The following is a 228,998-nucleotide window of genomic DNA, read 5'->3' as shown; positions in this document are numbered from 1 at the left end:
TCTTCGCGCAGCGCCATCAGACCCGGCATTTCGGTTTCGGCGATCATGATTTCATCGCGGCCGAATTCAGCGAGGCTGATGTCCTTGATGATGTATTCGTGGGTCGGGGCAGCAGTGGTTGCGGCAGTGGCCATGGGGTATCTCCGGGCGTAGCTTGGGATGTTGCCCTCGCCCCTAGCGACAGGCCGCTTGCGAAGCAAATATAAACTTATCTTTATATGTCTATTTGTTGCCAGTGAACGGCAAGCCGCTATAGAGAGCGCCGTACTTCACCCCTTGCAAAGGATGCATTTCGCATGACCATTTCCGTTGGCGACAAACTGCCCGATGTCACGCTCGTCAAGGCTGGCCCCGAAGGCCCGCAGCAAGTTTCCGCAGCCGAATTCTTCGCGGGCAAGCGCGTCGCGCTGTTCTCGGTGCCCGGTGCCTTCACCCCGACCTGCTCGGCCAAGCACCTGCCGGGCTTTGTCGAGAAAGCTGCCGAGCTCAAAGCCAAGGGCGTTGATGAAATCGTCGGTACCGCGGTCAACGATGCTTTCGTGATGAGCGCGTGGAACAAGGCGGCTGGCAGCGATGCGATCACCATGCTGGCCGATGGCAATGGCGATTTCGTCGAAGCGCTCGGCCTGACCATGGATGCGAGCGGCTTTGGCATGGGCAAGCGCGGGCAGCGCTTCTCGATGGTCATCAATGATGGCGTGGTCGAGCAGCTCAATGTCGAAGCGCCGGGCGACTTCAAGGTTTCGAGCGCGGAGCACATGCTCGGCCAGCTCTGAGCTGTTCGCTCCAAGGCACTGGAAAATAGGCGTTTCGCGGCAACGACGCGCCTCTTTTGCATTCAGGTCAGCGGCGGCGCGCCATAGGCCACCCACAGGGCAAAGCCCGCCGCCAGTACAAGCGCGAGCAGCCCCCGCAGCCACGGTAGCGGGCCGATCCCGGTGACGCCTGCGACAGGCGGCCTGTCACCGCTCACCATCGGGCTGAGCAGATCATCTCCTTTGACCGCGTACCATGTGATCGCGGCAAGGTGCAGCCCGATCAGCCCGGCCACCACCCAGAAGAAGGTCTCGTGCCATTCGGTGATGGTATCGGCGGTCAAAACGCCGACCAGTGGATTGAGCGGCCCTGTCATCCCGTCATAGGGATCGCCGGCAAACAGGCCCATGCCGACCTGCGCCAGCATCGCAGCGATCAGTGCCACGGTGCTCCACCCGCCGAGCGGTGAATGCCCGATACGGGTCGCCGCATCAGCCCATTCGCCGCGCAGATAGGCCATCACGGTGCGCGGACCATCAACAAAGCTGGCAAAGCGTGCCGTCTGCGGCCCGAGGAAACCCCACAGCACCCGAAACACCAGAATGCCGAGCAGCACCAGGCCCAGCCGCTTGTGCAGGGCCCACTTGGAGTTCTCCGCCGTCCACCACATCGCGGGGATCAGCAGCGCAAAACTCCAATGGGTGGCCCGCAGCAGCGGATCCCATACCCGGATGTCGGGCTCGGTGGCCGGGCTGGTGCCGCGCGGCGCGTTCATGCAGGCTTACTTCTTGTCGTCGAGCCGGAAGTTGTCATGGCAGCCCTTGCACGCGCCGCCCATGGTCATGGCCTGCGCGCCAACCGCCGCCTTGTCGCCCTTACCCGCAAGGCTTGCCAGCTTGGCGCTTTCACCGACGAGCTTTTGGGCAGCAGCCTTGAAATCATCGGGCTTCTGCCAGATCGCGGCTAGTGCTTCGGTGTCGAAGCCATCATCGACACTGGTGCCAGCGGGGAAATGGCCTTCAATCTTGGCCGCGCGGGTGTTGATATCGCTCGCCTTGGCGGCGATCAGGGTGAAATCGGGCGCATCCTTTTCCAGCTCGCCGCGCACCGCCTTGAAGGCATCGCCGATCGCCTCGAAATTGTCCTGCCGCTCTTCAATCACCGCAGGTTCGGCCGCCGCTGCCGGCGCATCGACCGGGGCTTCGCTGGAACAGGCGGCGAGCAATCCGGCCAAGGTGGCGGAAACAACAAGACGCGGGGCAAGCGTTCGGATCATGGGCGTTCTCCTTGACGATATGCGATGGGAGCTCATCAGCATGGGCGCAGCCTATGCCGGATCGCGCCCCATCGCAAATTCCGGATCACCGAGCGCCGGTCAGTAGCCCATCAGGCTCATGACTTCTTTGCGGCTGCGATGATCATCCATGAAGCAGCCGAGCACCCGGCTGGTGACCATTTCGACGCCGTGGGTCTTGACCCCGCGCCCTGTCATGCAGCCATGCTGGGCTTCGATCACCACGGCAACGCCGTGCGGTTCGAGATTGTCCCAGATGCACTGCGCCACTTCGGCGGTGAGCCGTTCCTGGATTTGCAGGCGATGGGCAAAGCCATGCAGCACGCGGGCGAGCTTCGAGATGCCCACCACCTTGTTGTTCGGCAGGTAGGCAATCGATGCCTTGCCGGTGATCGGCGCAAGGTGATGCTCGCAATGCGACTGGAAGGGAATGTGCTTGAGCAGCACGATCTCGTCATAGCCGCCCACTTCCTCGAACTGGCGGCTGAGGTGGATGGCGGGGTCTTCCTTGTAGCCCTCGCAATATTCGAGCCATGCCCGTCCTACGCGCTTCGGCGTATCGAGCAGGCCTTCGCGGGTGGGATCATCGCCGGCCCATTTGAGCAGCGTGCGGATCGCATCCTGCACATCTTCGGGCACATCGGGCTTGCCCAAGGGGTTATCAGGATCGAATTCGTCGTGATCGTGAGCGCAGATATAATTCATCGTGATCAGTCTTTCTCAGCATCCAACGGGCGAGCGCTGTGCCAGCACTGTCAATGCCCGCTCCCGCTGAACCAAACCCGCAGAGCTGTGGCGCGTTCCCGGCAATTACAATCTGGTTAACTTTGCTTGCCTTCCCAACATAAGGTGAAAACTGGCAAATCCATCCCCTCGCGGCAAAGAAAATGGCCGTCTGGCAGGGCCAATCTGAATAAGTATGCGCCCCCTTGGGGTTTGCCTCCGGCTGCTGCTAGGGTGCGACGCAAGCCACAAACGGGAGGGGCACAGCGCGATGACACAATTGGTCGTGGTCGATATCGGCGGCACCCATGCCCGCTTTGCGATAGCCACGATCAGCAGCGCGGGCGCGATCACGCTGGGCGAACCGGCAACGCTCCACACCGCCGATCATGCCAGCTTCCAGACCGCATGGGAGGCCTTCCGCGCCCGCAATGGCGGCACGCTGCCGCGCGCGGTGAGCATGGCGATTGCCGGGCCGGTGGGCGGCGAGGTGATCCGCTTCACCAACAATCCCTGGATCATCCGTCCGGCGCTGATCACCGCCAAGCTGGACGTCGATCGCTTTACGCTCGTCAATGATTTCGCCGCAGTCGCCCACGCCGTGGCGCGGGCGGATGACAGCCAGTTCCTGCACTTGGCCGGGCCGGATGAGCCCTTGCGACCCAGCGGTACGATCAGCGTGATCGGCCCCGGCACCGGGTTGGGCGTGGCGCATGTCTGGCGCGACGGCGCGGCCTACCGGGTGCAAGCCACCGAAGGCGGGCACATTGATTTCGCTCCGCTCGACAGCATCGAGGATGCGATCCTTGCGCGGCTCAGAAAGCGCCACAACCGCGTGTCGGTTGAACGGGTGGTGGCAGGCCCGGGGATTGTCGATATCTACCAGACGCTCGCCGCGATTGAAGGCCGCGCCGTGCCCGAACGCGATGCGATCGAGATCTGGACAGCCGGTCAGGACGGATCAGACAGCCTGGCCGCCGCCGCGGTCGATCGTTTCTGTCTCTCGCTCGGCTCGGTCGCGGGGGACATCACCCTCGCGCAGGGCGGCTTTGCCGGTGTGGTGATTGCCGGCGGCCTTGGTTACCGCATCCGCGAGACCTTGCGCACCTCGGGCTTTGCCCAGCGGTTCCGCGCCAAGGGGCGGTTTGAAAGCCTGATGGCGAGCATTCCGGTCAAGCTGATCGTCCACCCGCAACCCGGCCTGTTCGGCGCGGCGGCCGCCTTTGCCGAAGAGCATGGGGTATCGCCATGAAAACCCCTGCCGATCTCGCCAGCCGGCTTGGCGAATTGCACCGCCGCACTGCGGAGACCCCGCTGTTCAACCCGGTGTTCCAGCTTTCGCTCGATCTGTCGCGCGAGTTGGAAAGCGGATCGCTTGATCTTGCAGCAGTTGATGCGCTGGTCAGCGCGCTCGAACGCGATGGTCTCACCAGCCGGGCAGAGCATCTGCGACGATTGGTCGGGCCGATGGATGGCGACACCGCTATCCTGACGGGCGGCGAGGATGCAGATTTCGACAGCTTCCGCGCCCGCTGGGAACGCCCGCAGATCCACGCGGTTTTCACCGCCCATCCCACCTTCCTGCTGACCGAGGCACAGGCTGACGCGGTCGCGCAGGCAGCGTCGGTCAAGAGCACGATCGACGAGACGGTTTGCACAGCGCCGGGCGCGCCGAGGACTGTCAGCCTTGCGGACGAACACCGCGCCGCCATGGCCGCCATCACCCGCGCCGGGGCCGCGCGCGATACGCTTGTCGCGCGCCTCTTCGCACAGGCGCGGCGCCGCTGGCCCGATCAGTGGCGCGCCTTTCGCCCGATGCCGTTCCGCTTCGCAAGCTGGGTCGGCTACGACATGGACGGGCGCACCGATATCGGCTGGCACACCTCGATTGCCTTCAGGCTTGAAGAAAAAGCCGCGCGGCTCGCAAGCTATGCCGCAAGCCTTGCCGCGATCGCTGCGAATCACGCGCTTGTCAGCGTGCTGGCGGATGCGAGCGCCTTTGCCGCAGCGCGCGCCGGTGATTTCCAGCGCGATGTTGCCGATGGCACAGCGCTCGCCGCCGCAGCCAATGCGCTGACCCAATCCGCGCCCGAAAACCTCCTCAGCCTTGCCCCGATCATCGCCCGGCTCGAAAGCGAAGCGGCTGACGCGGCTGATGATCGCGCAGCCGCGCTCCTCACGCTGGCCGCCGCGATGCGCGCGGACGGGCTCGGCATCGGCTGGATTCATTTCCGAGTGAATGCCAAGCAATTGCACAACGCCATTCGCCGCCGCTTGCCCGCGGGTGAGGAAAGCGTTGACCTCGCCAGCAAGAGCGCGCTCACCGTGCTGCGCCGCATGGTCGAGGATGCGCGCACGCTGCGCAGCAATTTCGCCGCGCTTGCCACCGAAAGCTCGACCGCGATCCGCCAGTTCATCGCGATGGCGCAGATCCTCAAGCATATTGATGCCGATGCGCCGATCCGCATGCTGGTCGCCGAATGCGAGCAGCCCTCCACTATGCTGGCCGCGCTCTATTTCGCCAAGCTGTTCGGGGTCGCCCACATGGTCGACATCTCGCCCTTGTTCGAGACCGAGACCGCGCTCGAACATGGCGGGCGGTTTCTCGACGCGCTGCTCGCCGAACCGGCCTATCGCGATTACGCGAGGGCGCGCGGCCGCGTCGCCATCCAGACCGGCTTTTCCGATGCCGGGCGCTTTGTCGGGCAGATCCCGGCCAGCCTAGCCATCGAACGCCTGCAAGGTCGCCTCGCCGAAGCCATGGCCGCCAATGGCCTCAGCGATGTGGCCGCGCTGATCTTCAACACCCATGGCGAAAGCATGGGCCGCGGCGCGCATCCGGCAAGCATGGCTGACCGGCTCGAATGGCCGCTATCGCCCTGGGCACGGCGGCGTTTTGCCCGGGCAGGTATCCGGCTTGAGCCCGAGGCAAGCTTTCAGGGCGGCGATGGCTATCTGTTCTTTGCCACGCCCGCGCTCGCGCTCGCCACCCTCACCCGGCTTGCTGCCTTGCGGCCTGCCGAAACCGATACGGGCGCGCCGCCCGATCCCTTCTATCAACGCACCGATATCAGCCTCGATTTCTACCGCGCGATCAAGGATCACCAGCGGCATCACCTCGAAAGCCGCACCTATGCGCGCGCCATCACCGCCTTTGGCCTCGGGCTGCTCAATCCCACCGGCAGCCGGGTGTCGCGCCGCCAGAGCGACATCAACGCCGACCGCGAGATGAGCCTGCGGCAGATCCGCGCGATCCCGCACAATGCGATCCTCCAGCAATTGGGGTATCCGGTGAATGTGCTGTCAGGCGTTGGCAGCGCGGCGGACAGCAACCGCGAGGATATCGCCGCGCTGCTGGCCGAAAGTCCACGCGGGCGGCAGATCGCCCGGCTGGTGCGCGCGGCCAATGCGCTGGCCAGCATCAAGACGGTGGCAGCCTTTGGCGAGCTGTTCAATTCCGCCTATTGGGCCAGCCGCACCTATCGCGGCACCGAACCGCACCTCGCCGCGCCGTGTGCAGCGCTGGCCGAATATCTGGTCGGCGATGATCGCACCGGGGTGTTCCGGCGGCTGACCTCGCGGCTCAGAATCGATGCGATCAAGCTGCACCGGCTGCTCGAACTGCTGCCGCAGGAAACACCCAAGCCCGATCGCGAGGCGGTGCGCCGCCGCATCGGCGTGTTGCAGGCGCTCCGGCTCGCGTTGCTCCAACACATGTTCCTGAAAGCGGTCGCGATCCCAGCCTTCAGCCGCGCCAATGATATCAGCCGCAGCGACGTGATCGAAATGGTCATGACCTTGCGGATCGAGGAAGCGCTCGCGCAGCTGCGCCGTGCCTTCCCGGTGCGGGTGCCGGGGCCGAGCGACTTTACCCTCGCCGAGCCGTCGGATTATCCCGATGGCGGCGAGGAAGGCTATGGCGCGATCGAGCGCGATTTCATCGCCCCGATCGAGGCTGCCTATCGCCTGTCGCTCCGGATTTCGACCGCCATCGCCAATGAATTCGGCGCGCACGGGTAACGACGGCGACAGCACCTTCTTATCCCATCCCTTGAGGGAGGGGAGTTGAAGCGCCACATGCCTCGTTATCGCGCCGTGCTTGCCCGCGCGATCAGGGACACCGGGACGCGGCGGCGCTTCTCGCCGTCCCCGCCCAGCGCTGCTTCGACCAGCGCCGCGCCCGCTTCGGCCGGATCAGGGCCAAGCGACGTCAGCGGCGGGCGGCTGAAACGCCCCGCCAGCAGATCATCAAAGCCCATCACCCCGATATCGCGCGGCACCATCAGATCAGCCGCGGCAAAGGCTTCGAGCGCGCCGAGCGCCATCGCATCACAAGCTGCGAACACCGCATCGATCCCGTCCGGCCGTGCCACCAGCCGCCGCGCCGCCCGGCGGCCTTCTTCCTCGCGCGTCGGCGATTTGGGCGGGACAATCAGGATCGGCTCGCGCCCGGCCTCACGCATGGCCGCGGCATAGCCTTCATAGCGCTCGGCAAACTGGCGTTGCGAACCATCAAGCGCGCCCATGAAACAGGGGCGCTGATAGCCCGCCTGCAACAAATGCTGCGCCGCCAGCCGCCCCGCGGCGTGATTATCCGAACGGATCCATTCGAGCTCTTCGAAGGGCGAGCCCCAATAGACCACGCGGCGGCCTTCGGCCTCCAGCGAACGGAAATAATCCCACGCCGCCTGATTGGTGGTGGTGCCGATCACCACCAGCCCATCCGCGCGCCCGTGTTCCTGATAATGGCCGAAAAAGGTGTTGTGCTGAGCCTGGAACGACACGAGCGTTTCAAACCCGCGCTCTGACGCGGCCAGGCACACGCTGCCTAGCAGGGCATAGGCGAAGGGGTTGATCTCGCCCGCCGTATCGCCAGGGCGGCAGATCACCACCACGGCGAGCGTGCCGGTTGATCCGCGGCGCAGGCGCGCGGCGCGTTCATCGACGAAATAGCCAAGCTCTTCGGCGGCCTTCATCACGCGGCTGCGAGTCGGCTCGGCAATCACGGGCGAACCGGACAAGGCGCGGCTGACGGTCGACTGGCTCACGCCCGCCCGTTCGGCCACGTCAAAGGATGTCGGACGCCTGTTCCTGTCGATGGTCATCTGTCCCGCCGTTCTCGTGTCGATTAAAACGCGCGGGCTATGACTGGCAAGAGGGGCGCGGCCGTCAGGCCGCTTTGGCGGGGCAATAGCGTTCGAGATAGGCCGTATGCGTCGGCATGTGCTGGACGAGATAACGGATCGAGGCTTCCATCTCGTCGAGCTCTTTCTTGAGGTCCGGCCCGCCGAAGGTATCGGCCATCGCATTGTGGCCGCCCATCGCGATCCGTTGCCCCATCATCACCGCCGCCCAGCTGGTTTCGGTGAAAAGCTCATCCTCCTCGCGGAAGATCTGGCCATTGGCGCGGAAAAGCTCGATCTTTTCGGTGAGCGTTTCGGGCACAGCCATCGTGCGGCAATGGTTCCAGAACGGCGTGTCACTGCGTTGCGTGGCGTGGTAATGCAGGATCAGGAAATCGCGGATGCGGGCATATTCCTTGCCGGTCAGGCGGTTGAAGGTATCGACCTGCACCGGGTTGATCCCGTCGAGCGACAGCAGCGAAACCAGCTTGTTGATTCCGGTGTTGATGAGGTGGATCGAGGTGGATTCGAGCGGCTCCATGAAGCCTGCCGCCAGCCCGAGCGCGACGACATTCTTGTTCCAGAACTTCTTGCGGCGCCCGGTGACGAAGCGCAGCCAGTTGGGATCGGCCTGCGGCTTGCCCGCGATATTGGCGAGCAGGATATCAAGCGCTTCGTCATCCTTCATGAATTCGCTGCAATAGACATGGCCATTGCCGTTGCGGTGTTGCAGCGGGACCGTCCACTGCCAGCCTGCGCCGTGCGCCATGGCGCGTGTGAAGGGCGGCGGGCCGCTGCCATCCTCGCGCGCACAGGGCAGCGCTACAGCGCGATCACACGGCAGATAATGGCGCCAATCTTCATAGCCGGTTTCGAGCGCCTGTTCGATCAGCAGTCCGCGAAAGCCCGAGCAATCGACGAACAGATCTCCCGCAATCACGCTGCCATCGGCCAGCTCGACCGAGGCGACATTGCCGCTTTCGCCGTCAAGCTGCACATCCTGCACGCGCACTTCGCGCCGGGTAACCCCGCGCTTTTCGGCAAGCTGGCGCAGGAAGCGCGCATAGCGCCCCGCATCGAGGTGATAGGCATAGTTGATCGGCGGCAGATCATCGCGCGCATAATCCTGCGTACGGGCAAACTTGCCGAAATAGGCGGCCATGGTTTCGAGATTGAAAGCCTGGATCGGGCGCTTGTCGCCCAGCTCCTGCGTGCGGTGCCAGATCTGGTGAAAGGCAATCCCGCCCATCTCATAGCCATAGGCGCCGAAGGGGTGGATATAGCTGTCACCGACCTGACCCCAGTTCACGAACTGGATGCCCAATTTGAAGGTCGCCTGACAGGCCGACATCATTTCGGCTTCATCAATGCCGATGAGGTTCTGGAATTCGACGAAGGGCGGAATGGTCGCCTCGCCAACGCCGACCGTGCCGATTTCCTCGGATTCGATCAGCGTGATCTGCAAGCCCCGCGCGCCGATCATCTTTGACAGCGCAGCTGCTGCCATCCAGCCGGCAGTGCCACCGCCCACAATCACGATATGCCTGATTGCCATCGTCATCCATCCCCTGTCGGCCCGGCTTTCCGGGCATGCCGCGTTGTTATCGCCGCCATTCTAACGGCTCCTTTGTAACACTCCACAGGGAGAATTGTGAACGTTAAATTTCTTCTTGGTAACGCTCACAAGGTGCGTTATTGAGTCATCAAACAGTCATGGGGGCGATCCGTGGCACAAGGGAATTAGAGGGGAGAGACTGTGGCATATCACAACATCAATGCGCGCATCCTGTCGTGGCGCGGCCTGGCACTCGGGACGGTTTCGGGTCTGGCACTGACAGCCATGGCCGCACCGGTCATGGCGCAGGAAGCCCCGCCGGTTGAGCCTGAGCCCACCGAAGAAACCGAAGCCGAGATTCTGGTGTCGGGCTTTCGCGCCTCGCTCCAGTCCGCCCAGAACATCAAGCGCAATGCCGATACGGTTGTGGATGTCATCACTGCGGAAGACATCGGCGCGCTGCCCGATCGCTCGGTGGCAGAAACGCTTCAGCGTATCCCTGGCGTCAACATCGGTCGCTTCGAGAAGAGCTCGGATCCGACCCGCTTTTCGGTTGAAGGCACCGGCGTCATTATTCGCGGCCTGCCCTTTGTCAGCTCGCAGCTCAATGGCCGTGACATTTTCTCAGCGAACGGCGGCCGTGCGCTCAGCTTCGAAGATGTCTCGCCCGAACTCGTCGGGCGCGTCGAAGTGTTCAAGAACATCACCGCTGATCAGATCGAGGGCCATATCGCGGGTCTCGTCAATCTCGTGACGCGCAAGCCGCTCGACAAGCGCGGCCTGCATGTCGCCGGCTCGATCGAAGGCAATTATGGCGACCTGCGTGAAGAATGGTCACCGACCTTCAACGTTCTGGCCTCGAACACCTTCGAGACGGCTCAGGGCACCTTTGGCCTCCAGCTGAGCTATTCCAACTCGCAGCTGAAGAGCCGCACCGACGCGTCACAGCTGGTCGATTACTGCTATCGTCCGGCAGACCTCAGCGGTGGCTGCGCGCGTATCTTCAACCTCAACTCGGGCGGCTTCGGCGATGTGCCCAACTTCACGCCTGACCAGTTCCCGCCGCCCAATTCGGTAATCGTGCCGCAGTTCGCCAACGTGCGCACCACCACGCTCGACCGCGATCGTGAAGCAATCTCGGCAGTGGGTCAGTTCGAGTCGCTCGACGGCAATCTGGTAATGACGCTGGAATACCTGCGTTCGGAAACCAGCTTCTTCACCGAAGAATACGCGCTGCTCGGCCGTATTGACGATGGCGTGTCGACCAACCAGCCGCGGCCGGGAACGAGCTATCAGTTCGACGCGAACGGCAATTTCGTGAGCGGTATCCTCACTCAGAATGTTGGTGATGCCTATGCCAACCCGTTCGGTCGCGGCGGCATCCCGATGGACTCGCTGCGCTTCCTGCGCGGGACAACGTCGGTCACCCAGGACATCTCGTTCGATGCGAAGATGAACTTTACCGACCGCTTCCGCGGCAAGGTCGAGATGCAGAGCCTGAGCTCGAACCTGCGCCGTGATTCGGTGTTCGGTGCCATGAGCACCTGGGCTGACATTGCGATCGATCTGCGGGGCAGCACCCCGAATATCGAGTTCCTCGCCCCGGTCGGCGCCCCGGCGGATTACTTCTCCAGCGGGTTCAACACCTACCACTGGTTCGGCCTCGACAGCCGCGAGCAGAACGACGGCACGATGTTCAGCCTTGCCGGCGATCTCGAATACGATCTCAGCGACGACGGCTTTTTCCGCAAGGTCTCGGTCGGTGGACGCTGGGCCGCGCGCGACCGTGCCAACCGCAACACCAACTTCAGCACCTGGGGCAACCTTTCGGCACCGTGGGCTGGCCGTGCCGGCTGTGCGCCGTGGGGTGAAGGTTCGGGTTGCTTTGCCAATGGCCCCGGGCCGTTCGGCAATGGTTTCATCCCCGGCCGCTTCTACACCGGCCTGCCCGGTCAGGAATTCGCCATCGCAGGCGGCGCCTATGCCGACGAATTCCCGGGCGCATCGGCGTATCGCACGCCTTTCGCCAACAACTTCCAGCGCGGTCAGGCCGGCATCCCGATCGCGGGCGGCGGGACCTTCTTCTCCGGCGGCGACGACTTCCTGAAAGAATATCTGGATGGCGTAACCGACCAGCAATGGGACGCCATCAGCGCCTTCGGTGTGTCGCCGGAACGCTTCAATCTGGGCGTGAACGGGCGCAGCCGCACCACTCTGGATGGTCAGACGGTCCAGTGCGATCCGTTCTGCCCGGAAGAAATCTCCGACGTGACCGAAATCACCTCGGCAGCCTATGCCCGTCTCGACTTCGGCGCTGATCTTGACGGCGGCGCATCGCTCGCCGGTAACATCGGCCTGCGTTATGTCCGCACCAATGTCAGCAACAATTCGCTGGTGGCCTTCCCTGACCCGGCGCGCTTCGACGCAACCGCGAACGGTGGCAATGGCGACGGCATCGTGCAGGTCGCTGAAATCACTGCCGCCTGCCAAGGCGCCGGTCCCGGCGTTCCGCAGCAGGCCTTCTGCCAGCTTTCCGGCGCACGTCTTGCCGAATTTGCCGCGCTGCATACTGGTGAGGTGATCCGCGACAACCGCGACATCAATTTCGATCACTTCCTGCCGTCGTTCAACATCCGTTACGACAATGGTAGCGGGATCGTCGTGCGCGGCGCTGTCTCGAAGGGGATCAGCCGTCCGGACCTCAACCTGTTCAACGCCGGCGGTGTGATGGGCTTCAGTGGCCGTGTCACGGATGGACCGCTGCTTGCGATTGCAACCGGTAACCGGAACCTTCGGCCGACCGAATCGTGGAACTACGACATCAGTGCGGAATGGTATTTCGACAAAGTCGGCCAGCTGAGCGCAGCCTTCTTCGTCAAGGATATCAAGGGGATCGTAACTTCGGGTGCGGGTCTCGTCAGCTACCCCATGCTGAACGGCGACTCCGAGGAGGTGATCATCAATGGTCCGGCCAATGATCTCTCGGGCACGCTCAAGGGTGTCGAACTGGCCTATCAGCAGACCTTTGATTTCCTGCCGGGCATTCTGAGCGGGCTCGGTGTCGCAGCGACCTACACCTATGTCGACGGCAGCGATTTCCCGAACCCGAACATCTCGGGCATCGGTTCGCCGTCCGTCAATTCGAGCGGTCAGCCGCTCAACAACGGCCCGTTTGCGGCGCAGCTCCCGCTGGCGGGGATTTCCGAGCACACCGTCAACGCCACGCTGTTCTTTGACAAGGGGCCGCTGTCGATGCGCGCCGCTTACAACTGGCGCAGCGATTTCCTGGTGACCCAGCGCGATGACCTGTTCCCGTTCTCGCCGATCTTCCAGGAGGCCGGTGGCCAACTTGATGGCACGATCCTCTACAGCGTGACCAAGAACATCAAGCTGGGGGTGCAAGGGGTCAACTTGCTGGATGAAACCACCCGCCTTTCGACCGTGATCGACTATGACGGGACGCGCCCGATCAGCGCCGTCTTCCGCAACGACAGGCGCTTCACCTTCATCGCACGCTTCGATTTCTGATCGCGCGGGCTTGGCTGAAATATCGGCGGGCCGGGGCTTCGTGCAACGGCCCGCCGTTTTCTTTACACGTTCAGACAGAGGGGAACGCCTGCCATGATCCGCTGGACGCACACCGCCATACTGACTGCCACCGCTTTGCTCGGCGCCTGTCAGACCGTGCCCGAACGCCCGGCCAAGGTGATCAGCGTGGTGGAACCGCCCGCAGCCGGTTCAACCCGCACGCCTGCCAGCGAAAGCGGCTGGCACTTGGTGTGGGCGGACGAATTCGCCGACGGCACGATTGATCGCAGCAAGTGGGATTTTGATGTCGATTGCTGGGGCGGCGGCAATAATGAACGCCAATGCTATACCGACCGACCCGATAATGCGCGGATCGTCAATGGCCGCCTGGTCATCACCGCGCTGAAAGAGGACTTCACCGGCCCTGCCCTGCCCGCACATATGCGCGCAGGCAAGGAAGCAACCACGGCCACCAAGCCGTTCACCTCCGCGCGGTTGGTCACCCGCGGCAAGGCCGCGTGGCAATATGGCCGCATCGAAGTGCGCGCCAAACTGCCGCAAGGGCAAGGCACCTGGCCTGCCATCTGGATGCTGCCCGAAGATGCCGCCTATGGCCCGTGGGCCTCATCCGGCGAGATTGACATTCTTGAGGCCGTCAATCTCGGCACCCCGTGCAAGGATTGCCACGGCGGGCGCGAGAACACGATCCTCGGCACGCTCCATTTCGGCGGTCAATGGCCCGACAATGCGCTCAACAGCACCGAAATGCGCGTGCCCGATGTGCTCGATGGCTTCCATACCTTCGGGATCATCTGGGCACCGGGGGAGATCGCATGGACCTATGATGGCGTGGTCTTTGCCCGCAAGGAGACAGGCAGTTGGTGGAGCGTCAATTCCGCCAATCCGCTTGCACCGTTCAACAAGCCCTTCCACCTCATTCTCAATCTCGCAATCGGCGGCGGATTGCCTGAAGAGCGCGGGCTTGGCGGGGTTGACGAAAGCGGCTTTCCCAAGACACTAGAGGTCGACTGGGTGCGGGTGTGGCAATGCACGCCCGAAACCTCTAGGCAGGCCTTACAAGAGCCGAATTGCAAAGGATAAAGTGCGACAATGCCGAGGCGAAGGCAGGCTGTCACGATCAAGCATGTTGCCGCTGATGCCGGGGTCTCGCTCCAGACAGTGAGCCGCGTCATCAATGACGCGCCCAATGTGCGTCCGGAGATGACCGAGCGGGTCAAGGCGTCGATCGAAAAGCTGGGATACACCCCTTCGATCGCTGCCCAGCGGATGAGCGGATCGCGTTCCTATCTGATCCTTGCCCTGAATGACCGCGCGCGCACCATCGCCGATTGGCAGGCGCGGCGCGGCTCTGACTGGGTGGATCAGATGCTGCTGGGCGGCATGCTCAAATGCGCCGAGCATGGCTATCGCATGATCTTCGAGCTGGTCGACACGCATAATGATCACGTCACGCGCGAGATCAATGCCGCGCTGGTCGCGCTTCAGCCCGATGGCGTGATCCTCACGCCGCCCCATTCGGATAATCCGCTGATCACCGGGCTGCTCGCCGAACGCAAGATCCCCTTCGCGCGGATCGGATCGCTCGGCGAAGGCGGCGGAATCCCCCTGATCATGGGCGATGAGGATGCCGCACGGCAGGCGACCCGCCACCTGATCGCGCTGGGCCATCGCCGCATCGGCTTCATCACCGGGTCGGGCGAATATGCACTCAGCCAGTGGCGCGAGGATGGCTGGCGCGCGGAAATGGCGGCAGCAGGCCTCGCTACCGAGGAGCTGTGCCAGCCCGGCAACTTCAGCCACGCTTCGGGCTATCGCGCGGCGAGCGCATTGCTCGCCCTGCCCGACCGCGCCACCGCGATCATTGCCAGCAATGACGAGATGGCGATGGCCAGCCTCGCGGCCGCCGCGGACAAGGGCCTCGCTGTCCCGCGCGATCTTTCGGTGATCAGCTTTGACAACACGCCGATGGTGGCGCTCGGCCCGACCCCGATGACAGCGATTGATCAGCCGATCGCCGAGACTGTCGCGCGCGCCGCCGAATTGTTGATCGCGGCCAAACGCGGCGATGCGATCCCGGCTGGCCCCAGCGTGGTGCTGGCACGGCTTATCGAGCGCGGCTCGACGGCGCCCGCACCCGCCCTCGCCGCGCGTGTCTGACCCGCGCCCTGCCGGGCAAAGCACGCGCTTTTTCATCGGTTACGCGCTGGCGCTGGCGGGCGGGACGATTGCCTATGTGCCGTTCCTTGCGATCCTCTTGCCGATGCAGGTCGCAAGCCTTGCGGGCGAGGCGGCCAAGGTTGGCTGGCTCGCCTATCTCACCTTTGCGGGAGCGCTTGCCGCCAGCTTTGCCGGGATCGGGTTCGGCTGGTTGAGCGACCGGATGGCATCCCGCCTGCCGCTGGTGATCGCCGGGCTGGCGCTGTCGACGCTGGCGCTGGTGGCCTTCAGCCACACCACCAGTTGCGGGGCGCTGCTCGCGCTGCTGATTGTCTGGCAGTTGGCGCTCAACCTGATGCTGGCCCCGCTGGCGGCTTGGGCGGGGGACTGTGTGCCCGATCACCAGAAGGGCACGCTTGGCGGATGGCTGGCGATGGCACCTGCGGCGGGCGCGCTCGCGACCACCTTGGTGACATGGCCCGGGCTGGCGAGCGCGGAGCAACGCCTGTGGCTGGTGGCGGCGCTCGCAGCGGTGCTGGTGCTGCCCGGCATAGGGATCGCCCGGCCCCGCGCTTTCCCGGCGCTGCGCGCGGCTCCTGCATCGCACCAGAAGAGCGGCGCTGCCGCGCTGGTGGCGAGTCTCACCAGCCCGGCGGTGGCGCGGATGTGGCTGGCGCGCCTGCTGGTACAGATCGCGCAGGTAGCCTTGTTCGCCTTCCTCTATTTCTGGCTGCGCGCGCTCGACCCGGCCTTCGATGATGCCGCGATAGCCCGCATCTATGGCGGGGTCTTGCTGGTCTCGATCCCCGTCACCCTGCTGGCCGGACGCTGGTCGGATCGGCAGGCGCGCCCGCTTGCCCCGCTGCCGGTGGCGGCGGTGATCGCGGCCGGCGGGCTGATCATGATGGCTTTAGCACGCACGTCGCTGCTGGCGGTGAGCGGCTATGCCATCTTCGCGCTGGCCGCGGCGGTGTTCCTCGCACTGCATGCGGCCCAGACACTACGCGTGCTGACCGATCCGGCGCGCCGCGCCGAGCATCTCGGCTGGTTCAATCTCACCAACACCGCGCCTGCCATGATCATGCCGTGGCTGACGCTGGCGGTGGAGCCGTCCTTCGGCTTTGCCGGGCTGTTCGTCCTCCTCGCCGGATGCACCCTGCTGGCAGCCGCCTTGCTTGCCCGCATTCCCCGCCCCGCTGCGCAAAATCCCGCTTGAGGCTTGCAATCAGCCGGGCTTCATGCGAGAGCCGTTGAGAACGTTCCCAGAGACAAGCATAACAGCGACAAGGGACGGGAGGAGTGGGTATTTTCATGCGATATGGGTTGATCTCGGCAGCGGGAATTGCGCTGGCGACAGCGACATTGGCACAGGCGGGCGCACAGGAACAACCGCAGCCACAGGCAGCAGCCCCCGCGGGCACGGCCGATCATGCCGCAGCGGTCGATGCTTTGCTGGCTCGCATGGGTCTGGAGCGTAAGGTCGCCCAGCTCATCATGCCCGATATCGCCTCGATCACGCCCGAAGATGTCCGGCGCTACCGGTTTGGCACGATCCTCAATGGCGGCAATTCCGGCCCCGATGGCAATGATCTCGCCCCGGCCCCCGCCTGGCTGAAACTTGCCGATGCGATGTGGGAAGCCTCAACTGCGCCCTTGCCCAATGGCGAGCCCGCGATCCCCGCGCTTTGGGCGACCGACGCGGTGCATGGCCACAACAATCTCGGCGCCGCCACGATCTTCCCGCACAATATCGGCCTTGGCGCAACCCGCGATGCCGAATTGATGCAGCGCATCGGCCAAGTCACGGCGGCTGAAATCGCGGTGACGGGGATCGACTGGACCTTTGCCCCCACGCTTGCGGTGGTGACCGATGATCGCTGGGGCCGCACGTACGAAAGCTTCTCGCAAGACCCGGCGCTGGTCGCCGAACTGGGCCGCGCCATGGTACTCGGCCTGCAAGGCACGCCAGATACGCCCGCATTCCTTGATCAGACCCGCGTGATCGCCACAGCCAAGCATTTCTTCGGCGATGGCGGGACCGGCGGGCTCGATCGCGGCGACACCCGCGGTGATCCGGATGAGGTCTACCGCGTTCACGCCTCGCCTTACCCGCCCTCGATCGCGGCGGGTGTGCAGAGCGTGATGGCGAGCTTTTCTTCGGTCAATGGCGCCAAGATGCATGGCAGCAAGGCGCATCTGACCGATATCCTGCGCGGCCAGATGGGCTTTGATGGCCTCGTGGTGGGTGACTGGAATGGCCATGGCGAGTTGGCCGGATGCAGCAACACCAATTGCCCGCAATCGCTGATGGCCGGGCTTGATGTCTATATGGTGCCCGAAGACTGGAAGGGGCTTTACGAAAGCCTGCTGGCCCAGGTGAAGGATGGCACGATCCCGATGGCGCGGCTTGATGAAGCAGTGCGGCGGGTGCTTCTGGTCAAGCAGCGCTATGGGCTGATGGCCAAGCCCAAGCCTTCGGCGCGGGCGCTTGGGGGCAAGTGGGACATGCTCGGTGCGCCCGAACACCGCGCGGTCGCGCGCGAAGCGGTGCGCAAGTCGCTGGTGCTGCTCAAGAATGAAGGCGTTCTGCCGCTCAAGCCCTCGGCCAACCTGCTGGTCGCCGGCAGCGCTGCGGATAGCGTGCCCCTGCAATCGGGCGGCTGGTCGATCACCTGGCAGGGCGGCGGCACCCTGACCAATGCGGATTTCCCCGGCGCGACGTCGATCTACGCCGGGATTGCGGAAGCCTTGCAAGCCGGCGGCGGCGCGGCAACCCTTTCGCCCGATGGCCGCTACACCGCCAAGCCCGATGCTGCCATCGTCGTCTTTGGCGAACAGCCCTATGCCGAATTCGTCGGTGACCGCGAAGATCTCGCCTTCCGCGATGAGGAAGGGCTCAAACTGCTGCGGCGCTATCGCGCAGCGGGGATCCCGACCGTGGCGGTGTTCCTGTCAGGCCGGGCGATGTGGGTGAACCGCGAATTGGCCGAAGCCGATGCCTTTGTCGCCGCCTGGCTGCCGGGCAGCGAAGGGGCGGGCGTCGCCGATGTCCTGATTGCTGACCGCGCTGGCCAGCCGCGCCATGATTTCACCGGCAAGCTTGCCTTTGATTGGCCTGCGGGCTGCGCGCCGGGCTCCCCTGCCCTTGCCCCCTTCGGCTTTGGCAGCAGCTATGCTGCGCCCGCCAGCCTGCCGCGCTTCGATACCACTTGCGCGCTGCTCGATCCCGATCCTGCAAAGGGACTGGCGATTTTCACCCGCGGCCTGTCGCAAGCGGTGACCGCGAACAGCGAGGGCGCGGCGCTGGCCAATCTGGTCGGCAAGGGGCGTTCGGGGGTACTGACGGTCATCGCCTTTGACATTGCCGCACAGGAAGATGGCCGCCGCCTCCGCTGGAGCGCGCCCGCTGCGCTGTCCTTGGCGTGGAACCCGATCACCCTGCCCGCAACCGCCGGGCTGACCATCCGGTACCGGCTCGACGCAATCCCGACTGCGGCGATCACGCTCACCGGCAAGGACAAGGCGACGCCGCTTGATCTCACCTCCAGCTTCACGCTCGGCGCGGGCAAGGGCTGGCGCACCATGCAGGTGCCGCTTGCCTGCCTTGGCACGGGCGAACTCGGCGGGATCACCCTGTCATCGGCGGCTGCATTCGAATTCGAATTGGAATCGCTGGCGCTTGTGCCACAAACCACCGGACAGGATTGCCGCGGGCCGTTCTAGAGCGCGCGCACCAAGGGGGAGAATAGCAGACCATGGCATTGGCACCCGATCTGTCGGCAAGCGCCGCGCTGGACGAAACCACCGCAGACACCGCGCAGGTCGATGCGCCTGGCCTCAATACCTTCGTCTTCGCGCTGTTCTTCATCTTCGGCGGGATCACCTCGCTCAATGATGTGATCATCCCCAAGCTGAAAGAACTCTTCACGCTCAGCTTCCTCGAGGCGAGCCTTGTGCAGTTCTGTTTCTTCATTGCCTATGCCGTGGTGGGGATACCGGGTGCGCGGCTGGTGAAGCGATTGGGCTATATGCGCGGCGCGGTGGCGGGCCTGCTGACGATGATGGCGGGCTGCCTGCTGTTCATCCCGGCGAGCCAGACCGCGCTGTTCCCGATGTTCCTGTTTGCCTATTTCATCCTCGCCACTGGCGTGGTGCTGGTGCAGATCGTTGCCAATCCGCTGATCAGCCTGCTCGGCCCGGCGCGCACGACGCACAGCCGCCTGACCTTCGCACAGGCGTTCAATTCGCTCGGCACCACGATCTTTCCCTATTTCGGGGCGATCCTGATCCTCGGCAGCCTTGCCACCGTTTCGGCTGATCAGCTTACGGGCGCAGAACTTGCCGCCTATCGCACCGCCGAAAGTCAGGCGATCGTGAACGGCTATCTCGGCCTTGCAACCGCGCTCGCCATTGTGGCGGGGGTGGTGTGGCTGTTCCGCAACCGGCTGAAGGGCGAAAAGCATGAACGCACCAGCCTTGCCGATGGCCTTGCGCTGCTCAAGCGGCCGCGCTTCGGCTACGGCGCGGCGTGCATTTTCCTTTATGTCGGCGCGGAAGTCGCGATCGGCACCTTCATCGTCAATTACCTGATGCAGGCCGATGTCCTTGCCATCCCCGAACAGCAGGCGGGCAAGCTGATCTCGCTTTATTGGGGCGGCGCGCTGATCGGGCGTTTCATCGGCTCGGCGGTGCTGCGCATGGTCAGCCCCGGCCTGTTGCTGGCGGGCGTGGCGGCGGGCGCGATCACGCTGCTCGCGCTGTCGGCCAACAGCGCCGGCACGCTGGCGGGCTATTCGCTGCTGGCGGTGGGCCTGATGAACGCGATCATGTTCCCGACAATCTTCAGCCTTGCCTGCGAGAAGCTCGGGCCACGCGCGGCGGACGGATCGGGGATCATCAATGTCGCGATCTGCGGCGGGGCGGTGGTCCCGGTGCTCTATGGCGCGCTCGCCGATGCGACGAGCCTGGCCTTTGCTCTTGTGCTCCCGGCGGTGTGCTATGCGATCATTGCCGGCTTCGGAATCTTCGCCCGGAAACCGGCCTGATCTGAATAAGTATGCGGCCTACTGGCGGTGCGATACCCTTGCGCCTAGGTAGGAGGCACGAGGGAAAGGGCCGTTCGCCATGAGCTTTACCGCTGATCGACTGCTGCTGTTCGGCGCGACCGGGGATCTGGCCCAGCGCATGCTGCTGCCAAGCCTTGCCGCGCTTGATGCCGATGGCCTGCTGGCCGTTGATCTGAAGATCATCGGCACCGCGCGCAGCGAGATGGACGATGCAGCCTTCCGCGCATTCGCCCGCAATTCGCTTGAAAAATTCCTGCCCGCCGAACGGCGCAGCGGTATCGATAGCTTCCTAGCCCGCCTGTTCTACCAGCCGCTTGATGCCACCACGATCGCGGGCTTTGATCACCTCGCCGCCAAGGTCGGAACCCCGGCGCGCGGCCTTGCGATCTTCCTCTCCACCGCGCCCAGCCTGTTCGAGCCGACCATTCGCGGGCTCCAGTCGGCAGGACTGACGGGCGAGAATGTGCGGATGTGCCTCGAAAAGCCGCTCGGCACGGATCTGGCCTCAAGCTGCGCGATCAATGACGCGGTGGCGGCCGCCTTCCCGGAAAACCGGATTTTCCGGATCGATCACTATCTCGGCAAGGAGACGGTGCAGAACCTGCTCGCGCTGCGCTTTGCCAATCTGCTGTTCGAACCCTTGTGGAACGCGGCGCATATTGATCACGTGCAGATCACGGTGGCGGAGACGGTCGGCCTTGAAGGGCGCGTCGCCTTCTATGATGATGCCGGTGCGATCCGCGACATGGTGCAGAACCACATGCTGCAATTGCTGGCGCTGGTGGCGATGGAGCCGCCTGCCCATTTCGATGCGACCGCGGTGCGCGATGAAAAGGTCAAAGTGCTGCGCGCGCTACGGCCCGTGGCCGCAGGAGAAACCGTCACCGGGCAATACCGCGCCGGCGCGATCGGCGGGCAGGCAGTGCCGGGCTATGACGAGGAACTGGGCAAAAACAGCGCCACCGAAACCTTTGTCGCGATCAAGGCGCATGTCGATAACTGGCGCTGGAAGGGCGTGCCCTTTTACCTGCGCACCGGCAAGCGCATGCCGCGCCGGGTGACCGAGATCGTCATCCAGTTCCGTGCGGTGCCGCACAGCATTTTCGCCGGAAAAGGCGCGACGATGCAGCCCAACAGCCTTGTGATCGGCATTCAGCCGGAAGAGAACATCACGCTCTCGCTGATGGCCAAGGTTCCGGGATTGGACCGCGAAGGCATCCGCTTGCGGCAAGTGCCGCTCAACATCGCGATGCCCGACGCCTTTACCGGCGCGGTGCGGCGCATTGCCTATGAACGCCTGTTGCTTGATCTCGTCGAAGGGGATCAGACCCTGTTCGTGCGCCGCGACGAGGTGGAAGCGCAGTGGGAATGGATCGACGCGATCCGCGCGGGCTGGGAAGCGGAAGGCCTCACCCCCAAGACCTACACTGCGGGCAGTTGGGGCCCCTCCGCGGCCATCGCGCTCGCCGAACGCGACGGAGTGACCTGGCATGAGTAAGCCCTTGCATGACACCCTGCACAAGGTGACGCAGCGGGTGATCGAAAACTCGACGGCGTCCCGCCGCGCCTATCTCGATCTGATCGCCCGCGAGGCCGACAATATGGGAGATCGCAGCGCGGTATCCTGTTCAAACCTCGCCCATGCCTTTGCCGGTGCGCTCGAGGATCAATCCGCGCTGGTTGCGGCCAAGGGCCCCAATATCGGCATCGTCACCGCCTATAATGACATGCTCTCGGCGCATCAGCCCTATGGGCGTTATCCTGATCGGCTGAAGATCTATGCCCGCGAAGTGGGCGCCACCGCGCAGGTCGCGGGCGGCACCCCGGCCATGTGCGACGGGGTGACGCAGGGCGAAACCGGCATGGAGCTTTCGCTGTTCAGCCGTGATGTGATCGCGCTGTCCACTGCTGTGGCGCTCAGCCATGCGATGTATGATGGCGCGCTGATGCTTGGCATCTGCGACAAGATCGTGCCGGGGCTGCTGATGGGCAGCCTGCGCTTTGGCCATCTGCCGACCATTTTCGTGCCCTCCGGCCCGATGCCAAGCGGCATTCCGAACAAGGAAAAGCAGCGCGTCCGCCAGCTTTATGCCGAAGGCAAGGCAAGCCGCGCGGAACTGCTTGCGAGCGAGATGGGCTCGTACCATTCGCCCGGCACCTGCACCTTTTTCGGCACCGCCAATTCGAACCAGATGATGATGGAGATGATGGGGCTGCACATTCCCGGCAGCGCCTTCATCCAGCCGGGCACCAAGCTGCGTCAAGCACTGGATCGTGAAGCCGTGCACCGGGTCGCCGCGATCGGCCCCAAGAGCGCGGATTACCGCCCGCTCGGGCGCTGTGTCGATGAAAAGGCGATCATCAATGCCGCTGTCGGCCTGCTGGCCACCGGCGGATCGACCAATCACGCGATCCACTTGCCCGCCATGGCGCGCGCGGCGGGCGTGATCTTCGACTGGGATGACCTGTCGGAGCTTTCCGGCGCCGTGCCACTGATCGCGCAGATCTATCCCAACGGCTCGGGCGATGTGAACCATTTCCACAATGCGGGCGGCATGGGCTTTGTGATCGGCGAATTGCTGGAGGCAGGGCTTGCCCACCGCGACATCCTGACAGTGGGGCGCGGCGATCTGTCGGATTATGCGCGCGAACCCGGCCTTGATGAGGATGCGCTGGTGTGGCGCGACGTGGGCGCAAGCATGGACGATACGATGCTGCGCCCGGTTGCCCATCCGTTCAAGCCGGATGGCGGGATGCGGCTGGTTGCGGGCAATCTCGGGCGCGCCTGCTTCAAGACTTCGGCAGTTGATGAAGCGCGCTGGACAGTGGAAGCGCCCTGCCGGATCTTCGAGGATCAGGCCAGCGTTGCCGCCGCTTTCAAGGCGGGCGAGCTGGATCGCGATGTCGTGGTGGTGGTGCGGTTTCAGGGGCCGCGCGCCAACGGGATGCCCGAACTTCACAAGCTGACCCCGGCGCTCGGCGTGTTGCAGGATCGCGGGTTCAAGGTCGCGCTGGTCACCGATGGGCGCATGTCAGGGGCAAGCGGCAAGGTGCCGGCTGCGATCCATTGCACCCCCGAAGCCTTGGGCGGCGGGCCGCTCGCCCTGCTCAGGGATGGCGATATGGTGCGCCTCTGCGCCAAGACCGGCGCGCTTTCGACCGATGCCGATCTGGCGGCCCGCATCCCCGCTCCCGACCCAGCGCCCGAAAGCGGTACGGGACGCGAGATTTTCACGATGATGCGCCGCTTTGCCGATGGCGCGGAACAGGGCGCCAGCGCCATGATGACCGTTGCAGGACTCTGACACATGACCACGATTGACGATCTGATGCGCTTGGCCCCGGTGATCCCGGTGATCGTAATCGACGATGTCGCCCACGCTGTCCCGCTGGCCGAGGCGCTGGTGGCAGGCGGCCTTCCGGTGCTCGAAGTGACGCTGCGCACGCCTGCCGCCCTGCCCGCCATCACCGCGATGAAGCAGGTTCCGGGCGCCATCGTCGGCGCGGGCACCGTTACCAATGCCCGCGAGCTAGATGCGGCCCTCGACGCAGGCAGCGCTTTCATCGTCTCGCCGGGTCTGACCGAGCCTTTGGGCAAGGCCGCCATCGCCAGCGGTGTTCCTTTCCTGCCGGGCATTGCCAATGCGGGCGACATCATGCGCGGGCTCGACATGGGACTTGATCGGTTCAAGTTCTTCCCGGCGATGGCCGCAGGCGGGCTCCCCGCCTTGAAGGCGCTGGCAGCGCCCTTCGGACAGTGCCGCTTCTGCCCGACCGGCGGCATCGGGCTGGATAATGCCTCCGAATGGCTCGCGTTCGATCCGGTCCTGTGCGTCGGCGGAAGCTGGGTCGCCCCGAGGGGCGTGCCGGACAAGGCTGCCATCACCGCCATGGCCAAGGCGGCCTGCGGGCTGCGCCCGGCCTGATCGCGGTGCGGCGCCCCAAATCTTCTTTGCGCGCCTGATAGGCACGGGCTAAACCCGGCACATCCATGACCCTCACCGAAGTCTATCTCATTGCGCTGCTCATCATTTTCGCGCTGCCGTGGCTGGCGTGGCGGCTGCTGCGCCTCGATTACTGGGCGCCGCTGGTGGTGGTGCAGATTGTCGGCGGCATCCTGCTTGGCCCCGGCGTGCTGGGCGCGGCCTTCCCGGAATACTATGCCTTCGTCTTCCGCCCCGAGGTGATCCAATCGCTGAACGGCGTGGCGTGGTGGGCGGTGATGCTGTTTGTCTGGGTCGCCGGGATCGAGCTCGATCTCGCCACCGCCTGGAAGCACCGCGCCGAAACCGGGATCACCGCCAGCCTTGCGCTTGGCGTGCCACTGCTGGCGGGCGCGGGCGCGGCGATGATCCTGCTGCAATGGCCCGGTTGGCGCGGCCCCGAGGGTGAAACCTGGCAAGTTGTGCTCGGCCTTGGCATGGCCTGCGCGGTGACCGCCCTGCCCATCCTTATCCTGCTGATGGACAAGATGGGCATTCTGCGCCGCCAGATGGGCCAGCGGGTGCTGCGTTATGCCAGCCTTGATGATATCGCGATCTGGGCGGTGCTGGCGCTGATCCTGCTCGATTTCGCCCGCATCGGGCGGCAAGCGGTGTTCGTGATCGGCTTTGCGCTGACAGCATGGGCGGTGCGGCGGCTGATGGAGCGGATCAATATCGAGGAACGCTGGCCCATCGCGTTGATCTGGCTGATCGCGGTCGCGCTCGCGGCAGACTGGTCGGGCCTGCACTACATGGTCGGCGCTTTCCTCGCTGGCGTGGTGCTGGAAGCGCGCTGGTTCGGGGAAGAAGCGATGGACCGGTTCCGCGCTGTCGTCCTTCTGACCGTGATGCCGGTGTTCTTCCTGTCCACCGGCCTGCGCACCGCGTGGGAAGGTGGCGGGTTGATCGTGTTCGGCGCGGCGCTGCTGCTGCTGGCCGCAGCGGTCGGCGGGAAGCTGCTTGGTGTGCAGATTGCCGGGCGGATCCTCGGTTGGACCCGCAACGAGGCAAGCCTGATCGGCTGGCTGCTGCAAACCAAGGCGCTGATCATGATCATCTTCGCGAACATCCTGCTCGACAAGGCGATCATCACCAGCACCACATTCACCGCACTGCTGCTGATGGCGGTGATGAGCACCATGCTGACGACCCCGCTGGCGACCCCGCTAGCCAAACGCGCCCACGCGCGCATGGATGACGAGGCCTGACCACGATGCCCGATATTGCGCTTGTCGCAGGCGCCCCTGACGCCGCGATTGCAGACTGGATTGCCGAACAGCTTGCCAGCGCACTGGCTGGCACCGAAGGGCCCGTGGCGATTGCGCTGCCCGGCGGATCGACTCCGTTCCCGATCCTCGCCGAGTTGGTCAAACACCCGCTCGGGTGGGATCGCGTGGTGGCCTATCCCGGCGATGATCGGCTCGTCCCCGAAGATCACCCCGCCAGCAACACCGGCAAGCTGCGCGCACTGCTAGAACCGGTGGGGGCACAGGTCATAGCGCTCGATTGCGATACCGCGCCGCCGCACTTCGCGCTGGTTTGGCTCGGCATGGGCGCAGACGGGCATATTGCCTCATTGTTCCCCAATACCGATCCGCAAGCCGATGATCCGGCGCTGGTCCGGCGGCTTACCCCCGATCCGCTGCCGCCCGAGGCGCCGTTTGACCGCATCACGCTGACGATCCCGGCGCTGCTCGCCTGCGATGCAATGATGTTTGTGATCCGCGGAGCCGACAAGCGCGCCGTGTTCGACGGGGCGCTTGCGGGCGCGCATGATCTGCCCGTCGCGCGCCTGCTGGCCGCGCGCGGCGATGTGCCCGTGACCTGTTTTGTTTAGGCTGTCGCGCGGATTTTGAGCTGCGGGGGCAGCACGAGACTTTCCGTTTCCTCACCCGCCAGCCGCCGCAACAACAGGTCAACCAACCCGCGCGCGCCGGCGTGGATATCCTGCCTGATCGTTGTAAGCGGCGGCACAGTCTGGTTCGCGATCGGCAGATCGTCAAAGCCAACGATCCTGACAGAGCCGGGCACGGCCACACCGCGCTTGTGTAGCTCGGCAAGGCACGCGGCCGCAATGGTATCGGTGGCGGCGAAGATCCCGTCGATGGCACCGGCATGGGTGGACAGATGCGCCGCGATCTCATCGCCCAACTGATCGGGCGCGAGATGCGTCGGCAAGACGCGCAGCAGCACCCCCATACGTTCGGCAACGTCGAGCGCGCCCGCGTAACGCGCGGCAAATTCGATCGGTGCGGTATCGCCGAGAAAAGCAAGATTGCGCGCGCCGCTGGCAATCAGCCGCTCGGCCGCCATCCGCCCGCCGAGCCGGTTGTCGGTGCCGACCACGCAATGCCGCTGGCCTTCAGAATGATTGCCCCACACCACCATCGGGAGATAGCCATCGGCAACGTCCTCGATCCGATCGAACTGATCGGACTGCCCGATCACGATCACGCCATCGATCATCCCTGAACCGATGAACCGATCGAGCCAGTCCTCGTCGGACAGCGGCACGACGCGTCGCAGCATCAGGTCATAGCCCCTGTCGGTCAGCTCATCGGCAAGCAGCCCGAGCAGGGTCATGAAAAAGGTGTCGGAAATCTGCTGGCGGACATCGTGCCCCAGGGGGATGGCGACACCGATCACACCGGTCTTCTGGCGGCGCAATCCGCTGGCCATCTGGTTGGGACGAAAGCCGTGCTCGCGCGCGAGTTTTTCAATCTTCTCGCGGGTCTTGGCGTTGACGAGGCTCTTGCCTGCCAGAGCGCGCGAGACCGTGCCTGGCGAGACACCCGCCAGCCGCGCCAGATCAGTGATGGTGCGCACACCCCCACCCCTGCCCTTCAAATCGCTTTCGCCCATCTTCCCTTATCGGATCGTCACTTTAGCTTGCCGTCACGGCCTGCCCGCTCCTGACACGATGCCCCGCATCTACCAGCAGCGTAGCAAGCGCGCCCGCCAGCATCAATCCACCGCCGAGCAGCAACACATTGCGAGGATCGCCCCCCAGCAATGGACGATAGATAAGCGGCATCGTCAGCGTCTGGATAAGCATGGGCACGACAATGAACATGTTGAAAATGCCCATGTAAATGCCGGTCCGTTCCGGAGGGATGCAATCGGCCAGCATCACATAGGTGTTGCCCATCATCCCGGCCCAGCCGATCCCGATGCCGATCATCAGAACAAACAATCCGGCGCTGTCCTGCACGCCGGGGATAAGCAGCATGGCAATCCCCGAGGCGGTGAGACAGGCAGCATGGACGAGCCGTGCGCCGAGCCGCGCCACGATCGGGATCAGCGCAAGCGCACCGGCAAAGGCGATGAAATTGTAGAGCGCGCCTGCCTGCTGCGTGGCGAGGGTGGCCTCGCGAAAGGCTGCGCTCGATGGGTCGGAGGTATCATAAAGCGAACGGGCGACGGCAAAGGTGATATACTGCCAATAAGCGAACATCGCATACCACTGGCACAGCATCGCAGCCGCCAATTGCCGCATCGGGCGCGGCATGGAGCCGATCGCATCGGCAATTTCAGCGAGAGTGGCGCGCACCGTTAGCGGCTTGTCCGCCATCGCGGCGCGCTCATCATCCGACAGCGGCAGTTCCGGCACCCGCCATACCGACCATAAGATGGTGGAGATCGAGAGGATCGCGCCAATCACAAAGGCAATCCGCACGATCACGGGAATGCCATTGGCATCAAGCACATCGCGCGCCACGAAGGCTGTGAGCAGACTGGGCGCGAGATAGGACAGCGTCTGCGCCAATCCGGTAAACGCCGATTGGGTCAGAAACCCGACGCTGCGCTGATCTGCCACCAAGCGGTCGGCAACATAGGCGCGGTACGGCTCCATCGTGATGTTGTTGCCCGCATCGAGAATCCAAAGCAGGCTTGCCGCCATCCACAGCGCGCTCGACATCGGCATCAGGAACAGGCTGATCGAACAGATCACCGCGCCGATCAGGAAATAGGGTGTGCGCCGCCCATGGCGCGACGTTGTCCTGTCGCTCATGGCGCCGATGATCGGCTGGATGATCAGACCGGTCATGGGGCCTGCCAACCACAGCAGCGGCATCGTCGCCTCGTCCGCTCCGAGGAAGCCATAGATCGGCCCCATATTGGCCTGCTGCAGGCCAAAACTGAACTGCAAACCGAAAAAGCCGATGTTCATTTCGACGATCCGCAGCAATGATAACCGCGGCTTACCCTGTGCCATGCCCATCCGCTCCATTTCCGCCACGATCATTTCACGCCGTGCGATACTGATTGGAGTGACACAAGTCGGTGTAAATTGCAAACGTTTGCAGATTCTTCTTGCAATCGTTTGCAGCAAAGCTAATCAGGCTCTTCCACAGGCAAAAAATTGCTATTGGGGGAGTTTGAGGATGTTGAAAGTGCAGTACGCGCGCAGCGCGAGTTTCGTGGCTCTTGCGGTGGCCAGCCTCGGGGCAAGCCCCGGTCTGGCACAGGAAGCCGAAGCCGACAGCGCCGATAATGGCGAGATCATTGTGACCGCGACAGCCCGCGGGCAGAACCGGCTTGAAACCTCGATTTCGGTCAGCACGCTGAGCGAAGAAACCATCGTGCGACTCGCCCCGCCGTCAGCCGCCGATCTTATCCGCCAGATTCCGGGTATCCGTTCGGAAGCCTCTGGCGGCGAAGGCAATGCCAATATCGCGGTGCGCGGCCTGCCTGTCTCCACCGGCGGCGCGCGCTATATCCAGTTGCAGGAAGATGGTCTCCCGATCCTCGAATTTGGCGACATCATCTTTGGCAATGCCGACAATTTCCTGCGTGCGGATCGCAACGTCGCCCGTGTCGAAGCGGTGCGCGGCGGCTCAGCCTCGACCTTCGCCTCGAACGCGCCAGGCGCGGTGATCAACTTCATCTCCAAGACGGGCAAGCAGGAAGGCGGCGCCATTCAGGCGAGCGTTGGGTTGGACTTTGAAACCTACCGGATGGATTTCGACTACGGCAGCCGCTTGGCCGATGATCTCTACTTCCATGTCGGCGGGTTCTATCGCACTGGCGAAGGTCCGCGCGATATCGGCTTCAACGGGTTTGACGGCGGCCAGATCAAGGCCAATCTCACCAAGGAATTCGATAGCGGCTATATCCGCTTCTACGGCAAGTATCTCAATGATCGCACGCCGACAATCCTGCCGATGCCGGTGCAGGTCACAGGTTCCAATGCCCGGCCCGATTACCGGGGACTTGCGGGCTTTGATCCGCGCAGCGATGCACTTTACAGCCCGTTCATCACTCAGGCCGTGACGCTCGATGGCAGCAACAACCCGGCGAGCTTTAACATCAATGATGGTCTCAGCGTACAGAGCGCGGCCTTCGGGATTGAGACGCAGTTCGATATCGGGTCGGGCTGGACCGTTACCAACCGTTTCCGCTTTGCCGACAATTCGGGCAGCTTTACCTCGCCCCTCCCTGCCGAAGCAGACGCCGCGCAGGCCATTGCCAACGGGATCGGCGGGGCAGGATCAACCATCCGCTTTGCCTCGGGCCCCAACACCGGCGCGCTCGCCAATCCGGCCAATATCGGCGGCAATGGCTTGCTCACCAATGTGGTGATGTTCAATGTGCGGCTCAACAGCCTCAACAACATCACGAATGATTTCCGTATCAGTAATGATTTCGATCTGGGCGGCGCGCGCCTTGCCTTTACCGGCGGCTTCTACGCCTCGCGCCAGACGATCAACACCGATTGGCTGTGGACCTCACAAGTGCAGACAGTCGAAGGTGGCGGGCGTGCCGTGCTCGTCGATATTCTTGATGCAGGCGGTAACCCGGTCACGCAGAACGGCACTGCCGGCTTCGGCGCCAGCTTCTTCGGCAATTGCTGCCGGCGCAATTATGATGTCGACTATTCGACCTTCGCGCCTTTCGCATCTGCATCGCTGGAGTTGGACCGGCTCACGCTTGATCTCAGCGCGCGTTATGATTTCGGCGATGCCAATGGCTCGATCACGGGGGCTGACAGCGGCTTCGGCAATGGCGTGATCGGGTTTGATTTTGACAATAACGGATCAATCAGTCCCGCCGAAGCGCTTACCAGCCAATTGCCGCTCGGGCAGGCCCGCCCGGTCAATTACAGCTTCGGCTACCTGTCCTACTCGATCGGTGCGAATTACCTTGTAACCGATGATCTCGGGGTGTTTGCGCGCTACAGCCGCGGTGGACGTCACACCGCTGACCGCAGCCTGTTTTCCCCCGCAGTCAGCCCGGTCGATGGGAGCCTGCCCGGCGGCGACACCGGCGTGATCGCGCGGGTCAATCAGGCGGAACTCGGCGTCAAATACCAGTCGCGCGGCCTTTCGCTCTATGCGACCGGCTTCTATGCCACGACATCGGAAACCAATGTCGACATTGCCCCGCTCGTGCTGTTCGACACCGAATTCGAAGCCTATGGCCTCGAACTTGAAGGCGCTTACACCACCGGGCCATTCTCGCTTTCGGCGGGTGCGACCTGGACCAAGGCGGAAATTGTCGATGCGCTCGATCTCACCACGATCGGCAATACGCCGCGCCGTCAGGCCGATCTGGTCTATCAGGCGACGGCGCAATATGCCGACAAGCGGTTTACGCTGGGCGCGAATATCGTGGGCACCACGGCAAGCTTTGCGCAGGACAATAACGGGCTGAAGCTTCCCGCCTTTGCGCAGGTCAACGCCTTCCTCGCAGTGCGACCGATGGAGCGGGTGGAAGTGGGCCTCAACGCCACCAACCTGTTCAACAGCTTCGGCTTCACCGAGGCGGAGGAAGGCCTGATCCCTGCCAATGGGCTGGTGCGAGCGCGCTCGATCCAGGGTCGTACCGTGCTTGCTTCGGTGCGGTTCGACTTCTGATTGCGACCGCACCCCATCAGGCTGGTCGCCGCCTCTCTCCCCTTGGCGACCAGCCCATTTTTCCTATCCGGCTTGAAACAGGCACGCGCGCGATGACAACCTTCTGGACTGCGGAACACCTTGCTTCGTGTGCGCCCGCCCCTGCCGGTGTCATTCCAACGATCACCACGCGTGATCGCTCCGGTCTTGATCCGGCACGGGTCTATTGGGACATGTGGCCGCTGCAAGCGCCGGACGGGATGCCCGCTCGCCTTGCCGGGCGCGAGCTGTGGATGGCGCTCACTGCGCCTGACCGCGGCGATCCGGCACTGCGGCACTTTACGGCCAAGATCCATTGGCTTGAGCGCATGGCTGACACATGGCTTGATCGCGGGCCGGTGCTGCCCGATTTCACCGTGTCCTATGAACGCGAATGGGCCGGCTCGGCGTTGCTGCGCGATGGCGTCGTCACGCTGTTCTTCACTGCTGCCGGAACGGCTGAAAAGCCCGGCGGTTACCAGCAGAGCCTGTGGGCAAGCGCGGCGAGGCTCGGGCCTGATGGCTGGCCGCACGACTGGAGCACCCCAGCGCCGCTGATCGCCCGGCCCTCGCCGCTCTATCAGGCTGCTGACGCACATGAAGGCGCACCCGGAACCATCAAGGCGCTGCGCGACCCTGCCTATTTCCGCGACCCGGCCGACGGCGCGGAGTATCTCGCTTTCACCGCTTCCCTGGGCGGATCGGACAGCGCGTTCAACGGGGCTTTCGGTCTTGCCCGCTGGCAGGCGGGCGAATGGCAATTGCTGCCCCCATTGATCGCCGCAGACGGCGTCAACAACGAGCTCGAACGCGCGCATCTGGTGTATCATCGTGGGCGCTATTACGCCTTCTGGTCAACCCAGAGCCACACTTTCGCCCCGCACTTGCGGCATGCGCCCACCGGACTTTACGGGATGGTCGCCGACACCCTGCTTGGCCCCTATTGCCCACTCAACGGTTCAGGCCTTGTTCTGGCAAACCCCGTTCAGGAACCGCACCAGACCTATAGCTGGTATGTTGATGCCGACCTCCGGGTATCGAGCTTTGTCGATTTCTTCGGACTTGGTGGCCAAGACATTCCGGACGATCCCGCCACAGCAAATGCATATTTCGGTGGTGTGCCCGCACCGCTCTTGCGGCTGGCCATCGAGGACGACACCTGCCAGCTTGTCTCGCGGCAGGAGGACATAGCGAATGCTCGGTGCGATTGAGGCAGGCGGCACGAAATTCGTGCTGGCAGTGGGGCCTTCGCCTGACCGGATTATCGCCCGGCATAGCATTCCCACCACATCGCCCGATGAAACACTGGGCGAAGCTGCCGCATGGCTCGATCAGCACGGCGCTCTCAAAGCAATCGGGATCGGCACCTTCGGACCAGCCCAGCTTGATCGGAGCGCGGCTGATTGGGGCCACATCACCAACACGCCCAAGGCGGGTTGGCAGAATTGCGATATTGCCGGGTTCTTTGCACGCGAGCTCGGCACGAGGGTTGCTCTCGACACCGATGTCAACGCCGCCGCCATCGCCGAGGCCGCAGCGCGGCCCGATTGCAGCGGGCTTGCGTACATCACAATCGGCACGGGCATCGGCGGCGGATTGGTTGTCGGCGGACACCCCGTGCACGGCGCGGCCCATCCTGAAATGGGGCATATCCTGCCGCGCCGCCATCCGGCTGACAGCGACTTTCCCGGCATTTGCCCGCACCATGGCGATTGCCTCGAAGGCCTTGCGAGTGGCCCGGCGATCAAGGCGCGGTGGGGCGTATCCCTGTCGGCGCTTCCCGCCGATCACATCGCCCACACGGTGATTGCGGATTACATCGCGCAGCTGTGTCACAGCCTATCGGCAATCACAGCAGTGGAGGTGATCGTGCTGGGCGGCGGGGTGGCCAAGACACCCAAACTCGTTGAACGCATCGCTACCCGCACGCAGACCATCGATGCAGGCTACCTGCCCGGCGGGTCGCGCCACCGGATCGAAGCGCCTCGCCATGGCGATAATGCCGGCATTATCGGTGCCCTGATGCTTGCTGACCAAATCGTCTGATGTCAGCAATCAGGATGGTGGCTACTCGCGCGCGGCCGCCTTGCTCCGCCGCACCAGCGGTTCGGGCACCGGATGACGATGGAGCCTGTCAGTCCCCGCCAGCTCCCCGCCATGGACTTGCAGCGCAAGGCGCTCCTCATCGCGCTGGCGGATATCGGCGGTGATATCCTCGATCTCCAGCTCGGTCACACCGAGCGCCGCCAGCCCCATCCCGCCAAACCGGATCGCGGATTCGAACGTCTCGCGCATTTCGCCGTCAATCCCGATCTGGCGCAGCGCAATCGCGTGGCCGCGATCATAGGAGCGCACCAGCACGCGGGCGGTCGGAAATTGTTCGGTGGCAAGCGTCGCAATCCGCAGCGCGGCCTCCTTGTCATCAATGCAGACCATGATCACCTCGGCCTCGGCAGCGCCTGATGCCTTGAGGATATCAAGCCGCGCGCCGTCGCCGAAATAGACCTTGAAACCGAAGCGTTCGGCATCGCGGATGCGGTTGGGATCATTATCGACCAGCGCAACCTTGGCCCCGCGCGCGAGCAGCAATTGCGAGGCAATCTGCCCGAAGCGGCCAAACCCGATCAGCAGCACATCGCCCCGCAAGCCATTGGCCTCCTCGATGCCGTCCATCGACACCACGCGCTGTCCCAGCCAGCGATCCGCCACCAGCATCACCAGCGGGGTGAGCGCCATCGACAGAATGATGACCGTGGCGAAGATCGCGCTCTGTTCGGCGCTGATGACCCCGCCAGCCAGCCCGGCAGCATAGAGGACAAAGGCAAATTCGCCGCCCTGCGCGAACATCACGACGCGCGCCATCGCCTGCCTGCCGGTTGCCCCGAACAGCCGTGCCACGGCGAAAACCCCAATGGATTTGACCACCACGTAAGCTGCCAGCAAGGCGGCGATCAATTGCCATTCACGCGCCACCACCGCAATATCGAGGCTCATCCCCACCGCGAGGAAGAACAGACCCATCAGCAGGCCTTTGAACGGCTCGACATCGGCTTCGATCTGATGGCGGTAGCTTGAACCCGACAGCAACACGCCCGCGAGGAAAGCGCCCAGCGCCATCGACAGCCCGCTCCGCTCCATCAGCAGCGCCGATCCCAGCACCACCAGCAGTGCGCCTGCGGTGAGGACTTCGGTAGCCCGGGCGCGGGCCAGCAAGGCGAAAAAGGGATCGAGCAGCCAGCGCCCGGTCACGATCAGCAGGGCAATCGCCCCCAGCCCGATCAGCACCCCGGACATGCTGAATTCGCCCGCCGCACCCGCGCCGAGATACGCGACCAGCGCCAGCAGCGGGACAATCGCCAGATCTTCGAGCAACAGGATCGCCACGCCCTGCTGGCCTTGCGGGCTGGCAATCTCGCCGCGTTCGGCCAGCACCGACATGATCACCGCAGTCGAAGACAACACGAAGCCGGTGCCCGCCACAAAGGCCACCACGGGCGCAAGCCCCAGCGCGATCCCCACTGCGGTCAGCAGCACCATGCAGACCAGCACCTGCACCAGCCCGACGCCGAAAATCTGGCTGCGCATCGCCCATAACTTGCGCGGGCGCAGCTCGATGCCGATCAGGAACAGGAACATCACCACGCCCAGTTCCGAGACGTGCAAGATCGCTTCCGGATCGCTGAAAATGCCCAGCACCGAAGGGCCCACCAGCAATCCGGCCGCAAAGTATCCCAGCACCGAACCGAGGCCGAGCCGCCGGAACAGCGGGACGGCGGCCACGCCCGAGGCGAGCAACACCACTGTCAGACCGAGATTGTCGCTTAAGCTCGCTGCGTCAGCCATGCCGCCTTGTTCCCCGTTGCGCAGGCACGGCGACGGTTTGCGCCAGGCCTGCTAGAGTGTGAAATCGCGTGCCGCAGTATTCACGGTGAAGACAAAGGTTTCCACCTTGGTGCCGCCCCCGATATTCACCCGGTTTTGCTGCCGCGCCCACAGATCGGTCAGGATCTGCGAATTGACCGTGAACTGTGCCGCTTCAGCGGGCGCGGGCATATCCTGATAGACCATCAGATTGCCCCCCACGATCTCGCTGCCGACATATTCTGGCGTCACCAACTCGCCATCGACCCACAGCCGGAAGCGGCGGGTGACATAGGTGGCAAAGGCCTCGCGGCTCGCGGCGCTGCCGATAATGTCGGGGTCTTTCGCCCCCTGAAAACGCAGCGCATGTTCGGCATCGTGCACCGGCACCTGATGCGCCAGCTCGATACGCTCGGTGCGGGAATTGAGCGCAATGGTGCTGATCGCGACCTTCTGCTGGTGCGCCGCCACGGGGACAGCGACCAGCAGCGCGATCAGCAAGGCGATGCGGCGCAGCATCACTTGCGATCCTTGACCTTCTCGGCCCCGGCGGCTTCGCCCATCAGATCACGGCTGACGCGCGACTTGCTGGCTTCGTCCTTGAAGGCTTCGATCCGGCTCGGGATGATGCGGCGCGGATAGTGATTGTCTTCAAGGTTGGCGTCGCCGGTTTCCCAATCGGGATCGACCATGACTTCGACCAGCTCCTTGTTCTTCGGGAAGACCAGCAGCTTGGCCACTTCCCTGGAATTGCGGCGCCAGATTTCGGCCGGGATGTTGAGCTTCTGCTTCGATCCGTCCTTGAAGGTCAGACCAAGGATGATCGGCATGACAAGGCCGCCCTTGTTGGTGAAGTTGAGCACGTAGTAATTGGCATCTTCCTTCACCGCGCGGTCAAACGCGGCGCGTTCCCAGCGATCAAGCCCATCGACGAAATCCTGGTAACCCTTGCGATCCTTGGGGGTGACAGTGAATTCGTCGTTCTTGTCGTAGAAGTCGGTCACGCCCGGGTTTTCGAGCACCCAGATCGGCAGGCCTTGTTGCTTGTTCAGACCAATGCCAACCGGCGTCGGCTCCTCCGCGCGTTCCTGACGGCGGCGCGGCAGATCAATATCGGGATTCTTCGAATCCATCTTGAGCCGGTAGATCGAATCAAGGCTGATATCGACGTGATCGGTGGTGTAGAACCAGCCGCGCCAGAACCAGTCGAGATCGGTGCCCGAGGCTTCCTCGATGGTGCGGAAGAAATCCGCCGGGGTCGGACGCTTGAACTTCCAGCGGCGGGCATATTCCTTCAGCGCAAAGTCGAACCGCTCGCGCCCGATGATGGTATCACGCAGCAAGTGATAGGCCGCCGACGGCTTGCCATAGGCGTTCGAGCCGAGATCGGTGATCGAATCCGATTGGGTCATGATCGGCTGCTGGTTGTTCGAAACCATGTAGGGCACCAGATCGCGCGGCAGGCTGCGGGTCCACGGCATGTTCGGGTCCCATTCGTAACCCGCCACGGAATCAAGGAAGGAGTTGAGCCCCTCGTCCATCCAGGTCCACTGGCGTTCATCCGAGTTCACCGTCATCGGGAAATAGATGTGCCCGATTTCGTGAATCACCACGCCGACGAGGAACATTTTCTCGGCCAGCGAATAGGTGCGGCTGCCATCCTTGTTGAGCGTGGTGCGCGGCCCGTTGAAGGTGATCATCGGATATTCCATCCCGCCGACCGGCCCGTTGACCGACTGCGCGGTGGGATAGGGATAGTCAAAGCTGAAGCGGGAATAGACCTTCAGCGTATGCACCACGGCGGCGGTGGAATACTTCTTCCACAGATCGCCACCTTCCTTGGGCCAGAAGCTCATGGCGAGCACGGTTTCGTTCTCCGCACCGGGCTGCTTCACGCCTTGCGCATCCCACATGAATTTGCGGCTCGACGCCCAGGCGAAATCGCGGACGTTGGTGGCCGAGAAGCGCCAGGTCTTGCGCCCGCGAGGATTGCCCGCTTCGGCGGCGGCGGCTTCCTGCGGGGTCACGATGAAGACCGGCGCATCAGCGTTCTTCGCGGTTTCGAGACGCTGGCGCTGCGCGGCCGTCAACACGGCATCGGGGTTCTGCAACACGCCGGTGGACGCAACGATGTGATCGTCGGGCACCGTCATCTCGACCTCGTAATCGCCGAATTCGAGCGTGAACTCACCGCGGCCGAGGAACTCCTTGTTGTGCCAGCCTTCGTAGTCCGAATAGACCACCATGCGCGGGAACCACTGCGCCATCAGGAAGATGTCGTTCCCGCCCTTGCGCGGATCATCAGGGAAATGCTCGTAGCCTGAGCGCGCGACCACGGCGTCTTCCTCGACGATGTTGAAGGCCCACGCGATCGCGAATTCGACAGTTTCGCCCGGTGCCAGCGGCTGGGGCAGATCAATGCGCATCAGCGTACCGACAATCGTGTGGGGCAGCTGTTCGCCCGTCAGCGTGGTAACCGCGGTGATATCGTAGCCATAATCATTATCGGCCATGGATTGCTGGCGGCGCAGTTCATCCATCGAAAGCTTGGTCGGCTCGGCGCCTGCACCCAACGTGACCTTCGGCCCGCGCCGACCGGGGCCACCAAAGGCATCGGTCAACTCGGCCATCGAATCGCGGCGGAAGATGTTCTGATCAAGCTGCATCCACAGCCACGGCAGGCTGTCGGGTGAATTGTTGGTATAGCGGACCGTGCCGCGCGCGGTCAGGCGGCGCTTGGCCTCGTCGAGCTCGGCGGTGATCTTGTAATCGACCTTCTGCTGCCAGTATTCATGCCCCGGCGCGCCGCTCGCATTGCGATAGGTGTTGGGATCGGGCAGCACTTCATCAAGCTGGCGGAACTTGTCCTCGAAACTGCCCTTGGTCTGCTGGATGCCCTGCGCCAGAGTGGGGCTTGCCATCAAAAGGGCGACAAGAAACAGCACAAGTCTCAAGGCAGGTCTCCGCAAGTCAGCACACCGTGGGGCGCAGCGCACCCGTCAAGCCCCTTGGGGCCGATCAATTCCATAGTCAATTCATCACAGTGCGGACAGGCCCGGTGCGGGTCCGGACGACAGGCTTGACCCGATTGCCTACCTCGCAGATAGACAATCTGCGATGCTGTCCCAGAAGACCCGCTACGCGATCCGCGCGATGCAGCACCTTGCCGATCATTACGGCGATGGGCCAGTGCAGCTTGCCGCGATAGCGGAGCAGCAGAACATTCCCGCCAAGTTCCTGACCGTGATCCTTTCGGAGCTGACACGCTTTGGCCTTGTCGCCTCGCAGCGGGGCCGCGACGGGGGCTATTGGCTGGCCATCCCGCCGGTGGATATCACCTATGGCGATCTGATCCGCCATATGCGCGGCAGCCTCGCGCTGGTGCCCTGCGCAAGCCGCTATGCGCACGAAAAATGCAAGAATTGCCTTGAAGAAGGCGAATGCCGCACCCGCGCGCTGCTGCTCGATGTGCGTGATCGCACGGCGCAGATTCTGGATGCAATCCGCCTTTCCGATCCGATCACCCCGGTGCCGCCCTTCACCGACGACGAAGCCTGACGGCGCGCACGCTTCACATCGGCGCACAAATCCCACCTTTCACCGGGGTACAGAATTTCTGTTCGGCGCAGCCCATTGTCAATCATTTCGCTTGAGTTTAATTCCTGCGTTGCGGACTGATTCCGCGCAATGAAAGGCCCATCCATGGACCGTGACACGACAGGCTCTGCCAAAGGCGGGGTTTTGCCCGAAACACTCGCGCTGGTAAGCGAGGAGCTCTCCCGCCTGCGCTACGGCGCGATCCAACTGATCGTGCATGACGGGAAGGTCATGCAGATCGATGTGACCGAGAGGAAACGGCTGACCGATTGATCGGCCCGTGACCCTTTCAACCTCCAACTCAACAGGGACCAGCAGACCGGACCACCGGATGCATGCCCGCTTGCAAAGGCGAGACCATGTATCCGAAGACATTCCGCAGCACCCTGCTGCTTGGCGCAGGACTGACCGCGCTATTGACCGCCCCCGCCTCAGCGCAGGACGAAACCACATCCGAAACCCTCACCCCTGCCACCACGCCCCGACTGGAGCAGGCCAGCAATGACATCATCGTCACCGCCCGTCGCCGCTCCGAAAGCGCACAGGACATTCCGCTCGCCGTGTCGGTGATCGATGCCAAGCAGCTCGACGAGACCGGGGCGTTCAATGTGGGCCGGCTCCAGCAGCTTGCGCCGACGCTGCAATTCTATTCCTCCAACCCGCGCAACACGGCGGTGAATATCCGCGGGCTCGGCGTGCCCTTCGGCCTTACCAGTGACGGGTTCGAACAGGGCGTCGGCATCTATGTCGATGATGTCTATTATTCGCGCGTCGCCTCGGCGACCTTCGACTTCCTCGATGTCGCCCAGATCGAAGTGCTGCGCGGGCCGCAAGGCACGCTCTACGGCAAGAACACCACCGCCGGCGCGATCAACATCACCACCAACCAGCCGAGTTTTGATTTTGAGGGCAAGGCCGAAATCAGCCTCGGCAATTTCGCATTCCGGCAAGCGCGGCTCGCAATCTCCGGCCCGCTGACCGAACGCGTTGCGGCGCGCGTCGCCTTCTCCGGGACAAGCCGGGCGGGCACGATCCGCAATGTCACCACGGGTGAGGATATCCAGAGCCTCGACAATCTCGGGCTGCGTGCGCAGGTCTTGTGGGAGGCGGCGGACAATCTCAAGATCACGCTGGTGGGTGACTATAACAAGCAAGACGCCAATTGCTGCGGTTCGGTGTTCGTGCACACCGGTACGACCCAGCGGCCTCTCAACAGACAGTTCGCCGCCCTTGCCGCTGCGCAGAATTATGCGCCGCCCAGCACCAATCCGTTTGACCGCCTGAGTGATCTGGATTCGCAACTCAACGCCGGCAACGTGATCGCCGGCGCCTCGCTCCGAGCCGTGTGGGATATCGGCCCCGGAACCTTCACCTCGGTCACGGCGTGGCGGTATTGGGACTGGAAGCCCGAGAATGATCGCGATTTCACCGGGCTTTCGATCGTGGCGCTGTCGCAGAACCCGTCGCAGCAGGATCAGTACACGCAGGAATTCCGCTATGCCTACAGCGGCACAGCGATCGACTTCGTGATCGGTGCCTTTGCCTTCGATCAGCGGATCGACACGCAAGGCACCGAAGCGCAGGGCCGTGCTGCCAGCCGCTGGAACATCGCGCCGAACAATCCGCTCTCGCTTGATCCGAGCGTGCTCGACGGGCTCACCGCGCGCAACACGCAGTTCCTCGAAAGCACCAGCTTGGCGCTGTTCGGGCAGCTCAGCTGGAAGGTCACCGACGCCTTCACCATCCAACCGGGCGCGCGCGTGAATTACGACAAGAAGAAAGGCTTCTATCAGCGCCGCGTCTTTACTGGCGCAGGCGTTGAGCTGCTTGGCACGGAAACCGATGCGCGCAGCCGTGCACAACTTGCGGTGTTCCAGCCGCAGGTGAGCGCGCCCGAGGATACCGACTGGAACGTCACCTATGATCTTACGCTGAGTTATGCGCTCGCGCCCGATGTGCTCGCCTATGGCGCCTACGCGCGCAGCTTCAAGACCATCGGGATCAACCAGAACGGGCTGCCAACCGATGCCAATGGCCAGCCGATCGCTGCCGCAGGCACGATCCGGCCCGAGACTGTCGACCACTTCGAAATCGGGCTCAAATCGCAGTTCTGGGATCGCCGGGCGACGCTCAACGTGGCAGCCTTCCGCACCGATATCCGCGATTATCAAGCGACGGTGATCAATGGCGAATTCGGCGTGCTGCGGGGCTTCCTCGCCAATGCCGAAAAGGTGCGCTCGCAGGGGGTCGAGGTTGATTTCTCGGTGCGCCCGAGCGAGCGGTTCACCGCCTATGTCAGCGGCGCCTATACCGATGCCCAATATGTCCGCTTTGTCGATGCGCCCTGCCCGCCGGAATTGTCGGGCGGCACCACCGCCGCACCCGGTCAGACGCCATCCGCCCCCGGCACGCCCGGCGGGATCAGCCCGGCCAATTGCGACATTTCCGGCCAGCGTCTGCCGGGCGTGTCCGAATGGGCATTTTCGTTCGGAGCGGAGGGCAATCTGCCTGCCACCTTCCTTGGCAAGCCGGGGCGGGTCTATCTGGGCTATGATGGGTCTTACCGTTCGGACTTTTCGTCCAACCCTTCGCCATCAGCGTTCACCAATGTAAACGGCTACCACCTGTCCAATTTCCGCCTCGGTTTCCGTGCAGATGACGGGCTCAACCTGTTTGCCTGGGTGCGGAATGCCTTTGACGCGAATTATTTCGAACAGCTCTTCGTCGGCCCCGGCAGCACCGGGCTGATTGCCGGGCTTCCCGGCGATCCGCGCACCTGGGGTGCGACGGCGAGCATCACATTCTAACCCTGCCAGCACGCAGAGAGGACATGCCTCATGCCAGAAATCGTCCCGCTGCTTGTCGAACTCGCGCCGTTCATCGCCATTGGCATGGCGGCGCAGATGATCGACGGGGCGCTTGGCATGGCCTTCGGGGTCATCACCCAGACCTTGCTGGTCAGCGCGCTCGGGGTTCCCCCCGCCACTGCCTCGGCCAGCGTGCATCTGGTTGAACTGTTCACGACCGGTGCTTCGGGCGCGAGCCATATCTGGCATCGCAATGTCGATTGGGGGCTGTTCAAGCGGCTGGTCCCCTTCGGCGTGATCGGCGGGGTGAGCGGGGCCTATCTGCTCTCGAACATCGATGCCTCGGCAGCGCGCCCGTGGGTGATGGCCTATCTGACCGGGATCGGCTTTTACCTGCTGTGGCGCGCGATCCGCATGGCAAAGCCGCGCTTCGCGGATCCGCGCTACACCCGTCCGCTGGCGGCGGCGGGCGGCTTTCTCGATGCGGCGGGCGGCGGCGGCTGGGGGCCGGTGGTGACGAGCAACCTGCTGATCCAGGGCGGCGATCCGCGCAAGGTCATCGGCACGGTCAATTCCGCCGAGTTCCTGCTCACCCTGTCCATCTCGATCGCTTTCATCGCAACGCTGGGGCTTGCTGCCTTCACGCTGATAACGGTCGGACTGATCATCGGCGGGGTGATTGCCGCACCCTTTGGCGCACTGCTGGCCAGCCGCGTGCGGCCGCGGCTGCTGCTGCTGGTGGTTGCCATCGTGCTGATCGTCACCAGCAGCTACAGCATCTACACCGCAGTGTTCGCCGCCTAGCGCAGGCGCAGCGCGGCGCTATGGCAGCAGGGTCAGCGCCAAGCCCCCCGCCGCGCAGACGACAAGAATGCGCACGACTGACCATTGCAGCGCGAAGGCCAGCATTCCGGCAAGCGCGGCAAGCAGGCCCGCGCGCCAATCGAAGCTGGCAAGATCCGGCCAGTGCAGGCGCAGCACGCCAACGCTCACCTGCTCGACCCGGGCGAACAGCACATGCAGCGCGAACCACGCGGTGAGATTGGCGATCACGCCCACCACCGCCGCCGTCACAGCCGCCAGCCCGCCCTTGAGCCGGACGGCCTGACCAAGCCGGTCAATCCACGGAGCAAAGGCGAAGATCCACATGAAGCACGGCGCGAAGGTCACCCATGTTGTCAGCCCGGCGCCCAGCAGCCCTGCCATGAGCGGCGTGAAAGGTTCAGGCATGCGGAAGGCCGCGAGAAAGCCGACAAATTGCGTCACAAGGATCAGCGGCCCCGGTGTGGTTTCGGCCAGACCGAGCCCGTCCGCCATCTCTCCGGGCTGGAGCCAGCCAAACCCTTGCACTGCCTCCTGCGCCATGTAGGCCAGCACCGCATAGGCGCCACCGAAGGTGACAATGGCAAGCTGCGAGAAGAAGGCGCCGATGTCCCAGAGTACGTGATCGCGCCCGAGCGTCAGCGCAACGGCCGCCATGGGCGCAGCCCAGATCGCGCCCCACAGGGCAATCGCCAGCAGCGTGCCGCGCCACGGCCGCGGTGCAGCGATGCCATCTTGCGCTCCACCCGGCTTGAGCGCGAGCAAGGACGGCTGCCATGCCGCGATCGCCATACCGATGACCCCTGCCCCGAGCACGATCAGGGGAAAGGGCAAATCGAACAGGAACAATCCGGCAAAGGCCGCCAGCGCCAGAGCGCGCTTGACCGCCGTATCAAGCGCCCGCCCGGCAATCCGCAGCAGCGCCTGCACCACAATCGCCAGCACCGCTGCCTTGACGCCAAGAAACAGCGCTGCAACCCAGCCCAGATTGCTGGCGATGGCATAGAGCATCGACAGCGCCAGAATGATCACCGCGCCCGGAATGACGAACAGCAGTCCTGCTGCCAGCCCCCCGCGCCAGCCGTGGAGCCGCCAGCCGATCCATGTCGCCAGCTGCTGGGCCTCGGGCCCTGGCAGCAGATGGCACACGTTGAGCGCGTGAAGAAAATCATCCTCGGCGATCCAGCGCCGATCTTCCACCAGCTCGCGGTGCATCAGCGCAATCTGCCCTGCCGGGCCGCCAAAACTGAGAAAGCCGATGCGGGTGAACACCCGCAGCACATCGGCCAAGGAAACCTTCGGGAACAAGTCGGCCTGAACCACCACACAAACCTCGCAAACAAGGCCCTGCCGTATCCGGCAGGATCACGAGGCAACGCTTGGGCTTGTTGCGGCCTGGGCGGGAGGTTGCTTTGCCCCGCATTCCCTTGATCTAGCCGCCTTGCGCACGCCATTCAAGCCGGTGCTGGCCTGTACGCGGACGCAAAAAGAGCGGCTGTCAGCCAACGCCGGACAGCCGCTCTTGATGTCAGTCAGACGAGTGCGATCAGAAACCGAGCTTGTCGGTGTTGATGCGGATACCCGCGTAGAAATAGCGGCCGAGCCAGCCCACGCCGGGCTGATTGGCCAGACCGCGCGCCGGCATTTCGTTGGTGAAGTTGTTCACACCAAGGAAGAAGTTCGCCTGCTGATTGTTGGTGGTGAATTCCGCCCGCAGATCGTGGACGAAACGCTCATCCAGCACGAGGAATTCCGGCGCCACGATATCGGGATCGCCCTCGATCCGATCACGCTCGAAGCGGAGCTGGTCACCAGTGTACTGGAGACCGTAGTTGAGCGTGAAATTCTTGAACGACCAGGTGAGGTCAGCCGTGCCGACCCATTCCGGTGCACCGGTTTCGCCGCGATCATTGTCGACGATCCCGCCATTGGCAGGCAGGAACGACAGCTTGTCGAGGTAACCCACGCTGCCGCGCAGGTTGAACCGGCCAAACTTGCCGCTGCCCGGCGTGAACGCGTAGTTCACCGTCACGTCGAGACCAGCCGTCTCGAAGAAGGCGACGTTCTGCGGCGCCAGCACATAGCTCGTCACGAAACCGGTCGTCTGCGAACGGGTGATCGCATCGCAGAACGGGTTGGCGAGCGATGCCGAGTCCACGCAGAACTGCGCGGTTTCGGTGAGACCCGGGGTGCGCACGGCGTTCGACAGGCGAATATCATACCAGTCCGCCGTCACGGTCAGACCGCGCACGAAGCTCGGCTGAAGGATGACACCGGCGGTCCAGGTCTTGGCATCTTCCTGCGACAGGTTGCGGTTGCCCGACACGATCCCTTCGAGGCTGGCGCTCGACGAGATATCGCTATCCGGATCGAAGGTGTCGAAATCGACGCCAAGGCCGGTGATCAGCGCGCGGCAGTTGGTCGACCGGAATTCGGTACCCTGATTGATGTTCACCGGGCTGCACGGATCGTCAAGGAAGGCAAAGGTGCCGGTCCGCGGCGCGAACAGTTCGGTGATGTTCGGCGCACGCACCGATTCCGAATAACCACCGCGGAAACGGATGTCGCGGATCGGAGCCCACTGCCCGTTGATCGACCAGGCTTCGGTGGTACCGACGGTCGAATAGTCCGAAAGGCGGCCGGCGACCGTGAATTCGAGCAATTCGAAGAACGGCCGGTCAGCCAGCAGCGGCACGTTGATTTCGCCGAACACTTCCCAGACATCAAAGCTGCCGGTTTCGCGCGCCAGCAAGGCGAGGTCGGCCAGCACACCCGAATTGGGATCGAAGCTCGCAACTTGGGTCGAGATCGCATCCGGACGGAAATCGCTGCTTTCCTTGCGATATTCGCCGCCGAAAGCAAAGTTCACCGCCCCGCCCGGCAGTTCGAAGAACTTGCCAAAATTGCCGCTGATGAAGGCGTTGGCGACATGCTGCTGGATCCGGTATTCATTGGCCGTATCGGTCAGGATGAAATCCAGAGCTTCGCGGCTGGCAGCGCCTTCGCCGAAGATGTTGAGCGGCACACACTGGCCGGGTGTGAAGGTTTGCGGCGCTTCACCATAGTTGAAGTTGCCCGCATCCGCGATCGCCCCGCCATCAAGGTTGACGCGGCAATCGAACACGCCGTTGGGAACCCCGGTGCGGAACGCGCCCACATCCACCACGTCGAGCGCGGCAAAGTAGCGGTCCTCAATGCGCTGGTTGGTCGAAATGTAGGTGGTGTCGTTGCGGCCATAGACATAGCTCGCCTCGAACTTCACATTGTCGCTGATGTTGCCGTCAAAGCCGACAACGGTGCGATAGAGATCACGCGAGAAATTCTCGTTGCGCGTCCCGAAATCGAAATTGTCGCGGTTGAACAGCAGGCCGCCGAATTCGCCCAGACCAGCCGCCCGGACATTGGCCGGGATCAAAGGGTTCTCTTCCGAGATGAAGGTGAAGAAGTCGAAGGAAGGCTGCGCGACCGTGAAGTTATCGGTCTTCACATACTTGCCTTCAACGAAGAAGCGGACGTCAGGCGTCAGCTGATAGTTGAAGAAGGCGTTGAACGAGTGGTGCTCGGTCCCGGCCTGGAGGTCACCCTGATAATTGTTGACCGGGGTGTTGTCGCCGCCCTGCGCGAGAAAGCCCGACTGCGGCAGGAACAGACCCGGATTGTAGGGACGGCCATCACCGTTGAACAGCGGGCTGAAGCTGCCATCAATCACCAGCGCACCGCCCGGCGAGCTGTCGGCATAACCGATGCGGTTCAGGAATACGAAGTCCGGAACATTGGGATCATCAGGGATATCATTGGGGTTACGCACCAGCGTGTCGGCTTCGAAGCGGCCATTCGGACGATCACCAAAACCGACGCGGCCATCGCTGCGATATTCGTAGTTCAGCGCGAAATTGCCGCGCCCGTCGGCGAAGTTCTTACCGATCGTCGCCGAGACAAAGCGGTTCTCGGCATCGCCAAAGTCGGAAATCCCGCCTTGTGCGCGCAGATCAATGCCTTCGAAATCGCGCTTCATGATGAAGTTCACCACGCCCGACACGCCATCGGCCCCATAGACCGACGACACACCGCCGGTGAGGATGTCGATACGCTCGATCAGGCTGACCGGGATGGTGTTGGTGTCAACAGCAGCCTCACCCGCCACACCGGCGACATGACGGCGGCCATTGACCAGCGTCAGGGTGCGGTTCGCGCCGAGGTTGCGCAGGTTGAGCAGGTTGACGCCCGCAGCACCGGTGCGCGCCTGCGAGCCGGCGGCATCAAAATTGGTTTCCGAATTGAACAGCGCCGGGCTCTGCGCCAGCAGTTCGGTGATGTTGTTGATCCCCGACTGGATCAGGTTTTCGGCCGTGATCGAGACAACCGGGGTCGCAGTGGCGGCCTCGGGGCGCTGGATGCGGGTACCCGTCACGATCAACGGCTGACCGGTTTCTTCGGTGGTTTCCTCGGTGGTAACGTCGGCATCTTGCGCGCTGGCAACCGCAGGCATCGTGACGCTCAACCCGATAGCGGCAACAGTCAGCATAAGTTGGGCGCGACGACGCCGGACTTCATGGTCGATCATTTTCTGGTATTTCCCTGTTTAAATTCAACGAATTACGTGAAGCAAAGACTTCATGTAACCACACCAAGATTATCCGATACCTTCAAATCCTTGATGATTTATGCCGCCCATTGCCGCAGGAGCCCGATTCTAGGCAACGGGGACATGCCTCTTGATCGACGAGTTGATGATTTGGCGTGATGAATGGCACGGCGCTGCTTGCCACAGGATGCAAGGGCCCATGCTGGTCTCCGCAGAGTAGGCCTATCGCCTCATGCGCTGCCACTCAGATCGCGCGCCGCTCGCACGGGCAGCGCAGGCAAGCCGCGGGGCGAAGTCCAGCGCCAGAACGCAAGGGCGCCAAAGATGGCAGCAAGCACCGCAAGATTGAAAAGCGCAGCGGCATAATCAGCTAGGCTGCCGCCCATCTGGTTGAGCCCCACCATCAGTTCGAGCCCCGGCGTCGTCGGGAACAGGCGGGCGAGCCACAGCACCGGTGCGGGCGTGGCCGCGGCCGGCCAGGTCAGACCCGACAGGAAGAACAGCGGCAGGGAAATGCCAAGTCCGAGCTGCAAGGGCCGCTCACGGGTGCGGAACAGGCTCGCCAGCAACAGCACCAGCGCCGCGGTCGCCGCAACAAACAGCATTCCGCCTGCAAGCACCTGCCACAGCGGCGCGGCGCCGCGCGGATAATCCTGCCACCAGAACACAAAGCCCGCGAACCAGCAGACCTGCACCATCGCAATCATCGCGGCGGCCAGTCCCAGCCCCGCGAACTGCGCCGGTGTGACGCTGAGCGGCGCGCCCAACCGCTCGCGCGCAGTGCCCGCCAGCAGCGCCAGCCCCAGCAGCAAGGACTGGTGCACGATCACGAAGGCGACCCCGGGAAACACCGCCGCGCCATAGCCTTCGCGGGTGTTGAACAGCGGCCGTGTCACCAATTGCATCGCGGGCGGTGCCCCGGGGCCAGCCGCGCGCGCTTGTTCAAACGCCGCTTCGCGCGCCGTGCTGCCCAGCGCAGCGCCGATCCCGCCCAAGGCGCTTGATGATCGCAACAGGTGCGCGCCGCTTCCGGTCAGCACGATCTGGCCGCTGCGCCCTTGCGCAATGGCGCGGGCATAGCCTTCGGGGATGAGGATCGCCGCGCTCGCCCGGTCGCTCGCTAGCCAACGTTCCGCCTCGGCGGGCGAGGCAAGGCTGGCGACGATCCGGCTCTGCTGGGTCGCGCCGGCGTGAATGATCAGATCGCGGCTTGCCGCCGTGCGATCCATGTCGACCACTACAACCGGCACATCCTCGACGATCTCCCCCGCATAGGCGCTCGGATAGAGCACCGCGTAAAGCAGCGGCGCACCCAGCAGCAGCAAAGCGGCGGCGCGATCCGCAAAGATGGCGGCGAAAACCGCGCGAAAGGCCGCCCACATCAGCGTCGCCCCCAATCTTGCGGGCTCCGGGATGCGCGCAGAAAGAGCCATGCCCCGGGCACACCGGTCACCAGCGTGATGATCGCGAGTGGCAAGAGCGGGGCTGCCGCGACAGAGGCTTCGGCTCCGGAGACCCAATCCAGCGCGATCAGCCGGGCAAAATGGGTAAAGGGCAGGATCTCGGCCCAGACCTTGGCAAAGCTGCTCGCCTGATCGACCGGAAAGATCGCTCCGGCGAAGGCAAAGGATGCCCCGGCGTAAAGCCCGGTGAGCGAAAGGCTCTGACTCATGCAGCGCGTCGCGCCAACGAGCAGCAGGGCAACCCCGGTATAGGCCACGAACATCGCAAGGTAGCCTGTCATCAGCAACGCCGGGCCGCCCGCCAGCGTCCAGCCGCGCAGCCCCGCCAGATAGGCTGTTGCGAGCGCGCCCCAGACCATGAAGGCGAGGACATAGGGCGCCGCCTTCCCCGCCATCGCGGCGAGATCGGGGCGCCATTCGGCCACGCTCGCATCGCGCAGCTCGCGCCCGAAGGCCGAGACCACTGCGAGCATGAACAGCAGGTGGAGCAAGGCGGGGTGGAGCAAGCTGACAAGTTGCTGCTCCTGACTCGCCGGCGCGTTGAAAGCGATGGCGGAGCTGGCCGCGAGCGGTGCGGCGCGCACCGTGCCCGGCGGCAGGACAGCCGCCATCTGTTCGATGGCAACGCGCCCATTGGCGGCGCCGATGATCCCCGCCAGCTCGCGCTGGATGGTCGATGACGCAGCCGAATGCGCCGCGTTGACAAAAAGCGTGATCTGGCCGCGCCCTTCAAGGGCACGCGCGGTTACCTCGCGCGGGATCAGCACGATCGCTTCGACCGCGCCTGCCCGCGCCATGCGTTCTGCCTCGGCCATGTCCTGCGCGTGATAGGCCAGCCGCAGGCCCGGCGCGCCTTCGATCCGGATAGCGAGATCGCGCGCCAGCGCACCGCGCTCCTGATCGACCAGCGCGACCGGAAGATCACGGATCACCCCTGCCGATAATTGCCACGCGATGATCGCGCACAACGCCAGCGGCAGCCATGTCAGCAGCGCCAGATCCCACGGATTGCGCGCCAAAAAGCGCAGTTCGCGTGCAAAACCGTGCGAAATCCGCGCAAAAACGCTCATTGCGGCCAGTCGAACAGCACCGACATGCCGGGGCGCAGGCCCTTGACCGGTTTGACCGGCGCCAGCCGCACTTCGAAGCCCTTGATGTCAAAGCCGCTCGATTGGCGGGTGGCGCGCCAGGTGGCGTAATCGCCCGCCGGAACCATGAAGGTCACACGGAACCGCGCCTGCGCGCCCTTCAGCGCCGGGATCGTGCCGCTGTATTCGCGCCCCATCGCCATGCCGCCCAGTTGATCCTCGCGTACGATCAGCGTGACCCACGGCGTCGCCGCCTCGGTGACATACATGATCGGGAAGCCCGCGCCGACCAGCTCTCCGGGCTGGGCGAGCCGCCGCCCGACTTCACCGCTGGCGGGCGCAAACACCTTGGTTTCCGCCGCCGCAATCGCCACCTCGGCCGCGACCCCGCGCGCCTGATTGGCCTGCGCCTCGGCCGCGCGCTTGTCCTCGCGCCGCGCGCCTTCGAGCGCGGTATCATACTGGGCACGCGCCGCGCGCGCTGCTTCGCTCGCCGCAATCATATTGGTGCGCGCCTCATCGCGCTTCTGCCCGGGCACCACGCCTTCTTCAGCGAGCCGATTGACGCGTTCAAAGGTCACCCGCGCCAGATCGGCTGCTGCCGCCGCGCGCTTCCACTGCGCTTCGGCAGCCGCGATTTCGGTTGCCCGCGCGCCGGCCTCAGCCTTGCTGGCCTGCGCCTCGGCGGCATCGACCACGGCATTGACCTGCGCTTCTTTCGCCGCGACTTCCGGACTATCGAGCGTGGCGAGCAATTGCCCGGCCGTGACTTGTTGTCCTTCCTCGACATGGATCTGGGCCAGCCGCGCGGTCACCTTGCTCGCGACCCGCAATTCGCGGGCATCAACGATCCCCTGCAATTGATCGGGCGCGGGCCGCCATGCGAGCCACAGGCCGAGCGCGATCAGCGCCAGCACCGCCACGCCTGCGGCTAGGATCAGCGGAGCCTTGCGCCCTGCTGGCGCCGCGTCAGCCTCGCTCATGACTGGCCTCCTGCCAAGGCGAGGTATTCGGGCAATCGCTCCATCTGGCCGCTCACTTCCATCAGATTGATCAGGGCATCGACATATTCATAGGCCGCCAGCGCCTGTTCGACACGCGCACTGGCGGCGAGCAGTTCCGCATCGGTGACATCGCGGCTGGTGCCCTGCAATTCGCGGAAAGCAAGACGCGCCACCCGCAAAGCCTCATCAGCCGCTGCAATGCTGCGCGCATAGAGCGCGTGGCGACGCCGCGCGTTCTCGGCGCGGTTGTGGGCAATCATCACCCCGGTTTCGATCTGGCTGCGGGCCTCGCGCGCCCCGGCGCTCGCCTGCGCTTCGGTATCGCGGGCAGCCGCCAACTGGCTACGGCGCCCGAGCCCGCTTGCCAGCTTGTATTTGATCCCCACCCCGAAAATGAAATCGGGATCGGTCAGCAGGGTGTTCTCACGATCGAGATTATACTGCGCCAAGGCATAGACGGTGGGCCGCAGGCTGGCGGCCTCGGCGGCGACTCCTGCCCCCGCCAGCGTGACGCTGGCATCCAGCTTGCGGATGGTGGGATGATCGTCCAGCGCAGTCGCGATAAATTCGCCGACCGGCGGCAGCGGCGCAGTCGGCACGGCGAGCGGGGTGGCAAGATCAGCCGGAGCATCGAGCCGCAGCAGGCCCATCACCCCGATTTCCGCCGCGGCAACATCACCTTCGGCCTTTTCCTGTTCGCGCATCGCCTGTTCCAGCGCGGCTTCGGCCTGCAAGCGCTGGACGCGGGCGATCTGCTGTTCGCGTTCGAGCGCGCGGGCATCAAGCACGTGCTGGCCGATGCCGTTGACGAGCGCGCGCCGCACGCTGAGCGCTTGGGCGGCAAGTTGCCGCCCGAAATAGGCCCGCGCCATCTGCGCCAACCCCTTGGCGGTGGTATCGTCGCGCGCGGCTTCCTCGATGGTGAGGCGGCTCGCCGCGCCGGTGCGCGCTGCATCCATCTGCCCGCCTGTGTAAAGCGGCATGGTCGCGGTGATGATCGGGCGCGAGACCAGCTCGCGGATGCGGAATTGCAGCGGATCATCAAGCCCGAAGGCGGCCCCGACATTGGCCAGCGGGCCAAGTGGCAGGAACAGCGTTTTCTGGAAGTCGAGCACCTGCGCTTCGATTTCGACCTCGGGGCGCCCGATGGTGCGCGTCGCCTGATAGCGCGCCGCGGCAGCGCGCACACCGGCATCGGCGGCATCAAGCGCGTCGGACTGCTCGACATAGCGCTGCTGCGCGGCTGCGTAGCTCAGGCTGGAAGGGTCTTGCGCCAGCGCTCCGCCCGCAAGGGCAAAGCTGCCAGCGCATAGGCCAAATGCGAGAAGTCTTGCCATTCCAGCATTACGCAGCCGGCTCGCCATCTATTCTGCCTTATCAGATGATCTGCATTGCAGGGATCGCGAAGTCTTGTTGCCGCACCCCGCCTTGTCTTTACAGTTTCGTGGCGGCGCTGCAACCGGCAAGGCACTTACCCGACCTTGAAGCCGATCTGGAGGAACCAACGCTGAGCAGTTGGAGCAGCCTCAAGCCCTTGCCCGAAGGGATGCTACGCCACAGATCATAGGCCGGGTTGCCCACGCTTGGCCATCAGCCGTGGTGCACAAAATCAGGCCAGCAGTGCTTGGCAATTGACGATCCGCACCGATTAGAGGACAATGGTTTATCGCGCTCCGTCCTGCTTAAGGCGTGCCGTAGCGTTCATAGATTGGCGGATGGGGATCGTCTGCCGGACCGCTTGGCAGTGCTTATGCGCTGCCCTGATTGCCGCGTATCCTCAAGGCTCACAAGGATGCGGCAATGCAAACAGCAACACATGACAGCACCACAGCGGCGAATGGCTGGATCGCCTGCCTCACCTACAAAAGCGTTGCCACAGCATCGCCCGGCGCGGGCGATCTGCAATCGCTCGTCACCAAGGCGCGCGCACGCAATCGCCGCCTTGGCATCACCGGGATGCTGGCCTTCGAGAATGGCTGTTTCTTCCAGACGCTTGAAGGCCCGCCCGCGCAGCTTGATCTGTTGTGGTCGTCGATCAAGCAGGACACCCGCCACAGCCATATCGACATCCTGAGCGAGCATGTCGTCACCTCGCGGCTGTTTTCCGAATGGGATCTGCTGATTGATGAACGCTTTCTCGATGTGCCTGCGGCGCGATCACCCACTCCGCCTGCGGTGGCAGAGCATATCGCGCGGATCGTGGCGCTGGCGCTCGATGGCGATGATATCCGACTCAACGCCCTGATCGCCGGCTTTGCGGATGAAGGCTGGACGGGCGATGCGGTGGTCTCGCTGCTGATCGAGCCGGCCGCGCGCGCGCTGGGCGATGTGTGGATGGAAGACGCTTGTAGCGCAATCGAGCTCACCATCGCGCTTTCGATGCTGCAATTGGCAGGCCACGCGGTGCGTTATGCACCGGCGAGCGAGATGATCCGGAAAAGCCGTTACACCATCATGCTCGCCACCGCGCCGGGTGAAAGCCACATGCTCGGCACCTCGCTGCTCGCCGATCAATTCACCGATGCGGGCTGGAAAGTCGAAATGGCCTTTCCGGAAAGCGAGCAGGCCTTGCTCAACCAGTTGGGCGCGCAGCAACCCGATGCGATGGATATCGGGCTCTCTGATGCCCTGCCGCGCCAGCACGCGCTGATTGATCTGCGCAGCGCCATCGCGCACAGTCGCTTGGCCGCGCTTGGCAGGCCGACAATCCTCTCGGTCGGTGGTCGCCTGTTCGCCGATGCCGCGGCCAGCGCCGCTTCAGTCGGGGCGGATTATGCCCGCAAAGGCATTGCCGGTTCGGCGATCCCGATTGCGGAACTGGTCCGGCAAAACCGCCAGCGCCAGCCTTAAATCGCTCGCCACGGTCGGGCGCGGTTGCATTCGCGCGATCAATCCCCATCTGCAAAGCTGCTACCGGCCGTAATCGACGGTTTCAGGCTTTCCCTAAGAAGAGCCGCTTCCTTTGCATTCCGACTTTTAGCCGCGCATGGCTGCGCGCCCTTCTGGCGCGCCGCGCGCGCATGGAGGAACGCGCCATGATGCACCTTGGTACGATTGCCAGCTATGGTATCACGGCCCGCACGGGCGTTATCTGTGCGCAAAGCAGCGGCGAGATGCTGCCCTTCCGGCAATCCGATCTCTCGCATTATTTAACCGCACCTATTGTCGGCGCTCGTTATGATTTCGAACGGCGCTGGATAAGCTGGGGCAGTCACCGCGCTGTCAGACTGCGACCTACCTCGCGCGACTTTGCCATCATGCCAAAGGAAGCCGCGCGGCGACAGCGCGGCTGACACCGGAACGCTTCTCACAAACCCCCACCTTCCGGCGCGCTGCTTTTGGGGCCCGTTGCTGGCTCAAGCAGGACACTTACTATGGATCTTAATCGTGAATACGCCGCCCACCAAAGGGCGCTGATGCATGCGGGCCTCGCTTCCAATGATGGCGACCGCAGCACAATCCTCGCCCATGCCGCACGGATTGCCGGCGGGATCAGCCAGTTTCAGCACGGGCTTGGCGCGGCTGCGGCCTGCGCCTGGAGCAAGGCCGAGATGACGAAGATGCTGGCGGCCACCTCCGCCTAGGCCAGAGGGCGCCGTAAATGCAACAAGCCGGGGCGGCAAACTGGCTGGCCACAACCGCTCGGCAAAGCCAAACTCAATCATGATGGGGAGCGCAGAGCACCTAGGCTCTAGACGCGGTTCCATAGTTTGCGAGAGGGGAGTCTGCGCCGCTGACTAGCTCGGCGCGGCTTTCGCAAGAGCCGCTCTTTCCGCAAAAAAGGGGAATGTTGGCGCACCCGAAAGGATTCGAACCTCTGACCCCCAGATTCGTAGTCTGGTGCTCTATCCAGCTGAGCTACGGGTGCGCGTTGAGGGGGCCGTCTAGGGGCAGGCGCTGCGCTTGGCAATCCCCTTTTTTGCCTGAACGGCCTTTGCTGTTTTGCGGCTTGGAGGCCCCGCCCCTTGCTGCGTCTAGCCGCGCGGGCCAGACACCCGCCGACCTACCAGAAAAGCCGCTCGGCAAGATCCCGATCCATCGGGGGCATCGGCAATCGCTGCACCTCCGCCGGGCTGAACCAGCCGATTTCCCCGCCCTCAAGCGCTTGCGGCGTGCCATGCCACGCGTCGACAATGTAAAGCATCAGGACAATGTCGGGCCTGCCTTCACCAGCGGCCTGCTCGGCAAAAAGGGCCGGTCTGCAAGCCTCGGCAAGCGGCGTGATACCGATCTCTTCCCCTAGCTCCCTGATCAGGCTTTCGACAGGCTTTTCAGTGTGTTCAACCTTGCCTCCGGGAAACTCCCAGAGGCCCGCGTAAGCCTTTCCTGGAGGTCTGCGGTGCATAAGGCAGTACCCTTCCGGATTCATCACAGCACCCGCAACAACCGGGAGCCACGTGCGCGAAGCGTCGGTATTTTTTTCAACTTCGCGATCGGGCTCAACCATTTGTTAATTCTCTCAGGTGATTTTGCGATGGTCTGGAACGGATAAACGGGGGTGACAATGGACTGGAAGGAAATGATCGCAAAGATCTGGCACGACCAGACCGGCGCCACAGCCGTTGAATACGGGCTGATACTAGCTGTCATCTTTCTTGCGATGGTTACCGCTCTCGAAGGGTTCGGGCAAAGCTTTGACCAGCTTTGGACGCAAACCACTCAAGTGCTCGCGACTGCGATCAGTGCATAAGCGAAACCAACTGGAGCGTTAGCAAAATTTCAAGAAATGAAATCTAGGACGTTAATTGCTTGACCATGACAGGGGCGGGCAAGGGTACCAAAGACGACATACCAGGAGACTAGACATGACCTTCATCAACAAGCTGATCCGCGACGAAGCCGGCGCCACCGCCATCGAATACGGCCTGATCGCCGCTCTTATCGCTGTCGCCGCGATCGCCGGCATGGGCGCCCTCGGCACGCAGCTGGGCACGACCTTCAACGGCGTTAGCAACACGCTGACCACCGCGAACGCCAACGCGTAACCAATCGCAATAGGTTCGAAAACCAAGCGGCGGGGAGCAATCCCCGCCGCTTTTCTTTTGTGCTCTCATAATTACGCCAAAAGAGAGCGCTCCTATCGTCCGCGCACCACCAGCTTGACCCGCTGTCCGGGCACCACTTCCTCACTCGCGCCGAGCGCATTCAACACGCGGAATCGTTCAACCTGCGCGCTGGGGTAGTCCATCCGCCGTGCAAGGCTTGCCACCGTATCGCCCCGCGCGGCAGTCACCACCTGGATACGCCGCGGCACCACGCCTGACGCTTCAGCCTGCGTGATCCGGCGCATTGATCCGAACATCGGGTTGAACACCGCGCCGCGCCCGGCTGGCGTGATCGCGGCAAAGTGATAGGCCCGATCCCGTGCGAATTCATAGGCCACCACCGTCACATCGACCGGGCCATTATTGTTGTTGACCCGCGCGGTGCCAATCGCTGCGGGCAAGCCGTTGATCGTGGTGCGTTGCAGATTGGCCGGAGCGAGATTGCTGTTCTGACCGCCGATCGCGGCAAAGGCCTGCCGCACATAGGCATCGAGATCGCCGCCATAGGGCGCCATCGTCATCTGTGCCTGTCCGCCCTGCCCGTTGATGCTGACCGCCCGCGTGCTGTTCACCATGATGAAGCCCTGCGGCGCGGTGAAGGACAGCATCAATTCGGGATGCACGAAGCGGCTGCCTTCGATCACACCCTGCGCAGGATCATCGCCATAGAGCAGCCCGTCGATCCGGGTGAGAAACGTGTCGCGGTTGGTGGCGCTGCCCGAGAAGCCTTGCGCCTTTGTCGCCGCGGTGCGCACCCGGCTTGCCGGATCAGGGTGAGTCGAAGCCCATTCGGGCACGCTCGCATTGCGGCCCTGCAGCCGCGCATCCAGCGCGTTCTGCGCCGCAAGGCTCGCCAGCACCGTGCTCATCGCGCGCGGATCATAACCCGCGCGGCTGAGGTACGCGATGCCAAGATCATCAGCCTCCAGCTCCTGCTTGCGCGAGAACTTGAGCGTAAGCATCTGCGAGCCTTGCAGGAAGGTGCGCGAGAGCAATTCTCCGCCTGCCGAATTGCCGAACAGCAACGACGATCCGATTGCCCCCAGCAAGCCGAAGATCGAATTGCGGGTCGCGGCTTCCTGGCGGCGCTGCGAATGGCGTGCGGCGACATGGCCGACTTCATGGCCCATCACACCCGCCAATTCCGCTTCATTGTTCATCAACGTGACCAGTTGCCGCGTCGTGTAGACATAGCCCCCCGGCACCGCGAAAGCATTGTGCACGGGGGAATTGAGCAAGGTGACGGTGAACGCACTTTCGGCATTCGCAAGGCCAGATTGGAGCGCGATCTTCTTACCCACCTGCTCGACATATTGCGCGTGGCGCCCGGTCATCGCACCGCCGAATTCGGCAACGAATTGCGGGTGATATTGCGCACCCAATTTGGCTTCTTGCGGGGTAATCGGCGTCGAGGCCGAAGCCACTTGCGCCCCGCCCATGCAACCCGTGTGCACCAACGCAAGCGGCGCGGCTGCCCATGCAAGTATCATGCGATTTTTGCGCGTCATCGGCGTTCCTCCGGCCCCATGTTCAGACGGGTAGCGCTATGGAACATCCCGCCTTGCCTGCAGATGACTAACGTCATCCGTCAATCAAGGGCAAGTATCAGCGGAGAAAAGCCGCCGAGTGGTGGCTATTCAGCCGCCAATCGCAAGGAAACGGGCCTCGCGCGCCGCGACCAGCGCTTCGGCCGGCTTGCCCGACAAGGCATCAAGTTCCTCGACGATCGCATCGCCGAGCATGCGCGCGGTTGCTGCCGGATTGCGATGCGCCCCGCCAACGGGTTCCTTCACGATCCGATCGATCACGCCAAGGCGCTTGAGATCCTGCGCCGTCACCTTCATCGCCTGCGCGGCATCGGGGGCCTTTTCCGAGGTGCGCCACAGGATCGAGGCGCAGCCTTCAGGCGAAATCACCGAATAGACCGCATGCTCAAGCATGAGCACGCGTTCGGCACTCGCCAGCGCGACGGCCCCGCCCGATCCGCCCTCGCCCACGATCACCGCCACCATCGGCACCGGCAAGGCAAGACAGGCCTCGGTCGAACGGGCGATTGCTTCGGCCTGCCCGCGCTCTTCCGCCTCGATACCGGGGAAGGCACCCGAGGTATCCACCAGCGTCACCACCGGCAGGCCAAAGCGGCCCGCCAGTTCCATCAGGCGGATCGCCTTGCGATAGCCCTCAGGCTTCCCCATCCCGAAATTGTGGCGAATGCGGGTCTGCGTATCATGGCCTTTTTCGTGCCCGATCAGCATGATGCGGCGGCCATTGATCTTGGCAAAGCCGCCCATGATCGCCTCGTCATCGCCGAACAGCCGATCCCCGCCCAAGGGAACGAATTCCTCGAACGCATGGGCGACATAATCGCGGAAATGGGGGCGGAGCGGATGGCGGGCCACCTGCGTCTTCTGCCACGGCGTCAGCGAGGCATAGGTGCTGGCGAGCAGATCATTGCTCTTGGCCTCAAGCCGGGCAATCTCGTGCGCGACATCGACGTCATGCAGCGCGTTGACACCGCGCAGCTGGCTGATGCGCTCTTCAAGCTGCGCGACCGGCTTCTCGAATTCGAGGTAGGAAATCATGCGCCACCGCTAGTCCGATGTTGCCTTTGTGGCAAGCGGGTGGCGCTGATTGACCAGTGTAACCAGCCTTGCCGCATCAACGTGGGTGTAAATCTGCGTCGTCGCGATATCCGCATGGCCAAGCAGGGTCTGCAAGACTCGCAAATCCGCCCCACCTTCGAGCAGATGGGTGGCAAAGGCATGGCGCAGCACATGGGGGCTCACTTTTGCCGGATCGAGCCCCGCTCGCAGCGCCAAGGCCTTCACTTGCTGGAACAGGCTGACGCGGGAGAGATGGCCAAGCCGCCCGCGGGAGGGAAACAGGAACCGCGATGCCGGATCGGCAGGCCGCAGTGCCAGCCAGGCCTGCACCGCGGCCAGTGCGCGGTCCCCCACCGGCACCATCCGCGCCTGCCCGCCCTTGCCCATCACAGTCAGGAATGGCGCATCGCGCGGCACCGCATTGCGCGGCAGGGCGACCAACTCGCTCGCGCGCAGACCCGAACCATAGAGCAGTTCAATCAGGGCAAGCAGCCGGACGGCATCGGGCTTGCCGCTCCCCGCTTCCATCTCTGCCCGATCGAACAGCACTGCGATATCGCCATGGCTGAGTACTTTGGGGAGCGGGCGGCGCGTGCGCGGTGATGGCAAGGCGCCCGAAGGATCATCGCCGCGCCAACCTTCGTCCACCGCAAAGCCAAAGAACTGCCGCAGCGCCGAGGTCTTGCGCGCGACGCTGGCTGGTGCGAGCCCGGCCCACGCCCCCGCCAGCCGCGCAACATCCGCACGCGTGGCCGCCACAAGATCGCCGATTTCCTCCTCCGCGCCCGCAAGATCGCGGGCATAGGCCGCCAGCGTGTTCGCCGCAGCCCCGCGTTCCGCGGCCAGCATCGCAAGAAACGCTTGCGTGGCCGCGCTCATCCGCTGCGCGCGACAGCCTCGGCCGCAATCATCCGCGCTTCGGGCTCAAGACCGACCCGGCGCAGCGCCGAAGTGATGTGGTAGAGATGCAGCGGGGTCATCTGCTGCCAGCTATCACCCTGCATGCCGAGCCCTGCCAGCAACACCACCAGCGCCGCATTGTCGACCGCGGCCGCGCGGGTGATGGCCCGGGTCCAGCGGGTCTGCCGGGTCAAGCCTGCCTCGAAGGTGTCGCCAAGCGCGGTGGCATCGTCAGCGCTGATCCGTTCGAGCCCGGCGAGCCCAGCCACCAGCAAGGCGGCCCGGCGCGGTGAATAATCGCTGCCAAAATCCTCAACCGCGCTCTGGCTGACAGTAACCCGCTGCGCCTGGGCAAGCGCGATCAGGGCCCAGCCCAGGCTGCCCGGCTCGACAAAATTGCGCCATGCGGCGGCATCGCGATCGAGCCCTGCTGTCAGCATCGATCCGATCAGCTCGCCCGCATCATCCGCGTGATCCGCCGAGGCGGTAATCCGCGCCGCCGCATAGGCTGTCAGCACCCGCGCGCCATAGCCATCGGCACTGGTCACCGAACCGGCATCCTCCCAGATCTGTTTCATGGCCGCGATGCGCGCCGCCGGAGCGCGCGCCGTATAGGCATCGCGCAAGAGCCCGGCGCGGGTCGCCGCATCGCTTTCGCCCGCAGGCTCGGCGTATAGCTGGCTGTAGAGATCAACCATCGCCGCTGCTGACAGGATGCCTTCGCTCGCCGCGCGCGGGGCAAACCGCACACGCTCTGCAAAAGGCAGCGTCGGCAGCACCGCTCCGGCGCGGGCGTAATAGGCCCCGCCCGGCTTGGTCAGCGCTTCGTCCACAAGATTGGCGGGCACGGGTTCGCCAAGCGCATGCGCGAGGCCAAAGCGCCACGGATTGAGATCAGACACCCCCTGCCATTCGATCTCGACAGCACGGCGGCCACGGCCCGCCGCCCCTGCATAGCGACGCGCCAACAGGACATCGATTCGCGGCGCAATGCCTTGGCCGAGCGCACGATCGAGCTGCGTTGCCGCCAGCGCGCTTTCCCCGGCATAGGCATTGCAAATCGCCTGCCACATTTTCCACTGCGCATCCTCGCGCACCGAGCCTTGCAAGCGCACGGCCGGACAGGCCCCCGTCATGTCGCCGGTTGCCATATATGCCACCAGCGCCTGTTCGGTCAGCGCGCCGTTCCAGTCATTGGTGTCGATATCCTGCGCCAGCGCGCGGGTGATGGTGTATTCGCCAATCGCGTTGAGCGCCCCTGCACGCAGCGCCGCGAAATCAGCCGGGTCCATGCCGAGCGGCGCCGCCAGACGGCTCGCCAAAGCGCGCCGCAACAGAATGTGGCCCCAGCGCGAGACCAGCGGGCCTCTGGTGCCGCCCAGCGCTGCCCGCACCAGACTTTCCGGCTGATTGGCGAGCGAGAGCGGCGGCAGGCCACCTTCGCTTACCGACAACAGCCCGACCCGCGTCAGCGTGCGGCGCGCGCCGGGCGGGATATCGAATTTGGGCTTGAGACCGAGCAATTCGTCGATCTCGTCAGTCGACATGTTCTCGATCTCGTCAAGGCTCGGCAGCCGGGCAAGCTCCTCACGCGGAAGCGTGGGCAGCGGCGGAAGATCGGCCGGCAGCGGCGCAGGCAAAGGCTGCACCGTCGCGCCGGGCGGTGCGTTCGCCGGGCCTGCGGGCGCGCCCTGCTGCGGCGTCGGCGCTGGTGTCGGCGTGGCGACAGGATCATCAAAGCCCGGCGGCAGGATCGATTGCGGCGCGCTTTGCGCAACGGCAAGGCTGGCCAGCGCGGAGGCACAGGCCGCGCCGCTTAGACCCGCAAGGGCGATCTGGATCGTCCGGCGCGCGCTCATGCGGCAGCATTCCCGCTGGTCGCGGGCAAGGTCACGCTTTCGCTGATCGGCCGCAAGGCGCGCTCACCGCCATCAATCCAGGCAAGGCCGAGCGCGGCGAGCACAAGCCCGGCCACCAGCAGCCCCAGCCGCCGCTTGGCAGCGGTGCGTGGAGCGGAGCGGACAACAGACGAGCGCAAAACAGACATGTTGCGCGGGCTCTAGCCCATCTATAGGCCTTGCGGCAATGACCGCGACACGACCTTTGAACGATCTCGATCTGGCCCGCATTGCCCGGCGTATTGATCGGCCGGTTGTGCTGGTGGGCTTGATGGGCGTGGGCAAATCCACCGTCGGGCGCAGGCTTGCCACGTTGCTGCAACGGGATTTCGTCGATGCCGATGATGCCATCGCCGCCGCTGCCCAGCTCACCATTCCCGAGATTTTCGAACAATTCGGCGAACCTTACTTCCGCGATGGCGAACGCCGCGTGATCGCCCGCCTGATCGAGGAAGGCCACGGTGTGATCGCCACGGGCGGCGGGGCCTTTGTCGATCCGGCAACGCGCGCGCTGATCCTCGAACGCGCCATAGCGGTGTGGATTGATTGCGATGTGGCGACGCTGGTCCAGCGCACGGCACGGCGCAATTCCCGCCCGCTGCTCAAGAATGGCAATCCACGCGAAATCCTGACCCGGCTGGCCGAAGAGCGCGGCCCGCTCTATGCGCAGGCGCCCATCAAGGTGTTAAGCGAGAACGGCCCGCATGATCTGACCGCGCGGCGCATAATCGAGGCGATTGATCAATGGCTGTAATTCCTGTCGCGCTGGCCGGGCGCGCGTACGAAGTGGTGATCGAGCAAGGGGTGCTCGCGCGGCTTCCCGCTGTCGCGACGCACTTTCTGGCCTCCTACACAGGGGCACGCAAGGTGCCCTGCGTGGCCGATACCACCACCCACCGGCTGTATGGCGCAGGGCTGGAGACGAGCCTTGCCGCCCATGGCTTTGCCGCCGATTGGTTCATCGTTGAACCCGGCGAAGCGGCCAAAAGCTGGCCCGTGCTCGAAAGATTGACGGATTGGCTGCTTGGCCTCGGTGTCACGCGGTCGGACCATGTCTTGGCGCTCGGGGGCGGAGTGGTCGGTGATCTTGTCGGCTTTGCCGCAGCCATCACCAAGCGCGGGGTGGGATTTGTGCAGATCCCGACAACGCTGCTCGCGCAGGTCGATTCGTCGGTCGGCGGCAAGACAGCCATCAACACCGCAGCGGGCAAGAACCTGATCGGGGCGTTCCACCAGCCCGGCCTTGTGCTGATCGATCCGCTGGCGCTCGATACCCTGCCCGATCGCGAGATGCGCGCCGGTTTTGCCGAGGTGCTGAAATATGGTCTGCTGGGTGATGCGGCGTTTTTCGGCTGGCTCGAAGCGAACGCCGCCAAGGTGCTCGCGCGTGAACCCGCCGCGCTCGAACATGCCATCGCCACCAGCATCGCAATGAAGGCACAGATCGTCGCCGAGGATGAACGCGAAACGCGCGATCGCCGCGCACTGCTTAATCTCGGGCACACCTTCGGCCACGCGCTGGAGGCGGAAACAGGCTTTTCCGATCGCCTGCTCCATGGCGAGGCGGTGGCGCTCGGCATGGCCTTGGCGGCGCGCTATTCCGCCCGGCGCGGCACGATTTCAGGTGCGGACGCTGCCCGGGCGGTCGAGGCTATCGCGGCAGCGGGCCTGCCTGCGCGGATGGCAGAACTCGGGCTCGCCTGCGACGGGGCGGCGCTTGTCGAGCACATGCGCCACGACAAGAAGGCGGAAGGCACCACCCTGCCCTTCCTGCTGCTGCGCGCGCTGGGTGAAGCCTATGTCGCGCGCGATGTCGATCTGGCGGATCTTGCCGTGTTTCTCGATCAAGAGCTCGTGGCCTAAAAGAGGCGCGAACCATCCGGCACTTTGACATCGGGCGCGAACAGCACCACCTCGCCCGCGGCATCGGCAAATCCCAGCGTCAGCACTTCGGACATCGCCGGGCCGATCTGGCGCGGCGGGAAATTGACCACCGCCGCCACCTGCCGCCCGATCAGTTCGTCGGCGTGGTAATTGGCGGCGATCTGCGCGCAGCTTTTCTTCTCGCCGATCACCGGGCCGAAATCGATCCGCAGCCGGTAGCTGGGCTTGCGCGCCTCGGGGAATTCCTCTGCCGCCACGATCGTCCCGATGCGAATATCGACCTTGAGGAAATCATCAAAACCGATTTCGTCAGCGGCAGGCGCAGCGGGATCGTGGCGAACGTGCATTATTCGGGCGTGGCGAGGCGCAGGTTTGCCAATTGCCGCACCGAACGCGCGCCGCGTTCATCGCCTTTGACGGCGAGACGATAGGGGCCATCTTCGGGATTGAGCGCCGCACCATTGCAAGTCGTCGCGACGATTACCTGTGCTTTGCCAAGAAGCGGGTCAAGCTCACCCAGACTGAACACCACACGGTAGCCATCACGGGCTTCAGCAATCACGACCATGCTGAGTGCCGCCCCCCGCATCGCGGAACGCGACGGGGCGCCCATCCGCGCCGCCACATCGGCCAGAAGCGGCCCGGTGCACACCTGCTCTTTACCGTGAAAGGTGAGAGCGATCTCGCTGGTGGGCAGGCCTTCCAGCAAGGCTGGCTCCACCGCCACGGCTGCTCCCAGGGCCAGAACCGACAGCATAAGGCCTACTCCATCTCGAGGATCACCGCATCGACCGCGAGGCTTTCGCCCTCCGCCGCATTGATCTTGGCGATCACGCCTTCCTTTTCTGCGCGCAGGATGTTCTCCATCTTCATCGCCTCGACCGTGGCCAGCGGCTGGCCGGGCTGCACCGTCTCCCCTTCGGCGACATGCAGCTTCACCAGCATCCCGGGCATCGGGCAGATCAGCAGCTTGGAAAGATCGGGCGGCACCTTTTCGAGCATCAGGCTTTCGTGCCGGGCGAGCCGCTGCGGGATCACCAACGCGGTGTGCGCGGCGCCGCGGGTGGTGACCTTCCACTGGTTGCCCTGCCGCTCGACGATAAGGCCGAGCTTGTGCTCTGGCCCGTCGCCGACGCGGCCGGTCGCCTCGGCCTGCACCATGCCGGGGCGCCAGGTGCAGGTGCCCTCGACTCGCACGCCATCAACCATCGCATGGCCTTCGCCAAGCGTGACTTGGAACCGCTCGTCGCCCAGCTTCACCAGCCATTCGCTCGTCACCGGCTGCGGGCCGTCAAGCTGCCCGGTGATGTGCCGCGCGCGCGATTGCAGCGAGAATTCATTGCCTGCGCACACGGCCGCGAGGATGCGCTTCAGATCATCCGAAGTCGCCGCGCCGTGGAAGCCTTCGGGATATTCCTCGGCGATGAAGCCGGTGGTGAGCTCGCCCGAGCGGAAGCGCGGGTGCTGCATGATTGCGCTGAGGAAATCGACATTGTGGCCGAGCCCCTTGATGCGGAAATTGTCGAGCGCCTCGATCTGGAGATCGGCCGCCTCGTCGCGGGTCGGCGCCCAGGTGATCAACTTGGCGATCATCGGATCGTAGAAGCGCGAGACTTCGCCGCCTTCGTAAACGCCGTCATCGACACGGACCGAGCCCTTGCCCCGCGCCACGCCCCGGCGCGCCTTGCCCGCGACAGTCTCGTCCTCGCTCCAACCGCGGAGCGGCGGCTGATAATGCACCAAGCGCCCCGTGGAAGGCAGAAATCCGCGATAGGGGTCTTCGGCATAGACGCGGTTTTCGATCGCCCAGCCGTCGATGCCGATATCGTCCTGCGTCATCGCCAGCTTCTCGCCCGCCGCGACGCGGATCATCTGCTCGACGAGGTCGATGCCGGTGATCGCCTCGGTGACGGGGTGTTCGACTTGCAAGCGGGTGTTCATTTCGAGGAAATAAAAGCTCTCCCCCGTCGGGTCCGCGCCCGAGACGATCAGCTCGACCGTGCCCGCTGAGTAGTATCCGACTGCCCGCGCTAGAGCGACGCATTGCTCGCCCATTGCCTTGCGCATCTTGGGCGTGACGAAGGGCGACGGCGCTTCCTCGACCACCTTCTGGTGGCGGCGCTGGATCGAGCATTCGCGCTCATTGAGGTAGAGGATATTGCCGTGCTGGTCACCGAGGATCTGGATCTCGATGTGGCGCGGGTTGAGGATGAACTTCTCGATGAAGACGCGGTCATCGCCGAAGGAGTTGAGGCCCTCGCGCTTCACGCTCTCGAAGCCTTCGCGCACGTCGGCCTCGCTATAGGCGAGGCGCATCCCCTTGCCCCCGCCGCCAGCGCTGGCCTTCATCATCACCGGATAGCCGATCTCGTTCGCAATGCGCACCGCGTGTTCGGTATCCTCGATCTCGCCAACGAAGCCTGGGACGACGTTGACGCCCGCTTCCTTGGCAAGCTTCTTGGATTCGATCTTGTCCCCCATCGCCGCAATCGCGCCCACCGGCGGGCCGATGAAGGCGATGCCCTCCTTCGCCAGCGCCTCGGCAAAGGAGGTGCGTTCCGAGAGGAAGCCATAGCCGGGGTGGACGGCCTCGGCCCCGGTCTGCTTGCAGGCGGCGATGATCTTGTCGGCGATCAGATAGGATTCCGCCGCGGGCGAAGGCCCGATATGCACCGCCTCGTCCGCCATCGTCACGAAGGGCGCGCGCGCATCAGCATCGGAATAGACCGCGACGGTCTTGATCCCCATTTTCCGCGCGGTGGTGATGACCCGGCAGGCGATCTCGCCGCGGTTGGCGATGAGGATTTTCGAGAACAAGCGCAGTCTCCCGGCAGGCTTTGAATATCGGGCCACAGCCTATGGCGTGGCTCATGAAAATGCGCAACCTAGCTGATTTGTGTCAGCCACCAGACTGCGCGATGAGGTCCTTGAGCTGCTGGGTGCGGGCCTGTGTGAGACGTGCCTTGCAGGTCGCAACCAGCAGTGGCTCAAGGCTGCCGCCGCGCGCGGCATATCCATCCACGCGGCACTGCGCGTCACGATAGCGCAGCCATGCGCGCTGCCCTTCGAGCAAGCTCTTGAAGAAGCCGGGGCGCGTATCCGCCGAGCCGAGCGCGGCCCATTCAACATCGCGCTGCTTCATCACGGCGGCCGTGATGGCCCACTGGGCGTTGAGCGCGGCATCGGCGCGCGCATAGTCCTGTCCGGCGCACCAGTTCATCTCGGCCTGCACCTGCGGATCATCGCAGTTCCAGCCGGGCACGGGCGGCTGCGCGGACTGGGCAAGCAGCGGGAGGATCAGCGTGGCGATCATGCGGCGTTCCTTTCGGCGTAAGCGATAAGGCTTGCAGCATAGGCGGGCGCGCCGCGCCGGTCACCCTCGCCGCTGACAAGGGTCTGCACCGCCTTGCCGAGCATGGCGATATTGGCGGAAGAGAGTTTGCCGAGCGGCTCGACATAGATGCCGATAGTGAAAAGGATCGCGCCTGTCTGCGGCAGACGGCGCAGGGTCTGGCGTTCGGAGCGCACGAACAGCGTCTCGCCTGCGTTGTGCGGCGTCACATGGGCGAAGGCTTCTTGCGGCGGGCGGTCAGGGAGCCAGCGGCGCTCACCCGTCGCCGCGATGAACCAGTTGCAGCGGGCGTAGATTTGCCCTGCGCGCAGGGTTTCCATGAAGCGGTCGACCCCGGTGGCGAGTTGTTCCTCATAGCCCGCAATCGGCGCGTGGAGTGCGCGCAGGGGCAGACCGATCTTCTCCGCCGGGTGCCAGTCCGAAGGCCATGCCACGGCTGCACCGATCAGGCGGTAGACCGCCTCGCCCTCGCGCTGCGTCAGCAGGCACAGGTCTTCGTGGACGGTGAGCGCGGCTTCGGGGAGCGCGCCATCCACGCCGAGCATGGCGGCGAGCTCGCGGCCCGGTGCGTCCACCTCTGGGGTGAGCTGCGCCCCTTGCGGCCAATCGGCGAACCCCGCCGCGCGCGCCGCCAGATCGGGCCGAGGCTGGAGCCAGTCGCACTCCTCCAGCTTCACCAGCCCCATGCGCAACTGCCCGCCCCCGCGCGCCTTGGGGAGCAGGGTATCGACGGAGAAGCCGAGGCTCATCCTCCGTCCCCGCCTTGCCGATCACACCGCAACACCATGCCATACTCGTCCAGCCAGTCGGCCTTGGTCGGCAGGAGATATTGCAGTGCCTCGGGTAGCAGTCCGTGGAGCGCGGTGGCGTGGCGCAGGTCCTTGCGGCGGTCGGAGAAGCAGAAGGGCTGGTTTTGCGGGAGCGCCGCGAGCAGGCGCTCCATCCCGCTCTCGGTCGTCCCGCCCTCGTCGGCGAGGCTGAGGTAGAGCGGGGGCCGTTGCTGATCGCCGAGCGGGCGGCGGCTCAAGGCCTCGAAGTCCCATTGCAGGCTGGGGGAGATGGCGGCGTAGCCGGTGAAGAGGTCAGGGTCTTGCAGCCAGGTTTCGACCACGAAATGCCCCGCCGCGCTCTCGCCCACCAGAAAGGCCGTGCCGTCATGGCGATAGCGCGCCTCGATCATCGGCTTGGCGGTGTTTGCGATCCACGCACGGAAGGCCGCGCTCTCACCTGCGGTCGGGTAGCGCTGGCGCTCGGCGGGGTCTTGCGTTGCGGGCAGAAGTTCGCGCTGGCGGTCCTTGGTCTCGATCCCCACGATGATCGCATCAGCGCTGCGGCCCCACAGCGCGTTCCACCGCAGCAGGCCTACGCCCATCATCAGGTCCTGCGCCATCGCCCCGTCGAGCTGGTAGACCACCGGCCAGCGCTTCTCGGGGTCTTTGGCGTAGTCGGGCGGGAGGATGATGTTGACGCTGCGTTCAGCGCCAAGCACCTCAAGCGTGACGGTTTCGCCAATGGTGAGGGGTTGCGGTGAGGGCTCAGGTTCAGCGCTGGCCGCTGCCGCAGCGGCGAAAAACGGTAAAAGGAACAGAGAGAGCGACATCCTCAGTTCGTCATTGCGAAGAGCCACAGGCGACGCGGCAATCCAGAGCGTGTTGCGTGCCGCTCTGGATTGCTTCGCTTCGCTCGCAATGACGAGAAACACATCTTATTCACTCCGCCGGAACCGTTGCCTTGCGGGCCCGCGCGGGCTCCTCGCCCTTGAGCGCCGTCAGGCCAAGCTTGGCAAACAGCGCGCCGTCCTTGTCGTCACCCGCATTGGGCGCGGTCAGGAGCTTGTCGCCGGTGAAGATCGAATTGGCGCCCGCGAGGAAGCACAGGGCTTGCGTCGCCTCGGACATCGACTCGCGCCCCGCCGATAGCCGCACCATCGCGCGCGGCATGGTGATGCGGGCGACCGCGACCGTGCGAACGAACTCGATATCGTCGATCTTCGCGAGCGGCGTGTTGGCGAGCATGTTGCCGAGCACCGTGCCCTTGACCGGCACCAGCGCATTGACCGGCACGCTCTCCGGATGCTGCGGCAGGGTCGCGAGGGTGTGGACGAACCCCACCCGGTCCTCGCGCGTCTCGCCCATGCCGACGATCCCGCCGGAGCAGACATTGATCCCCGCCTTGCGGACGTGATCGAGCGTGTCGAGCCGGCACTGGAAATCGCGGGTGGAGATGACGCGCTCGTAATACTCGGGCGAGCTGTCGATATTGTGGTTGTAGTAATCGAGCCCCGCCTCCGCCAGCATTGCGGCCTGATGCGGTTCGAGCATCCCCAGCGTCATGCAGGTTTCAAGGCCCATCGCCGAGACGCCCTTCACGATCTCGACGATCGCGGGCATGTCGCGGTCCTTCGGATTGCGCCACGCCGCCCCCATGCAGAAGCGCTGCGAGCCGGCGTCCTTCGCCTGCGCCGCGCGCTGGAGCACCGCCTGCACGTCCATCAGTTTTGTGGCTTCCACGCCGCTGTCGGCATGGACCGATTGCGAGCAATAGCCGCAGTCCTCGGGGCAACCGCCGGTCTTGATGCTGAGCAGGGTGCACAGCTGGACTTCGGTCGCGGGGTGAAACTCGCGGTGGACGCTGGCGGCCTGGAACAGCAGCTCGGTGAACGGCAGGTCGAAGAGGGCCGCGATTTCGGCGCGGGTCCAGTCAGTGCGGGGGTGGGTCATAATTAGTCTCATTCTTGTCGGGATCTATCGCAATGGTCGCCAATCGCTCAACTGGCTGCTTCCCGCCAAACCAAGGGACAGCCATCAAATTGCGTCGCGTCTATCACTTTGAAAATCGTAGTTTTACCCGTGAAATACACGCAGCCATATCGGTCGAGTATCGGGAAGTTTCGGGAGTCCGTAACATACGGACCCTTCGGTAGAAATTGCTCTTCTATCAGAAGTTTATTGTGGCTGATCAGCAGATAGGCTTCTCCAAGAAGTATCAGTGCAAAGCATGTCAAAGCCATGGATTTTAGTAGTCGACGCCTTTTGATCGAGGGCACTCTGTTTTGCGCAGCTTCCGGCTTGCCAAGAGGCACGTCGACGCTCACTCCGCCGCCTCGTCCAGCCCCTCGCCGAGTGGCGGCATGTTGTGGCCGAGCAGCACGAGGATATCCGCCGCGCATTCCACCACGTTCGAGCCCGGGCCGTAGATCCCCTGCACCCCCGCCTCGCGCAGGAAGTCGTAGTCCTGCGGGGGGATAACGCCGCCCGCTGTGACCTTGATATCGCCGCGACCGGCCTCGCGCAGGAGCCGGATCAGTTCGGGGATCAGGGTCTTGTGGCCCGCGGCGAGGCTCGATGCGCCGACCACGTCGACATTGTGTTCGAGCGCCATCGCGGCCGATTCCTGCGGAGTCTGGAACAAGGGCCCGGAGATCACCTCGAAGCCCATGTCGCCGAACGCAGACGCGATCACGTTCGCGCCGCGGTCGTGGCCGTCCTGACCCATCTTGGCGATCATGATGCGCGGCTTGCGGCCCAAGCGGCGGCCCACGGCTTCCACGCCATCGGTCACCTGCGCCCAGCGGCGGTCGAATTCGTACGCGCTCTTGTAGACGCCCGTGACCGGGGCGGGAGTGGCATCGTGGCGGCCGAAGACCTCTTCCATCGCCGAGGAGATTTCGCCCAGCGTCGCGTCGGCGCGGGCGCATTCGATGGCAAGGGCAAGGAGGTTATGCTCGAACCCCGTTCGCCCTGAGCCTGTCGAAGGGCCGTTCTTTTCTTCGGAAGAGTAGGACGGTGCTTCGACAAGCTCAGCACGAACGGAAGTGGTGCGGCACCCCTCGGTCAGCGCCGCCAGCGCCGCGCGGCAGGCGGCTTCGTTCCGGCCTTCGCGCACCTTGGCGAGGCGGGCGATCTGGCCCGCGCGCACCTTCTGGTTGTCGACTTCGAGTGTCTCGAGCGCGTCTTCGCTTTCCTTGCGGTACTTGTTGACGCCGACGATCACCGTCTCGCCCTTGTCCACCTTGGTCTGCTTCTCCGCTGCCGCCCGCTCGATCGCGGCCTTGGGCGCGCCGGTGGCGACGAAGGCGGTCATGCCGCCCGCCGCATCGACCTCTTCGATCAGCTTCCACGCCTCGTCGACGAGGGTGGAGGTCAGAGCCTCGATATAGTGCGAGCCGCCGAGCGGATCGACGACGCTCGTGATCCCGCTTTCCTCCTGCAAAACGAGCTGGGTGTTGCGGGCGATGCGGGCGCTGAAATCGGTGGGGAGCGCAATCGCTTCATCGAGCGCATTGGTGTGGAGCGACTGCGTGCCGCCCAGCACCGCCGCCATCGCTTCCACCGTGGTGCGGATGACGTTGTTGTAGGGGTCCTGCTCCTGCAAGCTGACGCCGGAGGTCTGGCAATGGGTGCGCAGCATCTTGGAGCGCTCGTCCTTCGCCCCCAGCCCGTCCATCACCCGCCACCACAAGGTCCGCGCGGCGCGCAGCTTGGCGATCTCCATGAAGAAGTTCATGCCGATGCCGAAGAAGAAGCTGAGGCGCCCGGCGAAGGCGTCGATGTCCAGCCCCGCCGCCATCGCGCGCTGGGCATATTCTTTGCCGTCGGCGATGGTGAAGGCGAGCTCCTGCACCGCCGTCGCCCCGGCCTCGTGCATGTGGTAGCCGCTGATCGAAATGCTGTTGAATTTCGGCATATTGGCCGAGGTATAGGCAATGATGTCGGAAATGATCCGCATCGAAGGCTCGGGCGGGTAGATATAGGTGTTCCGGACCATGAACTCCTTGAGGATGTCGTTCTGGATGGTCCCGTCGAGCTTCTCCTGCGACACGCCCTGACGTTCAGCGGCGACGATGAAGAAGGCCAGCACCGGGATCACCGCGCCGTTCATCGTCATCGAAACGCTCATGGAATCGAGCGGGATCTGGTCGAACAGGATCTCCATGTCCGCGACCGTGTCGATCGCCACGCCCGCCTTGCCGACATCGCCGACGACGCGCGGGTGATCGGAATCGTAGCCGCGGTGGGTCGCAAGGTCGAAGGCGACCGACAGGCCCTTCTGCCCCATCGCCAGATTGCGGCGGTAGAAGGCGTTCGATTCCTCGGCGGTCGAGAAGCCCGCATATTGCCGGATCGTCCACGGGCGGCCTGCATACATCGACGCCTTCACGCCCCGGGTGAAGGGCGCAAAGCCGGGAAGACCGGGGTCGAAGCCCGCGTGATCTTCCGCCGTATAGAGCGGCTTGATCGCGAAGCCCTCGGGCGTGTGCCAGGTGAGGTCGCGGCCCTTCACTTCTTTGGCGGCAAGGGCGTTCCAGTCGGAGAGGGTGGGTTTCTGGGTCATCGGATTACCATTTCCGTTCGTGTCGAGCGAAGTCGAGACACCGTTGTGTGGTATCTCGACTGCGCACTGCGTGCTCCGCTCGATAGGAACGGAGATGGGCGCGATTAGTGCCCCTTGAACTCGGCCTTGCGCTTCTGGAGGAAGGCCATGCCGCCCTCCATCGCGTCCTTGGTCGCACCCGCGATCCGCTGGCCCTCGGCCTCGGCGAGCAGCACCATCTGGAGGTTCTGGTCGAGCGCGGTGGCGATGTTGCGCTTCATCTGGGCGTAGGCGATGGTCGGGCCGTTGGCGAGCTTCTCGGCGAGCGCGCGGGCCTCGGTCATCAGGTCGGCATCCTCGACGCACTTGTAGACAAGGCCCCACTCCTCGGCCTGCTGCCCCGAAATCTTTTCGCCCAGCATCATCATGCGCGTCGCGCGCGCGCGGCCGATGGCGCGGGTGAGCAGCCAGGTCGAGCCGCCATCGGGCACGAGGCCGATGTTTACGAAGGCCTGGAGGAAGTAGGCGCTCTTCGCCGCGATGGTGAAATCCGCCGCCAGCGCGAGCGAGCAACCCACCCCCGCCGCCGGACCATTGACCGCGCAGATCACCGGCACGCTCGCGCGCACCACCTGGCTGATCGCCGGGTTGTAGTGGTTGATCAGCGCCTCGTGGCTCCCGCCCTTGCCGCCCAGCGCCGAGCCCGAGCCGCGCGCCGAAAGGTCCGCGCCCGAACAAAAGCCCTTGCCCTCGCCGGTGATCAGCACCGCGCGCGCATCGCCGAGATCGTAGAACGCCTGTCCCAGTTCGTCCGCCATCTGCGGCGGCATGGCGTTGAGCCGCTCGGGCCGGTTCAGGGTGATGGTGAGCAGCGGGCCGTCACGTTCGACGCGGATGGTTTCGTAGGACATTTTTCTAACCTCTCTCTCACGTCATCCCGGCCCCCGAGCCGGGATCCCGCTATCTTTGGCCGAGGTGACAAAAGGAAGCGGGACCCCGGATCAAACCCGGGGAGACGAATTCATTCAATTCGACCAGTGCGTGCCCTCTTTGGGCGTCTCCATGATCTCGGTAAGCATGCCGCCCATGTCCTTGGGATGGACGAAAAAGATAGGGGTGCCGTGCGCGCCGATGCGCGTGGGGCCAAGGATGCGCTTGCCGAGCGCCTCGAATTCCGAGCGCGCCTCGGCGATGTCGGGCACCTCGAAGCACAGGTGATGCTGGCCGCCGAGCGGGTTCTTGGCGAGGAAGCCCGCGAGCGTGGAGTTCTCCCCCAACGGCTCGATCAGCTCGATCTGGGTGCCGTTCAATGCACCGTCCGCACCGGGCGTGTCGACGAAGCAGACCTTCACGCCCTGCTCCTCAAGATCGAAGGGCGTGTGGATCTTGGTCGCGCCCATGACGTCGCGGTAGAAGGCGATCGAGTCCGCGATGGAGGGCGTGGCGACCCCGATGTGGTTCAAGCGGCCGAGTTTCATTCTAAGATTTCTCCAATTCCATCTTCGGCACGTTGTCAGCAAGATGCTTGCGTAAGTCCGAAACGAATTTTGATCCCCGCTGCTGGTGCTTGATCGCCATCACCATCGGCAAACTTTTGAGCACGCTAAGCCCTGCTTCGCCATCCTTCAGCGCAGCTTCAGTTGTAGTGCCAACCCACTTTATGAACTCGAGGTTTTCTGTCTCAAACGTATCGATCAGCTGTAGAGCGGTCGGAAAGTAGATCGCTGCAATTGCCCGCACGCGTCCGAGTTCAGGAACCGGCTTGCCTTCAACCGTATCGTCTTGCATCTTGGCAACGGCAGCCAAGCTTGCTGCTTGAGACTTGGCAACAAACTGATCTAGCTCATCAAAGAGCTCCTCCGCCTTAGATCGCAAGATAGCTCGGTCGTCGCGGTCAGCCCGCCATTTTTCGTGCTTACGCTGAAAGAATGGACCGACGAACGTCCCCGCGAGTGCAAGCAACCCTCCGGCTAGAACTTGGATGACGCCCTCAATCATAGCGGAATATTATCATGCTTCTTCCACGGGTTCTCCAACTGCTTCGTCCGCAGCTTCCTTAGCCCCAAGGCGATCCGCCGCCGGGTCGAGTGCGGGTGGATCACCTCATCGATATAGCCCCTCTGCGCCGCCACGAAGGGGTTGGCGAAGCGGTCTTCGTATTCCTTGGTCCGCTCGGCGATCTTGGCGGGATCGTCCTTTTCCTGGCGGAAGATGATCTCCACCGCGCCCTTGGCGCCCATCACCGCGATTTCGGCGGTGGGCCAGGCGTAGTTGAGATCGCCGCGCAGGTGCTTGCTCGCCATCACATCATAGGCCCCGCCGTAAGCCTTGCGGGTGATCACGGTGATCTTGGGCACGGTCGCCTCGGCATAGGCGAAGAGCAGCTTCGCGCCGTGCTTGATGATCCCGCCCAGTTCCTGCGCGGTGCCGGGGAGGAAACCGGGGACGTCGACGAAGGTGATGATCGGGATCTCGAAGGCGTCGCAGAAGCGCACGAAGCGCGCGGCCTTCTTGGAAGAATTGATGTCGAGCACGCCGGCGAGCACCATCGGCTGGTTCGCCACCACGCCCACGGTGCGGCCTTCCACTCGGCCGAAGCCACAGATGATGTTCCCCGCATGGGCCGGCTGGATCTCGAAGAAATCGCCCTCGTCCAGCACCTTGGTGATCACCTCGTGCATGTCATAGGGCTGGTTGGCGTTGTCGGGGATCAGCGTGTCGAGGCTGTTGTCGATCCGGTCCCACGCGTCGGCGGTGGGGAGCACGGGGGCCTCGTCGCGGTTCGACAGCGGCAGGAAGTCGAAGAACCGGCGGGTGGCGAGCAGCGCCTCGACATCGTTCTCGTAGGCGAGATCGGCGACCGAGGTCTTGGTGGTGTGGGTGATCGCGCCGCCCAGTTCCTCCTGTGTCACCACCTCGTTGGTCACGGTCTTCACCACATCGGGGCCGGTGACGAACATATAGCTCGAATCCTTCACCATGAAGATGAAGTCGGTCATCGCCGGCGAGTACACCGCCCCGCCCGCGCACGGCCCCATGATGAGGCTGATCTGCGGGACGACGCCGCTCGCCAGCACATTGCGCTGGAACACCTCGGCATAGCCGCCAAGGCTGGCGACGCCTTCCTGAATCCGCGTCCCGCCCGAATCGTTCAAACCGATCACCGGCGCGCCGACCTTCATCGCGGTCTCCATCACCTTGCAGATCTTCTCGGCGTGGCGCTTGGACAGCGAGCCGCCGAACACGGTGAAATCCTGGCTGAAGACATAGACCAGCCGCCCGTTGATCGTGCCGCTGCCCGTCACCACCCCATCGCCGGGGATGCGCTGGCTCTCCATGCCGAAATCGATGCAGTCATGCTCGACATAGGTGTCGATCTCTTCGAAGCTGCCTTCGTCGAGCAGCACGTCGAGCCGCTCGCGCGCGGTCAGCTTGCCCTTGGCATGCTGCGCTTCGATGCGCTTGGCCCCGCCGCCCATGCGGGCAGCTTCGCGGCGGCGTTCCATCTCGGCGATATTGGCAGACATTCCATTCCCCTTGGATATTTGCGCACGGCGTTGCCGTTTTGCGCGGCAAGCGTCAACGTGTCAAAAACGCGAACGCGCCGCCGCTGCATCAGCTCATTTGAACAGCACCAGTTCTTCAGCCATGGTCGGGTGGATCGCGCAGGTGGCGTCGAAATCGGCTTTGGTCAGACCGGCCTTCACCGCAATCGCGGCGGCTTGCATGATTTCGGGCGCATCCGGCCCGATCATGTGAATGCCAACCACCCGATCATTCGCGGCATCGACGATCATCTTGTAAAGCGCGCGCTCGGAACGGCCCGCCACCACATGCTTCATCGGGCGGAAATCGGCCTGATAGACGCGGACCGAGCCGAGCTGGTTACGCGCCTCGCTTTCCGTCATCCCGACGGCGGCAATCGGCGGATGGCTGAACACGGCTGAAGGCACGCAGCTGTGATCAACCGCATAGGGCGCGCCCTTGCCGAAGACGGAATCCGCAAAGGCCTGCCCTTCGCGGATCGCCACCGGGGTCAATTGCACGCGGTCGGTCACATCGCCGACGGCGTAGATGTAATCAATGTTGGTCTTGCTGAAGGCATCGACCTTGATTTGCGCCCGCTCGCCCAGTTCGACGCCGACGGTCTCGAGCCCGAGCCCTTCGATATTGGGCACCCGGCCTGTCGCCACCATCACGCAATCGAAGACGCGTTCATCCTGCCCGGTCAGCTTGACGCGCAGGCTCCTGTCATCCTGCTTTTCGACATATTCGAATTGCGCCCGGAACAGGAATTCGATGCCCTTGACCATTGCAATTTGCAGCAGGCGATCGCGCACGGCCTCATCGTAGCCGCGCAGGATCGTGTCCGAGCGGTTGGCGATCGTCACCTTGCTGCCGAACTGGTTGAAGATGCCCGCGAACTCATTGGCGATGTAGCCGCCGCCCGCAATCAGGATGCGGCGCGGCAGGCTGTCGAGGTGAAACGCCTCGTTCGAGGTGATGACATGTTCGTGCCCCGGGAATTCGGGGATATGCGGGCGCGCGCCGGTGGCGATGAGGATGGTCTTGGCGGTGACAACCCTGCCGCTCGCCAGCGTGATCTGGTGATCGCCGGTGATGGTCGCACGCTCGGTAAAGACGGTGACATTGTGATTGGAGAGCGTCTGGCCATAGAGGCCTTCGAGCCGGGTCACATCGGCCTGCACATGATCGCGCAGTTTGATCCAGTCGAAGCTTTTGCCTGCAATCGTCCAGCCGAACCCGGCGGCATCTTCGAGGTCTTCGGCAAAATGCGCGCCATAGACGAGCATTTTCTTGGGCACACAGCCCCGGATGACGCATGTGCCGCCGACCCGGTATTCCTCGGCTACGGCCACGCGTGCCCCATGGGCCGCCGCCACCCGGCTGGCGCGCACGCCGCCCGATCCTGCACCAATGGTGAAAAGATCGAAATCGTAGTCCTGCTCCGCCACAGCGCTCTCCTGATTGAGTCAGGAGGCGCTATGGCCGAGAGCAGGCCCTATGCCAAGATGATCAGGCGCTGGCGGAACGCGGACGGCCGCCACCGCCACCGCCCCTGGCACCGCCGGGACGACCGCGACCACCCGCACCGCCACGGCCTTGGCCCTGGCCTTGACCACGGCCTTGCCCCTGACGCGGGCCGCCTCCGGCGCGATCGCCGCTGGGCTTACCCTGCGGCTGACCCTGCGATTGACCATGCGGCTTACCCTGCGGCCTGCCCTGCGCGCGGGCATCCTGCGGACGGCGTTCACCATCGGCGCGGCGTTCGCCCCGCTGATCGCCTTGCGGCTTGCGCTGACCAACCGGGCGCGGCTGCACCCGCTTCATCGGCACGCGCGGTGCAGGCTTGGTCGGGCCTTCGCCTTCCACCACGGCGCGGAAATTATCCGGCAACGGCAGACGGTCGAGCTCTGCGCCGGTGACCTTGCGGATATCCTTGAGATAAGCGCGTTCATCCTCGGCGCAGAAAGCAATCGCCACGCCTTCCTTGCCCGCCCGCGCGGTGCGGCCAATGCGGTGCACATATTGTTCGGGCACATTGGGCAATTCGTAATTGATCACATGGCTTACGCCCGGAATGTCGATCCCGCGCGCGGCCACATCGGTCGCGATCAGAACCGGCACCTTGGCCTTGCGGAATTCATCCAGCGCGCGCTGGCGCTGCACCTGTGATTTGTTGCCGTGGATCGCGTTCGAGGGAATGCCGGCATGCGAAAGCCGCTTCACCACGCGGTCGGCGCCATGCTTGGTGCGGGTGAAGATGAGCACACGCTCAAACACGCCGGGCACCTGATGGCGGCCTTGCAGGATCATTTCGAGCAGCGCCTGCTTTTCATCCTGCTGCACCATGAAGAGGTACTGGTCGATCCGTTCGGCGGTGGTGCTTTCAGGCGTGACCGACACCTGCACCGGGTTGCGGCAATAGCCGCCGACAAGTTCCTTGATCGCCTTGGGCATGGTGGCCGAGAAGAACAGCGTCTGGCGATCAGCCGGCGCGAGTTCGCGGATCTTGCGCAGGGCGTGGATGAAGCCGAGATCAAGCATCTGATCGGCTTCGTCGAGCACGAGGATCTCGATACCCGACAGGTTGAACGCCTTCTGATCGACCAGATCGAGCAAGCGACCGGGCGTGGCCACCAGAATATCGGTGCCGCGATGCAGCTTGTTGCGATCCTTGCCCACCGAGGTGCCGCCAACGATCACCGCCACCTTGAGACCGGCGAGCGCGCCGTAATCCTTGGCGCTATCGGCAATCTGCACCGCCAGTTCGCGCGTCGGGGCCAGCACCAGCATGCGGCAGGATTTGAAGGGGATCTGCTTGTCGTTTTCGCGCAGGCGATCAATCGCCGGCAGCATGAAAGCCGCGGTCTTGCCGGTGCCGGTCTGGGCAATGCCGAGCAGGTCGCGCCCCTTCAGCACGGGCGGGATCGCCTGCTGCTGGATCGGGGTCGGCGTGGTGTAGCCCTTGAGATCAAGCGCCTGTAGAACGGGCTGCGACAGCCCGAGATCTTCGAAAGTCATGAAGTATTACTCGCAATATATGCGGCGCGCGTCTGCACAAGGCGACGCGCGGCGCGGGGGTCAAACCACCCGCGTGAAAAGGGAAGTCCTTGGGAAAACCGGAACGCGGCCGGGGCGGATACTTTTCACATGTCCGCCGCTTCACGCTGGCTAGCGCGTTTCGATGAGCGGCCTCTGGGCGCTTATCGCCGTAAAGTCAAGGCTGACGCCATTCCCCGTTGCGCGGCGGCTCCATCACGGCAAGCCGCCGCGAGGTCACCATGGTCTGCAACACGAACAATACGATCAGGATCAGCCCGACCCCGCCGGTAAAGATATCAAAGCCGTTGATCGAGCCGAACGGGGTCTCCCAGCGCGGCGCATCGGGGCCCGCCACCATCATCATGATGGTGAAGGCCAGCAGGATAAAGCGCAGCTCTGTCGGCCCGGCGTTGAGATAGGACAGCTTCAGCTCGCCCAGCACCCGCACCGACAGGAAGGCATGGATCGACAGCAGCAGATAGCCCGTCAGCGCCACCAGCGCGAATTCCATCGCGACGTAAGGCGTCATCCCGATCCCGACCACCACGAGGGTTGTCGCCAACCCGTCGCAGCTGTGATCGAGGAAATAGCCATAACGCGGCCGTTCGATCTGGCGGAAGCGCGCAAGGCTGCCATCGGTGCTGTCGCCCAACCACTGGACGAAATAGCCAGCCATTGTCAGCCACAGCCAGCCATCGCCGAAATTGCTCGAAGCATAGCCGGCAAACACCATGAACGCGCCGACCATGCCGACGCCGGTCAGCATATCGGGCGTGACCCACGCCGGAAAGCGGGCGCACAGCCAGTTGAGAATGCGACGTTCGCTGCGGGCCAGCAGGTTTTCCTGCACCCGGTTGATCGGCGTTGGCTGGGATGGGTTATCCGCAGCGCCTTGCGCTTGCTTCAATGAAGCGGTCCTTGATCTGTCGAGCCACCTGCAACGCGCAAGCGGGGTTGGGGGTATCCTGCAATAGGACTGTAACAATGTTACGGCAAGCCCGCCGCGCCCGCTTCATCCCCCGCCGCTGTGTGCCTAGCGCAAACCGGCCGCTATCATCAGCGCCGTGGTGCTCGGATCAAAGGCTTCCTCGCCGCTGTCGATGGCCTTGGCCATGGCCTTGCCCAGCTCGACCCCGAACTGATCGAAGGGGTTGATCCCCATCAGCACGGCATTGGCGAAAGTGCGGTGTTCGTGAAAGGCGATCAGCGCGCCGAACATCGCGGCATCGAGATCATCGACCAGGAACGTCGTCGACGGACGATCCCCGGGATAGCTACGCGCCGGATCTTCCGCCGCCTTGCCCGCCATCAGCGCTGCGCCTTGGGCAAGGCAGTTCATCAGCAGATTGCGGTGATGCGCCGGGTCCAGCGCGTTGCCCGGCGCGATGCTGGCAATGAAATCGACCGGGATGAGATGCGTGCCCTGATGCAGCAGCTGGAACACCGCATGCTGGGCATCGGTCCCCACCCCGCCCCATGTCACCGGGGCCGTCGGGCCGCTGACCGCGCTGCCATCGGCCAGCACGCCCTTGCCGTTCGATTCCATTTCAAGCTGTTGCAGATAATCAGGCAGCAGCTTGAGCCGTTCATCATAGGCGAACACCGCGCGGGTCTGGCAGCCGCGCAAGCGGGCGTAATACTGATCCGCAAAGGCGGCCATCAGCGGGCCATTGGCGCGCCCTTCGGCGGTGCGGAAATGATCATCCACCGCCTTGGCCCCGGCGAGCATCGCGGTGAATTCCTCCATCCCGACCGCCAGCGCCACGGGAAAGCCGATCGACGACCACAGCGAATAGCGCCCGCCAACACTGGCAGGGAACGGCAGCACGCGGGTTTCATCGACGCCCCACTCCACGGCCTTTTCAGGCGCAGCGGTGAGCGCGATCACCCGCCCGCCGGGATCGGCCACGCCATGATCCGACAGCCATTTCAGCGCGCTGGCGGCGTTGGTCATCGTCTCGATGGTGGTGAAAGTCTTGGAAGCGATCGCGATCAGCGTCGTCGCCGGGTCGCAGGCGGCAAAGGCCTGTTCGAGCGCAAGGCCATCAATATTCGAGACGACATGGACATCGACCAGCGCCAGATCGCGGGTCAGCGCATCAATCGCGAGCGCCGGGCCAAGCGCCGAGCCACCGATCCCGATATGGATCAGATGCTTCACCTCGCCCAGCGCGCCTTCGTGGATGGCCTCGACCAGCATGCCCATCCGCGCGAGCAGGGCTTCGGCTTCCTCGACTTGCGCCGGCGTGCCGCTGCCCCGCATCGCGCTGTGGGTGGCGGCGCGATCTTCGGTGACATTGACAATCCCGCCATCGAACAGCGCGGCGCGCGCGGCGGCAAAATCGCATGCTTCGGCCAGGTCCTCAAAGGCTGCGAGCGTATCGGCGTGAAGATGGGTTTTCGACCAGTCGATCAGCATGGTGGTGGGCGCGACCTCATCCCCGGCGATGGCAAGCCGTAGCGTCATCGCTTCCACCCGCCCCGGATCGGCCGCGAACAGCGCTTGCAAGCTTGGTGTCGGCATCGCTGCCAGCCGCTGCCAAATAGCCGCTTGCTCTGCTGCTGTTGATCCCATGGTCTCACATCCCTTTGCGCGATTGTGCCGGTGCGCGTAAGGGGGTTGGGCATGGATGTTAAGCCCCAATCTTTACAGCGCGGCGCGCCGCTTGGCGAACCGCTTGATGATCGACGCGAGCCTGCCGGGCGCGAAGGGCATGGCAGCTTTGCGCTGTTCCTGGTGCAATTGCTGCTGGCGGTGCTGATCTTCCGCAGCTTTATCTTCTCGCCCTTTACCATCCCTTCGGAAAGCATGGTGCCCCGGCTCGTCAACGGCGACTATCTGCTGGCGGCCAAGTGGCCTTATGGCATTTCGGCCAACTCGCTGCCGTTTCGCCTTCCCCTGCCCGACGGGCGCCTGTTCCCCGGCACACCGGCACGCGGGGATGTGGTGATCTTCAAGCATCCGGTCGATGGCACGGATTATATCAAGCGCGTGATCGGCCTGCCGGGCGACACCATCGCGGTGGTGCAGGGCCAAGTCGTGCTCAACGGCGCGCCCCTGCCCTTGCAAGCGACCCGCGATTTCGAGATCGCGCTCTCCCCCAACACTGCCTGCGCATGGGGGGGCGAGGAAGCCCTGCGCACCGATGGCACCAGCATCTGCAAGTATCAGCGCTTCATCGAAACCCTGCCGGGCGGGCGCCGCCACGCCGTGGTCGATTTCGGGCCATCCAGCGCGGATAATTACGCGCCTGTCACGGTGCCGGCCGGCGCGCTGTTCGTAATGGGCGACAACCGCGACAATTCGCAGGACAGCCGTTTCCCCGCAGCGGCCGGGTTCGGCGTGGGCATGGTGCCGATGAACAATCTGGTGGGCCGCGCCAGCATCATCGCGTGGTCAACCGATGGCAGCGCCGAATGGCTCAAGCCGTGGACCTGGTTTACCGCTGCGCGCTGGGACCGGATCGGGACGACACTATGACCCAGCTCGAACCGCAGACCCGCGAATGGCTAGCCGCGCTCGGGTTCCGGGTGGCGGAAGAGACGCGCTGGCTCGAAGCGCTCACCCACGGCAGCTTCAACGGCAACAGCGGCAGTCCCAACGAGGCGATGGCGCGCGATTACCAGCGGCTTGAATTTCTCGGCGACCGGGTGCTCGGGCTGGCGGTTGCCAGCTGGCTCTACCGCGCCGGTGACGGGCCGGAAGGCAAGCTGTCGCAGCGGCTCAACGCACTGGTCAGCGGCACCACCTGCGCACGGATTGCGCGGCGGATCGGCGTGCCCGATCACATCCGGCTGGGCAAACAGGCGCGCGATGATGGCGGCAAGGATAGCGACAAGATCCTTGGCGACGTGATGGAAGCCCTGATCGGCGCAAGTTTCGTCGAACAGGGCTTTGATGCCACCCGCGATGTGATCTACCGCCTGTGGGCGGACGAGCTGGAAGGCGATGTCGGCCGCGCCAAGCACCCCAAAAGCGCCTTGCAGGAATGGGCGGCAGGCAATCGCCGGGCCATGCCGGTTTACGAGGTGGTCGAGCGCAGCGGGCCGGATCATGCGGCGCGTTTCACCGTGCGGGTCTCGATCCACAAGGTCGGCGCGGCTGAAGCCAGCGCCACCAGCAAGGGCGAGGCCGAAAGGCTCGCCGCCAAGGCCTTTCTCGAACAATTCGGATAAGCCAGCCTCGCTCCCCCTGCGCGTATCGCAGGGCTGTCCTTTGCTTAGGCCGCGATGCTAGAACAGAAACCGCCGGGCTTCGACCCGTTCAGCCCCAACGGAAGTTATGATGGAAGAAACCAATACCCCCACCCGCTGCGGCATGGTTGCCGTGATCGGCGCGCCCAATGCGGGCAAATCGACCTTGGTGAACCAGCTTGTCGGCCAGAAGGTCGCGATCACCAGTGCCAAGGCGCAGACGACGCGCGCGCGAATGCTCGGCATTGCGCTGCACGAATGCGATGGCGCCGCGGTGCAGATGATCCTTGTCGACACGCCGGGCATCTTCGCCCCGCGCCGCCGCCTTGACCGCGCGATGGTGAACGCGGCGTGGGAAGGCGCGGAAGCCGCTGATGCCGTGCTGCTGATGGTCGATCCGATCAAGCAGCGCCGCCACGAGCTGGAACCGCTGCTCGAAGCGCTGGCCACCCGGCCCGAACGCAAGATCCTCGTCCTCAACAAGGTTGATCGCGCCAAGAAGGAACCCTTGCTGGCGCTGGCGCAGGAGCTTGCGGGCAAGGTGGATTTTGCCGAAATCTTCTTCGTTTCCGCGCTCACCGGCGAAGGCGTGGGTGAGCTGAAGGACACGCTTGCCCGCCTGATGCCCGAAGGCGCATGGATGTATCCCGAAGATCAGGTTTCGGATGCCTCGGAACGCCTGCTGGCCGCCGAGATCACCCGCGAACAGCTCTACCAGCAGCTCCATGAAGAACTGCCCTATGACAGCGCGGTGCGGCCCGAGAAATACGAAGTCCGCCCCGATGGCAGCATCGAGATTCACCAGCAGATCGTGGTTGCGCGGGATACCCAGCGCGCGATCGTGCTGGGCAAGGGCGGCTCGCGGATCAAGGCGATCGGTGAGGCGGCGCGGAAGGAACTGGCCGAAGTGCTGGGCGTGAAAGTCCACCTGTTCCTGCACGTGAAGGTGCAGGAGAACTGGGCCGAGGACAAGGAATTGTTCGAGGAAATCGGGCTCGACTGGGTGCGGTGAGCGCAGTGGAGCGTTGCCGCTTCTCCCCTCCCCGTGGGGAGGGGTTGGGGGTGGGGGTTCGACACCAGCGGGCGTGGCACACCCATCCCCAGCCCTTCCCTCTAGGGAAGGGAGTTTGCAGCGCGAAGTGAGAGCGGAGTGCCAATCCCCCGATCACGTCCGGGGCGACGAAGGGTTTCTTACCCCCGCCCCAGCTTCTCCAGCTTTGCCTTGAGGGCCGCTTCGTCGAACGGCTTGACGATATAGTCATCCGCGCCCGCCGCGATGCCATCATGGATGTCCTTGGCTTCCCCGTTCGAGGTGCAGAACACCACCACCGGCTCCTTGGGCGTCGGGATCGCGCGCAGCTTGCTGACGAATTCGATCCCGTCCATCTCGGGCATGTTCCAATCGGTCAGCACGAGATCGGGCATCGCCTGCTTGCAACGGGCAAGCGCTTCCTCGCCATTCTCGGCCTCGACCGCGACATAGCCAAGGCTGCGCGCGATCTTGGAGGAAACCTTGCGGATCACGCGGCTGTCATCGACGATCAGGCAGACCCGCGCGGTCGCGGCGGGCACCGTGCCCGGCGCAAACCGATCACGCATCGCCTTGGCCGCTGCCACAATCGCGGCGGTATCATCCTCCGGGGCCTCACTGGCGCGCGGCGGCGCCCCCGCTTCGGCAGCGGCGGGCATGGCATCTGCCGCGGCATGCGCCTGTGCGCCCTCGCTGGCCGCCAGCTTTTCCGCCAGCGTCTTGCCTTCCAGCCCCGCACGCCGATACGGGCCGGTGTTGCGTTTGATCAGATTTTGAATGGCTCGACCTCCCCCGCATAGGCGCCAAAACCGGCATCGAAGGACGCGAATTGCGCCGCTTCAGGCTCCCCCGCCGCGCCTTCGCCCGGTGTGATGCGAACATGCAGATAGGGCATCCAGACATCGCCGAATTCGGCCTTCTGGTACCACACATCAATCACATCATAGCTCGCCCACATGCCATCGGGTTCGCGCAGACGAATGCCTTCCCCGATCCGTGGCACGGCAGCAAAGCGCAGCCGCGACTGGCTTTGATGGGTCTCGTTCTGGACTTCAATCTCGATCACGTTGGCGGTCCCCGGTCTTGGAGAATCGTGATAAGCGCCAAAACTTGACGATTTACCAACGCCCGCGCGCAATCATGCTTTGGCTGACGATTTCCCCGCGGCAGCCTTCTTTTTGGGAGCGGCCTTTTTCTTGGCCTTGCCCTTGGCTGGCCCCTTGGCTGCGCGGGCATCAATCAACGCAATGGCGGCGTCGAGCGTGACGTCTTCGGGCTTGGTGTCCTTGGGGATCGTCGCGTTGGTGGTGCCATCGGTCACGTAAGGGCCATAGCGGCCCGGCATGACCTTGATCTCACCGCCGCTCACCGGATGCGCGCCGAGCGTGGCAATCGCTTCCGCCTTGCCGCGCGCCGCGCCTGCTCCGCCCCGATTGGCGGCCTGGGCGAGGATATCGACCGCGCGGTTCATGCCCACTTCGAACACCTCGCGGGTGTTCGTCAGCTTCCCGTACTTGCCATCGTGGCGCAGATAGGGGCCATAACGCCCGATATTGGCTTCGATTTCCAGCCCGGTATCCGGGTGCGCGCCGATGATGCGCGGCAGATCAAGCAGCTTCACCGCCCAATCGAGATCGAAATCATCGAGATCCTTGGGGATACTCGCGCGCTTGGCTTCGGAACCCGAACCCATCTCAACATAGGGGCCAAAGCGGCCGGTCTTGCGGACAATGTCGATGCCGGTGTCGGGGTGCTGGCCCATCACGCCATCTTCGGCGCTTGTCTCGCCCGCCCCACCCGGCTGGGCAAAGCGGCGGGTGTATTTGCATTCGGGATAATTGGCGCAGGCCACAAAGGCGCCAAACCGCCCGCCCCGCAGCGATAGCCGGCCGCCCGCGCGCCCTTCGCTCGCACAAAGCGGGCAATCCCGCGGATCAGCCCCATCCTCACGCGGTGGGAACAGGAAATCGGAGAGATATTCATCCAGCGCCTCGGTCACTTCCGAAGGCAGCTTCTCCATCACCTCGTCGGCCTTGGGCTTGAAATCGCGCCAGAAGCGGGCGAGCAGCGCCTTGTAATCCTCACGCCCGTCGGAGACGACATCAAGCTCGTCCTCCATCCCGGCGGTGAAATCATAGGCGACGTAATCGGGGAAGAAGCGTTCGAGAAAGGCTGTCAGCAGCCGCCCGCTTTCCTCGGCAAAGAAACGGTTTTTCTCCATCCGCACATAGGCGCGGTCACGCAGGGTCTGGATGGTCGAGGCATAGGTCGAAGGTCGCCCGATGCCGAGTTCCTCCAGCCGCTTGACCAGCGAGGCTTCCGAGAAGCGTGGCGGCGGCTGGGTGAAGTGCTGGGTGGCTTCAACCCCGCGCTTGGCCGGGGTGTCACCAGCCTTGAGCATCGGGAGCAGGCCATCTTCATCCTCGTCGGAATCGTCAAAACCTTCCTGATAGACCGCAAGGAAACCGGCAAAGCGGATCACCTGCCCGGTGGCGCGCAATTCGTGCTGCCCGGTGGCATCGCGCAAGGTGACGGTGGTGCGTTCAAGCTGCGCGGCGGCCATCTGGCTCGCCATCGCGCGCTTGAAGATCAGGTCATAAAGCTTGGCCTCGTCACCCGAACCAGCCCGTTCGCGCGTGAAATCGGTCGGACGGATCGCCTCGTGGGCTTCCTGCGCATTCTTGGCCTTGGTGCTGTAGAAACGCGGCTTTTCGGGCAGATAGGCGCTGTCATAGCGCGCGCCGATGGCCTCGCGCAGGGCAGCGATCGCGCCTGCATCCATCTGGACGCCGTCCGTCCGCATGTAGGTGATGGCGCCTGCTTCGTAGAGACTCTGCGCGAGCCGCATGGTGTGCTGCGCGGAATAGCCGAGCTTGCGCGCGGCTTCCTGTTGCAGCGTCGAGGTGGTGAACGGCGGCGCGGGATTGCGCTTCAGGGGCTTGGTCTCAACCCCTTCGACGGTGAAGCGCCCGGCTTCGACGGCAGCCTTGGCTTCGAGCGCGATCCCTTGTGCGCCGAGCGAAAGCTTGTCGAGCTTTTCGCCCCGGAACCGCACCAGCTTGGCCGTGAAATCAGTGCCGTCATGCTGCAATTGCGCGACGACTGACCAATATTCATCCGCACGGAAGGCTTCAATCTCGCGCTCGCGATCAACGATCAGCCGCAGAGCCACCGATTGCACGCGGCCAGCACTCTTGGCGCCCGGCAGCTTGCGCCACAGCACGGGCGACAGCGTAAAGCCGAACAGGTAATCGAGCGCGCGGCGCGCCAGATAGGCATCGATCAGCGGCTTATCGAGCTGGCGCGGGCGCGCCATCGCTTCGGTGACGGCCTGCTTGGTGATGGCGTTGAAGGTGACCCGATCAACCGCTTTCGGCAGCGCCTTGCGCTTGGCCAGCAGCTCCTGCACGTGCCAGCTGATGGCCTCGCCCTCGCGATCAGGGTCAGTCGCCAGCACCAGCCGGGTCGCGCCCTTGGCGGCATCGGCGATTTCCTTGAAGCGGCTCTGCTTGTCGCGGTAGAGCTCCCACTCCATCGCGAAATCCTCATCAGGCTTCACGCTGCCATCCTTGGGCGGCAGATCGCGGACATGGCCATAGGACGCGAGAACCTTGTAGTCCTTGCCGAGATATTTCTCGATGGTCTTGGCCTTGGCGGGCGATTCAACGATGACAAGTTGCATGAGAGCGACCGAAAATCCCTTACGTGTGTGTACGCGCGAGAGTGGGGCCGCGATTTATGCCCGGTCAAGAGGCGATACAAGGGCCCGGGGCAGATTACGTCGCGCGGCTTACCAACCCTCCGGCATGGCGGATGATCTCGCCTGCCAGTTCCAGTTCGAGCAGCGCCCAATGCACCGCCGCCGGGTTGGCGCCGGATTGCCGGATCAGGTCATCAATGCTGACAGGCGCCGTGCTGAGCAAGCTCGCGATCACCGCCGCACCCTCGCCCGGCTCTGCCTCCGCCAGTTCGGCATAATCGAAACCGCCGGCATCATCGGCGACGCGAAAGCGTGAACGCGGCGCGCCGGTAAAGCTCTGGAGCAGTTCGATCACATCCTCGGGGGTTTGCACCAGTACCGCGCCTTCGCGGATCAATTGATTGCACCCCAGCGCCCGGCCATCGAGCGGTGAGCCGGGAATGGCCATGACCTCGCGCCCGGCCTCTCCGGCAAGGCGGGCGGTGATGAGGCTGCCCGATTGCGGCGCGGCTTCGACCACCAGCGTGCCCAGCGCGAGCCCGGCGATGATGCGGTTGCGCGAAGGGAAATGCCGCCCGCGTGGCTCGGTGCCGGGGGGTTGTTCGGCGATCAGAAGCGCATCTGTTGCAATGCGCTCCTGCAAGTCGGTGTGCTGCGGCGGGTAGGCAATGTCGATCCCGCTGGCGATCACCCCGATGGTCTTGGGAAAAGCGCCTTCATGCGCCGCGCCATCGATCCCGCGCGCCAGCCCTGAAACCACGGTGAAGCCTGCTTCGGCGAGCGCAGCGGCGAAATCGCGCGCGAGCTTCACGGCAGCGGCGCTGGCGTTACGCGCCCCGACCAGCGCCACGCAAGGCTCCCCCGCCAGCGCCAACCGCCCGCGACAGGTGAGGATGGGCGGCGCGGATTCAAGCTCGGCCAGCAGCGCGGGGTAATCGGGTTGATCGTGGAAGAGATAGCGCGCACCCGCGCGGCGCACCGCGGCCACTTCGCCTTCGATCATGTCGGCGCTGGCGGGCCGATATGGCCCCCTGCCCCGGCTGGCGAGATCGGGCAGCGCATCGAGCGCCGCAGCAGCCGTGCCAAAGCGCGCCAGCAACTGGCGATAGGAAATCGGCCCGATATGCGGCGAGCGCAACAGGCGGATCCGGGCAAAGGCCTCGACCTGACTGAGTTGGGGGGAGGAAGGCTCCCGCTGCGACCCGGGCCCTTCCATCAGATGTCGCTTCTTATCATGATTTGGCGCCCACCTTCGGCTCCTCACCGCGCATCAGGCGGCCGATATTGGCGCGGTGCTGGATGAGGACGATCACGGCGATGGCAACCAGCGGCGCCATGACCTCGGGGTAGCCGAGTCCCCACGCCACGAGCGGCGCAGCGACGACTGTCGTCATCGAGGACACCGATGAAATCCGGCTCACGGCCAGCACTGTCGCCCAGATCGCCGCACAGGCGAGCATCGCGGGCCATGCCAACGCGGCCAGCACGCCTGCGGCGGTGGCAAATCCCTTGCCCCCCTTGAAAGCGAGCCATGGCGTGAAGCAATGTCCCGCAACTGCTGCAACAGCGACAATCCCTTCGGTGCCGGGCCAGAGGTGCGCTGCTGCCAGCACCGGCAGCGCACCCTTCGCCGCATCGAGCAGCACGGTGGCCGCCGCCAGACCCTTGTTGCCGGTGCGCAGCACATTGGTTGCGCCAATGCTGCCGCTGCCGATCTTGCGGACATCGCCGAGCCCGGCTGCGCGCGTCAGGATGAGCCCGAAGGGGATCGAGCCGCACAGAAATCCCAGCACAGCAGCAAAAACAGGTTCCATAGCGCGCGAGCCCTCTCCTTACTGTCCGGCCGTACTTTGCCTTGCGTTCGCTAGCAGTTACTCTGCCCGCCATGGAAGCCAAAAACGGTGCGAACAACCCCATCACGACACTGACCGAGCGCGAACGGCAGGCCTTGCGCGGCTGGCTGGAACACAAGACTGCCAAGGAAATCGCGCTCGACCTTGGGGTTTCGCATCATGCGATCGAAAAACGGCTGAAGACCGCGCGGCTCAAACTCGGCGTTGCCTCCTCGCTCGAAGCGGCGCGCCTGCTGGCCGAAGCCGAGGCCCTACCGGGCAGGTACCAGCCAGCCGGAGCCCAGCTTTCGGAGGTTCCCTTAGCAGCGCAGGAGCGGCAGCAATGGCGCCCTCAACCACGCACCATGGGAGCTTTTGCCATGCTATTCACCATCGTCGCTGCAATCGTGCTGTCACAGCAAGCCACGCCGCAGGCCGCCAGCCCTCCCGCTGCCACCAGCAGCGCCGAGGAACGGATTGCCGCCTCCACCCGCCGGACTTTCAATCTGCTCGACGAGGACCGCTCGGGCTTTCTTGAACCGCCCGAATCGCCGATCATTCAATTCGCGGTAATCGACAAGCAAGAAACCGCCGCTGCCGTGGCGCGTGTCCTGAACGAGGCCCGCGCCGAGAGGCAAGGCAAACCGGCTATTACCACAAGCGGCTTGAAGCTCGCCGGGTCAGCCCGCGCCGAAGAGTTCTACCGCGAGGCCGACCGCGATGGCGATGGCAAGGTGAGCTACACGGAATTCCACCAATGGTCCGCCGCGCAGCTTGCTAGCATCGGCATGGATCTGGCCGCCGCCAGCAAGCCCTGAGCCAGCGCGGCAGTTGACCTTGCACAGCGCCTCGGCCATCGCCGCAAGGCCATGGTCGACGCGTCCACCCCTATCCTGATTTTCGATTCCGGCGTTGGCGGGCTGACGGTCTATGACGCGCTCCAGCCGTTGCTGCCGCAAGCCCCGGTGATCTACGCGGCCGATCTCGCCGGGCTGCCCTATGGCAGCAAGACCGAGGCGCAGATCGCCGCCCGCGTCGCCGGGTTGCTGGGACGCATGGCCGAACGGTTTCGCCCGCGCCTGGTCTGCATTGCCTGCAACACGGCCTCGACCATCGCGCTCGGCATGGTGCGCGAAGTGCTGGAAGTGCCGGTGGTGGGCACTGTCCCCGCGATCAAGCCCGCCGCCGCGCTCACAAAGACCGGCACCATCGGCCTGATCGGCACCGAAGCGACCATCCGGCAGGCCTATGTCGACAGGCTCGAAGCCGAATTCGCCAATGGCACACGCCTGCTCAGGATTGCAGCCCCCGCCTTCGTCAGCCTTGCCGAAGCCAAGCTGCGCGGCAAGCCGGTTGATCTCGCGCCGGTGCAGGCGATTGCCGAACAGCTGCGCGCCATGCCCGGCGGCAAGGCGATCGATACGCTGGTGCTCGCCTGCACCCATTTCCCGCTGCTGGCGGACGAGCTGACCGCGGTGTTCCGCCCCGAGGTCGCGCTGGTCGATGGTGCGCAGGGCATCGCCCGGCGGATCGTGCACCTTCTGGAGGGGCAGGATTTTGCCCGCCATGGCCCCAACCGCTTTGTCGTGACCGGGCCGGTGACAGCCGCCGAAGGGCTGGACAACGCGCTGGCCGCGCGCGGGTTCGGGCCGGTCGAAGCGTTCTGACCGCACCGCCGCCGCTTGCGAGCCGCTCGCAAACATCGCGGTGGCAAAATTTTCCCGCGGCTCCTAGATAGCCTCACGAAACCTTTGGGCTGCACGGTGGTTTGATCCCACACGAGAGACAAGACGAGCTGCGCCACGTGAACTACGATCAGATCTTCGATGCCGCGATTGACCGCCTTCACGAGGAAGGCCGCTATCGCGTCTTCATCGATATCATGCGCAACAAGGGCGCTTATCCCAACGCGCGATGCTTTCACGGGCATAACGGGCCCAAGCCCATCACCGTGTGGTGTTCGAATGATTACCTGTGCATGGGCCAGCATGAAAAGGTGATCGGGGCGATGGAAGCCGCGCTCCATGATGTCGGCGCAGGCAGCGGCGGCACGCGCAATATCGGTGGCAACACGCATTTCCACCTCGAACTCGAAGCCGAACTGGCTGATCTCCATGGCAAGGATGCAGCGCTGCTGTTCACCTCGGGCTATGTTTCGAACGACGCGACGCTTTCGACCCTGACCAAGCTGCTGCCGGGCTGCGTGATATTCTCCGACGAATTGAACCATGCCAGCATGATCGCCGGCATCCGCAATTCGGGCTGCCCCAAGCGGGTGTTCCGCCACAATGATGTGGCGCATCTCGAAGAACTGCTGGCGGCGGAAAACCCCGACACGCCCAAGCTGATCGCCTTTGAAAGCGTCTATTCGATGGATGGCGATGTCGCCCCGATCCACGCGATCTGCGATCTGGCCGAGAAATACAACGCGCTCACCTATATCGACGAAGTCCACGCGGTCGGCATGTATGGCGCGCGCGGCGGCGGCATTTCGGAACGCGATAATGCCGCACACCGCATCGACATCATCGAAGGCACGCTCGGCAAGGCGTTCGGGGTGATGGGCGGCTATATTGCCGCCAATGCCAAGGTGGTGGATTGCATCCGCTCCTACGCGCCGGGCTTTATCTTCACCACCTCGCTTTCGCCGGTGCTGGTGGCGGGCGTGCTTGCTTCGGTGAAGCACCTCAAGGAAAGCAGCATCGAGCGCAATGCCCAGCAACAGGCTGCCGCGATGCTCAAGCTGAAATTCGCCGAAGCGGGCCTGCCGGTGATGGATTCGGTCACCCATATCGTGCCGCTGATGGTGGGCGATCCGGTGCGCGCCAAGAAGATCAGCGACATCCTGCTCGCCGAATATGGCGTCTACGTGCAGCCGATCAATTTCCCCACGGTCCCGCGCGGGACCGAGCGTCTGCGCTTTACCCCCGGTCCCAACCACACCGAAGCGATGATGGACGAGCTGACAGCAGCGCTGGTGGAAATCTGGGACCGGCTCGAACTGCAACTCGCCGAAGCGGCCTGATCCGCAGCGCCGTGCCGTAGCGCCCTTTGTCCGGACGCGCGGCTGCGCTAGCACCCCTCCCGATAGACAGATTCGGGAGAGAGAGATGAGCGGCAACCCCCAGCAGACCTATGCCGAGGTGGTCCTCGGGCGGCGTTCGATCCGGGGCTATCTGAACAAGCCGGTGCCGCGCGCGCTGATCGAAGAGGTGCTGACGCTTGCCATGCGCTCGCCGACCTCGATGAACACCCAGCCGTGGCATTTCCATGTCATCACCGGCGCGCCGCTGGATCGCATCCGCAAGGGCAACACCGAGAACATCCTCGCCGGGGTTCCCGACAGCCGCGAATTCCGCCGGGGTGAGGCCTTTGCCGGTGTCCACCGCGAACGGCAGGTCGAAGTCGCCAAGCAGCTTTTCGCCGCGATGGGTATCGCGCGGGATGACAAGGACGCGCGGCAGGATTGGGTGCTGCGCGGCTTCCGCCAGTTCGATGCACCGGTGTGCGTGATCGTGACCTATGATCGTGAACTGGGCGGCTCTGACGACACGGCGTTTGATTGCGGCGCGGTGACAACCGCGCTGGTCAACGCGGCGTGGAGCAAGGGGCTTGGCTGCGTCATCAATTCACAGGGCATCATGCAAAGCCCGGTGGTGCGTGAACACGCGGGCATTCCCGATGATCAGGTGATCATGAAAGCGGTGGCGATGGGCTGGCCCGATCCCGATTTTCCCGCCAATGCGGTGGTCAGCCACCGCAAAAGCGTGGCCGAAGCCGCACGCTTTATCGGGTTTGACTAAGAGCGTTCGGGGGCAGGCTTGCCAGGCTGATCCGCGGCAGACGCCGCAGGGCTCGCCGCGTCAACTGGCGGGGCAGGATAGTGCCATACCAGCGCCGAGAAGCCGAGCCATGCGGTGAACATCACCAGATAGGGCCAGCGGCGCGGCCATAGCCTCGCCACCAGATGCGTTGCAGCGGCCGTCCCGACGAGCGCCGCCAGCGCCGCGCCAGCCGCGATGATCGGCGTTCCGGCCAGCGCTATCTGGATCGACACGCTCGCCCATTGCGCGGGCAGCAAGACCAGCAACCATGCCGGCAAGGCAGCGGGCAGCGCCATGGCGGTGGCAAGGATCGCAACCTCACCCGTCACCACAAACACCGCGATCCACCAGCCCTTGTCGCCAGCAGAGCGGGCGAACAGCGCGCCGCGCACGGCAAAGCTCAGGCTGGCGATGATCATCGCGAGCGCGCATGGCAAGGGATGGCCGATCAGCGGCAGGCCAAGGGCCCAGCCCAGCCCAAGCAGCCCCGCTCCGTTCAGCAGGGCGCACAGCACCCCGATCCGCATGCTTGCCGCTGCCGCTGCGCCGATCATGCCAACCCCCATGAGGCCGACAGCAAGGATCGGGCCGCCAAGCGCAATGATCGGCCCATCGCCAGCACGGGCATCCAGCAGCCACATCGCCGCCCACGGCGCCACAACACCGAAGAGGACAGCAGACAGCCACGCCAGGCGCGCGCTGCTATGGGACTGTGCGGAGTGCTGCGTCATCATGCAACAACCCGCGAGGAACAAAGGCGCACGGGCGATATAACCAACGCGGCCGCCATCCCGGCTTGCACCGGAATGACGGCCGGAACTGGATCAACCGCAGCCTTTGTCAGCGCAGGCTCACCACGTTGTCGATCGCCTCACGCACGCGCCCGCCGGTGTAGAGGCTCGCCATCGGCTCGTCCGCCACCATCACGACCGTGGCTTCGCCAAAGCCGTTGAAGCCGGTCTTCATCGCCGCCCCATAGGCGCCGAGCATGCCGATCTCGATGTAATCGCCCGCCTGGATATCTGCCGGGAGCGCAAACGGCCCCTTCATGTAATCGGCATCATCACAGGTCGGCCCGTAGAAGGCGAAATCCTTGAGCGGCTCGATCAGATCATCTTCGAGCGCGCGCACCGGGAAACGCCATTCGACATGGGCCGCATCATAGAGCGCGCCGTAAGCGCCATCATTGATGTAAAGCTCTTCGCCGCGGCGCTTCGTCACCGCCACGATCATCGACGAATATTCGGCGCACAGCGCCCGGCCCGGCTCGCACCAGAGTTCGGCGTTGTAGGCAATCGGCAGCGCTTCGAAGTGGCGCGCAATGATCGCGAAGTAATCTTCGAGCGGCGGCGGTTCAAGCCCCGGATAGCTGCTCGGGAAGCCCCCGCCGACATCGATCATGTCGATCACCACGCCCGCCTCGGCAATCGCCGCACGGGTGCGATCCATTGCCTGCACGAAGGCAAACGGGGTCATCGCCTGGCTGCCGACATGGAAGCACACGCCCAGCCAGTCGCAATGCTGGCGGACTTCCTGCAAGAGCACCGGCGCTTCGATCAGATCGCAGCCGAACTTGGAGGCGAGCGAAAGCTCCGAATATTCCGACGAGACGCGCAGCCGCACGCACAGACGCAGATCGCGGGCCGGCTCACCCGTTGCGGGATCGCGGCAGGCATCAACGATCTTTTCAAGCTCTTCCGCGGTATCGAGGCTGAAGGTGCGCACGCCATGTTCGAAATAGGCTTCGCGGATCGCAGCCGCGGTCTTCACCGGGTGCATGAAGCACAGCACCGCCTGCGGCAGAAGGCCGCGCACCAGCCGCACCTCGGCAATCGAGGCGACGTCGTAATGCGTCACCCCGGCATCCCACAGGATGGTGATGAGATCGGGCGCGGGGTTCGCCTTGACAGCGTAAAGCACCTTGCCCGGAAACTTCTCGATGAAGAAACGGGCCGCGCGCCGCGCCGCATGCGGACGGTTAAGGATTACAGGTTCGTCCGGACGGAGGTCGCGAACTACAGCCAGTGCGTCAGGATAGATGTGCAACTCAAGGGACCCCCAAAACGGTTCGTTGAAACCATAAAACGACAAGCTGCCTTGCGGTTTGGAAGTCCCCTTGGGGCAGCGGAAGGGCGCAGATAGGGCTTGGGGGGCAAATTGCAAACGAAAAATGGGCCTGCGCGCCGCGAAACGTTACTTTTCCAAGACAGCGTTTTCGGGCTGGCAAACATGTGACAATTGCACGCCCGCACCGCAGGCGCAGACCATCGTGTGCGGGCCGTAAAAACTCAGCTCAAGCGGTCACGAAAATCCTGATAATCGAAGCGCTTGATGCAATCGAGCGCGTCGGTTTCCGAATCCCACATCCAGATCGACGGCAGGGCCACTCCGTTGAAGGTGTTGGTCTTGACCATCGAGTAATGCGCCTGATCGAGGAAGGCGAACCGCGCGCCCGGCTCGGCCGGAACGGGCAGGCGGTAGTCGCCGATCACGTCCCCGGCGAGACAGGATGGCCCGCCAAGGCGAATCGGGATCAGATCGGGATCACGCAACTCGCCGAGCATTGCCGGACGATAGGGCGCTTCGAGCACATCGGGCATGTGGCAGGTCGCCGAAATATCGGTGATGCCGACAGGAACTTCATTGAACATGGTATCAAGCAGCGTGCCCACCAGAATCCCAGCATCCAGCGCCACCGCCTCACCCGGTTCAAGGATGATCTGGCAGCCGGTATCCTCAGCCGCGTCCTTGAGGAATTCGACCAACTCCTCGCGCTGGTAATCGGCGCGGGTGATGTGGTGGCCGCCGCCCATGTTGATCCACTTCAGCTGACCGAAATACGGCTCGATCACGTCGAACACCCGGTCCCACGTGGCTTTCAGCGGCTCAAAATCCTGTTCGCACAGGTTGTGGAAGTGAATGCCCTCCACGCCCTCCATGTGCTCCTCGGTGAGCTGGTCGAGCGGGAAGCCGAGCCGCGATCCGGGGGCGCTGGGGTCGTACTTCGCAACCTCGCCGGTCGGCACTTGCGGGTTGATGCGCAGGCCCGTGCTGACCTTGGCCCCATTCGCCGCCGCATGATCGAGGATCAGCCGCGCCCGTTCATGCTGGAACGGCGAATTGAAGATCACGTGATCGGAGAGGCGGCAAATTTCCTCCAGCTCCTCCGGCTTGAAGGCGGCGGAATAGGTCGCGATCTCGCCATCGTAGAATTCGGACGCGAGCCGCGCTTCCCACAGCCCGCTGGTGGAAACGCCATCGAGATATTCGCCGATGATCGGCGCGGCCGACCACATCGAGAACGCCTTCAGCGCCGCAAACACCTTGATGTCCGCCCCGTCCGCCGCTGCCGCATCGCGCACCCCGGCCAGCACCCGGCAATTGGCGCGCAGCTTGGCCGCGTCCACGACGAAGGCGGGGCTATCCACCCGCGACAGATCGAAATGGGCAAAAGCGCCCGGATCACCGGCCTTGGTTTGCATGGTCAGGGCTTGTCCGAAATGGGAGGGATGGCAAAGCGCACGACGCGCCCCGCCTTGACATCAGTGACATAGGCATAGCCATCGGGCGCAATCGCCAAATCATGGCCAAGGCTCATATTGGTGCCGGGCAGGCCTGCGTCAAGCGAGCGTTCGAGCAGGCCGTTTGTCCCGTACAGCCGCAGGATCGCGCGGGTGCGATCCTGCGCATCGCGCCCCTCCAGCACGACGAGGCGGCCATCCGGCAGCGGTCTGACGGCATAGGGATGATTGCCGCCCCGCATCGCGAGTTTCCGCACCAACCGGCCTTGATGATCGAAGATCTGGATCTGGCTGTTTTCGCGATCGGCAACATAGAGGCGGCGCGCGTCCGCCGCGACAGCATGGGCAATCCTGAACTCACCCCACTGCCGGATGAAGCGCCCCTCACGCGAGAATTCGGCGATGCGGGTGTTCACATAGCCATCGGCCACCAGCACGCGCAGCTGCGTTCCGGCACCCAGAAAGGCCACATCCGCCGGACGGCCGAAATGGCGGCCATCCGCACCGCTGACCCCGCGCTCGCCGATGACCAATTCCTCCTCGCCTTCAGGGCTGAATCGGAAGACCTGTTCGAGCCCGGCATCGGTGATCCAGACCTTGCCTTCAGGGTCGATCGAAAGCCCGTGGGGCATGACAAACCGCCCTGCCCCCCAACGCTTGATCAGCGTGCCATCCGGGGCGAATACGAAAACGGTCGGCTCGGCAATGGGATCGGCAGGAAAGGGCTTCTGCCATTCCCGGCTCGCCCGGTGCAGCACATAGACATTGCCCGCAGCGTCGAGATCGACCGCGCTGACCTGCCCGAACACCGCATCCTCGGGGACCACGGGCCAGCCCTTGTCGACGGTGACAACCGGCACGACTTCGGGCGGCAGCGGCGGCGCCAGCGCATCACAAGCGGTGAGTGTCACAGCAAGAAGCGCGACAAGCGGAATCTGCCTGACAAACGCCCGAGCGAAATATGACATTGTGCCCTTTGCCCTTTTTTGTTTCACGCAGAGACGCAGAGAAGAAAGTCGAGACGCAGAGAGGTCATCCCGGTTTGTAATCGTTCACGACCCTGCGGATACCATCCTTCATGGTCGCTTCGGAAAAATTGAGAAGCAGCCCTACGGGCTGTTTGAGTAATCTCAGATAGGTCAGCAATTGCTTGGCGTGGGCCTTGCTAAGCCGTTCGACAGCCTTGATCTCAAGGACAAGCCGGTCATCGACGAGCATGTCGATCTTGAAAGCCGGATCATAGACCTCGCCGTCGAAGACGGCTTTTACCTGAACCTGTCGTTCGACCTTGAGCCCGCGCGAACGGAGCCTTCCGACGAGCACGGACTCATAAACCGATTCAAACAAGCCCGGGCCAAATTCCCGGTGAATGCCGATCGCCTCTTCAATGACGGCAGCACTGAGCTCGTCGATCGGCAACATCACGCCCTCTGCGTCTCCCTTTCTTCTCTGCGTCTCTGCGTGAACAAAAATCCTCAAAAATCAACCGGCCCGGCCATTTCTTCGACCGTCCACGGCAGGCCATGGGCGTTGAGCATCGCCATGAAGGGATCGGGGTCCATCTGCTCGATGTTGAACACCCCTTCCCCGCGCCAGTCGCCGCGCACCATCATCGCTGCGCCGATCATCGCGGGGACGCCGGTGGTGTAGCTCACCGCCTGATTGCCGGTCTCCTCATAGGCCGCCTCGTGCGAGCAGATGTTCTTGATGTAGAACGTCTTCTCCCCCGAACCATCCAAGGCCTCGCCAGTCGCGATCACGCCGATATTGGTGTTGCCCTTGGTGGTCTCGCCCAGCGTCTCGGGCTTGGGCAGCACGGCGGCGAGGAATTGCAGCGGGATGATATCCTTGCCCTGATACTTCACCGGCTCGATGCTGGTCATGCCGACATTCTGGAGCACGGTGAGGTGCGTGATGTACTGATCGCCGAAGGTCATCCAGAATCGCGCGCGTTCCAGCTCGGGGACGAACTTGGCGAGGCTTTCGAGCTCCTCGTGATACATCAGATACATGTTCTTCGGGCCGACGGCTTCGAAGTCGAACGCCACCTTGTTCGACATGGCCGGGGTCTCGACCCACTCACCGTTCTCCCAGTGACGCGCCGGGGCAGTCACTTCGCGGATGTTGATTTCCGGGTTGAAGTTGGTCGCGAAATGCTGGCCATGATCGCCGCCGTTGCAATCCAGAATGTCGAGCTGGCGGATGGTCTTCAGCTTGTGCTTCTTGAGCCACATGGTGAAGACCGAGGTGACGCCTGGATCGAAGCCGCTGCCCAGCAGTGCCATTAGGCCGGCGTCCTTGTAACGCTCATGATAGGCCCACTGCCACTTGTATTCGAACTTGGCCTCGTCCTTGGGCTCGTAATTGGCGGTGTCGAGGTAGTCGACGCCCGCTTCGAGGCAGGCGTCCATGATCGGCAGATCCTGATAGGGCAGCGCGAGGTTCACGACGAGGCCCGCGCCGGTCTTGCGGATCAGGTTGACCATCGCCGGGACTTCCTCGGCGTCGATCTCGTAGGTTGCGATATCGCGCCCGCAGCGTTCTTTCACGCTGGCGGCAATCGCGTCGCACTTGGACTTGGTGCGGCTGGCGAGGTGGATTTCGGGGAAGATGTCCGGATTGAACGCCATCTTGTGGACGCAGACCGAGCTGACCCCGCCCGCGCCGATAACAAGGACGGTGCTGGATTTTGCTGCCGACATGATAGGAACCTTTCGTGAAGCGATGCGAATCTTGCGCAGCGCCCTACCCCAACGCAGAACGCGCGACAAATGATCCGCATTTCCTACCGGGATATGATGGGGCAGACTGACCGGAAGATGAGACCTCGCCTCCCCGCCCCGGCCTGCTTGTTACCGCGACCAAGGCTTTGCGCTTGGTCACTTTTCTGCTTCATGACAGTGTCTCAATTGTCTCCAACAGACAGGAACCGACCCACGTGACTGAACGAATCCCTACCCATGAAGGCGTGCTGGCGGCGGCCGAAGCGGTCGCTGCGATCCTGCCGCCCACGCCGCTGCTGCCGGTCGACATCGGCGGCGTGCAGGCGTTGGTCAAAGCCGAGGTGCTGCAACCGATCGGCGCCTTCAAGATCAGGGGTGCATGGTGGCGGCTGGTGAACCTCTCGCCGGAGGAACGCGCTGCGGGTGTGGTCGCGGTGTCATCGGGCAATCACGCGCAGGGCGTGGCCTGGGCGGCGCGGCGGCTCGGGCTGGGCGCGACCATCGTGATGCCGCACGATGCGCCCGAGGTGAAACTGGCCAACACCCGCGCGCTCGGTGCCGAGGTCGTGCTCTATCAGCGTCCGGGAGAAGATCGCGACGCGGTGGCGGCCAAGCTGATCGCCGAACAAGGCGGCACGCTGGTTCATGCCTTCGGCGATCCCTGGGTGATCGAAGGGCAAGGCTCGGCCGCGATCGAGATCATCGCGCAACTGGGCCGCGCCCCTTCGCGGATCGTCGCCTGCTGCGGCGGCGGTGGACTGTCCGCTGGGCTGGCGCTCGGCGCGCCTGACAGTGCCATCCACCCGGTCGAGCCGGTGGGGTGGGACATGGTCGGGCAGTCGCTCGCCGCCGGAGCCATCGTCCCCGCTGCCCCTGATGCCCCCAGGACGATCTGCGACGCGCTCCAGCCGCTCGCGACCAAGCCGATCAACCTTGGCGTCCTGCAAGGCCGCGCGGAACCGGGCGTTACGGTCACCGATGACGAGGTGCGTGCCGCCCAGCGCTACGCCTTCGCCCATCTCAGGCTGGTGGTCGAACCGGGCGGTGCCGCAGCGCTGGCGGCGGCACTGGCGGGCAAGGTGCCGGTGGATGAGAGCACGGTGATCATGCTTACCGGCGGCAATGCCGATCCCGCGGCCTATGCCGCAACGATTGCGGGCGGCGACTAGCCCCCTGCCCCGTTCGCCCTGAGCTTGTCGAAGGGCTGTCTTGCTTGCGTCTCGCGCCAAGCAAGAGAAGAAGAACGGTCCTTCGACAGGCTCAGGACGAACGGGCATAAAATCCGTCATCGCCCTAGTGGAAAGCGTCACAATGCCGACACGCACGCGCCATATGGCTTGCACCTGACGTTACGAAAGGCCCCCTCCCCATGGCGACACAGGCAAAGCGGATCATCGAGGACGCGGTCGTCCGCAAGGATGCGGGGCTCGGCGACAAGCTGCTCGACAAGGCGTTTGCGCTGGCTTTCAAGGGGCTGGTCTATGCCCAGATCTGGGAAGACCCGGTGGTCGATATGGAGGGCCTCGCCATCGAGCTGGACAGCCGCGTCATGTGCATCGCCAGCGGCAGCTGCAACGCGCTGTCCTACCTGACGGCGAACCCTGAAAGCGTCACGGCGGTCGATCTCAACCACGCGCATGTCGCGCTCGGTCGGCTCAAGATCGCGGCGATCAGGCACCTGCCCAATTACGAGCGATTCCACCGCTTCTTCGCCCACGCCGATCACAAGGAAAACGCCGAAGTCTACACCACCATGATCGCGCCGCACCTCGATCTGGTCAGCCGTGCCTACTGGGAACAGCGCGACATTCGCGGGAGGCGGCGCATCTCGTACTTCACCCGCGGCATTTACCGGAAGGGCTTGCTCGGCAACTTCATCGGCGTGGCGCATGTCTTTGCCAAGCTGTACAAGATCGATCTCGGCAAGGTGCTCGCGGCGCAAACGCTGGAGGAACAGCGCGCAGTGTTCGAGCGGGAGCTGGCGCCGGTGTTCGAGAAGCGCTTCATCCGCTGGCTGACCGATCAGCCCGCCTCGCTGTTCGGGCTCGGCATTCCGCCGGCGCAGTTCGAGCACCTGGCGGGTGATGAGCGCATGGCCGAAGTGTTGCGACGGCGGCTGGAAAAGCTCGCCTGCGACTTTGCCGTGCAGGATAACTACTTCGCCTGGCAGGCCTTCGGACGCGGCTACAGCCGTTCGGAGGATGCCCCGCTGCCGCCCTATCTCCAGCGCGCCCATTGGGACGCGATGAAGGAGCGGGTTGACCGCATCGATGTGGTGCGCGCCAATATGGTCGACTGGATCGGCGCGCGCGACGAGGCGAGCATGGATCGCTTCGTGCTGCTCGACGCGCAGGACTGGATGAACAACGCGCAGCTTGATGACCTGTGGGCCAGGATCACCCGCGCGAGCCGCCCCGGCGCGCGGGTGCTGTTCCGCACCGCCGCCGAGCCGAGCCTGCTGCCCGGCCGTCTGGATGACGCGATCCTGTCGAAGTGGCGTTACCTTGAAGAGACCTCCGCCGATTGCACCCGCCGTGACCGTTCGTCGATCTATGGCGGTGTCCATGTGTACGAGCTGGCGTGATGGCGAGCGCAGGATCGTCACACGCGGCGCTGATGGACGAGGTCTATCGCGGGCAGCGCCACATCTATGACCTGACGCGCAAGTACTACCTGTTCGGGCGCGATACGCTGATTGTGGGGCTGGATGCGCGGCCGGGAATGCGGGTGCTGGAGATCGCCTGCGGCACCGGGCGCAATCTCGCCAAGATCTGGCAGAAATGGCCGGGAATCCGGCTGTTTGGCCTCGATATCTCGCAGGAAATGCTCAAAAGCGCGCGCAAGACGCTTGGTGACAAGGCAAGGCTTGGTCAGGGCGACGCCTGCACTTTCGATGCGCCCGGCGTGCTCGGCGAAGTGCAATTCGATCGCATCGTGCTGTCCTATTCGCTGTCGATGATCCCCGATTGGGAAGGCGCGCTGGATCACGCTGCAAGCCTGCTCGCGCCCGGGGGCAGTTTGCATCTTGTCGATTTCGGCGATCTGGCAGGCCTGCCCCGCCCGCTCGCGCGCGGGCTGCTTGCGTGGCTGGCCAAGTTCCATGTCGCCCCGCGCACCGCGCTGCCCGCCGCTGCCGCACAGATCGCGGCGAAGCGCGGCCTGTCGCTCGCGAGCACGCGCGGGCCGCTTGGCTATTTCCAACTGCACATCCTCACCGCGCCGTGACCGGTTGCAATTGACAATCTTTTGCCCCGCTCGCAGTCTCGCCCCAGAAAAAGGTGCAATCAGGGGATCAATCAATGCAGGCGCAAATTCTCGCGCCCGCCGCCTTGCTGGTGGTGTGGACGCTCATCATGCTGTTCTGGATCATCCCGGCGCGGTTCGGCGCTGTCGCCAAACTGGAAGACAAGTCCGCGCTCGCTGGCAAACAAGGCGTGCGCGGCAATGATCTTGAAGGGGTGATCCCTGACAAGGCCAATTGGCCCGCGCATAATCACACCCACCTGCATGAACAGCCGACGCTGTTCTATGCGACCGTGCTGATCCTTGCACTCACTGGCCCCGGCGCGCTCGATATCATGCTGGCTTGGACCTACTTCGCGCTGCGCGTGGTGCATTCGCTGTGGCAAGTGCTGGTGAACACCATTCCGGTGCGCTTTGCCTTATTCCTTCTCAGCACGATTGCACTGATCGTGCTCGCGGTGCGCGCGGTGATGGCAACCGTGTTCGCTGATCCGTCTGCCCTGCCCGCTTGAGGAGACCACGTGATGATTGGTATGGAAATCCTGCAACCTGTCGTGGTGCTGCTCGCATGGACGATGGTAATGTGGCTGTGGATGTATGCTGTGCGCCTGCCGGCGCTCACTGCATCGGGGCTCAAGCCCGATGATGCCCGCAACACCAAGGCGCTCGATGAGATACTGCCGCCCAAAACCCAGTGGCCCGCGCATAATTACAACCACCTGCACGAAGCGCCGACGCTGTTCTACGCGGTCGCCATCGTGCTGGCGCTGATCGGGCAAGGCGACGGGCTCAACAGCCTGATCGCCTGGGCCTATGTCGGCCTGCGGATCGCGCACAGCCTGGTGCAGGCGACGATCAACAAGGTCGCGCTCCGCTTTGCGCTCTATTCGCTATCCAGCCTCGCGCTGATCGCGCTGATCCTGCACGCCGGATTGGCGGTGTTCTGAAGCCCGCGCGGGGCGGCGGATCATTCCGCGGCTTCGACTTCCTTGGTCGCGTGGGCCCGCGCGGCGAGGAACCGCTCGCCATCAAGCGCGGCCATGCAGCCCATGCCTGCTGCGGTCACGGCCTGGCGATAGACGTGATCGGTGACGTCGCCAGCGGCGAAAACACCGGGGATCGCGGTCTTGGGCGTGCCGGGTTCGGTCAGCAGATAACCGCTTTCGTCCACCGGCAGCTTGCCCTTGAACAGCTCGGTCGCGGGCGCGTGACCGATGGCGACGAAAGCGCCATCCACCGCCACAGTCGAAGCCTCGCCAGTGACAGTATCCTTGAGTGCAAGGTGATCGAGCATGCCGTTCTCGCCCGCCTCGAAGCTTTCGACCGCCTTGTTCCACAGCACCGTGATCTTGGGATTGGCGAAGAGACGTTCCTGGAGGATCTTCTCGGCGCGCAAGCTGTCGCGGCGATGGATCAGGGTGACGTCGTCGGAATGGTTGGTGAGGTAGAGCGCCTCTTCGACAGCGGTATTCCCGCCGCCGATCACCGCAACCTTCTTGCCGCGATAGAAGAACCCGTCGCAGGTCGCGCAGGCGGATACGCCCTTGCCGCCGAGCTCCATCTCGCCCGGAACGCCGAGCCACTTGGCCTGCGCGCCGGTGCAGATCACCAGCGTTTCGCCGATATACTCATCACCGCTGTCGCCGATCGCGCGGAACGGCGGCCCCCCTTCGAGATCGACCGAGACGATCGTGTCCCACATCATCCGCGTGCCGACATGTTCGGCCTGCGCCTTCATTTCCTCCATCAGCCACGGGCCCTGCACCACATCGCGAAAACCCGGGTAGTTCTCGACATCGGTGGTGATGGTAAGCTGCCCGCCGGGCTGGAGCCCCTGCACCACAATCGGTTCGAGCATCGCGCGCGCCGCATAGATCGCAGCAGAGTAGCCTGCCGGGCCGGAGCCGATGATAAGCATCTTGGTGTGGTGAGTGGCCATGGTGATCTCTTCAATGCGTGATGGGGTCAAGCGGCGATATGGGAAGGACGCGGCGCAATGTCACGCCACAAAACGCGCCTGCAACCGCGCCTTGCGCGAGCTATCCACACCCAAAACCTCCGCCATGTAGGCATCCAGCGATCCGGCGATGCGCGTGGCCTCGGTGATGTAGGTATCGAGATATTCGGGCAGCACCCCCATCAGGTTGCGACGGGCCTCGGGCGCGATCTCGCCATAATGGGCCTGCATCCGCGGGAGCGACTGGCGTTCGAGGATATGCACGGTCGGCGCATCATTGGTGCGCAGGAATTCGCCCATCACATCATCGGGGTGCACGCCGAGCGCGTGGAGCAGCAGGCTGGCAGCCACCCCGGTGCGATCCTTGCCGGCAAAGCAATGGACAAGGCTTGCCCCCTCGCGGGTGTCGAGCGCGGCGAAATAGCGGGTGAACATGTGGCGCATCGCCGGGTTGTTGGGCATGCGGGTATAGACGGCGAGCATGCGCTCACGCGCCTTGGCAGGGGTCATCTCGATCTGCCCACCGCCGCCTTCGTGCGGCGGGGAACTGGTGGTCTCGCCATCAAAGGCGATCACATGAGCGTCGAATTCGGGATGACGGCGACAGGGAAAGGCCTCGCGTTCGCTGCTGCCGCGCAGATCGATGATCGTGCGAATATCCAGCCGGGCCAGCAAGGCAAGATCATCCTCGCTCGCTTCCATGTGCTGGCCCGAACGCCACAACAGGCCGGCTTTGACCCGCGCACCGCCCGCCACGGCATAGCCGCCATAATCGCGCAGATTATGGATGCCCTCGGTCAGAAGGAAGGGGCCAGCAGTGGCGGCGGCAGCGGTGTCAGGTTCGCGAATCATCGGGCGCGACACTGGCAGGGCGGCGTGCCGCGGGCAACCGGACGCAGGCGTGACCGATGCCGCGCCTTTGCCCTAGGCCGCCTGCGCGGTGAGCAGCCCCCGCCCGATCACCTGCGCCTGAATCTCTGCCGCGCCTTCAAAGATGTTGAGAATGCGCGCATCGCACAGCACCCGGCTGATCGGGTATTCGAGCGCATAGCCATTGCCGCCATGTACCTGCACGGCATTGTCCGCCGCGATCCACGCCGTGCGTGCAGCCAGCAGCTTGGCCATGCCCGCCTCGATATCGCAGCGGGTGCCGCGATCCTTGGCGCGCGCGGCGTAATAGGTCAGCTCGCGGCTCATCACGATTTCCGCCGCCATCAGCGCGAGCTTGTCGGCAATGCGGGGAAAGGCCGTCAACGGCTCGCCGAACTGCTTGCGGCTTTGCGCATAGTCGAGCGCAAGATCAAAGGCGTTCCATGCCACCCCGATCGCGCGGGCAGCGGTCTGGATGCGCGCCCCTTCGAAGGTGCGCATCAATTGCTTGAAGCCCTGCCCCTCAACCCCGCCGAGCAGCGCATCACCGGCCACCGCAAAGCCATCAAAACCGAGCGCATATTCCTTCATTCCGCGATAGCCGAGCACGGGAATTTCGCTGCCCGCGATGCCAGCATCGGGGAACGGGTCAGCGTCGCTGCCGCGGGTCTTTTCGGCAAGCAGCATGGAGAGCCCCGGATAGCCCGGCGCGTTCGCATCAGTACGTACCAGCAGCGTCATCAAATCGGCGCGCGCGGCATGGGTGATCCACGTCTTGGCCCCGGTCACCCGCCAGGAACCATCGGCCTGGCGCTCGGCGCGGGTTCTGACCGAGGCAAGATCGCTGCCGGTATCCGGCTCGGTGAAGACAGCGGTGGGCAGGCATGAACCATCGGCAATGCGCGGCAGGAAATGCGCCTTTTGCGCAGGCGTGCCATTCTCGCTGATGAGCTCACCCGCGATCTCGGCGCGGGTGCCGAGCGAGCCGGCACAGATCCACCCGCGCGACAGCTCCTCCGACACCACGGCCATCGCAAGCTTGCCAAGGCCAAGCCCGCCATGCGCTTCGGGAATGCACACGCCGAACACGCCAAGCGCGGCCATTTCGGCGATGATCTCCGCCGGGATCAGCGCATCATCAAGATGCCACTGATGGGCGCGGGGCGTGATGGTCTCGGCGGTGAAGGCGCGGAACTGCGCGCGCACCAGATCCAGCGTATCATCCCCCAGCGCTTCGTCGGGCCGTGCCCCTTGCGCCAGCAGCACCGCAAGCCGCGCGCGGGTTTCCGCGGTGTTGCCATCAGCAAGAAAGCGCGCGACCGCCTGATCCGCTGCCAGCGCGCGGGCTGCGTCATCAGTTCCGAAGGCAGCGGGGCGCACGATCTCATTCGCGCTCATCGCGACCCCGCTGGTGAGCTGTGCGCAATATTCGCCGAACCCGATCCTGAGAGTGAGCGCTTCAATCTCGCCAAATTGCCCGGCGGCAGCGGCGCGCGCGGCCCAATCGCAGGTCGCCTCAAGCGCCGCGAGCGTTGCGGCTAGCCAGCCGAAACCGTGCACCGCGTGCTGCTCCTGTGCGAGCAAGCGGGCATCGGGCTTGCCGTCCGGCGCAACCCGCGCCGCGACCTGTGCCCGCACCGTTTCGCCATATGCCTGTGCGGCGCGCACGGCGCTGCGCGCCTCATCAATCCACGTGTTCATGGAACGGGCGCTAACACGAATTGGCGCGGGCTTGCACCACTTCAATTGACGCACCGCGCAGGGCGCCTAGTCTGGCGGGTGATGAGCCTTCCCGCCCCCCCTGCCATCGTCATTGCTGCCGGCGGCGATGGGCGGCGCATGGGCGGGGCAAAGCCGCTCCGCAGACTTGGCGGCGCGACGCTGCTTGATCACGCCTGCCAATGGGCGATGCGGCAATCGGGCACCTGCGCGATTGCGGTGCGCGCGCAGGATCAAATCCCGCCCGCAGGCCTGCCCCTGCTCATCGACGAACAGCCCGGCCTTGGCCCGGTGAGCGCCCTTGTCAGCGCGATGCGCTTTGCCCGCGACAATTCGTGCGAGGCGGTAATGCTGATCGGCTGCGATCAGCCCTTTCTGCCCGATGATCTGCTCGCCCGCTTGGCGGCTCGGATCGGCGATCACGCGGTTGCCATGCCGGTAAGCGGCGGCAAGGATCAGCCGCTTGCCAGCCTGTGGCGCATCCGAGAGAGCGAGGCGGCTGCGTTCATCGCCGAAGGCGGCCGTTCGCTGTGGCGGTTGGCCGACCGGCTTGGCGCGGTGCGGATCGCGTGGGACAGCGAGACCTCGTCCCGCGATCCTTTTGCCAATATCAATGATCCCGAAATCCTCGCGCGGCTTGCTGCTGCGCCTCATGACACAGGACACACTTCATGCGCTTGACTGGCCTTGCCCAACGGATCGGATGGCTCGGGAGCGTCGCGGCGATGGCGCTGGCAGCGCCGCTTGCCGCTGCCCCCGCCCTGCCGCTCAGCGACACGGAGGAAGCCGCGCCTGCCCTCCCCGCTGTTCTCCCGGCACGCGAACAGGCCGAACTGATCAACCGCATCCTGGCCGAACGGCTCGATACCATCATCCCGCGCATCATGCGCGAGGAAGGCGTTGATCTCTGGCTGTTGATGGCACGCGAATACTTCGAAGAACCGGTCGTCGCCACCATGCTCGATGCCGAAAACATGCATGCGCGCCGGCGGACGATCCTGATTTTCCACGATCCCGGCGAAGGCAAGCCGACCGAGCGGCTCACGGTCAGCCGCTACGGGCTCGGCGGCCTGTTTGCACCCGCATGGAAGCCCGAAGAACAGCCCGATCAATGGGCCGCGGTCGCCGATATCATCGCGGCGCGGAACCCGCGAAAGATCGCCGTCAACGTCTCCGATCTCAGCGCCTTTGGCGACGGAATGACAGTGAGCCAGTACAATCTGCTGCGCGCCGCGCTGCCGCCGGAATATCACCCGCGCATTGTCACCGGCGAACGGCTCGCGACCCGCTGGCTCGAAACCCGCACGCCAGCGGAAATGGCGATCTATCCCGGCATTGTCCGCATCGCCCATGCGATCATCGCCGAAGCCTTTTCGCGCAAGGTGATCACCCCGGGCGTGACCACCACGCAAGACGTGCAGTGGTGGTATCGCGACCGGCTGCGCACGCTGGGGCTGACCCCATGGTTCCATCCTTCAGTGACAATCCAGCGCGCAGGTGCCAAGGGGATGCGCGATGGCGCCACGGTGATCCAGCCGGGCGATCTGCTGTGGACGGATTTCGGGATCACCTATCTCCGGCTCAGCACCGATACCCAGCATCTCGCCTATGTGCTGAAGCCGGGCGAAACGGCAGCGCCCGCAGGCTTGCAGCGCGGGCTCGCCAACAGCAACCGGGTGCAGGATATCATGCGCGGCCACTTTGCCGTTGGGCGCAGCGGCAACGACGTGCTGGCACTGTCGCGCCGCGATGCGATGGCGGTAGGGATTGATCCGTCGATCTACAGCCACCCGATCGGTACGCATGGCCACGGCGCCGGACCTTCAATCGGGTTCTGGGACAATCAGAACCCCGAACCACGCGGCGCGGGGGCAATCTACCCCGATACGGCCTGGTCGATTGAGCTCACGACCTACAGCGCCGTGCCCGAATGGAACGGGCAGAGGGTCGATTTCCGCACCGAGGAAGACGCCTTTTTTGACGGGACAAGCGTGCGGTTCATTGATGGGCGGCAGACGGCGATCACCCTGATCCCGTCGGACTGATCGCGGGCGCGCGCTGCGCCAGTCAGACGCTGACCCCGAACAGCCGCCCCACCGCCGCAGTGGTCGCCATAGCAAAGACACCCCAGCCGACCACGCGCATGACGGCCGGGGTGAGCGGAGCCTCCCCCGCCTTGGCGCCCAGCGCGCCGAGGATGGCGAGCGCAAGCACCGACACGCCCACCACCGTGGCGATGATCGCGCTCGGCGGGGCCAGCCATGCGGCCACCAGCGGCACGGCGGCGGCGGCGCTGAACGTCGCCCCCGATGCCAGCGCGGCTTGCAGCGGGCGGGCGGCGAGATGCTCGGACAGGCCCAATTCGTCGCGGACATGGGCAGCGAGGGGATCTTGTGCGCTCAATTCGCGGGCGACCAGCGCCGCGGTTTCTTCACTCAGCCCGCGGGCGCGGTAGATCGCCGCCAGTTCGGCTTGCTCTTCCTCGGGCGTGTGCGCCAGCGCCTCCTGCTCGCGGCGGATATCGGCCTGCTCGGAATCGGACTGGCTGGAGACCGAGATATACTCACCCGCCGCCATCGACATCGCGCCCGCCATCAAGGCCGCCACCCCGGCAATCAGGGTAGCGCCCGGCTCCGGCGTTGCCGCAGCCACGCCGATGATAAGCGAGGAGACCGAGATGATCCCGTCATTGGCGCCCAGCACCGACGCGCGCAGCCAGCCGGTGCGGTGGACATAATGCGGATCATCGGGATGCGCGCTGGCCTGTGTCATGCTGGTGCCCTCCTGCCCCGGTTGATCAGCTTATGGCACAGCCGCACGGCGCTGCCAAAGGCCCTGTCGATCACGCGTGTCCCGGCCCTTTTGACGAGCGCCCAATCCGCCCCGACACGCCGGCAAAACACCAAAGTCATAGTGGTTCTATTTTTGTATTAGGACTTTTTTAAGTAGTCTAATGACATAAGATATATAGCATTTCTGCTACATAATGAGGGTCGCAATGTCTCATGAATCGGGTCGCTTCACGTTTACAGGTCTTGCCTTGTCCAGCCTTGCGCTTGTTTCCTGCGGGGGCGGAGGCGGCGACAATTCGCAGACGGTGACCGCGCCAGGCACGTCCACCTCGCAGGTCAATGCCGGGCCTGACATTGCGATCACGCTCCCCGATACCCGCGCGCGGCTTGCCGGTTCGGCGAGCGGTGACAAGCTGGTGTGGGAGCAGGTCAGCGGGCCCACCGCTGTCACCTTCCAATCGGCTGACCGGGCGGTGACCCAGGTGGCCGCGCGTACGCCCGGCACCTATGTGCTGCGCCTCTCGCGCGAAAGCTCCGCAAGCGGCGGTGCGGCCAGCGATACGATGACCCTCACCGTCAATCCCAATCCGGTGACCATCGGCGCGACCTCGACCCCGCTCGATCATCTGCGCAGCGAGATCAGACCGGTCTTCAAGGCCGGGCATACCTTGCTGCCGCTGACCTATTCGAGCTGCGCGGTATCCGCAAACGTTCAGGTCGAGATGATGCAGAACTGGGGCTACGCTGGCCAGTTCAATGACGGCGTGAACCTCGCCAGCAGTCCCGTCTTGCAGGAAATCCGCAACCGGCCTGGCACCTATCCGTTGGCCTTCTCACAGGCGAGCCTGTGGCGATTGTTCAACAATTACAACGGGGCGAGCGCGCAGCTTTTGCAGCCGCCGCCGGAAACCTACATCCGCGATACGAGTGGCAACATCATCATCGAAGATGGCCGCCCCATTGTCTCGCCAACCGCACCCGACAGCGTGTTCACCCAGATCGGACGCCAAATCGGCGACAAGGCGCGCGCGGTCGAGGATGCCACCGGCCAGCCCATTCGCCTTGTCGTCAACGAAGGCGAATATGGCCTGTGGCTGTCTGGCGGTCGGGACCCCGCGCAATTGTGGGGGCAGGATCCGCGCGTGATGGCCGATTATCAGGCTTCGGGGCAAACTCGCTGGCATGATTACATCTCCGCCGCCAAAGCGCGGCAGGAACGGCTGATCAAGGAAGGCATCTTCTCTCGTCTCGCGCGGGGGCGCCCGTTCTATTCGTGGTATCTCGAAGCCTATGGCCCCGAACGCGGGCGCTGGGCCGACTGGCGCAATGCCATGTTTATCTGGGAGCAGTTCCTCTCGCGCGATCGTGTGCCGCAGGTCTCGGACTATGGCTCACCCCAGATGTATTTCAACTATTTCAACTCCGGCTGGTCTGGGGTGCACCCGGGACAGGGCATTCCGCACGATGCGCTCACGCAGGCGCTGCGCGATATCGGGGGGACGATCGGGTTGGGCCAGAAGTATGTCTATCCCTGGGTCAGCCTCGGCTGGGAGCGCGGCAATCCCGCGACCTATGCCGCGCGCATTTCCGACGATGATCTCTTCCTCGGCATGATGAAGGCCTATTTCACCGCTGGCGCGATCGGGGCGGCCTCGGGCTATTTCACCTGCGAAGGCGCCCCATTCGAAGCGATGCGATCCAACCTCGCTGTCGGCACCACGCGGCCTGTACAGATCCGCAATGTGATCCAGCTCAGCAAGGCCTATGCCCTTTTCACGCACCTTGAGCCCTTCCTGCGTGACGGCGATCTGCTGCCGGGGCCGAATGATCACCCCTATAGCGCCGCGGGCTCGGGGGTGACCAAGGCGATGGAATTCCCCGCTGTGGGTGAAACCGCGCAGGTCCCGTGGGGCACGCGGACAGCCACCGTGCCGACCGCCCGCGTGCTGGCGCGCAAGATGCGCAATGCCGATCGCTGGCTTGTTACCGCCTGGGCCAACACGGGTTCGGATCGCAATATCCGGGTGACAATTGATCCGCGGCTCGGCGAACTCACCCTGAACGCACGCCGCGCGGGCTCGGTCTATATCGTCGAACTGGTGAACGGCACGGTGCGCACCACCCAGATGGATCCCAATCCCGACGATCCGACGGCGACCCTGTTCTCCTGACACGCAGTGCCGGGGCTGCGCAGGGCCCCGCGCCAGCGTGGCGGGCCTTCGCCGAGGTTTCCCTTCCCCGCGAAGGCCCGCAATCGGGACAGCGCTGCACCGCAACGGTCTTGCAATATATTGCTAGGAAGGCCCAACATTTGGGCGATATCGTCTCATTCACCTTCAGGTCTCATCCCGGAGTCCATCGCAAAGGCTGGTCGCATTGATGGGGAACGCAGCAAGCCCCTCGCTGTCCGGATATCGGATCCTGATTGTCGAGGACGAACCGGAAATTGCCGAGATCCTTTTCTCGTTTCTCACCCGGGAAGAGGCGCGCTGCATGGTGGTGCGCGATGGCGGTGCGGTGCGCGAAGCGCTGTGGCGCTGGCACCCGCAGCTGGTGCTGCTGGACATGAAGCTGCCCAAGCGCAACGGCTGGTCAGTGCTGGCGGATTTGCGCGAAACCCATCCCGATTTGCCGGTCATGGTGATCAGCGCGCTTGGTGATGATGTCGACAAGCTTTCCGGCTTCCGGCTGGGCTGCGATGATTATGTGGTCAAACCCTTCAACCCGCTCGAAATCGTGGCGCGGGCGAGTGTCCTGCTGCGACGTGGGCACGTGGCCGCGCCGATCATCGCGACAAGCCATGGCGCGCTGCGGATCGACCGCGGCGGCTTCCGCGCCTTCTATGGCGATCGTCTGCTTGATCTGACCCGGGTCGAATTCCTGCTGCTGGATGCGCTGGTCAATGTGCAGGGGCGCGTGGTGAGCCGCGGCTTCTTAATCGAGACCGCGTTAGACGGCGATGCGTTCGATCGCTCGGTCGATCCGCATATCAGCCGACTGCGGCAGAAACTGGCGAGCGTGGCCGGCGCGCAGGTCACGATTGCTGCCGTGCACGGCGAGGGATACCGGCTCGATGTGGTCGGCTAAGCGGATCAGCACCCGGATCACGCTGGGCGCCGTCGCCTTGAGCCTCGCGGCGGCAGTGATCGCCGCCTTCGCGCCGCATCTGGTCTATGCCGTGCGCGACGCGCTTTTTATCGCCAGCCTCGCTCCGCAAGACCAGACCAGCCTCGATACCCTGATCCGCACCGCCGGCCAATGCGCCCCGGTGGTGCGCGATTTCAAGCTGGCGCACGGCTTTGCTGCTTGGGAGATCAATTACCATGTCGCGCTTGCGGTGCTGATCGCCATCACCGCCGCAACCGGCGGGTGGTTCGCGCACCGGCTTGGCATGGCGATCGGGCAACCGATCGAACAGCTCGCCGCCTTTGCGCGCAAAACCGGATCGGGCGAACGCCAGCTCCCCGCGCCGCTCCGCCCCCATGCCGCCGACGAAGTGACAGCGCTGCATCGGGAACTCAGCCGGATGACCGAAGCCCTGCGCGCCGCCGATGCGGATCTCAAGTTCCGCTCCTCGGCGATTGCCCATGATCTGCGCACCCCGCTCACGATCATGCGCGGCCGGCTCGTGGGTCTGCAATCGGGCGTGTTCCAGCCCGACACACAGATCATCGCCGCGCTGTTGCGGCAGGTCGGGATGGTTGAGGAGCTGGTGGGTGATCTCGATCTGCTGACCAGTTCCAAGACCATGATCCTGCAACCCGAAAGCACCCGGATTGATCAGCTTGTCCACCATGTCATCGAAGGCCAGCGCGAAGAGCTGCACAAGGCCGGGATCGCGGTCGAGGTGGATACGCCGCCGCTGACTGCCAAGGTGGATGGCAACAAGCTTGCGCGGGCCATCAGCAATCTGCTCGACAATGCAGTGCGCTATGCCCCCGGATCGCGGCTGCGGATCGCCGCTTCGGCCGACGCAGGCGGCTTGCGCCTCCGCATCGCCGATGATGGGCCCGGCTGGCCGGAGGACGACCCCGCCGCCTTGCTCGATCCGTTTACGCGAGGGGAGACATCGCGTTCGCGCGCGACGGGCGGAGCTGGTCTGGGCTTGGCGATCGTCCACGCGATTGTCACCGCGCATCAGGGCGAAGTGACCCTGCTGCGCAATGACAAGGGCGGCGCGGTGGTGGAAATCCGGATTCCCGCAAATATCTGATTACAAATCGCTTCGCGGCAACCGATCCGCAATAATGTGGCACAAGATCGCAGCACTGACCCGCTTGTATCGCGCTCAAGGAGAGTGCGATGAAATTCTATTCTTTTGCGATGCGCGTCATGCACTGGAGCGCGGCCGTCATCATTATCGTCGCCCTTACACTCGGGGCGTTGCTGGGCTATGGCGTGATCGACGGGCGTTCCGATCTCGGCGGCGTGCTTTACGGCCTGCATATCTCGCTTGGCGTGATCGCGATCGTGATCATGGCCTTACGCCTGGTTGTCAGGCAGACCTCGAAGCGGCCCGCGGTCAAAGGCACGGTGGCGGCACGGCGCATTGCGGGCTCGGTCCATGGGGTGCTCTATGCGCTTGCGCTTGCCGTGCCTGTCCTCGGCTACGCGATGGACTTGGCCTATGGCGGGGTGCCGAGCGTGTTCGGGATCGCCATGCCCGATTTCGGTTGGCTTGCGCCGGCAGGAACGCAGCATCCGGCGGCGGAAACGCTCTACACCCTGCACAGCTATGGCGGGCATGTGCTGGCGTTCCTGATCCTCGCGCATATCGCCGCAGCGCTCTGGCGCACGGTGCGCGCCGCGCCCGGGGAGGTTGACGGGCTGCGCCGGATGATCGGCCCCGCCTCCAAGACCACTGACACCGCGCAGAGCCAGCCGTGAGCCTTGTTCTGATGCTGGGCATGGCAGCCGCCCAACCCGCGCAGCCGTCGCAGCCATCCGGGGAAGAATCCGTTGCCGCCACCAATGCGCCGGTGGCCCGCGCATTCGCAGCCGATTTCTTCGCGGCTTTTGCGCCGCGCACCGCATTTGACATGATCGCGCGCCTACCGGGCTTCACCTTGCAGGAAGGCGCATCGGTGCGCGGGCTTTCCGGCGGCGGCGGCAATGTCTTCGTCAATGGCGCACGGATCGCCACCAAGGATATCAGCCTTGAAGATTACCTGCGGCGGATCCCCGCAGCGGCTGTGCTGCGGATCGAGATTGTCGATGCCAGCACCATGGGGCTCGATGCCGCCGCTTTCCGGCAAGTCGCCAACGTGGTGTTGCAAGCCAAGGACGAGAGTTCAGGGGTGGCGACCTTGCGGATGCTGGCGACCCGGCCAGAAGACGTGGCCGCTCTCGGGCAGATTTCGTGGCAGGGGAGTCTTGCCGGGTTGCGGCTGACCGCAGACGGCGAATATGGCACCAACAACATCAGCCGGATGGAGGGGACGCAGTCCCTATCCGGTGCGCGCGCCAATGCCGATGGCCCGCTGCGCGAAAACCGCGTGAGCCGGATCGCAGCGGGCAATGTCTCGCTCGGCGGCACCCTCGGGCCGGTGACCGCAACCGCCAGCTATTCGCACCGCGAAAACCCTTTTCGCCGCAACGCCGATTTCTTTGCGCGCCCGCGCGATACGGCCCAGCCCGATTTTCTCTACGTTGAGAAATACCATTACCGCGATGAAAGCGATGAATTCTCGCTGATGGCGGATGCCACCTTCGGCCGACACAAGCTGAAGCTGGTCGGCCTGCGCTCGCGTGTGCGGCTCGACACTGTGTCGCTCGCCTCCACTGCGGTGCCCGATCGCCCGCTGGAAGGCAGCAGCTTCACACTGGCGCAGGTGCAGGACGAGACCATCGGCCGCCTCAACTGGAGCGCAGGCTTCACCTCTTTCGAGCCCAGTCTCGCCGTCGAAATCGCCAATAACACGCTGCGCGCTGACACGATCGCGGTGTCGCTGCGGCCGGGCGCCAACCCATCACAGCAGGACACCAATGTGGCCGAGCGCCGCGTCACGGTGGAAGCCGGGGCCGTGTGGAAGGCAAGCAGCCGGGTGAATTTCAACGCTGTTGTGGCGCGGGAAACGTCGCGCATCACGGTGACCCAGCCGACATCAGCGCGCAATAGTTATGCTTTCACGCGCGGGCGGTTCGTTGCCAATTTCGACCCGTCACCGATCCTGACCACCGCGCTGCAGTTTGAACGCACCGTGGGTCAGCTGAACTTCAATGATTTCGTGGGGGCGCAGCAGGTGTTCGACGGCACGGCCACGATCAGCAATGATCGGCTGCGGCCCTCCAGCACGAACAGTCTTGCCGTCAACATTGATTGGCGGCCGCGCTTTGGCGGCGGTCTCAATCTGCGGGTGTCGCGCAATTGGCTGAGCAATGTGGTCGACACCATTCCTCTCGGACAGAACCGGCAAGGCGTGGGCAATATTGATCAGGCCACCGAGTGGTTGATCGATCTGGGGCTGACGCTGCCCTTGAACGCGCTGTGGCGGGGCACCGAGCTCGCGATCAATGGCAATTGGCGCGAGACCCGCGTGACCGATCCCTTCAATGGGCAGAAGCGCGCGCTTCAGGGCGGAACCGGCCGACCGTTGCAAGTGGAGCTGCGCCGCGCAGCCAGCAGCTCAACCAATTACGGCATCACCTACACCGGCCGGTTCCGATCCTTGGCTTACCGACGCGAAGTCTTTCTCGACTATGTCGAAACCGACTCCTTCGGTGTCTATCTTGAACAAACGCTCGGCAAGCACCTCAAGCTGCGGCTGTCGGGGGAACGGATCGGCGGGCGCAGCATCGACCGCGACTTGTTCACATCAGGCGGGGTGCGCGGGGTCGATCCGGTGGTGCAGACCGAACGGCGGCGCCGTCCGGATTCGCCGTTGCTTCGGTTTCAGATCGAACGCACGTTCTGAGGGGCGCCGCGCTACGGCCGGGTCAGCGCGGGTGGCTCCTTCAAGCAGCGGGATGGCACGCAGCGTTTTGCAACGCATCGCCCGCTCTGCGAGCCAAAAGTCCTTGGGGCGCTCTTGATCAGGACGAAAAAGCAGGCCCAAAGTTTACCGACCGAATAGCTTGGCAAATGCGCTTTGGGCGATGGTTACACTGCCAATCGACAGTAAATTGGCAATCCATAACTTTAACCAATTTGCCACAATTGATTGCATAGCGTGAACCGTGTGCCCGTTGCTGAACTGACTCGCGCTGACTGCACTTGTCTGCTAACGTTTGATCGATACGCTGAGACTTCCTTGCTTATTTTGAGCGATCTGGAGCGAGCGCTCCAGCTAAAAAGGAAACACTCATTTCCAATGACCCAGCCCCTCCCCGCCCCCCCGCACGAACCCGTACATACCAAGGACGTCTTTCTGCGAACCGTTCTGCGCGAACTCACCGGCATTCTTGAACAGACTGTCGGCGAGCGCGAGGCGGAGGCTTACATCAATTACGTCGGGCTCGCCCTTGGTCGCGTAATCAACGCGACCTATCGCGAAGCCTTTTCAGTGCTCCACCTCGATCCGATGCAAGTGGCCGCGACACTGGTTGATCTCAAGGCGCGCATTGATGGCAAATTCACCATCGAGCACATGGACAGCGAGCGTATCGTGCTCGTCAACCAAGCCTGTCCGTTCGGCGAAAAGGTCATCGGGCGCCCGTCGCTTTGCCGCATGACGGCCAATGTCTTCGGCTACGTGACGGCCGAAAACCTCGGCTATGCGCGGGTCGAGATTCCGGAATCGATCGCTCGCGGCAATGCCGGCTGCCGGGTCGTGATCAACCTCACCAAAGGTGAAACGCCACCTGCCGCTTCGGAAACCGAATTTTTCGGCGCGGTTTCCTGAGCAGGCCGGTCTGATGTTCACCACCGGAGATAATGCTCCCCACGGCGAGGACGTGCCCTTCCACGTCCCGCTGTCGGTCTTTGCCGATCTCACGGCACAGGCCATGCTCCTGGTCGATCCGGTCAGCCAGCAGGCGCTGTTCGCCAGCGCCCGCGCGCAAACCCTCTTGCTGCCCAACGGCATAAAGCCACACCTGCCCGCGCCCTTGTCCGAACTGCTGGTGATGGAAGAGCAACTGAGCGATCAGATGCGTCTTGCGCTGATGACCAGCAGCCCCCTCAGCTTCGGGATCACCGGCCTCGTCGGGGGCGACCGCATCCTCGCCAAAGTCCAACGTTTCAGTTTCCATGGCGGTCCGCCGCTCCTGCTGATGTCGCTTCAGGACGAGCCCGAACTGGCACGGCGCTTCAAGAGCCTGAGCAACGAAATCCTCGCGCTCAATCAGGCGATTGCAAGACGCCTTGAAGTCGAACGCTCACTATCGCGCACGACGGCAGCACTGCGCCGCTCGCTGGCCATCGTGCGCGAACTGGCAGCAATCACCACCACGGATGGACAGCACCTTGCGCTGGCCAGTCAGGTCGTCACTGATGCGCTCGGGGGATCGGGCGCCGTCCTGCTGACCCAATCAGGTACCCATTTCCTATGTAGCGCAACAGCCGGGCGCGGGCTTGGCAATCTGCATTCGGGCGCGCACCTTACGGCCTTTTCACAGGCTGATATGCTGGATTGGGAGGAAGCGCCTGCCGATACCGGACAAGCCTTGATCGCGGCGCTGGAAGCAACCATCGGCGAAGCGCTCGACCCTGCGCGCACCTGCGTCATTCCCTGCACCAGCAGCGGCAAGCCGCGGGGCGTGCTGATTGTCTTGGCCGATGGTGCAGCGACTTTCGAAGAAATCACCACCTTTGAAATCGGCATTATTGGTGAAGCGCTCGGTAGCCTGCTGGCCCGCGGTGAAATGGAAGCGCAACTCAACCAGATTTCCAAGATGGAAGCCATCGGTCAGCTTACAGGCGGAATTGCGCATGATTTCAATAATCTGCTGACAGTTGTACTTGGCAATGCCGAGGCCTTGACGGATGAGCTTGGCAAGCACCCGGAGCTGCGGGAAATGGCCGAGATCGTGACCAACGCCGCGCTGCGCGGGGCCGAACTTACCAATCGCCTGCTCGCCTTTGCGCGCAAGCAAACGCTCAAGCCGCGGGTGATGGATGTCAGCCAGCTCGTTCAGGGGATGGATAGTCTGCTGCGCCGTACACTGCCTGAAAACATCGCGATCGAGATCGTGCGCGGCGGGGGCTTGTGGAAGACCGAAGTCGATCCCGGCCAGCTCGAATCCGCGATCCTCAATCTCGCGCTCAATGCCCGCGACGCGATGAAGGATGGCGGCGCACTGACGATTGAACTCGCCAATGCCGCATTGGATGATGATTATGTGGCGAGCGAGCCCGATCTCGCCCCGGGGCAATATGTGCTCATCGCCGTGACAGATACCGGCCACGGCATCCCCGGCGACATGCTGCAACAGGTTTTCCAGCCCTTCTTCACCACCAAGGATGTCGGCAAGGGCACGGGTCTCGGGCTAAGCATGGTCTATGGCTTCGTCAAACAATCGGGCGGCCATATCAGGGTCTATTCCGAAGTCGGCGAAGGGACATCGATCAAGCTCTACTTCCCGCGTTCGCTGGCGCAGGAGGATTCGCTCGCATTCGGCCAGACCAATCGCAGCGCCGCTGGCGGGAACGAGACCATCCTTGTGGTCGAGGATGATAATCTGGTGCGCCAGCATGTCGTCTCGCAGCTCAAGGCTTTTGGTTATCGCGTGTTCGAAGCTGCCAATGCGCAAGAGGCGCTCGAAATCCTCCACCAGATCGCCGATATTGATCTGCTGTTCACCGATGTGGTGATGCCGGGCGGTATGGGCGGGCGCGAATTGTCCGAAGCCGCGCGCGCCTTGCGGCCGCGCCTCAAGGTGCTGTTCACCTCGGGTTATACCGAAAATTCCATCGTGCATAACGGCAAGCTTGATCCCGGCATCGAGCTGCTGAGCAAGCCCTACCGGCGTGAACAGCTGGCGCTGAAACTGCGCAAGGTTCTGAGCGCCAAATAAGCGCAGCAATCATTCGCCATAAAAGCCAATACCCCTCCTGTCCTGTGCCGGGAACGGCCGCTGAGCCCGTGCTCTGCCTCGATTGCGCGCCGCGCCCATACCAACACAAGATTCTGAATTAAAATCATATTTTGAGAGGAATCTTGCTTGCAAGGGCTGGACCTGCGGCACACTGGCCGATAGCTAACCATCCGATGACAGCGGACATGCTCTACCGGCAGAATTTCGAGCGTCTCAAGCGATCATTGAGACGAACCCTGCGATGGTTGGGGCCTACCGAGGCCGAAGATCTGATCCATGATGCATTCCTGAGGATTTACGTGGCGGAACTTGGGCGCAAGACGGAGATGTCGCGTGCGCTTCTGAACGTTACAGCCCAGCGTCTGGCGCTGAACGCACTGCGCAACGCAACCCGTCGCGGAACCGACCTGATGGGGGAGATGGAGGTTCTGGGTGTTTCCTCCAGCGACGATCCCGAACATGGGATCGGCTTGCATCAGTTAGACGCCGCGCTGGACATCGCCATGGAAGAAATGCCGCCGCAGTGCCGTCGGGTTTTCCAACTCCGAAGGTTGGAAGAGAAGAGCCGCTCCGAAATTGCGGCGGAGCTTGGCATATCGATCAAGATGGTCGAAAGACATCTGACCAAAGCCATGAAGATTTGCCGCCGGGTGCTCACTTCCTATGGGTACTTGGATGTCCCGATAACTGCTACAAGGCCGAAGCGATGAGCACCATCATCCCGCTCCATGGCCCCCGTGATGCGGAAGACACCGCGGCCTATTGGGTGATGCGGCTTCATGATAATGATCTGACAGATGACGACCGGCACGCCTTGCATGTCTGGATCGACAGCGATCCCCGGCATGGCGCCTTGTTGGATAGCTACGCCCGAACATGGTCCCTGAGCCGTCTGTCCTTGAAAGCTGGCAGGAAGGCAACTGAAGCTGCGGACGCACCGCTCGGCCGTCGCCGATCTTTCGTGCTGGCAAGTGTCGCGGCGGCGTGCCTCGTTATCGCGATCGCATTTTTCGGGCCGCCGACGAGACATGGACAAGCCGACGGCAATGTCGTCGCCGCCAAATACGAAACGCGCCCGGGGCTCAGGAAGACCATCGCGCTTCCCGATGGCTCGTCAGCAACCCTTGCGCAGAGCTCGGTCCTCGACATCCGCTTCGAGAAAGCGCGGCGCTATCTCAAGCTGGATCGTGGCATCGCCGAGTTCGACGTGGCCCATGACCGGACGCGACCTTTCGATGTGGTGGCGGGCAAGCACATCGTTCGCGCCGTTGGCACGCGGTTTCGCGTCGCGCTCGAACCGTCGGGCGCGATCGCGGTTCGTGTGACGCAAGGCAAGGTCGTCATTCTCGACCGTGGCGCCAGACGGGTCGAAATCGCCGGGCTCTCCGCCGGACAGGCCGTTACCATCAATCAGGATCGGCTTGTGTTCACGACAATGCCGAACGCGGGGGGCGATGGCGGAACGCAACCGGTCGAGACACCCTCGATGCGCCCAGGCGGTCGTCCGCAAGGTGGGGCGCCGCTGACGTTTCACAATGAACGGCTGGACGTGATCGTCGCCTATCTCAACCGGCATTCCCGGCCGCTTATCCGGATCGCAGACGAAGGTCTCGGCGCGCGGCGGATTTCGGGCCATTACAGCGGGGGCGATCCCACCGCCTTCCTTGAAGCCGTGGCGGAAAGCGAACAGCTCGAGATCAACGAGGATGCGGATCAGACCCTGCTTCTCACAGCGCAGGGCCGCTGAAGGTCCACCCGGACCATGCGCGACCCGCCATCTGGCAGGCGCCGACAGACGGTTCTGCCAAGCGGGCGCTAGGAAAAGTTTTTTCGCAGCCAGGTGGGGCAGTGGCGCCCGTGGGGTGTCCATGTTGCAGCAGAAAAAATTCTGCGTGGCGTCGCGAAGGAAACTCTATGATCGTTGGCCTCAGGCTCGGCATCCTATTGGTGGGCGTCTCCGCTTCTGCAATCACCTGTGCGCCCCCTGTCGTCGCACAAGCTCCTGCAACGAGACAGTTCGATATTGCGGCGCAACCTGCCGAAAACGCCCTTGTGACATTCATGGAGCAGGCCGGCGTGGATATTGTCTATTCGCCCGGCACCGTCGCCGGCATTGAAACCAAGGCGGTTCGCGGGCGCTATGCGCCGCTGGCAGCGCTGGAGCTCATGCTGTCGGGCACGGGTTTGACCAGCCGTGTGACAGCGAGCGGCGGGATCGTAATCCGGCGTGAAGCGGGAAACGAAGACGGCAAGGGGGAGCAGGCTGACATCGCGCTCGACGAGATTGTGGTGACCGGCACCAACATCCGGGGTGCCAACCCGACATTGAACACATTTGTTATCAGCAGGGACGATATCGCCAAACGCGGTCATGCGTCGGTCGATGACGTGCTGCGAACCCTGCCCCAGAATTTCGCCAACACCACCCCCACCACAACCGGCATCTCCGCCGATAACCTGGCGTTCGGCTCGTCCCCCAATCTGCGCGGATTGGGCGCTGACTCGACGCTCGTCCTGCTCAACGGGCGGCGGATATCGGCCTCGGGCGGGAATTTCGGGGGCAGCATCGATGTCAGCGCGTTACCGGTGGGGGCGATCGAGCGGGTCGAGGTTCTCACCGATGGGGCTTCGGCGATCTACGGCGCCGATGCCGTGGGCGGCGTTGTCAACTTCGTGCTGCGCCAGAAGTTCAACGGGATGGAGACAAGCGTTCGCTACGGCTATGGCGGCGCCGGCCGGGGCAAGGCCGACGACATCACCATCAGTCAGGTGGTGGGAACATCGTGGCAGAGCGGCAATTTGCTGATCGCCGGTGATTATTCCCTGTCCCAGCGGATCGCCAGCCGGGCGGTTGGTATCACCACGGCAGACCTCCGGTCGCACGGCGGCAATGATTTCAGGGCCAGTGACGGCGGTCAACCGGGGCTCATCCGGCCGCTGAACAGCGACGGCCTTTTTGTCGACAGCATCGCCGGCAACCCGCCGTCCACCGTTGCAAGCGCGGTCGCGCCTCTCGGTCCGGGGCGCGCGTTGACGCTCGACGATATCATTCCTTCGCTATCGAGTGACGGGAACGCCGTGCCGCGAGACATCAGCCCGCGCCAACAACCTTTCAGCTTGTTTGCGACGTTGGAACAGGAACTGACCCCAACGATCAGGTTGTTCGCCGATGCGGCCTATGCGGAGCGGCGGGTCGATACTGTCGGGGATCGGAGGCTTGAGTCCGTCGATGTTCCGACCAGCAATCCCTTCTCGCCCTTTTCCGAACCCGTAAACGTCGCCTTTTCCCCTCTCAACGAATTCGGTCCGATCCGCCAACAGTCGCGGACGCGGCTGCTCAGCCTCACCGGCGGCCTCAAGGTGGATCTCAGGGGCGATTGGAAAGCTGATATCCTCGGATCACGCTCAACCGAAAAAGGCAGATTTGTTGACCTCAATGACGTCGATTCCAATGCCCTTCAGGATGCCGTCAACGACAGCAATCCGCTGACAGCCTACAATCCCTTCGGCGACGGAACCGGACAAAACCCCGCGACGCTGGATCGGATCCTGCGGGAACGCGTCCAACTTACCCGCACGTCGGTGACGACATTCAGCGCCAGCGCCAGTGGTAGTCTGTTGAGATTGCCCGCTGGCCCTGTGAAGCTTGCGCTCGGCGCAGAACACCGCGAGGAACGCCTCCGCACCTTCGATGCGATTGTCGATCAGGAGCCCGAGCGCACGGTCCGTGCCGCCTATTTCGAAACCTTGCTGCCGGTTCTCGGTGCAGGTGAGGATGGCGCAAAGCAACTGGCGCTCACCTTGAGCTTTGCCGGACGACTGGATGATTATTCCGACTTCGGCAGCGCCTTCAGTCCCAGGCTCAGCGCGGCACTTGTCCCGGTGGAGGGGCTGTCGATGAGAGCGAACTGGAACAAGTCATTTCGTGCACCGCAGCTCTTCGAAATTGCCGGGCGAGGATTTCAATCCAGCATCATCTTTCCCGATCTTCTGGCGCCCGGCGGGCCACGCAACGTTTCGGTGAATGTGATTGCAGGCGGCAACAGAAGCCTCAAGCCAGAACGCGCCGAAACCCTCTCGCTCGGGCTGAGCTACGAACCCGCCTTCCTGCCTGGCCTGTCGTTCGAGGGGAACTACTTCGATATTCAGTTCAATCAGCGCATAATCTCATTCAGACAGATTGAACTCGCCGAAATTGCCGAGCTCGAAGAAGCTGGCGGGCTCCCACCGGGTGTCGTCATCCGGGATGAAGACGGGAATCTCCAGACCTTGGATGGCGGTTTCTTCAACACCGCCAGCACTGACATGTCGGGGCTAGATTTCAGCGCAAGCTGGACATTTCCCGCCCTTTCCGGCGACGCCGTGCTGTCGGTCGCCGGAACAAAACTCTTCACGAAGCGCGAAAAACTCCTGCCAAGTTCACCGGTGGTCGATGTGATCGACACGTTGGGAGAACCCAACGATTTTCGCCTTCGTGGCGAGCTCGGTTGGTCTTCCGGCCCGTTCTCGTCCCATCTCGTCTTCAACCATACGAGCGCATACCAGAATCGATCAGTATCGATTGACCGTTTTACCTTGGATGTGATCCCGATTGATCAGCGGGTAAGCGCTTTCAATACGGTCGACCTGCAATTCAGCCTGACTTCCACCAGGCAGACGGGATTTCTTCGCGGAACCACAGCCCGATTAGGCGCTACCAATTTGTTCAACGCGAAACCGCCATTTGTGAACGATGGCCGCCGCCTCGGGCTTGATGCCGAACAGGCCGATATCCGCGGACGTGTCATTTATCTGCAGGTAACGAAGGGGTTCGGTCATGCAGCGCAGTAAACACACCCAGTGGCTCCTTGGCGGGACGATCCTTCTGGCCCTGATCGGCGGCGGAGCGGCTTGGTATCATCACCTCACCGGTTTCGACGGCCCAGAATATCCGGCCAGCGACGCGTGGGCGTCATTGCATACAGATGATCGCAACGCGATACAGACGGCCATCACCGAGGCGAAAGCAGAGCGTTCGCCCACGGGGGTCAGCTGGCTTGACGAGAGCTCGGTTGTTGTCGGCGAGAAGAACGGCAGCGATACGACTCTCACCCGGATCAACCTTGCGACAGGGGCGAAGGAGGCGCTGACAGCCGGGCGCAGCCCCGAGGTATCGCCGGACGGAAAACGCATCGCTTACGTTCACGATCGTCAAATCCGTATCTATGATCTGGCGTCGAGAACATCGCGCGACGCGGGGCGCATCGATACGGTGGGCGCCGTCAGCCAGTTCGTGTTTCCGATTCTGCCCAGCGACTACGCCTGGTCCAGCGACGGGGGCAAATTGGCGTTCGCACGGCCTCGCTTGAACGTCTTTGGCCTGCCGAATGGTGCCGAACTGCTTTTGTGGGAGGCGACCACCGGTCAATCCAGACGGTTGGCCACAATCGAAGGCGATGGCATTGGCGGTCTGTCATGGACTGCTGGCGACAACGAGGTGATGTTTGCGCGCGGCCCGCTTGATGCTGGCCCGGCAAGCATCAGTGCGGTTTCACTTCGCGGAACAATCCGGGCCATCAAGCCGATCCCGGGGGGCTCGCCGCAGGTCATCAGTCCCAGCGCCAGCCCGACGCAGTCCGGATTGCTGCACTTCAACTATGATCCGAGCCGTGAATCCATCAAATATACAAACGGCGCGCTGTCGGCGCTGGTCGTGGGCAATCGCCAAGCGCGGGTTGTCCAACCCGAACGTCTTGTCGGCCTAAGCTCCTTCGTCGACACGGCACAATGGAGCCGGAATGGCTCATTTGCCTGGACGTCGTGCTTCGATGGACCGTTTGATCGCGCCGTGTGCAGAATTTCCCCGGACGGAAAAGGCCGTCTCTTCGCGTCGAGCAGGATCGAGCGCTATGCCACCTTTGCCGTCGCACCGGACGGTCGACGGCTCGCCATTATCGCGCATGACCCGATGACGGGGACCGCATCGCTCAAGATCGGTGATCCGGAAAAGGGCAGCTTTGTCTATCTGCCACTTGATCGCGGCAAGGGCGCGGCCGAACCGCAATTCCGGAGCGAGGAAGTGCGCTGGACCGCACCCGATGGGCTCGCGCTTCGAGGAGTCTATATCCACCCGGAAAAACGCATCGGATCCGGGCCGCCGCCGATGATCGTCTATGTGCATGGTGGGCCCTATGGCGGCGTGTCGGTGACGGGCGAGTTGCTGAACGGTCCGGCGTCGGAGCTCGCCTTCTGGGCCAAGCGAGGATACGCGCAGTTCCTCCCCGATTATCGGGGCAATATGGCCTATGGAACGCGCCGTTTCTGGGACGCGATTGCCACCCATCGCTTCATGGGCGTTTTTGCCAGCGACATTCTCAGCGGCGTCGACGCGATGGTGGGGCGCGGTCTTGGCGATCGCGATCGGCTGGCGCTCGTGGGCCACAGCTGGGGCAGCGCGATTGCAAGCTGGATCGCTGGCAATGACCGCCGCTTCAAGGCTGTTGTGTCCAAGGAAGGATGGAACAGCTTTTACCCTGACGACATGGGAACCACCGACAGCGATGAAAACGACGAAGACATCTTGTTCGGTGGATCACCGAGCGAAGCGCCGGAAGCCTATGCGTTTAACTCGGCCATAACGAGAGCAGATCGTGTCAAAGCGCCGATCCTGTTGTTCAGCGCCGCGCCAAGAAAGGGCGGAGATTTTGACAAATTTTGCGATGGTATCAATCGCTCAAAAGGAAACTGTCGCCATTTCCGCTTTCCCAAAGAAGAGCATGTCTTCGGTAAGGAAGCCAGCATGCGCATCGTTTTCGCTGAAACTGCCCGCCTGTTTGCACGGCATGTTGCCAATTGGCGTTAGAGGCTGCGCGGACGCAGAAATCGCCCGCGTAATTGGCTGGACCGCCAAGCGGGTGGCGCAGGTTCGAGCCTGCTACGTGGACGAAGCCCGCGTCGTGGTCAGCATGGTGGACCGCATCGTGCGGGAAGGGTGACCGCTGCCCTTTCGCGGGACACGAAATCCGGCCTGATGCTGATCACCTTTTACAGGGTGTGTGTAAAAGGCTCCGGGGAGAACAAACCCGCATCGCCTTAAATGCCCGGATTTCCCGGGTTTTTTGGTAGCGGAGGAGGGACTCGAACCCCCGACACGCGGATTATGATTCCGCTGCTCTAACCGACTGAGCTACTCCGCCCCAAGGGCATCCGGCGTGCCATGACACCGGGATTCGCTGGTGGGCCATTCCGCCAAACGAGGCGCGCCTTTAAGCTGCACGGGCGCATGGGTCAACTCTTTACAGCACCGCGCGGCCGCGAAAGGCGCAACGCTTCACCAACGTCCACGGACCGCCCTGATAGAGATACAATTCGAGCGCCGGGAAGACAAAACGCCGCGGCGCGATGGTTGGGCCAAGCGCTGCCTGCAAGGCCCGCGCCTCGCGCTTCGTCACCTTGTTCTGGATGGTGATGTGCAGGCGCGGCTCGTGCAGATCCTGCGCGGTCAGACTACCACAGAAATGCTCGGCAATGATGGCCCGCAAATCCAGCAAGGGCGGGCTGGCCAGCGCGATCGCGGTGCCGGTGCCAAGATCCATCAGCCCGGTGATCTCGGCCTGCGGCGCGGCGAATTCGCCGACGACACGCGGCAGATAGGCAGACAGATCCTCCAGCAGCGAAGGCGCAAAGGCATGGAACAGCGTCACATGCGCGTGAAGATTATTGCGCTCGGGCGGATAGTGCGCACGGCGCAAGCCTTCTGCCCAGCCATGGATGTCGGGCGGGAGCGCGGCGGTGAGGATGAAGGGATGGGGCATGATTATTTGTGGTCGCGCGGCCGAACGCCCCAGCAGTCACATCTCGCCTCTTTCCCGGCGGATGGCATACCACTTGGCGACATTGGCATTGTGCTCGGCCAGCGTCGCCGCAAACCAGTGCCCGCCGGTGCCATCGGCCACCATGAACAGCGCATCAGTGTTCTCGGGATTGAGCACCGCCGCGATGCTCGCCCGGCCGGGATTGGTGATCGGCCCGACCGGCAGGCCTGCGCGGGTATAGGTGTTATAACCGTTGACGGCGGCGATCTCGGACTGGCGAATGCGGCGGCCCAAGGGCTTGCCCTTGGTGATCGGATAGATGATCGTCGGATCGGCTTGCAGCCGCATTCCCTGCTTCACGCGGTTGGAATAGAGCCCGGCGACCATGCGGCGTTCCTCGCTCTTGCCGGTTTCCTTCTCAACAATCGAAGCGAGGATCAGCGCCTCTTCGGGCGTGCTCACGGCAAGGCCGGGGCTGCGCTTCGCCCATTCCTCGGCCAAGGCCTGCTTCATCGCTGCCTGCATCCGCGCCACCAGCTTGGCACGCGGCTCTCCGCGTTCGAAGTTGTAGGTATCCGGCAGGATCGAGCCTTCGGGTGGCACCGGCACATCGCCCGTCAGCATGTCCTGCGCCATCACCCGTTCCCACACGAGGATCGAGGGCATGCCTTCGGGGATGGTGACAAAGCGCCGGATCACATCACCCGACTGGAAGGCTACCAGAATGTCGCCCTGGCTCATCCCCGGGGTCAGCAGGAATTCGCCCGCCTGGATCGGGGCGGCTGAGCCCAGCAGCCGCGCGCGCAGACGAAACCCTTCGGCCGAGGAAATCAGCCCTTCGGCTTCAAGCTTGTCAGCCACCTGCCCGAGTGAGGCGCCCGCGGGGATGGTGAAGCTCGTCTCCTCGGCAATGGTCGCGCGGCCCAGCAGCGTGCTGGCCGCGATCAGCCCGGCCACGAGCAGCGCGGCCAAGCCCAGCCACAAGACCCGCGCGCGCATCGCCCTGTCAGTCGATCTTCTGCATGATCAGCGAGGCATTGGTACCACCAAAGCCGAAGCTGTTGTTGAGCACGGCGCGCACGCTGCGCTTCTTGGCCTTGAGCGGCACCAGATCAATGCCTTCGGTGCCTTCGTCCGGATCGTGCAGGTTCAGCGTCGGCGGCACGATCTGATCGCGCATGGCGAGCAGACAGAAGATCGCCTCAACCGCACCGGCACCGCCGAGCAAATGGCCGATCGCGCTCTTGGTCGAGGACATCGAGGCACCCGAAAGCCCCTCACCCAGCACGCGCTTGATCGCGGCGAGTTCGATGGTGTCGGCCATGGTCGAAGTGCCGTGGGCATTGATGTAATCAATATCGCCCGGCCCGAGCCCGGCCTTGCGCAAGGCCATGCGCATTGCCAGTTCCGCGCCCTTGCCTTCGGGGTGCGGCGCGGTGACATGATAGGCATCGCCCGACAGGCCATAGCCGGTCACTTCGCCATAGATCTTGGCGCCGCGCGCCTTGGCGCGTTCATATTCTTCCAGCACCACAACGCCCGCGCCCTCGCCCATGACAAAGCCATCACGGCCGCGATCATAGGGACGGCTGGCCTCGGTCGGGCGATCATTCATGCTCATATTGAGCGCACGCGCCTGTGCGAACCCGGCAATGCCGAGCGGATTGACGGTGCTTTCCGCCCCGCCCGCCAGCATCACATCGGCATCGTCCATCGCGATCATCCGTGCAGCATCGCCAATCGAATGTGCGCCGGTGGAGCACGCCGTCACCACGGCGTGGTTTGGCCCCATGAAGCCGTACTTGATCTGCACCTGACCGGTGATGAGATTGATCAGGCGGCCATGCACGAAGTGCGGGCTGACCCGGCCGGGGCCGCGTTCGTGGAGATTGACGCTTTCGAGCTCGATCCCGGGCAAGCCGCCAATGCCCGAACCGATCGAGCAGCCGGTGCGCTCTTTCTCGGCCTGGGTCATATCGGTGAGGCCAGCATCCTCGAGCGCCTGACCAGCCGCATCAATGCCATAGACGATGAAAGGATCGACCTGCCGCTGGATCTTGTGATCCACGCGCTTGTCGGGATCAAAACCCCACGGGTGATCCTTGTCCTTCACCTCGCAGGCGATGGTGCATTTCTGGTTCGAGGCATCGAAACGGGTGATCGGCCCCGCCCCGCTCTCCCCCGCGATCAGGTTTGCCCAAGTCGTCTCGACATCGCCCCCCAAGGGGGTGACAAGACCAAGCCCGGTTACAACCACACGGCGCATCACACTCACTCCGAAAAAACAACAGGCCCAACCCGGATGGGCTGAGCCTGTCGAAGCCCTTGGTCACAGGCCCTTGGCGGTAGGCCCCACACTGCCGCGGCGGGTGCCCCGTCGCCAGCAAGGCGGCCCTGCCTTGGCAAGGGCCGAAAGGGGCCAGTCCGGGGCCGCTTAGCCCTTATGCTCTTCGATATACTTGGTCGCGTCACCAACGGTGGTGATCTTCTCGGCCGCATCATCGGGGATTTCGACGCCGAATTCCTCTTCGAAGGCCATCACCAGCTCGACGATATCGAGGCTGTCCGCGCCCAGATCATCAATGAAGCTGGCTTCCTGGGTGACCTTGTCAGCTTCGACGCCGAGATGCTCGACGACAATCTTCTGCACGCGCTCGGCAGTATCGCTCATATGTTTCCCTCTTGGACTGGGGGTTAAGAAATCTCGTTCGCCCTAATCAAGCCTGCGACGGAGCGCAAGTGCCGATCACCGCTTGGCAATCCGGCCCTGCCGCAGCGTCATGCTATTCCCCGGCTTTTTTGGGCGGCTCGACAACGCGCAGGTGCAATTCGCGCAGCTGGCGCGGTTCGGAAAGGCTCGGCGCACCCATCAGCAAATCCTCGGCGCGTTGGTTCATCGGGAAGAGCGAGATTTCGCGCAGGTTCTTCACCCCGCACAGCAGCATCACGATGCGATCGACCCCGGCGGCCATCCCGCCATGCGGCGGCGCGCCATACTGGAAGGCGCGATACATGCCGCCAAACCGCTCTTCGACATCCGCCTGCGAAAGCCCGGTGATCTCGAAGGCCTTGACCATCGTTTCCGGCTTGTGATTGCGGATCGATCCGCTGGCGATTTCATAGCCATTGCAGACCAGATCGTACTGGAACGCCTTGATGGTGAGCGGGTCTTGCCCGTTCAGCGCCTCAATCCCGCCCTGCGGCATCGAGAACGGGTTGTGGCTGAAATCGACCTTCTTCTCGTCCTCGTTCCATTCATAGAACGGGAAATCGACGATCCATGCGAGCGCGAACGCGTCCTCGTCGATCAGGCCCAATTCCTCGCCCACGCGGATGCGCGCGGCACCGGCGAGCTTGGCGGCTTCGGCTTCCTTGCCGGCGGCGAAGAACAAGCCGTCATTCTCGCCAAGGCCGAGCGCAGCATAAAGCTCGGCCATGCGCTCGGGGCCGTGGTTCTTGGCAATCGGCCCGCCGAATTCGCCGCCCTTGCGAGTGACATAGCCGAGGCCGGCATAGCCTTCCTTGCGCGCCCAATCGTTCATGTCGTCGAAGAACTTGCGGCTCTTCTCGTGGGTGGCGGGCGCAGGGATCGCGCGCACCACGCCGCCCGAACCCACGATCTTGTAGAACAGACCAAAGCCTGACTGGGTGAAATGGGCTGACACATCGCTGATGATCAGCGGGTTGCGCAGATCGGGCTTGTCCGAGCCATATTTCAGCATCGCCTCGTCATAGGGGATGCGCGGGAATTCCCCGGCTGGCGTCACCTTCTTGTCGCCCGCAAAGGCGGCGAAAGTGCCCTGGATCACCGGCTCCATCGTTTCCCAGACTTCTTCCTGCGTGACGAAGCTCATTTCGAGGTCGAGCTGGTAGAATTCGCCCGGCAGGCGATCGGCGCGCGGGTCTTCATCGCGGAAGCAGGGGGCGATCTGGAAATAGCGATCGAAACCCGCAACCATCAGCAGCTGCTTGTACTGCTGCGGCGCCTGCGGGAGCGCGTAGAACTTGCCCGCATGGATGCGGCTCGGCACGAGGAAATCGCGCGCGCCTTCGGGGCTTGAAGCGGTGAGGATCGGGGTCGAGAATTCGTTGAAGCCTGCCGCCGTCATCCGCGCGCGCATATCGGCGATGATCGCGACGCGCTTCATGATGTTGGCGTGGAGCGTTTCGCGCCGCAGATCGAGGAAGCGGTATTTGAGGCGAATGTCCTCGGGGTATTCCTGCTCGCCCGCCACCGGCAGCGGCAGCTCTTCGGCGGCGCTTTGCACGGTCACGCTGCGGGCGAAAACTTCAATCGCGCCGGTCGCGAGATTGGCGTTCACGGTTTCTGCCGCCCGCGCCTTCACCTCGCCCTCAATCGTCACCACGCTTTCGGCGCGCAGCGAATCAAGCACCGGCAGCGCCGGGCTGTCGCTGTCCGCGACGATCTGGGTGATGCCGTAATGATCGCGCAAATCGACGAACAGAACGCCGCCATGATCGCGCTTGCGGTGGATCCAGCCCGACAGACGAACTGTCTGGCCAACCTCGCTTGCAGAAAGCTGTGCGCAAGTATGGGTTCTGTAGGGGTGCATCTAAACTCTTGTCCTGTTGGCGGCTATGACGCTAAGGCGCGCGCGGCAAAGGTCTTGCTTGCCATATCCGGCATTTTTGAGGCCTGCGCCTAATCGCGCCGCGCTAACAGGGCAAGGGCGGGTCTTTGTCAAGCAGGGGCCGCAGCTTTCCATCATCTGCGCGCGCATCATTGGGGCATGGAGGCACACGCCTCCGAGGGCGGCACTCCGCCCGCAGAGCGAAACGAAGACATGAAAATCCATCCGCTGATCACCACGACCGAGGCTCTCTCCGACCTCTGCGACCGCCTTGCCAAGTCCGATTTCGTCGCGGTCGACACCGAGTTCATGCGCGAGAACACCTATTGGCCGGAACTGTGCCTGGTGCAGATCGCCAACACCGAAGAGGCTGCGGCGATTGATCCGCTGGCTGATGGCATTGATCTTGCCCCGCTGCTTGAACTGATGTGCAACAATGAAGACGTGCTCAAGGTCTTCCATGCTGGCGGGCAGGATGTCGAGATCATCGTCAACCTCACGGGCAAGACCCCGCATCCGATCTTCGACACCCAGATCGCGATGATGGCGATCAGCCAGTCCGAACAGATCGGCTATGCGAATCTGGTCGAAACCTGGCTTGGTCTCACCATCGACAAGGGCGCGCGCTTCACCGACTGGAGCCGCCGCCCGCTGACCGATCGCCAGATCGAATATGCGATCGGCGATGTGACTCATCTGGCAAGCATCTTCCCGCGCATCCTGAAGAAGCTGATGAAAACGGGTCGCGGTGTGTGGCTTGATGCCGAGATGGAAAAGCTCGCCGATCCCGCCAATTACCTGATCGATCCGGGCAGCGCGTGGAAGCGCATCCGGCAGGTCGGGCGTAATCCGCAAGTGCTCGGCCGGATGAAGGCGCTGGCGGCGTGGCGCGAAGGCGAAGCGCAGCACAAGAATATTCCGCGCGGCCGGATCATGCGCGACGAAACCCTCGCCGATATTGCCTCGCACCCGCCCAAAGCCCAAGCCGATCTTGCGAAGGTGCGCGGGCTTTCAGCCGCGTGGCGCGACAATGATATCGGCAAGCGGCTGATGAAGGTGCTGGCCGACGCCCAGCCGCTGCCCAAGGATGAAATGCCCGACAAGGTCGGCCGCGGGGCCCCGCTCGGCAAGGAAGGCGCGCTGGTTGCCGACTTGCTCAAGCTGCTGCTCAAGATCCGCGCCCGCGAAATTGATGTCGCGGCGCGGCTCCTAACCCGTGCCGAGGAAATGGAAGCCCTCGCCGCCGGGGTGCGCGATCTGCCAGTGCTGCAAGGGTGGCGTTTCGAAGTGTTCGGGCGCGATGCGCTCGATCTGGTTGAAGGCAAGCTCGCCTTCGCGGTGGAGCAGGGCAAGCTCAAGATGACGCATATCGACGATGTGGCAGACCCGGCGTCGCTGGCGGCGGAATAGGCCTGCGTCGTGAGCACCTACCTCCCCACCATCAAGCAGCTGCAATATCTCGTGGCGCTCCACGAGCATGGCCATTTCGGCAAGGCCGCCGATGCCTGCTTCGTCTCGCAATCGACGCTCTCGGCAGGGATCCGCGAGCTGGAGTCGCTGCTTGGTGTGGTGCTGGTCGAACGCTCGCGCCGGGTGGTGCGCTTCACCGCGCTCGGCGAGCAGGTGGTGGCCAAAGCCAACCGCTTGCTGCGCGAAGCCGAAGAGCTGACCGATCTCGTGCAGGCCTCGGGCAAGCCGCTGGCGGGCGACTTGCGCATGAGCGTCATTCCCACCATTGCCCCCTTCATGCTGCCGCGGGTGCTGCCGCGCCTCAAGCGCGAGCGGCCCGATCTCAAGCTGATGCTGCGCGAGGAAACCAGTCAGGATGCGCTGGAATCGCTCCATCACGGGCGGGTCGATTGCGTGCTGCTCGCGCTGCCCTTTGATATTGGTGAGGCTGCGGTCGAGCATATTTGCGATGACCGGCTGTTTGTCGCCTTCCCCAAGGATGATCCGCGCGATCCGCCCGCGGCGATCCCGCCCGATATGATCGATCAGGGCCGCCTGCTGTTGCTGGAAGATGGCCATTGTCTACGCGAACATGCGCTCGCTGCCTGCAATCGCAGCGAGCTGCGCGCCAGCGCGGCCATGATCGGCACCAGCCTGCACACGCTGGTGCAGTTGGTGGATAATGATCTCGGCCTCACCTTGCTGCCGGAAATGGCGATCGAGGCCGGCATTCTGAACGGCACTGATGTGGTGGCGCGCCCGGTTGAAAGCGCCACGGCCAAGCGCGAGATCGCGCTGGTATGGCGCAAGAATTCCCCGCGGGAGGCTGATTTCCGCCTGCTCGCCGAGGAATTGCGGGCAGGATAAGGCGCGTGCAGCCTCAATCCATGTGTTTGAGGCCGACTCTCAGATAATCCCATCCGGTGATGCAGGTCAGCACGGCTGCGGCCCAGAGTGCGGCAAGGCCAGCGACATGGATCCAGCTATCGGCAAAGGTGCGGCACATGTCGCCCACCGACTGGCAGGGCTGGCCATGCACCGCACCGCCGAGGATCAGCGCGCCGAGTGCGATCAGCTGGAACGTCGTCTTCCACTTGGCAAGGCGTGACACCGGCACGGACACCTGAATGCCGCCGAGAAATTCGCGCAGGCCCGAGACCGCAATCTCGCGGATCAGGATGATCAGCCCGGCAATCACATGCATATCGCCGACATAGGGCCCGCGCAGATAGCCCTGCGCTGTCAGGATCAGGATCACCGTTGCCACCATGATCTTGTCGGCAATCGGATCGAGGAACACGCCGAGCTTCGAGACCGTCCCTTGCGCGCGCGCCAGATAGCCATCAAAATAATCGGTAATGGCGATCACGGTGTAGAGCACGAAGGCGACCAGATAGCCCGCCTGCCAGCCGGGCCACCACAGGAAGAACCCGAGCAGCGGGAGCGCGGCAATCCGCGACAAGGTGAGGATATTGGGCAAGGTCAGCATAGTGCGCTGCAACTTCTAGCGTGCGCGGGCCGCGCGCAAAAGCACCAAAGCAAAGCTTGTGAACGCCTGCGTGTGCGCTATGTCATGGCCCGCAACAGGAGCGATTGCGGCACACCTCCATGACAACATCCACTCATTTGCTGCGCCAGCGGCGGTTTGCACCGCTGTTCGTGACGCAGCTTCTCAATGCGCTCAACGATAATCTGTACAAGAACGCGATGGTGCTGTTCGTGGTCTATCAGGTGTATAATTCGCCTGAGACCGAGACCTTCATCAGCGGGGTGGCCACGGCGGTGTTCGTGCTGCCGTTCGTGCTGTTTTCAGCCACGGCGGGCCAATTGGCCGATATGCGTGACAAGGCCAAGATCATCCGCTGGATCAAGTTTGCCGAAATCATCATCATGTCGGTGGGCGCGAGCGGGCTGGTGCTCGCCGCGCGCGGGATGCAGGTGGAAAGCCTGGCGATCCCGCTGCTGTTCACCGCGCTGTTCGCGATGGGGGTGCATTCGACTTTCTTCGGACCGATCAAGTACGCGATCCTGCCGCAGCATCTGCACAAGGACGAAGTGCTCGCCGGCACCGGTCTGGTCGAAGCGGGCACCTATGTCGCGATTCTCGTCGGGATGATGTTGGGCGGCGCGTTGCCGATCATGGCCAGCACGATCGGGGTCATCGTGATCGCGCTGATTGGCTATGTGGCGTGCCGCTGGGTGCCCGCAGCCCCGGCAGAGACAACCGAAACCAAGGTGGATTGGAACCCGTGGCGCGCCTCGCAATCCCTCATCAGCTTTTCGATGAACAACCGGGAATTGCGCTATTCGGTGCTGGCGATCAGCTATTTCTGGACGATTGCGGCAATCCTTTCGGTGCAATTCATCCCGCTCGCCAAGAATGTCCTGCTCGCGGACAAGCAGGTGGCGGCGGTGATGCTGGTGGCCTTTTCCGCCGGGATCGCGATCGGATCGGTGTCGATCAACGCGCTGCTGAAAGGCGATATTTCAGCGCGCTATTCCGCTCCGTCAGTGCTGGTGATGGGCGGGCTTTTGATCACCTTCTACCTTATCTGCCGGATGTGGAACCTTGCACCCGCAGGCGGCGGACTGTTCAGCGTGGGAGAATTCCTTGCCCAGCCGCTCGCGCTGGTGCTGATTGCCAATCTTCTGCTGATCGCGGTGGCGGGCGGGATGTTCGTCGTTCCGCTCTATGCCTTTCTGACCACGCGGGTGGCGGTCAATCAGGCGTCGCGCTCGGTGGCGGCGAATAACCTGATTTCCTCTGTCTTCATGGTGGTGGGCGCGGTGGCGGCAGGTGCGCTTGGCTTTCTCGGCATTCCGCTGGAAGAACAGCTGCTGGCGAGCCTCGTGCTGTGCGGTGTCTCGGCCTCGGTGGCGCGCAAGCTGCACGCGACCGAAGCGGATCGGGCGCCTGAAGCTCTTAAAGGATGAAGGCGAAGATCGCGGCGGTGGCGGCGAGATAGACGCTGGCAAAACCGCGCACGTCCTCGGCCGTGAGCCGCCACAGGCTTTCCGCCGGGATCGGGATCAGATCGGCTTTGACATGCGGCGGCAGGCTCCGCCGGAACCAGTGCCGCGCGGTCTCATCAGTCAGGACAAGGTTGCGACGCATGGCCTGCGCTCCTGCAAGGTGCTTGTGATTTTTACGACTCGACCAAAATAGCTTAACCTTTTCTTAACCATTTCAGAAGGGCAATCAGGCCGCAGCGCGCACCTATCTGAGTTTTGTGAGACACAGGCCGCGCCAGAGGTTTGCCGCACCCGCAAAGCGGGCTAGGGAGCGGGCGGGGGCCGATGGGAGTGAGCATGATGAATGGTGCGGCATCGCAAAGCGCTGCGGAATTGCTGGTGGATTGTCTTGCGGCGCAGGGCTGCGAGCGGATCTTCACCGTGCCGGGGGAGAGCTTTCTGGCCGTGCTCGATGCGCTGCATGATCGCCCGGCGATCACCGCCATAACCTGCCGTCAGGAAGGCGGCGCGGCGTTCATGGCCTGCGCCGATGGCGCGCTCACCGGGCGGCCGGGCATCGCTTTCGTCACGCGCGGTCCCGGTGCCACCAATGCCAGCATCGGGGTGCATGTCGCCCATCAGGATTCGCAGCCGATGATCCTGTTTGTGGGTGACGTGGCGCGCGGCATGCGTGATCGCGAAGGCTTTCAGGAAGTCGATTTCGCAGCGTTCTTTGCGCCGATTGCGAAATGGGCCGCGCGGATCGATGATCCCCTGCGCATCCCCGAATATGTCGCCCGCGCCTATGCCACTGCCATCAACGGGCGGCCCGGCCCGGTGGTGCTGGCGCTGCCCGAAGACATGCTGTGCGAAGCTGTGCCGGCGCAGATCGCGCCGCGCCCGATGGTCACCCGCCCGGCGCAGGCTCCCTGCCCCGATGCGATGCAGGCGCTGTTCGATCTGATTGCCGATGCGGCCAGCCCGATCGCGATCATTGGCGGCGCAGGCTGGAATGCCAAGGCGCGCGATCACTTCATGATCTTTGCCGAACGGATCGGCCTCCCTGTTGCCACCGCCTTCCGACGGCAGGATGCAATCAGCCCGGATTCGCTGGTCTATGCCGGGAACCTCGGCTATGGACCGAACCCCCAGCTCGTGACGCGGGTACGCGAGGCCGATCTGGTGATTGCCGTCGGCGCGCGGCTCGGTGAGGCCACCACCGATGGCTATGCCGTCCCCGGCCCTGAACACCCGGGACAGATCCTCGTGCATGTCCACCCCGATCCTGAAGAGCTGGGCCGGGTCTATCGCACCGATCTGGCGATCTGTGCGGCGATGGACGAATTCGCCGAAGCCGCGGCCCTTTGGGAAGATGCAAGGATCATTCCGTTCGATGCCGGGGCCGAGGCGCACCGTGCATGGCTGGCATGGAACACACCGACGCCGGCTGCAAACCCGCCCGCGCTCGATCTCGCGGCCTGCGTTGCGCACATGCGCGGCGCGCTGCCTGCCGATACGATCATCGCCAACGGGGCGGGCAATTTTGCCGGCTGGTGGCACCGCTACTGGCGCTATGCCGGTTATCCGAGCCAGCTCGCTCCGACCTGCGGCGCGATGGGTTATGGCGTGCCCGCAGCCATCGCCGCGGCGCTGCGGCTGCCTGATCGGACGGTCGTGGCCGTGGCGGGCGATGGCGATTTCCTGATGAACGGACAGGAACTGGCAACCGCCCAGCAATATGGCGCAAACCTCATCGTGCTGGTGGTCGATAACAGCGCCTATGGAACGATTCGCATGCATCAGGAGCGCGAATTTCCCGGTCGGGTCTCTGCCACCCGCCTTGCCAATCCCGATTTCGCCGCGTTTGCGCGCAGTTTCGGGGCATGGAGCGCCCGCGCCGAGACGACGGCGCAATTCTTCACTGCGCTTGGCCAGGCAAAGGATCAGACCGGGGTGCGGCTCATTCACATGGTGATCGAGGTCGAACAGCTGGCTGCCAGCGGGGCAACCGTCAGCGGATTGCGGGCGAAAGCCGCCGGTTAACGCGTCAGCCGCCCCGCGCCATTTCGCAGATCACCGCCCATTCGGCGGGCGTGACGCCGCATACCGACAGGCGCGATTGCCGGATCAATTGCATCTCCGCGAGGCGCGGCTCAGCCTTGATTGCTGTCAGGGTGACCGGATGGGCAAAGCGCGCCTTGGGCTTGACCTTGACGGCGGCCCACTTGCCGGTTTCGTCCGTGGGGTCAGTGATCCCGGCGACACTGATGGTGCAGATGCCGACCACCTCCAATCCCTCGCGGGAGTGGTAGAAGAACGCTTCATCACCCACTTGCATGGCGGCCAGATTGTTGCGCGCCTGATAATTGCGCACCCCGTCCCAGGTGCCTTCGCCTTCGGCCACCAGATCGTCCCAGCTGTATTTGAAGGGTTCCGATTTCATCAACCAGTACTGTTTGGTCTGTGCGGCCATGATGATCCTCTTGCGCATGAATGCCGGACTTGTGCCCGACATGACGGATGCGCCTGTTAACGCGACCCGGCCCACCGCGCCAGAGCCGGCGCCGCATAAGCAACGGCAATGAGGGCGGGGTTAACCTGATCTTTAGGCAAACCTGTGAAAGAGCGACGCAGGCTCTTTCTGCGTCGATTACCGGTGGAGCCACCAGATCAACGAGGTAAGTGAATGGTGGGCATGGCAGGCAACAGCAAGCGGCTGCTGAACGCAGAGCGCGACCTTATCGTCCTTATTGTGGTGTTTGCCGCCATTGTCATGTTCGTCGCGATCGGCGGTGTCGCCGTGCCGCGCGCCATCTCGGCGCTGTTTTTCGCCGGTGATCGCGCCGATAATCTGCTGACCAGTGCCCTGCTCCTGAATATTGCGCTCATCATCTTTGGCTGGCGCCGCTACCGCGAGCTTGAAGTCGAGATCGACGAGCGCAAGCGCGCCGAAGAACAGGCACGGCTGCTGGCCGAGCTTGATCCGCTGACCGGGTGCCTCAACCGTCGCAGCATGGCAACGGCCACTGAAAACCTGCGCGCCAAGGCCCATGCCCGCGGACAGGTGGTGGCCTATTGCCTGATCGACGTGGATCACTTCAAGCAGATCAATGACGTTTACGGCCACCTTGCAGGCGATAATGCGCTGGTGGAATTGTGCCGCCGCTTCACCAAGGTGCTGCCCAAGGATGCCTGCCTCGCCCGTCTGGGCGGAGATGAATTCGCCTTTGTTGTGGCCTATGATCGCGGCAAGCATGAACGGATCGATGATCTGGTGATCCGCCTGTTCGAAGCGGCCAGCCTGCCCTTCCAGCTTGACCGGGTGACGATCGAGGCCACGATCTGTGCCGGGGTCGCGACCGACGAGCCGCAGACCGGTGAAGAGGTGCACAGCGCCGAAACCCTGATGCACCGGGCAGACATGGCGATGTACGAAGCCAAGAAGCAGGGCCGCAACCGCTATTTCTGGTTTGAACCCAGCATGGAAAGCGAACTGCGCTTCCGTAATGATTTGGAAATAGGCATCCGTCGGGGCCTTCATAACGGCGAATTCGAGCCCTATTACGAACAGCAGATCGATCTTGAGACCGGCAAGCTTGTCGGCTTCGAGATGCTGGCCCGCTGGCGCTCGCCGCAACTGGGCCTGGTCAGCCCCGAAGTGTTCATCCCGGTGGCCGAAGAGATCGGCCTCATCCACGAATTGTCCGAGCATCTCATGCAGCGTGCCTTTGTCGATGCGCGCGAGTGGGATGATGCGCTGACCCTCTCGATCAATATCTCGCCGGTACAATTGCGCGATCCGTGGTTCTCGCAAAAACTGCTCAAGATGCTGGTTGCCGCCAAGTTCCCGCCGCACCGGCTGGAGATCGAGATCACCGAAAGCTGCCTGCACGAAAATGTCGGCATGGTGCGTTCGATGATCACGAGCCTGCGCAATCAGGGCGTGAAGGTAAGCCTTGATGATTTCGGCACCGGCTATTCCAGCTTCGAACAATTGCGCACCCTGCCGTTCGATCGGCTGAAGATCGATCACAGCCTGGTTTCCGAGCTGCGCGAAGGCGATGGCAGTTCACGGATCATCGATGCGATTGTCTCGCTCGGGCGCGGGCTTAATCTGCCGATCACCGCCGAAGGCGTCGAAGATGAAAAGATCCTTGCCGCGCTCAAGGGCATGGGTGGGCTCAAAGCGCAGGGCTATGTCTATGGTCGGCCCGAAACCGCCGATCAGGTGCGCGAACGGCTGCGGCTGGCCGGATTGCTTTCTGCACCCGCGCATCCGCTGCGGGGAAGCGGGCCGGCTGCCGTTGCCACCAAGTCCGAGGAACCGGCACAGCCACGCCGCATGTTCCACCCTTGATTGCCGGGTTTGGCCGGGAGGGATGCAGGCCTCCACCGCTTGCTATCCGGCGCTGGCCCGCATGATCGCAAGGGTGGACGAAACCCGCCGCGCGCAATAGAGGCGCGCAGGTGATGCGCGTCCCTTTCATCAAGATGCACGGTCTCGGCAATGATTTCGTGGTGCTGGACGCCCGCGACAATTCCTTGCCCGCCATGACCCCGCAGGTCGCCCGCGCGCTGGCAGACCGGCGGCTGGGTATTGGCTGCGATCAGGTGGTACTGCTCGAGCCGAGCGAGACCTGCGATTTCCGTGTGCGCTTCTTCAACGCAGATGGCAGCGAATCCGGTGCCTGCGGCAATGGCAGCCGCGCGGTCGCCCTGCTCCACGGCGCGCACGCTGTGGTCGAGACCGCTGGCGGGCCGATCACGCTTGAACCGTTGTCGGGCGGCGCGCAGGTCGATATGGGCAGTCCGCGGTTCGATTGGGACGCGATCCCGCTCGCCTACGCGATGGATATCTTCGCGATGCCGGTGGGCTGGGACGTGCTGCAAAGCCCGATGGCGGTCAGTGTCGGCAATCCCCACGTGGTGTTCTTCGTCGAGAATGCCGATGCGGTTGATCTGGCCAGCCTTGGCCCGGTGATCGAACACGATCCACTCTTCCCCGAACGGGTCAATGTGAATGTGGCGAGCCTTGCCGGGCGCGATCATCTCACCCTGCATGTCTGGGAACGCGGAGCAGGCCTCACGCGCGCCTGCGGGAGCGGAGCCTGCGCAACCGCCGTTGCTGCAATCCGCAAGGGACTGGCGGCAAGCCCGGTCAGGGTAAGCCTGCCCGGCGGCGATCTGACGATTGCCTGGCAGCCCGGCGGAACCATCCTGATGCGCGGGCCTGCCAACGAAAGCTTCCGCGGCACCTTCGCGTGGGATGACTACGCGTGAACGCACCCGCTCCGCTCGAGCCCACGATCGTCAGTCTCGGCTGCCGCATGAACATTGCCGAAAGCGAGCGGATGCGCGCTATGCTGCGCGGGCAGGATGTGGTGGTGATCAATTCCTGCGCCGTGACCAGCGAAGCGGTGCGCCAGACCCGGCAGGCGATCCGCCGGGCCCGCGCTGATCATCCGGCGGCAAGGCTGGTGGTGACAGGCTGCGCCGCCGAGATCGACCGGGCGCGCATCGGCGGGATGGATGAAGTCGACGGGATCATCGCTAACACCGCGAAACTGGATCCGCGCAGCTGGAACATTCCGGCGCATGATGCCCCGCTGGTTCCCGCCCGCACCCGCGCCTTTATCGCGGTGCAGAATGGCTGCGATCACGCCTGCACCTTCTGCATCATCCCGCAAGGGCGCGGGGTCAGCCGGTCTCTCGGCATCGCCGCAGTCCTGCACGAGGTCGAGACGCACCTCGCAGCAGGAGCGCAGGAAGTCGTGCTCACCGGCGTCGATCTTACAAGCTGGGGCCATGACCTGCCCGGCGCCCCGCGGCTTGGCGCGCTGGTCGAGGCGATCCTTGCCGCCTTCCCAGCCCTGCCCCGCCTGCGCCTGTCCTCGGTCGACGGGATCGAGATCGACGACGTCCTGTTCGATCTGATCGCCCACGAACCGCGCGTGATGCCGCATCTGCACCTCTCGTTGCAGCATGGCGCTGACCTGATCCTCAAGCGCATGAAGCGCCGCCACTTGCGCCGCGATGCGGTGGATCTGGTGGCGCGTTTGCAGGCCCTGCGCCCCGAGATCGCGATCGGCGCCGATCTGATCGCGGGCTTCCCCACCGAAAGCGACGCGCACCACGCCGACAACCTTGCGATCATCCGCGAGCTTTGCATCGTCCACGGCCATGTCTTCCCCTACTCGCCCCGTCCCGGCACGCCAGCCGCCCGCATGCCGCAAATCCCGCCCGCCGTGGTGAAAGAGCGCGCTGCCGCCTTGCGCAGCGCTGTTGCGGCCGAACGGAGCGCGTGGCTTCACACGCTGATCGGCAGGCCCTTTGCCGTACTCGCCGAACGCGACGGCACCGGCTATGCCCCCAATTATGCGCGGTTCCGCCTGCCCCCCGGCACGCCACCGGGCGAGGTGGTGATGATCACCGCGCACACCATCAAAGAAGGATTGCTTGCATGAGTGAGACCGGCTGGAGCCAGCGCCTGCTCGGCGGCTTTGCCAAGACCTCGGAACGCCTTGCCGGAAATCTCGCAGGGCTTTCGGGCGGCACCGCCAAGCTTGATGACAGCGTGCTCGACGATCTCGAAGATGCGCTGATCATGTCGGATCTTGGCCCGGCGGCCGCCGCACGTATCCGCGCCAAGCTGGCCGAACGGCGCTTCGGGCTGGAAATCACCGCGCGCGAGCTGAAAGAGGCCGTCGCCGAAGAAATCGCCGAAATCCTGCGCCCGGTGGCCAAGCCGCTCGAAATCACCGCCTTCCCGCGCCCGCAGGTGATCCTCGTGATCGGGGTCAATGGCAGCGGCAAGACCACCACGATCGCCAAGCTGGCCCACCTCTTCATGGAGGATGATTACAGCGTGCTGCTGGCGGCGGGTGACACTTTCCGCGCGGCCGCTATCGGCCAGCTTGCAACCTGGGCCGGACGGATCGGGGTTGATATTGTGCGCGGGCCCGAAGGCGGCGATCCGGCGAGCATCGTGTTCGACGCGGTCAAGCAGGCCACCGACACCGGGATCGATGCGCTGATTGTCGACACCGCCGGGCGGCTCCAGAACAAGAAAGAGCTGATGGAGGAACTGGCCAAGATCCGCCGGGTGCTCGGCCGCCTCAATCCGGAAGCGCCGCATGATGTCGTGCTGGTGCTGGATGCCACCAACGGCCAGAACGCGCTCGCCCAGATCGATGTGTTCAAGGAAGTGGCGGGAGTTACCGGCCTGATCATGACCAAGCTGGATGGCACCGCGCGCGGCGGGGTGCTGGTGGCAGCCGCCGAGCAATATGGCCTGCCGATCCATGCCATTGGGGTGGGCGAGAAGATGGAAGACCTGCGCCCCTTCGATCCCGATCTCGTCGCCCGCGTGATTGCGGGGGTGGCGTGATGAGCGAGAACGAAACCAAAAAAGCCGCCTCAAGCTGGCTCAATGTCGCGGTCGATTACGGGCCGCTGCTGGTGTTCCTTGGCGTCTATCGCACGATGGCACCGGCAGACCCGAACCCGGCCGGGGAACTGGTCGCGATCATGTATGGCACCGGTGCCTTCATGGCGGCATCGGTCGCCGCCTTGCTGGTGTCGAAATGGCGGCTCGGCAAAGTCTCGCCGATGCTGTGGTTTTCCACTGCGCTGATCATGGGGTTCGGCGCGCTGACGATCTTCTTTGGCGATCCGACTTTTGTGCAATTGAAGCCGACCATCATCTACGCCGTGTTCGGCGTGGTGCTTTTGGTAGGGTTTGCGCTTGGCAAGCCCTTGCTGCGCATCCTGCTTGAAGCCGCGTTCGAGGGGCTGAACGATCAGGGCTGGATCAAACTGTCGCGCAACTGGGGGGTATTTTTCCTCGCGCTGGCCCTGCTCAATGAGGTCTTGCGCGCCCAGCTCGATTTTGAAGGCTGGCTTTGGGCCAAGCTGTGGGTGTTCCTGCCGCTGACCTTCCTGTTCACCTTCAGCCAGATCCCGATGCTGCTGAAGCACGGGCTGAGCCTTGAAAACCGCGACGAACCGCTCAAGAACGAGCCGCCAACGGGGGGCTGATCATCCGCGCGGTTGGGTCAGCGCGATGCGGTTGCCCTCGCTGTCCTCGATTTCGGCGACAAACCCGGCGACGCCGATATCCCTTTTAGCATAGAGCACCCGCCCCCCGCGTGCAATTGCACGCGCCAGCACTGCATCAATATCCGGAACATCGAAATAGATGATCGGCCCATCATGTGAGGGGCGGTAGACATCGCCTCGGGCGAGCGCCCCGCTCGCGCCAGGCTGATTATCGGCACGGGGGAAGAAGGCCATCTCGTAGCCGTCTACCGTCTTACGGTTCAGCGAATAGCCGAAGACAGCCTCGTAGAAGGCAACCGCCCGCTCCATGTCGGTGACTGGGATTTCGAAATGGAAAACCGGGTTGCTTGCCACGACTGTTTCGTCCTCAACGGATGCAGCATCTGCGACAGGGTCCGGTGCGCAGGCCGCGGCAAGCAGCACCAGTGCTGGAGCCAGCGCGCGCAAGCTCAGATCTCCAGCTGGCTTCCAAGCTCGACCACGCGGTTGGTGGGGAGCTTGAAAAAGTCCATCGCGCTCGCCGCATTGCGCAGCATCCAGGCGAACACCTTTTCGCGCCAGATCGACATGCCGGGGTGATCGCTTGCGATCAGGGTCTGGCGGGAGAGGAAGAAGCTGGTGTGCATCATATCGAATTCGCCGCCGCAGCGCTGCATCGTCTTGAGCCCTTGCGGCACATCGGTTTCTTCCATGAAGCCGTAGTGGAGCACCGCGCGGTAGAACCCGTCCCCGAGATCAGTCAGCTCGCAGCGCTTGTGCGGGCCGACAAAGGGCACGTCGGCAATGGCAATGGTGAGGATCACCACGCGTTCATGCAGCACCTTGTTGTGCTTGATGTTGTGGAGCAGCGCCGAAGGTACCCCCGCGCTCGAAGAGGCCATGAAAATCGCCGTGCCGGGCACCCTGACCGCCGAATTCTTCGCCGATTTGGCAAAGATTTCGAGCGGCAAGGTGCTTTCGCTCATGCGATCGCGCATCAGCTTGCGCCCGCGCGCCCAAGTGGTGAGCAGCGTGAAGATCACAAAGCCGATGAACAGCGGCACCCATCCGCCTTGCGGCACTTTGATCAGGTTCGCCCCGAAATAGGCAAGATCGACGATCAGGAACACCGCCACCAGCGGCAGCGCCTTCCACAGTGGCCAGCGCCACAGCGCGGTCAGCACGGCGGCAAGCAGCAGCGTGTCGATGAACATCGCCCCGGTCACCGCGATGCCATAGGCTGCGGCCAGATTGCTCGATGACTGGAAGAATAGCACCAGCAGGATCACCATCACCATCAGGCCCCAGTTGATCGCCGGAATGTAGATCTGCCCGGCGGCCGAGGCGCTGGTATGGTGAATATCCATGCGCGGGATGAAGCCTAGCTGGATGGCCTGCTGGGTCAGACTGAACGCGCCCGAAATCACCGCCTGACTGGCAATGATCGTCGCCAGCAGCGCAAGGATGATCACCGGCACGCGCACCGCATCGGGGATCATAAGGAAGAAGGGATCCTTGATCAGAGCCGCCGTCGCCTCCGGGGAGGTCTGTGACAGCACCAGCGCACCCTGCCCCATGTAATTCAGCATCAGCGCCGGGAATACGAAGATCAGCCACGAAATCCCGATCGGCTTGCGCCCGAAATGGCCCATGTCGGCGTAGAGCGCTTCGGCCCCGGTCACGGCCAGCACCACGCTGCCGAGAGCGATGAAGGCGGTAAACCCGTCAGTGATAAAGAAATTCAGCGCGTTCACCGGATTGACCGTCTCGAGGATGATCGCCGGATTGGCGCTGAGATGCATCACGCCGAGCGTCGCAAGCATCGCGAAATAGGTCAGCATGATCGGACCGAACAGCTTGCCCACCTTCTCGGTGCCGCGCGATTGGAGCGCAAACAGGCAAACCAGAATGGCAATCGCGGTCGGCACGATCCACGGCTCGAAGCCGGGGACGATGTATTGCAGACCTTCGGTCGCCGAGAGCACCGAGATGGCGGGCGTGATCATGCTGTCGCCGTAGAACAGCGCCGTGGCGAACACGCCCAGCAGCACCAGCGGCGCGGTCCACCCTGCGCTGTCGGTGGCGCGGCGGATCAGCGCCAGCAGCGCGAGACTGCCACCCTCCCCCTTGTTGTCGGCGCGGGTGATGGTGAGGACATATTTGACCGTCACCACCATCATCATCGACCAAAAGACGAGGCTCAGCACCCCGTGGATATGCGCGGCATCGGGCGAAATGCCCGGCGCGCCATGATGCGAGGCAAAGGTTTCGCGGAAAGCGTAAAGCGGGCTGGTGCCGATATCGCCGAACACCACGCCGACTGCGCCAATGGCCAACGCGGCTGTCGACGCGCGGCCATGCCCGCCGCCACCAGGGCCATCGTGCGAGGGAGACAACGGGGAAGAAGCGGTGGTGCTGTTCATCTCAGGCGGATTTCCCGTTGCTCCGGTACTGCCCAATCAGCCGGTGCGACTCCGGCGGGTGAGGCGGCGCGCCTAGCACCGGGCCTGCGGGCCTGCAACATCAGATCAGCAGGCGACACGGCAGTGTCACTGGCCTTGCAGCATCGGTGCGTTGGCGATCATCCGATCCAGATCCGCGACCTGCGCCGCCAGCCCTTCGCGCCACGGCGCATCGGGCGGGGAGCGTTCGACCAGCCCGGCCCATACCGCGCGCGCATTCCTGATCTCACCCGATTGGAGATAGGCAAAGCCGAGGAAATATTCCGCCCCGGGGTGATCCGGATTGATGCGCCGGGCACGATCAAAGGCATGGATCGCCGCCGGCGTGACATTGCCATCGGCATGGCCCACCAGCGCCATGCCCAGTGCCAACCAGCCTTCAAGATCGCCGGGGTTCTCGGCAAGGCCGCGCCGTAACAGGCCCGCGGCCTCGGCAAACTTGCCGCGCCGGGCAAAGCCATCCGAGGTGATGAGATAGTCGCTCGCCGGGCCGTCGCCTTCGAACAGCGCGCGGCGCCCTTGCACCATCGCCTCGCCCGCCCCGGCACCTTGGGCCTGCGGCGCAGTCGGCTTGGCGGGCTGACCGGGCGAACCCTGCCACGCATAGCCGGTCAGCCCGAACAGCAGCACCGCGGCAAACATCATGAGGCCTTCGCGCGGAGGCCGCAGCAGGAAGGCTGCCAGCACGAACGCACCCAGCGCCAAGGCGCCAATCGCCAGCCAGCCCGTGATCATGCGGCGTCGCCTTCGGCCGCGGTTTCATCCGCACGGCTGCGCCCGAGCCGGCGCACCAGCACCAGCAGCGCGCCCAGCGCGAGCAGCGCAGGGATCACGAAGAGCGGCCAGGTCGTCTGGCTCACTTCGGGGGAATAGCTGACATAATCGCCATAGCGCTCGATCAGCCACGCGCGCACCGCTTCGGGCTCTTCCCCGGCAAGGATGCGGCTGCGCACCTGATGGCGCATATCGCCCGCCATCGGCGCGTCGCTATCGGCAATCGACTGCGACTGGCACTTGAGGCAGCGCAAGGTGTGCATCAAGGCCGTAGCCTTGGCTTCGAGCGCCGGGTCCTCAAGCTGGGTGTAAGCATAGGGCGCCGGCGGGAGTGCATCCTGCCCCGCAGCAGGCAGGCTCAGCATCGCAAGCAGCAGCACAGCCAGAGCGCGGATCATTGCGCTTTCTCCAGCTCGGCCTTGAGCAACGCGATATGTTCAGGACGGATGTCGCCGATATGTTGATACCGGATCGTGCCATCCGCGCCGATTACGAAAGTCTCGGGCACACCCGATGATCCCAGTTCGAGCTGGACGGCGGAAATCTCGTCGGCCCCGATGCGGGTGTAGGGGTTGCCGTGGCGTTCGAGAAAGCGCGCGACATCTTCCGGCCGATCGCGGATCGCGATGCCGATGATCTCGACGCCTTGCGCCTTGAGCGCCTCAAGCTGGGGCGCTTCGGCGATGCATGGCAGGCACCAGCTCGCCCAGATGTTGAGCAGGCGCGGCTTGCCGCCCTGAAAATCGGTGTTGGCGGCGCCCGGTAGCCCTTCGAAAGCAGGCGGAAGCGCAAAGGCAGGGAGCGGCTTGCCCACCATGGTGGACTTGACGAATTGCTCCTTCTCCTGGGTCAGCATGTAGCCTGCGAGCCCGGCAAAGAAGGCGAAGAGCGCTAGCGGCAGCCACATCCACCAGCGCAGCCGCGAGGGGGTTCCGGGCGCGTTCATTCGGCAGGCTCCGGCACAAGATCAGCAAGGCCCGCGCGGCGATCCTCACCCAGTTCGGCGGCCTTGCGGCGCTTCACATCAACCTGCACCCGGCCAATGATCGCGAGCACGCCGCCCAGCGCGATCAGCAAGCCGCCATACCAGATGAAGGTCACAAACGGCTTCCACCAGACCCGCAGCTGCCAGCGGCCATCCGGCGTCTGGGTGCCGATCACCGCGTAGAGCTGTCCGTCCCAGCGGGTCAGCAGCGCGCTTTCACTGGTTGCCTGGGCGGGCGACCAGAAATTACGCGCCTGCGGGGCGAGCATCACCGCTGCCCCATCACCCTGACGGGCGGCAACGCGCGCTTCGATGGCCGTCCAGTTGGGGCCAGCGACTGGCGCAACGCCTTCCAGCGTGATCACCCAATCGCCCACCTTCACGGTATCGCCCGGCGCGACCGCAGCAAGGCGTTCCTCGGTGAAAGCCCCTTCGCTCGCCATGCCGAACAGCGACACCGCGACCCCGAAATGCGCCAGCACCATGCCCCAGACCGCCACCGGCACGCGCGCCAGCTTGCGGCCCCGCAGCGGCAGGAAAGCCGCCAGCGCGAGCGCCGCCGCCAGCCCAAGGCCAAGCACCGGCAGCAGCGGGTAATCACCCATGATCGCCACCGCCACCAGCACCGCGATCAGCACCGCGACAATCGCCAGCATTTCGAACAGCACACGTCCGGGCTTGTCTTCCTTCCACCGTAGCAAGGGGCCGACCGCCATCACCAGAAACATCGGGATCGCGAAGATCGCGCTCGCGGGGTTGAAATAGGGCGGGCCAACCGAAACCCGCGCGTCAAAGGCTTCGGCGAGCAGCGGATAAAGCGTGCCGAGCAGCACGATCGCAAGGATCGCCGAAAGCATCACATTGTTGAAGACGAGCGCGCCTTCGCGGCTCATCGCGGCAAAGCGCTTGCCTTCGGCAACAGCACTCGCGCGCAGGGCAAAGATCGTGAAGGCCCCGCCGATATAGATCAGCAGCAGCGCAAGGATGAACGCGCCCCGCTCGGGATCGACCGCGAAGGCGTGGACGCTGGTGAGCACGCCCGAACGCACCAGAAAGGTGCCGAGCATCGACATCGAGAACGCCAGCACGCCGAGCATGATCGTCCAGGTGCGCAGCGCATCACGTGCCGCAAGCACGCTTACCGAGTGCATCAGCGCTGTCGCGGCGAGCCACGGCATCAGCGAGGCATTCTCGACCGGGTCCCAGAACCACCATCCGCCCCAGCCAAGCTCGTAATAGGCCCAGTAAGAGCCCGCCGTGATCCCGAGCGTCAGCAGCACCCACGCACCAAGCACCCATGGCCGCATCGCGCGGGCAAAATTGGGATTGACCTCGCGCGTCAGCAGCGCGCCCATCGCAAGGCTGAAGGCCACCGACAGGCCGACATAGCCAGCATAGAGCGTCGGCGGGTGGATCGCGAGGCCGATATCCTGAAGCAACGGGTTGAGCCCGATGCCTTCGGCAGCCGGGACCGGCAGCCGTTCAAACGGGTTCGAGGACAACAGCAGAAAGGCATAGAAGCCGATGGCGATAAAGCCCTGCACGGCCAGCGTTGCGCCCATGGTGCGATCCGGCAGGCGCTTTTCAAAGCCGGCCAGCAAGCCGCCGGCCAAGGCCAGCACGCCGACCCACAGCAGCATCGAGCCTTCGTGATTGCCCCATGTTCCGGTGATCTTGTAGATGAAAGGCTTCATCGAATGCGAATTGGTGGCAACCAGCTTGATCGAAAGATCAGTGATCGCAAAAGCGCGCAGCAGCATGATGAAGGCCAGCACCGCGAGCACCGCCTGCACGATGGCGGCCGGACGCGCATAGACGGCCAGCGGGTGGACGCTGCCATCGATGCTGCGCAGCGCGGCCGCGCCAGCGAGCATCTGCAACACCGCCAAGGCTGCGGCCAGCCACAGGGCAGCAAGGCCAATCTCGGCGATCATTGCGGTCTCTCCCTTGTCACTTCAGGCCGATAGTGGTTTCGGCGGCCACCTTCGCGGCCTGCTGCTGGCCCATGCCTTCCAGTTCCTTGGGCACGTAGTTCTCGTCATGCTTGGCAAGCAGATTGGTGGCGAGAAACACGCCGTTCGGCTGGAGCGCGCCTTCGGCAACCACGCCCGACCCTTCGACAAAGAGATCAGGCAGGATGCCGCTGTAGCGCACCGGGATCGCAGCCTCACCATTGCCGGTGACGCGGAAATTGACTGTCACCCCGTCAGCTTCGGTCACAAGCGAGCCGGTCTCAACCATACCGCCCAGACGCACCGCCTGACCAACCGCGGGCGGGCTTTCCGCCATCTGTTCGGGAAGATAAAAGTAATTTGCCTGATTGCGCAGGCCCCAGGCGGCGAACAGGCCCGCGCCGATAATCGCCACGGCCGCGATCACGACCAGCACCATGCGTTGATGTTTGGCTTTCATTGGTCCCGTCCCGTCTGCCTGTCAGCGCCTGCGCGCCGCATCACGCCGGGCTTCGGCCCGCGTCATCGAACGCCACGCCCAGATGGTGAGCAACGCCAGCGCGACAAGCCCGATGGCATAGGCCGCGATCACGAAATCCCACTGCGCCATGTCCTCGCGCATCATGCCGTCTCCATGCCCGCAGCCATGGAGGCGGGCGTATCCTCGTCCAGCGCGCGGCGGCGCAGACGGGCCGCAACCTGCTCCTCGGCGATCAGCGCGCGCATCCGCATCAGCACAATCGCGCCGAACAGCAGCGAGAAACCAATCACCGCCACCAGCAGCGGGACAAGGTACGCGCCGTCAATCGCGCTCTTGCCCATGGTGATGCTGGGCGGCTGATGCAGCGAATTCCACCACACCACACTGCGGTTGATGATCGGCACATTGATCGCGCCGACCAGACCAAAAATCGCGGCGATCTTGGCCGAGCCACCTTCGCGCGCGGCGGCCTGCGTCAGCGCAATATAGCCCGCATAGAGGAACAGCAGCACCAGCATGCTTGTCAGCCGGCCGTCCCACACCCACCAGGTGCCCCAGGTGGGGCGGCCCCAAATCGAACCGGTGGCAAGGCAGACCGCGGTAAAGGTCATGCCGGGCAGCGCGATCGCCCGCGCGGCAATGCCTGCCAGCGGGTGCTTCCAGATCAGCAGCATGGCGCTCGAAATCGCGATCCCCGTCCAACCGCCCATGCCCAGCCATGCGGCGGGCACGTGGATGAACAGGATGCGCACGGTTTCGCCCATCAGGCGATCGGGCGGCACGCTGAAAACCCCATAGGCCATCGCGCCTAGCGACAGCGCCAGCCCGCTCCACAAGAGCAGCGGCGCCAGCCATTTGGCGAGCTTCAGAAAGCGAGTGGGATTGGCGTAAATGTGCATGATCGGGGCCTGTCCGGGCCTTGTAGTCTTACCGACAGCCCGGACAAGAGCGCAATTCGCCGGGAGCGCGAATTGTTCCCGAAAAGGCGATCAAGCCTGAGCGCGCCCGATCAATTGCTGGGCCATCCGATCGGCCACGACATCGGCGGTGACACCGCTTGCCGCGCTTTCCTGCCAGATCGTCTCCAACCGGCCGGGGATCTGTTCGATCAGCGCGCGCACTTCGGCGACATCGCCATGGCGACCATCGCGGCGCGCGAGATATTCGGTGGCGACCGAGATGATCCCGCCCGCGTTGATCACATAATCGGGGGCATAGAGCACGCCGCGCGCGGCCAGCGCTTCGCCGTGGTGTGGGCGGGCGAGCTGGTTGTTCGCACCACCTGCGACAATCGCGCAGTCGAGTCGGGCAATCCCGTCATCATCAAGGATTGCGCCAAGAGCGTTGGGGCTGAACACATCGCAGGCCACACCCATGATCGAATCCGAGGCCACGGCATCGCCGCCCAGTTCCTGCGCCAGTGCAGCCGCGCGATCGGCGTGAATATCGGCCAGCGTCAGCGTCGCGCCATCCTTGGCGAGCAGCCGCGCCACGCCGCCGCCGACACTGCCGGTGCCTTGCACCGCGACATGGACGCCCGCGAGGCTATCCTTGCCAAGCTTATGCGCGACAGCGGCCTTGATGCCGAGAAAGATGCCATAGGCGGTGAAGGGGCCGGGATCGCCGCCCGCGCTGCCCTCGCCCGCCACCGGCAGGCCCGAGACATGCGCGGTGCGCTGCGCGACCGCCACCATATCGGCTTCGGAAATGCCGACATCTTCGGCGGTGACATAACGCCCGCCCAGCGCTTCGACAGCATCGCCAAAGGCCGCGAGCATGTCAGGGGTCTTGATGCGCTGTTCGTCAGCCAGAATCACGGCCTTGCCCCCGCCCATCGGGAGACCGGCCATCGCATTCTTGTAGCTCATCCCGCGCGACAGGCGCAGCGCATCGCGCATCGCGCCAGCGGGATCATTGTAATGCCAGAAGCGGGTGCCGCCCGCGCCGGGGCCGAGATGAGTCGAATGCAGCGCGATAATCGCGGTCAGCCCGCTTTTCCGACAATGCACCACTTGCACCAGCTCGTGGTCATCAAAATCGGCTTCGGTCCAGAACGCGCTCATCATTTATGCCCCTTTGCTCACGCAAAAGGCCATGACGGCAGCATCTGGGCGGGAGACAAGTGGGGCGATCGACGGGGTTCGAACCCGCGACCTCCGGTACCACAAACCGGCGCTCTAACCAACTGAGCTACGATCGCCACATTTCCCTGCCCGAGGCCCTTGCCAGGTGCTGCCAGAGCCGCGTGAGGAGCGCGGTTTAGCTTTGGTCAGCGCATGGTCAAGCGCGCAATGAGCGGGAGCGCGCCTCTTGCACAAAGCACACCCCAAGGGAAGCAAAAACTGCGTGGCGACATGCTTGACGCAATATTGTTACGCGCATGCCCGCTTGCCTCCTCCGGGCTTGTGCCTATCCTTGCAGGTAATGGGAGATCGGGGCGAATCTGTTGCAGCCCGCGTGACGGGACAGCCGGGGGTGCAGCGCGTCCCCACGGCCAAGGCAGAAATCTTTCAGGCGCGCGGCTTTATCCCGGCTGATCTGTGTGACGCGCTGATTGCCCAGATCGAAATCGACCGGCGTCCCTCGACCATCGCGGATGACAACGGCGATCCCACCTTTCGCACCAGCGAGACCTGCGATCTGCCCGACGATGATCCGCATGTCCGCGCGCTGGAAGCGCGGTTCGCGGCCTTGTCGGGTCTCGATCCGGCCTATGGCGAACCCATTCAGGGCCAGCGCTATGCTGTCGGACAGGAATTCAAGCCGCACACCGACTATTTCGACCCGCATGGTGCCGATTACGGCAAATTCTGCGCGCTGTCCGGCCAGCGCACCTGGACCTTCATGATCTATCTCAATGACGTGGCCGCTGGCGGCGCTACGCGGTTCAGGCATCTCGACAAGATGTTCCAGCCGGAGCGCGGGAAATTGCTGTTCTGGAACAACCGGCTGGCGGGCGGCGCGGTCAACCCGGCCACGCTCCACCACGGGATGAAGGTGCGCAAGGGCGTCAAATATGTGATAACCAAATGGTATCGCGAACAGGTGTGGAGGGGATGATGGACGATTACGCTGATATTGCAGCCAAGCTGCGGACACGGCTTGCCGAGCTTGATGATCGCGCTGCGGTGATCGAGGATGACCTGCGCGGGCAGCTTGATCCCGATTTCTCCGAACAGGCGGTTGATCTGGCGGACGACGAGACGCTCGAAGGGATTGATGACGTCCTGCGCGCCGAAGCGCAGCAGATCCGCCACGCGCTCCAGCGGATCGCCAAGGGCACCTATGGGGTCTGCGCCAATTGCGGCAAGGACATCCCCAAGCCGCGGCTTGAAGCACAGCCGATGGCGACGCGCTGCGTCGCCTGCGCCGGCTAGGACACGAAAAAAGGCGACCCCGTCGGATCGCCTTCCCTCGTTGCGGTCCGAAAACCGCGCAGCTTTTGATTGCTGTTACTTCTTCAGGCTGAGCCCGCCGAAACGCTTGTTGAAAGCAGCCACGCGGCCACCTTCCTGCACCTGCTGACGGCCACCGGTCCATGCCGGGTGGCTGAGGGGATCGATTTCGAGCGACATCACATCGCCTTCCTTACCCCATGTCGAACGGGTCTGATACTCGGTCCCGTCCGTCATCTTGATGGTGATCATGTGGTATTCGGGGTGCCCTTCGGCCTTCATGGTCAATTCCTTTGGCAGCCTGGGCCGGTTCCGACCGGCCGTGCTATGAAACTTGGAAGGCGCGCCTTAGTGGCGAACGCGCGGGAATGCAACCGCAGATGTTTGCACGGGTATCGGTTGTGAAGCGGCCGCAAGGCCGACGGGCCGCCCGCAGCGGGCGCGGCTTGCCGCGCGTCTGGCGAGGACACGGGCCCGGAGGGGCCCGTGCAACTCAAACCTTATCCGTCATCATCGCGGTGAATTCGACCTCGCAGGTGACCTTGCCTTCGACGCTCGCCTTGCCGGCAAACTTGTAGACGCGGCTGCGCTTCTGGGTGAATTCGACATGCAGATCGAGCAAGCAACCCGGCAGCACCGGACTGCGGAACTTGGCATTCTCGATCCCCATGAAGATCACGAGCTTGCCGGTACCCGCCAGTTCCATCGTTTCGATGCCGAGGATCCCCGCCGCTTGCGCCAGCGCCTCGATCTGGAGCACGCCCGGCATGATCGGCGCGCCGGGGAAATGCCCCTGAAAGAACTGCTCGTTCATGCTGACGGCCTTGATGGCGTGAATCCGCTCACCAAGCGTCATCGCCTTGACCCGGTCCACCAGCAGCAGCGGGTAGCGATGCGGCAGGGCCATGAGGATCTTGCGGATATCATAATCCACTACCCCCGCTTCCGGGGTGTCCACATCACTCATGCCCATGCCCTCATCGCTTCCCTGAACCTCCCGCGCTTTATGGCTTAACGGCCAACCGGCGCGTCGGCGTTGCCCGCTGCAGGCTGCTGGGCCTGCTGCTGGCGCTGCATCGCCTGCGCCGTGGCAAGCATCTGCTGGATTTCCTGGAACATCTGCACCCCGGCACGGCTCGGCTGCCAGTTCTGCGGCGGCACGATCCCGACGCGCGGCAGACGCGTGTTGAGCGCCGTCACCACGGCTTCGGTGATGTCGGCCTGCGGCGGCTGGAACACCACGGCCGACGGCTCAAGCACCAGCGTGATCTTCTTGTCGGTCACCACCTGTTGCAACGCGGGCGAAACCTGCTGCAGGATCTGCTCGATCGCATAGATGCGCGCGGCATTGATCTGGTTGTTGGTCTGGTTGATTTCCTGCTCAAGCGTTTCAAGCTGCTTGAACTGCGGGGTCTTCTGCGCAGCGGCCAGCTCGGCATCATCGACCTGGTTGTTGCTGTCCTTGTCGAAGGTGCGCAGGATGGTCTGACGCTGTTCGGTCTTGGTGCGGATCTGTTCGATCTGCGCGGCATAGGTCTGGCCGACTTCGTTATAGGCCGTCGCAAGTGCCGACGAGGTCAGCACGGTGCGCGACAGATCGAGCGAGGCGATCGAGCCTTGCACCTGCGCAGCCAGAGGGGCAGCCAGCACGGTGCTGGCAGCAAGCATCGCCGGGGCGAGAAAACGGTTGATCATAGTCATTAGAACTGGGTTCCTACGTTGAAGGTGAACACCTGATCGTCATCGCCTTCCACCTTGCGGATGGTCTGGGCGATATCGATGCGGAACGGCCCGAAGGGCGAGTTCCAGTTGACACCCACCCCGGCGGTGATGCGCGGGCTGGGGCTGTTGCCGAAGAAGAATTCGCGGAAATTGGTGCCCTGCTGGATCAGACGGATATTGGGGCTGCCATCAGGCCGCGTCGGGCTGGTCACGATTGCGCCCGTCGTCGGGTCCTGGAAGGCAGGGACAAGCGTGGTCGAACCCTCGGCCACGGGCACCAGCACGGGCGTGCCGGCAGTGTTATCCGTCAAGACCGGCGTTGTCAGACCCCACAGCGCGCCGACATCAACCCACACCGAAGGCCGCAGCCCCAGTTCGCGGGCACCCGAGCCCAGCGGAATTTCCAGCTCGGCGCGGGCGAGATAGTAATTGCGGCCACCAATCGCATCGTCGCGCAGCTGACGGCGCTCGCCGATATAGACCACTTCGCCATCGGGGCCGACAACCGGACGGTTGAAGTCATCAAGCTGCGAATTCTTGGTCAAGACGCGCGGACCGACCCCGCGGATTCGGAAACCGCGGATTTGCGGTTCGCCAAGGAAGAAGCGGTCGTTGAGGAAGATGTCATCCACCCCAACCCCGCCACGGCTCCGGAGCGGCTGGATCGTCCCGCCCTCCGCGAGCAGCGAGAAGATGAAGCCCGAACGCCCCAGGCCCCAGAATTTCTGAGCACGGCCGCGAAAACGCACATAGCGCACATCGCCGCCCAGCCCGGCAAACTCGACACCCGCGTTGATGTTGGCGCCGCGCGTCGGGCGCAAGCGCGAGTTGAGCGAGTTGTAATTCACGTTCAGGCCGACAATCGAACTGAGACGCTGCCCGATGGCATCGCACAGGAAGCGGCCCGCCAGCAGCGGGTCGCAAGTCCGCACCCCGTCGCCATCGGGATCGGAGAAGAACTGCGCTTCATCCAGTGTCACGTTTTCATCGTTGAGCGTGTAGCTCGCGATGAGTGACATGAACTCGGTCAGCGGCACACCCAGGCGCGCCGAGAAACCCGTCGTCGCCTGTTCGAAGGTGTTGTTACGCTGGAAATTCAGGAAGTTGAAGCTGCGGAAATCGCGGCGGTAAATGTCGACACCCGCCGAAATGTTGCGATCGAACACATAGGGCTCGGTGAAGCTGAGCTGTGCCGAGCGCGAGAACTGCGAATAGTTGAGGCTGAGCCCGACTGTCTGGCCGCGCCCGCGGAAATTGCGCTGGCGGATGCTGCCCGCAAGGATGAACTGCTCGATCGAGGAGAACCCGGCAGAGAACTGCAATTCCCCGGTCGGCATTTCTTCGACATTGGCTTCGAGCACGATGCGATCAGGCGCACTGCCTTCGACCTGCTTGATCTCGAAGTTTTCCTGGAAATAGGCGAGCGAGTTGATGCGCGCGGTGCTGCGTGCCACCCCCAGCGAGTTGAAGGCATCGCCTTCCGCCAGGCGGAATTCGCGCCGCACCACCTTGTCCTGCGTGAGGGTGTTGCCGTTGACATCGACCCGCTCGACATAGACGCGCGGCGCCTGACGCAGCACGAAGGTCACGCTCATAGTGAGGTCTTCGGGATTGCGTTTGAAGCGCGGCTGGACGTCGGCAAAGGCATAGCCGAAGCGGCCGGCGAGCTCGGTCAATTGCTCGACCGTGTCTTCCACCAGCTTCGCGTTGTACCAATCGCCATCATTGACAGGCAGCAAGGCTTCCATGGCATCGCTGTCGAAGTCGCGCAGCTGGCTTTCGACTTCGACTTCGCCGAACTTGTAGCGCTCACCCTCTTCCACCACGTAGGTGATGATGAAGTCGCGTTGATCGGGCGTCAGCTCCGCGACAGCCGAAACCACGCGGAAATCGGCATAGCCCTGGGTCAGATAGAACTGGCGCAGCTTCTGCTGGTCAAAAGCCAGACGATCAGGATCGTAGCTCGTGTTCGAGCTGAAGAAGCGCGTCGGGCGCGCCTGCTTTGTCACCATCTCGCCGCGCAGTTCACCCGCCGAGAATTTCTCGTTGCCGAGAATGTTGATCTGGCGAACCTTCGACTTTGGGCCTTCGCTGATTTCGAACACCACATCGACACGGTTCTGCGGCAGTTGCACCATCTTGGGCTCGACCGTGGCGGCAAAGCGCCCCTGCCGCTTGTAGAGCTCGATGATGCGGGCCACGTCGGCGCGCACCTTGGAACGGGTGAAGATCTGGCGCGGCGCAAGCTTGATCTCGGGGAGGATCTTGTCCTCCTTGACCCGCTTGTTGCCTTCCAGAACGATGCGGTTGATCACCGGGTTTTCGACCACGTTGATCACGACATTACCGTTGTCGTTGCGGATCGTGAAATTGGCGAAGAGCTCGGTCGCGCCGAGATCTTTCAGTGCTTCGTCGGCGGCGGCGGCAGTGTATTCATCGCCCACGCGCAATCGGATGTAGCTGAGGATGGTGGTCGGCTCGAGCCGTTCGGCGCCGGTGACACTGATCGAGCGGATGGTGCTGCGGGGCGCTTCGACGGCAGGGGCATCCTGCGGCGCGGGTGCGGGTGCGGGAACAGCTGTTTGCTGCTGGGCATAGGTGATGCCCGGCATGGCAAACAGCGCCGTGCTGCACGACAGTGCCAGCATCAGGCGGCGGCGCGCGGGGCCGCCACGCAAAGAGGGGGATGCAAGGGCTGGCTGACAAGAGGCAGGCACAGACCCCACCACACGGCTCTCAATCATGGTGCAAAAAAGTCCTGTCTAACCCATCGTGCTGATCCGGCACGCCCGGCAAAGCCTCTGCCCGATGCGTCCGGCGCAATCAAGCAATGATCCGGGGGAAACCCGGCGACCTGCGGCGCTTTCCCCAGCAAGATACCCCGAAAAGGCGGCATCCATTCAACGCGCAAAGATCGGCAGTGAGACAACATCATTCACCGTCACCACTGCCATGAACATCAGCACAAGACCAATTCCGGTGCGATAGGCCCATTCGGTCGCCTGCGGTCCGAGCGGTTTGCGCCGCACCGCTTCCACGGCGTAGAACATCAGGTGCCCTCCATCGAGCGCGGGAATTGGCAGGAAATTGATGAATGCCAAATTAAGCGAAATCAGCGCGGCAAAGTTGACAAAGGCAAGGACGCCAAGGCTCATCTGCTCGCCCGAATATTTGGCAATCTTGATCGGGCCGCCCAGCTCCTTGATCGAACGATCCCCGACCACGATCTGCTTGATACCGGTCAGCATCAATCCCATCAGCTCGCCGCTCTGACGCACCGCCAGCGGCACCGCGGCCAGCACACTGACCTCTTCGAGCACATACTGCCCGCCCGCCGGTGCCACGCCGATCTGCCCGATGGCAGAGGCATTGCCGAACTGATCGGTTTCGGTCTTGCGGGCAATCGTCAGCGGAAAATCAAGCTGCGCGCCATCGCGCTCCACCGACAGGACAATCGCCTTGCCGGGGTTGAGCATGACCGCGCGCTTCAATTGCTCGAAATCGGCAATCGGGCTACCATCAATCGCGGTGATGGTATCGCCGACGGCGAGGCCAGCCGCGCGCGCCACACTGGTTTCGGAGAAGCCGCCAACCGTGCGCGAATCCTCCTCCCCGGCGATGGTCGGCTTGCCGAAAATCGAAAAGAATGCGGCGAAGATCGCGATGGTGAGCATGAGATTGGTGACAGGCCCGGCCGCCACGATCAGGGCGCGCTTCCACAAAGCGGCATTCTGGAAATTGCCGTCTTCCGGCGGTGCAGTGGCATCGGGCACGCTGGCCGGGTTCATGTCACCTGCAAACTGGACATAGCCACCCAGCGGCAGCAGCGAGAGCTTCCAGCGGGTGCCGCGCTTGTCGGTAAATCCGGCGATCTCGCGCCCGAAGCCCACCGAGAAGGCCTCCGCTTTCACGCCGAACCAGCGCCCGACCAGCAGGTGGCCAAGCTCATGCACGGTAACCAACGGGCCAAGCAGCAGCAGGAAACCTGCCAGATACATCCAGAACGGGGGGGCATCAAACAAGAGCGGTGTTCTCCAGCAGGCTGAGCGCTTGCGCGCGCGCCGATCGATCCACGTTCAGCACTTCATCAAGGCTGGCGGGAGCGGGGGCATCATGGCTGCGTTGCAAAGTTTCTTCGACCACTGCGGCAATACGGGTGAACCTGATCTGACCAGCGAGAAAGGCTGCGACTGCCACCTCGTTCGCGGCATTGAGGATCGCTGGCGCCGAACCGCCTGCGCGGATCGCCTCGCGCGCCAGCCGGGTGGCGGGAAAGCGCTGCTCATCCGGCTGGAAGAAGGTCAATTCGCCAATCGCCGCCAGATCAAGCGGAGCGAGCGGGGTGTCCATCCGGTCGGGCCAGGCAAGGCACGAAGCAATCGGCACCCGCATATCCGAGGGGCCAAGCTGGGCCAGCGTCGAGCGGTCGCGGAATTCGACCATCGAATGGATCACGCTCTGCGGGTGGATGACGATGGCCAGCTTGTCGAGGCCGACCGGGAACAGGTGGTAGGCCTCGATATACTCAAGGCCCTTGTTCATCATTGTGGCCGAATCGACGCTGATCTTGGCGCCCATCGACCAGTTGGGATGGGCCACCGCCTGCGCCGGTGTTGCGGCATCAAGCTGGGCCTGCGACCAGGTTCGCAGCGGCCCGCCGCTCGCCGTCAAGGTAATCCGCGCGACATCCGCGATCCGGCCAGCCGCAAGGCATTGGAAAATCGCATTGTGTTCGCTGTCAGTGGGGAGCAAGGTCGCGCCGTGGCGCGCAACCGCAGCCATCATCACCTCGCCCGCCGAAACCAGCGCTTCCTTGTTGGCAAGCGCAATGGTGCCGCCGCGCTCGATCGCGGCCATCACCGGTGCGAGGCCCGCGCAGCCGACAATGGCCGCCACGGTAATATCGACGGGGCGGGCAGCAGCCTCGACCAGCGCCCGCGCGCCGCCTGCCGCTTCGATCCCGCTGCCAGCCAGCGCAGCACGCAAGGCGGGCAGCGCCGCCTCATCGCTGACAACCGCGAGCCGCGCGCCGAATTCGCGCGCGAGCGCCGCCAGTTCAACCGCGCTGCTATGCGCGGTCAGCACCTCGACCTGCCAGACATCGCGATTGCGCCGCACCAGATCGAGGGTCGAGGCGCCAATCGAGCCGGTTGCGCCGAGCAAGGTAAGTGTGCGTGTCATCGCCTGCCCTTATCCCAGCAATTTACCGAAAGCATCAACCACAAACAGCACGAAGAACACAGCAAGGAACCCGTCGAGCCGATCAAACAAGCCACCATGTCCCGGAATGAGGCGACTTGAATCCTTCACCCCAGCCCGCCGCTTCATCGAACTTTCGAAAAAATCACCGGCCTGCGCGATGACAGCGATGCACGCCCCAGTGCCGATGGCCAAAGCGATAGCCCCGAGGCTGGCGCCCGCTGCCACCGCGCCGGGGCCGATATCCGCCCACTCGATAATCAGGCACACCAGGGCAGCGGCAAAGGCCCCGCCGCCCAGCCCTGCCCAGGTCTTGGACGGGCTGATTTTGGGGGCAATCTTGGGGCCGCCAATGGCCCGGCCTGCAAAATAGGCGCCGACATCCACTGCAATGACCGGCGCGATGAAGGCCACGAGCACGGTCGGCGCGGCATAGGTGAAGCGCATCTGGATCATCGCCAGCGCGGCCGCCGAAACGTAAAGCGCCCCGCCCGCCAACCACATAACCTCGCTCACAGGCGCAATCCCGAAGGCGCTGACCAGCCGGTTCCATTCCCACAGCACGCCGCAGGCAAGCAGCGCGACAAAGCCCATCCAGATCCACCCGCCAAGCCACAGCGCCCCTGCGGCGAGCGCGATCATCACCACCGCAGAGGCCGCACGCACCGCCAATTCGCGCCCGAACAGGGCGGGCTTGGCCGACTTAGCGTCCGCCATAACGGCGCTCCCGGCGGGCGAAATCATCGAGCGCCTGTTGGAGATGGGCAGGCTCAAAATCAGGCCACAGCGTGTCGACAAATAGCATTTCGGCATAGGCCGATTGCCACAAGAGGAAGTTGGACAGGCGAATTTCGCCGCTGGTGCGGATCAGCAGATCAAGCGGCGGAAGATCGGCCGTATCAAGCTCTGCGGCAATGGTTTCGACCGTAATCGCGCCCTGTGCTGCCGCCTTGGCGGCTGCGCGCGCGATTTCATGCTGGCCGCCATAATTCAGCGCCACCGCCAAAGTCTGGCTGCCCTTGGCAGTCTGGGCCAAGGCATCTTCGAGCATCACCACGATATCGGGTGCCAGCGATTGCCAGTCGCCGATGATCTTCAGCTTCACATCATTGGCGACGAATTCGGGAAGGTCGGATTTGATGAACTTGCGCATCAGGTTCATCAGATCATCAACTTCATCCTCCGACCGTTTCCAGTTTTCGGAGGAGAAAGCGTAAAGCGTCAGACATTCCAGCCCCATCGGCTCAAGCGCGCGGACCAGCCGCCGCACCGCTTCGACGCCGCGCTGATGGCCGATAGCGCGCGGCAGGCCGCGCTTCTTGGCCCAGCGCCCATTGCCATCCATGATGATGGCGACATGTCTGGCGCGGCCTGATTCCAATCCAACCCCCACATCATCCCTACGCCTCGCGCGCGAGCGAGAGGCCTTCCCCTTCGTGTCCCGGCTGCGCGCGAGACGAACAGGAACAGGCCACCCGTCGCTTACTGCGTCAGGATTTCCTGCTTTTTCTTGGCCACCGCTTCGTCGGTTTCCTTGACGTGGGCATCGGTCAACTTCTGCACCTCGTCCTCGGCCCGCTTGCGCTCGTCCTCGGAAATCTCTTTCTTCTTCTCGTCGGTCTTGAGGCTTTCCATCGCATCACGCCGCACATTGCGGATCGCGATCTTGCCCTTCTCGCCATATTGATCGGCCAGCTTGGCCAGCTCCTTGCGCCGGTCCTGCGTCAGATCGGGGATCGGCAAACGCAGGGTCTGGCCGTCGATGATCGGATTGAGGCCAAGATTGGCGTGGGCAATGCCCTTTTCCACCGCGATCAGGTTCGACTTGTCCCACACCTGCACGCTCAACATACGCGGTTCGGGTGCAGAGACCGTTGCCACCTGATTGAGCGGCATCATCGCGCCATAGACTTCGACCACCACCGGATCGAGCAGGCTCGCATTGGCGCGGCCCGTGCGCAGGCCCTGGAGATCGCTTTTGAGAGAGTCCACCGCGCCCTTCATCCGGCGCTCGACATCGGCCTTGTCATATTGCGGCATGGCTTAGGCTTCCTTCTTCACTATCGTCTGCACGCCATTCCCCGCAAGAACGCGTGCCAGATTGCCTTTTTCACGGATCGAGAAGACCACGATCGGGATCGCATTCTCGCGGCACAGCGCCACAGCCGTGGCATCCATCACTTTGAGATTATCGGCGAGCACCTGATCATAGGAAATCGCCTCGAAGCGGACTGCGGACTGGTTGTGCTTGGGATCGCTGTCATAGACCCCATCGACGCTGGTGCCCTTGAGCAGCGCATCGCAGCCCATTTCGGCGGCGCGCAGCGCGGCCCCCGTATCGGTGGTAAAAAACGGATTGCCGGTGCCGGCGGCGAAGATCACGACGCGGCCCTTTTCAAGATGGCGCTCGGCGCGGCGGCGAATGTAAGGCTCGCACACGCTGGCCATCGGAATCGCGGATTGCACCCGCGTTTCAACCCCCAGCCGTTCGAGCGCGTTCTGCATCGCCAGCGCGTTCATCACCGTGGCGAGCATGCCCATGTAATCGCCCGTGGTGCGATCCAGCCCCTTGGCCGCACCCGAAATGCCGCGGAAGATGTTGCCCCCGCCAATCACCAGACACATTTCCAGCCCGGTTTCCTTGGCGGCCTTCACCTCTTCGGCCAGCCGCGTCACATAGGCCGGATCGATCCCGTAGTCCTGCTCGCCCATCAGAACCTCGCCCGAGAGCTTGAGCAATACACGCTTGATCGGAGGAAGGGACATCGGCTTATCAGGGCTCCGGCTGACGGGGGATGGAATCTGGACTGTCGGCGCACTTAGCGAGCCAGCGGGCGAAGCGCAAAGCCTAAGGCGCTGTCGCGGTGCATAGCCGCACCGCCGTGCGGCGTGAAAAAGCCGCCGCAAGCCGGGGGGCTGCGGCGGCTTTCGCGTTTTTCAGAAGGCTGGGATCAGCCAGCCACCGCTGCCGCGACTTCAGCGGCGAAATCGGTTTCTTCCTTCTCGATGCCTTCACCAAGCTGGAAGCGGACATAGTCGGTGAGCTTGACCGAGCCGCCATTGTCCTTGGCGAACTTGGCAACCACAGCCTCAACGCTCGACTTGTTGTCCATCACGAACATCTGGCTGAGCAGCGCGTTCTCCTTGGCGAACTTGGCAATCGCGCCATCGACCATCTTGGCCTGCACTTCGGCGGGCTTGCCGCTTTCGGCAGCCTTTTCGGCAGCGATCTTGCGCTCGCGCTCGATCACATCGGCATCAAGCAGATCAGCCGAAAGCGCCATCGGGAACATCGAGGCGATGTGCATCGCAACCTGCTTGCCGAAGGGCTCCAGCACGTCGGCTGCGAGATCGCTTTCAAGCGCCACCAGCACGCCGATTTTGCCAAGGCCTTCCGCCGCAGCATTGTGCATGTAAGACACGATCGCGCCCTGCCCGACCGACACATTCTTGATGCGGCGGATCTGCTGGTTCTCGCCAATGGTGGCGACATTGTCGGTCAGCTTGTCGCTGACAGTGCCGCCATCGGGATAGGCCGCTGCCTTGAGCGCATCGACATCATCGGTGCCCAGTTCGAGCGCGACCGCAGTGGTCTTGCGCACGAAATCCTGGAACTTGTCGTTCTTGGCGACAAAGTCGGTTTCCGAATTGACTTCGACGGCCACCCCGCGGGTGCCTGCCACCGCGATACCGACGAGGCCTTCTGCCGCGGTGCGGCTCGACTTCTTCTGGGCCGTGGCAAGGCCCTTGGCACGAAGCGCGTCAACCGCAGCTTCGATATCGCCGCCCGCTTCGGACAGCGCCTTCTTGGCGTCCATCATGCCTGCGCCGGTCATTTCGCGCAGCTTCTTTACATCGGCAACGGAGAAATCAGCCATTGCTTGGGTTCCTTCTTGAGTGTGTGCGCCTGCCGGGCACCACATGGGAGTGATGCCCGGCGCGCTAAGGGGGTAATGTGACGCGCGTCTGACGCGCGCCCGGGAAAATCAGCGCAACGCGGTTTAGGCGGTTGCGGCTTCGTCTTCGATCACCGCTTCGGCCGGCGGCGCAGCCATCGCGCCGATATCGGCACCGCTGTCAGCCATGCGGCCACCGCGACCGGCCAGCGCCGCATCGCACACCGCCTGGCAGTAAAGCTGCACGGCGCGGCTGGCATCGTCGTTGCCCGGAACCGGGAAGGCGATGTTCGACGGATCAACATTGGTGTCGAGGATCGCGATCACCGGAATGCCAAGCACGGCGGCTTCCTTGATGGCGAGGTCTTCCTTGTTGGCGTCGATCACGAACATCACGTCCGGGATACCGCCCATGTCGCGGATGCCGCCGAGCGACATTTCCAGCTTCTCGCGCTCACGGGTGAGCTGGAGCACTTCTTTCTTGGTCAGACCGCCGGTGTCGCCCGAAAGCTGCTCTTCAAGGCTCTTGAGACGCTTGATCGAACCGCTGATGGTCTTCCAGTTGGTGAGCATGCCGCCCAGCCAGCGATGGTTGACGAAGTGCTGGCCAGCCGCACGGGCGGCTTGAGCGATCGGCTCCTGCGCCTGGCGCTTGGTGCCGACGAACAGCACCTTGCCGCCCGAACGCACGGTCGCTTCGACGAAGTCGAGCGCGCGCGCGAACAGCGGAACAGTCTGCGAGAGGTCAATGATGTGGACCCCGTTGCGCGCGCCGAAGATGTACGGCTTCATGCGCGGGTTCCAACGGTGGGTCTGGTGGCCGAAATGCGCGCCGGCCTCGATCAATTGCTGCATGGTGACGACAGGAGCCGCCATAGGTATTTCCTTTCCGGTTGTTCCTCTGGCAGGCTGGAACCTGTGGGCGGAGCTCCCGCCAAGTGGCACCGGTATGCGTGCCTGCCATGTGAATTACGCCCGGGCACATCCCGAACGCGAGGGCGCCCTTAGCGGGGCAGGCCAGCAAAATCCAGCCCTGAATCACATGCCGATCGTGCGCGGTATTGCCGTAGCGCGCATTTGGCGCTTGACTCATGGGAACAGAAAAGGAACAAAGTGAGAGAACAAAGGTTGAACATCCGAATCAGGGGAACCCGCAATGATCTACGCTCTTGCCATCGCTCTCTTCGTGGTTGCGACCATCGTCGCGGTGCTGACTTTGGTGGATTCCTCGCTCATCGCCCATCAGGCCGCGACAGAGCTCTCGCGTGAGCGCGCTTTGCTGCGGCGCGGGTTTGTCCCGCAGGTGGCGGCCGAGCAGGTGCGGCCGCGCCCGGCACAGCCGCGGGCGGCCAGCCTCATGCAGGCGTCGCGGGCCCGGGCGTTGCCGCTGCGCTTTGCTGCTCCTGCCTGCGGCGCAGCTTGATCCGGCGATACTTGATCAGGCCATAGGGAATAAGCGCGAGATAGCTGACGCAGATCGCGCTCAGCATCCACCACGGCTCCATTAGCAGTCCGGCAAAGGCCAGCGCGACAAAAGCCAGCACGCCAAGCCGAATGCCGCGCCGGGGGCGGAGTGAGCCCCAGCTCAGCGTCGCCATGTTGGAAATCATCAGCGCGGCAATCAGGCCCAGCCACAGGGCCAGCGTCATGGGGTTGCGCAGGGCTTCGTGCCCGGTCTCGAACCACAGATAGACCGGCGTGAACGCCAGCCCTGCCCCGACAGGCGCAGGCACGCCGGTGAGGAAGCCTGCCGATTTGTGCGGCTGATCATCCGTATCAATCCGGGCGTTGAAGCGGGCAAGGCGCAGCGCGCAGCTCACCGCGAAAGCCAGCGCCGCCAGCCAGCCGAGGCTTTCCAGATCGTTGAGCGACCACAGATACAGGATCAACGCAGGCGCCACCCCGAAGGACAGCGAATCCGCCAGCGAATCAAGCTCCGCGCCAAAGCGCGACTGGGCGTTGAGCAGCCGGGCAATCCGGCCATCAATCCCATCGAGCAATCCGGCAAGCACCACCGCCAGCACCGCGAATTTCCATTCACCCTCGATCGCGAAGCGAATCCCCGTCAACCCAGCGCAAAGCGCCGCAGCGGTGATCGCATTGGGCAACATCGCGCGCAGGGTCAGCCGGCTTGCCCCGAGGTTCTTGTCATCCTCGTCCTCGGCCGCCTTGGGGCCGACCCGTGCGGGGAAAAACGACGGCGATCGGCGACGCGGCATCCGGCTCACAGCCCCTTCGCCAGCGCTAAGTGGTTCATTGCACGATGCCTTCGATCAAGCCGCGCTGGCCGACTTCACCCAGCACGGTCTCCCCCGCAATCGTGCGTTGCCCGATCATCACCTTGGCATCGGTGCCCGCCGGCAGATAGACATCGACGCGGCTGCCAAACCGGATCAGCCCGACGCGCTGGCCCTTGGCTACAATATCCCCCGGCTTCACAAAGGGCACGATCCGACGCGCCACAAGCCCGGCAATCTGGGTGAAGCCCAGCTTCAACCCGTCACCACGCTCGATCAGGATATGCTGGCGCTCGTTTTCTTCGCTCGCCTTGTCGAGATCGGCATTCATGAAGCGGCCCGGCACATAGATCACGCGCCGCACCGTCCCGCCAACCGGGGCGCGGTTGATGTGAACATCGAACACGCTCATGAAAATCGAGATCCGCGTGACCGGCGCTGCGCCCAGTCCGCCCTGCCCCGATCCATCCTCGACCTGCAATTCCACCGGCGGCGGCATTTCGGTGATGGCGGTCACCAGCCCATCGGCAGGGGCGATGATCGCGGCATCGGATTGCGGCACCACCCGTTCGGGATCGCGGAAGAAGGCGAAGACGCCGACCGCAAGCCCCATCAGCGGCCAGCCGATCAACGGCCAACCCGCGACCAGCAGGAAGAACAGGCTGACAGCAACCGCGATCAGCCCGAATTTGCGCCCTTCGGGATGCACCGAAGGCCAGTTCCAGCTCGCCTCGCCGCGGCCCTGATTGTCAAGAATTTCGCCTGCCATGGCTTAGCATCTAGGGCGCACTTCGCCGCGCCGCAACCCGGACCGCCGCTGCCCGCTTTGCCTCAGCCGACCTTGCGCACAAACACGGTCCCGGCCGAATAGCCGGCGCCGAAGGAACAGATCAGCCCGGTATCGCCCGGGGTAAGATCGGCCTGGTGCTGATGGAAGGCGATGATCGAACCCGCGCTCGAGGTATTGCCATAGGTATCGAGCACGGTCGGGCTTTCATCCTCGCTCGCTTCGTGGCCCAGCACCTTGTGCGCGATCAGCCGGTTCATCCCGGCATTGGCCTGATGCAGCCACAAACGGCGCAGGCCCTCCGGATCAATCCCAAGACGCGCGGCCTCATCAAGGATCATCTGCGCCACCATCGGCACCACTTCCTTGAAGACCTTGCGCCCTTCCTGCACGAACAGCTTGTCCGGCGCATCGGCGGTTTCGGGGTGCGCGCGGTTGAGGAAGCCGAAATTGTTGCGGATGTTATTCGAAAACACCGTCTTCAGCTTGGTGCCGAGGATATCCCAATGCTGCGGCGGGGCGATCGCGGCATCTTCCACCAGCACAGCCGTCGCGACATCGCCGAAAATGAAGTGGCTGTCGCGGTCGCGCCAGTTGAGATGGCCCGACGTAATCTCGGGGCTCACCACCAGCACGCTTTTCGCATGGCCCGCGCGGACATAATCGGCTGCAGTCTGGATCCCGAAGGTGGCCGAGGAACACGCCACATTCATATCGAAGCCGAAGCCTTCGATGCCGAGCGCTTGCTGGATTTCAATTGCCATCGCCGGATAGGCGCGCTGCATGTTGGACGCCGCGCACAACACCGCGTCGACATCTTCCGGCGCGCGCCCTGCCCGCGCCAGCGCATCGCGCGCCGCCGCCACGCCGATCTCGGCCATGATCGACAAGTCATCATTGCTGCGCTCGTCCCAGCGCGGCGCCATGATGGCCGGATCAAGCACCGGCGCCTTGGCCATGACATGGCGCGCCTTGATCCCGCTCGCCTTCTCGATGAATTCGACCGAGGAATAGGCCAGCGGCGCAACCTCACCGGCAGCAATCGCATCGGCATGGGCGGCGTTGTGGCGATCAACGAACGCGTTGAAGCTTTCCACCAATTCGGCGTTGGTGATGCTTTCGGGCGGGGTGAACAGACCGGTGGCGGAGATCACCGGGCGACCGGTTAACGCGAGCGAAGGGTGTTGCGAATCTTGCATGGCTGCCTCTTGAGGGGAGGGCCGCGCACTTACTGGCAGCTTGCCCGGGCCGCAAGTTCTGCGCCCGATGCCGCTTGGGAGATCAGAAATTGATCAAGGGATGGTGGTGGCAGGGCTTGATTAGAACCTTCTTATCAATGGATTGAGAGATATGGACTTTTTAAGGATACGGAAAATTACCCCCACATTCCCCCCCACACTCTCCCCCGTGAGTGCCCTCAGCGGGCACAAGCCATGTCTGCAAAGGCCAATCTCTCCGGTGACGAGAGCGGTGCAGAAAACACAATGCGGCTTGCCGTGATTATCAAGCCTCGAAGCAATCGGGAAATGCGTCTTTCAATGCATCTTCGACCACAAAGACCGCAAACCCATTCCTAGTCTTTGGATTATCCGAAAGGTATTTGGTCACGATGTCTTTAATTTGGTCGTAAGTGACGCTCTGGGGCACACAGGGGGTATCCCCCTCAGCTTTTCGGAGTGCAGCATCGAGGAAAACTTTCTCATAAATTGCTCGAATATATGAGTAGCAGAAGGTGAATTAGGCTGTCGACTCAGGTTGAGAGCATGATTTATAAAGAAAATTTCCGTCTAGTATTGGGGTTTTTGCCTGTGCTGTTTGCGGATAAAGCAGGCAACTAATTACAATAGCTTTAGCCGCATTTTGCCAATACCACATAAGCCTTTTTCCTGTCGTAGGTGCACATAGCCGCATTCTAGCTTTGTATCACCAATGCATTAGAAGGGATGCTCAAAATGCGCCTAGATCAAATTTGTGCTCCCTCGCGCGTGAGAAAACCGGTGTTTGCTGTTTCGTGAGCCACCTACACCGTTTTTGCGAAGCCGCCGCACCTAGCATTTAGACCTCCCCTCGCAACGATAAGGCAAGCCTAGCTATAGCTTCACGCCTGGGCGGAATGATCTCTAAATCCCACTGCCTATCTTTCCGCATCACGATAGCCGCGCATTTCCATCATTAGGAAAGCGCCCTCGGATCTCACTTGCCAATATTACGGCTTGTGCCGCATCGCTTGCCGATTACGCGCCCGCCATATTCGTGCTCTATCCCAAGGCTCACCGCCGCATCCGGCTCCAGCCCTTTCAGGATATAGGCGAGCACGACGTGTAGGTTCTCGGCATAAAGGGCGCTGTTCGGCTGGCGCGCAGCCGCGATAGGTTCGGAAAAGATCACGCCTCGCTTGTAGGGGTTGCCTGTGATGCGCTCGACCCATCGCATCGGCAGCCGCCCGCTCGCTTTCCTACTCTCAGGATAATGGGCGAGGATATGCAAATGCGAGCCTTTGCCCCCGCCGTTCTCGCGCGTCCAAATGTAGGCGGTCGCGCCGCCAAGCCATTCGCGCAGATATTTCAAGAACGCAGTTGTCGCGGCCATAGCCTCACGATCTTTCAGGCCTGCCGCTTCCCAATGCACCGTTAGAAAACGGTTGAACGGTCGCCCCAACGCGACGGCTCTGAGTCCATACGGACAGCCCGAGCGACCGTCTTGAAGCGATGCCGCCAGCCGTGGTTAGGTTGCACCCCTTCTTCGACCCCCAGCGAGCGCACCCACTTGGCCAGCCGTTCACCCATCTTGGTGGCCTGTGTCGCGGTCTTGCTGCCCCCGCGCATGGCCTTGGGGTCATAGAACAGCGGCGTGGCATCGCCTGCCTTGCCCAGCTTGTGGAACCCCTGGTCGATTAGGTGAGAGTGGATGGGAACCTTGCGGGCCTTCCCCGTCTTCACCGAGCCAGCCTCAGGGGTGATGTGGATGATCCAGACCCCGTCCTCTTCGCGGATATCCATTGCCCGCAGCTGGGTGATCTCATTCACCCGCGCACCTGTGTACGCGCAGACCCACGGCACCCAGCGGCGCGCCAGAGCGGTGAACGCTGGGAGGGACTTGGGGTGAGGCCCGAGGGCTGCCTTGAGGATCGTCTCGGCTTCGGCATCCGTAAGGCCCTTCCCGCGTGTCTGGGTGGTCTTCGGCCCGCGCACCTTCACCCCAGCGGCTGGGTTGGACGGGATGAGGCCCTGCGCCACCGCATCCGCCAGAATGATCTTGATGGCGGGAAGGTAGCTGTCCTGCACCGTCTTGACCGCCAGTGGCTTTGCGATGAGCGCCTTGACCCAGCCGTTCACGTCCGCAGGGGTCACCTTAGTGACATCGTCATGGCCGATGTGGGCCACGAAGCTGTTCACATGGGGCCTCCACTTAGCGACCGTGCGGGGAGAGGATGCGCCTGAGGCGGCGTAGTCTTCGAACAGCTGCTTCAGGGAGACAGCCGCCTTGGCTTTAGTTGGGGCTGCCTCAGGGGAAGGCAGGGTCTCTGCCAGCGGGTCTGGGCCGTAGTCTCCCTGCGCCCGCCGCTCCATGAGATCGCAGAGAGAGACCCAAACGTCGCCCATCTCCTGCAAGAGCGCGTCGGCAGCGCCAGCGGTGAGCCTCAGCCCCTTTTCCAGCAGCAGCTTTTCGCGCTCGTCGATAAGCCAAGCCGTGGGCCTCACCCGTCCAGCCTCTCGCTCTTCGGGGTCATCCGGCTCCAGCTCCTCGCGGGTAAACCACCAGTCTTCGGGTCGGCCTGGGTTCTCCTCGTAGAGGGCCACCTGAGCGTGATACCATTCACCAGCAAGAGCGCGGCTCTGGCGCTGGGAGAGGGTGACTGCGGTCTGGTCTGCACTTGCCCTGAGCAAGGCGATGCGCTCTTCGATGGGAATCAGCCATGAGGCCAGCTCGGCTTTCGCCTGCCCAGCCGTAAGCTCGGCAGGCCAGCTCTTCTTTTCTTCCCGCTTTCCGTAGGCTGCCCGAACGTCCGCTGGTATCTCCTTGCGGGCTGTCCAAAGGCCTGTCTTGCTGCGCTTCAATCCGACCATCGCAAACGCCATTCCGTACCAACCTTCCGTACCAAGTGGGGGAAGAAGATCAACGGAAAGTCAGTAAGTTATTGAGGGAAAACGCCCCTGAGGGATGGTGGTGGACAGGGCTGGATTCGAACCAGCGTACGCTTGCGCGGGCAGATTTACAGTCTGCTGCCTTTAACCACTCGGCCACCTGTCCACACCGGGGCGCCGGAGGAGCGCGAAGGCTCCATCGAAAAGGCGGGGAAACACGGTTGCCCCGCTGCCGAGAGGCGCCCCTTTGGCGAAGCGGCGCTTGCCTGTCAATGGCCCTGCTGGCAGGGGGGCTCGGCAATTACGCAACAACCTCGCATCAGGGACACAGAGCACATGGCCAAGGGTGAAAAGAAGCGCGCGCTGCGCGGCCGGGCCGGACGCATGAAGGGTGGTCGCGGCTCGGGCCGTGCCTCGACCGGGCAAGTCCGGCTGTGGGGTCGCCACCCGGTCGAAGCCGCGCTCAAGAACCCCGAGCGCCGCCACCGCAAGCTGTGGGCCACGCGCGAAGGGATCGCCAGCCTCGATGGCGAATTGCCGGCCGATTTCCCGATCGAATATGCCGATGTCGCCGATCTCGCGCGGCTGGTCGCGCGCGATGCGCCGCATCAAGGGCTGGTGCTCGAATGCGATGCGCTGGAAGATCGCTTTCTCGATGAAGTCGCCGATGGCGATCCGGCACGGCCGATTGTCGTTCTCGATCAGGTGACCGACCCGCACAATGTGGGCGCTATCCTGCGTTCGGCGGCGGCGTTCAACGCCGCGGCCATCGTCACGCAGGATCGCCACGCTCCGCCGGAAAGCGGCACGCTCGCCAAATCAGCAAGCGGGGCGCTGGAAATCGTGCCGTGGGTGCGGGTGGTCAACCTTGCCCGCGCGCTCGATGAGCTGGCCGAAGCGGGCTATTGGCGAATCGGCCTCGCCGGCGAAGCCACTGCCACGCTTGCTGAAACCATGCCGACCGGCCCGCTCGCGATTGTGCTTGGTGCCGAGGGCGAAGGGATGCGCCACAACATCGCCGGGCATTGCGATGCGCTGGCGCGCCTGCCGATCTCCTCCGATATCGAAAGCCTCAATGTTTCGAATGCGGCGGCGATTGCGCTATATGCAGCAGCGACGCGCTGACCGGCAATCCGCCACCCGGCGCGCAGACCAAGGGAGAATGGGCATGCACGCGTTGTCATCGCTTCGGGCACGAACCGCCGTGCTGCTTGCCGCCGTGTCGCTGATGCTGGCCGGTTGCTTCCTGTCGCCCGGCAAATTCACGTCGGAACTGGCGCTTACGGGCGGCGATCGGTTCACCTTCACCTATGACGGCGAGATCTTCTTCCTCGGCCTGTCAAAACTCGCCCAGATGGGTGCAGCAGCGGAGGAGACATTCACGCCCGAAAGCTGCCTTTCGGATGAAGCCTTCGAGCCGCGCGAATGCACCAGCGAAGAACTCGCCGCGCAGCGCGAGGCCTGGGAAGAAGGTGCGGCCGAGCGCGCTGCCGAACGCAAGAAGCAGGCCGAACAAATGGCGGCGCTGATGGGCGGCATCAATCCCGAGGACCCGAAAGCCGCGGACGAGCTCACCAAGCTCCTGCTGCGACACAAGGGCTGGGAACAGGTCGAGCACCTCGGCGATGGCCTGTTCCGGGTGCGCTACCGCATCAGCGGCACGCTTGCGCATGATTTCATGTTCCCGGTGATCGAGGGCTTTCCTGCCACCAACCCTTTCGTCCAGACCTTCGTGCGCAAGAATGGGCAGGTGCGTATCAACGCGCCCGGCTTTGCGGTGCAGGGCCCTGATAGCATGATGGGCGGCATGATGGGCGGCATGGGCGCGCTGGCTGGCATGGGCGCGATGAGTGGGGCATCGGGTAGCGATGGCGAAGCCATGGCCGCCGGGATGCCCAAGCTTGAGGGCACTTTCACCATCCGCACCACCGGCACGATGCCGATCCGCGCCAACAACACCGATGATGGCCCGACAGCCACCACTACCGGTCAGGTTCTGACCTGGCCCGTGTCCTCGCGCACCAGCCAGATCCCGACCGCGCTGATCGATCTGGGATCCTGAGCAGAGCGGCCGGGCACGAAAAACCCTGCCAAAGCGTAAGCTCTGGCAGGGTCTATTCCGTCCTGGCCCTGCGGTTCTCAGGGCCGACACAAACGCGTGATCAGTTGACCGCGTCCTTCAAGCCCTTGCCCGCCTTGAACTTGGGCTGGGTCGACGCCTTGATCGTCATCGGTTCGCCAGTGCGCGGATTGCGCCCGGTCGAAGCCTTGCGCTTGGCAACCGAGAAAGTGCCAAAGCCGACGAGACGCACTTCATCGCCGCTCGAGAGGGCTTTGGTGATGGCATCAAACACGCTTTCAACGGCGTTGGCGGCATCGGTCTTGGAAAGGCCGCTGCTCTCCGCAACCGCGCTGATCAGATCGTTCTTGTTCATTAAATAAAGCCCCCTCACATGTTCTGTTTGGTCGCTGTGAAACAGTTTTCGCTTGTCGAATCGAAGGCGCGAGAATGAGCCGCTTTCGCAAGGAGTGTCAAAGCGAAAGCGTGGCAGAAAATGCATCACAGCGCATTTCCTGCCCCGACCGTTGCCAAAGCACCATCACCAGTGCCGAAGCGGGCCTCTCGCTGCCATGATCCGCCGTGCGCGAATCACACGCCGCACCAGTCCTTTAACCCATCAATGCGCGGTTGGCACATCCGAGGCCGGAGGATTGGCAACCGCCGGATGCGCTCCCGGCTGGCTCGCGAGATCATCGGCCTCTGTCCATTCGATCGGTTGCAACGGCTCGCACAGGGCATGCGCCAGCACTTCATCGACATGGCTGACGGGCACGATTTCGAGCCCTTCGATCACATTGGCGGGGATTTCGGCGAGATCCTTGACGTTTTCCTCAGGGATCAGAACCTTGGCGATCCCGCCGCGCAAGGCAGCCAGCAGCTTTTCCTTGAGCCCGCCAATCGCCAGCACCCGGCCGCGCAGCGTGACCTCGCCGGTCATCGCCACATCCGGGCGCACCGCAATCCCGGTGAGGGTCGAGACGATCGAGGTGACCATCCCGATCCCGGCGCTCGGCCCATCCTTGGGCACAGCACCTTCGGGCAAGTGGATGTGGATGTTCTTGCGCTGGAACAGGCTCGGGCGGATGCCATAGGCCGGTGCCCGCGCCTTCACGAAGCTGAAGGCTGCCGCGACGCTTTCGGTCATGACTTCACCCAGCTTGCCGGTGGTGCGGATCTCCCCCTTGCCCGGCGTGGTGACGCTTTCGATGGTCAGCAATTCGCCGCCCACCGAGGTCCACGCCAGCCCAGTCACCGCGCCGACCTGCGGCTCGGCCTCGGATACGCCGTGCTTGAACTTGCGCACGCCCGCGAACTCACCGAGGTTTTCCGGCGTGATCGTGACGCTGTCCGCCTTCTTCTCAAGGATGCGGCGCAGGCTCTTGCGGGCGAGCTTGGCTATCTCGCGCTCAAGCGTGCGCACCCCGGCCTCGCGGGTGTAGTAGCGGATCAGATCGCGCAAACCTTCTTCGGTAAGCGTGAACTCACCGTTCTTCAGCCCGTGCGCTTCGATCTGCTTTGCGATCAGGTGGCGCTGGGCGATCTCGACCTTTTCATCCTCGGTGTAGCCTTCCAGCCGGATGATCTCCATGCGATCAAGCAGCGGCTGCGGCAGGTTGAGGCTGTTGGCCGTGCACACGAACATAATGTCCGACAGATCGAGATCGAGCTCCAGGTAGTGATCCTGGAACTTGGCGTTCTGTTCGGGATCAAGCACTTCGAGCAGGGCCGACGCCGGATCGCCGCGGAAATCCTGACCAAGCTTGTCGATCTCGTCGAGCAGGAACAGCGGATTGCTCGTCCCTGCCTTGCGCAGATTGGCGACGATCTTGCCCGGCATCGAACCGATATAGGTGCGGCGGTGGCCGCGGATCTCGGCCTCGTCGCGCACGCCGCCAAGCGACTGGCGCACGAATTCGCGGCCCGTCGCCTTGGCAATCGACTTGCCCAGCGAAGTCTTGCCCACGCCCGGCGGGCCAACAAGACACAGGATCGGCCCCTTGAGCTTGTTGGTGCGCGCCTGCACGGCGAGATATTCGATGATCCGGTCCTTCACCTTGTCGAGCGCATAGTGATCGGCATCAAGCACAGCCTGTGCCTTGGCAATATCGCGCTTGAGCTTGGATTTCTTGCCCCACGGCAGACCCAGCAGCACATCGAGATAATTGCGGATCACGGTCGCCTCGGCGCTCATCGGCTGCATCGCGCGCAGCTTCTTGAGCTCGGCTTGCGCCTTGGCCTTGGCTTCCTTGGAAAGCTTGGTCTTCTCGATCAGCTCGGTAAGTTCGGCGATTTCATTGCCTTCACCATCATCGCCGCCGCCCAGTTCGCTCTGGATCGCCTTCAACTGCTCGTTGAGGTAATATTCGCGCTGGGTCTTTTCCATCTGGCGCTTGACCCGGCCGCGGATGCGCCGTTCGACTTGGAGCACCGACAGTTCGCCTTCCATGAAGGCCATCACCAGTTCGAGCCGCTTGAGCGGATTGCCCTCGGCAAGCAGGCCCTGCTTGTCGGCAACCTTGGCGTTGATGGTGGCCGCAATCGTATCGGCAAGCTGGCCCGCATCATCGACATCGGAAAGATCGACAGTGCTTTCCTCGCCCATCTTCTTGTTGAGCTTGGCATATTCGCCGAATTGTTCGATCACCTGCCGCATCAGGGCGGTGACTTCGCTGCCGGCGACGGTTTCCGGCTCGATCGCGGTCACCTCGGCTGAAAGGAACGTGCCTTCATCGCGGATTCCCGCCAACCGCGCACGGCTGGAGCCTTCGACCAGCACGCGCACCGTGCCATCGGGCAGCTTCAACAGCTGGAGCACCTGCGCGATCACGCCGACATCATAAAGATCATCGCCCTGCGGATCATCGCAGCCGGGATCGAGCTGCGCGAGCAGGAAGATGTCCTTCGAGGCTTCCATCGCCGCTTCGAGCGCGGCAACCGATTTGTCGCGACCCACGAACAGCGGCACGACCATGCCGGGAAAAACGACAATGTCGCGCAGGGGGAGAAGGGGGTAGGTCTGGGTCATCGCTTGTCTATCCGTGGCAGGCATTGGGCCTGCCTTTGGTGGGGAATATGGGAAGCGCATCACGGCGCTGCAATGGTCAGATCAAGCGTGGCTGTGGAGACAGGACAGGTCGCAGGTCGCAGGCCTCGCCCCGGACACGGCCGGTTGAACCCCGGCGGCGTTTGCCTAGGCCGCCGAGGACCATAGCCCGTGCTGGGCCGTGGCACCTGCCCGCAGGCCTCGCCCCGGACCCGGCAGGTTGAACCCCGGCGGCGTTTGCCTAGGCCGCCGGGGACCCATAGCCCCTGCTGCGCCGTGGCACCTGCCCGCGGGCCTCACCCCAGACCCGGCAGGTTGAACCCCGGCGGCAGGCCCATCGAGCCCTGCATTTCGCGCATCTGCTGTTCCGACACCCGATCCGCCCGGTCGCGCGCATCGTTGAAGGCAGCCGCGACGAGATCTTCGAGGATCTGCTTGTCGTCCGGCACGATCAGGCTGTCGTCAATATGGACCCCGAGAATGCGGCCCTTGGCGCTGGCACGCACCTTGACGAGCCCGCCGCCCGCCGTGCCTTCAACCTCGATCGCATCGAGTTTGACCTGCATCTCGTTCATTTGCTTCTGGATGGTCTCGGCGGCCTTCTGCGCCGCTGCCATCATTTCTTCCATCGACTTCATCGGGGGTTCTCCATCATCTGCGGGAAGAGCCGCCAGCGGCAACGGCAGCCGGCGGCCCGAGAATTTCGGCATCGGGAAAAGCGGCGAGCGCGGCCTGCACCAGCGGATCGGAACGGATCCGTTCTTCGCGCGCCTTCGCTTCGGCATCGGCCGCCTCACGCAAGGACAGTTGCGCCTCGCCCGTCCCGCGCTCGACTAGCCAGCGCTTGCCCGTGAGCTTGAACAGGGCATCGCGGATATCGGGCGCGGGGTCTTCGGGGAACGTGTCAGCAAGCTGATAGACCAGCTTTTCCGGGCTGAGCGCAATCACCCGCACGCGGTCGCGCATGATCTGCGCCACGCGCAACTGCCCGGCGGCATCGACCTGTTCGACCAAACTGGCCCAATCAAGCGCAGCCCCCGAGGCCACAGGCGCGGTAGGCTCGGGAGCGGGCGCATCGCCGGGCACAGCGGGCGCCGCCGCGACACCGCCCTTGGCAAGCTCCTCGATCCGCCGCATCAAGGCGCCTGGATCGGGCATCTGGGTGGCATGAAGCACCCGCAACAGCGCCATCTGGAGCGAGACCAGCGGATCAGGCCCGCTGCGCACTTCCTCGTGCCCTTTCAGCAGCAATTGCCACAGCCGGTGCGCTTCGGCAGGCGCGAGCCGCGCGGCAAAATCAGCCAGCGCTGCGCGCTCTTCCTCGCTCGGCGCATCGGGCTCGCCGCCCGCGACCTGCGCGAGGGTGATCTTGTGCACGAGGTTCATCAGGGCACGCATCAGCGCCAGCGGTTCAACCCCGAGCGCATATTGTTCATCAATCGCCGCCAGCAGCGCCTTGGCATCGCCCGCCAGCAGATGGCCGAGCACACGCCGCTGGGCGCCCTTGTCCGCCAGCCCGAGCATTTCCGACAACCGCTCGGCCGTGACCCGCCCCGCGCCATCAAGGTCCGCATGGGCAATCGCCTGATCGAGGATCGAAAGCCCGTCGCGCACCGATCCTTCGGCGGCCGACGCGATCATCCGCAGGGCTTCCAGATCGGCCTCAACCCCTTCGGCCGCGCACACCTTGGCAAAATGCCCCGCCAACAATTCCGCCGGGATACGCCGCAAGTCGAACCGCTGGGTGCGGCTCAAAACGGTGACGGGCAGCTTGTCGACTTCGGTGGTGGCGAACAGGAACTTCACATGCGCAGGCGGTTCCTCAAGTGTCTTGAGCAAGGCATTGAAAGCATTGCGCGACAGCATGTGAACTTCGTCGATGATGTAGATCTTGTAGCGTGCCGAAACCGCCGCGTAGCGCACCTGTTCGATGATCTCGCGGACATCATCGACCCCGGTGTTCGAGGCGGCATCCATCTCGATCACATCAATATGGCGGCCCTCGGCAATGGCGCGGCACGGCTCGCACTGGCCGCACGGATCAATCGTTGGCCCGCCCTGCCCGTCCGGCCCGACGCAGTTGAGCGCCTTGGCGATCAGCCGCGCGGTCGACGTCTTGCCGACCCCGCGCACCCCCGTCATCAGGAAGGCATGCGCCAGCCGATCGCGCGCAATGGCGTTGGCGAGCGTGCGCACCATCGCCTCCTGCCCGATCAACTCGGAGAAAGTCTGCGGGCGGTATTTGCGCGCCAGCACGCGGTAGGGCTGGCTAGGCGTTGCGGTGGCGACGGGAGCGGACGCAGGCTTGTGCGATGGCGGAGCGGCAGGCGCATCGCCGAACAGCGCGTTCTGCCCGGCTGCTTCCAGCTCGGCAGCGCTTGGGCCAGCCTCTTCTTCGGGCAGATCGGGATCGGAATCAGTCACGCGGGCAAGCTAGGCGCTCGGGGCCGATTTGTCATCGCGCATGGCAGGAAAAACGGGGGCAAGTGCGTCAAAGCATAGCTTGCAAATAAAGGAGCCGGGCGACCCGCCGCAATCCACCTGTGCTGCTGCCTTCCGGCCCTGACACGGTGAGCGGACGCAAACGTCCACCCGACTCCCAGACGGGCATATGGCGGGGGTTGCGCAGGATTTCAAGCGCCCAATCCGGGCGCTTAGGGCAATCTCAGCGGAAGTTATCCGCGTAGGCCTGAAGCTTGAGAGTCTTCACCGGCGCCGCGTGCACCCGCGCGGCGATGCCATATTTGGCGGCATAGGCTTGGGCGGCGTCCTTGTCAGGAAAGGTCAGACGCACCTGTGACTGGGTGTCGCGGGTCGCCGTCCAGCCCATAAGCGGATCGGCCCAGCGCGCATCAGCCGGGGCAAATTCAAGCACCCAGACATCGCTCTTGGCCTTGCCCGATTGCATCGCACTTTTGGGTTGCTGAAAGATTCGTGCCGTCATGCGCAGCCCTGTAAATCAGCTTTCGCTGCGATTGAAGGCGTTTTTGGTCTTGAGGCTCGGCCTTTCCAGCCACGGCTGGTCCGGCCAGCGGTGCTTGGGGTAGCGCCCTTTCATATCCTTGACCACATCCGCCCACGACCCGCGCCAGAAACCCGGCAGATCGCGGGTCGCCTGAATCGGGCGCCCGGCCGGGCTGGTCAGCTTCAGCAATAGCGGGGTCGCGCCGATCATGGGGTGGCTATCCAGCCCGAACAGCGCTTGCACCCGCACTTCGGTGCTGGGCGCATCATCACCCGCATAGTCGATCGCGTGGCGGGTATCGGCGGGCGAGGTGAAGTGCGTCGGCGCCGCGCGATCAAGCCTCTGGCGGGTCGGCCAATCCACCAGTCCGAGGGCTGCTTCGGCATAGTGGCCTGCCGGGAGGTCGAGATCGCGCCGACCATGCAGCAGCGGTGCGAGCCAGCTTGCCGCCGTAGCGCGCAGCGCGTCTTCCGACAGCGCGGCAATCCCGGCAAAGCGCGCCCGCGCAAGGAAGCCTGCGGGAAGCAATTCCCCCAGCTTCTCCAGAGCTTTGCCCACAAGGATATCCACAGCCTGTGCGGGGTCGGGCGCAGGCTCTGGCGCGCTTGTCAGCAGAATCGCACCCAAGCGCTTTTCGCGACGGGCCTCGATCCGGTTCTTCTCACTGTTCCAACGCACGAGCGCGCGCTCCTGCAACTCATCCTGAAACAGTGCGGCGATCCGTTCCGGCGCGATGGCGATGCCAGCAGTGATCCGCGCGCCCTTGGCCTCGCCTTGCGCATCGCCGATCACGATCCATTCGGCGCGGGCCAGCGGCGAGGCGGGATCGAGCCGGAATCCGCGCCCACCGGCGCTGATCCAGTGCTCCCCCGTGCCATCCCGGCGCCGGGCGACGAAATCGCGCCGCGCCAGCGCGAGGCATTCGGCAGGGTTCGCGGCAGGCGTATCGCCCATGCCCGCAGTCAACTTCTCCGCCTGCTGCGCCCAGCCGCGCGCGATTTGCCATCCGGCCTTGGCGCGGGGTGCGCGATCATCACCAAGCCGCAGAGCGCGCGCGGCGAGATCCTCGCCCCGCCCGCCCAGCCCGCGTTCCTGCAGCAGCAGCACCAGCCGCGCGGTCTCGTCGGCGCAGCCCGCCCGCGCCGCCAACAGCAACGCAGCAGCCTGATCGGGTGCCATCGGCAGGGCCGCAATCGCCTCGCCAAGGGGCGTGATCCGCCCCGCAACATCAAGCGCGCCCAGCGACTCCAGCATCGCCCGGGCCGCTGCGACCGAGGCTTCGGGCGGAGGATCGAGCCATGCCAGCCCTGCCGGATCGGCCGCCCCCCACTTCGCCAGCCGCAGCAGCAGCGGAGCCAGATCAGCGCTGACAATCTCGGGCGGCGCAAACTCGGGCAGCGATTTGTGGCTCGCCTCTTCCCACAAACGATAGGCCACGCCAGGCCCCTGCCGCGCGGCGCGCCCGGCGCGCTGCACCGCCGAGGCCTGGCTGACCCGCCGCGTCACCAGATGCGTGGTGCCCGCCGCGCGATCATATTCGGCAAGCCGCGCCATGCCGCTATCGATCACCACGCTAACACCATCGAGCGTGAGTGAGGTTTCCGCAATCGCGGTGGCGAGCACGATCCGGCGGCGCCCCTGCGGATCGCGGCGGATCGCCGCGCGCTGGCCTGCAGGCTCGATCTGGCCATGCAGCGCGTGGAGCGGGATATCCGGCAAGCGCGGCTCCACCCGCTCGCGCACCCGTTCGATCTCGCGCACGCCCGGCAGAAAGGCGAGGATATCCCCCGCCTCGTCCCGCCACGCCTGCATGATGGCGGCGGCCATGCGATCCTCGAGCGGCTGCAAACTATCGCCGCCAAGCCATTTTACTGTCAGCGGAAAACTGCGGCCCGCGCATTCGATAACAGGCGCATCCTCACCCAGCAGGCGGGCAAAGCGGGTGCCATCAATCGTTGCCGACATCACCAGCACACGCAGATCCTCGCGCAGCACCCCGCGCGTTTCGAGCGCAAGCGCCAGCCCCAGATCGCTGTCGAGGTGGCGTTCATGGGCTTCATCGAACAGCAGCGCCGAAACCCCCGCCAGTTCAGGATCGTCCACCAGCCGGTTCACGAGGATCGCTTCGGTCACCACCAGAATGCGGGTGCGCGCTGACGCCTTGCTGTCGAGCCGTGTGAGATAGCCCACGGTTTCGCCCGGACTTTCGCCCAGCATCTCGGCCATGCGCTCGGCCGCGGCACGCGCCGCCACGCGGCGCGGCGAGGTGATGATGATCTGCCCGGTGCACCACGGCTCGGCCAACAGAGCGGGCGCAACCGCGGTGGTCTTCCCCGCGCCCGGCGGCGCGATCAACACCGCAGCACCCCGCTCCGCGAGAGCGGTGCGGATGTCAGGCAGGACAGCGTGGATGGGAAGGTCGGGGTTCAACGGTAAACCCGTTCATGCTGAGCCTGTCGAAGCATCGTCTTTGCTTCGGGCTCCCGGCTAGAAGAAGAAAGGCCCTTCGACAAGCTCAGGGCGAACGACGGTTGAGCCTAGTGCCCCCGCGCGACTGCGAATTGCGCGGCTTCGGCCATCGCGGCACGGGCCTTGCTATCGGGGAAGATCGAAATGGCATCAATTGCCCGGTGTGCAAAGTGGCGCGCCCGCTCGCGGGTGTCTTCCAGCGCATTGTGCTTTTCGATCAGGCGGATCGCGTGGGCCAAGTCGTCATCCGAGGTGCGGTGGCCGATAATCGCGGCCTTCCAGAACTTGCGCTCTTCCTCGTCGCCGCGGGCATAGGCGAGGATCACCGGCAAGGTCATCTTGCCTTCGCGGAAATCGTCCCCCTGCTCCTTGCCCATTTGCGCGGCATCGGAATCATAGTCGATCGCATCATCAACAAGCTGGAACGCCACGCCGAGATTGCGGCCATAGGCTTCGAGCGCGTGCTCCTGTTCTTCCGAACATTCCGCCACCACCGCGCTGATCTGGCTGGCGGCAGCAAACAGGGCAGCCGTCTTGGCGCCGATGATGTGAAGATATTGTTCTTCGCTGGTGGTGATCTGGCGCTGCGCCGACAATTGCGAGACTTCGCCTTCCGCGATCACGGCACTGGCGCGCGACAGGATCGAGAGGACCCGCAAGGAGCCGTCCTCGGTCATCAGTTCGAAAGCGCGGCTGAACAGGAAATCGCCGACGAGCACGGTCGCCGGATTGCCGAAAATGATGTTGGCCGCAGCCTTGCCGCGCCGCAGTTCGCTGCCATCCACCACATCATCATGCAGCAGCGTCGCGGTGTGAATGAATTCGACCGCGGCGGCGAGCTTGTAATGGCGGGTGCCCTTGTATCCCACCAGTTCCGCCCCGGCGAGCGTCAGCATCGGGCGCAGCCGCTTGCCGCCGCCGGAAATCAGGTGCCCGGCCAGCCGCGGGATAAGCGGGATCTCGCTCTGCATCCGTTCGAGGATCACGGCGTTGACGGAATTCATCCCCGCCGCTGTCAGCGACAGCATCGGGTCAAGCGTGGGCCTGCTGCGCGGCAGAGGGACGACATCGGCGCTCATGGGCGAGAGCCTTAGGGGCACGCCGCCGCGCTTGGCAAGCGGGGATTTGGTGCTAGGTTTGCAGCCTATGTCCGATCCCGTGCACGCCTCATCCCCACCCGATCCGATGCCTGACCCGGTTCTGGCGGCCTTCCGCAAGAGCATCGACAATATCGATGCCGCGCTGATTCACATTCTCGCAGAACGGTTTCGCATCACGCAGGCGGTGGGCGAATACAAGGCCAAGGCGACCTTGCCCCCGGCTGATCCCGATCGCGAGGCGCGCCAGATTGCCCGGCTTCGCAAGCTTTCGGAAGAAGCCGATCTCGATCCCGAATTCTCAGAGAAATTCCTGCGCTTCATCATTGATGAAGTGATCCGCCACCACGAAAAGGCGCGCAGCGGCTGATCACGGCGCAGGCGCGGGCAGCGCCATCGGCGGCGGGGCGGAACCCGCACCAGCCCCCTGCTCCCGCTCAATCTCCTCGGCACGGCGGCGCAAGGCATCGCTGCGTTCGCGCAGGATGCGCGCCTCATTGCGCGACAAGCGCACCAGATTGCCCTTGCGATCCAGCGCAACCCGCCCGCGACCGGGATAGATCAGCGTATCGAGATAGGGGCGGCGCCGCGCCAAGGCGCCTTCCGGCTCCGGCCCGATGCCCTGCCGGCTGAGTTCGGGCGCAACATAGGGGCTGGCGAAAACGCCGCGCGTGGCCCCAAGCGCTGCAAAAGGTTCGGGACTGGCGCAAGCGCTGGCCGTGATGGCCAGCGCGGCCACGATGATGACACGGACAGGGGCGCGAGGCATCAAACCAGCTCCTTCGCCGGTTTGATGACACGGCGATGATGAACCGGCGCTGTCAGCGATCAGGCGCGGGGCAAGCGCAGTTCGACCAGCAGGCCGCCGAGATCCTCGCTCGCGCCAAGGCTGACATGGCCCCCGTAGATTTCGGCGACATCGCGCACGATGGCGAGGCCAAGGCCCGTCCCCGGCTTGTCGGTATCGAGCCTCGCCCCGCGTTCAAAGGTCGCCGCGCGCTGCTCTTCCGGGATGCCCGGCCCGTCATCTTCGATCCAGATGACACAGCTTGGCCCCCGCGCACCGGCCGGTACGACCTCTTCAGGATCAATCGTCACGAACACGCTGCCGCCGCCATATTTCGCGGCGTTTTCGATGAGATTGCCGAGGATTTCATCAAGATCCTGCCGCTCGATCGCAACCATTGCGGCGCGATCACCCGCAATGTCGAAACGCCCTTCGGGATAGAGCCGTTCGACCGCGCGGCGTACGGCTTCGGCGCTGGCATGGACATTGGTGCGGGCATGGCCGACCGCGCGTCGCCCCACCGCCCGGGCGCGGGCGAGATGGTGATCGACATGGCGCTGCATGGTGCGCGCCTCGCGCATTACCGCCTCATCAAGATCAGGCGCATGCGCGCTCGCCGCATTGGTGAGCACCGTGAGCGGCGTCTTGAGCGCGTGAGCGAGGTTGCCGGCATGGCGGCGCGCTTCCTCTGCCTGACGCTCGGTGTGATCGAGCAACGCGTTGACTTCATCGACCAGCGGCTGGACTTCGGCCGGCAGCGGATCGGTGATGCGATTGTCGCCGGTGGTGCGCAATTTCTGGATCGAGGCCCGCACGCGCCGCAAGGGCGAAAGGCCATAGCGGATCTGCAAGGATGCCATGACCATCAGCCCCAACCCGAGCACCGCGAAGCTCCAGATCAGGATCAACCGGACGCGGGCAATCTGCTTGTCCATCTGCGATGTCGCGCTGGCGACCGCAAAGGTCCAGCGGGTCTCACTGCCGGGCAGGATGATGGTGCGCTCGGCAATCCGCAGCGGCTCGCCGCGGAACTGGTTGGAATTGTAGAAATGCGGCTCGCTGTCGAAATGGCTTTCGCCACTATTGGCACTGTCGGCCTGCAATTTAAGCGTGCGATCCCATAACGAACGCGACGGCCAGGGATCATGCCCCTTGCCGCTGATCTGCCAGTAGAGCCCGCTGCCGGGTTCCAGAAAGCGTTGATCGCCCAGCGTGCTGTAGAAGTTGATCTCGCCGAAAGCATCGATTTCGGCCGAGGCGATCATCGCGGTGAGGATATATTCGAGCTGCTCGTCGAAATTGCTTTCCACCTGCGCGGTCAGCGTGCGCTCGAGCGCGACCCCGCCGCCCAGCAACAAGACCGAAATCCACCCCGCCGCAATCAATCCCATGCGGCGCGCAAGGCTCACGCGCTTCGGATCAACGGGCGCTGTTACCGGGGAAGGCACGGTCTCGCCGACAGCGGACACGCTTTCGCCACCGGCTGCCTCGCCCTCCTGCCCGGTGGCAGGCGGCAAAGCGGCAGCGGCATCAGGCGCGCGGCGCGTCGGCCGGGTCGTCGAGGCTGTAACCGAGGCCACGGATGGTCGTTATCACGTCTGCGCCAAGCTTCTTGCGGATCCGGGTGACGAACACTTCGATGGTGTTCGAATCCCGGTCGAAATCCTGATCATAGATATGTTCGATCAGTTCGGTGCGGCTCACCACCTTGCCCTTGTGGTGCATCAGGTAGGACAGCAGCTTGTATTCCTGCGCGGTCAGTTTGACCGGCTCGCCATTAAGCGTGACCCGGCCTGAACGGGTATCAAGCCGCACATCACCCGCCGTGAGTTCCGAAGAGGTGTTGCCCGATGCGCGCCGGATCAGCGCACGCAAGCGGGCGATCAGCTCTTCGGTCTGGAACGGCTTGGCGAGGTAATCATCCGCACCGGCATCAAGCCCGGCCACCTTGTCGGACCAGCTGTCGCGCGCGGTCAGCACCAGCACCGGGAACGTGCGGCCTTCGCGCCGCCACATGCCAAGCACCGTCAACCCGTCGATCTCGGGCAGGCCGAGATCGAGGATCACGGCATCGTAATCCTCGGTCGAGCCCATGAAGTGCCCGTCTTCGCCATCGACCGAAAGATCGACCGCGTAGCCGGTTTGCTCCAGCGTCGACTTGAGCTGCGCGCCGAGCGTAGGCTCATCCTCGACAATCAGAATCCGCATGTTCTACCCTTCGCTTTCTGTTGGGCCGCAATCCGGTAAGAGGCTTTTGGCAAGTGCGGTTTTTGGCGCCGCGCGTCAAGCGCAGCGCAGGCGCTAGCGCGAGCGCCCGATGATCCGTCCGGTGCGGGCATCGACATCGACATAGCTGACGCGCCCTTCCCGGATGAATTTGAGCCGATAGGCCCGGGCCACGGAATCATAGGCCGGGCCGAGATATTCGCTGCCTTGCATCTGCGGCAGCACGCGCCGTTCGATTTCCCGCAAGGAAAGCTGGGTTCCCGCCTGAATCTCGCGGCGCGCCTCGTCCTGCTCGCTGCGCGGATATTCCTGCGCCTCGAGACCGGCAGACCCCGCAATGCTCATCCCGGCAAGCGCCAACGCCACGCTGGCGACCATCGGGGAGTGCGAGAAGAACGGGCATTTCATGATGTGCATGCCTCTAGCCGCGGGGCGTTTAACCGACCGTGAATGGCCTGCCAAGCAACCTGTCAGGTGGCCGGGCGACCTTTCACCAGCTCATACTGGATCGCAATGCTGATCCCCGTCTGCACCATCCCCGGCTGGACCGGCGGAGCGGCTGCGACCATATCCGCGCTGGCGCGCATCATGGCGCGTTCGGGCATCGCCGACATGCCCGACATGCTCTCGGTGATCGTCAGCACCTTGGCGCTGTCATAGCCAAGCTGGCGGGCATAATCCGCAGCGCGCGCCTGGGCGCGTTCGAGCGCGCGCTTGCGGGCGGCTTCCTTGGCGGGTTCATCATTCTCAAGCTCAAAGCTGGGGCCGCTGAGATCAGTCGCGCCTGCCGTCACCAGCGCATCGAGCACACGGCCGGTCTCGCTGATCTGCCGCAGTTTCACGCTCACCCGGTTCGCCGCCTGATAGCCGCGAAACACCTGACGGCGCGCCTGCTGATCATAATCATACATGGCATTGAGACTGATGCCGGTCGTCTGGATATCGCGCTCGGCCACGCCCAGCTTCTTGAGCTCGGCAATCACCTTGACCATCTCCGCCGAATTGGTGCGCAAGGCTTCGGTGGCAGTCGGCGCCTCGGTGCTGACACCGGCACCAATGGTCACGATGTCGGGCGCGGCCGTCACGCTTTCAAAGATGTTGAGCTCGATCACAGGGCCGGTTGCCGTGATTTCGACAGCCGGGCCGGCCATAGCAGCGGCGGGCAGAGCCAACGCGAGCGCGGCGAGCGGAGCAGTCAAAGCTGTGGCAGTCTTGCGGATCATGGGTATGGTTCCTCCAGTCGTGGCATGCCCTTTGCACAGCACCAGCTTTCGCAGGTGTGAACCGTCTTGTGATGCAGCGCCCGAGCCCCTAGGTGGGCCAGCCTATGGCACAGCCCCCGATCCTCTCGCTTGAAGGCATCGCCCTGCAACAGGGCGCGCGCTGGCTGTTTGGCGGGCCGCATGCTGATAGCGGGACGCCGCCGATCGATCTTCACGTCTTGCCGGGCGACAGGCTCGCGCTGATCGGCCGCAATGGCGCGGGCAAGACAACGCTGTTGAAGATCATCACCGGCCAGATCGATACCGACCGCGGCGAGCGGCGGGTCAAGCCCGGCGCGCGGATCGTGTTCCTCCAGCAGGAGCCTGACTTCACGCCCTACGCCACACTCATGGACTTTGCCTTGGGCGGCGAGGATGCGCCGGCCGAACACGAAGTTGAAGCCATCGCGGGCCAGCTTGGCATCGACATGCGCCGCGAGGCCGCCACTGCCAGCGGCGGCGAGAAGCGCCGCGCCGCGATTGCCCGCGCGCTGGCGCAGGATCCCGATCTGCTGCTGCTTGACGAGCCGACCAACCACCTTGATCTTGGCGCGATCGACTGGCTGGAGGATTGGCTGACCCGCTATCGCGGCGCATTCATCACCATCAGCCACGACCGCACTTTCCTGACCCGGCTGACGCGGGCGACGCTGTGGCTTGATCGCGGCACCTTGCGACGCAAGGAGATCGGCTTTGGCGGCTATGAAGCGTGGGAAGAACAGGTCTATGCCGAAGAGGCCCGCGCCGCCGAGAAGCTGGATGCCAAGCTCAAGATCGAAGCGCATTGGCTCGAACGCGGGGTGACCGCGCGGCGCAAGCGCAATCAGGGCCGGCTCGAAAAGCTTTACCAGATGCGCGCCGCGCGCGCCGCGATGATTGCGGGCGCGGGCACGGCCAAGCTGAAGCTTGCCAGCGATGACGACTTCAAGTCGAAGTCGGTGATCGTCGCCGAAAGCATCTCCAAGTCCTATGGTGAGCGGGCGATCATCAAGCCCTTCAGCTTGCGCGTCCAGAATGGCGACCGGATCGGCATTGTCGGCGCCAATGGCGCGGGCAAGACGACGTTGCTCAAGCTGCTTACCCGTGAGCTTGAACCCGATACCGGCTCTGTCACCCATGCGCGCACGCTGACCGGGGTGATGATCGACCAGCAGCGCAAGGTGCTCCAGCCAACCCTGACGGTGCGCGATGTGCTGGCGCAGGGCGGCGACTGGATCGATGTGCGCGGGGTGCGCAAGCATGTGCAGGCCTATCTCAAGGACTTCCTGTTCGATCCCAAGCTGGTCGACACCCGCATCGGCATTCTTTCGGGCGGGGAACGATCGCGCCTTTTGCTCGCCCGCGAATTTGCCCGCACCGCCAATCTGCTCGTGCTCGATGAACCGACCAATGATCTCGATCTCGAAACGCTCGACCTGTTGCAGGAAGTGATCGCCGATTTCGATGGCACGGTGCTGATCGTCAGCCACGACCGCGATTTCCTCGATCGCACCGTCACCATCACGCTCGGTCTTGACGGTTCGGGCAAGGTCGATGTGGTGGCAGGCGGCTATGCCGACTGGGAGGCCAAGCGGCGACAGGCGGACGCCGCAGCAGCGGCAGTCGGCGCCGGACGCGCCAAGCCGCAACCGGCCCCGGCGGCCGCGCCCGCTGCCAAACCCGCGCCTGCGAACAAGCTCTCCTACAAGGATCAACGCGATTACGAATTGCTTCCGGCGCGCATTGCCGAGCTGGAGGCCGCAATTGCCAAAGGCGAGGCGATCCTCGCTGATCCCGAACTCTACACCCGCGATCCGCAGCGCTTCGCGACCATCATGAAAGGCCTCGAAAATGCGCGGGCCGAAAAGGATGCCGCCGAGGAACGCTGGCTGATGATCGCAGAGCAGGTCGAGGGATGAGCGCTTCGTTCATTCCCAAGGTTTGAAAGCTGAACCGTGAGACACTTGAGACACTGTCCTAAGAGCAAAAACATGCCTCATCGGATGCGATAGAAATCCGCCACCCGCTCAAGCGCGATGCGCAGCACCAGCTTGCCGCTGCGGGTGGGCCAGCCCAGCGATTTTTCGGCCTCGGGCAGCGCTTCGCAGGCGCACACCACCCGCCACAGGATATCTTCCAGCCCCTTGCCTGCCGCCGCCAGCGCCCCATAGAAGCGGGCGCGGGCCGCAATCTGCCTTTCCCCCGCGGACAGTCCGCGATCCGCCGCCGTTGATCGCGCGCGCACAGGGTCCCAACGCATGGTGATGCTGGGGGATAGCTGCGCCCGCTCGTAATCGGCGCGCAATTGCTCGCCCGCATCGAACAGGCGATCGGGCAAATGGCCGCGCGCGTGGAGCCATGCCAGCGGCGATTCGGCGATATTGACGGTGACACTGCGGCGCGGCGTGCCGGAAGGCCGCACCCGGCGCGGGCCTTCGGTGGTCAATTCGCGGGTGACGAGTTCACGCTTCATCGGCTATTTTCCCCTTGGCTTGCAGACGCACAAGGACTTGCCAAATTGGCAGCTATGTAGGAAAGTGTGAACCAATACGGTTATTATCACGCCACCTCAGAAAGCATCCGCCGCATGATCAATCGCATCCGCGCCATCCGGCAGGCCAAGGGCATGACCCTCGCCGATCTCGCTGCCGCTTGCGAGCCTGCCACCACCGCGCAGACGATCGGGCGGCTCGAAACCGGCACGCGCAATCTCTCGCTGGTGTGGATGAACCGGATTGCAGCCGCGCTCGGGGTTGATCCGCAAAGCCTGCTGCGCGCGGAAAGCACGGCGCCCGCGCAGATCATCGCCGCGCTGACGGCGCAGGGGGCCGAAGCGCTTGCCACCCCGCGCGAAGCGGTGCTGCCCAGCGATCTCGCCGCGCAGGGCAGTGGCGCACCGCCGCTGGTGCTCGCCGTCGATGCCAGTGTCGGGGAATACCGCGCCGGTGATCTGCTCTGGCTGCAAGTGCTTGCGCCCGAAAGCCCCGCGCTTGCCCGCGCGATCAACCGCGATTGTCTGGTGCCGCGCCCGGGCGGGCGCTTTGCCTTCGGGCGGCTGATTGACCGGCGCGGCACGCTGGTGGGCCTGCTGCCTCCGGGTGCGGGGCAGAAACAGGTGGTGGTCGACAATCCGCCATGGCTGGCGGTGGCGATGATGCTGGTGCGTCCGCTCGCCCCGTAACCCGCCCTGTCCATCACGGGCAGGTGCGGGAACGGAGATCAGCCTTCGCCGCGGGCGAGCTTTTCCTGACGATCCGCGGCGGTTTCCTGCTGCACGAAGCTGTTCGAGGTCACCCCCATCCAGATCAGCAGCGGGCCAGCCATGTAGACGCTGGAATAGGTCCCGACGAACAGGCCGAAGGTGATCGCTGCCACCATGCCGAACAGGCTGGCCGGGCCGAAGATCAGCAGCGGCACCAGCGCCACCAGCAGCGTCAGCGAGGTCATCACCGTGCGCGCCAGCGTTTCGTTGACCGACAGATCGAGCAGCTCGATCATCGGCATCTTGCGGTATTTCTTGAGATTTTCGCGGATGCGATCGTAGATCACGATAGTGTCATTGAGCGAATAGCCGATGATCGCGAGGATCGCGGCGACGATCTGGAGGCTGAATTCCATCTGCGTGATGGCAAACAGCCCCATGGTCAGCGAGACATCGTGGAACAGTGCGAACATGGCGCCCACGCCGAACTGCCATTCGAACCGCACCCAGATGTAGATCGACACCGCTGCCATTGCTGCCAGCAGCGCGAAAATCGCCTGATTGCGGAATTCACCGGCGACCTTGCCCGACACGGTATCATTGCCGTCGGTGCGGGCATCAGGGAAATTCTTGTTCACCGAGGCGATCACGCGGTTGCCGATCTCGGTCGCCGCGCCCGGCGTTTCCTCGGCGCCTTCGGGCAAAGGCACGCGGATCGACACCTGATTGGGCTTGCCGAATTCCTGCACCACCGGCTCGCCATAGCCGAGCCCGCCGACAAGCTCGCGCAGCTCGGGGATCGGAGCTTGTGCCCGCTCCTCGAAGGTCATGCGCACTTCCTGCCCGCCGATGAAATCGACCCCGAAATTGAGGCCATTCGTCAGCACCGCAGCCCAACTGCCCAAGATCATCAGAATGCTGAAGACGAAGAAGGGCACGCCGTATTTCTGGAACCGGATATTGGTGCTGTCAGGCACCAGTTTGAGCAGCTTCATGGCTTTGTGCGCTCCTTCAGATTCGGATGTCGTTGGGACGCGCTTTGCGCAGCCATCCCGCGACCCACAGACGGGTGAGAGTCACCGCGGTAAAGACCGAGCTGAACAGCCCGACAACCAGCACCACGGCAAATCCCTTGACCGGCCCCGCGCCAAAAATGAACAGCGCCACCCCGGCGATGAAATTGGTGAAGTTCGCGTCATAGATGGCGCGCCCGGCTTCGCGATAGCCCGCCTCGATCGCGGCGATCACCTTGCGGCCGCGCGCGCGCTCTTCGCGGATGCGTTCATTGATCAGCACGTTGGCATCGACGGCAGAGCCGATGGTGATGACGAAGCCCGCGATCCCCGGCAGGGTCAGCGTCATGTTGAGCAGCGCCATGATGCCGAGCAAGATCAGGACGTTAAACACCAGCGCGACGGTCGCATAGACCCCGAACCGGCCATAGGTCGCCATCATCAGGGTGATCACGGCAAGGCTGCCGATCATCATCGCAATCAGCCCGCGCCGGATCGAATCGGCACCAAGGTCCGGCCCGACCGAACGCTCTTCCACCACTTCCAGCGGCACCGGCAGCGCGCCCGAACGCAGCGCAATCGCCAGCTGGTTGGCGCTTTCGGTGGTGAAACTGCCCTTGATCTGGGCCCGTCCGCCAAGGATCGGTTCGTTGATATTCGGCGCAGACAGCACTTGCCCGTCGAGAATGATGGCGAAGGGCTTACCGACATTCTCGCGGGTCAGCTTGGCGAACTTGGCGCCGCCCTGCGTATCGAAAGCAATATTGACGACATTCTGGTTGTCCTGCGGATCAACCCCGGCGGTGGCATCGGTCAGATTGTCGCCGCGGATACCGCCCAGCCGGCGCACGGCTTCAAACTGGCCATCGCGTCCGGTGCCCGGCGCATAGGGGAAAATCTCGCTGCCCGGGGGCGCAATGCCAGCCTGCACATTGGCGGGCAGCGCGGTCAGATCAACAAGCTTGAATTCAAGCTGCGCGGTCTGGCCGAGCAGGTTCTTGAGCGCTTCGGGATCTTCGAGCCCCGGCACCTGCACCACAATGCGGGTATCGCCCTGCCGGATGATGGTCGGCTCACGGGTGCCGAGCTCGTCGATGCGGCGACGCACCACTTCGGTGGCGGCATCCATGGCATCATTAAGCGCGGCATCAATCCCGCTTTGCGTCGGGGTCAGCACCATGCGCTGGCCATCAATGACCTGGAGATCCCATTCGCGCTGAAGGCCGGTGCCCATCATCAAGGGCTCGATCAACCCGCGCGCGCGATCAATGTCAGCGGCATCCTCGAGGATGAAGGAAAGACGGCCTTCGGCAGTCGAAACGTCACCAATGCGGATGCGCGGCGTGGCGCTGCGCATCAACTGGCGGACCGATTCCTCCATGTTGGTAAGACGCTGGGCAGCAACATCCTCGGCCTTCGCTTCGAGCAGCAGGTGCGAACCACCGGCAAGGTCAAGCCCGAGATTGATTTGTGGCGAAGGAAGCTGGGCTGGCCAGCCAAGGCCGGTCGAGGTGAACAGCGAAGGCAGCGCCGCAGCCGCAAGAGCCAGCGTCAGGCCCCACAGCCAGAGCTTCTTCCAAAGGGGAAATTCAAGCATGACAGCTTTGGTCTCACATTGATGGGGTCATGCGGCAAGGCGCGCCGGAAAGCTGCGCCAGGGCTCAGTCGTTGGCAGGGGTGCCGCCCGGCAGCATCACATCGCCGATGGTCTGCTTGATCGCCTTGACGCGCACATTGGGGCCAAGATCAAGCTCGACAAAGGTATCATCGACCTTGACGACCTTGCCGACGAGCCCGCCGGCGGTAACGACCTGATCGCCCTTCTTGAGCGCGGCGACTTTCTGCTGGTGCTCCTTCTGCCGCTTCATTTGCGGGCGAATAATCAGGAACCAGAAGATCAGCACCATGCCGATAATCGGCAGGAACTGGACCCAGCCCGGAGGCGCTCCGGCACCGGCGGCGCCCGCGGCAGCGAGAATGTCAATCATGGTCAATCAGGCTCGTTCTTGAAAAAGGTGATCCGCATGAAAAGGCCCGGCCATGCTGCGCCATGTGGCACGCACCGCCGCCCCTCCCCTTCAAGTGGGCGCGCCTAGCAGCAATGCAAGGCCGCCGCAATGATGGGCCATCGCGCTGCGCACGACCCGGACAACCTGCCCCGCCGAAGCTGGCACACCAACAAGGACGCTTGCCAGCCGCGCGCACCACCCCTATAGGCGCCGCTCCACTGGATACGGGACGTAGCGCAGCCTGGTAGCGCATCACACTGGGGGTGTGGGGGTCGCAGGTTCGAATCCTGTCGTCCCGACCAGTGGAAATCACCTCACAGCCGCAATTGCGAGAACCTTGGCTGCACCGCCCCACGGCGCGCTGCTGGCTGGCGTGCGGGAAGCTTTCGCCCACACGCTGCGCGGATGATCCAAGGCTTTACGCCGCGCGGGTGTCTGCCTAATCGGTGGGACGAGAGGACCAGATCATGGCTGACATTCGCCCCCTGCCCCGCATGAAATCATGGCTGTTCGCCCCCGGCGACAGCGAAAAGAAGCTCGCCAAAGCAATGGCGAGCGAGGCGGATATTGCGCTGCTCGATCTTGAGGATTCGGTGGCGCCTGAAAACAAGCCTGCCGCCCGCGCGCTGGTTGCCGAGGTGCTGGCATCCTCCGATAACCGCGCCCGGCTGTGGGTGCGGATCAATCCGCTCACCACCGCCGATTGCATCGCCGATCTGGCAGCGGTGATGCCGTCCGCGCCCGGCGGGCTGTTCCTGCCCAAAGCCGAAGGCGCTGCCGACATCACCCGGCTGCATCACTATCTCACCGCTTTCGAGGCGGCGCATGGGCTGGTGCAAGGCAGCACCCTGATCGCCGCGCTTGTCACCGAAACGGCAGCGGCGATGTTCCGCACCGGGGACTATGCGGGCGATTATCCGGGCAAGGAACGGCTGGTCGCCATGAGCTGGGGGGCAGAGGATCTGTCCTCAGCCCTCGGCGCGCGCGAGCAACGCGGGCCGGACGGGGAATATGCCCATACCTATGAAATGGCGCGCAGTCTGTGCCTGCTGGGCGCGGCGGCTGCCGGGGTGGCCGCGATCGAGACGGTGCAGCCCGAATTCCGCGACCTTGAAGCACTGGAGAAGCGCGCACGGCGGGTGCGCGCGCAGGGCTTTGCCGGGATGCTCGCGATCCATCCCGCGCAGGTCGCGCCGATCAACGCCGCGTTCACGCCGAGTGCGGAAGAGCTCGCCCACGCCCGCGCGATTGTGCAGGCCTTTGCCGACAACCCCAGCGCGGGGACTGTGGGGCTGAATGGCGCGATGCTCGATCGTCCGCATCTGGTGCTGGCACAGCGTCTCTTGACCGAAGCCGAGAACGGTTAAACCCCTTTCCTACTTTAACCGGATTGGTGATTTTTGCGCGACTCAACCCAAGGAGCGCGCACCATGTCTCTGCTCGGCACCATCATCGGCCCGATTTCCTCGATCATCGACAAGGTGATCCCTGACAAAGCCGGGCGCGAACGCGCCAAGCTGGAACTGATCGCCCTCGAAGGCACGCAGGAATTGCGCCTGATCGAAGCGCAATTGCAGGCGATTATCGCCGAGGCCAATTCCGCCGATCCGTGGACAAGCCGCGCCCGCCCCAGCTTTCTTTATGTGATGTATGCGATGATCCTGTGCGCCCTGCCGATGGGCTTGCTGTCAGCGATCAGCCCCGAGGCCGCAGCGGATGTCGCGGGCGGCATCAACGCCTATCTCAACGGCTTGCCTGAACCGCTCTATGCTTTGTTCGGGACCGGCTATCTCGGCTACACTGCGGCGCGGCAGTGGGGGAAGGTGAAGGGCGTGGATCGTTAGGGGGCTCTTGCGCAATCGAGTCATTTTGCTACTTTCCTCAAAAAATTAGAGGGTTAGCATGGAAATCTCCCGATTGCTTCTTGGCGATGGCACGTGGTCACAGTTTGAAAGCGACTGGCGTGTTCAGTGCGAAACTGTCGACGACGATTTTGATTGTTACGCTCCGGCACCATTGTCGGTGATACGGGATTTCGCTTCCCGAGAGTCTGACAAGGATTGGGCAGTCGCCGTATCACATGGTGATAGATTTATGGCTGCCGCATGCGCCATAAGGACCCTTCAGAAAGGCTTCGACGGACCGGTTTTGCGAATACGAGAGGTGACAGTTTGCCCCTTATTGGATTATGGGAATCTCGACGAAAACGCCTACGTGGACACACTGATCGGCATCCTGAATGGTGCCATTAATCTCTCGGAAAGTGGCCTTGAGGCACAACATATCAAGTTGCATTTACGAAGCCCTGCCGACGCTGTGTTTTTCCGAGCCTTCGGCATGACGCTTGACAGCAAGCGTGTTTTTGCAGCAACGGAGGCCCACGGCGCTTGGCTGACAATCAGCAAAGCGTAGGCGCTTCATGCAGTTGAAGTGAGGAAGCCATGGCAAAACTTGATCAAGCAGTGACAGCGCAAGCAATCGCCGAAGCGATGACGGAGACGGTTCATGCTTTCGGTATCCCTTTCGTGCGCACGCTTTCGTTCTTCCCATCTGCGTCGAAAGTCGTTGTCGCTGAGGCGGCATAAGACTTTCGAAGCCAGTGCTGCTGCGCAGCACCGATGACCAACCTCGTCTACGTCCTCAACGGTCCCAATCTCAATCTCCTCGGCACGCGAGAGCCGGAGATTTACGGCACCACCACGCTCGACGACATCGCCGGGATGTTGGAGGATCGCGCGCTCGAACTCGGCCTCGCTATCGACATGCGGCAGACCAATCACGAAGGCATGCTTGTCGATTGGCTGCACGAAGCGCAAGCAGAAGGCGCGCGTGCGGTGCTGCTCAATGCCGCGGCCTATACCCACACCTCGGTCGCGCTGCTCGACGCGATCAAGGCAATCACAACACCGGTGATCGAGGTCCACCTGTCCGATCCCAAGACCCGTGAGGCGTTCCGCCACATCTCCTACATCGGAATGGCCTCAGCCGCGACCGTCGAAGGGCACGGCCCGCAATCCTACCTGATCGCGCTGGAAAAAGTCGCCCGCGGCGAAATTTGATCCGCGGCGACAACGTCATTGCCACTTGCCAGCCGCAATTTGCGGCAATAGGCGAAGATGACAAATTAACGTAACGGCAAGGAGCAGGGGCGCGCATGGCCAGCGATACCAATGGCAAATCATCCAAAGGCGGCATGAATATCGACACCGCGTTGGTGCGCGAGCTTGCCGAAATGCTCAATGAAACCGGCCTCACCGAGATCGAGGTCGAGGATGATGATCGGCGCATCCGCGTGGCGCGTGGCGGCACGATGATGGCCGCGCCCGCGCCGATGTATGCCGCCCCTGCGGCTGCACCCGCAGCCCCGGCTCCGGCCGCCGCGGCGCCTGCTGCGGCACCGGCAGCCCCGGCGAATGATCACGCCAATGCTGTCAAATCGCCGATGGTTGGCACTTGCTACCTCGCGGCTGAACCGGGCGCAGCGCCCTTCATCAGCGTCGGCCAGAGCGTCAAGGAAGGCGATACCCTGCTGATTGTCGAGGCGATGAAGGTCATGAACCCGATCACTTCGACCAAATCGGGCACGGTCAGCGCGATCCTCGTCGACAATGCCCAGCCGGTCGAATTCGATCAGCCGCTGGTGGTGATTTCGTAAGTCATGGCGATCAAGCGAATCCTGATCGCCAATCGCGGCGAAATCGCGCTGCGCATCCATCGTGCAGCGCATGAAATGGGGATCGAGACGGTGGCGGTGCACTCCACCGCCGATGCCGATGCGATGCATGTGCGGCTGGCCGATCACGCCGTGTGCATCGGGCCGCCGCCGGCGGGTGAGAGCTATCTCAACATCGCCAACATCATCTCGGCCGCCGAGATCGCGCAATGCGATGCGATCCACCCCGGCTATGGCTTCCTTTCGGAAAACGCCAAGTTCGCCGAGATCGTCGAAGCGCATGATATCATCTGGATCGGCCCCAAGCCCGAACATATCCGCACCATGGGCGACAAGGTCGAAGCCAAGCGTACCGCTGGTGCGCTCGGCCTGCCGCTGGTGCCGGGTTCCGATGGGGCCGTCTCTGATCCTGCCGAAGCCAAAAAGATCGCCGCCGAAATCGGCTATCCCGTCATCATCAAGGCCGCCAGCGGCGGCGGCGGGCGCGGCATGAAGGTGTGCGAGAGCGAAGACAAGCTCGAAACCCTGATGCAGCAGGCCGGCAGCGAGGCGAAGGCCGCGTTTGGCGATGCCACGGTCTATATCGAGAAATACCTCGGCAATCCGCGCCACATCGAATTCCAGGTGTTCGGCGACGGCAATGGCAATGCCATCCACTTGGGCGAGCGTGATTGCTCGCTCCAGCGCCGCCACCAGAAAGTGCTGGAAGAAGCCCCCTCGCCCGTCATCAGCCCCGAAGAACGCATGCGCATGGGCGAAGTCTGCTCCAAGGCGATGCGCGACATGGGCTATCGCGGTGCCGGCACCATCGAATTCCTGTGGGAAAATGGCGAGTTCTACTTCATCGAAATGAACACCCGCCTGCAGGTCGAACACCCCGTGACCGAAGCGATCACCGGGGTCGATCTGGTGCGCGAGCAGATCCGCATTGCCGAAGGCAAGCCGCTGTCGGTGACGCAGGACGAACTCGAATTCCACGGCCACGCGATCGAATGCCGCATCAACGCGGAAGATCCGTTCAACTTCGCGCCCTCGCCCGGCCTTGTCAGCTATTACCATGCGGCAGGCGGGATGCATGTGCGCGTCGATAGCGGGCTTTACGCGGGCTACCGCATTCCGCCCTACTATGATTCGATGATCGCAAAGCTGATCGTCTATGGCCGCACCCGCGAAGGCTGCATCATGCGCCTACGCCGCGCGTTGGAGGAAATGGTGGTCGAAGGCGTCAAGACCAATATCCCGCTGCATCAGGAACTGCTGCGCCAGAGCGACGTGCTCAACGGCGATTATTCGATCAAGTGGCTCGAAAAATGGCTGGAGGAACGCGAGGCCTGAGCGCGCGCGTCCCCGGATCAGTGCAAGAATGTTGCACTGCAACACAAATCGGCATCAGCAACGGGCGGAGGGGTTGGTTCCTTCCGCCCGTTTGCTTATGGCGGGCCATCCTCCCCCGCGAGAATGGTCATGTTTCGGCATCGCCGGCATGATTTGACGCGAATTTGTTTTGCTGCCCGGCTATGAACGCGGTCGGGATTGCGCTGCACTTCGGTGCGAAGGAGTGATGGATGAACCGCAAGACCCAGATTGTCGTTGTCGGCGGGGGCGCCGGGGGGCTCGAACTGGTCCGGCGGCTCGGCGCGAAATTCGGGCGCAAGCGGCACGACATCATCCTTGTCGACAAGAACCTCTCCCACATCTGGAAGCCCCTGCTGCACGAAGTCGCGGCGGGCGCGCTTGATGCCAATCTCGACGAGGTCGGCTATCGTGGCCATTGCTACCGCTGGGGTTACCGCTTCTTTCAGGGCAGCCTTGAAGGGATTGACCGCGTCGCCAAAACCATCCGCCTCGCCCCTGTCCGCGACGAAGATGGCAGCGAGCTGATCGGATCGCACACCATCCGTTATGATATTCTGGTGCTGGCGGTGGGATCGGTTTCGAACGATTTTGGCGTGCCCGGCGTCAAGGAAAATTGCCTCTACCTTGATTCGCGCGAACAGGCCGACAGGTTCCGCACCCGCCTGCTCAACCATTGCCTGCGCGTCAGCCGGGCGATGATGAAAGATCCGGCCGCAGATGAACTGGTGCGCGTTGCGATTGTTGGCGGCGGGGCGACCGGGGTGGAACTGGCCGCCGAACTCTACAACGCGGCTGCGGCGCTGAGCCATTACGGGCTGGAAGTCTTCGACGAGAGCCGCCTCAAGGTCACCTTGCTCGAGGCAGGCCCGCGCATCCTTCCGCTGCTGCCGGAGAAGCTGTCAGCCGCCGCGCGCTATGAGCTGGGCCAGCTTGGCGTCGCGGTGCAGGACACGACCCAGGTGATCGAAGCGCGGCCCGGCGCGCTCATCACCAAATGCGGGCAGACCATCGAAGCTGATCTGCTGGTGTGGGCGGCGGGGGTCAAAGGCGCGGAGTTTCTGGCCGGTCTCGGGCTTGAAACCAACAGCCGCAACCAATTCGTGGTGCGTGACACGCTCCAGACTGTCACCGACGAGGATATCTTCGCCTTGGGGGACTGCGCGACCTATACGCCGCCGGGCGCGGATCGCCCGATCCCGCCGCGCGCACAGGCCGCGCACCAGATGGCGAATACCGTCTATGGCAATATCATCCGCAAGCTGAAGGGCCGCCCGCTCCAGCCCTTTGTCTATCGCGACAAGGGCTCGCTTGTGTCGCTGAGCAGGTTCTCGACCGTCGGCAGCCTCATGGGCAATCTGGTGGGCGGCAGCATGGCGATCGAAGGACGGCTGGCGCGCTTTGTCTATAATTCGCTGTACCGCTTGCACCTGCTCGGCATCCACGGCTGGTTCAAGGGAACCTTCCTGATGCTGATCGGACGGGTCAACCGCATCGTGCGTCCGCGCTTGAAGCTGCACTAGAAATCGATTTTCAGCCGCACTTCCGCGCCGTTGGCATTCCAGCCGCCCACCCCCTTGTTGATGAGGTTGGCCTCGGCTTCTGCCGCCTCTGATAGTTTGAGTCGTGCTCGCGGGATGGCGTTATCGAAGTCATCAACCTCGGGACCGATCTCCCGCGTCAGTCGCGCAGAGGGAGCGACCTTCTGGCAGACCACGATTTCGGGATAGAAGGGATCCGCATCATGCGCGCGGCAATCCTCGGCGGCAGGCGGAGGGGCGAGAATGTCGATCACCAGCGGCACGGATGGACGGGAAGGCGACATGGGCGCCTCAGGGCTCGCTTGGACGCTTTCGGTAACGGGCTGAACATCAGGCACCTGATCCAGCATGTCCACCACAACTCCCCTATGGCAAGCTCACTCGAAGGTGAATCCCGCCGCCTTGGCTTCGGCAATCGTTGCCGCACCGGTTTTCATCGGACTGGTCTGCGCCAGATCATACCAGTCAGGCTTTTCATCGATGAAAATCTGCTGCTCGATGCCAAATCCGGACGGAAGATCGAACAATCCGGCGAGAAACGAGCGGCTGCCTGTCGGCAAGAAGCAATACCACAGGTTGCTGCCGCACTGCTTGCAGAAGGCCCGTTCGGCCCACGCGCTGGAGCGATAGACAGTTACCGCGTCATCACCGCTGACGATGACATCCGCGCCCTTGACCCCGGCATAGAAGGCCCCGCCCCAGCGCTGGCACATCGTGCAGTGGCAGATGTCGACTTCGGGATGTACGGCCGTGACGGTGATCTGCACCGCGCCGCACAGGCAGGTGCCGGTGAGAGGATCGGTCAGCGGCGCAAGCGCGCTCACAAGGGAACGCCCGGTTCCTGCTTGGCGGTGCGGATCGTGAGCGAGGTCTTGACGCTTTCGACGTTCGGGGCAGGTGTCAGCTTGCCGGTGAGGAATTCCTGGAAGCTCTGCAAATCCTTGCTGACGATCTTGAGGATGAAATCGATCTCGCCGTTGAGCATGTGGCATTCGCGCACTTCGGGCAGTTCGCGCATGTGCTCTTCGAATTCACGCAAGCTCGCCTCGGCCTGGCTCTTGAGGCTGACCATCGCGAACACCGTGATGGCAAATCCGAGCTTCGAGGGATCAAGATCGGCGTGGTAGCCGCGGATGACGCCTTCTTCTTCAAGCCCGCGCACCCGGCGCAGACACGGCGGTGCTGTCAATCCGACACGCTGGGCCAGTTCGACATTGGTCACACGCCCTTCGGCTTGCAATTCGGCCAGCAGGCGCCGATCAATCTCGTCCAAATTGGCCATCTGCCAATTTCCCCCTTGAGCTGTGCGGCGCGCGGGCGCTGACCCATCTTCCCGCTGCGCCGGTTTTGAAAGAACCCGCACCCCCGAGGGGCTGCAAAGCTAATATTATTAGCTCTGCCAGCAATTGTCCCGCTTTGCAACGCACCGCAAGTGACAGACTGTGATGATCTCCACATGATGATAGAAGCAAACGCCGCCCTTGCGCCCGCCATGGTGCTGGCCAAGGGTGCAAAGGGCCTGATTCGCCCGCAGGAGGTGCCGGAAATCCGCAATGCTGTTCGATGATCGCCTTGCCACGGTGCTGCGCCTCGGTGCGACCAGCGAGACGGGTCAGCGCACCCAGCTGCGGCAATTGCTCGATCTGCTGGGCAGCCGGAGCCAGCAGGGCGCGCCCAATGAGGATATCCACGATCAGAGCCTGATGCATGCGGCATGGCTGCGGATGGATGCCCTCGCGCAGCATATCCCTGCTGCCGAACGCGCCGCGATCATCCGCGAGCCGGGCTGGCGTTTCCGCAATCGCGAATTGCTGCACTATCTTGCCGATCACGAGCCGGACGTGGCTTCGGCAGCGCTTTCGCGGGCCGAGCTTTCGCCCGAGGAATGGACCGCGCTCATCCCTGAATTGCCGATCCGGGCGCGCGGGTTTCTGCGGTTGCGCCGCGATCTGCCGGTCGATGTCGAAGCGCTGCTGGACCGGCTGGGGATCCATGATCGCGGCCTGCCCGCACCAGACGCTGCACCTGCGACCAGCGATCCGGCTCCTGCAACACCGCCTTCCGAGGCTGCGCCGGTCAGCCCGGTCGTCCCGCTGCGCCCGGTTCAGCCGGCGCCGGGCGCTGCGGCCAGCACCAACCGTCAGGATCGCGAGAGCAGCGAACGCAGCGAGATTTCCGCGCTGGTAGAACGCATTGCGCAGTTCCGGCGCGATCGCACCGAGGCTGCTGAAGATCTCGAGCTGGCCCCGCGCCTGCCGCTCGGCGAGGCGCCCGAACCATCCCGCCGCCCGGCCACCGCTTTCGGCTATGTCGCGGATGCAGGCGGGCGGATCGAATGGGCGAGCAGCGAGCTGGCCCCGATGGTCATCGGCACCAAGTTGCTGCGCCCGGCGGGCATGAGCCCGTCCGGGGATTCGGCGGCACTGGCCAAGGCTTTTGCCCGCAGGCAGCCGATTTTCCGCACGCCTGTCGTGCTCGAAGGAGCACCGGCGATTGCCGGCGAATGGCTGGTGGATGGCGAGCCGCGCTTCACCCCCGAAGGGCATTTTGCCGGCTATGTCGGCCGCTTTCGCCGCGCTGCCGTGGTCGCATCGGGTGCCGATGCCGCGGCCGCCGAGGAAGCCGACCGGATCCGCCAATTGCTGCACGAATTGCGCACCCCGGTCACAGCCGTCCAAGGCTATGCCGAAGTGATCCAGCAGCAATTGTTCGGACCTGCCCCGCACGAATATCGCGCGCTGGCGGCGGCGATTGCGGCCGATGCCGCCCATATCCTCGCCGGGTTTGACGAGCTGGATCGCCTCGCCCGGCTCGAAACCGGTGCGCTGGACATGACAGCGGGCGAGGCTGATCTCGCCGCGCTGGTGCGGCAGATGATCGAACAGCTCGGCGCGGTGCTTGCCGTGCGCCGTGCTGCCGTCGTGCTGACCAAGGATCGCACGGAATCACTGCTGCTTGCGCTGGACGAGGATGAGGCCGAAGCCCTGCTCTGGCGCTTGATGGCAACACTGGCGAGCCATTGCGAGGCGGGCGAGCAGTTGCAGCTCAGCCTGACCCCGGTGTTCGAAGGGCCGACTGCAATGGCGCAATGCGTGTGCGATTTGCCCGCGCGGCTGGCGGCGCTGGATGATCCTTTCGCCTGCGAGCTCAAGCCCACCGATCAGGCGATCAGCGCCGGGCCGTTCGGTGCGGGATTTGCCCTGCGGCTCGCTCGCGCCGAGGCGCGCGGCGCCGGGGGAAGTCTGAACCTCGGGGAAGGCAAGGCCGTCCTGCGGCTGCCGTTGTTCACCGGGGTGGACGCCGCGCGTCACGGGGTTAGCGGACAGACGCCCCACCGTTTGTGAAAGCCTGCGCGCCCGTGGGGCTAGGCACGGATCGCCGCTTGTAACTTGGCGGGCCTGACTGTAGGACGCGTCGCAGTCTGGTTCCGGTGCTTTCAGGGCCTGTAGCTCAGCGGTTAGAGCTGGCCGCTCATAACGGCTAGGTCGCGGGTTCGAATCCTGCCGGGCCCACCGGAAACATGCCTTGGGAGCACGCCTGCCTTGCGGCATGTGCCCTGCGGGACGACCAGTGTCGGGGAGTAGCGCAGCCTGGTAGCGCATCTGCTTTGGGAGCAGAGGGTCGCAGGTTCGAATCCTGTCTCCCCGACCACTTTTCACGCAAAGCATTGAAGGAAAACCGCTTTTCACCTCTCGGTGAGGCGGAATGTCACATGTTATGTCACATACCGGTTCACCGAGGCATTTCGGAGAGCCGTTCAATGCCCAAAATTCCTTTCAGCTCGCGCCGCTATGGCCGCTACTATTTCCGCAGACGGGTTCGTTTGCTGGATGGCAAGGATATCCATGTTATTGTGCCGCTTTCTACCTGTGACGGGCAGGAAGCGCGCGAGCGGGTCGCGATTCTCTCCGCACAGTTTGACAGGGTGCGCCGGACGGTGAACGCGTATATCGAACAGAACCAGACCCTCGATGCCGACACGATCAAGGCGCTGTTCGAAACCGAGCTGCGCGATTGTCTGTCGAAGCTGATCATGGAGCTGCATGACCCATCGCGTCATCCTGCGGCCCGTGTGCGGGATTATCGCACCATGGCGAGCGCGCTTGATATTGCCCAGCGTCCGGGCACCAACAATGAGCTGACCGATGCCCATCGCCAGATGCTGGCAGCGGCGGGCCACGACGAAATGGATATCGAGTGGGTGGCCTGCGATCTCGACCGCGAGTGCGGCAAGGACATCATCGCCGATGAGATGATGGCGCTGATGGCAGAGGGCCTGGGGCTTGAGCCGACCGATGCCGTGGTTGCCCGCCTCAAGCACGTCCACCTTCAGGCAATGGCCGAAGCGCACCGGCTGGCGTCCCACTTCCTCGACGAGGATGTGCAGTCCGCCTTCGATCAGGAGGAAGCTCTGCTAGCGAAACGCCGGGCGAATGGAGCGCCACTGACCTTTGCGCCGCCGCAGCCTGCAACGTCTACGCCGATCGCCCTGCCCTCGCCAGTATTAGCGCCAGCGGAGCCCAACGCCGCTTCTCATCCTGATTGCGTGTTCAAGACCTACCATGCCACGCGGTTCAGCGAGGTCATTCCATCGGTTCTCGAACTGGCGCGTGTAAATGGCCACTGGACCCGCGGGCTGGCGCAATACGAACGCGTTCTGCGCACCTTTGCGTGGATCACCGGCGACAAACCGCTCGGCGATTACAATCATGCCGACGTCGCCAAATACAAGAACGGCCTGATGCGAATGCCGCGGGATTTTCGCCCGGCGAAAGCCTTCGAGCGCCCCTTTGCGGAAGTCGTCGCCAGTCTCAAGGTGGGGCGGCACAACACGCGATCACTCAACACGGTAAAGCGGGACCTGTCGTACATGTCCACGGCCTATGACCTTCTGGCGGAGGATCAGTGGGCCCCGAAGATCCCCAACACCAAGGCCTTGGACTTCCTTAAGACAAAACTTCCTAAACAAAACAAAGTGACGGAAGAGACAGTGCGTCCGGTCTGGACACGCGAGCACATGAAATGCCTCTTCTCGTCGCCTATTTGGGTCGGCGGCGGCGGGCACCTCCACCGGCTTGATCAAGCAGGCGGTAGCGATGTCTGGCATGATGCCGCCTATTGGCTTCCGATATTGCTCTACTACACCCACGCATCGCTGAACGAGATCGCAGGTCTACGGGCGGACGAGATATTTCTCGACGAACCGGTGCCTAATCTCAAGATCGATGACAACGATCTGCGCGCAGAAGACGGCGTCCCTGGCGGCACCAAGAATGCCCATCGCCGGCGCCGGATCCCCGTGCATGAGGAGATATTGAGGCTCGGGTTCGCAGATTACGTGAAGGCGATCCGTGCTGAGGGCCATGCCGCGTTATTCCCGGAACTCTTCCTTAATGAAGCGCGGATTGGCGGTCACCAGTTTCGGAACATCGCTTGGCGGCACATGGTTGGGTGGATCGGATTGCACATGGATATCCCCAGCAACGAACACTCGGGGAAGATTGCCGACATGCAGTCGATCCGGGCACTTGGCTCTAGCTCCTACGCAGAATCCAATGCACCCGACATGGTTCGCGCCGATGTCATGGGACACGCCAGGACCGGAACGAACGCCAAGCATTACTCGAAGCGGATCGAGTCACACGGCCTGTATCAGGTGCTCGGCGAGTATCGCGATTTCATGACAGAGTTCGTGACCGTAACGACGGATCACCTGCAGGCGCGCCCGGTTAAGCTACTACCGATCAATCACCGATCGCGCACCGGCAAGCCGCGGCTGAAACGCTCGTAGACTTGACGTGGGGCTGCCGCGATCAGCGGCAGCCCCTTCGCCCGGATACCTACAGCTCCCGGGCCGGGATGCGGGTCGAATTGAGGATGAGCGCCCCTTCCTCGTAGTTCATGGAAATCTCATCACCTTCGAGCTTCGGTGCCAGTCGCCGCATCACCGCGCCGTTCGCCCTGATCGGCGACGGCCATTCCCGTTCGGCGGGGCAATCGTAGGATATATTCGCCGAGCGGAATGACAGGCCATCGTCCGAAGCCATGATGTCGACGTCGGCTTCTAGCTTGATTCCCTGCACCCGCAGCCCGGCACGGCTGCGGACGAAGCCGATGGCTTCCAAAAAATCGTACCTTGCCACAACGGCCTTCCAGACGAAGCTCATACCACTCCCTCAGCCGCCGATTTACCGACCGTAAGGCCGTTGGCAGCTCACCAATCAGGCCGCTTCGCGCAGCCGCTCGATCTCGCGCGCGAACTCGAAGCAGAGCTGGTCGCGCTCGTCGTCGGGTAGCCACTTTGCCATGTTGGGGAAGACGATCGTCCAGACCCGTTGCTTCTTCTCGGGCCACGGCACATTCGGGGCCGCGCGTGCGGTTTCGAGAATGTCGTGGAGGCGCTGCCGAACGCGGTCGGGATCGGGCACGATATCAGGCTGGGCGACCTCAGCCATCAGGCCGTCACCTTCCCCGAACATGCTGAATTGACCGTCAGTCATCATCTGGTTCCGTCACGGGCGCAGCTAGGCCCAGCTCTTCACGGCTGAGGGTATCCTCAAGCACCTCAGCCAAGACAAGGTCGGCCTGGTCGAACCAGTGGAGAAGTTCGTGGATACGCGCTGCGACATCGCGGAACTGCGGCCAGTAGGTCGGCCCGTGAAGACCTTCACGAGCATCGACCCAGCGCTTGAGCACGCGGTAGCCCGATACGGCGAATTCCCAGACGCGCGGCGGCAGGCCGTCGAACTTGCCTGTCCCGTCTGCGCAGAAGAACCATTCGCCGTTATCGCCCTGCGTTAGTCCAACCGGGCCAGCTGCTTCGGAGCGAAGGCGGCAGAAGTCCTTGAGGCGGAATGCACCAGCCGGCTCGCGAGCGAAGGATTCGAGGGCACGGATTTCCCGCCCAATGGCGACGGCGCGATGGAACAGCGCAGGATCGGCCGGCAACGGGATGTGGGGGAATGTGTCTTCAAGGTCTTCGGCGAAGCGCACCGAGTAACCGGTGGCGGAAAGCAAGGCGAGGATGGCGTCGAACAGATCCTCGGGGCCGATCGTCTGACCATAGGTTTCGGCAAGCCCTCTCAAAATGTCTGGGTTCAGGTTGTGCGCGTCCGCGCCCTTACGGCGATCATAGAGCGGAAAGGCGTATCCGCCATAGCTCCCACGGAAAGCATGGTAATCGGGCATCTTACCATGGCACCATGCTGCCGGGCCTAGACCTACTCCGGAAGGCATGGTGTAGAGCGCCCTATTGCTTTCGCCCCAAGAGGATTGGAGCGCTGGCCGCAGGAAGTCCCCGTATCGGGGATGATTGTATAGGAAACGGCGGTCTAGTGGCCGGTAGACCACTTCCGTGATGCGATCCCTATCTGCTTCGATGGCCCGCGCATCCTTCCACTTCCTGTCCCGTGTGTCATGGAAGGAGGCTTTCGCATCCTTCTCCGATCCAGTGACAAACGACTGGATACGCTTAAAGAGAGCCTCCTTCTCTACATCGTAAGCGAAATCATCCCGCTTCGTTTGCATCCCGCTCGACTGGAAATCGAACAGGTCAGCGATCGAGACCCACTCACCATTGCTGAACGCTACCGGCTTGAAGTCATCTAGTAGAGCTCTTGCGACGGGCAGGAACTCGAGAGCTTCTCCAGTTTCTTGCAGCGCCTCCAGCCAATCGAGCTTCGCCTTCTTGCTGAACCGCTCCGCCTCCCAGCTGTCCGTATATCGCACTTCGGCCAAGGCGCCGGGCTGCTTGCTACCATCCGCTACGGCGATGCAGATGGCAGTGCCGACCTGGATGTTGAACACGCCTTGGTCGCTCACGACGTCGCCGCGAACACCCGCCCGCACGTCGCCGCGCAGGTCAATGATTTCCAGCCGGTCGAACCGCTCGCGCATCATCTTGCGCAGGCCTGCATAGGGCCAGCCAGTCAGGTATTTGCGATTGGTGATGAACGCGATCACGCCCTTCTGCGGAGCGTTCTCGGCCTCGAACAGCTTCCAGATCGCCCAGCGCCAGAAGGCGACGGAGAACTCCGGGAAGGTGTTGAGCTGCCCGCCCTTCCCCGCGTCCTTCACCGGCTGCTTGAGGTCGGGCCAGATTTCCTCGTTCATCCAGCGGCCGACGAGAGTTTCGTCTTCGCCCTCTTCAAGCCGCTTGTATGGCGGGTTGCCGATGATCGCGAGGATCTGCTCCCGCGCCTTGATCTCGTTGGCGCGTTCACGCTCCTCATCGATCGGAATACCCGCCATCCCGAGCGAACCGACAGCCGTCACCGCATCTGGGCGGCTGAGCGTATCGGTAAGATAGACGCCAAGCCGGGGAAGCTGGATCGGCTGCGGCGCATCTTCGCCGTCATCCGGCGGACGATGTGAAAGGGCATGGTGCAGCCTGTAATGCGCCACGGCATAGGGGCCGATAAGCATCTCAAACCCGAACATCCGGCTGGCAAGGCTCTTCAATGCCATGCTCGCCGCCGGACCGCCCTCCTCCTCCATCACGCGATCACGAACGCGTTCGGCGATGCCGAGCAGGTAGGTTCCGGTGCCGGTCGCGGGATCGAGGATGGTCACGCTCTCGTCGCGCAAGCCTTTGGTGCCCAGATCATCGCGCAGCACGCGGTCGAGCGCGCCAACCATGAAACGCACGACCTGGATCGGGGTGTAGTAGACACCGTAGCGCTCGCGCGCGGCTGGGTCGAACACGCTGAGGAAGTATTCGTAGAAGGTGATGATCGGGTCGCTGCCGTCCTTGCGCGGGGCGAGGATCTTGGGGTCGAAGCAATTCACCGTGTCGATCATCACCTCAAAGCCGATGCCGACCGAGTTGATCACGCGTTCGTCGCTGATGGCCTCGAGCGTGCCTTTCATCAGCGGGTGCTCATCTGGCATGTGACGCCAGGCGTGTGCGTCGACAAGTTGATTGTCCTTTTCCGCCTCGGTGCTGGAGAGGTGCTCGCGCACCAGCAGCAAACCGAAGGCGAGCGTCTGCGCGAAGGCAGAGGAGAACAGAGCGTCGAAATCCGACGACGCGTAACCCCCCGCCTCGGGATGCGCGTAGAGCACGTTCTTGTAGGTGCCGCGCACCAGCATCAGTGGATCGTTCTTGTGGACCTCGGGATCAAGTTCGCCCAAACGCTCTTCGACCGCGCTTTTGATGATACGGGCGGAGTGCGCCAGCAACTCGGCAAGTTGGACGTCGTTCGTTGCCGTCGGGGGCTGTGCACGGAACAGATGGGCGAGCAGCTCGAGGAAGCGCGTCGGATCATGAGCGTCAATCAGAGCGTCGGCAGCCGCATCAGAGATGGTCGGTTCGATAGCCTCAGGCGGCAATATCGCGGCCTTGCCGACGAGCTTGTCGCGTTCAAACAGGCGGAAGTCGAAGAAATTGCTGGTTGCCCAATGCGCCAGCTCTTGCAGGCGCCCATACTGCCGTTTGTCGTGCGGGCCTTTCCATTCCTTGGGGTCTGCGGACTTCGACGGAGCCTTCAGTTCGATGAAGGCCCGCGCCGGCTGTCCGGGTTTGATCAGCGCAATGTCAGGCCTGCCGACACCGGGCTTGGTGTATTCCGGTGAGACGGTCATTGCCGGAACCGGCCCGAGATGGGGGATAAGCTGTTCAACAAGCCGCTGAAACTGAGGCGCGAGCGCGGGTTCGCTGGCGGCGGCATTGCCACGGAGCTGCTTACGCATCTCCGTGGCGTAGGATTTCAGGATCGTTGCGATTTGGGACTGCATTTCCGATGCCTAGAGTCAGCGGGCGGGCTTGTCATGCGGATTTGCTCAGCAAGGCCGCCAGCAGAATTGTATCGGCACGGGGAGCCGTTGCGCAGCCATCCACTGGCCTTACGCGGCCTCCCGATCCTGGGCGATCAATTGCTCCAGATCGAGCGCGAAGGCCTTAAGTTCATCCGCCAACGGATGCTCCGGGCGCTGGCGAAGGAATGAGCCGATCATCCCAATGACGGCGGGCTCGAACCTGAGACCGGGTGTGCCCTGCGCGATACGCCAGGCGATCATCACGATGGCGGTGATAAGCGTGTCCAGCTCGCAATGCCCCACAAGCAAGCGCCAGTCCGCGGCAGTGCGGGTCTGGAAAAACTGGGCCTTGTTCCGCAGCAAAGGGAGCGGCACGCCGATGCGATAAGCTACCTCCGACAAGTGGTGCCAAGTGCGACCCGCGCCTTTCATGGCGAGGGAGAGGTCAAGGTGCATCCGCTGCCGTCTACCGAATACGGGCTCGCGCAGCTGCGGCGGCAAGACCAATCCAGACTCCATTGCAGTCAGCGTCAGCACTTGCTGATCGACTGGCACGCCGCCCCACGTGACGACGGTGCGATCGGCGCGTTCGGCGAGATTGTCGAAAAGCGCCTTGGTGACCGCGCGAGGCGTTAGGTGCGTATGCTCGCTCCACGTTTTCACGGCGCCGATGGAGACGATCCCCGCAGGCGAGATATCGATGTCGAAAAGCGCCGCTGCACAGATACAGCGCGAAGCGATCCGGTTTTGCTGGCAGTCCGGGTCGATTGCCTGATTGGCCGCGATCAGATCGCGGTCCCATGCGCTTTCGGTGTCAATGAAGGTGTATGCGTAGGAACGGGGTGTGGTCATGGATTTTTCCTTGTCGTGGTGGTGCAGCCGATGCTGCGCAAATTCGATTTGATGGATGGCCAGGTTCAAAACGGCAGCGGCTTGGAACGCTCGAGGACACGCCAGGCCTGAAAGGACGCGATCAACGCACGGGCCTCAGGCTTGCGGCAGAAGGCCTGAGTATAGACCGACCACAGCGCCATCGCCTGCTCCGGCGCACGGCGATTGCGCTTGAGCGGCGTGGATTCCGGTCCTGCCATTTCGAGGCCCATCGCCTCACCAGCACCGTTCAGCTGCTCGTCGGCCACCGTCAGTGACAAGAGCGTGGTGCCGGGCAAGGCGCGCGCTATCAGCTGGTTGTCGATTGGCGGGAGGTCACGACGCCCCGCGATATCCATCAGACGCCGGGCTGGCAGTATCGGCTGGCGAACCAGAAGCTGCGCCCCTTCCGGGACGCGTTCGCACAGGCCCGATATGATGTCCGCGCGCGTATCCGTCGGATCGAAGCGGGCATGAAGCAGATCGAAGGCCGCTTCCCGTCGTCCGGTGATGGTGACGGTGAACAGCGCGAGGCTGGATATGATAGAGCGGCGCTCGTATTCCGGTCGCGTTCGGATGATAATCAATGCGGCCAGAACTGGCGGATGGTTGTTGCGATGATGGTGCATGGGATTTCCTTTTCGTGAAAGCAGACGGGCGGCGCTCTGGTGGAGAGCGCCGCCCGTCTGGTGATTGGGTGGTGATGAAAGGGTGGCCGATCAGAATACGGGGACGTGTTTGACGTCGACGCAGAATGTCCAGCTAGGATAGCGGAAGGCGGTTCCCTCGATCACGTCTGCCATACGCCGCCTGATTTCGGCCCAGCCGCGATCGACACCGGCGGTGATCTGTGATGTCGGCGGAACGGGGCATTCGATCAGCTTGCCAGCTGCATCGATCGAAAAGGCACGGGACCGGTCTCCACCCACAAGGATCAGGGGTGACCCCTTCCGCAAGACGTAGGGCTCGACCAAGCCGATCAGGACTTCATCTCCCATTGGCTTGATCATGAAGAGTCCGTCGCACCTAGTGGTGACGTCGTCGGCGAAGTTCGCCAGCACCCACGGCGTCTTGGTGCGAAAGACCACGTCGGCCATTACGTTGATGCCTTCGCCCAGCTCACCGTTGGACGCGCCCACGCCCAGCTCGCAGCCTTCGATGGAGGCGTCGGCGGGGCCGCGCGGGTGCCACATAGCTCTCGTCAGGACATAGGTCAGCGGCCGGCGGGGACAGGCCCCGCCAAGGTTCAAGTCAATCATATTCCATTCCTTTTTGTTGTGTGACGGCCTGAGCGAATGCGGCGCAGGCCGAAGCCCCTTTTTTCCCTTCACAGGAGAGGCTCATTTTTATCTGTCAGAACAGGGACGGGGCGGTGCTTGGCGCACCGCCCCGCCTCTCAGGACTAGCTGGCCAGTAAAGCCGCCCCGTCACGCAGGATCAGCAGTGTCGCTCATGCCAGGTGATTGGCGTGCGCCGCACGCGCAGACGGGGATAGTGGCGGGTGATCCAGCTTTCCTCGTAGTCGGCCTGAAGTTCGCCAACCTCGGACCACCATACCTTCCGGACCCAGTCGAAGTGATAGCCGCGCCGCTTGAGATCGGCCTTGGCATCGAAGGTTTGGCCTTCGACGTCGATCCGGGTGGTCGTCACCTGCGCGTTAGCCAGAGCCTCAGCGAGCACCGTGCGCCCGCTTGGCAGCACGGTAGCAAGCAGGTTGATGGTCGCGGTCACGTCATCGCCGGCGGTATGCGCCTTCGGAGCGAACAGCCCCTGCTGTGCCAACAGGTGTCCAAGAGCGCGACCGTCGAAACCGTGTCCGCGCCAATCGACGTCGTTGAGGCTGCACACCCACGGCAGATGAGCGACGCCCGGCAGCAGCCGGCGCACGAACCCGGCATCGAACCGGGCGCTATGGGCGAGGATCGCATCAGCCCGGGCGATGACGGCAGTCACTTTCCCGATGTCGATTGCCTGTCCCTCGAGCTTGGCATCCGAAAGCCCCGTCAGCGCTGTAATCTTCGGCATCAGCGGGCGGCCGGGGTCCTGGAGGCCGTATGCCTTACCCAGGATACATGTGATCCGCCCTTCGCTGTCAGTCTGCACAAGTGCGGCTGCGATCTCGATCACCTGATCTGTTTCTGGATCCAGGCCTTCGGTTTCGACATCGACGACCGCGATCACCGGGCCGGGACTCGCCGGGTCGCCCATCCTTGGCCAGTCATCCAGCTTGGCTATGGGGCGAAGGATACGCACCCCCTGCTCGGCAATCCCAGCGGCGGGGTCGCCGTCGGCATCCATCATTTTATTCATACATTTACCTCGTCATTGCGAGGTCGGCCGAAGGGCCACTTTTCCCCTTCTCCAGCCGGCCTCACCGGCAGAGGCCTAAAAAGGTGGGATTTTCCTAAATCAGCGGCATGGGTGGGGATATTAAGCGCGCTTAAGCTCCGACTAGCGGCCCAACATGTTCTGCTGCGCGGCGATCTGCGCCGCATGGCGCGCCACATCTTGCTTGATCGCGGCCCCGGTTTCCGGAGCGATTTGGATCGGCCATCGCTTCAACCGCGCAGCCACGTTTGCGGCGATTGCAGGCAGGTTGTGTTCTTCGTTGCGACGTGCTTCTTCCCAGCGCCGTACAGCGGCCTCAGACCGCCGTTTGCCGCTCTTCTCCAACTGGCGGAGCATAAGACCCCAGATCGGGGTCTCTGCCCATGGCGAAGCTTTATGGCGCAGATCGTCCGGGAGCGCCTTGATCACTGCTGCGGATCCGCCATCCATGTCAGATTTTGTGACGGACGTGGTGAGCACGCCCCAGACTTCGCGCACAAACTGCCACTGGCGTCGCCGCTCCTGTTCGAGGGCACTCTGGACATCTGGGTGCTCGAAGTTGGCGCTTAGACTGCCCCCTTCTTCCTGCTGGCTCATCGCAGGAACAAGCTTGCCCTGCTTGCGGGTCATCCTCAGGCCGGGCGTGCTTTCGATTTCTGCGATGAGCTCTTCATGTAGCTCACCGTTCCCGGCAGAGCTTTCAGGCTCGACCGAACGCTGCTGGCGGCGCGGAGGAGAGGGCGCAGGATCGTCGGCGCTCAGGTGTGGCGCAACTGACGACGACGAGCCGCCCGTATCGCTTGAGCCTGCGGCGGCCGCGGCAGCCTTGGCCGCCAATAGCCGCCTGTCATGCTCCTTGGCGTCCTGTTCGAGCTTGTCTGCCAGGGCCTGAGGCAAAGGGAGAGAGAAGCCGAGAGAGTCGCGCAGCCGCTTCGCCCTTGCAGCAAGCCGAAGCCGCTGGTTCTGATTATTGCTAGGCGCGTCTTGCCACGCCTTTGAGGCCAGCAAACACCGCTGCTTGCCGCCATCGTAGTAAGCTTCAACCACCTGCCGATGCAGGGGCTCGGATCGGAGCATGCCTGCGATGTAATCCAGATTATTTGGCGGCAATGCCCCCACGAGTGTCTCGCGGCTAGTGTCCTTGAAGGCCCTCCCTATCAGCTTGGTCACAATGTAGTCGACATAACCCTCTTGCTGGTCGAAGCGCGCTTGAAGCTGGCGCTGTGCAATTGGATTTCGTAACCCGGCTTCGGTGAGGCGATTGCCATGCCAGTAGATTCTGCCGGGGTAGATGAACCCGTCAGACCCCTTCTCGACATGAATGTATTTTTCGCGGTTACGATCAAGGAAAGCGAGCGCCCGCCTTTCCTCCTCGGCTAGATTGATCGGCTCAGTGGCGGCGATCGTTTGAGCCGGCGGTTCGGAGACGGCGGTAACGATCGGTTCGCGCTCGTCAGGCAGGGGAGCCAGCTTCAGATCAATCCGGCCTATGGCGTCGGACATCCGGAAGATGGCCGATTGCGACACGCGTCGGGCGAGTTCCGCAAGGGCGGGCGGCGGCGTTTTTTCAAGCGCGCTTGGCAGTGATGGTGGCAAGGCTTTCGCCCAACCAGGCCGATCGAAGCGGGGAGTGACTTGCCGGATGTTCTTATACACGGGCACAGCAACCGGACCGCCACTGAGCTTCCAAGGCATTGCTTTCGGACGAATGCTTGATCCTAAGGGTGGCAATGCTGTCGGGGTCCACCACACAATGGTTGGCTTCGAAGAGCCAGCGTTACGTGGCGCTCGGAAGCTTGGAAGGGACGAGATCGGTGGGGTCAACTTCCACGATGCCTTTACAGCCTTGCGAATGCTCGCGGCCGGAAGCTGTTGTGGCAGCGTGCCCAGCGGTTTACACACAGCCTGTGCATCGCTCCGCTGTGGAGGGAAATACGGCAACGTGGTGGGAAGCGAGCTTTTGAAGTCTGGCTGCCAGCCGCTGTCAACGCGGGCGCTAATGGTGGGATTGGGCCAAGTGGGCAGCGCCCGATCCGGCAATGACCACTGCATGCGCCCCGGGCTATCCGCCGTCGCCTGCTCCCGCCTCGCCGGAAGGATTTCGGGCAAGGACATTGGGCGCTTGTTGTCGTTGGCCGGACGACTGATCGGCTGTATTGCCATAAGGTCGGGAATGGGGCTGCGAAGACTGAACCAACCGTCGAATGGTGGGGGACGGCTTGCCCTGATTGCCTGCGCCGCTAGCGCGATCCGCATCGATCGCTCAACTTGCTGCCGCGTCTGCGATGCTGCATTCAGCAGTTCGGCCTTGGCTAGTGCGATCGCACGCTTTGCGCTGTTGCTGATTGCGATCCGGTGGTTCTCAAGGTTCCTGGCGACATACTCGCCCCGCCGAATCTTCGCTGTCAGCCCCGGCCCATTATGCACCTGCGATTGATAGGGAAGGCCAGCCCCCACGTAGCTGAGATGGGTGAACCGGGAAGGAACACCGGCCTGTTCGCAGGCGTGATTGAGCTGCTCGCTCCACAGATACCGGAGCCTGGCAAACTGCTCAGGAGAGTCCAGATCGGTGCGCAGATATCTACCGATTTCCCACTCACCTTCGGCGATCCGCTCCATTGGTCGGAACGAAAACAGGATGTGGACGTGCCAGTTGCGCTGGTCGCCATCTTCTGACGGTGGATGCAGCACTACAAGATAGGGCAAGCCCTGACGACCGAACGTATTCTCGGCGTAGCATCGCGCAGCTTCAAACTGCTGCTCGGGCGTGAGCAAATGGCAATGCTGTATGATACCATGGAAAGCGGTTTTCGCGTTTGCAGCCGCGGTCCGGTTGGTCAGTTCGAGAACATCAAATCCCTCAAGGATCTCACCATCGGTGACGCCAAGGTTGCTGACGACGCAGCGTTCGCCAGCAGGCGAGACGTGGGCGCCGTCGATGATGTAGCAGGCGCGCTCTCGCACATGACCCTGCCGCGTCTTCTTGGCAGCGTAGTAGCGGATGCGCTGAAAAACGAATTGCCGCCCTTCCTTGTCGGTAAGTGGCCGCAAGTAAGCAGGCAGCCGGAGTTGTCGCAACGGCCGACGCGCGACGTGGTGCATCACATTGCGTTGCTGCTGCTGCCGGGTTTCATCGCCCCAGTCTCGCTCCCGGATAACCCGAAACCGACGCCGCCACATGGCGCGTTCGCGTTCGGCCTCGGCAAATTCACGTTCGATCCTTCGCACAGATTTGACGTGCTGCGCTTCCGCCCATGCCTCGGCCCTTATCGCCCGGTCAGCTAGCACTGCCCAGTAGGCATCGCCGCGCGGCCGCGCGCAGAGAGCCTTTTGCTCCCTGGATCCCGGTTCGACCGGTCTGCATCGCGAATGAGGCTTCTCTACCATGGGCGCGGGTCTGCTTCACGAGGGGCGGGTCTTTGGCCGGCTTAAGTGGGCAACATTTATTTCGCCTAGACCCGCCCTAATCATCTTAAGTGCACTTAACTTCACTTCTTATTATAGATCCTATAGGGGCATCTTCAAGGGGCAAATTCAAAAGTAAAGGCTAGCTGACGACATCAGATCCGCCCTCAGCGTGCACTTGGTTACTTGATATTTATTATTGTTGCCACTATGTTCCTTGCATGGAACACATGAAGCCCGAATCAGGAGAGACCGAGCTAGGCGTCTACATCGACGAGCTAGGCCGTATGTTTGCTAACTTGAAGTCGATGGAGATTGGCTTGTCTGGTCCGCAGATCACGCCGGGCGAGGCAGTCTACCGCGACCAGCGCGATGTGTTTCATCAAATTACACTTGGAGCGGTCCTCACCGCGCACGGCCTCTCTGCCCATGACGCGCGCAGGTTCGATGGTTATCTCGCTATGACGCCCAACGAACTGGAGGGCGATCACGTCAATGCCCTGCATTGGAAGAAAGCCTGCGCGCGCAGCGATACCATTGGTGAGGCACTGGCGATCTTCCTCAATCAGGCAGGGCCGAGACTTGAGGAGCTGGGGCGGTATGCCGAGTGGCGTCGGCGCTATGACAATTACATGGTTCGGTCCGAACGCTTCCTGGAGGCGCTGGACAAGGACAAGCTCGAGGCGATGACCGCGCGCCCGGCTTCGCGCAAGCAGCTGTGGCTTGTCCGTTATACATGCGAATGCCTTGGCCTCCCCTTTCCCGAATTGACGGACCGCAGGGCTGCGTTTCTTTGGCTGCGCGATGCTGGCGCCAATCCACGCTACAAACAGGTGCGGGAATGACTGCGCAGATACGGTTGCCCAATGGCACGATAAGGCAGGTTAACGGCTCGAGGGAATGCGCCGACCTTATTCAGGAGATTGAAGCAGAACACTCGGCCGCTCGCAGGGATGGCCGCCGCATCGACGCCGAACGTTGGGCAAAAGCTTATGATGACGCCTTCGCGTTACTGCCCACTTTGATGATCGCAGACCTCAACCAAGAGATGTCCGATCTCCAGCCGATTAAGCGGCATGCCGAGCTTTGCGCCAATTGGTGGCTGGAATTGCAGCGAGCGGCCTACGGGAAGGAGCCGGTCGAAGTTTCGCCTGCACAACGAGCAATCATCGCAGGCAATCAGTTTGCCCCGTCGAACTGGCGGGAAGCGCGGGAAGCGATTGATCTGTTGCACGAGTTTCAAGTGCCGAGCTCGCTGTCGCTCTACCAGGCCGAGGCGAAGGCCGGAGACTTACACCGTGCGGCGACGGGTCAGGTTGTCGATCGACTTCTCGATGAAGGTCGCCGGGCGGAAGATGGTGGTGTCGATCTTGACGTCCTTGAGACCGGGGCGAAGCTCTTCGACCGCCGCCTCGACATCGCGGGTCAGCTGGAGCGTGTTGCCGGTCGGCTGCTTCTCGACGATCAGCATGATACCCGGGCCGTCGTCGATGATCGCATTGCCGATGGGGGCGGCAAAGCCGTCGGTCACCCGCGCGACATCACCTACCCTGACCGGCGCGTCGCCGGCGATCTTGATGACTGTGCGGGAAAGATCCTCGGCGGTCTGGATCGCGCCTGCCTGCTGAACGGGCAGCCGCTGGTTGGGCGTATCGACAAAGCCGCCGCCGCCGACCAGCACTGCATCGCCGGTCGCCGCGCGTAGTTCGGCCAGCGTAACGCCCGAGGCTTGCAGCCGGTCGGGATCGGCCAGCACCTGCAACTGCCGGTCGCGGTAGCCCCAGACGGCGACATTCGCGACGCCCGGCACCGACATCAACTTGGGCCTGATCGTCCAGCGCACCAGCTCGGACAGCTGCATCTGATCGAGCTTTTTCGACGAGATGCCGATCTTCATCGCCCGGCTCGTGGACGACAGGGGAGGCAGCATCACAGGCGGGCGGGCAGCGGCAGGCAGTCGCGCCTGCACCTGCGCCACCCGCTCCTGCACCAGCTGGCGGGCGCGGATCACATCGGTGCCGCGCTCGAACAGGATCGTCACCGAGGAGAGGCCCAGCACCGACTTCGAGCGCAGAGTTGCCAGATCGGGCACGCCATTGACCGCGGTCTCGATCGGCACCGTGATCAGGCTTTCGACCTCCTCGGTCGACAGGCCCGGCGCTTCGGTCTGGATCTCGACGATCGGCGGAGCGAACTCCGGGAATACGTCCAGCGGCACATCGGCAGACGCGCGCAGGCCAAGCACCACCAAGAGCGCCGCCATGGCGAGAACCAGCACGCGCTGCTTGAGCGCGGAGCGAACCAGCCAGGCCAACATCAGTGTGCGACCCCGAACTCGGTGCCGAACAGCTCGGCAGCGCCTGCCGTGACCACCTGCGTGCCTGGACGCAAACCCCGCGAGAGGATCGCACGACCATCTTCGGTTGCGGCAACCTCGACCCGCTGGCGCACGTAGGTGTCGGCCTCGGTCTTGGCATAGACCCATTCGCCGCCATAGATGTCGCGCAGGATCGCGGAGGTCGGCACGGACAGCCCTTCGCTTCGCCCACCAGCGAGCGGGAGCGCGACGCTGACCCGCTGGCCGACACGATAGGCCCGATCACGATTGTCGAGCGCGAAATAGAGATCGACGGTGCCAGCGACTGCGTTCGCCGATGGCGGCGCATCGACGGGCCGCGCCGATCGTTTCGCGCCGTCCTGTCCAAGCGGCGAGACCAGCGCCGACTGACCTTGTTGCAGTCCGGGAAGATCGCTCCCGAACACCGGCACCCGCACCCAGACGTAGCGCTGGTTGCCAAGGCTTGCGACCGATGGCCCGAGCAGGCGGCGCTGGGCTGCCGCCGCATCGGCAGCAGCCTTTGCCGCACCGAGCGCTGCCGTCGCCTCGTCACGTGCGCGAATGCTGCCCGCTTCCTCATCAACCAGAGCCGAGGCACGATCATAGGCGATGCGCGCCAAGGCAAGCTGCGCCCGCGCCCGCGCAAGTTCACCATCGGCGGCCACTTGCTGCGCGGCGAGTTGTTGCAGGTTGCTGGCAGAAGTGACCGGCGCTCCGCCAGCCCCCGCCGGGATGACGATTTCGCCGCTGGTCATGCGCATGGCCGATGCGGTGCCCGTCCCGATCCTCTCCGTGACAATCCCGAGCCGCTTCTGGGCTTCCGGCGTAAGCTTCAGGCGGACAAGCTCGGTCTCGTGGGCGATCGCCTCGCTGTGAACCGGGGGTTTGGCAGGCGCAGCGGGCTCGCTTCCGCAGGCAGTCAGGAGGATGGTGGGGACGAAAGCGGCAATGGCGAAGCGGTTTGGCATTCCTGCCGCATAGAGCGCCAGCATTGGGGCAATGTTGGCGGTTCTATACAATTTCCCAATGTGGCAGCGTGATCCGCTGAGGCCTTGAGGTTGCGGCTGCTATGGCGGCAATGGGGTCGCTTCCTGAAGGGCAGGAATTTTTCAGGACCGGGGCAAAGCCGTCATGCCGCTTTCGGGATTGAGCATCAGCCCCGCTTATGGCCGAATCTGGGTGGTTTGTTGCCGTTGCGCCATTGATGGCTGGCAGTTAAGTTTCTTTGATGCGATCTGAAACCCGCAAGTTGGCGAAGGGGCAAAGCTACCCACTCAGGCCTACGGTGTTAGAGGCCGCGTTAGCGTGCGCAAACATCCAGATAGACTTGCATCTTATCAGAACGCCAGGCGACTTGTTCGACGCTCATTTCTGGCCGCCTAACGCCAACATCCCTTACGAACGGCTTTATGTCCGCGCGGGGTCTGTGCCGCGAGAGCAAGCGGCTGAAGCCCGCCACGGGATGGAAACTGTCGTCATTCCGAGGCTCATCGCATGGCTAGCTAATATCATGGCTCAGGATCAAAAGTCGCCGACGCGCGGCGTGGAGCAAGTCATCAATCTCAAACCGTTTGATGTCGGGAACGGGGTCGTTTGCTGATGGGCAGAAATTTTCCAGAACGGGGGTAAAGCCGCAATGCCGCTTTCGGGATTGCACCGCGACTCCGCTCATGACCGGTGATGGGTGGAAAGGCGACTGGCCGCTACACCTCTCGGCCTGCCACCTGCTGCACAATGTGTCGTATCGCACTGGCCCATGAACGTCGGCGTCTTGATGGAATGGGCAACAGGCGGAGTGCTAGCAGAAGCGATGAGGGGTTTTATGCCGGCATGCGTATAACCTCGTGCAGGAGGAAGATGATGGATCTCGACAACATTGTCTCGCGGCTCGTTGATGTTCCCGTGCCAGACTTGTCAGCAATCGACGGCGCTACCTTGGCGACTCGGGCGCGTGTTGAGGCAAACCAGTCGCGCAAGGCATTTGGGGCAGCGATGGTCGCAGCGCTTGGCATTGGAGTGCTCGGCGGATTGCAGGCTCCGGCACAGGCGGAAACATCGCTCGTCGCCTTCGGCCCGGCACCCTCGCTGACGCCTCTGATAGTGCTGGGCAAGCAATGACCTTAAGCCGTCTGTTGATCGCAGCCGTTTCGGTGGTCGCACTCGCGCTGGTAGGGGTGTGGATCGGACGCATGATGCAGCCCGCACCGCAGCATAGCGGGGCAGAGTTACACGCACTGATGCATGCCGGACTTGATCTTGACCCGGCGCAGGAACGGGCACTTGCCGTGCTCGAACGCGATTTCGCCGCCAAGCGCGAGGCTTTGGAAGCGCGATTGAAAGCCGACAACTCCCGCCTTGCGGATGCTATTGCTGCTGAACACCAGTATGGTCCACGTGTGTCGGCAGCCGTTGATGCATCCCACGTGGCGATGGGCGAACTGCAAAAGGCGACGCTGGAACACGTCTTTGCGATGCGCGAGATCTTGCGGCCTGATCAGCAGGCCAAATTCGACGCAGCCGTTGCCAAGAGCCTTGCGCAACCAAGCAAGTGAACAGCGCCAATCCGGATGCAGCACTGGTGCGCAAAGCGCTGGCTAGTGATGCGCAGGCGGAGCGTGCTTTGGTAGAGCGGCATCGTGAGGCCATCTACCGCCTCGCACGTGTTGCCACCGGCGACCCCGAAGAGGCATTCGACATCACGCAAGAGGCCTTTGTCGCTGCCTTCGGCGCGTTGTCGCGCTACGATCCGGCGCGACCGTTCCGGGGGTGGATCGCCGCAATCGCGCTCAACAAATGCCGCGACCGGGCACGGCGGCGGGCGGTGCGGCGGTTTCTCGGCCTGCCGATGGCCGACACTGCGGCGGAGTGGGTCGCCGATGACGCGCCCTCGCCCGAGGCGCATGCGGCAAGCCGGCAGGAACTAGTGGCCACCGCCCGCGCCCTTGCAGACCTGCCCTCTTCACTGAAAGACGTGCTGATCCTGCGCACAATCGAAGGCATGAGCCAACAGGAAACGGCAGCGGCGCTTGGCATCAGCGTCAAGGCGGTGGAGACCCGGCTGTATCGGGCACGGCAGAAATTGTCGGAGATGGTGAGGGGTGAGCCGCGCTCCCGCGTATAAAAGACATGATTGCACCGCTTGTCACCCGTCGTCGCCTGCTTGTCGGAGCAGGCGCCGCTTCTGCCTTCGCCGCGCTGCCTGCCTGGGCGCAGGGCCATTCGATGCACAAGATGCGCGGCGGAGCACCGATCCGCATTGGCTTTGACGAGGTGTCGGGCGCGGTAATCGATCTTGCCGTGGGGCACGGCCCACGCGTGGTTCAGGGCCGCAAAGGGCACGGCGTTGCGGTCAACGGGAGTGTGCCCGGCCCCCTTGTGCGCATGAAGGAAGGCACCAATGTCCGCCTCAATGTGGCCAACCATCTGGACGAAGATACCTCGATCCACTGGCACGGCCTGCTGGTGCCGTTTCACATGGATGGTGTGCCGGGGATTAGCTTTCCGGGGATCAGACCGGGGCAGACCTTCACCTATGAATTTCCGGTCCGGCAGGCGGGCACCTACTGGTATCACAGTCATTCGGGCTTGCAGGAACAGCAGGGGCATTACGGCCCACTGATTATCGATCCGGCTGGCGATGAGCCGGCAGAATATGACCGCGACTACATTCTCCTCCTGAGCGAGTTCACCCCGCTGCACCCGCACAAGATCATGGACCGGCTGCGCAAAGGCGAAGGCTATTTCAACTACGAGCAGACCAGCTGGGCGGATGACTACCCGCTGACCGCCGAGGACCGGCGGATGTGGGCGCAGATGCGGATGCCGGCGACCGACATCGCCGATGTGACAGGATCCACCTACACCTACCTAGCCAACGGGCGCGGGCCGAAGGAGGGGCTGGAATACCTGTTCAATCCCGGCGAACGCGTCCGCCTGCGGGTCATCAACGGCTCGGCCATGACCTTATTCAACCTGCGCATCCCGGGCCTGCCGATGACGGTGATTGCCGCCGATGGCCAGAATGTGAAGCCGGTCGAGGTCGACGAATTCCAAATCGGCACAGCGGAAACCTACGACGTCATCATCGAACCGGGCGCGGCCGAAGCCTACACCATCGTTGCCGAAAGCATGGATCGTTCCGGCATGGCGCTTGCGACGCTGGCAAGCAGACCCGGCGCCCGCGCGCCGATCCCGCCGCCAAGGAAGCCCCCGCTGCTCGACATGGGCGACATGGGGATGAACCACGGCGATATGGGTGGCAGTCACAGCATGGACGGCATGAAGATGCGTGACACGCTGCTGCTGCCCCCCGATGTAAAGACCGGGCCCGGGATCGACATGGTTTCCATGGCGCCGGTCGACAAGCTCGGCGACCCCGGCCTCGGCCTGCGCGATGTGGATCACCGCGTTCTGAATTACCGAATGCTGTCGGCGCTTGAGCCCAACCGCGACACCCGAACACCTTCGCGGCTGCTCGAACTGCACCTGACCGGAAATATGGAGCGCTACATGTGGTCCTTCGACGGCCGGATGTATTCCGCGGTCAGCGACGTGCCGATCCGCTTTGCCTGGAACGAGCGGGTGCGTGTGAAGCTCGTCAACAACACCATGATGGCGCACCCGATCCACCTGCACGGGATGTTCTTCGAGCTGGTCAACGGCCAGGACCCAGCCCATCAGCCGCGCAAGAACATAGTCATCGTCCAACCCGGCGCGAGCGCACAATTCGATCTGACCGCCAACGAGCCGGGCGACTGGGCGTTTCACTGCCACCTGCTGTATCACATGCACGGCGGAATGATGCAGACCGTAACGGTCGTGGGGCCGGAGAGCGGGACGTGAGGACTGCGCTCGCCTTGCTGGCGCTCACGCTCCCCGCGCCCCTTGCTGCACAAGACGCGCACGCCGGGCATGACAATGGCGATATGAGCGAGCCGGAAAAACCGATCTCCCCCGGCCCGACGATGGAAACCCCGCCTCCCGCCGCTGCCGGCAGCGGTCCGCCACGCGCTGCCGATGCGATCTGGGGCGCCGATGCCATGCAGGCCTCGCGCGATGATCTGCGCCGCACCCATGGCGATTTTCCGGTGTTCTGGTTCCAGGGCGACCGGCTGGAAGCGCAGGTGCGCGATGGCGCGGATATCTACCTGTGGGACATCCAGGGCTATTACGGCGGTCCGACGACACGGCTGTGGTTCAAGAGCGAGGGCGAAGGCGCGTTCGGTTCCAACCCCGATGATGCCGAGGTGCAGGCCCTTTATGCCAAAGCCTTCGCGCCCTTTTGGGACGTGCAGGCAGGTGTCCGGCATGACATCGCCGGGCCTGACACCACCCATGCGGTAATCGGCGTGCAGGGCCTTGCGCCCTATCTGTTCGAGATCGACACCGCGCTGCTTCTCTCGCACCGCGGCGACCTGACCGCCCGACTTGAAGCAGAGATCGATCAGCGTATCACCCAGCGCCTGATCCTTCAGCCCCGCATCGAGGCGAACCTGTCAGCGCAGGACATTCCCCTGCTCGGCGTGGGCGGAGGGCTCGATCAGATCGAAGTCGGCGCCCGGTTACGCTATGAATTCGCCCGCGAGTTCGCTCCCTATATCGGCATCGAGCAATCATGGCGCACCGGCAAGGGCGCAGATTTCGCCCGCGCGCGCGGCGAAGACCCTTCCACCACCAGCCTTATCGTTGGCATCCGTTTCTGGTTCTGATCAACATGAAGGACACCCCCATGCGTATCCCCGCCTTCTTCGCCGCCCTTGCGCTTTCGGCGCTCGCCCCCTCCGCGCTGCTTGCCCATGTGAAGCTGGCCGCGTCCACCCCGACAGCGGGAAGCGAGGTCAAGGCGCCCAAGGCGATCACGCTCACCTTCGGCCAGCCCGTCGAAGCGTCCAGCGCCGCAGCCAGCATCGTGATGACGGCCATGCCGGGAATGGCCAACCACGGCGAGATGGTGATCCGCAACTTCACCGCCAGTTGGTCGTCCGATGGCCGGACCATGACGCTCGCCCTGAAGAAGCCGCTCCCGACTGGAACCTACGAAGTCCGCTGGCAAGCCGCGGCGGCCGATGGCCATTTGATGAGCGGAACTGTCACCTTCAAGGTAGGTTGACCGCTCCCCAGAGCGGGCCTCGCGTCCGGTATGGGGTCGGTTTCAGATTGGCAGGATTTTTTCAGAAGCGCGGCATAGCCGTCATGCCGCTTTCGGGATCGCGAATCAGCCCTGCTCATGACCGCAGCTGGGTGGTTTTCTGCCGTTTCTAGCGAGAGTGATAGGATTGCACTGCCTCGGCCACCAAGGCTTGCTCGGTCTCTTCCATGTTTGTGCCGATGTAGGCTTCCATGCGCCAAGTTCCGTCGAGATAGTGCTTCCCGACAGATGAGTCGAAAAAGGCGATCATTTGCCGAAGCTCGTCCTCGGTGAACTCCCAGTTTAGATGTTGCTCGTATTCGCTCTGATAGACGGGACGGTATTTCTCATAAACAGCTTTCAGGGCCTCAATCGGTCCGGTGAGGCCACCCAACAGATTGGATTCCTTCCAGTTAGCGGCCCCGCCTTCATGCCAGCCAAGCTCGGGCACAAATGCATATCGTTCCAAGAAGCTGCCGCTGTCCAAGCGGCTTTGAATGCCGACAACCGACATGAACCGCCGGATCAGCGCAAGCTTCTCTTCGGTCGGGGGAGCCTCGATACGGGCTGATGGAGCGAGCGAGGTTCTATGGTTGGGAGCTTCGGCCATCGAGGGTGACAATGGAGCACCAAGTAGCGCGACTGCCAAGATGATCTTTTCCATCGGGAGAGCGTAGCGCCTTGATGAATGACCGCAACGGGGTCGTAAGCTGACTGGCAGGTTTCGGAACTCGGCCCCGCTATAGCCGCCTTCGCAAGCCGCTACATACGGACCAGCCCTCGCTCTTCTGCCTTTGCGGCGCCGGGTTCCGGGTCGGCCCCGCTTTTCGAACGGCAGCTTGCGCGCCGATGGAGACGCGGTAATCTGCCGATCATGCGTTTCTTCATCGCCACCCTTGCCTTTCTCTCAGCCCAAGTACCGCCAGATCAAGACTGGCCCGGGACGCGGGCTATCGAGCCGTCCTGGGAGAAGGATCCAGTGATTGTAGACGCGCAAGGGATCTGCAATCCTGAGGCTTCATCCAACGTCTTCGTCCAAATCGACGTGAAGCTCTGGCGCAACGAGTTCCGCCAGAATTGTTGGTGGCCAGCCTTCGCCACCTCGTCGCGCTATTTCATGAAGACTTTCGATTGGGGGATAGGTGGTGGCGTGCAGCCGGTTGACCGCGCCACCGGCCGCATTCGGCCTATTGAGGTTTGGGTGCAAGGACTTCATCAGGGAGACAGAGGCGTCCCGTATCGGCGTTCTCTGACCCTATACCGCATTGACTGCGCACGTGGGACCAACCGCTACGCCGCTGTCCAGTTCATCGCCTATGGCGCTGACGGAAAGGTGCTTGAACAGTGGGATAGACCAAGTGCGGCATCGAGGGCCGCCGTGCCCGGATCAAAGGAAGAGGCCTTCGCCGCTGCCGTGTGGGGCTAGGCCGCGAGTAGGGGTGTGCGTGGGCTCGATACGGCCACCGAGGTATTTCGCTGGACCTTAGCCGGGCCCGCATTCTGCTCCTCGATGCCCGCATTGCTTGCACCGCATCCGGGCGCCGAGGCTGTCCAGGTCACGCCGCCAACCGCGGGTATGGCATTGCATGGCAATCGGCACGGGATCGAGAAGCTCGCGGTGTCCGCAGCCGCGACACTTCACGCGCAGCCGGTAGCCCTTACGGGCGATGTCTGTGATCATCGCGACGCGTGTGCTTCCCATCCCCTTGCCATGCCCGATGCTCGATCGGCCGGGAACAGGCGGTCGGAACAATTAGCGAACAGTCCTGTGGATTGTCGCCGGCTGCCGCTTACAGATGCATACGGTGGGAGTGAGGCGGGGCCGAAGCCCCGCCGAGGAATCTAGGAAGCTTTGATCGCCTTGGGCTTGAAGGCTTCGATGGCCGCGACGGCGCTCTTTGCCGGGAGCTGCCCCTGCTTGACCTTGCTATCAAGGTAACTGGGGAGCTTCGCGGGCAGATAGATTTCCCGCACCCACTTCCGAAACTCACCGAGAGCATCGTCTGGGTAACAATAGGCAGGCTGAGGGTTTGAGAGAGACTGAGGAAAATAGCTGGGATAGTTATGGTCGTATCTTATACGCTCGCCATAAATTATGTCCAAGCTCTCTGAATTCCAATACTTACCCCAATGAATACCAACACTAATATCCGGGATAAATTTATCGCCAAGATTGACGCCTTCACGCAGCATTGTGACAAGCAAAGTCGCAATTTCCTTGAAGATACTGAAATATCCATCTGGAACGCTGTCATAGGCGAGGCTTACCCGATCATGAAATTGCTTCCATGCGATGCTTGCCGCCCCTGTCGGATTATAGCCGACTTGAGCATAGATAAAATCGTTGAATCCTTTCCGCGCAAGAATGCGATAGTTCTGAGCGGCAGCATCATTATTTGAGCCGGTCTCAAAGGCATAATACTCAAGAATAGCCATGCATACAGCGGAAGGAATTGCGTGCTGAACAACTCCATCCTTGATGATCGCGATGAAAGCGATGTTGTCGTCTGCGCCTTGTTCCCGCACCAGTTCGCGGATCTTTTTGACCCGAGATTTCGCTGGCTTCTCCATCCAGTCAGCAGTGATGCGGATGATGTTCGCGTGATCAACACCGCACATTCTTGCCAGACCGCGAATGTTGAGAAACGGCGTGCCGTCAGACAGGACGCCCATACCGACGCCGTCGATCTCGCGCTCGACAGCGATTTGCAAGTCCAGCCGAAGCTGCTCCGGCGACTTGGAGTCGGTGACCAATGATGTGCCTTTTGTCATTTAATCTAGCCTTTATAGTTGGTTGGGTTGGTGACCAACTCGGCTAGACGCTTACTTCACCGTCACGTAGTCAGGTGTTGCACAAGCGGGCGGCTCAACCGAGCAGGGTCGTGAGGAAGCGATTCCTCGCGACCCGCCCTATTTACCATTTGGCAACCAAGTGCGAAAGGGCGGATCAAGCCCAATTCACCATTTTACGCTGTGGATACAGCCGCTTGTTGCACAAAGACTTCAACACATAACGAAGCCTTTATGTCCGCCGGCGAGCTTTAGCGAAAATGTTGCTCGAGTCGCGTTCACGGGTCGGCGCCCTTACCCTGCCCGTATTCAGCCCTTGCGGCGGGATTCGTCCTATGTCACATCCCTGTGCACACGGCCGTCGCGCCGTGCTGCAACCCGCGGTATTCCGGGCTTTGCGGGTGGTCGGAAAAGTGGACTCGCATCCTGTCTCCCCGACCACTTTTCAAATAAAGCATTGAAATGAAAACCGCTTTCATCGGTTCGGTGAGGCAGTGGTGCACATAGTGTATCACATACGGTTTCACCGGGCTCCTTTCTGGAGACCCTTCAATGCCCAAAGTCCCCTTCACCATGCGTCGCTCAGGCCGCTACTACTTCCGCGAGCGTGCGCGTTGGCAAAATGGCAATGATGTCACAGCCATAGTATCACTGG

At 63.5% G+C, this 228,998-nt stretch carries 210 protein-coding genes, 7 tRNA genes, 1 other RNA gene and 1 pseudogene (1 of these 219 running past the window's edge); 93 read left to right on the top strand and 126 right to left on the bottom strand.

Going from position 1 to position 228,998, the window contains the following annotated elements:
- On the bottom strand, positions 1–134 hold the start of the coding sequence (ahcY, locus tag SOQ14_RS10610) for an adenosylhomocysteinase (RefSeq protein ID WP_322898077.1). It extends 1,297 nt beyond the left edge of the window; only the first 134 of its 1,431 coding nucleotides appear in the window; its start codon is at positions 132–134; its stop codon lies off the left edge, out of view.
- Between the two features lie 162 nt (positions 135–296).
- On the opposite strand from ahcY, the gene SOQ14_RS10605 reads away from it, so the two are divergent.
- Positions 297–776 carry a peroxiredoxin gene (locus SOQ14_RS10605; protein WP_322898076.1) on the top strand — a complete coding sequence of 160 codons (480 nt, stop codon included), beginning with the start codon at positions 297–299 and terminating at the stop codon, positions 774–776.
- A 62-nt stretch (positions 777–838) separates the two neighbouring features.
- On the opposite strand, the gene SOQ14_RS10600 is transcribed toward SOQ14_RS10605, so the two are convergent.
- From SOQ14_RS10600 to folE, 3 genes are all read right to left on the bottom strand, one after another.
- Positions 839–1,531, bottom strand: a complete 693-nt coding sequence (locus tag SOQ14_RS10600; protein WP_322898075.1) for a cytochrome b/b6 domain-containing protein — start codon at positions 1,529–1,531, stop codon at positions 839–841.
- A gap of 6 nt (positions 1,532–1,537) precedes the next feature.
- Positions 1,538–2,032 (bottom strand): c-type cytochrome, encoded by a 495-nt coding sequence (locus SOQ14_RS10595; protein ID WP_322898074.1) that lies wholly within the window; start codon positions 2,030–2,032, stop codon positions 1,538–1,540.
- 99 nt (positions 2,033–2,131) lie between these two features.
- On the bottom strand, positions 2,132–2,755 hold the full coding sequence (gene folE, locus SOQ14_RS10590) for a GTP cyclohydrolase I FolE (RefSeq protein ID WP_322898073.1): 624 nt from the start codon (positions 2,753–2,755) through the stop codon (positions 2,132–2,134).
- Positions 2,756–3,044: 289 nt separating this feature from the next.
- Between folE and glk the strand changes: the two genes are divergently transcribed.
- Positions 3,045–4,025: a glucokinase gene (glk, locus tag SOQ14_RS10585; protein ID WP_322898072.1), complete on the top strand. Its 981-nt coding sequence runs from the start codon at positions 3,045–3,047 to the stop codon at positions 4,023–4,025.
- Entirely contained in the window at positions 4,022–6,793 is a 2,772-nt protein-coding gene (locus tag SOQ14_RS10580; RefSeq protein WP_322898071.1) for a phosphoenolpyruvate carboxylase, read from the top strand. The genes glk and SOQ14_RS10580 overlap by 4 nt, the downstream gene beginning before the upstream one ends.
- 65 nt (positions 6,794–6,858) lie before the next feature.
- Here SOQ14_RS10580 and SOQ14_RS10575 read toward each other — a convergent pair whose 3' ends face one another.
- Together SOQ14_RS10575 and SOQ14_RS10570 are read right to left on the bottom strand one after the other, a co-directional pair.
- Positions 6,859–7,878 (bottom strand): LacI family DNA-binding transcriptional regulator, encoded by a 1,020-nt coding sequence (locus SOQ14_RS10575; RefSeq protein WP_322898070.1) that lies wholly within the window; start codon positions 7,876–7,878, stop codon positions 6,859–6,861.
- Between the two features lie 64 nt (positions 7,879–7,942).
- Positions 7,943–9,457 (bottom strand): FAD-dependent oxidoreductase, encoded by a 1,515-nt coding sequence (locus SOQ14_RS10570; protein ID WP_527194249.1) that lies wholly within the window; start codon positions 9,455–9,457, stop codon positions 7,943–7,945.
- 195 nt (positions 9,458–9,652) lie between these two features.
- On the opposite strand from SOQ14_RS10570, the gene SOQ14_RS10565 reads away from it, so the two are divergent.
- From SOQ14_RS10565 to SOQ14_RS10515, 11 genes are all read left to right on the top strand, one after another.
- Positions 9,653–12,979 carry a TonB-dependent receptor gene (locus tag SOQ14_RS10565; RefSeq protein ID WP_322898068.1) on the top strand — a complete coding sequence of 1,109 codons (3,327 nt, stop codon included), beginning with the start codon at positions 9,653–9,655 and terminating at the stop codon, positions 12,977–12,979.
- Positions 12,980–13,072: 93 nt separating this feature from the next.
- Entirely contained in the window at positions 13,073–14,080 is a 1,008-nt protein-coding gene (locus SOQ14_RS10560; protein WP_322898067.1) for a glycoside hydrolase family 16 protein, read from the top strand.
- A gap of 9 nt (positions 14,081–14,089) precedes the next feature.
- A complete protein-coding gene (locus SOQ14_RS10555; RefSeq protein ID WP_322898066.1) occupies positions 14,090–15,157 on the top strand; it encodes a LacI family DNA-binding transcriptional regulator in 1,068 nt (355 codons plus the stop codon).
- A complete protein-coding gene (locus tag SOQ14_RS10550) occupies positions 15,150–16,373 on the top strand; it encodes an MFS transporter (protein ID WP_322898065.1) in 1,224 nt (407 codons plus the stop codon). The genes SOQ14_RS10555 and SOQ14_RS10550 overlap by 8 nt, the downstream gene beginning before the upstream one ends.
- Positions 16,374–16,468: 95 nt before the next feature.
- Complete coding sequence (locus SOQ14_RS10545; RefSeq protein WP_322898064.1) at positions 16,469–18,880, top strand: glycoside hydrolase family 3 protein; 2,412 nt, start codon at positions 16,469–16,471, stop codon at positions 18,878–18,880.
- 32 nt (positions 18,881–18,912) lie between these two features.
- The gene (locus SOQ14_RS10540) at positions 18,913–20,202 is read left to right on the top strand and encodes a sugar MFS transporter (RefSeq protein WP_322898063.1); all 1,290 of its coding nucleotides are present in this window, start codon (positions 18,913–18,915) and stop codon (positions 20,200–20,202) included.
- Positions 20,203–20,281: 79 nt separating this feature from the next.
- The gene (gene zwf, locus SOQ14_RS10535) at positions 20,282–21,721 is read left to right on the top strand and encodes a glucose-6-phosphate dehydrogenase (protein WP_322898062.1); all 1,440 of its coding nucleotides are present in this window, start codon (positions 20,282–20,284) and stop codon (positions 21,719–21,721) included.
- Positions 21,714–23,528 (top strand): phosphogluconate dehydratase, encoded by a 1,815-nt coding sequence (edd, locus tag SOQ14_RS10530; RefSeq protein WP_322898061.1) that lies wholly within the window; start codon positions 21,714–21,716, stop codon positions 23,526–23,528. The genes zwf and edd overlap by 8 nt, the downstream gene beginning before the upstream one ends.
- 3 nt (positions 23,529–23,531) lie before the next feature.
- Positions 23,532–24,149, top strand: coding sequence for a bifunctional 4-hydroxy-2-oxoglutarate aldolase/2-dehydro-3-deoxy-phosphogluconate aldolase (locus SOQ14_RS10525; RefSeq protein WP_322898060.1), 618 nt, complete (start codon positions 23,532–23,534; stop codon positions 24,147–24,149).
- Positions 24,150–24,214: 65 nt separating this feature from the next.
- The gene (locus SOQ14_RS10520; RefSeq protein WP_322898059.1) at positions 24,215–25,414 is read left to right on the top strand and encodes a cation:proton antiporter; all 1,200 of its coding nucleotides are present in this window, start codon (positions 24,215–24,217) and stop codon (positions 25,412–25,414) included.
- Positions 25,415–25,419: 5 nt separating this feature from the next.
- Entirely contained in the window at positions 25,420–26,043 is a 624-nt protein-coding gene (locus tag SOQ14_RS10515) for a 6-phosphogluconolactonase (RefSeq protein WP_322898058.1), read from the top strand.
- On the opposite strand, the gene SOQ14_RS10510 is transcribed toward SOQ14_RS10515, so the two are convergent.
- A complete protein-coding gene (locus SOQ14_RS10510) occupies positions 26,040–27,068 on the bottom strand; it encodes a LacI family DNA-binding transcriptional regulator (RefSeq protein WP_322898057.1) in 1,029 nt (342 codons plus the stop codon). The genes SOQ14_RS10515 and SOQ14_RS10510 overlap by 4 nt on opposite strands.
- Before the next feature lie 22 nt (positions 27,069–27,090).
- Complete coding sequence (locus SOQ14_RS10505) at positions 27,091–28,452, bottom strand: MFS transporter (RefSeq protein WP_416232753.1); 1,362 nt, start codon at positions 28,450–28,452, stop codon at positions 27,091–27,093.
- A 139-nt stretch (positions 28,453–28,591) separates the two neighbouring features.
- Here SOQ14_RS10505 and SOQ14_RS10500 point away from each other — a divergent pair, with 139 nt between their 5' ends.
- From SOQ14_RS10500 to SOQ14_RS10490, 3 genes are all read left to right on the top strand, one after another.
- Positions 28,592–31,063, top strand: coding sequence for a TonB-dependent receptor domain-containing protein (locus SOQ14_RS10500; protein ID WP_322898056.1), 2,472 nt, complete (start codon positions 28,592–28,594; stop codon positions 31,061–31,063).
- A gap of 92 nt (positions 31,064–31,155) precedes the next feature.
- Positions 31,156–32,292, top strand: a complete 1,137-nt coding sequence (locus tag SOQ14_RS10495) for a glycoside hydrolase family 68 protein (protein ID WP_322898055.1) — start codon at positions 31,156–31,158, stop codon at positions 32,290–32,292.
- On the top strand, positions 32,276–33,127 hold the full coding sequence (locus SOQ14_RS10490; protein ID WP_322898054.1) for an ROK family protein: 852 nt from the start codon (positions 32,276–32,278) through the stop codon (positions 33,125–33,127). The genes SOQ14_RS10495 and SOQ14_RS10490 overlap by 17 nt, the downstream gene beginning before the upstream one ends.
- A 21-nt stretch (positions 33,128–33,148) precedes the next feature.
- On the opposite strand, the gene SOQ14_RS10485 is transcribed toward SOQ14_RS10490, so the two are convergent.
- Genes SOQ14_RS10485 through SOQ14_RS10475 form a run of 3 tightly spaced genes read right to left on the bottom strand, consistent with a single transcriptional unit; the run spans position 33,149 to position 37,863 of the window.
- Positions 33,149–34,924: a monovalent cation:proton antiporter-2 (CPA2) family protein gene (locus SOQ14_RS10485; RefSeq protein ID WP_322898053.1), complete on the bottom strand. Its 1,776-nt coding sequence runs from the start codon at positions 34,922–34,924 to the stop codon at positions 33,149–33,151.
- A gap of 51 nt (positions 34,925–34,975) precedes the next feature.
- Positions 34,976–35,461 (bottom strand): DUF6702 family protein, encoded by a 486-nt coding sequence (locus SOQ14_RS10480; RefSeq protein WP_322898052.1) that lies wholly within the window; start codon positions 35,459–35,461, stop codon positions 34,976–34,978.
- Positions 35,461–37,863, bottom strand: coding sequence for a M1 family metallopeptidase (locus SOQ14_RS10475; protein WP_322898051.1), 2,403 nt, complete (start codon positions 37,861–37,863; stop codon positions 35,461–35,463). Before SOQ14_RS10475 ends, SOQ14_RS10480 begins: the two co-directional genes overlap by 1 nt.
- Positions 37,864–38,059: 196 nt before the next feature.
- Here SOQ14_RS10475 and SOQ14_RS10470 point away from each other — a divergent pair, with 196 nt between their 5' ends.
- From SOQ14_RS10470 to SOQ14_RS10455, 4 genes are all read left to right on the top strand, one after another.
- A complete protein-coding gene (locus tag SOQ14_RS10470; RefSeq protein WP_322898050.1) occupies positions 38,060–38,500 on the top strand; it encodes an RrF2 family transcriptional regulator in 441 nt (146 codons plus the stop codon).
- A gap of 144 nt (positions 38,501–38,644) precedes the next feature.
- Positions 38,645–38,812, top strand: coding sequence for a YezD family protein (locus tag SOQ14_RS10465; protein WP_322898049.1), 168 nt, complete (start codon positions 38,645–38,647; stop codon positions 38,810–38,812).
- A gap of 86 nt (positions 38,813–38,898) precedes the next feature.
- The gene (locus tag SOQ14_RS10460) at positions 38,899–41,346 is read left to right on the top strand and encodes a TonB-dependent receptor (protein ID WP_322898048.1); all 2,448 of its coding nucleotides are present in this window, start codon (positions 38,899–38,901) and stop codon (positions 41,344–41,346) included.
- Between the two features lie 30 nt (positions 41,347–41,376).
- Positions 41,377–42,150, top strand: coding sequence for a sulfite exporter TauE/SafE family protein (locus tag SOQ14_RS10455; protein WP_322898047.1), 774 nt, complete (start codon positions 41,377–41,379; stop codon positions 42,148–42,150).
- Positions 42,151–42,168: 18 nt separating this feature from the next.
- Here the strand turns inward: SOQ14_RS10455 and chrA are convergent, their stop codons facing one another.
- The 6 genes from chrA to SOQ14_RS10425 form a co-directional block, all read right to left on the bottom strand.
- On the bottom strand, positions 42,169–43,476 hold the full coding sequence (gene chrA / locus SOQ14_RS10450; RefSeq protein ID WP_322898046.1) for a chromate efflux transporter: 1,308 nt from the start codon (positions 43,474–43,476) through the stop codon (positions 42,169–42,171).
- A gap of 238 nt (positions 43,477–43,714) precedes the next feature.
- Entirely contained in the window at positions 43,715–46,693 is a 2,979-nt protein-coding gene (locus SOQ14_RS10445; protein ID WP_322898045.1) for a TonB-dependent receptor domain-containing protein, read from the bottom strand.
- Between the two features lie 290 nt (positions 46,694–46,983).
- On the bottom strand, positions 46,984–48,186 hold the full coding sequence (locus SOQ14_RS10440; RefSeq protein WP_322898044.1) for an ABC transporter permease: 1,203 nt from the start codon (positions 48,184–48,186) through the stop codon (positions 46,984–46,986).
- Positions 48,135–49,286 (bottom strand): ABC transporter permease, encoded by a 1,152-nt coding sequence (locus SOQ14_RS10435; RefSeq protein ID WP_322898043.1) that lies wholly within the window; start codon positions 49,284–49,286, stop codon positions 48,135–48,137. The genes SOQ14_RS10440 and SOQ14_RS10435 overlap by 52 nt, the downstream gene beginning before the upstream one ends.
- Complete coding sequence (locus tag SOQ14_RS10430; RefSeq protein WP_322898042.1) at positions 49,283–50,287, bottom strand: HlyD family secretion protein; 1,005 nt, start codon at positions 50,285–50,287, stop codon at positions 49,283–49,285. Before SOQ14_RS10430 ends, SOQ14_RS10435 begins: the two co-directional genes overlap by 4 nt.
- Positions 50,284–51,645, bottom strand: a complete 1,362-nt coding sequence (locus tag SOQ14_RS10425; RefSeq protein WP_322898041.1) for a TolC family protein — start codon at positions 51,643–51,645, stop codon at positions 50,284–50,286. Before SOQ14_RS10425 ends, SOQ14_RS10430 begins: the two co-directional genes overlap by 4 nt.
- A gap of 463 nt (positions 51,646–52,108) precedes the next feature.
- On the opposite strand from SOQ14_RS10425, the gene SOQ14_RS10420 reads away from it, so the two are divergent.
- The 3 genes from SOQ14_RS10420 (at position 52,109) to SOQ14_RS10410 (ending at position 53,892) form a co-directional block, all read left to right on the top strand.
- A complete protein-coding gene (locus SOQ14_RS10420; RefSeq protein WP_322898040.1) occupies positions 52,109–53,158 on the top strand; it encodes a BLUF domain-containing protein in 1,050 nt (349 codons plus the stop codon).
- A 185-nt stretch (positions 53,159–53,343) separates the two neighbouring features.
- Positions 53,344–53,601: a hypothetical protein gene (locus SOQ14_RS10415; RefSeq protein ID WP_322898039.1), complete on the top strand. Its 258-nt coding sequence runs from the start codon at positions 53,344–53,346 to the stop codon at positions 53,599–53,601.
- An 81-nt stretch (positions 53,602–53,682) separates the two neighbouring features.
- Positions 53,683–53,892 carry a hypothetical protein gene (locus SOQ14_RS10410; protein WP_322898038.1) on the top strand — a complete coding sequence of 70 codons (210 nt, stop codon included), beginning with the start codon at positions 53,683–53,685 and terminating at the stop codon, positions 53,890–53,892.
- A 207-nt stretch (positions 53,893–54,099) separates the two neighbouring features.
- Here the strand turns inward: SOQ14_RS10410 and SOQ14_RS10405 are convergent.
- Positions 54,100–54,176: transfer RNA gene (locus tag SOQ14_RS10405), tRNA-Arg, on the bottom strand.
- 135 nt (positions 54,177–54,311) lie between these two features.
- Positions 54,312–54,755, bottom strand: a complete 444-nt coding sequence (locus SOQ14_RS10400; RefSeq protein ID WP_322898037.1) for a (deoxy)nucleoside triphosphate pyrophosphohydrolase — start codon at positions 54,753–54,755, stop codon at positions 54,312–54,314.
- 57 nt (positions 54,756–54,812) lie between these two features.
- On the opposite strand from SOQ14_RS10400, the gene SOQ14_RS10395 reads away from it, so the two are divergent.
- Both SOQ14_RS10395 and SOQ14_RS10390 read left to right on the top strand, forming a co-directional pair.
- The gene (locus tag SOQ14_RS10395; RefSeq protein ID WP_322898036.1) at positions 54,813–54,998 is read left to right on the top strand and encodes a Flp family type IVb pilin; all 186 of its coding nucleotides are present in this window, start codon (positions 54,813–54,815) and stop codon (positions 54,996–54,998) included.
- A 115-nt stretch (positions 54,999–55,113) separates the two neighbouring features.
- Entirely contained in the window at positions 55,114–55,293 is a 180-nt protein-coding gene (locus SOQ14_RS10390; protein WP_322898035.1) for a Flp family type IVb pilin, read from the top strand.
- 92 nt (positions 55,294–55,385) lie between these two features.
- Here SOQ14_RS10390 and SOQ14_RS10385 read toward each other — a convergent pair whose 3' ends face one another.
- From SOQ14_RS10385 to SOQ14_RS10365, 5 genes are all read right to left on the bottom strand, one after another.
- Positions 55,386–56,861, bottom strand: coding sequence for a M48 family metalloprotease (locus SOQ14_RS10385; RefSeq protein WP_322898034.1), 1,476 nt, complete (start codon positions 56,859–56,861; stop codon positions 55,386–55,388).
- A gap of 129 nt (positions 56,862–56,990) precedes the next feature.
- The gene (locus tag SOQ14_RS10380) at positions 56,991–57,935 is read right to left on the bottom strand and encodes an acetyl-CoA carboxylase carboxyltransferase subunit alpha (RefSeq protein ID WP_322898033.1); all 945 of its coding nucleotides are present in this window, start codon (positions 57,933–57,935) and stop codon (positions 56,991–56,993) included.
- Between the two features lie 9 nt (positions 57,936–57,944).
- Positions 57,945–58,835: a tyrosine recombinase gene (locus SOQ14_RS10375; RefSeq protein ID WP_322898032.1), complete on the bottom strand. Its 891-nt coding sequence runs from the start codon at positions 58,833–58,835 to the stop codon at positions 57,945–57,947.
- On the bottom strand, positions 58,832–60,715 hold the full coding sequence (locus SOQ14_RS10370; protein ID WP_322898031.1) for a hypothetical protein: 1,884 nt from the start codon (positions 60,713–60,715) through the stop codon (positions 58,832–58,834). Before SOQ14_RS10370 ends, SOQ14_RS10375 begins: the two co-directional genes overlap by 4 nt.
- Positions 60,712–60,903 (bottom strand): hypothetical protein, encoded by a 192-nt coding sequence (locus SOQ14_RS10365; protein WP_322898030.1) that lies wholly within the window; start codon positions 60,901–60,903, stop codon positions 60,712–60,714. The genes SOQ14_RS10370 and SOQ14_RS10365 overlap by 4 nt, the downstream gene beginning before the upstream one ends.
- Before the next feature lie 38 nt (positions 60,904–60,941).
- Between SOQ14_RS10365 and SOQ14_RS10360 the strand changes: the two genes are divergently transcribed.
- Positions 60,942–61,508, top strand: coding sequence for a shikimate kinase (locus tag SOQ14_RS10360; RefSeq protein ID WP_322898029.1), 567 nt, complete (start codon positions 60,942–60,944; stop codon positions 61,506–61,508).
- The gene (gene aroB / locus SOQ14_RS10355; RefSeq protein ID WP_322898028.1) at positions 61,499–62,617 is read left to right on the top strand and encodes a 3-dehydroquinate synthase; all 1,119 of its coding nucleotides are present in this window, start codon (positions 61,499–61,501) and stop codon (positions 62,615–62,617) included. The genes SOQ14_RS10360 and aroB overlap by 10 nt, the downstream gene beginning before the upstream one ends.
- On the opposite strand, the gene SOQ14_RS10350 is transcribed toward aroB, so the two are convergent.
- The 16 genes from SOQ14_RS10350 to pgi all read right to left on the bottom strand — a co-directional run bounded on the left by SOQ14_RS10350 (position 62,614) and on the right by pgi (position 80,445).
- On the bottom strand, positions 62,614–62,985 hold the full coding sequence (locus SOQ14_RS10350) for a tRNA-binding protein (protein WP_322898027.1): 372 nt from the start codon (positions 62,983–62,985) through the stop codon (positions 62,614–62,616). The two genes, aroB and SOQ14_RS10350, sit on opposite strands and share 4 nt — an antisense overlap.
- Positions 62,985–63,395 carry a hypothetical protein gene (locus SOQ14_RS10345; protein ID WP_322898026.1) on the bottom strand — a complete coding sequence of 137 codons (411 nt, stop codon included), beginning with the start codon at positions 63,393–63,395 and terminating at the stop codon, positions 62,985–62,987. The genes SOQ14_RS10350 and SOQ14_RS10345 overlap by 1 nt, the downstream gene beginning before the upstream one ends.
- A gap of 5 nt (positions 63,396–63,400) precedes the next feature.
- Positions 63,401–65,455, bottom strand: coding sequence for an ATP-binding protein (locus tag SOQ14_RS10340; RefSeq protein ID WP_322898025.1), 2,055 nt, complete (start codon positions 65,453–65,455; stop codon positions 63,401–63,403).
- A gap of 82 nt (positions 65,456–65,537) precedes the next feature.
- Positions 65,538–65,951, bottom strand: a complete 414-nt coding sequence (locus SOQ14_RS10335; RefSeq protein ID WP_322898024.1) for a lysozyme inhibitor LprI family protein — start codon at positions 65,949–65,951, stop codon at positions 65,538–65,540.
- Positions 65,948–66,739 (bottom strand): heme-dependent oxidative N-demethylase family protein, encoded by a 792-nt coding sequence (locus SOQ14_RS10330; RefSeq protein ID WP_322898023.1) that lies wholly within the window; start codon positions 66,737–66,739, stop codon positions 65,948–65,950. The genes SOQ14_RS10335 and SOQ14_RS10330 overlap by 4 nt, the downstream gene beginning before the upstream one ends.
- Complete coding sequence (locus SOQ14_RS10325; RefSeq protein WP_322898022.1) at positions 66,736–67,590, bottom strand: alpha/beta hydrolase; 855 nt, start codon at positions 67,588–67,590, stop codon at positions 66,736–66,738. The genes SOQ14_RS10330 and SOQ14_RS10325 overlap by 4 nt, the downstream gene beginning before the upstream one ends.
- Before the next feature lie 109 nt (positions 67,591–67,699).
- A complete protein-coding gene (bioB, locus tag SOQ14_RS10320) occupies positions 67,700–68,710 on the bottom strand; it encodes a biotin synthase BioB (RefSeq protein WP_322898021.1) in 1,011 nt (336 codons plus the stop codon).
- Between the two features lie 370 nt (positions 68,711–69,080).
- Entirely contained in the window at positions 69,081–71,324 is a 2,244-nt protein-coding gene (gene scpA / locus SOQ14_RS10315; RefSeq protein WP_322898020.1) for a methylmalonyl-CoA mutase, read from the bottom strand.
- Between the two features lie 104 nt (positions 71,325–71,428).
- Entirely contained in the window at positions 71,429–72,214 is a 786-nt protein-coding gene (locus tag SOQ14_RS10310) for an enoyl-CoA hydratase-related protein (protein WP_322898019.1), read from the bottom strand.
- A gap of 114 nt (positions 72,215–72,328) precedes the next feature.
- Positions 72,329–72,781 carry a methylmalonyl-CoA epimerase gene (gene mce, locus SOQ14_RS10305; protein ID WP_322898018.1) on the bottom strand — a complete coding sequence of 151 codons (453 nt, stop codon included), beginning with the start codon at positions 72,779–72,781 and terminating at the stop codon, positions 72,329–72,331.
- 1 nt (position 72,782) lies between these two features.
- Positions 72,783–73,301, bottom strand: a complete 519-nt coding sequence (locus tag SOQ14_RS10300; RefSeq protein ID WP_322898017.1) for a hypothetical protein — start codon at positions 73,299–73,301, stop codon at positions 72,783–72,785.
- On the bottom strand, positions 73,298–74,830 hold the full coding sequence (locus SOQ14_RS10295; protein ID WP_322898016.1) for an acyl-CoA carboxylase subunit beta: 1,533 nt from the start codon (positions 74,828–74,830) through the stop codon (positions 73,298–73,300). Before SOQ14_RS10295 ends, SOQ14_RS10300 begins: the two co-directional genes overlap by 4 nt.
- Before the next feature lie 93 nt (positions 74,831–74,923).
- Positions 74,924–76,279: a glutathione-disulfide reductase gene (gene gorA / locus SOQ14_RS10290; protein ID WP_322898015.1), complete on the bottom strand. Its 1,356-nt coding sequence runs from the start codon at positions 76,277–76,279 to the stop codon at positions 74,924–74,926.
- A gap of 61 nt (positions 76,280–76,340) precedes the next feature.
- Positions 76,341–77,849, bottom strand: coding sequence for a DEAD/DEAH box helicase (locus tag SOQ14_RS10285; RefSeq protein ID WP_322898014.1), 1,509 nt, complete (start codon positions 77,847–77,849; stop codon positions 76,341–76,343).
- Between the two features lie 196 nt (positions 77,850–78,045).
- A complete protein-coding gene (locus tag SOQ14_RS10280) occupies positions 78,046–78,777 on the bottom strand; it encodes a CDP-alcohol phosphatidyltransferase family protein (protein ID WP_322898013.1) in 732 nt (243 codons plus the stop codon).
- A 126-nt stretch (positions 78,778–78,903) separates the two neighbouring features.
- The gene (gene pgi, locus SOQ14_RS10275) at positions 78,904–80,445 is read right to left on the bottom strand and encodes a glucose-6-phosphate isomerase (RefSeq protein WP_322898012.1); all 1,542 of its coding nucleotides are present in this window, start codon (positions 80,443–80,445) and stop codon (positions 78,904–78,906) included.
- 51 nt (positions 80,446–80,496) lie between these two features.
- Here pgi and lepB point away from each other — a divergent pair, with 51 nt between their 5' ends.
- From lepB to era, 3 genes are all read left to right on the top strand, one after another.
- On the top strand, positions 80,497–81,351 hold the full coding sequence (gene lepB / locus SOQ14_RS10270) for a signal peptidase I (protein ID WP_322898011.1): 855 nt from the start codon (positions 80,497–80,499) through the stop codon (positions 81,349–81,351).
- Positions 81,348–82,046: a ribonuclease III gene (rnc, locus tag SOQ14_RS10265; protein ID WP_322898010.1), complete on the top strand. Its 699-nt coding sequence runs from the start codon at positions 81,348–81,350 to the stop codon at positions 82,044–82,046. The genes lepB and rnc overlap by 4 nt, the downstream gene beginning before the upstream one ends.
- 109 nt (positions 82,047–82,155) lie before the next feature.
- Positions 82,156–83,076, top strand: coding sequence for a GTPase Era (gene era / locus SOQ14_RS10260; protein WP_322898009.1), 921 nt, complete (start codon positions 82,156–82,158; stop codon positions 83,074–83,076).
- Between the two features lie 179 nt (positions 83,077–83,255).
- Here the strand turns inward: era and SOQ14_RS10255 are convergent, their stop codons facing one another.
- The 5 genes from SOQ14_RS10255 to plsY all read right to left on the bottom strand — a co-directional run bounded on the left by SOQ14_RS10255 (position 83,256) and on the right by plsY (position 88,608).
- Positions 83,256–83,753 carry a response regulator gene (locus SOQ14_RS10255; RefSeq protein ID WP_322898008.1) on the bottom strand — a complete coding sequence of 166 codons (498 nt, stop codon included), beginning with the start codon at positions 83,751–83,753 and terminating at the stop codon, positions 83,256–83,258.
- A gap of 107 nt (positions 83,754–83,860) precedes the next feature.
- On the bottom strand, positions 83,861–84,160 hold the full coding sequence (locus SOQ14_RS10250) for a hypothetical protein (protein ID WP_322898007.1): 300 nt from the start codon (positions 84,158–84,160) through the stop codon (positions 83,861–83,863).
- Positions 84,161–84,232: 72 nt separating this feature from the next.
- Positions 84,233–86,776: a type I DNA topoisomerase gene (gene topA / locus SOQ14_RS10245; protein WP_322898006.1), complete on the bottom strand. Its 2,544-nt coding sequence runs from the start codon at positions 86,774–86,776 to the stop codon at positions 84,233–84,235.
- Between the two features lie 94 nt (positions 86,777–86,870).
- Entirely contained in the window at positions 86,871–88,010 is a 1,140-nt protein-coding gene (gene dprA, locus SOQ14_RS10240; protein WP_322898005.1) for a DNA-processing protein DprA, read from the bottom strand.
- A 16-nt stretch (positions 88,011–88,026) separates the two neighbouring features.
- Positions 88,027–88,608 (bottom strand): glycerol-3-phosphate 1-O-acyltransferase PlsY, encoded by a 582-nt coding sequence (plsY, locus tag SOQ14_RS10235; RefSeq protein ID WP_322898004.1) that lies wholly within the window; start codon positions 88,606–88,608, stop codon positions 88,027–88,029.
- Between the two features lie 71 nt (positions 88,609–88,679).
- Between plsY and SOQ14_RS10230 the strand changes: the two genes are divergently transcribed.
- From SOQ14_RS10230 to SOQ14_RS10215, 4 genes are all read left to right on the top strand, one after another.
- Positions 88,680–89,444 (top strand): LuxR C-terminal-related transcriptional regulator, encoded by a 765-nt coding sequence (locus tag SOQ14_RS10230; RefSeq protein WP_322898003.1) that lies wholly within the window; start codon positions 88,680–88,682, stop codon positions 89,442–89,444.
- A 51-nt stretch (positions 89,445–89,495) separates the two neighbouring features.
- Positions 89,496–90,293 (top strand): glutamate racemase, encoded by a 798-nt coding sequence (gene murI / locus SOQ14_RS10225; RefSeq protein ID WP_322898002.1) that lies wholly within the window; start codon positions 89,496–89,498, stop codon positions 90,291–90,293.
- A 137-nt stretch (positions 90,294–90,430) separates the two neighbouring features.
- A complete protein-coding gene (gene hemA / locus SOQ14_RS10220; protein ID WP_322898001.1) occupies positions 90,431–91,651 on the top strand; it encodes a 5-aminolevulinate synthase in 1,221 nt (406 codons plus the stop codon).
- Positions 91,652–91,736: 85 nt separating this feature from the next.
- On the top strand, positions 91,737–92,429 hold the full coding sequence (locus SOQ14_RS10215) for a nitroreductase (protein WP_322898000.1): 693 nt from the start codon (positions 91,737–91,739) through the stop codon (positions 92,427–92,429).
- On the opposite strand, the gene SOQ14_RS10210 is transcribed toward SOQ14_RS10215, so the two are convergent.
- The 6 genes from SOQ14_RS10210 to SOQ14_RS10185 all read right to left on the bottom strand — a co-directional run bounded on the left by SOQ14_RS10210 (position 92,426) and on the right by SOQ14_RS10185 (position 98,673).
- Complete coding sequence (locus tag SOQ14_RS10210) at positions 92,426–93,184, bottom strand: hypothetical protein (protein ID WP_322897999.1); 759 nt, start codon at positions 93,182–93,184, stop codon at positions 92,426–92,428. The genes SOQ14_RS10215 and SOQ14_RS10210 overlap by 4 nt on opposite strands.
- A gap of 106 nt (positions 93,185–93,290) precedes the next feature.
- Positions 93,291–94,496, bottom strand: coding sequence for a type III PLP-dependent enzyme (locus SOQ14_RS10205; protein ID WP_322897998.1), 1,206 nt, complete (start codon positions 94,494–94,496; stop codon positions 93,291–93,293).
- A gap of 242 nt (positions 94,497–94,738) precedes the next feature.
- On the bottom strand, positions 94,739–95,932 hold the full coding sequence (locus SOQ14_RS10200; RefSeq protein WP_322897997.1) for a carboxynorspermidine decarboxylase: 1,194 nt from the start codon (positions 95,930–95,932) through the stop codon (positions 94,739–94,741).
- Positions 95,933–95,934: 2 nt separating this feature from the next.
- On the bottom strand, positions 95,935–96,882 hold the full coding sequence (locus tag SOQ14_RS10195; protein WP_322897996.1) for a peptidyl-alpha-hydroxyglycine alpha-amidating lyase family protein: 948 nt from the start codon (positions 96,880–96,882) through the stop codon (positions 95,935–95,937).
- Between the two features lie 121 nt (positions 96,883–97,003).
- Entirely contained in the window at positions 97,004–97,393 is a 390-nt protein-coding gene (locus tag SOQ14_RS10190) for a GxxExxY protein (protein WP_322898132.1), read from the bottom strand.
- A 53-nt stretch (positions 97,394–97,446) separates the two neighbouring features.
- Positions 97,447–98,673 carry a saccharopine dehydrogenase family protein gene (locus SOQ14_RS10185; protein ID WP_322897995.1) on the bottom strand — a complete coding sequence of 409 codons (1,227 nt, stop codon included), beginning with the start codon at positions 98,671–98,673 and terminating at the stop codon, positions 97,447–97,449.
- Between the two features lie 236 nt (positions 98,674–98,909).
- Here SOQ14_RS10185 and SOQ14_RS10180 point away from each other — a divergent pair, with 236 nt between their 5' ends.
- The 5 genes from SOQ14_RS10180 to SOQ14_RS10160 all read left to right on the top strand — a co-directional run bounded on the left by SOQ14_RS10180 (position 98,910) and on the right by SOQ14_RS10160 (position 102,884).
- Positions 98,910–99,863, top strand: coding sequence for a threonine ammonia-lyase (locus tag SOQ14_RS10180; RefSeq protein ID WP_322897994.1), 954 nt, complete (start codon positions 98,910–98,912; stop codon positions 99,861–99,863).
- 200 nt (positions 99,864–100,063) lie between these two features.
- On the top strand, positions 100,064–101,278 hold the full coding sequence (locus tag SOQ14_RS10175) for a BtaA family protein (RefSeq protein WP_322897993.1): 1,215 nt from the start codon (positions 100,064–100,066) through the stop codon (positions 101,276–101,278).
- On the top strand, positions 101,278–101,919 hold the full coding sequence (locus SOQ14_RS10170; protein ID WP_322897992.1) for a class I SAM-dependent methyltransferase: 642 nt from the start codon (positions 101,278–101,280) through the stop codon (positions 101,917–101,919). Before SOQ14_RS10175 ends, SOQ14_RS10170 begins: the two co-directional genes overlap by 1 nt.
- 74 nt (positions 101,920–101,993) lie before the next feature.
- Complete coding sequence (locus tag SOQ14_RS10165; protein WP_322897991.1) at positions 101,994–102,449, top strand: MAPEG family protein; 456 nt, start codon at positions 101,994–101,996, stop codon at positions 102,447–102,449.
- A 12-nt stretch (positions 102,450–102,461) separates the two neighbouring features.
- The gene (locus SOQ14_RS10160) at positions 102,462–102,884 is read left to right on the top strand and encodes an MAPEG family protein (protein WP_322897990.1); all 423 of its coding nucleotides are present in this window, start codon (positions 102,462–102,464) and stop codon (positions 102,882–102,884) included.
- Positions 102,885–102,904: 20 nt separating this feature from the next.
- Here SOQ14_RS10160 and trxB read toward each other — a convergent pair whose 3' ends face one another.
- The 3 genes from trxB to SOQ14_RS10145 form a co-directional block, all read right to left on the bottom strand.
- Positions 102,905–103,876, bottom strand: coding sequence for a thioredoxin-disulfide reductase (trxB, locus tag SOQ14_RS10155; protein WP_322897989.1), 972 nt, complete (start codon positions 103,874–103,876; stop codon positions 102,905–102,907).
- Positions 103,877–103,936: 60 nt separating this feature from the next.
- Complete coding sequence (locus tag SOQ14_RS10150; RefSeq protein ID WP_322897988.1) at positions 103,937–104,746, bottom strand: tyrosine-protein phosphatase; 810 nt, start codon at positions 104,744–104,746, stop codon at positions 103,937–103,939.
- A gap of 72 nt (positions 104,747–104,818) precedes the next feature.
- Positions 104,819–106,465, bottom strand: coding sequence for an acyl-CoA dehydrogenase family protein (locus tag SOQ14_RS10145; RefSeq protein WP_322897987.1), 1,647 nt, complete (start codon positions 106,463–106,465; stop codon positions 104,819–104,821).
- Positions 106,466–106,546: 81 nt separating this feature from the next.
- Between SOQ14_RS10145 and mobA the strand changes: the two genes are divergently transcribed.
- Together mobA and SOQ14_RS10135 are read left to right on the top strand one after the other, a co-directional pair.
- Complete coding sequence (gene mobA, locus SOQ14_RS10140) at positions 106,547–107,164, top strand: molybdenum cofactor guanylyltransferase (protein WP_322897986.1); 618 nt, start codon at positions 106,547–106,549, stop codon at positions 107,162–107,164.
- Positions 107,155–108,528: a M24 family metallopeptidase gene (locus SOQ14_RS10135; protein WP_322897985.1), complete on the top strand. Its 1,374-nt coding sequence runs from the start codon at positions 107,155–107,157 to the stop codon at positions 108,526–108,528. Before mobA ends, SOQ14_RS10135 begins: the two co-directional genes overlap by 10 nt.
- Positions 108,529–108,550: 22 nt before the next feature.
- Here the strand turns inward: SOQ14_RS10135 and SOQ14_RS10130 are convergent, their stop codons facing one another.
- Positions 108,551–109,255: a VIT1/CCC1 transporter family protein gene (locus SOQ14_RS10130; protein ID WP_322897984.1), complete on the bottom strand. Its 705-nt coding sequence runs from the start codon at positions 109,253–109,255 to the stop codon at positions 108,551–108,553.
- Between the two features lie 268 nt (positions 109,256–109,523).
- Here SOQ14_RS10130 and SOQ14_RS10125 point away from each other — a divergent pair, with 268 nt between their 5' ends.
- The 11 genes from SOQ14_RS10125 to SOQ14_RS10075 all read left to right on the top strand — a co-directional run bounded on the left by SOQ14_RS10125 (position 109,524) and on the right by SOQ14_RS10075 (position 126,091).
- A complete protein-coding gene (locus SOQ14_RS10125; RefSeq protein ID WP_322897983.1) occupies positions 109,524–111,446 on the top strand; it encodes a PKD domain-containing protein in 1,923 nt (640 codons plus the stop codon).
- A 208-nt stretch (positions 111,447–111,654) separates the two neighbouring features.
- The gene (locus tag SOQ14_RS10120; protein ID WP_322897982.1) at positions 111,655–112,362 is read left to right on the top strand and encodes a response regulator transcription factor; all 708 of its coding nucleotides are present in this window, start codon (positions 111,655–111,657) and stop codon (positions 112,360–112,362) included.
- On the top strand, positions 112,349–113,488 hold the full coding sequence (locus SOQ14_RS10115) for an ATP-binding protein (RefSeq protein ID WP_322897981.1): 1,140 nt from the start codon (positions 112,349–112,351) through the stop codon (positions 113,486–113,488). The genes SOQ14_RS10120 and SOQ14_RS10115 overlap by 14 nt, the downstream gene beginning before the upstream one ends.
- An 89-nt stretch (positions 113,489–113,577) precedes the next feature.
- Positions 113,578–114,162, top strand: a complete 585-nt coding sequence (locus tag SOQ14_RS10110; RefSeq protein WP_322897980.1) for a cytochrome b — start codon at positions 113,578–113,580, stop codon at positions 114,160–114,162.
- Positions 114,159–116,189 (top strand): TonB-dependent receptor, encoded by a 2,031-nt coding sequence (locus tag SOQ14_RS10105; RefSeq protein WP_322897979.1) that lies wholly within the window; start codon positions 114,159–114,161, stop codon positions 116,187–116,189. Before SOQ14_RS10110 ends, SOQ14_RS10105 begins: the two co-directional genes overlap by 4 nt.
- A 396-nt stretch (positions 116,190–116,585) precedes the next feature.
- Positions 116,586–117,116, top strand: a complete 531-nt coding sequence (locus tag SOQ14_RS10100; RefSeq protein WP_322897978.1) for a methanogen output domain 1-containing protein — start codon at positions 116,586–116,588, stop codon at positions 117,114–117,116.
- Between the two features lie 13 nt (positions 117,117–117,129).
- Entirely contained in the window at positions 117,130–119,229 is a 2,100-nt protein-coding gene (locus SOQ14_RS10095; protein WP_322897977.1) for an ATP-binding protein, read from the top strand.
- A 194-nt stretch (positions 119,230–119,423) separates the two neighbouring features.
- Positions 119,424–119,960, top strand: a complete 537-nt coding sequence (locus SOQ14_RS10090) for an RNA polymerase sigma factor (protein WP_322897976.1) — start codon at positions 119,424–119,426, stop codon at positions 119,958–119,960.
- Complete coding sequence (locus SOQ14_RS10085) at positions 119,957–120,997, top strand: FecR family protein (RefSeq protein ID WP_322897975.1); 1,041 nt, start codon at positions 119,957–119,959, stop codon at positions 120,995–120,997. The genes SOQ14_RS10090 and SOQ14_RS10085 overlap by 4 nt, the downstream gene beginning before the upstream one ends.
- A gap of 167 nt (positions 120,998–121,164) precedes the next feature.
- Entirely contained in the window at positions 121,165–124,080 is a 2,916-nt protein-coding gene (locus SOQ14_RS10080) for a TonB-dependent receptor (protein ID WP_322897974.1), read from the top strand.
- Positions 124,067–126,091 carry a prolyl oligopeptidase family serine peptidase gene (locus SOQ14_RS10075; protein ID WP_322897973.1) on the top strand — a complete coding sequence of 675 codons (2,025 nt, stop codon included), beginning with the start codon at positions 124,067–124,069 and terminating at the stop codon, positions 126,089–126,091. Before SOQ14_RS10080 ends, SOQ14_RS10075 begins: the two co-directional genes overlap by 14 nt.
- A gap of 257 nt (positions 126,092–126,348) precedes the next feature.
- Here the strand turns inward: SOQ14_RS10075 and SOQ14_RS10070 are convergent.
- The 6 genes from SOQ14_RS10070 to aspS form a co-directional block, all read right to left on the bottom strand.
- Positions 126,349–126,425: transfer RNA gene (locus tag SOQ14_RS10070), tRNA-Met, on the bottom strand.
- A gap of 99 nt (positions 126,426–126,524) precedes the next feature.
- On the bottom strand, positions 126,525–127,043 hold the full coding sequence (locus SOQ14_RS10065) for a 2'-5' RNA ligase family protein (RefSeq protein ID WP_322897972.1): 519 nt from the start codon (positions 127,041–127,043) through the stop codon (positions 126,525–126,527).
- Positions 127,044–127,079: 36 nt separating this feature from the next.
- Complete coding sequence (mltG, locus tag SOQ14_RS10060; protein WP_322897971.1) at positions 127,080–128,042, bottom strand: endolytic transglycosylase MltG; 963 nt, start codon at positions 128,040–128,042, stop codon at positions 127,080–127,082.
- A 7-nt stretch (positions 128,043–128,049) separates the two neighbouring features.
- A complete protein-coding gene (gene fabF, locus SOQ14_RS10055; protein ID WP_322897970.1) occupies positions 128,050–129,309 on the bottom strand; it encodes a beta-ketoacyl-ACP synthase II in 1,260 nt (419 codons plus the stop codon).
- A gap of 168 nt (positions 129,310–129,477) precedes the next feature.
- Positions 129,478–129,714: an acyl carrier protein gene (locus SOQ14_RS10050; RefSeq protein ID WP_160610148.1), complete on the bottom strand. Its 237-nt coding sequence runs from the start codon at positions 129,712–129,714 to the stop codon at positions 129,478–129,480.
- Positions 129,715–129,826: 112 nt separating this feature from the next.
- Positions 129,827–131,617, bottom strand: coding sequence for an aspartate--tRNA ligase (aspS, locus tag SOQ14_RS10045; protein WP_322897969.1), 1,791 nt, complete (start codon positions 131,615–131,617; stop codon positions 129,827–129,829).
- Between the two features lie 231 nt (positions 131,618–131,848).
- Here aspS and rnd point away from each other — a divergent pair, with 231 nt between their 5' ends.
- Together rnd and SOQ14_RS10035 are read left to right on the top strand one after the other, a co-directional pair.
- Positions 131,849–133,045, top strand: a complete 1,197-nt coding sequence (rnd, locus tag SOQ14_RS10040; RefSeq protein WP_322897968.1) for a ribonuclease D — start codon at positions 131,849–131,851, stop codon at positions 133,043–133,045.
- A gap of 9 nt (positions 133,046–133,054) precedes the next feature.
- Positions 133,055–133,951: a hydrogen peroxide-inducible genes activator gene (locus SOQ14_RS10035; protein ID WP_322897967.1), complete on the top strand. Its 897-nt coding sequence runs from the start codon at positions 133,055–133,057 to the stop codon at positions 133,949–133,951.
- Between the two features lie 13 nt (positions 133,952–133,964).
- On the opposite strand, the gene pgsA is transcribed toward SOQ14_RS10035, so the two are convergent.
- Positions 133,965–134,573 (bottom strand): CDP-diacylglycerol--glycerol-3-phosphate 3-phosphatidyltransferase, encoded by a 609-nt coding sequence (gene pgsA, locus SOQ14_RS10030; protein ID WP_322897966.1) that lies wholly within the window; start codon positions 134,571–134,573, stop codon positions 133,965–133,967.
- Between the two features lie 119 nt (positions 134,574–134,692).
- Here pgsA and SOQ14_RS10025 point away from each other — a divergent pair, with 119 nt between their 5' ends.
- Positions 134,693–136,018, top strand: coding sequence for an MFS transporter (locus tag SOQ14_RS10025; RefSeq protein WP_322897965.1), 1,326 nt, complete (start codon positions 134,693–134,695; stop codon positions 136,016–136,018).
- Here the strand turns inward: SOQ14_RS10025 and SOQ14_RS10020 are convergent.
- Complete coding sequence (locus tag SOQ14_RS10020; protein ID WP_322897964.1) at positions 136,008–136,199, bottom strand: hypothetical protein; 192 nt, start codon at positions 136,197–136,199, stop codon at positions 136,008–136,010. The two genes, SOQ14_RS10025 and SOQ14_RS10020, sit on opposite strands and share 11 nt — an antisense overlap.
- A 197-nt stretch (positions 136,200–136,396) precedes the next feature.
- Between SOQ14_RS10020 and SOQ14_RS10015 the strand changes: the two genes are divergently transcribed.
- Positions 136,397–138,079 (top strand): thiamine pyrophosphate-binding protein, encoded by a 1,683-nt coding sequence (locus tag SOQ14_RS10015; protein WP_322898131.1) that lies wholly within the window; start codon positions 136,397–136,399, stop codon positions 138,077–138,079.
- 4 nt (positions 138,080–138,083) lie between these two features.
- On the opposite strand, the gene SOQ14_RS10010 is transcribed toward SOQ14_RS10015, so the two are convergent.
- Positions 138,084–138,509, bottom strand: coding sequence for an EVE domain-containing protein (locus tag SOQ14_RS10010; RefSeq protein WP_322897963.1), 426 nt, complete (start codon positions 138,507–138,509; stop codon positions 138,084–138,086).
- Positions 138,510–138,731: 222 nt separating this feature from the next.
- Between SOQ14_RS10010 and SOQ14_RS10005 the strand changes: the two genes are divergently transcribed.
- The 5 genes from SOQ14_RS10005 to SOQ14_RS09985 all read left to right on the top strand — a co-directional run bounded on the left by SOQ14_RS10005 (position 138,732) and on the right by SOQ14_RS09985 (position 144,073).
- Positions 138,732–140,393: a putative bifunctional diguanylate cyclase/phosphodiesterase gene (locus tag SOQ14_RS10005; RefSeq protein WP_322897962.1), complete on the top strand. Its 1,662-nt coding sequence runs from the start codon at positions 138,732–138,734 to the stop codon at positions 140,391–140,393.
- Positions 140,394–140,506: 113 nt separating this feature from the next.
- The gene (gene dapF / locus SOQ14_RS10000) at positions 140,507–141,316 is read left to right on the top strand and encodes a diaminopimelate epimerase (protein ID WP_322897961.1); all 810 of its coding nucleotides are present in this window, start codon (positions 140,507–140,509) and stop codon (positions 141,314–141,316) included.
- Positions 141,313–142,500 carry a MiaB/RimO family radical SAM methylthiotransferase gene (locus SOQ14_RS09995; protein ID WP_322897960.1) on the top strand — a complete coding sequence of 396 codons (1,188 nt, stop codon included), beginning with the start codon at positions 141,313–141,315 and terminating at the stop codon, positions 142,498–142,500. Before dapF ends, SOQ14_RS09995 begins: the two co-directional genes overlap by 4 nt.
- Positions 142,497–143,423 (top strand): signal recognition particle-docking protein FtsY, encoded by a 927-nt coding sequence (ftsY, locus tag SOQ14_RS09990; RefSeq protein WP_322897959.1) that lies wholly within the window; start codon positions 142,497–142,499, stop codon positions 143,421–143,423. The genes SOQ14_RS09995 and ftsY overlap by 4 nt, the downstream gene beginning before the upstream one ends.
- On the top strand, positions 143,423–144,073 hold the full coding sequence (locus SOQ14_RS09985; RefSeq protein WP_322897958.1) for an inner membrane-spanning protein YciB: 651 nt from the start codon (positions 143,423–143,425) through the stop codon (positions 144,071–144,073). The genes ftsY and SOQ14_RS09985 overlap by 1 nt, the downstream gene beginning before the upstream one ends.
- Here SOQ14_RS09985 and SOQ14_RS09980 read toward each other — a convergent pair whose 3' ends face one another.
- The 11 genes from SOQ14_RS09980 to SOQ14_RS09930 all read right to left on the bottom strand — a co-directional run bounded on the left by SOQ14_RS09980 (position 144,074) and on the right by SOQ14_RS09930 (position 152,927).
- A complete protein-coding gene (locus SOQ14_RS09980; protein WP_322897957.1) occupies positions 144,074–144,448 on the bottom strand; it encodes a VOC family protein in 375 nt (124 codons plus the stop codon). It abuts the gene before it with no gap.
- A gap of 95 nt (positions 144,449–144,543) precedes the next feature.
- A complete protein-coding gene (locus SOQ14_RS09975; protein WP_322897956.1) occupies positions 144,544–146,496 on the bottom strand; it encodes a potassium transporter Kup in 1,953 nt (650 codons plus the stop codon).
- Positions 146,497–146,622: 126 nt separating this feature from the next.
- Entirely contained in the window at positions 146,623–147,270 is a 648-nt protein-coding gene (locus SOQ14_RS09970; protein WP_322897955.1) for a tetratricopeptide repeat protein, read from the bottom strand.
- Positions 147,267–147,707 (bottom strand): cytochrome c-type biogenesis protein, encoded by a 441-nt coding sequence (locus SOQ14_RS09965; RefSeq protein WP_322897954.1) that lies wholly within the window; start codon positions 147,705–147,707, stop codon positions 147,267–147,269. The genes SOQ14_RS09970 and SOQ14_RS09965 overlap by 4 nt, the downstream gene beginning before the upstream one ends.
- The gene (locus SOQ14_RS09960) at positions 147,704–148,255 is read right to left on the bottom strand and encodes a DsbE family thiol:disulfide interchange protein (RefSeq protein ID WP_322897953.1); all 552 of its coding nucleotides are present in this window, start codon (positions 148,253–148,255) and stop codon (positions 147,704–147,706) included. The genes SOQ14_RS09965 and SOQ14_RS09960 overlap by 4 nt, the downstream gene beginning before the upstream one ends.
- On the bottom strand, positions 148,252–150,228 hold the full coding sequence (locus tag SOQ14_RS09955; RefSeq protein WP_322897952.1) for a heme lyase CcmF/NrfE family subunit: 1,977 nt from the start codon (positions 150,226–150,228) through the stop codon (positions 148,252–148,254). Before SOQ14_RS09955 ends, SOQ14_RS09960 begins: the two co-directional genes overlap by 4 nt.
- Positions 150,229–150,244: 16 nt before the next feature.
- Positions 150,245–150,706, bottom strand: coding sequence for a cytochrome c maturation protein CcmE (gene ccmE / locus SOQ14_RS09950; protein WP_322897951.1), 462 nt, complete (start codon positions 150,704–150,706; stop codon positions 150,245–150,247).
- Positions 150,707–150,727: 21 nt separating this feature from the next.
- Positions 150,728–150,871, bottom strand: coding sequence for a hypothetical protein (locus SOQ14_RS09945; protein WP_322897950.1), 144 nt, complete (start codon positions 150,869–150,871; stop codon positions 150,728–150,730).
- Positions 150,868–151,626: a heme ABC transporter permease CcmC gene (ccmC, locus tag SOQ14_RS09940; protein WP_322897949.1), complete on the bottom strand. Its 759-nt coding sequence runs from the start codon at positions 151,624–151,626 to the stop codon at positions 150,868–150,870. The genes SOQ14_RS09945 and ccmC overlap by 4 nt, the downstream gene beginning before the upstream one ends.
- A gap of 90 nt (positions 151,627–151,716) precedes the next feature.
- Positions 151,717–152,790: a Leu/Phe/Val dehydrogenase gene (locus SOQ14_RS09935; protein ID WP_322897948.1), complete on the bottom strand. Its 1,074-nt coding sequence runs from the start codon at positions 152,788–152,790 to the stop codon at positions 151,717–151,719.
- 60 nt (positions 152,791–152,850) lie between these two features.
- Positions 152,851–152,927, bottom strand: a tRNA-His gene (locus SOQ14_RS09930).
- A 224-nt stretch (positions 152,928–153,151) separates the two neighbouring features.
- Between SOQ14_RS09930 and SOQ14_RS09925 the strand changes: the two genes are divergently transcribed.
- Positions 153,152–153,787, top strand: coding sequence for a prolyl hydroxylase family protein (locus tag SOQ14_RS09925; protein ID WP_322897947.1), 636 nt, complete (start codon positions 153,152–153,154; stop codon positions 153,785–153,787).
- Entirely contained in the window at positions 153,787–154,104 is a 318-nt protein-coding gene (locus SOQ14_RS09920) for a TraR/DksA family transcriptional regulator (protein ID WP_322897946.1), read from the top strand. The genes SOQ14_RS09925 and SOQ14_RS09920 overlap by 1 nt, the downstream gene beginning before the upstream one ends.
- Before the next feature lie 75 nt (positions 154,105–154,179).
- Here the strand turns inward: SOQ14_RS09920 and rpmE are convergent, their stop codons facing one another.
- The 12 genes from rpmE to rpsB form a co-directional block, all read right to left on the bottom strand.
- Entirely contained in the window at positions 154,180–154,404 is a 225-nt protein-coding gene (rpmE, locus tag SOQ14_RS09915) for a 50S ribosomal protein L31 (RefSeq protein WP_322897945.1), read from the bottom strand.
- A gap of 211 nt (positions 154,405–154,615) precedes the next feature.
- A complete protein-coding gene (gene fabZ, locus SOQ14_RS09910; RefSeq protein ID WP_322897944.1) occupies positions 154,616–155,089 on the bottom strand; it encodes a 3-hydroxyacyl-ACP dehydratase FabZ in 474 nt (157 codons plus the stop codon).
- 44 nt (positions 155,090–155,133) lie between these two features.
- Positions 155,134–155,823, bottom strand: a complete 690-nt coding sequence (locus SOQ14_RS09905) for an OmpH/Skp family outer membrane protein (protein WP_322897943.1) — start codon at positions 155,821–155,823, stop codon at positions 155,134–155,136.
- Entirely contained in the window at positions 155,823–158,492 is a 2,670-nt protein-coding gene (gene bamA, locus SOQ14_RS09900; RefSeq protein WP_416232755.1) for an outer membrane protein assembly factor BamA, read from the bottom strand. Before bamA ends, SOQ14_RS09905 begins: the two co-directional genes overlap by 1 nt.
- Positions 158,493–158,744: 252 nt before the next feature.
- A complete protein-coding gene (gene rseP, locus SOQ14_RS09895; RefSeq protein ID WP_322898129.1) occupies positions 158,745–159,842 on the bottom strand; it encodes an RIP metalloprotease RseP in 1,098 nt (365 codons plus the stop codon).
- 16 nt (positions 159,843–159,858) lie between these two features.
- Positions 159,859–161,025: a 1-deoxy-D-xylulose-5-phosphate reductoisomerase gene (gene dxr / locus SOQ14_RS09890; protein WP_322897942.1), complete on the bottom strand. Its 1,167-nt coding sequence runs from the start codon at positions 161,023–161,025 to the stop codon at positions 159,859–159,861.
- Positions 161,026–161,034: 9 nt separating this feature from the next.
- Complete coding sequence (locus SOQ14_RS09885) at positions 161,035–161,760, bottom strand: phosphatidate cytidylyltransferase (protein WP_322897941.1); 726 nt, start codon at positions 161,758–161,760, stop codon at positions 161,035–161,037.
- On the bottom strand, positions 161,747–162,388 hold the full coding sequence (gene uppS, locus SOQ14_RS09880) for a polyprenyl diphosphate synthase (protein ID WP_322898128.1): 642 nt from the start codon (positions 162,386–162,388) through the stop codon (positions 161,747–161,749). The genes SOQ14_RS09885 and uppS overlap by 14 nt, the downstream gene beginning before the upstream one ends.
- Positions 162,389–162,525: 137 nt before the next feature.
- On the bottom strand, positions 162,526–163,083 hold the full coding sequence (gene frr / locus SOQ14_RS09875; protein WP_322897940.1) for a ribosome recycling factor: 558 nt from the start codon (positions 163,081–163,083) through the stop codon (positions 162,526–162,528).
- Positions 163,084–163,086: 3 nt separating this feature from the next.
- Positions 163,087–163,809, bottom strand: a complete 723-nt coding sequence (gene pyrH / locus SOQ14_RS09870) for a UMP kinase (RefSeq protein ID WP_322897939.1) — start codon at positions 163,807–163,809, stop codon at positions 163,087–163,089.
- Between the two features lie 185 nt (positions 163,810–163,994).
- Positions 163,995–164,921: a translation elongation factor Ts gene (gene tsf, locus SOQ14_RS09865; RefSeq protein WP_322897938.1), complete on the bottom strand. Its 927-nt coding sequence runs from the start codon at positions 164,919–164,921 to the stop codon at positions 163,995–163,997.
- Between the two features lie 123 nt (positions 164,922–165,044).
- On the bottom strand, positions 165,045–165,815 hold the full coding sequence (gene rpsB, locus SOQ14_RS09860; protein WP_322897937.1) for a 30S ribosomal protein S2: 771 nt from the start codon (positions 165,813–165,815) through the stop codon (positions 165,045–165,047).
- Between the two features lie 280 nt (positions 165,816–166,095).
- On the opposite strand from rpsB, the gene SOQ14_RS09855 reads away from it, so the two are divergent.
- The gene (locus SOQ14_RS09855) at positions 166,096–166,362 is read left to right on the top strand and encodes a hypothetical protein (protein ID WP_322897936.1); all 267 of its coding nucleotides are present in this window, start codon (positions 166,096–166,098) and stop codon (positions 166,360–166,362) included.
- Here SOQ14_RS09855 and SOQ14_RS09850 read toward each other — a convergent pair.
- The 7 genes and pseudogenes from SOQ14_RS09850 to SOQ14_RS09825 all read right to left on the bottom strand — a co-directional run bounded on the left by SOQ14_RS09850 (position 166,295) and on the right by SOQ14_RS09825 (position 172,214).
- Positions 166,295–167,158 (bottom strand): CDP-alcohol phosphatidyltransferase family protein, encoded by an 864-nt coding sequence (locus tag SOQ14_RS09850; RefSeq protein ID WP_322897935.1) that lies wholly within the window; start codon positions 167,156–167,158, stop codon positions 166,295–166,297. The genes SOQ14_RS09855 and SOQ14_RS09850 overlap by 68 nt on opposite strands.
- 34 nt (positions 167,159–167,192) lie before the next feature.
- Positions 167,193–167,945 (bottom strand): phosphatidylserine decarboxylase, encoded by a 753-nt coding sequence (locus tag SOQ14_RS09845; protein WP_322897934.1) that lies wholly within the window; start codon positions 167,943–167,945, stop codon positions 167,193–167,195.
- Positions 167,946–168,007: 62 nt separating this feature from the next.
- A complete protein-coding gene (locus tag SOQ14_RS09840) occupies positions 168,008–169,162 on the bottom strand; it encodes a beta-ketoacyl-ACP synthase III (protein WP_322897933.1) in 1,155 nt (384 codons plus the stop codon).
- 304 nt (positions 169,163–169,466) lie between these two features.
- Positions 169,467–169,682, bottom strand: a pseudogene (locus SOQ14_RS14475) (Rap1a/Tai family immunity protein); the annotation flags it as partial.
- 474 nt (positions 169,683–170,156) lie between these two features.
- Positions 170,157–170,552, bottom strand: coding sequence for a hypothetical protein (locus SOQ14_RS09835; protein ID WP_322897932.1), 396 nt, complete (start codon positions 170,550–170,552; stop codon positions 170,157–170,159).
- A 41-nt stretch (positions 170,553–170,593) separates the two neighbouring features.
- Positions 170,594–172,042 (bottom strand): tyrosine-type recombinase/integrase, encoded by a 1,449-nt coding sequence (locus SOQ14_RS09830; protein ID WP_322897931.1) that lies wholly within the window; start codon positions 172,040–172,042, stop codon positions 170,594–170,596.
- Between the two features lie 86 nt (positions 172,043–172,128).
- A tRNA-Tyr gene (locus SOQ14_RS09825) sits at positions 172,129–172,214 on the bottom strand.
- 170 nt (positions 172,215–172,384) lie between these two features.
- On the opposite strand from SOQ14_RS09825, the gene rlmB reads away from it, so the two are divergent.
- Entirely contained in the window at positions 172,385–173,173 is a 789-nt protein-coding gene (gene rlmB / locus SOQ14_RS09820; protein WP_322897930.1) for a 23S rRNA (guanosine(2251)-2'-O)-methyltransferase RlmB, read from the top strand.
- A gap of 79 nt (positions 173,174–173,252) precedes the next feature.
- Positions 173,253–174,110 carry a hypothetical protein gene (locus SOQ14_RS09815; RefSeq protein ID WP_322897929.1) on the top strand — a complete coding sequence of 286 codons (858 nt, stop codon included), beginning with the start codon at positions 173,253–173,255 and terminating at the stop codon, positions 174,108–174,110.
- Between the two features lie 100 nt (positions 174,111–174,210).
- Here SOQ14_RS09815 and SOQ14_RS09810 read toward each other — a convergent pair whose 3' ends face one another.
- The 8 genes from SOQ14_RS09810 to SOQ14_RS09775 all read right to left on the bottom strand — a co-directional run bounded on the left by SOQ14_RS09810 (position 174,211) and on the right by SOQ14_RS09775 (position 183,666).
- Entirely contained in the window at positions 174,211–174,483 is a 273-nt protein-coding gene (locus SOQ14_RS09810) for an HU family DNA-binding protein (protein WP_322897928.1), read from the bottom strand.
- Between the two features lie 243 nt (positions 174,484–174,726).
- Complete coding sequence (gene lon / locus SOQ14_RS09805) at positions 174,727–177,135, bottom strand: endopeptidase La (RefSeq protein ID WP_322897927.1); 2,409 nt, start codon at positions 177,133–177,135, stop codon at positions 174,727–174,729.
- Between the two features lie 314 nt (positions 177,136–177,449).
- On the bottom strand, positions 177,450–177,791 hold the full coding sequence (locus SOQ14_RS09800) for a YbaB/EbfC family nucleoid-associated protein (protein WP_322897926.1): 342 nt from the start codon (positions 177,789–177,791) through the stop codon (positions 177,450–177,452).
- Positions 177,792–177,804: 13 nt separating this feature from the next.
- The gene (locus tag SOQ14_RS09795) at positions 177,805–179,577 is read right to left on the bottom strand and encodes a DNA polymerase III subunit gamma/tau (RefSeq protein WP_322897925.1); all 1,773 of its coding nucleotides are present in this window, start codon (positions 179,575–179,577) and stop codon (positions 177,805–177,807) included.
- An 84-nt stretch (positions 179,578–179,661) separates the two neighbouring features.
- An RNA gene (ffs, locus tag SOQ14_RS09790) (signal recognition particle sRNA small type) lies at positions 179,662–179,756 on the bottom strand.
- A gap of 62 nt (positions 179,757–179,818) precedes the next feature.
- Positions 179,819–180,097: an ETC complex I subunit gene (locus SOQ14_RS09785; RefSeq protein WP_322897924.1), complete on the bottom strand. Its 279-nt coding sequence runs from the start codon at positions 180,095–180,097 to the stop codon at positions 179,819–179,821.
- 15 nt (positions 180,098–180,112) lie between these two features.
- On the bottom strand, positions 180,113–182,548 hold the full coding sequence (gene hrpB / locus SOQ14_RS09780; RefSeq protein WP_322897923.1) for an ATP-dependent helicase HrpB: 2,436 nt from the start codon (positions 182,546–182,548) through the stop codon (positions 180,113–180,115).
- A gap of 107 nt (positions 182,549–182,655) precedes the next feature.
- Positions 182,656–183,666, bottom strand: coding sequence for a polyprenyl synthetase family protein (locus tag SOQ14_RS09775; protein ID WP_322897922.1), 1,011 nt, complete (start codon positions 183,664–183,666; stop codon positions 182,656–182,658).
- Positions 183,667–183,733: 67 nt separating this feature from the next.
- On the opposite strand from SOQ14_RS09775, the gene SOQ14_RS09770 reads away from it, so the two are divergent.
- Positions 183,734–184,054 (top strand): chorismate mutase, encoded by a 321-nt coding sequence (locus SOQ14_RS09770; RefSeq protein WP_322897921.1) that lies wholly within the window; start codon positions 183,734–183,736, stop codon positions 184,052–184,054.
- Here the strand turns inward: SOQ14_RS09770 and SOQ14_RS09765 are convergent, their stop codons facing one another.
- From SOQ14_RS09765 to SOQ14_RS09745, 5 genes are all read right to left on the bottom strand, one after another.
- Positions 184,055–184,453 (bottom strand): hypothetical protein, encoded by a 399-nt coding sequence (locus SOQ14_RS09765; protein ID WP_322897920.1) that lies wholly within the window; start codon positions 184,451–184,453, stop codon positions 184,055–184,057.
- 59 nt (positions 184,454–184,512) lie between these two features.
- Complete coding sequence (locus SOQ14_RS09760) at positions 184,513–185,862, bottom strand: sensor histidine kinase (protein WP_322898127.1); 1,350 nt, start codon at positions 185,860–185,862, stop codon at positions 184,513–184,515.
- A gap of 139 nt (positions 185,863–186,001) precedes the next feature.
- Complete coding sequence (locus tag SOQ14_RS09755) at positions 186,002–186,679, bottom strand: response regulator transcription factor (RefSeq protein ID WP_322897919.1); 678 nt, start codon at positions 186,677–186,679, stop codon at positions 186,002–186,004.
- 93 nt (positions 186,680–186,772) lie between these two features.
- Positions 186,773–187,114, bottom strand: a complete 342-nt coding sequence (locus SOQ14_RS09750; protein WP_416232752.1) for a PepSY domain-containing protein — start codon at positions 187,112–187,114, stop codon at positions 186,773–186,775.
- A 53-nt stretch (positions 187,115–187,167) separates the two neighbouring features.
- Entirely contained in the window at positions 187,168–187,920 is a 753-nt protein-coding gene (locus SOQ14_RS09745) for an SIMPL domain-containing protein (RefSeq protein WP_322897918.1), read from the bottom strand.
- Positions 187,921–188,024: 104 nt separating this feature from the next.
- On the opposite strand from SOQ14_RS09745, the gene SOQ14_RS09740 reads away from it, so the two are divergent.
- Positions 188,025–189,857 (top strand): ABC-F family ATP-binding cassette domain-containing protein, encoded by a 1,833-nt coding sequence (locus tag SOQ14_RS09740; protein ID WP_322897917.1) that lies wholly within the window; start codon positions 188,025–188,027, stop codon positions 189,855–189,857.
- A gap of 77 nt (positions 189,858–189,934) precedes the next feature.
- Here the strand turns inward: SOQ14_RS09740 and SOQ14_RS09735 are convergent, their stop codons facing one another.
- A complete protein-coding gene (locus tag SOQ14_RS09735) occupies positions 189,935–190,411 on the bottom strand; it encodes a DUF6456 domain-containing protein (RefSeq protein WP_322897916.1) in 477 nt (158 codons plus the stop codon).
- Between the two features lie 114 nt (positions 190,412–190,525).
- Here SOQ14_RS09735 and SOQ14_RS09730 point away from each other — a divergent pair, with 114 nt between their 5' ends.
- A complete protein-coding gene (locus tag SOQ14_RS09730) occupies positions 190,526–191,119 on the top strand; it encodes a helix-turn-helix domain-containing protein (RefSeq protein WP_322897915.1) in 594 nt (197 codons plus the stop codon).
- Positions 191,120–191,157: 38 nt separating this feature from the next.
- Here SOQ14_RS09730 and secF read toward each other — a convergent pair whose 3' ends face one another.
- The 3 genes from secF to yajC all read right to left on the bottom strand — a co-directional run bounded on the left by secF (position 191,158) and on the right by yajC (position 194,141).
- Positions 191,158–192,135: a protein translocase subunit SecF gene (gene secF, locus SOQ14_RS09725; protein WP_322897914.1), complete on the bottom strand. Its 978-nt coding sequence runs from the start codon at positions 192,133–192,135 to the stop codon at positions 191,158–191,160.
- Between the two features lie 16 nt (positions 192,136–192,151).
- The gene (gene secD, locus SOQ14_RS09720) at positions 192,152–193,750 is read right to left on the bottom strand and encodes a protein translocase subunit SecD (protein WP_322897913.1); all 1,599 of its coding nucleotides are present in this window, start codon (positions 193,748–193,750) and stop codon (positions 192,152–192,154) included.
- Between the two features lie 64 nt (positions 193,751–193,814).
- Positions 193,815–194,141, bottom strand: a complete 327-nt coding sequence (gene yajC / locus SOQ14_RS09715; RefSeq protein ID WP_322897912.1) for a preprotein translocase subunit YajC — start codon at positions 194,139–194,141, stop codon at positions 193,815–193,817.
- Positions 194,142–194,387: 246 nt separating this feature from the next.
- Here yajC and SOQ14_RS09710 point away from each other — a divergent pair.
- From SOQ14_RS09710 to SOQ14_RS09670, 9 genes are all read left to right on the top strand, one after another.
- Positions 194,388–194,464: transfer RNA gene (locus SOQ14_RS09710), tRNA-Pro, on the top strand.
- A gap of 165 nt (positions 194,465–194,629) precedes the next feature.
- Complete coding sequence (locus SOQ14_RS09705) at positions 194,630–195,529, top strand: HpcH/HpaI aldolase/citrate lyase family protein (RefSeq protein ID WP_322897911.1); 900 nt, start codon at positions 194,630–194,632, stop codon at positions 195,527–195,529.
- A gap of 63 nt (positions 195,530–195,592) precedes the next feature.
- Positions 195,593–196,006 carry a holin family protein gene (locus tag SOQ14_RS09700; protein WP_322897910.1) on the top strand — a complete coding sequence of 138 codons (414 nt, stop codon included), beginning with the start codon at positions 195,593–195,595 and terminating at the stop codon, positions 196,004–196,006.
- A 58-nt stretch (positions 196,007–196,064) separates the two neighbouring features.
- Positions 196,065–196,574, top strand: coding sequence for a hypothetical protein (locus tag SOQ14_RS09695; RefSeq protein WP_322897909.1), 510 nt, complete (start codon positions 196,065–196,067; stop codon positions 196,572–196,574).
- Between the two features lie 29 nt (positions 196,575–196,603).
- Entirely contained in the window at positions 196,604–196,747 is a 144-nt protein-coding gene (locus SOQ14_RS09690; RefSeq protein ID WP_322897908.1) for a hypothetical protein, read from the top strand.
- Positions 196,748–196,780: 33 nt separating this feature from the next.
- Positions 196,781–197,221: a type II 3-dehydroquinate dehydratase gene (locus tag SOQ14_RS09685; protein WP_322897907.1), complete on the top strand. Its 441-nt coding sequence runs from the start codon at positions 196,781–196,783 to the stop codon at positions 197,219–197,221.
- Positions 197,222–197,316: 95 nt separating this feature from the next.
- Positions 197,317–197,817 carry an acetyl-CoA carboxylase biotin carboxyl carrier protein gene (gene accB, locus SOQ14_RS09680; protein ID WP_322897906.1) on the top strand — a complete coding sequence of 167 codons (501 nt, stop codon included), beginning with the start codon at positions 197,317–197,319 and terminating at the stop codon, positions 197,815–197,817.
- Between the two features lie 3 nt (positions 197,818–197,820).
- On the top strand, positions 197,821–199,170 hold the full coding sequence (gene accC, locus SOQ14_RS09675) for an acetyl-CoA carboxylase biotin carboxylase subunit (protein ID WP_322897905.1): 1,350 nt from the start codon (positions 197,821–197,823) through the stop codon (positions 199,168–199,170).
- Between the two features lie 230 nt (positions 199,171–199,400).
- Positions 199,401–200,711 carry an NAD(P)/FAD-dependent oxidoreductase gene (locus tag SOQ14_RS09670; RefSeq protein ID WP_322897904.1) on the top strand — a complete coding sequence of 437 codons (1,311 nt, stop codon included), beginning with the start codon at positions 199,401–199,403 and terminating at the stop codon, positions 200,709–200,711.
- On the opposite strand, the gene SOQ14_RS09665 is transcribed toward SOQ14_RS09670, so the two are convergent.
- From SOQ14_RS09665 to SOQ14_RS09655, 3 genes are all read right to left on the bottom strand, one after another.
- Positions 200,708–201,013 carry a hypothetical protein gene (locus tag SOQ14_RS09665; RefSeq protein WP_322897903.1) on the bottom strand — a complete coding sequence of 102 codons (306 nt, stop codon included), beginning with the start codon at positions 201,011–201,013 and terminating at the stop codon, positions 200,708–200,710. The two genes, SOQ14_RS09670 and SOQ14_RS09665, sit on opposite strands and share 4 nt — an antisense overlap.
- Positions 201,014–201,106: 93 nt before the next feature.
- Positions 201,107–201,553 carry a GFA family protein gene (locus SOQ14_RS09660; RefSeq protein ID WP_322897902.1) on the bottom strand — a complete coding sequence of 149 codons (447 nt, stop codon included), beginning with the start codon at positions 201,551–201,553 and terminating at the stop codon, positions 201,107–201,109.
- Positions 201,550–202,011 carry an Lrp/AsnC family transcriptional regulator gene (locus SOQ14_RS09655; protein ID WP_322897901.1) on the bottom strand — a complete coding sequence of 154 codons (462 nt, stop codon included), beginning with the start codon at positions 202,009–202,011 and terminating at the stop codon, positions 201,550–201,552. Before SOQ14_RS09655 ends, SOQ14_RS09660 begins: the two co-directional genes overlap by 4 nt.
- Positions 202,012–202,282: 271 nt before the next feature.
- On the opposite strand from SOQ14_RS09655, the gene SOQ14_RS09650 reads away from it, so the two are divergent.
- The 4 genes from SOQ14_RS09650 to SOQ14_RS09635 all read left to right on the top strand — a co-directional run bounded on the left by SOQ14_RS09650 (position 202,283) and on the right by SOQ14_RS09635 (position 206,520).
- Positions 202,283–204,073, top strand: a complete 1,791-nt coding sequence (locus tag SOQ14_RS09650; RefSeq protein ID WP_322897900.1) for a histidine kinase dimerization/phospho-acceptor domain-containing protein — start codon at positions 202,283–202,285, stop codon at positions 204,071–204,073.
- Positions 204,074–204,168: 95 nt separating this feature from the next.
- Positions 204,169–204,241: transfer RNA gene (locus tag SOQ14_RS09645), tRNA-Ile, on the top strand.
- 62 nt (positions 204,242–204,303) lie between these two features.
- Positions 204,304–204,380, top strand: a tRNA-Pro gene (locus tag SOQ14_RS09640).
- A 109-nt stretch (positions 204,381–204,489) separates the two neighbouring features.
- Positions 204,490–206,520, top strand: a complete 2,031-nt coding sequence (locus SOQ14_RS09635; protein ID WP_322897899.1) for a site-specific integrase — start codon at positions 204,490–204,492, stop codon at positions 206,518–206,520.
- A 49-nt stretch (positions 206,521–206,569) separates the two neighbouring features.
- Here SOQ14_RS09635 and SOQ14_RS09630 read toward each other — a convergent pair whose 3' ends face one another.
- From SOQ14_RS09630 to SOQ14_RS09595, 8 genes are all read right to left on the bottom strand, one after another.
- Positions 206,570–206,896, bottom strand: coding sequence for a hypothetical protein (locus SOQ14_RS09630; protein ID WP_322897898.1), 327 nt, complete (start codon positions 206,894–206,896; stop codon positions 206,570–206,572).
- Positions 206,897–206,950: 54 nt separating this feature from the next.
- Positions 206,951–207,229, bottom strand: coding sequence for a hypothetical protein (locus tag SOQ14_RS09625; RefSeq protein ID WP_322897897.1), 279 nt, complete (start codon positions 207,227–207,229; stop codon positions 206,951–206,953).
- The gene (locus SOQ14_RS09620; protein ID WP_322897896.1) at positions 207,222–210,464 is read right to left on the bottom strand and encodes a type ISP restriction/modification enzyme; all 3,243 of its coding nucleotides are present in this window, start codon (positions 210,462–210,464) and stop codon (positions 207,222–207,224) included. Before SOQ14_RS09620 ends, SOQ14_RS09625 begins: the two co-directional genes overlap by 8 nt.
- A gap of 108 nt (positions 210,465–210,572) precedes the next feature.
- Positions 210,573–211,406: a hypothetical protein gene (locus tag SOQ14_RS09615; protein ID WP_322897895.1), complete on the bottom strand. Its 834-nt coding sequence runs from the start codon at positions 211,404–211,406 to the stop codon at positions 210,573–210,575.
- Positions 211,403–211,984 carry a hypothetical protein gene (locus tag SOQ14_RS09610; protein ID WP_322897894.1) on the bottom strand — a complete coding sequence of 194 codons (582 nt, stop codon included), beginning with the start codon at positions 211,982–211,984 and terminating at the stop codon, positions 211,403–211,405. The genes SOQ14_RS09615 and SOQ14_RS09610 overlap by 4 nt, the downstream gene beginning before the upstream one ends.
- A 90-nt stretch (positions 211,985–212,074) precedes the next feature.
- The gene (locus SOQ14_RS09605) at positions 212,075–212,614 is read right to left on the bottom strand and encodes a hypothetical protein (RefSeq protein WP_322897893.1); all 540 of its coding nucleotides are present in this window, start codon (positions 212,612–212,614) and stop codon (positions 212,075–212,077) included.
- 178 nt (positions 212,615–212,792) lie between these two features.
- Positions 212,793–213,665: an exonuclease domain-containing protein gene (locus SOQ14_RS09600; RefSeq protein WP_322897892.1), complete on the bottom strand. Its 873-nt coding sequence runs from the start codon at positions 213,663–213,665 to the stop codon at positions 212,793–212,795.
- A 141-nt stretch (positions 213,666–213,806) separates the two neighbouring features.
- Positions 213,807–216,458, bottom strand: a complete 2,652-nt coding sequence (locus SOQ14_RS09595; protein WP_322898125.1) for a MobA/MobL family protein — start codon at positions 216,456–216,458, stop codon at positions 213,807–213,809.
- Between SOQ14_RS09595 and SOQ14_RS09590 the strand changes: the two genes are divergently transcribed.
- Positions 216,366–216,968: a hypothetical protein gene (locus tag SOQ14_RS09590; protein WP_322898139.1), complete on the top strand. Its 603-nt coding sequence runs from the start codon at positions 216,366–216,368 to the stop codon at positions 216,966–216,968. The two genes, SOQ14_RS09595 and SOQ14_RS09590, sit on opposite strands and share 93 nt — an antisense overlap.
- Before the next feature lie 341 nt (positions 216,969–217,309).
- Positions 217,310–217,933, top strand: coding sequence for a hypothetical protein (locus SOQ14_RS09585; protein ID WP_322897891.1), 624 nt, complete (start codon positions 217,310–217,312; stop codon positions 217,931–217,933).
- A 446-nt stretch (positions 217,934–218,379) separates the two neighbouring features.
- Here the strand turns inward: SOQ14_RS09585 and SOQ14_RS09580 are convergent, their stop codons facing one another.
- Positions 218,380–219,405, bottom strand: coding sequence for an efflux RND transporter permease subunit (locus SOQ14_RS09580; RefSeq protein WP_322897890.1), 1,026 nt, complete (start codon positions 219,403–219,405; stop codon positions 218,380–218,382).
- On the bottom strand, positions 219,405–220,418 hold the full coding sequence (locus SOQ14_RS09575; protein ID WP_322897889.1) for an efflux RND transporter periplasmic adaptor subunit: 1,014 nt from the start codon (positions 220,416–220,418) through the stop codon (positions 219,405–219,407). Before SOQ14_RS09575 ends, SOQ14_RS09580 begins: the two co-directional genes overlap by 1 nt.
- Before the next feature lie 236 nt (positions 220,419–220,654).
- On the opposite strand from SOQ14_RS09575, the gene SOQ14_RS09570 reads away from it, so the two are divergent.
- The 7 genes from SOQ14_RS09570 (at position 220,655) to SOQ14_RS09540 (ending at position 225,535) form a co-directional block, all read left to right on the top strand.
- A complete protein-coding gene (locus tag SOQ14_RS09570; protein ID WP_322897888.1) occupies positions 220,655–221,026 on the top strand; it encodes a hypothetical protein in 372 nt (123 codons plus the stop codon).
- Positions 221,027–221,286: 260 nt separating this feature from the next.
- Complete coding sequence (locus SOQ14_RS09565) at positions 221,287–221,544, top strand: hypothetical protein (RefSeq protein ID WP_322897887.1); 258 nt, start codon at positions 221,287–221,289, stop codon at positions 221,542–221,544.
- A complete protein-coding gene (locus tag SOQ14_RS09560) occupies positions 221,541–221,978 on the top strand; it encodes a periplasmic heavy metal sensor (RefSeq protein ID WP_322897886.1) in 438 nt (145 codons plus the stop codon). Before SOQ14_RS09565 ends, SOQ14_RS09560 begins: the two co-directional genes overlap by 4 nt.
- Positions 221,975–222,547 (top strand): RNA polymerase sigma factor, encoded by a 573-nt coding sequence (locus SOQ14_RS09555; RefSeq protein WP_322897885.1) that lies wholly within the window; start codon positions 221,975–221,977, stop codon positions 222,545–222,547. Before SOQ14_RS09560 ends, SOQ14_RS09555 begins: the two co-directional genes overlap by 4 nt.
- Positions 222,548–222,552: 5 nt before the next feature.
- Complete coding sequence (locus SOQ14_RS09550) at positions 222,553–224,268, top strand: copper resistance system multicopper oxidase (protein WP_322897884.1); 1,716 nt, start codon at positions 222,553–222,555, stop codon at positions 224,266–224,268.
- Entirely contained in the window at positions 224,265–225,134 is an 870-nt protein-coding gene (locus tag SOQ14_RS09545) for a copper resistance protein B (protein ID WP_322897883.1), read from the top strand. Before SOQ14_RS09550 ends, SOQ14_RS09545 begins: the two co-directional genes overlap by 4 nt.
- Positions 225,135–225,154: 20 nt before the next feature.
- Positions 225,155–225,535 (top strand): copper resistance protein CopC, encoded by a 381-nt coding sequence (locus SOQ14_RS09540; RefSeq protein WP_322897882.1) that lies wholly within the window; start codon positions 225,155–225,157, stop codon positions 225,533–225,535.
- A 148-nt stretch (positions 225,536–225,683) separates the two neighbouring features.
- On the opposite strand, the gene SOQ14_RS09535 is transcribed toward SOQ14_RS09540, so the two are convergent.
- Positions 225,684–226,217, bottom strand: coding sequence for a DUF2059 domain-containing protein (locus SOQ14_RS09535; protein WP_322897881.1), 534 nt, complete (start codon positions 226,215–226,217; stop codon positions 225,684–225,686).
- Positions 226,218–226,427: 210 nt separating this feature from the next.
- Here SOQ14_RS09535 and SOQ14_RS09530 point away from each other — a divergent pair, with 210 nt between their 5' ends.
- Positions 226,428–226,979: a hypothetical protein gene (locus SOQ14_RS09530; protein WP_322897880.1), complete on the top strand. Its 552-nt coding sequence runs from the start codon at positions 226,428–226,430 to the stop codon at positions 226,977–226,979.
- Between the two features lie 416 nt (positions 226,980–227,395).
- On the opposite strand, the gene SOQ14_RS09525 is transcribed toward SOQ14_RS09530, so the two are convergent.
- Positions 227,396–228,325 (bottom strand): BstA C-terminal domain-containing protein, encoded by a 930-nt coding sequence (locus SOQ14_RS09525; protein WP_322897879.1) that lies wholly within the window; start codon positions 228,323–228,325, stop codon positions 227,396–227,398.
- Positions 228,326–228,998 lie beyond the last annotated feature (673 nt).

Origin of the sequence: Erythrobacter epiphyticus, assembly GCF_034653295.1 — a bacterium.
Lineage (GTDB): Bacteria > Pseudomonadota > Alphaproteobacteria > Sphingomonadales > Sphingomonadaceae > Erythrobacter.
The sequence above is the reverse complement of the archived record's forward strand: the minus strand, read 5'-3'. Positions and strand labels throughout refer to the sequence as shown.

Coding starts and splice junctions, on each gene's coding strand:
- SOQ14_RS10605 (WP_322898076.1), top strand. CDS start 297: ATGACCATTTCCGTTGGCGACAAACTGCCCGATGTCACGCTCGTCAAG.
- SOQ14_RS10600 (WP_322898075.1), bottom strand. CDS start 1,531: ATGAACGCGCCGCGCGGCACCAGCCCGGCCACCGAGCCCGACATCCGG.
- SOQ14_RS10595 (WP_322898074.1), bottom strand. CDS start 2,032: ATGATCCGAACGCTTGCCCCGCGTCTTGTTGTTTCCGCCACCTTGGCC.
- folE (WP_322898073.1), bottom strand. CDS start 2,755: ATGAATTATATCTGCGCTCACGATCACGACGAATTCGATCCTGATAAC.
- glk (WP_322898072.1), top strand. CDS start 3,045: ATGACACAATTGGTCGTGGTCGATATCGGCGGCACCCATGCCCGCTTT.
- SOQ14_RS10580 (WP_322898071.1), top strand. CDS start 4,022: ATGAAAACCCCTGCCGATCTCGCCAGCCGGCTTGGCGAATTGCACCGC.
- SOQ14_RS10575 (WP_322898070.1), bottom strand. CDS start 7,878: ATGACCATCGACAGGAACAGGCGTCCGACATCCTTTGACGTGGCCGAA.
- SOQ14_RS10570 (WP_527194249.1), bottom strand. CDS start 9,457: ATGACGATGGCAATCAGGCATATCGTGATTGTGGGCGGTGGCACTGCC.
- SOQ14_RS10560 (WP_322898067.1), top strand. CDS start 13,073: ATGATCCGCTGGACGCACACCGCCATACTGACTGCCACCGCTTTGCTC.
- SOQ14_RS10555 (WP_322898066.1), top strand. CDS start 14,090: ATGCCGAGGCGAAGGCAGGCTGTCACGATCAAGCATGTTGCCGCTGAT.
- SOQ14_RS10545 (WP_322898064.1), top strand. CDS start 16,469: ATGCGATATGGGTTGATCTCGGCAGCGGGAATTGCGCTGGCGACAGCG.
- SOQ14_RS10540 (WP_322898063.1), top strand. CDS start 18,913: ATGGCATTGGCACCCGATCTGTCGGCAAGCGCCGCGCTGGACGAAACC.
- zwf (WP_322898062.1), top strand. CDS start 20,282: ATGAGCTTTACCGCTGATCGACTGCTGCTGTTCGGCGCGACCGGGGAT.
- edd (WP_322898061.1), top strand. CDS start 21,714: ATGAGTAAGCCCTTGCATGACACCCTGCACAAGGTGACGCAGCGGGTG.
- SOQ14_RS10525 (WP_322898060.1), top strand. CDS start 23,532: ATGACCACGATTGACGATCTGATGCGCTTGGCCCCGGTGATCCCGGTG.
- SOQ14_RS10520 (WP_322898059.1), top strand. CDS start 24,215: ATGACCCTCACCGAAGTCTATCTCATTGCGCTGCTCATCATTTTCGCG.
- SOQ14_RS10515 (WP_322898058.1), top strand. CDS start 25,420: ATGCCCGATATTGCGCTTGTCGCAGGCGCCCCTGACGCCGCGATTGCA.
- SOQ14_RS10510 (WP_322898057.1), bottom strand. CDS start 27,068: ATGGGCGAAAGCGATTTGAAGGGCAGGGGTGGGGGTGTGCGCACCATC.
- SOQ14_RS10505 (WP_416232753.1), bottom strand. CDS start 28,452: ATGATCGTGGCGGAAATGGAGCGGATGGGCATGGCACAGGGTAAGCCG.
- SOQ14_RS10500 (WP_322898056.1), top strand. CDS start 28,592: ATGTTGAAAGTGCAGTACGCGCGCAGCGCGAGTTTCGTGGCTCTTGCG.
- SOQ14_RS10495 (WP_322898055.1), top strand. CDS start 31,156: ATGACAACCTTCTGGACTGCGGAACACCTTGCTTCGTGTGCGCCCGCC.
- SOQ14_RS10490 (WP_322898054.1), top strand. CDS start 32,276: ATGCTCGGTGCGATTGAGGCAGGCGGCACGAAATTCGTGCTGGCAGTG.
- SOQ14_RS10485 (WP_322898053.1), bottom strand. CDS start 34,924: ATGGCTGACGCAGCGAGCTTAAGCGACAATCTCGGTCTGACAGTGGTG.
- SOQ14_RS10480 (WP_322898052.1), bottom strand. CDS start 35,461: ATGCTGCGCCGCATCGCCTTGCTGATCGCGCTGCTGGTCGCTGTCCCC.
- SOQ14_RS10475 (WP_322898051.1), bottom strand. CDS start 37,863: ATGGCAAGCCCCACTCTGGCGCAGGGCATCCAGCAGACCAAGGGCAGT.
- SOQ14_RS10470 (WP_322898050.1), top strand. CDS start 38,060: ATGCTGTCCCAGAAGACCCGCTACGCGATCCGCGCGATGCAGCACCTT.
- SOQ14_RS10465 (WP_322898049.1), top strand. CDS start 38,645: ATGGACCGTGACACGACAGGCTCTGCCAAAGGCGGGGTTTTGCCCGAA.
- SOQ14_RS10460 (WP_322898048.1), top strand. CDS start 38,899: ATGTATCCGAAGACATTCCGCAGCACCCTGCTGCTTGGCGCAGGACTG.
- SOQ14_RS10455 (WP_322898047.1), top strand. CDS start 41,377: ATGCCAGAAATCGTCCCGCTGCTTGTCGAACTCGCGCCGTTCATCGCC.
- SOQ14_RS10445 (WP_322898045.1), bottom strand. CDS start 46,693: ATGCTGACTGTTGCCGCTATCGGGTTGAGCGTCACGATGCCTGCGGTT.
- SOQ14_RS10440 (WP_322898044.1), bottom strand. CDS start 48,186: ATGGCTCTTTCTGCGCGCATCCCGGAGCCCGCAAGATTGGGGGCGACG.
- SOQ14_RS10435 (WP_322898043.1), bottom strand. CDS start 49,286: ATGAGCGTTTTTGCGCGGATTTCGCACGGTTTTGCACGCGAACTGCGC.
- SOQ14_RS10430 (WP_322898042.1), bottom strand. CDS start 50,287: ATGAGCGAGGCTGACGCGGCGCCAGCAGGGCGCAAGGCTCCGCTGATC.
- SOQ14_RS10425 (WP_322898041.1), bottom strand. CDS start 51,645: ATGGCAAGACTTCTCGCATTTGGCCTATGCGCTGGCAGCTTTGCCCTT.
- SOQ14_RS10420 (WP_322898040.1), top strand. CDS start 52,109: ATGCAAACAGCAACACATGACAGCACCACAGCGGCGAATGGCTGGATC.
- SOQ14_RS10415 (WP_322898039.1), top strand. CDS start 53,344: ATGATGCACCTTGGTACGATTGCCAGCTATGGTATCACGGCCCGCACG.
- SOQ14_RS10410 (WP_322898038.1), top strand. CDS start 53,683: ATGGATCTTAATCGTGAATACGCCGCCCACCAAAGGGCGCTGATGCAT.
- SOQ14_RS10400 (WP_322898037.1), bottom strand. CDS start 54,755: ATGGTTGAGCCCGATCGCGAAGTTGAAAAAAATACCGACGCTTCGCGC.
- SOQ14_RS10395 (WP_322898036.1), top strand. CDS start 54,813: ATGGACTGGAAGGAAATGATCGCAAAGATCTGGCACGACCAGACCGGC.
- SOQ14_RS10390 (WP_322898035.1), top strand. CDS start 55,114: ATGACCTTCATCAACAAGCTGATCCGCGACGAAGCCGGCGCCACCGCC.
- SOQ14_RS10385 (WP_322898034.1), bottom strand. CDS start 56,861: ATGACGCGCAAAAATCGCATGATACTTGCATGGGCAGCCGCGCCGCTT.
- SOQ14_RS10380 (WP_322898033.1), bottom strand. CDS start 57,935: ATGATTTCCTACCTCGAATTCGAGAAGCCGGTCGCGCAGCTTGAAGAG.
- SOQ14_RS10375 (WP_322898032.1), bottom strand. CDS start 58,835: ATGAGCGCGGCCACGCAAGCGTTTCTTGCGATGCTGGCCGCGGAACGC.
- SOQ14_RS10370 (WP_322898031.1), bottom strand. CDS start 60,715: ATGAGCGCGCGCCGGACGATCCAGATCGCCCTTGCGGGTCTAAGCGGC.
- SOQ14_RS10365 (WP_322898030.1), bottom strand. CDS start 60,903: ATGTCTGTTTTGCGCTCGTCTGTTGTCCGCTCCGCTCCACGCACCGCT.
- SOQ14_RS10360 (WP_322898029.1), top strand. CDS start 60,942: ATGACCGCGACACGACCTTTGAACGATCTCGATCTGGCCCGCATTGCC.
- aroB (WP_322898028.1), top strand. CDS start 61,499: ATGGCTGTAATTCCTGTCGCGCTGGCCGGGCGCGCGTACGAAGTGGTG.
- SOQ14_RS10350 (WP_322898027.1), bottom strand. CDS start 62,985: ATGCACGTTCGCCACGATCCCGCTGCGCCTGCCGCTGACGAAATCGGT.
- SOQ14_RS10345 (WP_322898026.1), bottom strand. CDS start 63,395: ATGCTGTCGGTTCTGGCCCTGGGAGCAGCCGTGGCGGTGGAGCCAGCC.
- SOQ14_RS10335 (WP_322898024.1), bottom strand. CDS start 65,951: ATGATCGCCACGCTGATCCTCCCGCTGCTTGCCCAGTCCGCGCAGCCG.
- SOQ14_RS10330 (WP_322898023.1), bottom strand. CDS start 66,739: ATGAGCCTCGGCTTCTCCGTCGATACCCTGCTCCCCAAGGCGCGCGGG.
- SOQ14_RS10325 (WP_322898022.1), bottom strand. CDS start 67,590: ATGTCGCTCTCTCTGTTCCTTTTACCGTTTTTCGCCGCTGCGGCAGCG.
- bioB (WP_322898021.1), bottom strand. CDS start 68,710: ATGACCCACCCCCGCACTGACTGGACCCGCGCCGAAATCGCGGCCCTC.
- scpA (WP_322898020.1), bottom strand. CDS start 71,324: ATGACCCAGAAACCCACCCTCTCCGACTGGAACGCCCTTGCCGCCAAA.
- SOQ14_RS10310 (WP_322898019.1), bottom strand. CDS start 72,214: ATGTCCTACGAAACCATCCGCGTCGAACGTGACGGCCCGCTGCTCACC.
- mce (WP_322898018.1), bottom strand. CDS start 72,781: ATGAAACTCGGCCGCTTGAACCACATCGGGGTCGCCACGCCCTCCATC.
- SOQ14_RS10300 (WP_322898017.1), bottom strand. CDS start 73,301: ATGATTGAGGGCGTCATCCAAGTTCTAGCCGGAGGGTTGCTTGCACTC.
- SOQ14_RS10295 (WP_322898016.1), bottom strand. CDS start 74,830: ATGTCTGCCAATATCGCCGAGATGGAACGCCGCCGCGAAGCTGCCCGC.
- SOQ14_RS10285 (WP_322898014.1), bottom strand. CDS start 77,849: ATGACTTTCGAAGATCTCGGGCTGTCGCAGCCCGTTCTACAGGCGCTT.
- pgi (WP_322898012.1), bottom strand. CDS start 80,445: ATGGGATCAACAGCAGCAGAGCAAGCGGCTATTTGGCAGCGGCTGGCA.
- lepB (WP_322898011.1), top strand. CDS start 80,497: ATGGATGTTAAGCCCCAATCTTTACAGCGCGGCGCGCCGCTTGGCGAA.
- rnc (WP_322898010.1), top strand. CDS start 81,348: ATGACCCAGCTCGAACCGCAGACCCGCGAATGGCTAGCCGCGCTCGGG.
- era (WP_322898009.1), top strand. CDS start 82,156: ATGGAAGAAACCAATACCCCCACCCGCTGCGGCATGGTTGCCGTGATC.
- SOQ14_RS10255 (WP_322898008.1), bottom strand. CDS start 83,753: ATGCCCGCCGCTGCCGAAGCGGGGGCGCCGCCGCGCGCCAGTGAGGCC.
- topA (WP_322898006.1), bottom strand. CDS start 86,776: ATGCAACTTGTCATCGTTGAATCGCCCGCCAAGGCCAAGACCATCGAG.
- dprA (WP_322898005.1), bottom strand. CDS start 88,010: ATGGAAGGGCCCGGGTCGCAGCGGGAGCCTTCCTCCCCCCAACTCAGT.
- plsY (WP_322898004.1), bottom strand. CDS start 88,608: ATGGAACCTGTTTTTGCTGCTGTGCTGGGATTTCTGTGCGGCTCGATC.
- SOQ14_RS10230 (WP_322898003.1), top strand. CDS start 88,680: ATGGAAGCCAAAAACGGTGCGAACAACCCCATCACGACACTGACCGAG.
- murI (WP_322898002.1), top strand. CDS start 89,496: ATGGTCGACGCGTCCACCCCTATCCTGATTTTCGATTCCGGCGTTGGC.
- SOQ14_RS10215 (WP_322898000.1), top strand. CDS start 91,737: ATGAGCGGCAACCCCCAGCAGACCTATGCCGAGGTGGTCCTCGGGCGG.
- SOQ14_RS10210 (WP_322897999.1), bottom strand. CDS start 93,184: ATGATGACGCAGCACTCCGCACAGTCCCATAGCAGCGCGCGCCTGGCG.
- SOQ14_RS10200 (WP_322897997.1), bottom strand. CDS start 95,932: ATGCAAACCAAGGCCGGTGATCCGGGCGCTTTTGCCCATTTCGATCTG.
- SOQ14_RS10190 (WP_322898132.1), bottom strand. CDS start 97,393: ATGTTGCCGATCGACGAGCTCAGTGCTGCCGTCATTGAAGAGGCGATC.
- SOQ14_RS10185 (WP_322897995.1), bottom strand. CDS start 98,673: ATGTCGGCAGCAAAATCCAGCACCGTCCTTGTTATCGGCGCGGGCGGG.
- SOQ14_RS10175 (WP_322897993.1), top strand. CDS start 100,064: ATGGCGACACAGGCAAAGCGGATCATCGAGGACGCGGTCGTCCGCAAG.
- SOQ14_RS10170 (WP_322897992.1), top strand. CDS start 101,278: ATGGCGAGCGCAGGATCGTCACACGCGGCGCTGATGGACGAGGTCTAT.
- SOQ14_RS10165 (WP_322897991.1), top strand. CDS start 101,994: ATGCAGGCGCAAATTCTCGCGCCCGCCGCCTTGCTGGTGGTGTGGACG.
- SOQ14_RS10160 (WP_322897990.1), top strand. CDS start 102,462: ATGATTGGTATGGAAATCCTGCAACCTGTCGTGGTGCTGCTCGCATGG.
- trxB (WP_322897989.1), bottom strand. CDS start 103,876: ATGGCCACTCACCACACCAAGATGCTTATCATCGGCTCCGGCCCGGCA.
- SOQ14_RS10150 (WP_322897988.1), bottom strand. CDS start 104,746: ATGATTCGCGAACCTGACACCGCTGCCGCCGCCACTGCTGGCCCCTTC.
- SOQ14_RS10145 (WP_322897987.1), bottom strand. CDS start 106,465: ATGAACACGTGGATTGATGAGGCGCGCAGCGCCGTGCGCGCCGCACAG.
- mobA (WP_322897986.1), top strand. CDS start 106,547: ATGAGCCTTCCCGCCCCCCCTGCCATCGTCATTGCTGCCGGCGGCGAT.
- SOQ14_RS10135 (WP_322897985.1), top strand. CDS start 107,155: ATGCGCTTGACTGGCCTTGCCCAACGGATCGGATGGCTCGGGAGCGTC.
- SOQ14_RS10130 (WP_322897984.1), bottom strand. CDS start 109,255: ATGACACAGGCCAGCGCGCATCCCGATGATCCGCATTATGTCCACCGC.
- SOQ14_RS10120 (WP_322897982.1), top strand. CDS start 111,655: ATGGGGAACGCAGCAAGCCCCTCGCTGTCCGGATATCGGATCCTGATT.
- SOQ14_RS10115 (WP_322897981.1), top strand. CDS start 112,349: ATGTGGTCGGCTAAGCGGATCAGCACCCGGATCACGCTGGGCGCCGTC.
- SOQ14_RS10110 (WP_322897980.1), top strand. CDS start 113,578: ATGAAATTCTATTCTTTTGCGATGCGCGTCATGCACTGGAGCGCGGCC.
- SOQ14_RS10100 (WP_322897978.1), top strand. CDS start 116,586: ATGACCCAGCCCCTCCCCGCCCCCCCGCACGAACCCGTACATACCAAG.
- SOQ14_RS10095 (WP_322897977.1), top strand. CDS start 117,130: ATGTTCACCACCGGAGATAATGCTCCCCACGGCGAGGACGTGCCCTTC.
- SOQ14_RS10090 (WP_322897976.1), top strand. CDS start 119,424: ATGACAGCGGACATGCTCTACCGGCAGAATTTCGAGCGTCTCAAGCGA.
- SOQ14_RS10085 (WP_322897975.1), top strand. CDS start 119,957: ATGAGCACCATCATCCCGCTCCATGGCCCCCGTGATGCGGAAGACACC.
- SOQ14_RS10080 (WP_322897974.1), top strand. CDS start 121,165: ATGATCGTTGGCCTCAGGCTCGGCATCCTATTGGTGGGCGTCTCCGCT.
- SOQ14_RS10075 (WP_322897973.1), top strand. CDS start 124,067: ATGCAGCGCAGTAAACACACCCAGTGGCTCCTTGGCGGGACGATCCTT.
- SOQ14_RS10065 (WP_322897972.1), bottom strand. CDS start 127,043: ATGCCCCATCCCTTCATCCTCACCGCCGCGCTCCCGCCCGACATCCAT.
- mltG (WP_322897971.1), bottom strand. CDS start 128,042: ATGCGCGCGCGGGTCTTGTGGCTGGGCTTGGCCGCGCTGCTCGTGGCC.
- fabF (WP_322897970.1), bottom strand. CDS start 129,309: ATGCGCCGTGTGGTTGTAACCGGGCTTGGTCTTGTCACCCCCTTGGGG.
- SOQ14_RS10050 (WP_160610148.1), bottom strand. CDS start 129,714: ATGAGCGATACTGCCGAGCGCGTGCAGAAGATTGTCGTCGAGCATCTC.
- aspS (WP_322897969.1), bottom strand. CDS start 131,617: ATGCACCCCTACAGAACCCATACTTGCGCACAGCTTTCTGCAAGCGAG.
- rnd (WP_322897968.1), top strand. CDS start 131,849: ATGAAAATCCATCCGCTGATCACCACGACCGAGGCTCTCTCCGACCTC.
- pgsA (WP_322897966.1), bottom strand. CDS start 134,573: ATGCTGACCTTGCCCAATATCCTCACCTTGTCGCGGATTGCCGCGCTC.
- SOQ14_RS10025 (WP_322897965.1), top strand. CDS start 134,693: ATGACAACATCCACTCATTTGCTGCGCCAGCGGCGGTTTGCACCGCTG.
- SOQ14_RS10020 (WP_322897964.1), bottom strand. CDS start 136,199: ATGCGTCGCAACCTTGTCCTGACTGATGAGACCGCGCGGCACTGGTTC.
- SOQ14_RS10015 (WP_322898131.1), top strand. CDS start 136,397: ATGAATGGTGCGGCATCGCAAAGCGCTGCGGAATTGCTGGTGGATTGT.
- SOQ14_RS10010 (WP_322897963.1), bottom strand. CDS start 138,509: ATGGCCGCACAGACCAAACAGTACTGGTTGATGAAATCGGAACCCTTC.
- SOQ14_RS10005 (WP_322897962.1), top strand. CDS start 138,732: ATGGCAGGCAACAGCAAGCGGCTGCTGAACGCAGAGCGCGACCTTATC.
- dapF (WP_322897961.1), top strand. CDS start 140,507: ATGCGCGTCCCTTTCATCAAGATGCACGGTCTCGGCAATGATTTCGTG.
- ftsY (WP_322897959.1), top strand. CDS start 142,497: ATGAGTGAGACCGGCTGGAGCCAGCGCCTGCTCGGCGGCTTTGCCAAG.
- SOQ14_RS09985 (WP_322897958.1), top strand. CDS start 143,423: ATGAGCGAGAACGAAACCAAAAAAGCCGCCTCAAGCTGGCTCAATGTC.
- SOQ14_RS09975 (WP_322897956.1), bottom strand. CDS start 146,496: ATGAACAGCACCACCGCTTCTTCCCCGTTGTCTCCCTCGCACGATGGC.
- SOQ14_RS09970 (WP_322897955.1), bottom strand. CDS start 147,270: ATGATCACGGGCTGGCTGGCGATTGGCGCCTTGGCGCTGGGTGCGTTC.
- SOQ14_RS09965 (WP_322897954.1), bottom strand. CDS start 147,707: ATGATCCGCGCTCTGGCTGTGCTGCTGCTTGCGATGCTGAGCCTGCCT.
- SOQ14_RS09960 (WP_322897953.1), bottom strand. CDS start 148,255: ATGAACGCGCCCGGAACCCCCTCGCGGCTGCGCTGGTGGATGTGGCTG.
- SOQ14_RS09955 (WP_322897952.1), bottom strand. CDS start 150,228: ATGATCGCCGAGATTGGCCTTGCTGCCCTGTGGCTGGCCGCAGCCTTG.
- ccmE (WP_322897951.1), bottom strand. CDS start 150,706: ATGAAAGCCAAACATCAACGCATGGTGCTGGTCGTGATCGCGGCCGTG.
- SOQ14_RS09945 (WP_322897950.1), bottom strand. CDS start 150,871: ATGATGCGCGAGGACATGGCGCAGTGGGATTTCGTGATCGCGGCCTAT.
- ccmC (WP_322897949.1), bottom strand. CDS start 151,626: ATGCACATTTACGCCAATCCCACTCGCTTTCTGAAGCTCGCCAAATGG.
- SOQ14_RS09935 (WP_322897948.1), bottom strand. CDS start 152,790: ATGAGCGCGTTCTGGACCGAAGCCGATTTTGATGACCACGAGCTGGTG.
- SOQ14_RS09925 (WP_322897947.1), top strand. CDS start 153,152: ATGGGAGATCGGGGCGAATCTGTTGCAGCCCGCGTGACGGGACAGCCG.
- SOQ14_RS09920 (WP_322897946.1), top strand. CDS start 153,787: ATGGACGATTACGCTGATATTGCAGCCAAGCTGCGGACACGGCTTGCC.
- rpmE (WP_322897945.1), bottom strand. CDS start 154,404: ATGAAGGCCGAAGGGCACCCCGAATACCACATGATCACCATCAAGATG.
- fabZ (WP_322897944.1), bottom strand. CDS start 155,089: ATGAGTGATGTGGACACCCCGGAAGCGGGGGTAGTGGATTATGATATC.
- SOQ14_RS09905 (WP_322897943.1), bottom strand. CDS start 155,823: ATGACTATGATCAACCGTTTTCTCGCCCCGGCGATGCTTGCTGCCAGC.
- bamA (WP_416232755.1), bottom strand. CDS start 158,492: ATGCTGGCACTGTCGTGCAGCACGGCGCTGTTTGCCATGCCGGGCATC.
- rseP (WP_322898129.1), bottom strand. CDS start 159,842: ATGTATCTGGCAGGTTTCCTGCTGCTGCTTGGCCCGTTGGTTACCGTG.
- dxr (WP_322897942.1), bottom strand. CDS start 161,025: ATGACACGCACACTTACCTTGCTCGGCGCAACCGGCTCGATTGGCGCC.
- SOQ14_RS09885 (WP_322897941.1), bottom strand. CDS start 161,760: ATGGCGGACGCTAAGTCGGCCAAGCCCGCCCTGTTCGGGCGCGAATTG.
- uppS (WP_322898128.1), bottom strand. CDS start 162,388: ATGGATGGCAATGGGCGCTGGGCCAAGAAGCGCGGCCTGCCGCGCGCT.
- frr (WP_322897940.1), bottom strand. CDS start 163,083: ATGCCGCAATATGACAAGGCCGATGTCGAGCGCCGGATGAAGGGCGCG.
- pyrH (WP_322897939.1), bottom strand. CDS start 163,809: ATGTCCCTTCCTCCGATCAAGCGTGTATTGCTCAAGCTCTCGGGCGAG.
- tsf (WP_322897938.1), bottom strand. CDS start 164,921: ATGGCTGATTTCTCCGTTGCCGATGTAAAGAAGCTGCGCGAAATGACC.
- rpsB (WP_322897937.1), bottom strand. CDS start 165,815: ATGGCGGCTCCTGTCGTCACCATGCAGCAATTGATCGAGGCCGGCGCG.
- SOQ14_RS09855 (WP_322897936.1), top strand. CDS start 166,096: ATGATCTACGCTCTTGCCATCGCTCTCTTCGTGGTTGCGACCATCGTC.
- SOQ14_RS09850 (WP_322897935.1), bottom strand. CDS start 167,158: ATGCCGCGTCGCCGATCGCCGTCGTTTTTCCCCGCACGGGTCGGCCCC.
- SOQ14_RS09845 (WP_322897934.1), bottom strand. CDS start 167,945: ATGGCAGGCGAAATTCTTGACAATCAGGGCCGCGGCGAGGCGAGCTGG.
- SOQ14_RS09840 (WP_322897933.1), bottom strand. CDS start 169,162: ATGCAAGATTCGCAACACCCTTCGCTCGCGTTAACCGGTCGCCCGGTG.
- SOQ14_RS09835 (WP_322897932.1), bottom strand. CDS start 170,552: ATGGCCGCGACAACTGCGTTCTTGAAATATCTGCGCGAATGGCTTGGC.
- SOQ14_RS09830 (WP_322897931.1), bottom strand. CDS start 172,042: ATGGCGTTTGCGATGGTCGGATTGAAGCGCAGCAAGACAGGCCTTTGG.
- rlmB (WP_322897930.1), top strand. CDS start 172,385: ATGGCCAAGGGTGAAAAGAAGCGCGCGCTGCGCGGCCGGGCCGGACGC.
- SOQ14_RS09810 (WP_322897928.1), bottom strand. CDS start 174,483: ATGAACAAGAACGATCTGATCAGCGCGGTTGCGGAGAGCAGCGGCCTT.
- lon (WP_322897927.1), bottom strand. CDS start 177,135: ATGACCCAGACCTACCCCCTTCTCCCCCTGCGCGACATTGTCGTTTTT.
- SOQ14_RS09800 (WP_322897926.1), bottom strand. CDS start 177,791: ATGAAGTCGATGGAAGAAATGATGGCAGCGGCGCAGAAGGCCGCCGAG.
- SOQ14_RS09785 (WP_322897924.1), bottom strand. CDS start 180,097: ATGACGGCACGAATCTTTCAGCAACCCAAAAGTGCGATGCAATCGGGC.
- SOQ14_RS09775 (WP_322897922.1), bottom strand. CDS start 183,666: ATGAGCGCCGATGTCGTCCCTCTGCCGCGCAGCAGGCCCACGCTTGAC.
- SOQ14_RS09770 (WP_322897921.1), top strand. CDS start 183,734: ATGTCCGATCCCGTGCACGCCTCATCCCCACCCGATCCGATGCCTGAC.
- SOQ14_RS09765 (WP_322897920.1), bottom strand. CDS start 184,453: ATGCCTCGCGCCCCTGTCCGTGTCATCATCGTGGCCGCGCTGGCCATC.
- SOQ14_RS09760 (WP_322898127.1), bottom strand. CDS start 185,862: ATGGGATTGATTGCGGCGGGGTGGATTTCGGTCTTGTTGCTGGGCGGC.
- SOQ14_RS09755 (WP_322897919.1), bottom strand. CDS start 186,679: ATGCGGATTCTGATTGTCGAGGATGAGCCTACGCTCGGCGCGCAGCTC.
- SOQ14_RS09750 (WP_416232752.1), bottom strand. CDS start 187,114: ATGCACATCATGAAATGCCCGTTCTTCTCGCACTCCCCGATGGTCGCC.
- SOQ14_RS09745 (WP_322897918.1), bottom strand. CDS start 187,920: ATGATCCGCAAGACTGCCACAGCTTTGACTGCTCCGCTCGCCGCGCTC.
- SOQ14_RS09740 (WP_322897917.1), top strand. CDS start 188,025: ATGGCACAGCCCCCGATCCTCTCGCTTGAAGGCATCGCCCTGCAACAG.
- SOQ14_RS09735 (WP_322897916.1), bottom strand. CDS start 190,411: ATGAAGCGTGAACTCGTCACCCGCGAATTGACCACCGAAGGCCCGCGC.
- SOQ14_RS09730 (WP_322897915.1), top strand. CDS start 190,526: ATGATCAATCGCATCCGCGCCATCCGGCAGGCCAAGGGCATGACCCTC.
- secF (WP_322897914.1), bottom strand. CDS start 192,135: ATGAAGCTGCTCAAACTGGTGCCTGACAGCACCAATATCCGGTTCCAG.
- secD (WP_322897913.1), bottom strand. CDS start 193,750: ATGCTTGAATTTCCCCTTTGGAAGAAGCTCTGGCTGTGGGGCCTGACG.
- yajC (WP_322897912.1), bottom strand. CDS start 194,141: ATGATTGACATTCTCGCTGCCGCGGGCGCCGCCGGTGCCGGAGCGCCT.
- SOQ14_RS09705 (WP_322897911.1), top strand. CDS start 194,630: ATGGCTGACATTCGCCCCCTGCCCCGCATGAAATCATGGCTGTTCGCC.
- SOQ14_RS09700 (WP_322897910.1), top strand. CDS start 195,593: ATGTCTCTGCTCGGCACCATCATCGGCCCGATTTCCTCGATCATCGAC.
- SOQ14_RS09695 (WP_322897909.1), top strand. CDS start 196,065: ATGGAAATCTCCCGATTGCTTCTTGGCGATGGCACGTGGTCACAGTTT.
- SOQ14_RS09690 (WP_322897908.1), top strand. CDS start 196,604: ATGGCAAAACTTGATCAAGCAGTGACAGCGCAAGCAATCGCCGAAGCG.
- SOQ14_RS09685 (WP_322897907.1), top strand. CDS start 196,781: ATGACCAACCTCGTCTACGTCCTCAACGGTCCCAATCTCAATCTCCTC.
- accB (WP_322897906.1), top strand. CDS start 197,317: ATGGCCAGCGATACCAATGGCAAATCATCCAAAGGCGGCATGAATATC.
- accC (WP_322897905.1), top strand. CDS start 197,821: ATGGCGATCAAGCGAATCCTGATCGCCAATCGCGGCGAAATCGCGCTG.
- SOQ14_RS09670 (WP_322897904.1), top strand. CDS start 199,401: ATGAACCGCAAGACCCAGATTGTCGTTGTCGGCGGGGGCGCCGGGGGG.
- SOQ14_RS09665 (WP_322897903.1), bottom strand. CDS start 201,013: ATGTCGCCTTCCCGTCCATCCGTGCCGCTGGTGATCGACATTCTCGCC.
- SOQ14_RS09655 (WP_322897901.1), bottom strand. CDS start 202,011: ATGGCCAATTTGGACGAGATTGATCGGCGCCTGCTGGCCGAATTGCAA.
- SOQ14_RS09650 (WP_322897900.1), top strand. CDS start 202,283: ATGCTGTTCGATGATCGCCTTGCCACGGTGCTGCGCCTCGGTGCGACC.
- SOQ14_RS09635 (WP_322897899.1), top strand. CDS start 204,490: ATGCCCAAAATTCCTTTCAGCTCGCGCCGCTATGGCCGCTACTATTTC.
- SOQ14_RS09630 (WP_322897898.1), bottom strand. CDS start 206,896: ATGAGCTTCGTCTGGAAGGCCGTTGTGGCAAGGTACGATTTTTTGGAA.
- SOQ14_RS09625 (WP_322897897.1), bottom strand. CDS start 207,229: ATGACTGACGGTCAATTCAGCATGTTCGGGGAAGGTGACGGCCTGATG.
- SOQ14_RS09620 (WP_322897896.1), bottom strand. CDS start 210,464: ATGCAGTCCCAAATCGCAACGATCCTGAAATCCTACGCCACGGAGATG.
- SOQ14_RS09610 (WP_322897894.1), bottom strand. CDS start 211,984: ATGCACCATCATCGCAACAACCATCCGCCAGTTCTGGCCGCATTGATT.
- SOQ14_RS09605 (WP_322897893.1), bottom strand. CDS start 212,614: ATGATTGACTTGAACCTTGGCGGGGCCTGTCCCCGCCGGCCGCTGACC.
- SOQ14_RS09600 (WP_322897892.1), bottom strand. CDS start 213,665: ATGAATAAAATGATGGATGCCGACGGCGACCCCGCCGCTGGGATTGCC.
- SOQ14_RS09590 (WP_322898139.1), top strand. CDS start 216,366: ATGCAGCACTACAAGATAGGGCAAGCCCTGACGACCGAACGTATTCTC.
- SOQ14_RS09585 (WP_322897891.1), top strand. CDS start 217,310: ATGGAACACATGAAGCCCGAATCAGGAGAGACCGAGCTAGGCGTCTAC.
- SOQ14_RS09580 (WP_322897890.1), bottom strand. CDS start 219,405: ATGTTGGCCTGGCTGGTTCGCTCCGCGCTCAAGCAGCGCGTGCTGGTT.
- SOQ14_RS09575 (WP_322897889.1), bottom strand. CDS start 220,418: ATGCTGGCGCTCTATGCGGCAGGAATGCCAAACCGCTTCGCCATTGCC.
- SOQ14_RS09570 (WP_322897888.1), top strand. CDS start 220,655: ATGCGATCTGAAACCCGCAAGTTGGCGAAGGGGCAAAGCTACCCACTC.
- SOQ14_RS09565 (WP_322897887.1), top strand. CDS start 221,287: ATGGATCTCGACAACATTGTCTCGCGGCTCGTTGATGTTCCCGTGCCA.
- SOQ14_RS09560 (WP_322897886.1), top strand. CDS start 221,541: ATGACCTTAAGCCGTCTGTTGATCGCAGCCGTTTCGGTGGTCGCACTC.
- SOQ14_RS09550 (WP_322897884.1), top strand. CDS start 222,553: ATGATTGCACCGCTTGTCACCCGTCGTCGCCTGCTTGTCGGAGCAGGC.
- SOQ14_RS09540 (WP_322897882.1), top strand. CDS start 225,155: ATGCGTATCCCCGCCTTCTTCGCCGCCCTTGCGCTTTCGGCGCTCGCC.
- SOQ14_RS09535 (WP_322897881.1), bottom strand. CDS start 226,217: ATGGAAAAGATCATCTTGGCAGTCGCGCTACTTGGTGCTCCATTGTCA.
- SOQ14_RS09530 (WP_322897880.1), top strand. CDS start 226,428: ATGCGTTTCTTCATCGCCACCCTTGCCTTTCTCTCAGCCCAAGTACCG.
- SOQ14_RS09525 (WP_322897879.1), bottom strand. CDS start 228,325: ATGACAAAAGGCACATCATTGGTCACCGACTCCAAGTCGCCGGAGCAG.